188 protein-coding genes, 3 tRNA genes, 2 pseudogenes and 2 riboswitches (1 of these 195 running past the window's edge) are annotated in these 220,065 nt (G+C 66.3%); of the genes and pseudogenes, 100 read left to right on the top strand and 93 right to left on the bottom strand.

Annotation, left to right across the window (positions count from 1 at the left end; genetic code table 11):
• Nucleotides 1-10,963 (bottom strand): autotransporter-associated beta strand repeat-containing protein (locus A3M1_RS26605; protein ID WP_018391441.1); only part of this gene is annotated, 10,963 nt, incomplete at its 3' end.
• A 395-nt stretch (nt 10,964-11,358) separates the two neighbouring features.
• Nucleotides 11,359-12,570 carry an NADP-dependent isocitrate dehydrogenase gene (locus A3M1_RS0123490; protein ID WP_018391440.1) on the bottom strand — a complete coding sequence of 404 codons (1,212 nt, stop codon included), beginning with the start codon at nt 12,568-12,570 and terminating at the stop codon, nt 11,359-11,361.
• 278 nt (nt 12,571-12,848) lie between these two features.
• On the opposite strand from A3M1_RS0123490, the gene A3M1_RS0123485 reads away from it, so the two are divergent.
• The 4 genes from A3M1_RS0123485 to rpsD all read left to right on the top strand — a co-directional run bounded on the left by A3M1_RS0123485 (nt 12,849) and on the right by rpsD (nt 16,925).
• Nucleotides 12,849-13,685, top strand: coding sequence for an RNA methyltransferase (locus A3M1_RS0123485; protein WP_018391439.1), 837 nt, complete (start codon nt 12,849-12,851; stop codon nt 13,683-13,685).
• 144 nt (nt 13,686-13,829) lie between these two features.
• Nucleotides 13,830-14,672, top strand: coding sequence for a glutamate racemase (gene murI, locus A3M1_RS0123480; RefSeq protein WP_018391438.1), 843 nt, complete (start codon nt 13,830-13,832; stop codon nt 14,670-14,672).
• Between the two features lie 70 nt (nt 14,673-14,742).
• Nucleotides 14,743-16,008: a lytic murein transglycosylase gene (locus A3M1_RS0123475; RefSeq protein ID WP_018391437.1), complete on the top strand. Its 1,266-nt coding sequence runs from the start codon at nt 14,743-14,745 to the stop codon at nt 16,006-16,008.
• Between the two features lie 299 nt (nt 16,009-16,307).
• Nucleotides 16,308-16,925 (top strand): 30S ribosomal protein S4, encoded by a 618-nt coding sequence (gene rpsD / locus A3M1_RS0123470; protein ID WP_018391436.1) that lies wholly within the window; start codon nt 16,308-16,310, stop codon nt 16,923-16,925.
• 76 nt (nt 16,926-17,001) lie between these two features.
• Here rpsD and A3M1_RS0123465 read toward each other — a convergent pair whose 3' ends face one another.
• From A3M1_RS0123465 to purC, 7 genes are all read right to left on the bottom strand, one after another.
• Entirely contained in the window at nt 17,002-17,313 is a 312-nt protein-coding gene (locus A3M1_RS0123465; RefSeq protein ID WP_245261843.1) for a hypothetical protein, read from the bottom strand.
• Between the two features lie 111 nt (nt 17,314-17,424).
• Complete coding sequence (grxD, locus tag A3M1_RS0123460; RefSeq protein ID WP_018391434.1) at nt 17,425-17,763, bottom strand: Grx4 family monothiol glutaredoxin; 339 nt, start codon at nt 17,761-17,763, stop codon at nt 17,425-17,427.
• Nucleotides 17,764-17,832: 69 nt separating this feature from the next.
• The gene (locus tag A3M1_RS0123455; protein ID WP_018391433.1) at nt 17,833-18,066 is read right to left on the bottom strand and encodes a BolA family protein; all 234 of its coding nucleotides are present in this window, start codon (nt 18,064-18,066) and stop codon (nt 17,833-17,835) included.
• Nucleotides 18,067-18,079: 13 nt separating this feature from the next.
• On the bottom strand, nt 18,080-20,293 hold the full coding sequence (purL, locus tag A3M1_RS0123450) for a phosphoribosylformylglycinamidine synthase subunit PurL (RefSeq protein WP_018391432.1): 2,214 nt from the start codon (nt 20,291-20,293) through the stop codon (nt 18,080-18,082).
• A 45-nt stretch (nt 20,294-20,338) separates the two neighbouring features.
• Nucleotides 20,339-21,037, bottom strand: coding sequence for a phosphoribosylformylglycinamidine synthase subunit PurQ (purQ, locus tag A3M1_RS0123445; RefSeq protein WP_018391431.1), 699 nt, complete (start codon nt 21,035-21,037; stop codon nt 20,339-20,341).
• A gap of 4 nt (nt 21,038-21,041) precedes the next feature.
• Nucleotides 21,042-21,284 (bottom strand): phosphoribosylformylglycinamidine synthase subunit PurS, encoded by a 243-nt coding sequence (gene purS / locus A3M1_RS0123440; RefSeq protein WP_018391430.1) that lies wholly within the window; start codon nt 21,282-21,284, stop codon nt 21,042-21,044.
• Nucleotides 21,285-21,436: 152 nt separating this feature from the next.
• A complete protein-coding gene (gene purC, locus A3M1_RS0123435) occupies nt 21,437-22,246 on the bottom strand; it encodes a phosphoribosylaminoimidazolesuccinocarboxamide synthase (protein WP_026221476.1) in 810 nt (269 codons plus the stop codon).
• A gap of 312 nt (nt 22,247-22,558) precedes the next feature.
• Between purC and A3M1_RS0123430 the strand changes: the two genes are divergently transcribed.
• Nucleotides 22,559-22,882: a DUF1476 domain-containing protein gene (locus A3M1_RS0123430; protein ID WP_018391428.1), complete on the top strand. Its 324-nt coding sequence runs from the start codon at nt 22,559-22,561 to the stop codon at nt 22,880-22,882.
• 369 nt (nt 22,883-23,251) lie between these two features.
• Nucleotides 23,252-23,932, top strand: a complete 681-nt coding sequence (locus A3M1_RS0123425; protein ID WP_018391427.1) for an SH3 domain-containing protein — start codon at nt 23,252-23,254, stop codon at nt 23,930-23,932.
• A gap of 66 nt (nt 23,933-23,998) precedes the next feature.
• Here A3M1_RS0123425 and purB read toward each other — a convergent pair whose 3' ends face one another.
• From purB to A3M1_RS0123410, 3 genes are all read right to left on the bottom strand, one after another.
• Nucleotides 23,999-25,306, bottom strand: a complete 1,308-nt coding sequence (gene purB / locus A3M1_RS0123420) for an adenylosuccinate lyase (protein WP_018391426.1) — start codon at nt 25,304-25,306, stop codon at nt 23,999-24,001.
• 89 nt (nt 25,307-25,395) lie between these two features.
• Complete coding sequence (gene rpe / locus A3M1_RS0123415) at nt 25,396-26,082, bottom strand: ribulose-phosphate 3-epimerase (protein WP_018391425.1); 687 nt, start codon at nt 26,080-26,082, stop codon at nt 25,396-25,398.
• A 79-nt stretch (nt 26,083-26,161) separates the two neighbouring features.
• Nucleotides 26,162-28,327 carry an inverse autotransporter beta domain-containing protein gene (locus A3M1_RS0123410; protein WP_018391424.1) on the bottom strand — a complete coding sequence of 722 codons (2,166 nt, stop codon included), beginning with the start codon at nt 28,325-28,327 and terminating at the stop codon, nt 26,162-26,164.
• Between the two features lie 316 nt (nt 28,328-28,643).
• Here A3M1_RS0123410 and A3M1_RS0123405 point away from each other — a divergent pair, with 316 nt between their 5' ends.
• The gene (locus tag A3M1_RS0123405) at nt 28,644-29,024 is read left to right on the top strand and encodes a hypothetical protein (protein ID WP_371258772.1); all 381 of its coding nucleotides are present in this window, start codon (nt 28,644-28,646) and stop codon (nt 29,022-29,024) included.
• Between the two features lie 227 nt (nt 29,025-29,251).
• Here A3M1_RS0123405 and A3M1_RS0123400 read toward each other — a convergent pair whose 3' ends face one another.
• The 4 genes from A3M1_RS0123400 to A3M1_RS0123385 all read right to left on the bottom strand — a co-directional run bounded on the left by A3M1_RS0123400 (nt 29,252) and on the right by A3M1_RS0123385 (nt 33,435).
• On the bottom strand, nt 29,252-30,106 hold the full coding sequence (locus A3M1_RS0123400; protein WP_018391422.1) for a glycine betaine ABC transporter substrate-binding protein: 855 nt from the start codon (nt 30,104-30,106) through the stop codon (nt 29,252-29,254).
• A 69-nt stretch (nt 30,107-30,175) separates the two neighbouring features.
• Nucleotides 30,176-31,030 (bottom strand): proline/glycine betaine ABC transporter permease, encoded by an 855-nt coding sequence (locus A3M1_RS0123395; RefSeq protein WP_018391421.1) that lies wholly within the window; start codon nt 31,028-31,030, stop codon nt 30,176-30,178.
• Nucleotides 31,031-31,042: 12 nt separating this feature from the next.
• Nucleotides 31,043-32,242: a glycine betaine/L-proline ABC transporter ATP-binding protein gene (locus A3M1_RS0123390; protein WP_018391420.1), complete on the bottom strand. Its 1,200-nt coding sequence runs from the start codon at nt 32,240-32,242 to the stop codon at nt 31,043-31,045.
• Between the two features lie 194 nt (nt 32,243-32,436).
• Nucleotides 32,437-33,435, bottom strand: coding sequence for a P1 family peptidase (locus A3M1_RS0123385; protein WP_018391419.1), 999 nt, complete (start codon nt 33,433-33,435; stop codon nt 32,437-32,439).
• A 167-nt stretch (nt 33,436-33,602) separates the two neighbouring features.
• Between A3M1_RS0123385 and A3M1_RS0123380 the strand changes: the two genes are divergently transcribed.
• Nucleotides 33,603-34,334, top strand: coding sequence for a cytochrome c biogenesis CcdA family protein (locus A3M1_RS0123380; RefSeq protein WP_018391418.1), 732 nt, complete (start codon nt 33,603-33,605; stop codon nt 34,332-34,334).
• Between the two features lie 120 nt (nt 34,335-34,454).
• On the opposite strand, the gene A3M1_RS0123375 is transcribed toward A3M1_RS0123380, so the two are convergent.
• From A3M1_RS0123375 to A3M1_RS0123350, 6 genes are all read right to left on the bottom strand, one after another.
• Nucleotides 34,455-35,555 carry a branched-chain amino acid ABC transporter substrate-binding protein gene (locus tag A3M1_RS0123375; RefSeq protein WP_018391417.1) on the bottom strand — a complete coding sequence of 367 codons (1,101 nt, stop codon included), beginning with the start codon at nt 35,553-35,555 and terminating at the stop codon, nt 34,455-34,457.
• Nucleotides 35,556-35,683: 128 nt separating this feature from the next.
• Nucleotides 35,684-36,055: a DUF6867 family protein gene (locus tag A3M1_RS25285; RefSeq protein WP_051087053.1), complete on the bottom strand. Its 372-nt coding sequence runs from the start codon at nt 36,053-36,055 to the stop codon at nt 35,684-35,686.
• Between the two features lie 104 nt (nt 36,056-36,159).
• A complete protein-coding gene (locus A3M1_RS0123365) occupies nt 36,160-36,936 on the bottom strand; it encodes an ABC transporter ATP-binding protein (RefSeq protein WP_018391415.1) in 777 nt (258 codons plus the stop codon).
• On the bottom strand, nt 36,933-37,895 hold the full coding sequence (locus tag A3M1_RS0123360; protein ID WP_018391414.1) for an ABC transporter ATP-binding protein: 963 nt from the start codon (nt 37,893-37,895) through the stop codon (nt 36,933-36,935). Before A3M1_RS0123360 ends, A3M1_RS0123365 begins: the two co-directional genes overlap by 4 nt.
• Nucleotides 37,895-39,328 carry a high-affinity branched-chain amino acid ABC transporter permease LivM gene (livM, locus tag A3M1_RS0123355; protein WP_018391413.1) on the bottom strand — a complete coding sequence of 478 codons (1,434 nt, stop codon included), beginning with the start codon at nt 39,326-39,328 and terminating at the stop codon, nt 37,895-37,897. The genes A3M1_RS0123360 and livM overlap by 1 nt, the downstream gene beginning before the upstream one ends.
• An 11-nt stretch (nt 39,329-39,339) precedes the next feature.
• A complete protein-coding gene (locus tag A3M1_RS0123350; protein WP_018391412.1) occupies nt 39,340-40,257 on the bottom strand; it encodes a branched-chain amino acid ABC transporter permease in 918 nt (305 codons plus the stop codon).
• A gap of 392 nt (nt 40,258-40,649) precedes the next feature.
• Between A3M1_RS0123350 and A3M1_RS0123345 the strand changes: the two genes are divergently transcribed.
• Nucleotides 40,650-41,177, top strand: coding sequence for a flavin reductase (locus A3M1_RS0123345; RefSeq protein WP_018391411.1), 528 nt, complete (start codon nt 40,650-40,652; stop codon nt 41,175-41,177).
• A gap of 8 nt (nt 41,178-41,185) precedes the next feature.
• Here the strand turns inward: A3M1_RS0123345 and A3M1_RS0123340 are convergent, their stop codons facing one another.
• Nucleotides 41,186-42,373 carry an NAD(P)/FAD-dependent oxidoreductase gene (locus A3M1_RS0123340; protein WP_018391410.1) on the bottom strand — a complete coding sequence of 396 codons (1,188 nt, stop codon included), beginning with the start codon at nt 42,371-42,373 and terminating at the stop codon, nt 41,186-41,188.
• The gene (locus tag A3M1_RS0123335; RefSeq protein WP_018391409.1) at nt 42,370-43,458 is read right to left on the bottom strand and encodes a lysine-2,3-aminomutase-like protein; all 1,089 of its coding nucleotides are present in this window, start codon (nt 43,456-43,458) and stop codon (nt 42,370-42,372) included. The genes A3M1_RS0123340 and A3M1_RS0123335 overlap by 4 nt, the downstream gene beginning before the upstream one ends.
• Nucleotides 43,459-43,553: 95 nt before the next feature.
• On the opposite strand from A3M1_RS0123335, the gene A3M1_RS0123330 reads away from it, so the two are divergent.
• The 3 genes and pseudogenes from A3M1_RS0123330 (at nt 43,554) to A3M1_RS27005 (ending at nt 45,214) form a co-directional block, all read left to right on the top strand.
• Nucleotides 43,554-43,877 carry an XdhC family protein gene (locus A3M1_RS0123330; protein ID WP_018391408.1) on the top strand — a complete coding sequence of 108 codons (324 nt, stop codon included), beginning with the start codon at nt 43,554-43,556 and terminating at the stop codon, nt 43,875-43,877.
• Nucleotides 43,877-44,548: pseudogene (locus tag A3M1_RS27010) on the top strand (XdhC family protein); the annotation flags it as partial. The gene A3M1_RS0123330 and the pseudogene A3M1_RS27010, both read left to right, overlap by 1 nt.
• A gap of 27 nt (nt 44,549-44,575) precedes the next feature.
• Complete coding sequence (locus tag A3M1_RS27005) at nt 44,576-45,214, top strand: NTP transferase domain-containing protein (protein ID WP_245261914.1); 639 nt, start codon at nt 44,576-44,578, stop codon at nt 45,212-45,214.
• 18 nt (nt 45,215-45,232) lie between these two features.
• Here A3M1_RS27005 and bcsS read toward each other — a convergent pair whose 3' ends face one another.
• Together bcsS and A3M1_RS0123315 are read right to left on the bottom strand one after the other, a co-directional pair.
• Nucleotides 45,233-45,874, bottom strand: coding sequence for a cellulose biosynthesis protein BcsS (gene bcsS / locus A3M1_RS0123320; RefSeq protein WP_018391406.1), 642 nt, complete (start codon nt 45,872-45,874; stop codon nt 45,233-45,235).
• A 238-nt stretch (nt 45,875-46,112) separates the two neighbouring features.
• The gene (locus A3M1_RS0123315; protein WP_018391405.1) at nt 46,113-46,571 is read right to left on the bottom strand and encodes a DUF488 family protein; all 459 of its coding nucleotides are present in this window, start codon (nt 46,569-46,571) and stop codon (nt 46,113-46,115) included.
• 220 nt (nt 46,572-46,791) lie between these two features.
• Between A3M1_RS0123315 and A3M1_RS0123310 the strand changes: the two genes are divergently transcribed.
• Nucleotides 46,792-48,267: an ATP-binding protein gene (locus A3M1_RS0123310; protein ID WP_018391404.1), complete on the top strand. Its 1,476-nt coding sequence runs from the start codon at nt 46,792-46,794 to the stop codon at nt 48,265-48,267.
• Nucleotides 48,268-48,336: 69 nt separating this feature from the next.
• On the opposite strand, the gene A3M1_RS0123305 is transcribed toward A3M1_RS0123310, so the two are convergent.
• From A3M1_RS0123305 to A3M1_RS0123295, 3 genes are all read right to left on the bottom strand, one after another.
• Entirely contained in the window at nt 48,337-49,665 is a 1,329-nt protein-coding gene (locus A3M1_RS0123305; RefSeq protein WP_018391403.1) for a TRAP transporter large permease subunit, read from the bottom strand.
• On the bottom strand, nt 49,665-50,294 hold the full coding sequence (locus tag A3M1_RS0123300) for a TRAP transporter small permease subunit (protein ID WP_018391402.1): 630 nt from the start codon (nt 50,292-50,294) through the stop codon (nt 49,665-49,667). The genes A3M1_RS0123305 and A3M1_RS0123300 overlap by 1 nt, the downstream gene beginning before the upstream one ends.
• A gap of 240 nt (nt 50,295-50,534) precedes the next feature.
• Nucleotides 50,535-51,677, bottom strand: coding sequence for a TRAP transporter substrate-binding protein (locus A3M1_RS0123295; protein ID WP_018391401.1), 1,143 nt, complete (start codon nt 51,675-51,677; stop codon nt 50,535-50,537).
• Between the two features lie 363 nt (nt 51,678-52,040).
• Between A3M1_RS0123295 and A3M1_RS0123290 the strand changes: the two genes are divergently transcribed.
• From A3M1_RS0123290 to A3M1_RS0123250, 10 genes are all read left to right on the top strand, one after another.
• The gene (locus A3M1_RS0123290) at nt 52,041-54,257 is read left to right on the top strand and encodes an esterase-like activity of phytase family protein (RefSeq protein ID WP_018391400.1); all 2,217 of its coding nucleotides are present in this window, start codon (nt 52,041-52,043) and stop codon (nt 54,255-54,257) included.
• A 552-nt stretch (nt 54,258-54,809) separates the two neighbouring features.
• On the top strand, nt 54,810-55,820 hold the full coding sequence (locus A3M1_RS0123285) for an AraC family transcriptional regulator (RefSeq protein WP_018391399.1): 1,011 nt from the start codon (nt 54,810-54,812) through the stop codon (nt 55,818-55,820).
• A 733-nt stretch (nt 55,821-56,553) separates the two neighbouring features.
• A complete protein-coding gene (locus A3M1_RS26600; protein WP_245261842.1) occupies nt 56,554-64,683 on the top strand; it encodes an autotransporter-associated beta strand repeat-containing protein in 8,130 nt (2,709 codons plus the stop codon).
• Nucleotides 64,568-67,231 (top strand): beta strand repeat-containing protein, encoded by a 2,664-nt coding sequence (locus A3M1_RS27000; RefSeq protein WP_371258791.1) that lies wholly within the window; start codon nt 64,568-64,570, stop codon nt 67,229-67,231. Before A3M1_RS26600 ends, A3M1_RS27000 begins: the two co-directional genes overlap by 116 nt.
• Nucleotides 67,167-68,411, top strand: a complete 1,245-nt coding sequence (locus A3M1_RS26995; RefSeq protein ID WP_018391397.1) for an autotransporter domain-containing protein — start codon at nt 67,167-67,169, stop codon at nt 68,409-68,411. The genes A3M1_RS27000 and A3M1_RS26995 overlap by 65 nt, the downstream gene beginning before the upstream one ends.
• Before the next feature lie 825 nt (nt 68,412-69,236).
• Nucleotides 69,237-70,250, top strand: a complete 1,014-nt coding sequence (locus tag A3M1_RS0123270) for a tripartite tricarboxylate transporter substrate binding protein (protein WP_018391396.1) — start codon at nt 69,237-69,239, stop codon at nt 70,248-70,250.
• A 142-nt stretch (nt 70,251-70,392) separates the two neighbouring features.
• Entirely contained in the window at nt 70,393-70,896 is a 504-nt protein-coding gene (locus A3M1_RS0123265) for a tripartite tricarboxylate transporter TctB family protein (protein WP_018391395.1), read from the top strand.
• Nucleotides 70,897-70,909: 13 nt separating this feature from the next.
• Entirely contained in the window at nt 70,910-72,430 is a 1,521-nt protein-coding gene (locus A3M1_RS0123260; protein WP_018391394.1) for a tripartite tricarboxylate transporter permease, read from the top strand.
• An 11-nt stretch (nt 72,431-72,441) separates the two neighbouring features.
• The gene (locus A3M1_RS0123255) at nt 72,442-73,728 is read left to right on the top strand and encodes a hypothetical protein (protein WP_018963941.1); all 1,287 of its coding nucleotides are present in this window, start codon (nt 72,442-72,444) and stop codon (nt 73,726-73,728) included.
• A 3-nt stretch (nt 73,729-73,731) separates the two neighbouring features.
• Nucleotides 73,732-74,010 carry a hypothetical protein gene (locus A3M1_RS0123250; RefSeq protein ID WP_018391392.1) on the top strand — a complete coding sequence of 93 codons (279 nt, stop codon included), beginning with the start codon at nt 73,732-73,734 and terminating at the stop codon, nt 74,008-74,010.
• Nucleotides 74,011-74,048: 38 nt separating this feature from the next.
• Here the strand turns inward: A3M1_RS0123250 and A3M1_RS0123245 are convergent, their stop codons facing one another.
• Nucleotides 74,049-75,863, bottom strand: a complete 1,815-nt coding sequence (locus A3M1_RS0123245; RefSeq protein ID WP_018391391.1) for a GSCFA domain-containing protein — start codon at nt 75,861-75,863, stop codon at nt 74,049-74,051.
• A 95-nt stretch (nt 75,864-75,958) separates the two neighbouring features.
• On the bottom strand, nt 75,959-76,408 hold the full coding sequence (locus A3M1_RS26595; RefSeq protein WP_156029563.1) for a hypothetical protein: 450 nt from the start codon (nt 76,406-76,408) through the stop codon (nt 75,959-75,961).
• 217 nt (nt 76,409-76,625) lie between these two features.
• On the opposite strand from A3M1_RS26595, the gene A3M1_RS0123235 reads away from it, so the two are divergent.
• Together A3M1_RS0123235 and A3M1_RS0123230 are read left to right on the top strand one after the other, a co-directional pair.
• A complete protein-coding gene (locus A3M1_RS0123235; RefSeq protein ID WP_026221473.1) occupies nt 76,626-77,186 on the top strand; it encodes an invasion associated locus B family protein in 561 nt (186 codons plus the stop codon).
• Nucleotides 77,187-77,280: 94 nt separating this feature from the next.
• Nucleotides 77,281-78,081 (top strand): SapC family protein, encoded by an 801-nt coding sequence (locus tag A3M1_RS0123230; protein ID WP_018391388.1) that lies wholly within the window; start codon nt 77,281-77,283, stop codon nt 78,079-78,081.
• A gap of 31 nt (nt 78,082-78,112) precedes the next feature.
• Here the strand turns inward: A3M1_RS0123230 and A3M1_RS0123225 are convergent, their stop codons facing one another.
• Complete coding sequence (locus A3M1_RS0123225; RefSeq protein WP_018391387.1) at nt 78,113-78,733, bottom strand: helix-turn-helix domain-containing protein; 621 nt, start codon at nt 78,731-78,733, stop codon at nt 78,113-78,115.
• Nucleotides 78,734-78,867: 134 nt separating this feature from the next.
• Between A3M1_RS0123225 and A3M1_RS0123220 the strand changes: the two genes are divergently transcribed.
• Nucleotides 78,868-79,857 carry a threonine/serine dehydratase gene (locus A3M1_RS0123220; protein ID WP_018391386.1) on the top strand — a complete coding sequence of 330 codons (990 nt, stop codon included), beginning with the start codon at nt 78,868-78,870 and terminating at the stop codon, nt 79,855-79,857.
• A gap of 3 nt (nt 79,858-79,860) precedes the next feature.
• Here A3M1_RS0123220 and A3M1_RS0123215 read toward each other — a convergent pair whose 3' ends face one another.
• From A3M1_RS0123215 to A3M1_RS0123200, 4 genes are all read right to left on the bottom strand, one after another.
• A complete protein-coding gene (locus tag A3M1_RS0123215; protein ID WP_018391385.1) occupies nt 79,861-80,916 on the bottom strand; it encodes a glycosyltransferase family 1 protein in 1,056 nt (351 codons plus the stop codon).
• Nucleotides 80,916-81,773, bottom strand: a complete 858-nt coding sequence (locus tag A3M1_RS0123210) for a UDP-2,3-diacylglucosamine diphosphatase (RefSeq protein WP_018391384.1) — start codon at nt 81,771-81,773, stop codon at nt 80,916-80,918. Before A3M1_RS0123210 ends, A3M1_RS0123215 begins: the two co-directional genes overlap by 1 nt.
• A gap of 81 nt (nt 81,774-81,854) precedes the next feature.
• On the bottom strand, nt 81,855-82,457 hold the full coding sequence (locus A3M1_RS0123205) for a LysE family translocator (RefSeq protein ID WP_018391383.1): 603 nt from the start codon (nt 82,455-82,457) through the stop codon (nt 81,855-81,857).
• Between the two features lie 168 nt (nt 82,458-82,625).
• On the bottom strand, nt 82,626-83,441 hold the full coding sequence (locus tag A3M1_RS0123200; protein WP_018391382.1) for a universal stress protein: 816 nt from the start codon (nt 83,439-83,441) through the stop codon (nt 82,626-82,628).
• Between the two features lie 223 nt (nt 83,442-83,664).
• Between A3M1_RS0123200 and A3M1_RS0123195 the strand changes: the two genes are divergently transcribed.
• From A3M1_RS0123195 to A3M1_RS0123185, 3 genes are all read left to right on the top strand, one after another.
• The gene (locus tag A3M1_RS0123195; RefSeq protein ID WP_018391381.1) at nt 83,665-84,108 is read left to right on the top strand and encodes a cytochrome c; all 444 of its coding nucleotides are present in this window, start codon (nt 83,665-83,667) and stop codon (nt 84,106-84,108) included.
• The gene (locus tag A3M1_RS0123190; RefSeq protein WP_018391380.1) at nt 84,105-84,815 is read left to right on the top strand and encodes a cytochrome b/b6 domain-containing protein; all 711 of its coding nucleotides are present in this window, start codon (nt 84,105-84,107) and stop codon (nt 84,813-84,815) included. The genes A3M1_RS0123195 and A3M1_RS0123190 overlap by 4 nt, the downstream gene beginning before the upstream one ends.
• Before the next feature lie 67 nt (nt 84,816-84,882).
• Entirely contained in the window at nt 84,883-85,809 is a 927-nt protein-coding gene (locus tag A3M1_RS0123185) for a DMT family transporter (protein WP_018963943.1), read from the top strand.
• Nucleotides 85,810-85,813: 4 nt separating this feature from the next.
• On the opposite strand, the gene A3M1_RS0123180 is transcribed toward A3M1_RS0123185, so the two are convergent.
• A complete protein-coding gene (locus A3M1_RS0123180) occupies nt 85,814-86,050 on the bottom strand; it encodes an Lrp/AsnC ligand binding domain-containing protein (RefSeq protein ID WP_018391378.1) in 237 nt (78 codons plus the stop codon).
• Nucleotides 86,051-86,164: 114 nt separating this feature from the next.
• Nucleotides 86,165-86,295, top strand: a riboswitch (TPP riboswitch).
• A 58-nt stretch (nt 86,296-86,353) separates the two neighbouring features.
• On the opposite strand from A3M1_RS0123180, the gene thiD reads away from it, so the two are divergent.
• Together thiD and A3M1_RS0123170 are read left to right on the top strand one after the other, a co-directional pair.
• Entirely contained in the window at nt 86,354-87,160 is an 807-nt protein-coding gene (gene thiD, locus A3M1_RS0123175) for a bifunctional hydroxymethylpyrimidine kinase/phosphomethylpyrimidine kinase (protein WP_018391377.1), read from the top strand.
• A gap of 72 nt (nt 87,161-87,232) precedes the next feature.
• A complete protein-coding gene (locus tag A3M1_RS0123170) occupies nt 87,233-88,411 on the top strand; it encodes an MFS transporter (protein ID WP_018391376.1) in 1,179 nt (392 codons plus the stop codon).
• On the opposite strand, the gene dgcA is transcribed toward A3M1_RS0123170, so the two are convergent.
• On the bottom strand, nt 88,381-89,358 hold the full coding sequence (dgcA, locus tag A3M1_RS0123165) for an N-acetyl-D-Glu racemase DgcA (protein ID WP_018391375.1): 978 nt from the start codon (nt 89,356-89,358) through the stop codon (nt 88,381-88,383). The genes A3M1_RS0123170 and dgcA overlap by 31 nt on opposite strands.
• A gap of 234 nt (nt 89,359-89,592) precedes the next feature.
• Here dgcA and A3M1_RS0123160 point away from each other — a divergent pair, with 234 nt between their 5' ends.
• Genes A3M1_RS0123160 through A3M1_RS0123145 form a run of 4 tightly spaced genes read left to right on the top strand, consistent with a single transcriptional unit; the run spans nt 89,593 to nt 93,359 of the window.
• Nucleotides 89,593-90,741 carry an MlaE family lipid ABC transporter permease subunit gene (locus A3M1_RS0123160; protein WP_018391374.1) on the top strand — a complete coding sequence of 383 codons (1,149 nt, stop codon included), beginning with the start codon at nt 89,593-89,595 and terminating at the stop codon, nt 90,739-90,741.
• Between the two features lie 7 nt (nt 90,742-90,748).
• Nucleotides 90,749-91,582, top strand: a complete 834-nt coding sequence (locus tag A3M1_RS0123155; RefSeq protein ID WP_018391373.1) for an ABC transporter ATP-binding protein — start codon at nt 90,749-90,751, stop codon at nt 91,580-91,582.
• 7 nt (nt 91,583-91,589) lie between these two features.
• On the top strand, nt 91,590-92,636 hold the full coding sequence (locus tag A3M1_RS0123150; protein ID WP_018391372.1) for an MlaD family protein: 1,047 nt from the start codon (nt 91,590-91,592) through the stop codon (nt 92,634-92,636).
• A gap of 57 nt (nt 92,637-92,693) precedes the next feature.
• On the top strand, nt 92,694-93,359 hold the full coding sequence (locus A3M1_RS0123145; RefSeq protein WP_018391371.1) for an ABC-type transport auxiliary lipoprotein family protein: 666 nt from the start codon (nt 92,694-92,696) through the stop codon (nt 93,357-93,359).
• A 129-nt stretch (nt 93,360-93,488) separates the two neighbouring features.
• Here A3M1_RS0123145 and A3M1_RS0123140 read toward each other — a convergent pair whose 3' ends face one another.
• From A3M1_RS0123140 to groES, 3 genes are all read right to left on the bottom strand, one after another.
• On the bottom strand, nt 93,489-94,286 hold the full coding sequence (locus A3M1_RS0123140; RefSeq protein WP_018391370.1) for an outer membrane protein: 798 nt from the start codon (nt 94,284-94,286) through the stop codon (nt 93,489-93,491).
• A gap of 879 nt (nt 94,287-95,165) precedes the next feature.
• Complete coding sequence (gene groL / locus A3M1_RS0123135) at nt 95,166-96,812, bottom strand: chaperonin GroEL (RefSeq protein WP_018391369.1); 1,647 nt, start codon at nt 96,810-96,812, stop codon at nt 95,166-95,168.
• A 46-nt stretch (nt 96,813-96,858) separates the two neighbouring features.
• Entirely contained in the window at nt 96,859-97,173 is a 315-nt protein-coding gene (groES, locus tag A3M1_RS0123130) for a co-chaperone GroES (RefSeq protein WP_018391368.1), read from the bottom strand.
• 301 nt (nt 97,174-97,474) lie between these two features.
• Here groES and A3M1_RS0123125 point away from each other — a divergent pair, with 301 nt between their 5' ends.
• The 3 genes from A3M1_RS0123125 to A3M1_RS0123115 all read left to right on the top strand — a co-directional run bounded on the left by A3M1_RS0123125 (nt 97,475) and on the right by A3M1_RS0123115 (nt 99,628).
• A complete protein-coding gene (locus A3M1_RS0123125; RefSeq protein WP_018391367.1) occupies nt 97,475-97,819 on the top strand; it encodes an usg protein in 345 nt (114 codons plus the stop codon).
• Between the two features lie 122 nt (nt 97,820-97,941).
• Nucleotides 97,942-98,544 carry an exopolysaccharide biosynthesis protein gene (locus tag A3M1_RS0123120; protein WP_245261839.1) on the top strand — a complete coding sequence of 201 codons (603 nt, stop codon included), beginning with the start codon at nt 97,942-97,944 and terminating at the stop codon, nt 98,542-98,544.
• A gap of 100 nt (nt 98,545-98,644) precedes the next feature.
• Nucleotides 98,645-99,628: an omptin family outer membrane protease gene (locus A3M1_RS0123115; RefSeq protein WP_018391365.1), complete on the top strand. Its 984-nt coding sequence runs from the start codon at nt 98,645-98,647 to the stop codon at nt 99,626-99,628.
• 8 nt (nt 99,629-99,636) lie between these two features.
• Here the strand turns inward: A3M1_RS0123115 and A3M1_RS0123110 are convergent, their stop codons facing one another.
• The 6 genes from A3M1_RS0123110 to A3M1_RS0123085 form a co-directional block, all read right to left on the bottom strand.
• Nucleotides 99,637-100,383: an SDR family oxidoreductase gene (locus tag A3M1_RS0123110; protein ID WP_018391364.1), complete on the bottom strand. Its 747-nt coding sequence runs from the start codon at nt 100,381-100,383 to the stop codon at nt 99,637-99,639.
• A 338-nt stretch (nt 100,384-100,721) separates the two neighbouring features.
• The gene (locus A3M1_RS0123105) at nt 100,722-101,462 is read right to left on the bottom strand and encodes a peptidase (RefSeq protein ID WP_018391363.1); all 741 of its coding nucleotides are present in this window, start codon (nt 101,460-101,462) and stop codon (nt 100,722-100,724) included.
• 155 nt (nt 101,463-101,617) lie between these two features.
• Nucleotides 101,618-102,457, bottom strand: a complete 840-nt coding sequence (locus A3M1_RS0123100) for a transglutaminase family protein (protein ID WP_018391362.1) — start codon at nt 102,455-102,457, stop codon at nt 101,618-101,620.
• A 13-nt stretch (nt 102,458-102,470) separates the two neighbouring features.
• Nucleotides 102,471-103,415, bottom strand: coding sequence for an alpha-E domain-containing protein (locus A3M1_RS0123095; RefSeq protein WP_018391361.1), 945 nt, complete (start codon nt 103,413-103,415; stop codon nt 102,471-102,473).
• 12 nt (nt 103,416-103,427) lie between these two features.
• Nucleotides 103,428-104,051, bottom strand: a complete 624-nt coding sequence (locus A3M1_RS0123090; protein WP_018391360.1) for a LysE family translocator — start codon at nt 104,049-104,051, stop codon at nt 103,428-103,430.
• A gap of 158 nt (nt 104,052-104,209) precedes the next feature.
• Nucleotides 104,210-105,631 (bottom strand): circularly permuted type 2 ATP-grasp protein, encoded by a 1,422-nt coding sequence (locus tag A3M1_RS0123085; protein WP_018391359.1) that lies wholly within the window; start codon nt 105,629-105,631, stop codon nt 104,210-104,212.
• A 202-nt stretch (nt 105,632-105,833) separates the two neighbouring features.
• On the opposite strand from A3M1_RS0123085, the gene A3M1_RS0123080 reads away from it, so the two are divergent.
• The 8 genes from A3M1_RS0123080 (at nt 105,834) to A3M1_RS26115 (ending at nt 112,694) form a co-directional block, all read left to right on the top strand.
• Nucleotides 105,834-106,580, top strand: coding sequence for a molybdopterin-binding protein (locus A3M1_RS0123080; RefSeq protein WP_018391358.1), 747 nt, complete (start codon nt 105,834-105,836; stop codon nt 106,578-106,580).
• Between the two features lie 124 nt (nt 106,581-106,704).
• Entirely contained in the window at nt 106,705-107,211 is a 507-nt protein-coding gene (gpt, locus tag A3M1_RS0123075) for a xanthine phosphoribosyltransferase (RefSeq protein ID WP_018391357.1), read from the top strand.
• A gap of 9 nt (nt 107,212-107,220) precedes the next feature.
• On the top strand, nt 107,221-107,673 hold the full coding sequence (locus A3M1_RS0123070) for a hypothetical protein (RefSeq protein WP_018391356.1): 453 nt from the start codon (nt 107,221-107,223) through the stop codon (nt 107,671-107,673).
• Nucleotides 107,674-107,763: 90 nt separating this feature from the next.
• Nucleotides 107,764-108,174 (top strand): DoxX family protein, encoded by a 411-nt coding sequence (locus tag A3M1_RS0123065; RefSeq protein ID WP_018391355.1) that lies wholly within the window; start codon nt 107,764-107,766, stop codon nt 108,172-108,174.
• 59 nt (nt 108,175-108,233) lie between these two features.
• A complete protein-coding gene (locus A3M1_RS0123060; RefSeq protein ID WP_018391354.1) occupies nt 108,234-109,928 on the top strand; it encodes a formate--tetrahydrofolate ligase in 1,695 nt (564 codons plus the stop codon).
• Between the two features lie 218 nt (nt 109,929-110,146).
• Nucleotides 110,147-111,352: a hypothetical protein gene (locus tag A3M1_RS0123055; RefSeq protein WP_018391353.1), complete on the top strand. Its 1,206-nt coding sequence runs from the start codon at nt 110,147-110,149 to the stop codon at nt 111,350-111,352.
• A gap of 58 nt (nt 111,353-111,410) precedes the next feature.
• A tRNA-Leu gene (locus A3M1_RS0123050) sits at nt 111,411-111,495 on the top strand.
• A 252-nt stretch (nt 111,496-111,747) separates the two neighbouring features.
• A protein-coding gene (locus tag A3M1_RS26115; protein ID WP_085930261.1) for an IS630 family transposase occupies nt 111,748-112,694 on the top strand; the annotation gives its coding sequence in 2 pieces (ribosomal slippage) (nt 111,748-112,087 and nt 112,087-112,694; 948 coding nt in all).
• Nucleotides 112,695-112,942: 248 nt separating this feature from the next.
• Here A3M1_RS26115 and istB read toward each other — a convergent pair.
• The 4 genes from istB to A3M1_RS0123020 all read right to left on the bottom strand — a co-directional run bounded on the left by istB (nt 112,943) and on the right by A3M1_RS0123020 (nt 117,923).
• Nucleotides 112,943-113,737, bottom strand: a complete 795-nt coding sequence (istB, locus tag A3M1_RS0123035) for an IS21-like element helper ATPase IstB (protein WP_018391351.1) — start codon at nt 113,735-113,737, stop codon at nt 112,943-112,945.
• Nucleotides 113,727-115,256 (bottom strand): IS21 family transposase, encoded by a 1,530-nt coding sequence (istA, locus tag A3M1_RS0123030; RefSeq protein WP_026221262.1) that lies wholly within the window; start codon nt 115,254-115,256, stop codon nt 113,727-113,729. Before istA ends, istB begins: the two co-directional genes overlap by 11 nt.
• A 184-nt stretch (nt 115,257-115,440) precedes the next feature.
• Nucleotides 115,441-117,006 (bottom strand): type IV secretory system conjugative DNA transfer family protein, encoded by a 1,566-nt coding sequence (locus tag A3M1_RS0123025; RefSeq protein ID WP_245261837.1) that lies wholly within the window; start codon nt 117,004-117,006, stop codon nt 115,441-115,443.
• A 137-nt stretch (nt 117,007-117,143) separates the two neighbouring features.
• Nucleotides 117,144-117,923 carry a hypothetical protein gene (locus A3M1_RS0123020; protein ID WP_018391349.1) on the bottom strand — a complete coding sequence of 260 codons (780 nt, stop codon included), beginning with the start codon at nt 117,921-117,923 and terminating at the stop codon, nt 117,144-117,146.
• A 276-nt stretch (nt 117,924-118,199) separates the two neighbouring features.
• Between A3M1_RS0123020 and A3M1_RS0123015 the strand changes: the two genes are divergently transcribed.
• From A3M1_RS0123015 to A3M1_RS0123000, 4 genes are all read left to right on the top strand, one after another.
• Nucleotides 118,200-118,619 carry a hypothetical protein gene (locus A3M1_RS0123015; RefSeq protein ID WP_018391348.1) on the top strand — a complete coding sequence of 140 codons (420 nt, stop codon included), beginning with the start codon at nt 118,200-118,202 and terminating at the stop codon, nt 118,617-118,619.
• A 22-nt stretch (nt 118,620-118,641) separates the two neighbouring features.
• Nucleotides 118,642-118,827, top strand: a complete 186-nt coding sequence (locus A3M1_RS25270) for a type II toxin-antitoxin system RelE/ParE family toxin (protein WP_051087037.1) — start codon at nt 118,642-118,644, stop codon at nt 118,825-118,827.
• Between the two features lie 521 nt (nt 118,828-119,348).
• Entirely contained in the window at nt 119,349-119,552 is a 204-nt protein-coding gene (locus tag A3M1_RS0123005; protein ID WP_018391347.1) for a hypothetical protein, read from the top strand.
• Complete coding sequence (locus A3M1_RS0123000) at nt 119,549-119,872, top strand: DUF3768 domain-containing protein (protein ID WP_018391346.1); 324 nt, start codon at nt 119,549-119,551, stop codon at nt 119,870-119,872. Before A3M1_RS0123005 ends, A3M1_RS0123000 begins: the two co-directional genes overlap by 4 nt.
• Nucleotides 119,873-120,872: 1,000 nt before the next feature.
• On the opposite strand, the gene A3M1_RS0122995 is transcribed toward A3M1_RS0123000, so the two are convergent.
• The 4 genes from A3M1_RS0122995 to A3M1_RS0122985 form a co-directional block, all read right to left on the bottom strand.
• Nucleotides 120,873-121,343 carry a hypothetical protein gene (locus A3M1_RS0122995; RefSeq protein ID WP_018391345.1) on the bottom strand — a complete coding sequence of 157 codons (471 nt, stop codon included), beginning with the start codon at nt 121,341-121,343 and terminating at the stop codon, nt 120,873-120,875.
• Entirely contained in the window at nt 121,340-122,206 is an 867-nt protein-coding gene (locus A3M1_RS0122990) for a hypothetical protein (protein ID WP_245261835.1), read from the bottom strand. The genes A3M1_RS0122995 and A3M1_RS0122990 overlap by 4 nt, the downstream gene beginning before the upstream one ends.
• Nucleotides 122,203-122,952 carry a hypothetical protein gene (locus tag A3M1_RS26590; protein ID WP_156029565.1) on the bottom strand — a complete coding sequence of 250 codons (750 nt, stop codon included), beginning with the start codon at nt 122,950-122,952 and terminating at the stop codon, nt 122,203-122,205. Before A3M1_RS26590 ends, A3M1_RS0122990 begins: the two co-directional genes overlap by 4 nt.
• A 691-nt stretch (nt 122,953-123,643) precedes the next feature.
• Nucleotides 123,644-125,137: a DUF2235 domain-containing protein gene (locus A3M1_RS0122985; protein ID WP_245261833.1), complete on the bottom strand. Its 1,494-nt coding sequence runs from the start codon at nt 125,135-125,137 to the stop codon at nt 123,644-123,646.
• 283 nt (nt 125,138-125,420) lie between these two features.
• Between A3M1_RS0122985 and A3M1_RS26110 the strand changes: the two genes are divergently transcribed.
• The 6 genes from A3M1_RS26110 (at nt 125,421) to A3M1_RS0122965 (ending at nt 129,481) form a co-directional block, all read left to right on the top strand.
• Complete coding sequence (locus A3M1_RS26110) at nt 125,421-126,395, top strand: toll/interleukin-1 receptor domain-containing protein (RefSeq protein WP_245261832.1); 975 nt, start codon at nt 125,421-125,423, stop codon at nt 126,393-126,395.
• A gap of 1 nt (nt 126,396) precedes the next feature.
• Nucleotides 126,397-126,858 (top strand): hypothetical protein, encoded by a 462-nt coding sequence (locus A3M1_RS0122975; RefSeq protein WP_018391340.1) that lies wholly within the window; start codon nt 126,397-126,399, stop codon nt 126,856-126,858.
• Nucleotides 126,859-127,285: 427 nt separating this feature from the next.
• Nucleotides 127,286-127,858, top strand: coding sequence for a hypothetical protein (locus A3M1_RS26580; protein WP_156029567.1), 573 nt, complete (start codon nt 127,286-127,288; stop codon nt 127,856-127,858).
• Nucleotides 127,855-128,355, top strand: a complete 501-nt coding sequence (locus A3M1_RS26575; protein WP_156029569.1) for a hypothetical protein — start codon at nt 127,855-127,857, stop codon at nt 128,353-128,355. Before A3M1_RS26580 ends, A3M1_RS26575 begins: the two co-directional genes overlap by 4 nt.
• A gap of 275 nt (nt 128,356-128,630) precedes the next feature.
• On the top strand, nt 128,631-128,834 hold the full coding sequence (locus A3M1_RS0122970; protein WP_018391339.1) for a hypothetical protein: 204 nt from the start codon (nt 128,631-128,633) through the stop codon (nt 128,832-128,834).
• Nucleotides 128,831-129,481: a DNA methyltransferase gene (locus A3M1_RS0122965; protein WP_081620318.1), complete on the top strand. Its 651-nt coding sequence runs from the start codon at nt 128,831-128,833 to the stop codon at nt 129,479-129,481. Before A3M1_RS0122970 ends, A3M1_RS0122965 begins: the two co-directional genes overlap by 4 nt.
• 68 nt (nt 129,482-129,549) lie before the next feature.
• On the opposite strand, the gene A3M1_RS0122960 is transcribed toward A3M1_RS0122965, so the two are convergent.
• On the bottom strand, nt 129,550-129,864 hold the full coding sequence (locus A3M1_RS0122960) for a type II toxin-antitoxin system RelE/ParE family toxin (protein ID WP_018391337.1): 315 nt from the start codon (nt 129,862-129,864) through the stop codon (nt 129,550-129,552).
• On the bottom strand, nt 129,861-130,124 hold the full coding sequence (locus A3M1_RS0122955; protein ID WP_018391336.1) for a type II toxin-antitoxin system ParD family antitoxin: 264 nt from the start codon (nt 130,122-130,124) through the stop codon (nt 129,861-129,863). Before A3M1_RS0122955 ends, A3M1_RS0122960 begins: the two co-directional genes overlap by 4 nt.
• Before the next feature lie 276 nt (nt 130,125-130,400).
• Here A3M1_RS0122955 and A3M1_RS0122950 point away from each other — a divergent pair, with 276 nt between their 5' ends.
• The 3 genes from A3M1_RS0122950 (at nt 130,401) to mobQ (ending at nt 133,199) form a co-directional block, all read left to right on the top strand.
• A complete protein-coding gene (locus tag A3M1_RS0122950) occupies nt 130,401-131,039 on the top strand; it encodes an SH3 domain-containing protein (RefSeq protein ID WP_245261830.1) in 639 nt (212 codons plus the stop codon).
• 308 nt (nt 131,040-131,347) lie between these two features.
• Nucleotides 131,348-131,608, top strand: a complete 261-nt coding sequence (locus tag A3M1_RS0122945) for a hypothetical protein (RefSeq protein WP_018963947.1) — start codon at nt 131,348-131,350, stop codon at nt 131,606-131,608.
• A 370-nt stretch (nt 131,609-131,978) separates the two neighbouring features.
• A complete protein-coding gene (gene mobQ / locus A3M1_RS26105; RefSeq protein WP_157626327.1) occupies nt 131,979-133,199 on the top strand; it encodes a MobQ family relaxase in 1,221 nt (406 codons plus the stop codon).
• Nucleotides 133,200-133,671: 472 nt separating this feature from the next.
• On the opposite strand, the gene A3M1_RS0122935 is transcribed toward mobQ, so the two are convergent.
• On the bottom strand, nt 133,672-134,151 hold the full coding sequence (locus A3M1_RS0122935; RefSeq protein ID WP_018391331.1) for a hypothetical protein: 480 nt from the start codon (nt 134,149-134,151) through the stop codon (nt 133,672-133,674).
• Nucleotides 134,152-134,383: 232 nt separating this feature from the next.
• Between A3M1_RS0122935 and goxA the strand changes: the two genes are divergently transcribed.
• Together goxA and goxB are read left to right on the top strand one after the other, a co-directional pair.
• Nucleotides 134,384-136,384: a CTQ-dependent glycine oxidase GoxA gene (gene goxA / locus A3M1_RS0122930; RefSeq protein ID WP_018391330.1), complete on the top strand. Its 2,001-nt coding sequence runs from the start codon at nt 134,384-134,386 to the stop codon at nt 136,382-136,384.
• Nucleotides 136,385-136,390: 6 nt separating this feature from the next.
• Entirely contained in the window at nt 136,391-137,479 is a 1,089-nt protein-coding gene (goxB, locus tag A3M1_RS0122925; RefSeq protein WP_018391329.1) for a glycine oxidase maturase GoxB, read from the top strand.
• Between the two features lie 6 nt (nt 137,480-137,485).
• On the opposite strand, the gene A3M1_RS0122920 is transcribed toward goxB, so the two are convergent.
• The 3 genes from A3M1_RS0122920 to A3M1_RS0122910 are packed head-to-tail and all read right to left on the bottom strand — an operon-like array spanning nt 137,486 to nt 141,421.
• Nucleotides 137,486-138,124, bottom strand: a complete 639-nt coding sequence (locus tag A3M1_RS0122920) for a hypothetical protein (protein WP_018391328.1) — start codon at nt 138,122-138,124, stop codon at nt 137,486-137,488.
• Between the two features lie 13 nt (nt 138,125-138,137).
• Nucleotides 138,138-138,653 carry a (2Fe-2S)-binding protein gene (locus A3M1_RS0122915; protein ID WP_018391327.1) on the bottom strand — a complete coding sequence of 172 codons (516 nt, stop codon included), beginning with the start codon at nt 138,651-138,653 and terminating at the stop codon, nt 138,138-138,140.
• On the bottom strand, nt 138,650-141,421 hold the full coding sequence (locus A3M1_RS0122910; RefSeq protein ID WP_018391326.1) for a xanthine dehydrogenase family protein molybdopterin-binding subunit: 2,772 nt from the start codon (nt 141,419-141,421) through the stop codon (nt 138,650-138,652). The genes A3M1_RS0122915 and A3M1_RS0122910 overlap by 4 nt, the downstream gene beginning before the upstream one ends.
• Nucleotides 141,422-141,658: 237 nt before the next feature.
• Here A3M1_RS0122910 and A3M1_RS0122905 point away from each other — a divergent pair, with 237 nt between their 5' ends.
• Complete coding sequence (locus tag A3M1_RS0122905) at nt 141,659-144,784, top strand: multicopper oxidase family protein (protein ID WP_018391325.1); 3,126 nt, start codon at nt 141,659-141,661, stop codon at nt 144,782-144,784.
• Nucleotides 144,785-144,787: 3 nt separating this feature from the next.
• Here the strand turns inward: A3M1_RS0122905 and A3M1_RS0122900 are convergent, their stop codons facing one another.
• The 5 genes from A3M1_RS0122900 to A3M1_RS0122880 all read right to left on the bottom strand — a co-directional run bounded on the left by A3M1_RS0122900 (nt 144,788) and on the right by A3M1_RS0122880 (nt 149,616).
• Nucleotides 144,788-145,549 carry an SDR family NAD(P)-dependent oxidoreductase gene (locus A3M1_RS0122900; RefSeq protein ID WP_018391324.1) on the bottom strand — a complete coding sequence of 254 codons (762 nt, stop codon included), beginning with the start codon at nt 145,547-145,549 and terminating at the stop codon, nt 144,788-144,790.
• A gap of 7 nt (nt 145,550-145,556) precedes the next feature.
• A complete protein-coding gene (locus tag A3M1_RS0122895; RefSeq protein ID WP_026221467.1) occupies nt 145,557-146,372 on the bottom strand; it encodes an ABC transporter permease in 816 nt (271 codons plus the stop codon).
• A complete protein-coding gene (locus A3M1_RS0122890) occupies nt 146,372-147,232 on the bottom strand; it encodes an ABC transporter permease (RefSeq protein ID WP_018391322.1) in 861 nt (286 codons plus the stop codon). The genes A3M1_RS0122895 and A3M1_RS0122890 overlap by 1 nt, the downstream gene beginning before the upstream one ends.
• 100 nt (nt 147,233-147,332) lie before the next feature.
• Nucleotides 147,333-148,496 (bottom strand): PotD/PotF family extracellular solute-binding protein, encoded by a 1,164-nt coding sequence (locus A3M1_RS0122885; protein ID WP_018391321.1) that lies wholly within the window; start codon nt 148,494-148,496, stop codon nt 147,333-147,335.
• Nucleotides 148,477-149,616 carry an ABC transporter ATP-binding protein gene (locus A3M1_RS0122880; RefSeq protein ID WP_018391320.1) on the bottom strand — a complete coding sequence of 380 codons (1,140 nt, stop codon included), beginning with the start codon at nt 149,614-149,616 and terminating at the stop codon, nt 148,477-148,479. Before A3M1_RS0122880 ends, A3M1_RS0122885 begins: the two co-directional genes overlap by 20 nt.
• Before the next feature lie 135 nt (nt 149,617-149,751).
• Between A3M1_RS0122880 and A3M1_RS0122875 the strand changes: the two genes are divergently transcribed.
• A complete protein-coding gene (locus A3M1_RS0122875) occupies nt 149,752-150,648 on the top strand; it encodes a helix-turn-helix transcriptional regulator (protein WP_018391319.1) in 897 nt (298 codons plus the stop codon).
• Between the two features lie 4 nt (nt 150,649-150,652).
• Here A3M1_RS0122875 and A3M1_RS0122870 read toward each other — a convergent pair whose 3' ends face one another.
• Both A3M1_RS0122870 and A3M1_RS0122865 read right to left on the bottom strand, forming a co-directional pair.
• Nucleotides 150,653-151,513, bottom strand: a complete 861-nt coding sequence (locus A3M1_RS0122870) for a hypothetical protein (RefSeq protein ID WP_018391318.1) — start codon at nt 151,511-151,513, stop codon at nt 150,653-150,655.
• A gap of 40 nt (nt 151,514-151,553) precedes the next feature.
• Nucleotides 151,554-152,669 (bottom strand): linear amide C-N hydrolase, encoded by a 1,116-nt coding sequence (locus tag A3M1_RS0122865; protein ID WP_018391317.1) that lies wholly within the window; start codon nt 152,667-152,669, stop codon nt 151,554-151,556.
• Between the two features lie 384 nt (nt 152,670-153,053).
• On the opposite strand from A3M1_RS0122865, the gene A3M1_RS0122860 reads away from it, so the two are divergent.
• The 5 genes from A3M1_RS0122860 (at nt 153,054) to A3M1_RS0122840 (ending at nt 159,412) form a co-directional block, all read left to right on the top strand.
• Entirely contained in the window at nt 153,054-153,320 is a 267-nt protein-coding gene (locus A3M1_RS0122860) for a YtcA family lipoprotein (protein WP_018391316.1), read from the top strand.
• Nucleotides 153,321-153,323: 3 nt separating this feature from the next.
• Nucleotides 153,324-154,373, top strand: coding sequence for a multidrug transporter subunit MdtN (gene mdtN, locus A3M1_RS0122855; RefSeq protein ID WP_018391315.1), 1,050 nt, complete (start codon nt 153,324-153,326; stop codon nt 154,371-154,373).
• A complete protein-coding gene (locus A3M1_RS0122850) occupies nt 154,357-156,225 on the top strand; it encodes an FUSC family protein (protein ID WP_018391314.1) in 1,869 nt (622 codons plus the stop codon). The genes mdtN and A3M1_RS0122850 overlap by 17 nt, the downstream gene beginning before the upstream one ends.
• A gap of 3 nt (nt 156,226-156,228) precedes the next feature.
• Nucleotides 156,229-157,782: a TolC family protein gene (locus A3M1_RS0122845; RefSeq protein ID WP_245261827.1), complete on the top strand. Its 1,554-nt coding sequence runs from the start codon at nt 156,229-156,231 to the stop codon at nt 157,780-157,782.
• Nucleotides 157,783-158,083: 301 nt separating this feature from the next.
• Nucleotides 158,084-159,412, top strand: a complete 1,329-nt coding sequence (locus A3M1_RS0122840; RefSeq protein ID WP_245261912.1) for a glutamate decarboxylase — start codon at nt 158,084-158,086, stop codon at nt 159,410-159,412.
• Between the two features lie 47 nt (nt 159,413-159,459).
• Here A3M1_RS0122840 and putA read toward each other — a convergent pair whose 3' ends face one another.
• Nucleotides 159,460-163,299: a trifunctional transcriptional regulator/proline dehydrogenase/L-glutamate gamma-semialdehyde dehydrogenase gene (putA, locus tag A3M1_RS0122835; RefSeq protein WP_018391311.1), complete on the bottom strand. Its 3,840-nt coding sequence runs from the start codon at nt 163,297-163,299 to the stop codon at nt 159,460-159,462.
• A 258-nt stretch (nt 163,300-163,557) separates the two neighbouring features.
• Between putA and A3M1_RS0122830 the strand changes: the two genes are divergently transcribed.
• Nucleotides 163,558-164,586: an LLM class flavin-dependent oxidoreductase gene (locus A3M1_RS0122830; RefSeq protein WP_018391310.1), complete on the top strand. Its 1,029-nt coding sequence runs from the start codon at nt 163,558-163,560 to the stop codon at nt 164,584-164,586.
• 124 nt (nt 164,587-164,710) lie between these two features.
• Here A3M1_RS0122830 and A3M1_RS0122825 read toward each other — a convergent pair whose 3' ends face one another.
• From A3M1_RS0122825 to A3M1_RS0122815, 3 genes are all read right to left on the bottom strand, one after another.
• Nucleotides 164,711-165,664, bottom strand: coding sequence for a DMT family transporter (locus A3M1_RS0122825; protein ID WP_026221464.1), 954 nt, complete (start codon nt 165,662-165,664; stop codon nt 164,711-164,713).
• A 113-nt stretch (nt 165,665-165,777) separates the two neighbouring features.
• Complete coding sequence (locus A3M1_RS0122820; protein WP_018391308.1) at nt 165,778-166,956, bottom strand: FAD-dependent monooxygenase; 1,179 nt, start codon at nt 166,954-166,956, stop codon at nt 165,778-165,780.
• Between the two features lie 8 nt (nt 166,957-166,964).
• Complete coding sequence (locus tag A3M1_RS0122815; protein WP_018391307.1) at nt 166,965-167,213, bottom strand: zinc-finger domain-containing protein; 249 nt, start codon at nt 167,211-167,213, stop codon at nt 166,965-166,967.
• A gap of 176 nt (nt 167,214-167,389) precedes the next feature.
• Between A3M1_RS0122815 and A3M1_RS0122810 the strand changes: the two genes are divergently transcribed.
• The 8 genes and pseudogenes from A3M1_RS0122810 to A3M1_RS26565 form a co-directional block, all read left to right on the top strand.
• Complete coding sequence (locus A3M1_RS0122810; RefSeq protein ID WP_018391306.1) at nt 167,390-168,379, top strand: hypothetical protein; 990 nt, start codon at nt 167,390-167,392, stop codon at nt 168,377-168,379.
• Between the two features lie 16 nt (nt 168,380-168,395).
• Nucleotides 168,396-168,767, top strand: a complete 372-nt coding sequence (locus A3M1_RS0122805; RefSeq protein ID WP_018391305.1) for a DUF4087 domain-containing protein — start codon at nt 168,396-168,398, stop codon at nt 168,765-168,767.
• 69 nt (nt 168,768-168,836) lie between these two features.
• Nucleotides 168,837-169,589: an alpha/beta fold hydrolase gene (locus A3M1_RS0122800; protein WP_018391304.1), complete on the top strand. Its 753-nt coding sequence runs from the start codon at nt 168,837-168,839 to the stop codon at nt 169,587-169,589.
• Between the two features lie 279 nt (nt 169,590-169,868).
• Entirely contained in the window at nt 169,869-170,729 is an 861-nt protein-coding gene (cysE, locus tag A3M1_RS0122795) for a serine O-acetyltransferase (protein ID WP_018391303.1), read from the top strand.
• Between the two features lie 99 nt (nt 170,730-170,828).
• Complete coding sequence (locus tag A3M1_RS0122790) at nt 170,829-171,041, top strand: DUF3126 family protein (RefSeq protein WP_018391302.1); 213 nt, start codon at nt 170,829-170,831, stop codon at nt 171,039-171,041.
• Nucleotides 171,042-171,046: 5 nt separating this feature from the next.
• Nucleotides 171,047-171,577 carry a gamma carbonic anhydrase family protein gene (locus tag A3M1_RS0122785; RefSeq protein ID WP_018391301.1) on the top strand — a complete coding sequence of 177 codons (531 nt, stop codon included), beginning with the start codon at nt 171,047-171,049 and terminating at the stop codon, nt 171,575-171,577.
• 86 nt (nt 171,578-171,663) lie between these two features.
• A complete protein-coding gene (locus tag A3M1_RS26570) occupies nt 171,664-171,924 on the top strand; it encodes a GNAT family N-acetyltransferase (RefSeq protein ID WP_018391300.1) in 261 nt (86 codons plus the stop codon).
• A 21-nt stretch (nt 171,925-171,945) separates the two neighbouring features.
• Nucleotides 171,946-172,230: pseudogene (locus A3M1_RS26565) on the top strand (GNAT family N-acetyltransferase); the annotation flags it as partial.
• Here A3M1_RS26565 and A3M1_RS0122770 read toward each other — a convergent pair.
• Complete coding sequence (locus A3M1_RS0122770; RefSeq protein ID WP_018391298.1) at nt 172,227-172,883, bottom strand: transglutaminase-like cysteine peptidase; 657 nt, start codon at nt 172,881-172,883, stop codon at nt 172,227-172,229. The pseudogene A3M1_RS26565 and the gene A3M1_RS0122770 overlap by 4 nt on opposite strands.
• 252 nt (nt 172,884-173,135) lie before the next feature.
• Here A3M1_RS0122770 and A3M1_RS0122765 point away from each other — a divergent pair, with 252 nt between their 5' ends.
• Both A3M1_RS0122765 and A3M1_RS0122760 read left to right on the top strand, forming a co-directional pair.
• Nucleotides 173,136-173,909 carry a rhomboid family intramembrane serine protease gene (locus A3M1_RS0122765; protein ID WP_245261826.1) on the top strand — a complete coding sequence of 258 codons (774 nt, stop codon included), beginning with the start codon at nt 173,136-173,138 and terminating at the stop codon, nt 173,907-173,909.
• 157 nt (nt 173,910-174,066) lie between these two features.
• Nucleotides 174,067-174,498: a CBS domain-containing protein gene (locus A3M1_RS0122760; RefSeq protein WP_018391296.1), complete on the top strand. Its 432-nt coding sequence runs from the start codon at nt 174,067-174,069 to the stop codon at nt 174,496-174,498.
• A 172-nt stretch (nt 174,499-174,670) separates the two neighbouring features.
• On the opposite strand, the gene hisI is transcribed toward A3M1_RS0122760, so the two are convergent.
• Complete coding sequence (gene hisI / locus A3M1_RS0122755) at nt 174,671-175,171, bottom strand: phosphoribosyl-AMP cyclohydrolase (protein WP_018391295.1); 501 nt, start codon at nt 175,169-175,171, stop codon at nt 174,671-174,673.
• 22 nt (nt 175,172-175,193) lie between these two features.
• Entirely contained in the window at nt 175,194-175,832 is a 639-nt protein-coding gene (gene folE / locus A3M1_RS0122750; protein WP_018391294.1) for a GTP cyclohydrolase I FolE, read from the bottom strand.
• 255 nt (nt 175,833-176,087) lie between these two features.
• On the opposite strand from folE, the gene A3M1_RS0122745 reads away from it, so the two are divergent.
• Nucleotides 176,088-176,540 carry an iron-sulfur cluster assembly scaffold protein gene (locus A3M1_RS0122745; RefSeq protein WP_018391293.1) on the top strand — a complete coding sequence of 151 codons (453 nt, stop codon included), beginning with the start codon at nt 176,088-176,090 and terminating at the stop codon, nt 176,538-176,540.
• Between the two features lie 4 nt (nt 176,541-176,544).
• On the opposite strand, the gene A3M1_RS0122740 is transcribed toward A3M1_RS0122745, so the two are convergent.
• Nucleotides 176,545-177,015 carry a hypothetical protein gene (locus A3M1_RS0122740; RefSeq protein ID WP_018391292.1) on the bottom strand — a complete coding sequence of 157 codons (471 nt, stop codon included), beginning with the start codon at nt 177,013-177,015 and terminating at the stop codon, nt 176,545-176,547.
• A gap of 89 nt (nt 177,016-177,104) precedes the next feature.
• Here A3M1_RS0122740 and yidD point away from each other — a divergent pair, with 89 nt between their 5' ends.
• Nucleotides 177,105-177,446 carry a membrane protein insertion efficiency factor YidD gene (gene yidD / locus A3M1_RS0122735; protein WP_081620320.1) on the top strand — a complete coding sequence of 114 codons (342 nt, stop codon included), beginning with the start codon at nt 177,105-177,107 and terminating at the stop codon, nt 177,444-177,446.
• Between the two features lie 52 nt (nt 177,447-177,498).
• Nucleotides 177,499-179,460, top strand: coding sequence for a threonine--tRNA ligase (gene thrS / locus A3M1_RS0122730; protein WP_018391290.1), 1,962 nt, complete (start codon nt 177,499-177,501; stop codon nt 179,458-179,460).
• A 305-nt stretch (nt 179,461-179,765) separates the two neighbouring features.
• On the opposite strand, the gene A3M1_RS0122725 is transcribed toward thrS, so the two are convergent.
• Complete coding sequence (locus A3M1_RS0122725; protein WP_245261825.1) at nt 179,766-179,960, bottom strand: hypothetical protein; 195 nt, start codon at nt 179,958-179,960, stop codon at nt 179,766-179,768.
• 337 nt (nt 179,961-180,297) lie between these two features.
• Here A3M1_RS0122725 and A3M1_RS0122720 point away from each other — a divergent pair, with 337 nt between their 5' ends.
• The 4 genes from A3M1_RS0122720 (at nt 180,298) to A3M1_RS0122705 (ending at nt 185,901) form a co-directional block, all read left to right on the top strand.
• Nucleotides 180,298-181,476, top strand: coding sequence for a PP2C family protein-serine/threonine phosphatase (locus A3M1_RS0122720; protein WP_018391288.1), 1,179 nt, complete (start codon nt 180,298-180,300; stop codon nt 181,474-181,476).
• A 19-nt stretch (nt 181,477-181,495) separates the two neighbouring features.
• A complete protein-coding gene (locus A3M1_RS0122715) occupies nt 181,496-183,787 on the top strand; it encodes a response regulator (protein WP_018391287.1) in 2,292 nt (763 codons plus the stop codon).
• 9 nt (nt 183,788-183,796) lie between these two features.
• Entirely contained in the window at nt 183,797-184,168 is a 372-nt protein-coding gene (locus tag A3M1_RS0122710; protein WP_018391286.1) for a response regulator, read from the top strand.
• A 137-nt stretch (nt 184,169-184,305) separates the two neighbouring features.
• Nucleotides 184,306-185,901 carry a hypothetical protein gene (locus A3M1_RS0122705; RefSeq protein ID WP_018391285.1) on the top strand — a complete coding sequence of 532 codons (1,596 nt, stop codon included), beginning with the start codon at nt 184,306-184,308 and terminating at the stop codon, nt 185,899-185,901.
• A gap of 19 nt (nt 185,902-185,920) precedes the next feature.
• On the opposite strand, the gene A3M1_RS0122700 is transcribed toward A3M1_RS0122705, so the two are convergent.
• The 3 genes from A3M1_RS0122700 to A3M1_RS0122690 all read right to left on the bottom strand — a co-directional run bounded on the left by A3M1_RS0122700 (nt 185,921) and on the right by A3M1_RS0122690 (nt 188,607).
• Nucleotides 185,921-186,343 (bottom strand): ATP-binding protein, encoded by a 423-nt coding sequence (locus A3M1_RS0122700; RefSeq protein ID WP_018391284.1) that lies wholly within the window; start codon nt 186,341-186,343, stop codon nt 185,921-185,923.
• 29 nt (nt 186,344-186,372) lie between these two features.
• A complete protein-coding gene (locus A3M1_RS0122695; protein WP_018391283.1) occupies nt 186,373-186,705 on the bottom strand; it encodes an STAS domain-containing protein in 333 nt (110 codons plus the stop codon).
• Between the two features lie 195 nt (nt 186,706-186,900).
• Nucleotides 186,901-188,607, bottom strand: coding sequence for a uracil-xanthine permease family protein (locus A3M1_RS0122690; RefSeq protein WP_018391282.1), 1,707 nt, complete (start codon nt 188,605-188,607; stop codon nt 186,901-186,903).
• A 261-nt stretch (nt 188,608-188,868) separates the two neighbouring features.
• Here A3M1_RS0122690 and A3M1_RS25250 point away from each other — a divergent pair, with 261 nt between their 5' ends.
• The 5 genes from A3M1_RS25250 (at nt 188,869) to A3M1_RS0122665 (ending at nt 193,787) form a co-directional block, all read left to right on the top strand.
• The gene (locus tag A3M1_RS25250) at nt 188,869-189,555 is read left to right on the top strand and encodes a helix-turn-helix transcriptional regulator (RefSeq protein ID WP_018391281.1); all 687 of its coding nucleotides are present in this window, start codon (nt 188,869-188,871) and stop codon (nt 189,553-189,555) included.
• Between the two features lie 374 nt (nt 189,556-189,929).
• A riboswitch (cobalamin riboswitch) is annotated at nt 189,930-190,142 on the top strand.
• A gap of 106 nt (nt 190,143-190,248) precedes the next feature.
• Entirely contained in the window at nt 190,249-191,292 is a 1,044-nt protein-coding gene (locus A3M1_RS0122680; protein WP_018391280.1) for an ABC transporter substrate-binding protein, read from the top strand.
• Nucleotides 191,289-192,326 (top strand): iron ABC transporter permease, encoded by a 1,038-nt coding sequence (locus tag A3M1_RS0122675; RefSeq protein WP_018391279.1) that lies wholly within the window; start codon nt 191,289-191,291, stop codon nt 192,324-192,326. Before A3M1_RS0122680 ends, A3M1_RS0122675 begins: the two co-directional genes overlap by 4 nt.
• The gene (locus tag A3M1_RS0122670; protein ID WP_018391278.1) at nt 192,323-193,105 is read left to right on the top strand and encodes an ABC transporter ATP-binding protein; all 783 of its coding nucleotides are present in this window, start codon (nt 192,323-192,325) and stop codon (nt 193,103-193,105) included. The genes A3M1_RS0122675 and A3M1_RS0122670 overlap by 4 nt, the downstream gene beginning before the upstream one ends.
• A gap of 25 nt (nt 193,106-193,130) precedes the next feature.
• On the top strand, nt 193,131-193,787 hold the full coding sequence (locus tag A3M1_RS0122665) for a class I SAM-dependent methyltransferase (protein WP_018391277.1): 657 nt from the start codon (nt 193,131-193,133) through the stop codon (nt 193,785-193,787).
• Nucleotides 193,788-193,964: 177 nt separating this feature from the next.
• Here A3M1_RS0122665 and A3M1_RS0122660 read toward each other — a convergent pair whose 3' ends face one another.
• The 4 genes from A3M1_RS0122660 to A3M1_RS26095 form a co-directional block, all read right to left on the bottom strand.
• The gene (locus A3M1_RS0122660; protein WP_018391276.1) at nt 193,965-194,285 is read right to left on the bottom strand and encodes a hypothetical protein; all 321 of its coding nucleotides are present in this window, start codon (nt 194,283-194,285) and stop codon (nt 193,965-193,967) included.
• Nucleotides 194,286-194,398: 113 nt separating this feature from the next.
• Nucleotides 194,399-196,030: an amidohydrolase gene (locus tag A3M1_RS0122655; RefSeq protein ID WP_245261824.1), complete on the bottom strand. Its 1,632-nt coding sequence runs from the start codon at nt 196,028-196,030 to the stop codon at nt 194,399-194,401.
• A gap of 735 nt (nt 196,031-196,765) precedes the next feature.
• Nucleotides 196,766-196,879 carry a hypothetical protein gene (locus tag A3M1_RS27245; protein WP_371258790.1) on the bottom strand — a complete coding sequence of 38 codons (114 nt, stop codon included), beginning with the start codon at nt 196,877-196,879 and terminating at the stop codon, nt 196,766-196,768.
• A gap of 677 nt (nt 196,880-197,556) precedes the next feature.
• Complete coding sequence (locus A3M1_RS26095; protein WP_081620321.1) at nt 197,557-197,763, bottom strand: helix-turn-helix domain-containing protein; 207 nt, start codon at nt 197,761-197,763, stop codon at nt 197,557-197,559.
• Nucleotides 197,764-197,928: 165 nt separating this feature from the next.
• On the opposite strand from A3M1_RS26095, the gene A3M1_RS0122650 reads away from it, so the two are divergent.
• Both A3M1_RS0122650 and A3M1_RS27240 read left to right on the top strand, forming a co-directional pair.
• On the top strand, nt 197,929-198,591 hold the full coding sequence (locus A3M1_RS0122650) for a hypothetical protein (protein WP_018391274.1): 663 nt from the start codon (nt 197,929-197,931) through the stop codon (nt 198,589-198,591).
• A gap of 34 nt (nt 198,592-198,625) precedes the next feature.
• Nucleotides 198,626-198,991 (top strand): hypothetical protein, encoded by a 366-nt coding sequence (locus tag A3M1_RS27240; RefSeq protein WP_156029573.1) that lies wholly within the window; start codon nt 198,626-198,628, stop codon nt 198,989-198,991.
• 166 nt (nt 198,992-199,157) lie between these two features.
• Here A3M1_RS27240 and A3M1_RS26985 read toward each other — a convergent pair whose 3' ends face one another.
• Together A3M1_RS26985 and A3M1_RS0122640 are read right to left on the bottom strand one after the other, a co-directional pair.
• On the bottom strand, nt 199,158-200,048 hold the full coding sequence (locus A3M1_RS26985; RefSeq protein WP_245261823.1) for a hypothetical protein: 891 nt from the start codon (nt 200,046-200,048) through the stop codon (nt 199,158-199,160).
• 477 nt (nt 200,049-200,525) lie between these two features.
• Nucleotides 200,526-201,449 (bottom strand): restriction endonuclease, encoded by a 924-nt coding sequence (locus A3M1_RS0122640; RefSeq protein WP_245261821.1) that lies wholly within the window; start codon nt 201,447-201,449, stop codon nt 200,526-200,528.
• A 427-nt stretch (nt 201,450-201,876) separates the two neighbouring features.
• On the opposite strand from A3M1_RS0122640, the gene A3M1_RS0122630 reads away from it, so the two are divergent.
• The 4 genes from A3M1_RS0122630 to A3M1_RS0122615 are packed head-to-tail and all read left to right on the top strand — an operon-like array spanning nt 201,877 to nt 209,424.
• A complete protein-coding gene (locus A3M1_RS0122630; RefSeq protein ID WP_026221460.1) occupies nt 201,877-203,907 on the top strand; it encodes a class I SAM-dependent DNA methyltransferase in 2,031 nt (676 codons plus the stop codon).
• Nucleotides 203,904-205,832 (top strand): restriction endonuclease subunit S, encoded by a 1,929-nt coding sequence (locus tag A3M1_RS0122625; RefSeq protein WP_018963950.1) that lies wholly within the window; start codon nt 203,904-203,906, stop codon nt 205,830-205,832. The genes A3M1_RS0122630 and A3M1_RS0122625 overlap by 4 nt, the downstream gene beginning before the upstream one ends.
• The gene (locus tag A3M1_RS0122620) at nt 205,829-206,419 is read left to right on the top strand and encodes a hypothetical protein (protein ID WP_018391267.1); all 591 of its coding nucleotides are present in this window, start codon (nt 205,829-205,831) and stop codon (nt 206,417-206,419) included. The genes A3M1_RS0122625 and A3M1_RS0122620 overlap by 4 nt, the downstream gene beginning before the upstream one ends.
• Nucleotides 206,416-209,424 carry a type I restriction endonuclease subunit R gene (locus A3M1_RS0122615; RefSeq protein ID WP_018391266.1) on the top strand — a complete coding sequence of 1,003 codons (3,009 nt, stop codon included), beginning with the start codon at nt 206,416-206,418 and terminating at the stop codon, nt 209,422-209,424. Before A3M1_RS0122620 ends, A3M1_RS0122615 begins: the two co-directional genes overlap by 4 nt.
• Before the next feature lie 81 nt (nt 209,425-209,505).
• On the opposite strand, the gene A3M1_RS0122610 is transcribed toward A3M1_RS0122615, so the two are convergent.
• A complete protein-coding gene (locus tag A3M1_RS0122610) occupies nt 209,506-209,772 on the bottom strand; it encodes a conjugal transfer protein TraD (protein ID WP_018391265.1) in 267 nt (88 codons plus the stop codon).
• Nucleotide 209,773: 1 nt separating this feature from the next.
• Entirely contained in the window at nt 209,774-210,100 is a 327-nt protein-coding gene (locus A3M1_RS25245; RefSeq protein WP_198291190.1) for a conjugal transfer protein TraD, read from the bottom strand.
• A gap of 172 nt (nt 210,101-210,272) precedes the next feature.
• Here A3M1_RS25245 and traA point away from each other — a divergent pair, with 172 nt between their 5' ends.
• Nucleotides 210,273-213,230: a Ti-type conjugative transfer relaxase TraA gene (traA, locus tag A3M1_RS0122605; RefSeq protein WP_018391264.1), complete on the top strand. Its 2,958-nt coding sequence runs from the start codon at nt 210,273-210,275 to the stop codon at nt 213,228-213,230.
• 128 nt (nt 213,231-213,358) lie between these two features.
• On the top strand, nt 213,359-213,577 hold the full coding sequence (locus A3M1_RS0122600; protein WP_018391263.1) for an AlpA family transcriptional regulator: 219 nt from the start codon (nt 213,359-213,361) through the stop codon (nt 213,575-213,577).
• A 110-nt stretch (nt 213,578-213,687) separates the two neighbouring features.
• Here A3M1_RS0122600 and A3M1_RS0122595 read toward each other — a convergent pair whose 3' ends face one another.
• The 5 genes from A3M1_RS0122595 to A3M1_RS0122575 form a co-directional block, all read right to left on the bottom strand.
• On the bottom strand, nt 213,688-215,247 hold the full coding sequence (locus A3M1_RS0122595; RefSeq protein ID WP_026221459.1) for a Fic family protein: 1,560 nt from the start codon (nt 215,245-215,247) through the stop codon (nt 213,688-213,690).
• 278 nt (nt 215,248-215,525) lie between these two features.
• The gene (locus A3M1_RS0122590; RefSeq protein ID WP_018391261.1) at nt 215,526-216,800 is read right to left on the bottom strand and encodes an integrase arm-type DNA-binding domain-containing protein; all 1,275 of its coding nucleotides are present in this window, start codon (nt 216,798-216,800) and stop codon (nt 215,526-215,528) included.
• A 201-nt stretch (nt 216,801-217,001) separates the two neighbouring features.
• Nucleotides 217,002-217,077, bottom strand: a tRNA-Asn gene (locus tag A3M1_RS0122585).
• Nucleotides 217,078-217,165: 88 nt separating this feature from the next.
• A complete protein-coding gene (locus A3M1_RS0122580; RefSeq protein ID WP_018391260.1) occupies nt 217,166-218,965 on the bottom strand; it encodes an ABC transporter ATP-binding protein in 1,800 nt (599 codons plus the stop codon).
• A gap of 199 nt (nt 218,966-219,164) precedes the next feature.
• Nucleotides 219,165-219,238: transfer RNA gene (locus A3M1_RS0122575), tRNA-Cys, on the bottom strand.
• A gap of 462 nt (nt 219,239-219,700) precedes the next feature.
• On the opposite strand from A3M1_RS0122575, the gene A3M1_RS0122570 reads away from it, so the two are divergent.
• Nucleotides 219,701-220,065: the 5' portion of a protein-L-isoaspartate O-methyltransferase gene (locus tag A3M1_RS0122570; protein ID WP_018391259.1), read on the top strand. The gene runs 298 nt beyond the window's last position; only the first 365 of its 663 coding nucleotides appear in the window; its start codon is at nt 219,701-219,703; the stop codon falls past the right edge of the window.

Genomic DNA, 220,065 nt, shown 5'->3' with positions numbered 1-220,065 from the left:
CGAGGGTTCCGGTGCCGCTGAGGGTGACGGCGCGGGCGGAGCTGAAGGTCGCGGTCGTCGCGAGTATGCCGCCGGAGAGCCCGAGCCCACCCGAGGCATCGCCCAGCGCCTCGTTCGCGGCCACTTGCAGCGTGCCGGCGGAGACGGTGGTGCCGCCCTCGTAGAGGTTGGTGCCGGACAGGACGAGCGTGCCGGCGCCTGACTTGGAGAGGGCGCCGGTGCTGGAGAGCACGCCGCTCAGCGTGAGCGTGGTGCTCTCCGCCGTGCTGACCGTGCCGGTACCGGTGAGCGTCACGGCGCGGGCGGAGGTGAAGGTGGCGGTCGTCGCCAGCGTGCCGCCGGCCAGCGTGAGCCCGCCCGCCGCATCGCCCATCGCGCCGTCGGCGCCGATCGAGAGCGTGCCGGCGGTGACAAAGGTGCCGCCGGTATAGGAATTGCCCGCAAAGCCGAGCGTCAGCGTGCCGGTGCCCGCCTGGGTGAGCGAGCCGGACCCTTCCATGAAACCCGAGAGGGTGGTGCTGTCAGAGCGGTTGAAGACCACGGCGCCGTTATTACTCACGTCGCCCAGCAGCACGCCGGATGTGCCGCCATTGCCGATCTGCAGCGTGCCCGCCGAGATGGTGACGCCGTAATCATTCTCGGTATTGGTGCCGGCGAGGATGAGGGTGCCGGTGCCGGTCTTGTAGATGGTCCCCTGGCCGGTCATGGCGCCGGTCAGCGTCAGCGTGGTGCCGCTGGCGGTCTGGAAGGTGCCGCTGGAGGTGAAGGCGAGCGCCCGGGCCGAGGTGAAGGTGTCGGTGGTGGCTAGCGTGCCGCCATCAAGGGTGAGGCTCCCGAGCGTCCCGCCCGGTGTGCCGCCGAGCGGGCCGCCCAGATTGGCGTCGGCGGAGACCTGCAGGATGCCGGCTCTGAGCGTCGTGCCGCCGGAATAGGTGTTGGTGGCCGTCAGGGCCAGGATGCCGTCGCCGGAGAGGGTCAGCGACCCCGCGCCGGAGATGATGCCGTTGAGGGTCAGCGTCGCGATGCCGTCGGGCGCGAAGGCGCCGTTGCCGGTGAGGGCGATGGCGCGGTCCGAGGAGAAGCTGTCGGAAGCGGCCAGGGTGCCGCCGCCGGAAAGGGTCAGCCCGCCCGCTGCGTCGCCGAGCTTGGCGTCCGAGGCGACCTTCAGCGTGCCGGCGGAAATGAGCGTGCCGCCCGCATAGAGGTTGTCGGCGGTGAGCGTCAGCGTGCCCGATCCGGCCTGGGTGACCGAGCCGGAGCCGGAGATGGTGCCGTCGAAGGTGACGTCATCGGAGCGGTTGAAGACGAGAGCGCCGTCATTGGCCACATCGCCGGTGATGGCGCCGGTGCTGCCGCCATTGCCGATCTGCAGCGTGCCGGCCGAGATGGTAGTGCCGCCGCCATGGCTGCTTGCGCCGGTCAGCGTCAGCGTGCCGGTGCCGGCCTGGGTGAGGGTGCCCTGGCCAGACACTTCGCCGGTGAAGGTGAGATCGTCCGACCGGTTGAAGACCAGCGCCGCGTCCACGCTCACATTGCCGGCGAGGCTGCCGGATGTGCCGCCATCACCCACCTGCAGCGTGCCGCCGGAGATGCTGGTGCCGCCGTCATGGGTGTCATCGCCCGTCAGGATCAGCGTGCCGTCGCCGGTCTTGGCATAGGAACCGCTGCCGGAAATGTCCCCGGTCAGGGTCAGGGTGCGGGCGGGGTCGACATTGATGGCGCTGCTGCCGGTCATCGAGACCGTGCGGGCGGAGGTGATGTCCGCGATGACGGCGAGCGCGCCGCCGGCAAGGGTCAGGCCGCCGGTGCTGCCGCCCAGATTGGCATCGTCCGAAATCTGCAGGAGGCCGCCGGAGAGGGTCGTGCCGCCGGAATAGGTGTTGGTCCCGGTGAGGATCAGCGTGCCGAGGCCGCTCTTGGTCAGCGCCCCCCCGCCGGAGAGAGTGTCGCCGAGAGTGAGGGACACCCCATCGTCCGTGGAAATGGTGCTGCTGGTGCTGCTGGTCAGTGTAACCGCGCGGCTCGAAGAGAACGAACCGATTACGGACAGCGTGCCGCCGGACAGGGTCAGGCCGGCAGAGCTGTTCCCGAGATTCTGGTTCGCGCCGATCTCGAGCGTTCCGGCCGCCACCGTGGTGCCGCCGCTGTAGGTTTTGGTGCCCTCCAGAACCAGCGTACCTTCGCCGGTCTTGATCAGCCCGCCGCTGCCCGTAATGTTACCCATCACGGACAACGTCGTCCCGGCAGCCTGGGAGAAGGTGCCGGTGCCCGTGAGCGATACGGATCTGACGAGGTTGAAAGTGCCCGTCGTGGCGAGGGTGCCGCCATTGAGCGTCAGCGAACCTGTGCCACCGAGATTGCTGTCCGCCGACACCTCAAGCGTCCCCGCCGAGACCGTGGTCCCACCCGTGTAGGTGCTCGTCCCAGACAGGATCAGCGTTCCCGTCCCCGCCTGCGTCAGCGAGCCGCTCCCGGAGATCACCCCGGTGAGGGTTAGCGTCGTGCCGGTGGACGGGGCGAAGGTGGCGGCGCCGTTCAAGGACACAGTGCGGGTGGATGAAAACGTTCCCGTGGTCGCCAGCGTGCCGGTCGTGAACGAGATCTGGGTGCCGGCACCGAGGTTGGCGTCGGCCGACACCTGAAGCGTGCCGGCGCTTATGCTGGTGGTTCCCGTATAGGTGTTGGTCCCGGTGAGGACGAGCGTGCCTCCGCCGGCCATTCTGAGAAGGGTACCGGAGAGCACCCCGGACAGTGTGAGCGTGGTACCGTTGTCGGGCTTGATGAAGCCGTTGGCGAGGGTCACGGCCCGGCCGGAACTGAAGCTTGTGGTGGTGACGAGGCTGCTGCTGGACCCGCTAATGGTGAGGCTTCCCGAGGTGTCGCCGAGATTGGCGTCGGCGGACACCTGCAGGGTTCCAGCCGAGACGGTCGTGCCACCCGAATAGGTGTTGGTTCCCGCAAGGATGAGCGTTCCCGCGCCGGACTGGGTCAGCGATCCGAGGCCGGAAATCACGCCGCCGAGCGTCAGACTCATGCTGGTTGCCGGCGCGAACGCCCCGGCACCGTCGAGGGCCACCGCCCGGTTCGACGTGACCGTGGCCGACGCCGCGAGCTTGCCGCCGCCCGACAAGGTCAGGCCACCCGCATCATTGCCGAGATTGCCGTCCGAGGAGACCTGGACCGTGCCGGCCGATATGGCCGTCCCGCCCGAATAAGTGTTGTCGCCCGAAAGAATGACGGTGCCGGCGCCGGTCTGCGCCAAGGCCCCCGTCCCCGCGATCACCCCGGCCACGGTCAGCGTCGTGCTCGCGGCTGCGGCAAGGGATCCCGTGCCGGTGACGGTGATGTCGCGGCTCGTCGAAAATACCGCTGTGGTCGCAAGTGTGCCGCCCGCCAGGGTCAAGGCGCCGCTTGCGTCGCCAAGACGGCTGTCGGCATTGATCCTCACCGTGCCGGCACTGATGGTCGTGCCGCCGGTATAGTCATTGGCCCCGCCGAGAACCAAGGTCCCGGCGCCCGCTATGGTCAGCGCGCCGCTCCCGCTGATCTTTCCGTTCCAGGTCAGGGTCGCGCCATCTGCCGGCGCGATTGTGCCGCCGCTCCCGGACAGGGTGGTGACGCGCGAATTGGTGAAGGTTCCCGTGACCGCCAGGGTTCCCCCCGAAAACGTGACGGTCCCATTTGTCGCTCCAAGGCCGCTGTTGGCTGCAATCTGGACCGTGCCGGACGCGATGGTGGTGCCGCCGCTATAAGTATTGATGCCGGAGAGGAGGAGCGTGCCGGCCCCGTTCGCCGTCAGTCCGAAGCCGGTCCCGGAGACGATGCCGCTCAGCGTCAGCGTCGTGCCGGTGGCGACGGACACAGAGGAACTGCTGGTAAGGGTCACATTCGGGCTGAAAGTGAAGGTGCCGGTGGTGGACAGGGTGCCACCACCCAGGGTCAGTGTCCCGCTGCCGAGGGCCGTATCGCTGGCGACCTGCAAGGTGCCGGCGGAGATGGTCGTGATGCCTGAATAGGTGTTTGTGCCGCTCAGGATGAGCGTGCCCGTGCCGTTCTTCGTGACTTTCCCCGTCCCGGAGATCGTGCCGGCATAGGTGAGGTCCGAGCCGAAGGCGACTGTGGCGTTGTTGACGATGTCGGAGGAGAAGCTCGCCGTGTCGATCTGGAGAGTGCCGGCGGAGACCGTTGTCGCTCCGGTATAGGACGTGGTGCCGGAAAGGGTGAGGGTAGCGGTCCCGGTCTTCGTCAGCCCGCCGCTGCCGTCCACCGTTCCCGTCAAGGTGAGGTTGTTGGTGGAGTCGGCGAAGATCGTGCCGCCCCCCGTGCCGAGATGGAAGGTGCGGTCGCTGGTGAAGGCCGCACCTACTGAGAGGATGCCGCCGCCGGAGAGCGTGACCTGATTGGTGACGCCCCCCATATCCGCGTCTTCTGCCACCGAAACCGTGCCGGCGGAGACGAACAGGCCTCCGGTGAACGTGTTCGACCCCGACAGGGTGAGGGTGCCAGCGCCCGCTTGCGTCACCGAGCCGGTGCCCGAGATGACGCCGGCATAGGTGATATTGTTCGACCGGTTGAACACCAGGGCGCTGTTATTGACGATATCGCCCGCGACGACGCCGGTGGTGCTGCCGGCGCCGATCTGCAGGGTCCCGGCGGAAACGGTCGTTACGCCGCCATAGGCGTTGGTGCCCGAGAGGACGAGGGTGCCGGCGCCGTTCGCCGTGAGCCCGCCCGTGCTGGAGATGATGCCGCTGAGCGTCAGCGTCGTGCCAGTGGCGACGGAAATGCTGGAGCTGCTGGACAGGCTCACATTGCGGCTGGACGTGAACGTGTCGGTGGTGGAGAGGGTGCCACCCGCGAGGGTCAGTGCCCCGGTGCCGAGTCCGGCATTGGCCGCGATCTCGACGGTGCCAGAGGAAATGGTCGTGCCGCCGGAATAGGTATTGGTCCCCGACAGGATGAGCGTGCCGCTGCCCGCCTGCGTCAGGGTGCCGGTCCCCGAAATGTCGCCGCTATAGGTAACGTCGTCCGAGCGGTTGAAGATCAGGGCCGCATTGTCGGTGATGTTTCCCGTGATGCTGCCCGCCGCGCCCCCATTGCCGATCTGCAGCGTCCCGGCGGAAATGGTGGTGCCGCCCTCATAGGTGTTGGTGCCGGTGAGGGTCACCACGCCGGAGCCAAGCTTGGTCAGAGCGCCGGTGCCGGAAATCACGCCCGCATAGGTGCCGTCCGTCGTCTGCGAAATGGCGACGGTGCCGTTGTTGAGGATGTTCGCCGAGAAGTTCGCGGTCGAGACTTGCAAAGTGCCGGCGGAGACCGTGGTGGCGCCGGTATAGGAATTGGTGCCCGCGAGCACCAGCGTGCCGCCGCCGATCTTGGTGAGCGTGCCGGTCCCGTCCAGGGTGCCTGATAAGGTGAGGGTGACCGCGCCCGTGTTAAAGAAGGTACCGCCATTCGCGCCGAGATGGATCGTGCGGGCGCTGGTGAAGGAGATGGTGGAAGCGAGGACGCCGCCGGAAAGCGTCAGCGCGCCGGCCGCATCGCCGAGATTGGCATCGGCGACGATCGACAGCGTGCCCGCAGTGACCGAGATGCCTCCGGTAAAGGTGTTCGTGCCTGAGAGGGTCAGCGTGCCCAAGCCGGTCTTGGCGAGGCCGCCACCGCCGGAGAGGACGCCGGAGAAGGTGGCGCCGAAGCCGTTGGTGTCGAGGCTGGTGGTCACGCCATCGACCAGCGTTGCGTTGACAGCCGTGGTGATGGCGTTGTCGATGATCCGGATCGAGCCGCCGCCAAGATTGAAGGCGTAGGTGCCGGTGGGGCTGCTGGCGCCGAATCGCGTCCGCAGGTCGCCGCCCAGCTCGAACACGCCGCCATTGAGATCGTAGCGGCCATCGCCATAAGCGGAGAGGTAGAAGGTCGTTCCAGAGCGCACGCGGAAGGTGCCGCCGGTCTGGGTGATGGTGCCCGTGCTCTGGCCATTGGAGGCGCCGGGCTCGCGATTGCCGAGGATCAGCGTGCCGCCGCCGGACACGCCGGTGCTCAGTTCGACCGTGCCGGTGCCGCTGATGTTCAGCGTGCCGCTGCCCGCCGGGTTGGAGCCCGAGTTGCGGCCGATATTGTTGAGCCCACCCTGGATGCTGAGCGTGCCGGCGCTGATGTTGTAGGTGCCGGTGCCGCCCTGATTGCCGATATTGATCGAGGCGCAATTGGCGCTCTCGCCGCAGGTGGCTGAGATGTTGAGCGTGCCGCCGGTCTGGTTGACCGTACCGGTGCCGCCCCAGTCACCGATTTGCAGCCCGACGCCGACATTCAGCGTGCCGCCGGAGATCGCCAACGTGCCGGTGTTCGGCGTGCCGGAGGTGGTGGACGTTCCAACGGAGAAATAATCGACGCTCGCCGTGCCGCTGGTGACGGCGACGGTGCCGCCGAACACATAGGCTTCGCCACCGGCGATGGTTGCCCCGTCGATCGTCAGCGTGCCGGTGCCGGCCTTGGAGAAGGTGCCGGCGGCCTCGCCGCCATAGGCGGTGCCAAAGTTGGCAAGCGTGCCGGAGAAGCTGGTGTTGGTGTTGTCGAGGCCGGCGATGAGCGCGTTCGTTCCGGTCGTGACATTGCCCGCGCCGGCGAGCGAGCCGATGAGGAGCTGCGCGGCGTCCAGGCTGAAGGTCGCCCCGCTCGCCACGGTCAGCGCCGTGCTGGTGGACAGCGCGCCGGTCGAGCCGGCGGTGAGGGTGCCGGCTGCCACTTCCGTCGCGCCCAAATAGGTATTGGACCCGGTGAGCACGAGCGTGCCGGCGCCGGATTTCGTCACGGCTCCCGTGCCGGAGATATTGCCGCTGAGCGTCGTCGACCCGGAGGCCACGTTGAGCGTGGCGGTGACGCCGGTGTTCACGGCAAGCGCATTCGACACGCTGGTGGCGCTGCTGTTGAAGGCCAGCGTAGCGTCTGCCGTGACGGTCGCCGTGCCGGTGCCGAGCGCGCTGTTGGAGCCAATCTCCAGCGTGCCAGCCGAAACCGAGGTGCCGCCGGTATAGGTGTTGGTGCCGGTCAGAATGAGCGTGCCGGCGCCGGTCTTCGCCAGCGCGCCGCTGGAGACCACCCCGGAAAGGGTGAGCGTCGTACCGGTGGCGGTGTTGATCGTGCCGGTGCCGGTGAGGGTGACGTTGCGGCTGGAGCTGAAAGTGCCCGTCGTTGCCAGCGTGCCGCCGGAGAGCGTGAGCGCGCCGGTGCCACCGAGATTGGCGTCCGCCGACACCTGCAACGTGCCGGTGGAGACGGTGGTGCCGCCGGTGTACGCATTGCTGCCCGTGAGGACGAGCGTGCCGCTGCCCGACTTGGTGAGCGAGCCCGTGCCGGAGATGACGCCGGACAGGGTGAGCGCGGTGGCGTCAGCCGTGACGATGGTTGCGTTGCTGGTCAACGCGACGGTACGGGCGGAGCTGAAGCTGCCCGTCGTGCTCAGCGTGCCCCCGGCAAAGGTCAGCCCGCCGGCCGCGCCACCCAGATTGGCATCGGCAGAGATTTGCAACGTCCCGGCGGAGAGGGTGGTGCCGCCCCCGTAGGTGTTGGTGCCGGCGAGCACCAGCGTGCCGGCGCCTAATTTGGTGAGCGATCCGTCGCCGGAGATGATGCTGGACAGGGTGAGCGTGGTGGAGGCGTCGGTGCTGATGGTGCCGGCGCCGGTGAGCGACACGGAGCGGCCGGTCTCGAAGCTCGCCGTGGTCTTGAGCGTGCCGCCATTGAAGGTCAGCCCTCCCGACTCTTCGCCGAAATTGAGGTTGTCGCTGACCGAGAGCGTGCCGGCGTTCAGCTCGGTGCCGCCCCGATAGGTGTTCTCGCTGGCGAGAACCAGCGTGCCGGCACCCGACTTCACGAGCGCGCCGTCGCCTTCGAGGGGGCCGTTGAGGGTGAGCGTCGTCCCGGTCGCCACGGCGAAGACACCATCGGCGGTAAAGTCGGCGCGGCGGCCCGAGGTGAAGGTCTGCGTGGTGGCGAGCGTGCCGCCGGTGAAGATCAGCGCCTGCCCCGCATCGCCGAGATTGGCGTCGGCGCCGATCGACAGCGTGCCGGCGGCAAGGGTGGTGTCGCCGCTATAGGTGTTGGTGCCGGACAGGGTGAGGGTGCCGGCGCCTGATTTGGTCAGCGCGCCGCTGCCGGAAAGGACGCCGGACCAGGTGGCGTTGAGCCCGTTGGTGTCGATGGTGCTGGTCGTGTCGGCGACCAGCGTCGCTTTCACTGATGTGACGAGGTTCGACCCGATGACCTGGATTGTGCCGCCGCCGAGGTTGAACACATAGGTGCCGCTGCCGCCGGTGTAGTTCCCGAGCAGCCCACCGGTGCCGCCCACCTGCAGCGTGCCGCCCAGCAGGTCGTAGCGGCCGGCGCCGTAGGCCGAGAGATAGAGGTGCGAATCCGCCGAGATCGTCAGCGTGCCGCCGGTCTGGTAGATGGCGCCGGTGCCGTTGTTGGTGGCGCCGACCTCGCGGTTGCCGAGCACCAGGCTCGCCGGTCCGTCGACACTCGTCTGCACGACGACGGTGCCGGTGCCGCTGATGTTGAGCGTACCGGTGCTGGCGGCGCGGGTGCCGGTGCTGCGGCCGAGATTATTGAGGCCGCCGATGAGATTGAGCGTGCCGGCCGAGATGGTGTAGGTGCCGGTGCCGCCCTGATTGCCGATATTCAGGCTGGCGCAGTGGGAGAGGTCGCCGCAGGTCGCCGCGACGTTCACGATGCCGCCGGTCTGCGTCACCGTGCCGGTGCCGCCCCAATCGCCGACCTGCAGGGCGGTGCCGATATTGAGCGTGCCGCCGGAGACGAGGAGCGAGCCGGTGTTCGGCGTGCCCGAACTGGTGCCGGTGCCGACCGCGAGATAATCCACCGCGGAGGTGCCGCTGGTGACGGAGACCGCGCCGCCCTGGATATAGCTCTCGCCGCCGGTGATGGTGGCGTTGGACAAGGTCAGCGTGCCGCTGCCCGCCTTGGTGAAGGTGCCGTAGGAGGAGTTCCAGCCGAAGCCGCCATTGGTGATGGTGCCGCTGAAGGTGCTGTCGGTGGCGATGTTGACGGTCAGGTTGTTGGTGTTGGTGGTCACCGTGCCGCTGCCGGACAGCCCGGCGATGATCTGGCTGGCGGTGAGGTTCAGCGTCGCGCCGTCGGAGAGGCTGACCGCCGCGCTGCTCGACAGAGCGCCGGCCGCCCCGGCGGTGAGGGTGCCGGCGGCGACCGTCAGGGTGCCGGCGGAGGTGTTGGTCCCGGTGAGGGTGAGCGTGCCCGCGCCGGATTTCGTCACGGCTCCCATGCCGGAAATGGCGCCGCTGAGCGTCGTCGAGCCGGAGGCCACGTTGAGCGTGGCGGTGGCGCCGGTGTTCACCACAAGCGCATTGGACACACCGGTGGCGCTGACGCCGAATGCCAGCGTGGCGGCTGCCGTGACGGTCGCCGTGCCAGTGCCGAGCGCGCTGTTGGAGCCGATCTCCAGCGTGCCGGCCGAAACCGTGGTGCCGCCCGTATAGGTGTTGGTGCCCGACAGGGTGAGGGTGCCGGCGCCGGTCTTCGCCAGCCCGCCGTCGCCCGACAGCACGCCGGAGAGGGTGGCGCTGTTGCCATTGGTGTTGACGGTCGCCGTCGCGCCCGTCTTCAGCGTCATCGCGTTCGACGTGGTCAGCGTGGAACTGACAAGCAGCGTGCCATTGCCGAAATTGAACGCGCCGGTTCCCCTTATGCCGTTGGTACCGCCGACGGAGAAGGTGCCGCCATCAAGGTTGAAGGTGCCGGTGCCCGAGCCGAAGGAGAGATAGCTGCTGCCCGAAAGGGTGAGCGTGCCGCCGGTCAGGTTGACCGTGCCGGTCGACCCCGAGACGCTGGCGAGAATGAACGTGGTCGCCACATCCGCGGACCCGCCCGAAATATTGAAGGTGCCCGTGCCCCCCGATGCGGCGCCGAAGACAAGCTGCGGCGAGCCGCCGACATTTTGCACCGAGAGCGTGCCGGCGGAGAGGTTGTAGGTGCCGGTGCCGCCGGTGCCATAATTGCTGACGTCGCTGCCGAAGCGAATGGGATTGGCGAGGCCGAGGGTGACGACGGAACCGGCGCCGTCCTGGGTGATGACGCCGACACCCTTGGAATCGCCGACATAGAGCTGGCCGCCGGTGAAACTGCCAGTGGTCATCGAGAACTGGGCGTTGTCGGAGATCGTGAGCGTGCCGCTGGCAGCGGTTCCGCTTCCCCCCGCGCCCGATGTGCGCGAGCCGATATAGGCGGTCATGCCGCCGGAGGAGGCATCGAATACCGCGTCGCCCGACAAGGCGTAGGTGCCCGTCCCGCCCTGCGTGCCGAGATCGAGGCTGCCGGCGCTGTTGAAGCTAACTTCGCCGCCGGATTGGTTGAACCCACCCGTCACGCCAGTGCCGCGGCCGATGGCGAGGCCGCCATAGTTCAGGCTGCCGGCATTGGCGACATAGAGCAGCTCGCCATCCGTCATGTTGACGGTGCCGGAGCCGCCGGTCGTGTTGGTGGAGCCGCCGCCGACCCAGATGCGGCCGACCGACGTTCCGGGTGCGGTGCTGGTGTCGGCCAGATTCACCTGAAGCGTGCCGCCTGAGATGTTCAGCGTGCCGCTGCCGCCATTGCCGATCTCGATGCGGCCGGCCGAGCTGCCGCTTGTCGTGTTGACGGTGAGGGTCGACGTGCTGCTCAGCGTCAGGGCCGCGTCGCCGTCAGCATTGCCGATGATGAATGGCGAGGTGTTGAAGGTTAGCTGGAGCGAGCTTCCGGCGCCGGGAAGAGTCCAGTCCGCGCCCGAAATGAAGCTCGATCCACCTTGCGCAGTGATGGTGTCCGGCTGGCCAGTTTCGATGGCCGCCTCGACTGCCGTGGCAAACGCAGCTTGATCTGTGACGGTAACGGTGTCGGCACGGGCCACGTCCGGGGTGGCGACCTGCGCAAGCACAGACAGAGCGGCCACACCCGCACACAGCCGCGCTGCGCGTGCTTTCAATAAGCCAGCCACACCCGTCCCCCGCACCGTTTGCTCTGCGAGTGCCGCAGAGCAGACTCGCCCCTAGTCTGCGCTAAGTCAGTACCGTTCTACGCTGTCGGGTCTGCGACACGCAACGACGCGAGGCAATTCTGGGTAGCGATTTTTGTAGGCTTCCATCCGATCGCGCGTGTCGCGGCCCTGCGCTGGCAGCCGGCACGGTCTTTGACGGTAATCGGATCATCCTGCGGCGGGGGCGGCTGTCAACAGGTTGTGGGGTAGTGGAGTTTCAGTAGTGCGTGCCCCGCTGTGAGCGCCTTCCATCGGGCGCGGCCGACGGGCGGGAAGTTCCCCGGGACGTGTCACGCCCCGGGGAGGGTACCTCAGGCGAGCGCCTTGCTCAGATTCTCGGAGATCTTGTCGAGGAAGCCGGTCGTGGAGAGCCACTTCTGGTCGGCGCCGACGAGCAAAGCGAGGTCCTTGGTCATGTAGCCGCTCTCGACCGTGTCGATGCACACCTTCTCCAGCGTGGCGCAGAAGGCGGCGAGTTCGGCATTGTCGTCGAGCTTGGCGCGATGGGCGAGGCCACGGGTCCAGGCGAAGATCGAGGCGATGGAGTTGGTCGAGGTCTCCTTGCCCTTCTGGTGCTCGCGGTAATGGCGCGTCACCGTGCCATGCGCCGCTTCGGCTTCCACCGTCTTGCCGTCCGGGGTCATCAGCACCGAGGTCATCAGGCCGAGCGAACCGAAGCCCTGCGCCACGATGTCGGACTGCACGTCGCCATCATAGTTCTTGCAGGCCCAGACATAGCCGCCGGACCATTTGAGGGCCGAGGCGACCATGTCGTCGATCAGCCGGTGCTCGTACCAGATCTTGTGCTTCTCGAACTCGGCCTTGAACTCGGCCTCGTAGATCTCCTGGAAGATCTGCCGGAACCGGCCATCATACTGCTTGAGGATGGTGTCCTTGGTGGAGAGGTACACCGGGTATTTCCGCATCAGGCCGTAATTGAGCGAGGCGCGGGCGAATTCGGCGATGGATTCGTCGATATTGTACATCGACAGCGCCACGCCGGCGCCGGGGTACTTGTAGACCTCGTGCTCGATCACCTGGCCGTCGTCGCCGACGAACTTGATGGTCAGCGTGCCCTTGCCGGGAACGAGGAAGTCGGTGGCGCGGTACTGGTCGCCGAAAGCGTGGCGGCCGACGATGATCGGCTGGGTCCAGCCCGGCACGAGGCGGGGCACGTTCTTGCAGATGATCGGCTCGCGGAAGATCACCCCGCCGAGGATGTTGCGGATCGTGCCGTTGGGCGAGCGCCACATCTTCTTGAGGTTGTATTCGGTCATCCGGCCGGCATCGGGGGTGATGGTGGCGCACTTCACGCCCACGCCCACGCGCTTGATCGCCTCGGCGGCGTCGATGGTGACCTGATCGGCCGTCGCGTCGCGGTTCTCAACGCCGAGATCGTAATACTCGAGCGGCACGTCGAGATAGGGATGGATCAACTTGTCCTTGATGTACTGCCAGATGATCCGGGTCATCTCGTCGCCGTCGAGCTCGACGACCGGATTCGCCACCTTGATCTTCGCCATGAAATATCACCTCGCACGGAAATCATTGTCGGAGGGGTCGCGGCGCGTGTCCGCGCGGGCAGACGCCGGATGCGCGGGTGATACCGCGCGGGGCGCAGCAGGGGAAGCAGGTAACGGGCCAAATAGCGGAGAAAGCGGCGCCAAATGCGCCTTCTCCCCCAAGCCGTTCTGGCATTCCGTATGCCTTGCGCGTCCCGTGCCGGGCGGCCGCGCCGCTTCGCAACCGTCATCCGGACCGCTATAGGAGCACACGCCCCGCCACCCAGGAGAAAACCGCCATGTCCGGCACCGACAGCACGAAGCCCTGGCTGGAAGGCGGGCCGGTGGTGATTCTGGTCGAGCCGCAGCTCGGCGAGAATATCGGCTCGGCGGTGCGGGCGATGGGCAATTTCGGCCTGTCGCGGCTGCGCCTGGTCAATCCGCGCGAGGGCTGGCCCAACCCGAAGGCCGTGACCTTCGCCTCCGGCGCCGACCGCATCCTCGACAATGCGCAGGTGTTTCCCGATCTGCGGGCGGCGCTGGCCGACCTTAATTTCGTCGTTGCCGCCACGGCGCGCGAGCGCGGCATGCAGAAATCCGTGCTCGGTGCCGACGAAGTCGCGCGCGAGGTGGTGGGCCGCATGGCCGGGGGCGAGCAGGTGGGGCTGGTGTTCGGGCGCGAGCGCACCGGGCTCTATACGGAGGAGGTGTCGCTCGCCGACGTAATCCTCACCTTGCCGGTGAATCCCGCCTTCGCCTCGCTCAATCTCGGCATGGCGGTGGCGGTGGTGGCCTATGAATGGTTCAAGCTCTCCTCGGGCGGCGCGTTGCCGTTCCAGCCGCCGGACCGCTACAAGGTCGCCGACAAGGCCGACCTGCTGGCCTTCTTCGACCATCTCGAGCGTGAACTCGACGCGGCGCTGTTCTTCCGCTCGCCGACCAAGCGGCCCGTCACCATCCGCAACATCCGCAACATCTTCCACCGCGTCGGGCTGACGCGGCAGGATGTGGCCACGCTGCACGGCATCGTGGGCGCACTGGTGGAGGGCCGGGGGCTGCGCGAGGCGCGCACGGCGGCGCGGCTGGAGGGACGGCGCGAGGAGGGCGGCGCGGGCGAGGGCGGGGCGGAAAGCTGATTTGCCTGCAACGAAGCGTTCACCAAGATGCGCCATATTGATGCCCGGGATGGAGGACATCAGATGCGTATCGAGGCTTCTCCCGTAACCGTTGCCGGCCTACGCGGCGTCTCGCCACCTGCTTCGTCCACCGGGGCTGTCGCCGTGTCGTCTCTGCCGCCTGCCACCGCTCTTCATGCGCCGACCATTCTCGTGTTCGATTCCGGGCTCGGCGGGCTCTCCGTGTTCCGCGAGCTCGCCCGCGCGCGGCCGGATGCGCGCTTCGTCTATGCCGCCGACGACGCCGCCTTTCCCTATGGCGCGCTCACCGAGGCGGCGCTGGTCGCGCGGGTGATGGCGGTGATGGAGCATCTGATCGCCCGCCACGCGCCCGATGCGGTGGTGATCGCCTGCCACACCGCCTCGACCCTCGTGCTGCCGCCGCTGCGGGCGCGCTTTGATATCCCCTTCGTCGGCACCGTGCCGGCGATCAAGCCGGCCTGCGAAAGCTCGCTGACGCGGCAGGTGAGCGTGCTGGCGACACCGGGGACGGTGCGGCGCGACTACACGCAGAAGCTGATCCATGATTTCGCCGGCGATTGCCGGGTGACGCTGGTTGGCTCCACCCGCCTGGCGCCGCTGGCCGAGGCGGCGATGCGCGGCGAGGAGGTGAGCGACGCGGAGATCGCCGCCGAGATCGCCCCCGCCTTCGTGCGTGAGGGGCGCGCGCGCACCGACACGGTGGTGCTGGCCTGCACCCATTATCCACTGCTGCGCGACCGGCTGGAGAAGGTGGCGCCCTGGCCGGTGCGCTGGATCGACCCCGCCCCGGCGATCGCCCGGCGCCTGTCCTCGCTGATCGGCCCGGTCGCTTTCGCCGCCAGCCCGGCGCCGCTGCGGCTGTTTTCCACCAGAAAGCCCCTCGACGCGGGAATGGTGGAGCGCATCGTCGGGCGGCGCGCGCGGGCCGGCGAAATCCTCGCCATGGACGCGCCGGCGCCCGCGTGATCCACTGGCACCGGCGCCTTGCCCGTGCCGCGATCCCTGCCCAACATGCCGCAACGGCAGGAGCCTTGACGTGACGCGCGACCTCTTCAACGCCCTTCATCCGGCGATCCCTTCAAGCCGCCGGGCCTTTCTTATCGGTGCGGCGGCGAGCCTGGGCAGCCTCGCGCTCGGTGGCGACGCCAGCGCGCAGGTGGCGAAGGAGCGATTCGAGGCGTGGGTGGTGACGTTTCAGCCCCGTGCCCGCGCCAAGGGCATTTCCGATTCGGTCTATGAGCAGGTGATGGGCGGGCTGCGGCCCGACACCTCGGTCTATGCCAAGGACAGCGCCCAGCCGGAATTTCGCGAACAGCTCTGGCAATATCTCAACCGCCGCATTTCCGATTGGCGGCTGATCACCGGCCGGGCGGCGGCGAAGGAGAACGCCGCGCTGATGAAGCGGCTGCAAAAGGATTTCGGCGTCGAGCCGGATGTGCTGCTCGGCCTGTGGGGCATGGAAAGCGCCTTTGGCGAGCTCGTCACCGACCCCGACCACATGAAGCCGGTCTTCCCCGCGCTTGCCGCGCTGGCCTGGGGTGAGCCGCGCCGGCGCTCCTATTGGGAAACCGAGCTGATCAACGGCCTCGCCATCGTGCAGCGCGGCTGGGCGAGCCCGGACGAGATGCTCGGCTCCTGGGCCGGGGCGATGGGGCACACGCAATGGATGCCGGAAGTCTGGCTCAATCTCGGCGTCGACTATGACGGCAATGGCGCACCCTCGCCCTACAGCGTGCCGGACGCGCTGGCCGGCTCCTCGCTCTACCTCATCAAGCGCGGCAAGTACCAGCGCGGCCTGCCGTGGGGCTTCGAGGTTCGGATGGAGGGCGTGCCGGAAAAATACGCCGACGCCAAAGCCTGGCGCACGGTGGCGGAGTGGGCCAAGCTCGGCGTGACGCCGGCCGGCGGCGGGCGCTTCGACCTGCCGAAGGCGCGCGCCCGCCTATGGGCGCCGGTGGGGCCGGAAGGGCCGTGCTTCCTGTTGACGCAGAACTTCTATGCCGTGCGCAGCTACAACCCGTCGATGAACTATGCCCTCGCCGTCTGCCATCTCGGCGACCGGGTACTTGGCGGCGAGCCCTTCCTCACGCCCTTCCCCGGCGGGGAGCGGGCGCTGACCCTGGCCGAGATCCAGGACGTGCAGCGCCGGTTGACCCGCGCGGGATTCGACACTGGCGGCGTCGATGGCCGGGTGGGCAACATGACCATGCGCGCGGTGGCCAATTTCCAGCGCAAGATGGGCGTCGAGCCCGACGGCTATGCCAGCCTCGAAGTGCTGGCGGCGCTGCGCGGCGGACGGTAAGCCCTTTGATCGCGTCATCCCGGCCGCGGCGAAGCGACGAGCCGGGATCTTTCCCATCGCGACGAGCGATCCCGGCTCGGCCGACCGCCGTCCGGATGACGGAAGGACGACAGGACCTTGACCTCCAGCCCTTTTGTGCCTATGCACCCGGCCAAGCGCGGGGCTGGAAACGGCCCCGCGTGGTGTTTCACGCACCCGTGGGTCCGTCCGGCGCGTTCGGACGATCCTGTCGGCTCCCGAAATGGGGGTAGAGGAGGGGGCGCGATCCAACCCGCAACGATATGCGAGAGGACCTGCGCATGAGCAAGCGCGTTTCGGCCAAGCACAAGCTTGACCGCCGTATGGGCGAAAACATCTGGGGCCGCCCGAAGAGCCCCATCAACAAGCGTGAATACGGCCCCGGCCAGCACGGCCAGCGCCGCAAGGGCAAGGTTTCCGACTTCGGCGTGCAGCTGCGCGCCAAGCAGAAGCTGAAGGGCTATTACGGCTCGATCGGCGAGAAGCAGTTCTATGCGGTCTATGTCGAGGCCTCGCGCCTCAAGGGCGACACCGGCGCCAACCTGATCGGCCTGCTCGAGCGTCGTCTCGACGCGGTGATCTACCGCGCCAAGTTCGTCCCGACCGTGTTCGCCGCCCGCCAGTTCGTGAGCCACGGCCACATCAAGGTGAACGGTCGTCGCGTCAACATCCCGTCCTACCAGGTGAAGGTCGGCGATGTGATTGAGGTCAAGGAAGCCTCCCGCCAGCTCGTGCTGGTGCTGGAAGCCGTTGCCTCGGGCGAGCGCGACACCCCGGACTATCTCGAAGTCGACCACTCCAAGATGACGGCCAAGTTCGTCCGCATCCCGGAGCTCAACGAGGTGCCCTATCCGGTCGTGATGGAGCCCAACCTCGTCGTCGAATTCTATTCGCGCTGATCCCTCACCGGATCGCGAGAGACGAAAAGCCGCCCGGTTGGGCGGCTTTTTTGTTGGGCGGGCGGCGGGGAGTTGCTCAGCGCGGCGCGCGGCGCAGCAGCAGGGCGAGGTGCAGAAGATGGACGGCGACAAAGGTCAGCGCCACGACCATGAGCGCCGATGAGGCATCGGTGCTGCCACGCAGCAGTACCGCCAGCCCGGCGAGACTCACGGCCGCCAGCAGGGGCGTGAGGGCCAGCGCCAAAGGGCGCGGCGCCGACCAGTTGACCGTGCCGGACAGCGACCATTGCATCGGCAGCCGCGCGCGATCGCGCAATCGGCCATTGGCGAACAGTGACATGCCGACGAGAACGGCGAGGCAGGTCAGGACGATCAATATGTTACTCAAGGCGTCGAACTTCCCAAGGTGTTCCGATGCAGGGTAGCGGGCCGCCCTGCGTCACGGCAACAAAAAGCCGCCCCGGAGGGCGGCTTTGCAGAAGCGTCCTGCAGGCGTGGTTCAGGCGGTCGCCTTGCCCATCACCGGGACGCCCTTTTCTTCGAGCAGCGTCTGCAGCTCGCCGGACTGGTACATCTCGCGGACGATGTCGCAGCCGCCGACGAACTCGCCCTTGACGAAGACCTGCGGAATGGTCGGCCAGTTGGTGTATTCCTTGATGCCGGTGCGCATCTCGTCGGAATCGAGCACGTTGATGCCCTTATAGTCGACGCCGAGCAGGGCGAAGACCTGCGCCACCTGGCCGGAGAAACCGCACATCGGGAATTGCGGCGTGCCCTTCATGAACACGACGACGTCGTTGCTCTTCACCTGGCTGTCGATGAAATCCTGAATGCTCATGGCATGCCTTTCGCCCTTGCGGGCCTCGCGAGAGGGTGTCGTGGCGGCGCTGGCCGGAGCCGGCCGCCTTCAGTCGGGTACATTGGTCTGAAGCGCGAGGGCGTGCAACACGCCGCCCATCTGGCCCTTCAGCGTCGCATAAACCATCTGATGCTGCTGCACGCGGCTCTTGCCGCGAAAGCTCTCGGCGATCACGGTCGCGGCATAGTGATTGCCGTCGCCGGCGAGATCGCGGATCTCGACCGAAGCGTCCGGCAGGCCTTCCTTGATCAGCCGCTCGATTTCGGCTGCTTCCATCGCCATCAGACAGGCTCCCTCACATCAAGCCCGCGCCCATATAGATGGGCAGCCAGGCCTCGTGCCGCTCGCGCAGCGCGTCCACTACAATTGGGCGCTCGCCCGCGATATGCAATCGGTCGCCGCCTGTTGTGCCGAGCTTGGCGACGGGGATGCCGGCCAGCTCCGCCCGGCGCAGCACCAGCGCCTTGGCGCTGTTCTCCACCGTGACGATGTAGCGGGCCTGGTCCTCGCCGAACCAGAAGGCGAAGGGGTTCATGTCCGGCGGCGGGGCGGCGAGGTTGGCGCCGATGCCCGAGGCCAGCGCCATTTCCGTCAGCGCCACGAGCAGGCCGCCATCGGAAACGTCGTGCACGGCGGTGACGAGGCCGTCATTGATCAGCCCACGCACGAGATCGCCGGTCTTGCGCTCCAGCGGCAGGTCGACGGGCGGCGGGGCGCCGTCCTCGCGGTCGAGGATTTCCGAGAGGAAGGCGGATTGGCCGAGCCAGCCGGTGGTGGCGCCGAGGACGAGGATGGTCTCGCCATTGGCCTTGAAGTCGAGCGTCGCCATCTTCTCGATGTCGTCGAGAACGCCGACGCCGCCAATGGTCGGGGTCGGCAGGATGCCGCGCCCATTGGTCTCGTTGTAGAGGCTGACATTGCCGGAGACGACCGGGAAGTCCAGTTCCAGCGCCGCCGCCCCGATGCCGCGCAGGCAGCCGACCAGCTGGCCCATGATCTCGGGCTTCTCGGGATTGCCGAAATTGAGATTGTCGGTCAGTGCCAGCGGCCGGGCGCCGACGGCGGTGAGGTTGCGCCAGGCTTCCGCCACCGCCTGCTTGCCGCCCTCGAACGGGTCGGCCTCGCAATAGCGCGGGGTGACGTCGCAAGTCATGGCGAGGCCCTTGGGGCCGTCTTCCACCCGCACCACCGCCGCGTCGCCGCCGGGGCGCTGCACGGTGTTGTTGAGGATCAGATGGTCATACTGCTCCCAAATCCAGCGCTTGGAGGCGAAATCGGGAGAGCCGATCAGCCGCTCCAACGCACCAGGGATAGTGGCGGTGATGTCGAGCGAGGCGGGGTCGACGCGCTGCTGCTTGGGCGTTTCCACCCAGGGGCGGTCATAGAGCGGGGCCTCGTCGCCCAGTTCCTTAATCGGCAGGTCGGCCTTGATCTCACCCTTGTGGCGGACGACGAAGCGCAGCGTGTCGGTGGTGTAGCCGACGATCGCGAAGTCGAGGCCCCATTTGAGGAAGATGGCTTCCGCCTGCTCTTCCTTGCCGGGCGCGATCACCATGAGCATGCGCTCCTGGCTCTCGGAGAGCATCATCTCATAGGCACTCATGCCGGTTTCGCGGCAGGGCAGCTTGTCGAGGTCGAGCTCGATGCCGAGATCGCCCTTGGCGCCCATTTCCACCGCCGAGCAGGTGAGGCCGGCCGCGCCCATGTCCTGAATGGCGACGACGCAGCCCGCCTCCATGATCTCAAGGCAGGCTTCCAGCAGCAGCTTCTCGGCGAAGGGGTCGCCGACCTGCACGGTGGGGCGCTTTTCCTCGGCGCCCTCACCGAACTCGGCGGAGGCCATGGTGGCGCCGTGGATGCCGTCGCGGCCGGTCTTCGAGCCGAGATAGACCACGGGCAGGCCGACGCCGGTGGCCTTGGCGTAGAAGATCTTGTCGGCGTCGGCGAGGCCGACCGCCATGGCGTTTACAAGGTTGTTGCCGTCATAGCGGGTGTGGAAGCCGACCAGCCCGCCCACGGTGGGCACGCCGAACGAATTGCCGTAACCACCAATGCCGGCCACCACGCCTCCCACGAGGTGGCGGGTGCGCGGATGCTTGGGGTCGCCGAAGCGCAGTGCGTTCAAGGCCGCGATCGGGCGCGCGCCCATGGTGAACACGTCGCGCAGAATGCCGCCGACACCCGTACCGGCGCCCTGATAGGGTTCGATATAGGAGGGGTGGTTGTGGCTCTCCATCTTGAACACGGCGGCCTTGCCGTCGCCGATGTCGATGACGCCGGCATTCTCGCCCGGACCCTGGATCACCCAGGGCGCCTTGGTCGGCAGGCCACGCAGATGCAGGCGCGAGGATTTGTACGAGCAGTGCTCGTTCCACATCGCCGAGAAGATGCCGAGCTCGGTGAAGGTCGGCTCGCGGCCGATCAGCGTCAGGATGCGCTCGTACTCGTCGGGCTTGAGGCCATGCTCGGCGACGAGTTCGGGAGTGATTTTCGGTTCGGAGGGGATCATGCGAAGGCCGTCATTCCGTTACGCGGTCGGGCAGGGCGGGCGGGGTCACGCCTTCTCCAGCGCGCCGACGATGCTTTCGAACAAAGCGCGCCCGTCGGTCGGGCCGACCAGCGGGTCCACATGGTTTTCGGGGTGCGGCATCAGGCCGAGCACGTTCAGCTTCTCGGAGACGATGCCGGCGATGGAATTGGCGGCGCCGTTCAGCACCTGCGCGTCGTCGCGGTGGCCGTCCGGCATCACATAGCGGAACAGCACGCGCCCGTCCTCCTCCAGCCGCTTCAGCGTCGCCGCGTCGGCAGTGTAGTTGCCCTCGCCATGGGCGACGGGGTAGCGCACGATGGCGCCCCGGGCGTAGCGGCGAGTGAAGGGAGTGTCGTTGCGCTCGACCTTCAGCAGCGCCTCGCGGCAGATGAAGCGCAGGCGGGCGTTGCGCACGAGCACGCCGGGCAGCAGCCCACTCTCGCACAGGATCTGGAAGCCGTTGCAGATGCCGAGCACCAGCCCGCCACGGGCGGCATGGGCGCGCACCGCCTCCATGATCGGGGCGCGGGCGGCGATGGCGCCGCAGCGCAGATAGTCGCCATAGGAAAAACCGCCCGGCAGGACGACGAGGTCGGTGCCCTGGGGGAGCGCGGTGTCGGCGTGCCAGACCATGGCCGGCTTGACGCCCGAGACCATGTGGAGCGCGCGTGCGACATCGCCCTCGCGGTTGGAGCCGGGAAAGACGAGGACGGCGGATTTCATGGTGTCAGTCCACGAGCTCGATGCGGTAGGTTTCGATCACCGTATTGGCGAGCAGCTTCTCGCAGGCGTCCTTGAGCGTCGCCTCGGCCTTGGCCGGATCGCTGGTGTCCAGCTCAATGTCGAAGACCTTGCCCTGGCGGACGCTGGAGACGCCGGGGACGCCGAGCGAGCGCAGGGCGCCCTCAATGGCCTTGCCCTGCGGATCGAGCACGGCGGATTTCAGGGTGACGAGGACGCGCGCCTTCATGGATCACTCTCGGGCAGTTTCGTGCGACAGAAGCAGCGGGAAAAACAGAAACGGGGGCTTTGAGGCCCCCGCCTACCATTTGGCCGCGAACGGCTCAATGCTGGAATGCGGAATGGCTGACCCGAGGGCAGCGCATCGCGCATCCGGCATCATCACTCTTCGGGTTCGGACTTCACCAGAACCGGACCGCCCGTCTGGACGCGCTCGTTCTCGGACATGATGCCGAGACGACGGGCGACTTCCGAATAGGCTTCGACCAGCCCGCCCATGTCGCGGCGGAAGCGGTCCTTGTCGAGCTTGTCGTTCGACTTGATGTCCCACAGCCGGCACGAATCCGGGCTGATCTCGTCGGCGACGACGATCCGCATCATGTCGTTTTCCCACAGGCGGCCGCATTCCATCTTGAAGTCCACAAGACGGATGCCAACGCCGAGGAAAAGGCCCGAGAGGAAATCGTTGACGCGGATCGCCAGGGCGATGATGTCGTCGATTTCCTGCGTCGTGGCCCAGCCGAACGCCGTGATGTGCTCTTCCGACACCAGCGGGTCGTTGAGCGCGTCGTTCTTGTAATAGAACTCGATGATCGAGCGCGGGAGCTGGGTGCCTTCTTCGATGCCGAGGCGGGTCGACAGCGAGCCGGCGGCGACATTGCGCACGACGACTTCCAGCGGGATGATCTCGACCTCGCGGATGAGCTGCTCGCGCATGTTCAGCCGCTTGATGAAATGCGTGGGGACACCGATCTCGTTCAGTCTCAGGAAGACATATTCCGAGATGCGGTTGTTCAGCACGCCCTTGCCGTCGATGACATCGTGCTTCTTGTTGTTGAAGGCGGTGGCGTCATCCTTGAAGTGCTGGATCAGGGTGCCGGGCTCAGGACCTTCATACAGGACCTTCGCCTTACCTTCATAAATGCGGCGGCGGCGGCTCATGGGTGGGTACCGTCGGTTGAGGAAGTCCATTAGGATGCCGGGGCTCCGGTTCCGGGTTCACGGCTGGGGGCGCCGCACGTCTGCGCACGCTCGGCGCTCTGACGATTCGTCTCGCATTGGTGCTGACACCCTCGCGCGGACACTAGCCCATCGGGGGGGCGGATACAAACGCCACCACGCGGCATGGCGTCCTTGCGTGGCGGGGTGCGACACCATCCACCGCAAAAGCCCGGGATGAGCGTCACATTGCCGTAGGGCGAGGCGCGCGGCGCCGGCGGCGTTGATTTGGGGCCGGGGTCGGGATAATCAAGCCCACGCTTTCATCGAGACAGGGGCGACCACATGAGCACGTTCGACGAGCGCGGAGATGCGTTCGAGTCCAAGTACGCCCACGACCAGACCCTGCGCTTCAAGGCGATGGCGCGGCGCAACAAGGCGCTCGGCCTGTGGGCGGCCGAGAAGCTCGGCCTGACGGGCGAGGAGGCGAGCGCCTATGCCGGCTCCGTCGTCGCGGCCGATCTGGAAGAGGCCGGCGACGAGGACGTCTACCGCAAGATCAAGGGTGACTTCGACGCCAAGGGCATCGACGTTTCCGAGCACCGCCTGCGCCGCACCATGGACGAGCTGCTGGCCGAGGCGATCGAGACCCTGCAGAAGAACGGCTGAGGCCGCGCTTCAGTCCCGCCGGCCGGCGATCCCCGGCCGGCGACGCATGCACGCACACTATGGGCCGTGCGCGCCCCGCCGATGACGGACGGCCACGCCGTTTCGCCCGGCAGATCCCTGTCCTCTTTCTCTCTTCGGCCTTTTCACGCGGCGCTCGTCGGGCGCCGGCTGCGTGTGCCGCGCGGCCCGCGAAGGTGCGCGGCGATCGCATCTGCGGGTCCGGCCCGACCCGCCCGCATTCCTCAGCGACCACGGCCGGTGGCGATAGGTAATGCAACCAATTCCGCCCGATTCGATTGCTATCGAGGATGGATATCGATCGGGTCCGCCGGGAAACGTGGCCTCAGGCGCTCCCTCAGGGAGGTTCACATGCAAAAAATCTTCAAAACGCTGGCACTTGCCGCCAGCCTTCTCGTCGGCGGAGTGGCGTTCACCGCCGCGTCGGCCGCCGTGGTCACGCGCGATCTCAATGTGCGCGCCGGCCCCGGCACAAATTTCCGTGTGATCGGCACGCTGCCGGGCGGCACGCGGGTGAATGTCGGTGGTTGCCAGGGCAATTGGTGCCAGGCGGCCGGCGGTTGGGTGAGCGCGAGCTATCTCGCCGGCGGCAACCAGACCGTGATGGTCAACCCCACTTACGTTGCGGACGATGTTGCGCTCGGCGTCGGCGCCTTTGCGCTTGGCGCCGTGGCCGGCTCGGCCTGGGGGCCGGGCTGGGGCGGCGGCTATTACGGCCCCGGCCCGGGCTGGGGGTATGGACCGCGCTGGCGCCCGGGCCCGGTCTGGTGGGGCGGTCGTCCGGGTTGGGGTCCGCGCCCCGGCTGGGGCCCGCGTCCGGGTTGGGGGCCGCGCCCCGGTTGGGGGCCGCGTCCGGGCTGGGGTCCGCGCCCCGGTCGTCCGGGCTGGGCGGGTCCGCGTCCGGGTCGCCCGGGTTGGGGCGGGCGTCCCGGCATGGGCCCGCGTCCGGTTTTCGTTCGCGGCGGCGGCTTCGGCGGCGGCCCGCGCGGATTCGGCGGGCGCGGCTTTGGTGGGCGCGGCGGCTGGCGCTGACAGCGCACGCCTATCCCACTTGCAAGAGGCCGGGGGCAACCCCGGCCTCTTTGCGTTGCGGCGCGTTCAGCTGCGGCCGAAGACCCGCTGGAAGATCGTGTCGACGTGCTTGAGGTGGTAGCCGAGGTCAAATTTCTCGGCGATTTCCTCTTCCGACAGATAGTTGCGCACCTCCTCGTCGGCGGTGAGCAGCGCCTGGAATTCGCCCTCGCCCCGCCAGACCGGCATGGCGTTCCGCTGCACGAGGCGATAGGCGTCCTCGCGGCTCGCGCCCTTCTGGGTCAGCGCCAGCAGCACGCGCTGGGAATGCACGAGGCCGCCGAGGCGGTCGAGGTTCTTCTGCATGGTCTCGGGATAGACCAGCAGCTTCTCGACGACGCCGGCCAGCCGGTTCAGCGCGAAGTCGAGCGTGACCGTCGCGTCCGGTCCGATCATCCGCTCGACCGAGGAGTGCGAGATGTCGCGCTCGTGCCAGAGCGCCACATTCTCCAGCGCCGGCGTGACCATGCCGCGCACGAGACGGGCGAGGCCGGTGATGTTCTCGGTGAGCACCGGGTTGCGCTTGTGCGGCATGGCCGACGAGCCCTTCTGGCCGGCGGAGAAGAACTCCTCGGCCTCCAGAACCTCGGTGCGCTGGAGATGGCGGATCTCGACCGCCACCCGCTCCATCGAGGAGGCGACGACGCCGAGCGCGGCAAAATAGGCGGCGTGGCGGTCGCGCGGGATCACCTGGGTCGAGACCGGCTCGACCTTCAGCCCCATCTTGGCGGCGACGTATTCCTCCACCCGCGGGTCAATCTGGGCGAAAGTGCCGACCGCGCCTGAGATGGCGCAGGTGGCCACTTCCTCGCGCGCGGCGACGAGGCGGGCGCGGTTGCGCTGGAACTCGGCATGGGCTTGGGCAAGCTTCAGCCCGAAGGTGGTCGGCTCGGCATGGATCCCGTGCGAGCGCCCGATGGTGGGGGTGAGCTTGTGCTCGAAGGCGCGGGCCTCCAGCGCCGCCAGCAGCCGGTCGACATCGGCAATCAGGATATCGGCCGCGCGCACCAGCTGCACGGCGAGGCAGGTGTCCAGCACGTCGGACGAGGTCATGCCCTGATGGACGAACCGCGCCTCGGGGCCGACGATCTCGGACAGGTGAGTGAGGAAGGCGATGACGTCATGCTTGGTGACGGCCTCGATCTCGTCGATGCGGGCGACGTCGAAGGTGGCGTCCTTCGCCATCTCCCAGATCTTCGCCGCGGCCTCCTTCGGCACCACGCCGAGCTCGGCGAGCGCATCGGTGGCGTGCGCCTCGATCTCGAACCAGATGCGGAAGCGGGTCTGCGGCTCCCAAATGGCAGCCATTTCGGGGCGGGAATAGCGCGGGATCACGGGCGGGCTCTTTCGGCAAGCGATGAGGATTGCCCGCGCTCTAGCAGAAAGGCGCCATGACGACAAACGCGCCGGGCGCCGGCGGTCGGCTAGACCAGCTCGCCCCGTGCCCGCAGCGCGGCGCTGCGGATGGCGTCGATATTGCCGGCATAGGCGTCCGCGCCGCCCTTGAACACGGCGGAGCCGGCGACCAGCGCGTTGGCGCCGGCCTTGATGCAGGCGGCGGCGGTGTCCTTGGTGACGCCGCCGTCGATCTCGATATGGATCGGCCGATCGCCCACCATGGCGGCGAGCTGGGCCACCTTCTCCATGACCGAGGGGATGAAGGCCTGGCCGCCGAAGCCGGGGTTTACCGTCATCACGATGATGACGTCGATCAGGTCGAGCACATGCTCCACCGCGCTCGCCGGGGTGGCGGGGTTGAGCGCGACGCCGGCCTTCTTGCCCAGCGCGCGGATCGCCTGCAGCGAGCGGTGCAGATGCGGCCCCGCTTCGGCATGGACGGTGATGTGGTCGGCGCCCGCCTTGGCGAAGGCTTCCAGATACGGGTCGGCCGGCGCGATCATCAGATGCACGTCGAAGGGTTTTGCTGAGAACGGCCGCACCGCCTTCACCACGTCGGGGCCGAAGGAGATGTTGGGCACGAAATGCCCATCCATCACGTCGATATGGATCCAGTCCGCGCCGGCGGCATCGACCGCGCGCACTTCCTCGCCGAAGCGCGCGAAGTCGCAGGCGAGGATGGAGGGGGAGAGGATCAGCGGGCGTGTGGTCATGGCGCGGGGCTCCGGCTGTTTGCCGGGGCGTAGCATCAAGGCGCCGGGGCGGCAATGCCGTCCCGGCGTTCTCCAGGGCTCAGAGGCCGCAGGAGGCGGAGAGCGTACCGGCCGGCACGGTCGCGCCGCCAATGGCGAAGACCTGTCCGCCGGTCTGCGTCAGCTCGGTGCCGGACCACTGGCCGGCATCGGCCGAGCAGGGGGCGGGGACATTGGTGGTGGCAATGTTGCCGGAAATGTCCTGGATCGGGCCCGAGACATAGACGGCGGAGCTGCCGCTGGCGATCACCTCCACATCGGTGAAGCTCACCCCCGTCACCGGACCGCCGGCGAAGCCATAGGCGTCGCCATAGAAATAGACGCCATAGCTGCCGGGATTGGAGATGGTGACATTGGTGAAGCTGATGTCGCTCGACGGGTTGATGAAGATGCCGGCGCGGTAGGTGTCTTCGATGAAGGCATTGGACACCGCGATGTCGGTGGTCACGCCCGGCAGGTTGAACGACGAGGCGAACATCAGCCCGTTGATACCGCCCTTCAGCGTCAGGTCGTCGAGCACGGCATGCGCGGTCTTCTGCAGAACGATCAGGTCCATTGAGCGGTCCATGGCGGAATTGTCGATGCTGATGGAGCGCAGCGTCGCCCCGTCCACGCCGACCAGCAGGATGCCCTCGCGGCGGCTGTTGACGATGGAGAGGTTCTCAACGGTAAGGTTGCCGCTCTGGCCGGTGATGGTGTTCTCCCAGTCGATCTCCTCATACTGGCTTCCGACGAACAGGCCGTAGGTGACGTTCTCCATCGCCACGTCGCGGATCGTCAGGTCCTCCACCGCCAGCGCGGCGATGCCGGCATTGCGCACCTCATTGGGATTGAAGATCGACCATTCGCATTCCGTGTTGTTCTCGCAGAAGGCGAGGTCATGGATGCGGGTGGAGGCGATGGTGGCGCTGGAGACGCTTGCCAGCGAGATGCCGTGCTCGGCGGTGCCTGAAATGTCGAGATCGCGCATGACGATGTCGGAGACGCCTTCCGCCACCACGCCGGAGCGGCCGCCACGGATCGCGAGCGAGGCCACCGCGCTGCGGTCACCGTCGAGAGAGAGCACGTCGTCGAGCGGGTCGGTGCCGTTCAGCGTCGCCGCGGGCAGGGCGTTGCGGAACACCGCCGTGCCGCCGCTCACCGCGCCGCGCACGGCAAGCGCGCCGCCGCCGCCGAGCAGATACTGGCCGGTGCCGAGCGAGACGGTGGAATCGACATCGACCGTGCCGGAGGCGAGCACCAGCGCGCCATCGCCCGCCGTCACCAACCGGGCATTGATGGTGCCGGCATCGTCGCCCGCGCCAATGGCGACCACCCGGCCGGCGACCGCGCCGGTCTCGGTGTAGACCGCCGCTTCCGCCGCGCCGGTGGCGCCGACATGGGTGCGGATCGCGTCCGAGCGCTCGACCCGGCGGTAGAGCGGATCATAGGGCGCCTGCGCTGACGTGTCGCCGAGCGGCACGCGCAGCCGGGCGAGGAAGATGCCCTGCGTGTCGTATTGCTCGTCATAGGTCAGCCCGGCAATGAGCGTCAGCCGCGAGCCATTGCCGAAGGCGGGAAGGCCCGCGCGGGACAGTTCCACTCGGGCGGAGACGCCCGGCACGTCCTCGACGCCATCGCCCGTGTACCAGTAGCCGCCGGCGAAGAGCTTGATCTGGGTAAGATCATCGGGGGTGAGGAAGGGCAGCCGGTAGCCGATCTCGCCGTCGAAACCCTGCATCGCGGTTTCCTCGCCGGCGCGGAACACCAGCCGCCCGGCCTCGATCAGCGCGGCATTGGCGCTGGCGAGCGCGGCCTCGATGTCGCCGACCGGGAGATAGCCATTGGCGCGCAGCTCCCAATCCTGGCTCAGCGCCTCGACGCCGAGCCCGAGCTGGGTGAAGCCGTTGTCGTACTGGCTGTTGAGATAGTCGAAATAGCCGTTGAAACCGTAGACCCAGCCATTCTCATGCCGGAAGCGGTAGCCAAGGCCGACCGAGCCCTGCTCGACCTCCTGCTCGCTGCCGAAGCTGGCGCGGGCATCGAGGAACAGCAGCCGGTCCGTGTCGCCCAGCATGGGCAGGAACAGGTCAAAGCTGCCAAAGGCCTCGTTTCCAACGCTGCCGAGCGTGGCTTCCACCGAGGCGGGGGAAATGCCCCGCGGGTCGGCCATCGCCGGCAGACTCACCGTGGCCGCGACGATCACGGGAAGTACGGCGCGTCTCATGTGCACTCTCCTGGGGGATTATGTCGGAGGATTTCCGAGCCCCGAACAGGCCGTCCGATAGCACCGATCTGCCACACAAAGAACGACGAACGACTCTAAGTTATTGATAACAAATGTATCTTAGAATTCTTCGTACTCTAATGAAGAAGTGCCCGGGCCGCACCCCCGACGGGCGCTGGCGGGCGGCGCGCGCCGCATGGGTCGTTGCGGAACTCCCTTATTGCCGAGCGTGGGGAAAAGGCGTCCCATTACCGCAGCGAATCCGCTGCGCGCGAGGCGGCGCCGGAGGCGTGGTCCTGAGGAGGGAAATGTCATGATGAAAAAGAGCATGCTCGCCGCGCTGGCGGTGCTGTCCACCGCCGGCCTGTTCGGCATGGTGCAGGAAGCCAGCGCCTGGCGTGCCGCCGGCTGCGGCGGGCGCGGCTGTGGCGTCGCGTGGGGCGGTGGCTGGCGCGGCCCCGGCCATTATTACGGTCCCGGCCGCTATTACGGCCCGGTGCCGCGCGGTGGCGGCGTGGTCGTGGTCAATCCGCGCCCCTATTGGCCGCCCGGCGGCGCGGTCGCGGCTGGTGCCGCGCTCGGCTTCCTCACCGGCGTTGCCGCCGCCAATCTCGCCGGCCCGCCGCCGCAGCCGAATTATTGCTGGTTCTATACCAACCCGCAGCGCACCCAGGGCTTCTGGGAGCCGTGCCCCTGATCTCTGCGCCGATCGCGCGTCGATGAAAAAGGGCGGCCGGAACGCGCCGGCCGCCCAAGGGGAGGGTACCCCAGCCGGGATGACCGGCCGGGATCGTTCGCGAGGGCGGGCAAGGCCCGCTCACCCGAATCGACGTCCTCGCGTCGATGGCCGTTCGATGCCGGCGCCCGGCCTCGCATCGGCCGGGCGCGTCGTCGCGATCCGATAATCGGGACGACCGATCGAGATCACTTCATCCAGGCGTCGACCTTGGCCTTGTTGGCGGCGACCCAGGCCTTGGCGGTGGCGGCCGGATCGGCGCCGGGCTTGTTGTTTTCGACCATCACCTTCTGCTCGTCGTCGAGCGTGAGGCTGAAATTATCGAGGATCTTGTAAGCCTCGGGCGCCTCGGTCTTCAGCTTGGTGGAGACGATGGTGTTGACCGTCTCCTCACCGCCGAACACGTTCTTGGGGTCGGCGAGGTATTTCAGGTCCCACTCCGCGAACATCCAGTGCGGCGTCCAGGTGGTGATGACGATCGGCTCCTTCTTGGCGTAGGCGTCCTTGAGCGCGGCGACCATGGTGGCGTCCGAGCCCTCGACCAGCTTCACCTTCAGGCCGTAGTCCTTGATCGCCTTCTCCGACGCCTTCATCAGGCCGGCGCCGGGATCGATGCCGATGACCTTGCCGCCGAACTTGGCCGGGTCCTTGTTGATGTCCTCGATCGAGGTGATGTCGACATAGGTCGGCACGGCCCAGCCGATCTTGGCGCCGGACAGGTTGGGGCCGAGATTGACCACCTTGTCCTTCAGCTTGGCGTTGTAGGCCTCATGCGTCGCAGGCAGCCAGCCGGCCACCATCGCATCGGCCTCGCCGGTCGCCACCGCCTGCCACATGGCGGCGCCGGAGAGCGGCACAAGCTTGACCTTGTAGCCCGCGTCTTCGAGCGCGATCTTGACGATGTTGGTGGCGACCACCGTGTCGGACCATTCGACATAGGCGATGGTCAGGTCCTTCTTCTCCGCCTGCGCCGCGCCGGCGGCGAGGCCGAGCGTCGTGGCGGCGACGGCCGCCGTCTTCAGGAATGTTCCCAGGAATGACATGTCGCTTGCTCCAATCTCGGTTGGGATGGTCGGAAGCGGAGGCATCGCCTCGCTTCCAGGGGCGAGGGTTCAGCCCTGCTGGCGGTCGCGCCGCATGTGATGGGCAATGTGCTGGGTGATGCGGTCGAGGATGACGGCCAGCACGACGATAGCGATGCCGGCCTGGAAGCCCTGGCCCGCCTCCAGCCGCTGGATTGCCCGCCACACCTCGCCGCCGAGCCCGCCGGCACCGATCATCGCCGCGATGACCACCATGGACAGCGCCAGCATGATGGTCTGGTTGACGCCGGCCATGATGGTGGGAATGGCGAGTGGCAGCTGGATCTTGAACAGCTTCTGCCAGCGGCTGGAGCCGAAGGCGTCCGCCGCCTCCACCAGTTCCGGCGGCGTCTGCAAAATGCCGAGCGCGGTCAGGCGGATGGTCGGCGGCATGGCGAAGACGATGGTGGCGAAACAGGCCGAGACCGCGCCAAGCCCGAAGAACGGGATGGCGGGGATCAGATAGACGAAGCTCGGCATGGTCTGCATCATGTCGAGCCCCGGGCCGACAATGCGCCAGAAGCGCCTGCTCAGCGCCGCGGCGATGCCGATCGGAATGCCGATGGCGAGGGCGAACGCCGTCGACACCAGCACCAGCACCAGCGATTGCAGCGTTGCCCGCCAGAGTTCGAGGTTCCACAGGAAGGCGAAGCCGAGCACCGTGCCGAGCGCGATGCGCCATGTGGTCAGCCGCCACACCAGCAGCCCGCAGGCGAGGATGACCAGCCAGGGCGGCAGGCCGACGAGAAAGTCGGTCGTGGTCTCGATGGCGGTGCCGATTACCGCGCTCATGGCGCGTGTGACACCGGAAAAATGCTCCGTCGCCCAGTCGAGCGCGATGTCGCACCATTCGGCGAGAGGAATGCGTGGGATCTCGAACTCCATCATTCCCTCCCGTCAGTGCGCGGTTTCGACCCGCCGCCGCGCCAGGGCGGCGATGAGGTCGGCATTGGCGATGACGCCGAGAAGCGCGCCATCCGGGCCGGTCACGGCGATCTCGCCGCGGCCGGAGGCGAGCCGGGCGACCGCCTCGTTGAGCGTGGCGCCGCGCGGCACGCTAGCGTCGCGGTCGCTCAGTAGCAGGCGCAGCTCGGTGGCACCGGCGCGCCGCAGCGTGTCGGCATCCACCGTGCCCTGGAAGCGGCCCAGTTCGCAGACCACCGTCATCACGGGCTCCCCGGACTGGGTGAGGATCTCCAGCGCCTCGGCGGCGCTGCTCTGCCAGGGACGGACCGCCATTGGCGGGCGCATCGCATCGCCGGCGGTGACCACACCGAGCACGTCGATATGCTCGACGAAGCGCCGCACATACTCGTCCGCCGGGTTGGCGAGGAAATCGGCGGCGGTGCCCTGCTGGACCACGCGCCCGTCTTTCATCAGCACGATCCGCCCGCCGAGCGCGATCGCCTCGTCGAGGTCGTGGCTGACAAAGACGATGGTCTTTTTCAGCCGCTTCTGCAGCGCGACGAGTTCCTGCTGCATGTCGCGGCGGATCAGCGGGTCGAGGGCGCTGAAGGCTTCGTCCATCAGCAGCACGTCGGGGTCGAGGGCGAGGGCGCGGGCAAGGCCGGCGCGCTGCTGCATGCCGCCGGAGAGCTGCGAGGGGAAATGCTGGTCCCAGCCCTTCAGCCCCACCGTCTCGATCGCGGCCATCGCCTTGTCGCGACGGGCGGCTTGTGGCACGCCCTGCACCTCAAGCCCATATTCGACATTGCGCAGGATGGTGCGGTGGGGAAACAGCGCGAATTGCTGGAACACCATGCCGAAGCGGGTGCGGCGCAGTTCCATCAGATCGCGTTCGCCCAGCGCGGTGACATCGGTATCGTCGATATGGACCGAGCCGGCGGTGGGCTCGATCAGCCGGTTGATGCAGCGCAGGCAGGTGGACTTGCCCGAGCCCGACAGGCCCATCACGACGAGGATCTCGCCCTCGGCGACGTCGAAGCTCACATCCTGCAGGCCGATCACCGCGCCGGTGGCCTTCTGCACCTCGTCGCGGTTCTTGCCGGCCTGCAGCAGCGGCAGGGCGGCGTGCTGCTCATCACCGAAAATCTTCGTCAGGCCGCGAACCCGGATGCGTGGCTTTTTCTCGCTCATGCGCTCCCCTCATTATTGAGGTGAGTGTCAAACGCATAGCTGCCATGCAGATTGGACAGATGCGACAAGCCGGGCTGCAAACACGACAGTAAAGGTGCAGGCGCGGCGAGCGAAGATGACGGCGACGAAGCAGGGAAGGCGATAGTCAGCGATCTTTTCCTCTGTCTAACCCGGAGGCGGGCCTCAGTTGGGGATCAGGGGCCATGCCCCCAGCGATCGCGCCAAGCGGGAAGCGTTCCCGGCTGCGGAAGGGCGATCGCCTCGTAAACCGCCCGGGCACACGCGCGGGCAAGGGTTCGAACCACTGTGTCGCCGATCAGCGCGAGATCGAAAATCGGATCGGCGAGGGGTTTCTTGCTCGTGGCCGCGGCGAAAATCGTGTCGCCATCGAGCGGTGAATGGACCGGCCAGATGGCGTGTGCATACCCGTCATGGGCCATGACCGCAAGCCGCTTGCACTGCGCCTTGGTCAGAATGGCGTCCGTCGCGACGATGGCGATGGTGGTATTGGCCCCCGGAGGCAGCCCCTTCAGCGCCGGCCGGACGGGTAGCGGCGGCAGCGGATGCGGCAGGCCGAGGCCGCCGAACTCGCCCGCCTGCTCGAACGGTGCCGCCCAGAAATGCGCTCCGCCGGGGAAATTGGTGGCGCCGCAGGCATTCACCGCCACCAGCGCCCCGACCCGGTGGCCGGTGGGGGCGATCATCGAGGCGGAGCCGAGCCCGCCCTTCAGGTCCACCGTCGTCGCCCCGGTGCCGGCGCCCACCGTGCCGAGCGGGAAATCGAGCCCGGCCGCATTTGCCGCAGCATAGCCGAGATCGCGATAAGGCGAGAAGCGGCCCCAGTTCTTGTCGCCGCCATTGATGAGGTCGAACAGCACCGCGCTGGGCACGATCGGCACCCGTGCATCGCCGACGGGAAAGCCGATGCCGCGCTCGGCCAGCGCCGCCGCCACCCCGCCGGCGGCGTCGAGCCCGAAGGCGGAGCCGCCGGACAGAGTGAGGGCATGGATCGCGCCCACCGTCTCATCAGGGGCGAGAAGGTCGGTTTCGCGCGTGCCCGGCCCACCGCCGCGCACATCGACAGAGGCGACGGTGGGTTCGTCGAACAGCATGACGGTCACGCCGGAGGCCAGCGTGAGGTCGGTGGCGTGGCCCACGCTGAGGCCGGCGACATCGGTGATCAGGTTGCGCATCGAAACGTCGTCCTTGGAGACAGCTTGGGAAACAGCTTGGGAAACAGCTTGGGAAACAGCCTGCCTGGAGGGCATCACATCACGGGGAGGGTTAACCGGCCGCATTGCATAAGCCGACAAGGGCGTGCAAGGGGAAGCCCTCGGACAAGGCTAGGGTTGCTCATTTCATGGCTGACGTCACTCTTCCGGCCGCCTTCCTGGCCGGCATCGCCAGCTTCGCCTCCCCCTGCGTGCTGCCGCTGGTGCCGCCCTATCTGTGCTATCTCGCCGGCACCAGCCTCGACCAGATCACCCACAAGGCGCCGACCGATGCCGCCGCCCGGCGCACGCTGGGCGCGGCGGCGCTGTTTGTCGCCGGATTCTCCACGGTGTTCGTGGCGCTGGGGGCGGGGGCCTCGGTGGCGGGGGCGTATCTGCGTCTTTACTCGCAGGAACTCGCCATGGTGGCAGGTGTCGCCATCCTGCTGATGGGCCTGCATTTTCTCGGCATTCTGCGCTTTAGCTGGCTGACCCGGACCAAGCGGGTGCATGTCGACGCGCCGACCACCTTCCTCGGCGCCTATGTGATGGGCCTCGCCTTCGCCTTCGGCTGGACGCCCTGCATCGGGCCGGTGCTGGCGGCGATCCTCGCCGTGGCGGCGAGCGAGCAGACGCTGACCCATGGCGCGGGACTACTGGCGGTGTATTCGGCCGGGCTCGGCGTGCCCTTCCTCGCGGTGGCGGCGATGGCGCGCCCGGCGCTGGGGGTGCTCGGCCATGCCAAGCGCTATTTGCCGATCATCGAGAAGGTGATGGGCGCGCTGCTGGTGCTGACCGGCATCGGCTTTCTCTCCGGCTGGATGGCGCAGGCGAGCTTCTGGCTGCTGGAGACCTTCCCGGCGCTCTCCGCCTTCGGCTGATGTGGCACCCGACTTTCCGAGCCTTGGACAATGAAAAACCCGCCGGATCGCTCCGGCGGGTTTCTTCATATCAGGCGCGGTGGAAACCGGCGCCGCGCCACGGGGGCGCGGCGGTGCGGCTCACATCTGCGAGTAGCCGCCGTCCTTCCAGACGTACAGCACGTAGTCGAGGGTGGTGCGGTCGCCCTTCTTGTCGAAGATCAGGTCGCCAAGAACGGTCTTGAAGGTCTTGCCCGAGTGAATGTACTCGGCCAGCTTGGCGTTATCGAGCGACTTGGTCGCCTCGGCCGCCTGCTGGAACACCTGGCCGGCGGCGTAGGTGTAGAGCACGTAGCCTTCCGGATCGATGCCCTTCTTCTTGAACTCGGCGACGACCGCGGCGGCGGCCGGGCTGTTGCGCGGGTCGGGACCGAAGGTCATCAGGGTGCCGGCGGCGCCCGGACCGGCGATGGTCCAGAACTCCTTGTCGGTGATGCCGTCGCCCGAGAACAGGACGGTGGTCATGCCCTGGTCGCGCATCTGGCGCACGAGCAGGCCGGCTTCGGTGTGCAGGCCGCCGTAATAGAGCACGTCGACATTGGCGGCCTTCAGCTTCGACACGAGCGCGGAATAGTCCTTCTCGCCCGGGTTGATACCTTCATAGACCACTTCCTTGATGCCGGCGGCATTCATGGACTTCTGGGTCTCGTCGGCAAGGCCCTTTCCGTAGGGGGTCTTGTCGTGAACGATGCCGACCTTCTTGCCCTTCAGGTTCTTGGCGATGTAGTCGCCGGCGACGGCGCCCTGCTGGTCGTCACGGCCGCAGACGCGGAACACGGTGGTCAGGCCGCGCTCGGTGAAGGTCGGGTTGGTCGAGGCCGGGGTGAGCTGGAGGATGCCGGCTTCGGCATACTGCTCGGAGGCCGGGATCGACACGCCGGAGTTGAAGTGGCCGAGGACGACCTTGACGCCGTCAGAGATGAACTTGTTGGCCACCGACACGCCCTGCTCGGGCTTGGAGGCGTCGTCGCCGATGATCAGCTCGACCTTCTCGCCGAGGATGCCGCCCTTGGCGTTGACGTCGGCGGCCCACTGTTCGGCACCGTTCTTCAGCTGGGCGCCGAAGGTGGCGTTCGCGCCGGTCATGGGACCGCCCACGCCGACCTTGATCTGAGCGGACGCCGGAGCGGCCAGCGCCGCCATGGCGCCGAGCGCCAGGCCGGCAATCAGAAGCTTCTTCATGAACGTCTCTCCTGGTTCTGGAAGGGTGGAAAGCACGGCCTTTACGGCTCGGCGGCGATCGCCCCGGGCCGATATCATGCCCTTTTCGGTGCTCTTGTCGACGAGCAAGCGAAACATGGTGAAGGCGCCTATCGGGGCTCTCCGGATTGGTTTCCGGTATTGCCTTCAAGCCAGCCGAAGAGCCCGGACTGGCGATAGATCCAGCCATAACGGGTGGCCATCTGCCGGGCCCGCTCGGCACGGAAGCCGAGGGTGGCGATGGCGACCAGGAAGGCCGTATCGGTGAGGAAATAGTGCAGCGAGAGCAGCGTGCCCTCGAACAGCGCGAAATGGAAGAAGCGCACCACGCAGCCCAGCAGCAGCGCGTAGAGCACCGCCTGCCGGTAGGGCCGCCAGGTGGTGGCGATGGAGCGGCCGGTCAACCACGCCGCGCCGCCGCCCAGAAACAGGGTGACGAGCACGAAGTCAGCGCGCGACACCTCGACCACCAGCTCGGGCATGAACACGGCCGAGAGCAGGACGAGGGCCACCACCAGCAGCGGCAGGGCGACGGCGAGGCTTGCCGAACTGCCCTTGGAGACGAGGGTGCCGGAAACGGGAGCCATCAGTGCGCCCCTCCTTCGAGATAGGCGGCGCGCACTTCCGGGCGCTCCAGCAATTCGCGGCCCTCGCCGGAGAGGGTGATGGCGCCGTTGACGAGAACATAGCCGCGATGGGCGAGCTTTAGCGCGTGGAAGGCGTTCTGCTCGACCAGGAACACGGTGAGCCCTTCGGTGCGGTTGAGCTCGCGGATGGCGTCGAAGATCTGGCGCACCACCAGCGGGGCGAGGCCGAGCGAGGGCTCGTCCAGCATCAGCAGGCGCGGCCGGCTCATCAGCGCCCGGCCGATCGCCAGCATCTGCTGCTCGCCGCCCGAAAGCGTGCCGCCGCGCTGGTTGATCCGCTCCTTCAGGCGCGGGAACAGCACGAAGACCTTTTCGAGATCGGCGTCGAAATGGGCGAAGCCATCCACCGCCGCGCCCATCTGCAGGTTCTCGAACACGCTCATGCGCGGGAAGATGCGCCGCCCCTCCGGCGACTGGGCGATCTTGAGATGGGCGATCTCGTGGGTCGGCACTTGGGTGATGTCGCGCCCCTCGAACAGGATCGAGCCCTCGCGCGGGCGCGGCTGGCCGAAAATGGTCATCATCAGCGTCGACTTGCCGGCACCGTTGGAGCCGATCAGGGTGACGATCTCGCCCTTGTAGACGTCCACATCGACGCCGCGCAGGGCCATGATGTTGCCGTAGAAGGTCTTGACCCCGCGCACCTGCAGCATCGGCGCGTCGGTGCGGGCCGGCGTGGAGAGGGCGGGCGTGGTGGCGGTGAGGGTGTCGCTCATGCGCCCGCTCCCGTCGGGTTGGTGTCCAGCTGGAGTTCGGCCTCGACCTCCTCCACCGCGTCCTCGTCGACGCCGAGGTAGGCGGCGATGACGCGCGGGTCGTTCTTCACCGCCTGCGGCGTGCCGTCGGAGATCTTGGTGCCGTAGTCGAGCACGACCACATGGTCGGAGATTTCCATCACCACGCTCATGTCGTGCTCGATCAGCAGGATCGAGGTGCCGTGCTCGGCGCGGATGGCGCGCAGCAGGGTGTTGAGTTCGAGGCTTTCGCGCGGGTTGAGGCCGGCGGCGGGCTCGTCGAGGCAGAGCAGGATCGGCTCCGAGCACATGGCGCGGGCGATTTCCAGCCGGCGCTGGGCGCCATAGGGCAGGTCGCCGGCCGGGTCGTCGGCGCGGTCGGTGAGGCCGACCTTGTCGAGCCAGTATTCCGCCTTCGCGGTCGCAGCTTTCTGCGCCTTCGTCCAGCCCGGCAGCCCGAACAGCCCCTTGAGCGAATAGCCCGAGGCGGCCATCAGCGCATTGTGCTGGGCGACCATGAGGTTTTCCAGCACGGTCATGCCGGTGAACAGCCGGATGTTCTGGAAGGTGCGGGCCACCTTCGCCTCGCCGGAAACCCGGTAGTCGGGCATCCGCTCCAGCAGGAACACGCCGGCGTTGCGCCCGACCAGCGAGCGCTCGCCGATGCGCGTCACCTCGGCGATCTCGCCGGGCGTCGGCGCGCGGCCATGCGCCAGGATGAGGCGGCCCTCGCTCGGCTTGTAGAAGCCGGTGATGCAGTTGAACACCGTGGTCTTGCCGGCGCCATTGGGGCCGATCAGGGCGGTGATGTCGCCGCGCCCGACCTTGAAGCTGAGGTCGTTCACCGCGATCAGGCCGCCGAAGCGCATGAACAGGTGTTCGACGATGAGGATGGGGTCGGCGTCCCAGCGCGGGAGGCCGTTTGCAGGAGAGGTTGCCATCAGCCGTGGCCCTCCTTCACGAGATCGCCGGATACCGCCTTGCGCTCCTTGAGGAAGATCGTCGGGTCGCGGGTGGAGACGAGGCCGCGCGGCTTCCACACCATGATGGCGACCATGGCGAAGCCGAAGATCAGCATGCGGTAGAGGCTGGGGTCGAAATCATTGCCGAAGACCTGCTTCAGGAAGCCCAGATTGCGCAGCATCTCCATGCCGCCCATCATGACAGCCGCCGCCACCGCGACGCCGATCTGCGAGCCCATGCCGCCGAGCACGACGATGGCCAGAATCATCGCCGAGACGTCGAAGGTGAAGCTCTCCGGGCTGACGAAGCCGGCGCGTACGGCGAAGAAGCAGCCGGCGAAGCCGCCGAACATGGCGCCGGTGGCGAAGGCGGAGAGCTTCGTGGTGGTGGTGTTGATGCCGAGCGAGCGGCAGGCGATCTCGTCCTCGCGCAGCGCTTCCCAGGCGCGGCCGACGGGAAGCCGGCGCAGGCGCACGGTGACGAAGGCGGTCAAGAGCGCCAGCGCCAGGATGACGAAGTAGAGGAAGATGATGCGGTGCATCGGGCTGAAGGGCAGCCCGAACAGCGCGGCGAAACCATCCGGCCCGGCATTGAAGGGAATGCCGAAGAAGGTGGCGCGCGGGATGGAGGCGATGCCCGCCCCGCCATTGGTGAAGTCCACCCAGTTGATCAGCACCAGGCGGATGATCTCGCCGAAGGCCAGGGTGACGATGGCGAGGTAGTCGCCGCGCAGGCGCAGCACCGGGAAGCCGAGGATCATGCCCCAGACGCCGGCGAAGATGCCGGCCATCGGCAAACAGATCCAAAACGCCCAATTGGCCCAGAAGGTGGCGCCGAACAGGCCGGCGAAGAAGTCGTTGATCGGCGCCGAGGTCGCGAGCAGGGCATAGGTGTAGGCGCCCACCGCGTAGAAGGCGACATAGCCGAGATCGAGCAGGCCGGCGAGGCCGACGACGATGTTCAGCCCCCAGCCCAGCATCACATAGGTGAGGATGAGAATGCCGAGATCGATGAGATAGCGGCTCTCGTTCAGCCCGCCGAGCGAGAAGATGGCGATGGCCGGGAAGAGTACGGCGAAGGCCAGCAGCGCCGGCTTGACGCCGGGGCCCATCACCGTGCCGGCCCGGTCGAACAGGGTCGGGCCGGTGTGGGTGGAGGGCTTGCGGTTCGGCGACCACAAAGTGAGGTTCAGCAGCAGCCGGCCGAAGAAGATGATGCCGACCATGATGGCCAGCAGCGAGGGCCGGTAGGCCAGCCCCAGCGCGCCGTCGATGATGACGGTCTCGAACCCGATGAGCGGGCCGAACAGGCCCAGCGCGATCAGGCCGACGATCAGCGCGTCCTTGAAGGCGGGGCCCAGCACGGGGTTGGCGGCCGCGGGCGGGGCGGTTTCGGCGGTCTGGACAGCCATGATGCGCGACCTCAGACCTTCTCGACCTCAGGCCGGCCCAGAAGGCCCTGCGGCATGAAGATCAGCGTGATGGCGAGGATGGAGAACGCCGCCACATCCTTGTATTCGATGGAGAAATAGGCCGACCAGAAGGTCTCGATCAGGCCGATCAGCAGCCCGCCGAGCACGGCGCCGGGGAGCGAGCCGATGCCGCCGAGCACGGCCGCGGTGAAGGCCTTCACGCCGGGCACGAAGCCGTCGGCGAAGTTCGCCACCCCGTAATACATCAGGTACAGCGTGCCGGCGACGGCGGCGAGAGCGGCGCCGATGACGAAGGTCAGCGAGATGGTGTGGTCGACATTGATGCCGAGCAGCGCCGCCATCTTGCGGTCCTGTTCGCAGGCGCGCTGGGCGCGGCCGAGCGAGGTCTTCTGCACCAGGTACCAGAAGCCGCCGAGCAGCGCGGCGGTGATCACCATGATGATCACCTGCTTCCAGGCCAGCGTGACCTGGTAGGAGCCGTTGTCCATCAGCACGATGACGTCGGTGATCATGGGCGGGATCGGCTTGTTGCGCGGGCCCTGCGTCACCTGGACGAAGTTGGCGAGGAAGATCGACATGCCGATGGCGGAGATCATCGGCGCCAGCCGGAACGAGCCACGCAGCGGCCGGTAGGCCACCCGCTCGATCGCCCAGTTCAGCAGCGAGGTGAACACCATCGCCACGACAAGCACGATGGCCAGCGCCAGGAAGATGGAGGTGATCCCCATCACCGTCGTGACCAGCAGGAAGCAGATCAGCGCGATAAAGGCCGAGACCATGAAGACGTCGCCATGGGCGAAGTTGACCATGCCGATGATGCCGAACACCATGGTATAGCCGATAGCGATCAGCCCGTAGATCGAGCCGAGCGTCAGCCCATTGATGAGCTGCTGAACAAAGATTTCCATGATTGTGCCGGCTCCCCTCAGCCGCATTTGCGCAAGGCGCTACCGTCGGGCTTTTGCACAGTTTGTAACCGTGCCCGTACGGTGTGCGCCTCTGACTCTTAGCCTGCGCCACGTTCCGATACAATTCGATCGAAAGACGAAATGCAATCGATCGAAAAGCATGATACGAGGGTATTTAAATACCTATTTCATGAATTCCTTTGCAACTCAAGCGGTTAATGTGGTGGCGCTGCGTCTGCACTGTGGCGTGAGCGGTCATTTTTGTCTTCACAGCGTCATCTACGTTCACGCGCGCCGCGCGGTTTCCAAATGCGCGCCGCAAAGGTTATGCACAGCGAAGCCGCGTGGAGTGGATCCTTCGCTCCGCGCGAGGCCGCAGGAGGCACGCCAGCGTGGACCAGCCCAAGGCACATGATGCGGCACAGCATGAGGCAGGCCACGCGGTCGAGGCCGGGCTCTATCGCGAGGCGATGAGCCGGCTGGTGGCCGCGGTGCATGTGATCACCACCAGCGGGCCGGACGGGCGCGCGGGCTTCACCGCCACCGCCGTCGCCTCGGTGTCGGACAGCCCGCCGACGCTGCTGGTTTGCCTCAACCGCCGCATCCGCTCCGCCCCCGCCTTCCGCCAGTCCGGCCGGTTCGCGGTCAACATGCTGGGCGCCGAGCAGCAAAGCGTGGCCGAGAGCTTCGGCGGGCGGGGAGGACTGGAGGGGGAGAAGCGATTCGGCGTCGGTCACTGGCATGAGGGCGCGCTGGGCCTGCCCTGCCTGAACGGGGCGATCGCGGTTTTCCAGTGCCGCATGGTGGAGATCCGCACCATCGCCACCCATGACGTGCTGGTCGGCCGGGTCGAGGCGGTGACGCTCGGCCCCGACAAGGCCAAGCTCGCCTATCTCGGGCGGGGCTTCCTGTCGGTCTGAGCCTCGGCTCAGGCAAACTGCCCGGCGACCCAGCCGGACGACCAGGCCCACTGGAAATTATAGCCGCCGAGCCAGCCGGTGACATCCACCACTTCGCCGACGAAATAGAGCCCCGGCACCTCGCGCGCCGCCAGCGTGCGCGAATCGAGGCCGGCCGTGTCGACGCCGCCCAGCGTCACCTCGGCGGTGCGGTAGCCTTCCGAGCCGGTCGGCTTCAGCCGCCAGCCATTCACCGCCTCGTCGATCCGCCGCAGCGCCTTGTCCGAGAGGTCGGCGAGATTGACCGCGCCGGCCTCGCGATCAGTGATGAGCTGGGCGAGGCGCTTGGGCAGCAGGTTCGCCAGCGCGGTGACGGGCGACTGCCGGCCATTTGCGGCCCGCGCCTCGCGCAGCTGGGCGAACACGTCCGCGCCGGGCGCAAGCGCGAGCGCGATCTCGTCGCCTTCGCGCCAATAGGAGGAGATTTGCAGGATCGCCGGCCCCGACAGGCCGCGATGGGTGAACAGCAGCCCTTCCTCGAACCGGGTTTTGCCATGGCTCACCCGTCCCTCCACCGCCACCCCGGCGAGCGGGGCGAGCCGCTCCAGCTGCGCCGGGTCGAGCGTAAGCGGCACCAGACCGGGGCGGGTGGGTTGCAGCGCCAGCCCGAAGCGCTCGGCCACCTCATAGCCGAAGCCGGTAGCCCCCATTTTCGGGATCGACTTGCCGCCCGAGGCGATCACCAGCGACGCGCAGGCCAAGGTGCCGTTGGCGGTCGCCACGGTGAAGCCATCGGCGCTGCGCTCGATGCCGGTAATGGCGGTGGACAGGCGCAGCTCGCCGCCGGCCTCGCGCAGCTCATCGGTCAGCATTTCCACCACCTGCCGGGCCGAGCCGTCGCAGAACAGCTGGCCGAGCGTCTTCTCGTGCCAGGCGATGCCGCGCCGGTCCATGCGGGCGATGAAATCCTGCGCGGTGTAGCGTTTCAGCGCCGAGATGGCGAAACCCGGATTGGCCGAGAGATAATGGCGCGGGGCGGCGTCGCGATTGGTGAAGTTGCAGCGGCCGCCGCCGGAAATGCGGATCTTCTCGCCCGGCGCGCGGGCATGGTCGAGCACCACGACGCGGCGCCCGCGTCTGCCGGCCTCGATGGCGCACATCAGCCCGGCCGCGCCGGCGCCGATCACCACCACATCGACGGAGGCGGGCCGGCTCACACGCCTTCTCCATAAGCATGTACGCCGCCGCAATAATCGGTGACGTGCCAGCCCTCGGGCGCCGGCTCCAGATAAGACGGCCCCACCGGCACCTTGCCGTGGCCGCCGGGGATGTCGAGCACGTAGGTCGGCAGCGCGAGGCCGGAGACGCGCCCGCGCAGTGCGGCCATCAGTTCCTGCCCGCGCTGGATGGTCAGGCGGAAATGCGCGGTGCCGGGGGCGAGGTCGGGATGGTGGAGGTAATAGGGCTTCACCCGGCATTCCACCAGCGCGCGGAACAGCGCCGCGAGCGTTCCGGCGTCGTCATTGACCCCGGCGAGCAGCACGCTCTGCCCGACCAGCGCGATGCCGGCTTCGGCCAGCCGGGCCAGCGCCGCGCGCGCCTCGGCGCCGAGTTCGCGGGCGTGGTTGGCGTGGACGGCGACATAGGTGGTCACGCCGGGCGCGCGCAGCGCCGCCACCAGCGCGCCGGTGACGCGCTCGGGCGCGGCGATGGGCACGCGGGTGTGAAAGCGCACCACCTTCACATGCGGGATGGCGGCAAGCCGGGCCATCAACCCGGCGAGGCGACGCGGCGAGGCGACGAACGGGTCGCCGCCGGTCAGCACGACTTCCCAGATCTCGGGTCGGGCGGAGATATAGGCGAGGGCGGTCTCCAGCGCCTCGTCGGAGAGGTTGCTCTCGGCCCCCGGCCCGACCATCTCGCGGCGGAAGCAGAAGCGGCAATAGACGGCGCAGACGCCGACCAGCTTCAGCAGCACCCGGTCGGGATAGCGGTGGACGATGCCGGGCACCGGGCTGTGCGCCGCGTCGCCGATCGGGTCCTCGCGCTCTTCCGGCCGCGTCTCCAGCTCGCGCGCATCCGGGACGAACTGGCGGGCGATCGGGTCGGCGGCGTCAGCGGGGTCGATCAGGCCGGCCAGCACCGGCGTCACCGCTACGGCATAGCGGGCGGCGACCGCCTCCAGCGCCGGATCGGCTGCGACCAGCCCGGCCTCCGCCAGTTCACTGACGCGGCGCAGCGTCCGCGCGGGCAGCGGAGTGGCGGCGGACGGGGCGAGGGGGGAGCGGGCAGGGGCGTTCATGCGCGGTCTTGTGATCGTTTCCGCGCCCGCCGGCAAGGCGCCGCCGCGTTGCCGCGCTATAGTGGGGCAAATCGTCGAACGTGAAGGAGGAGCCGATGCTCACGCGCGAGGAAGATGTGCTGCAGGCGGCGGCAAGCTGGCGGCAGGAGGGAAGGGGCGTGGCGCTGGCAACGGTGGTGGAGACCTGGGGCTCGGCGCCCCGCCCGGTCGGCAGCCACCTCGCCATCGACGAGGACGGCAATTTCCTCGGCTCGGTGTCCGGCGGCTGCGTCGAAGGCGCGGTAGTGGCGGAAGCCGCCGAGGTGATCGCCGATGGCAGCCCCCGGCTGCTGGAATTCGGCGTCGCCAATGAAACCGCCTGGCAGGTCGGCCTGTCCTGCGGCGGGCGCATCGCGGTCTATGTCGAGAAGGTTTCCTGATGGATCTGTCGCTGCTCAATGCGCTGAACACCGAGCGCGCCGCGCGCCGCCCCATTGTCCTCGTCACCGATCTCGACGGCGGCGGGCAGCGGCTGGTGCGTGCCGGCGAGGTGGCGGGCGATCCGCTGGCGGAGCCTCTCGCCGAGGCGCTGCGCAGCGGGCGCAGCGGACGGGTGGAGGTGGAGGGGGCGCGGCTGTTCCTCACCGTGCATCTGCCGTCGCCGCGCCTTGTCATCACCGGGGCGGTGCATATCTCGCAGGCGCTGGCGCCGATGGCCAAGGCCGTCGGCTTCGAGGTCATCATCGTCGATCCGCGCACCGCCTTCGCTACCGAGGAGCGCTTTCCCGCCGTCGAGGTGCGCGCGCAGTGGCCACAGGAGGCGCTGGCCGACCTTGGGCTTGACCCCTTCACGGCGGTGGCGGTGCTGGCGCATGACCCGAAGATCGACGACCCGGCGCTTGAGGCGGCGCTCAGCGCCGGCTGCTTCTATGTCGGCGCGCTCGGCTCGCGCAAATCCCATGCCGGCCGGGTCGCGCGGCTGGCGGAACGCGGCGTGCCGCGCGCGGCGCTGGAGCGCATCCGCGCGCCCATCGGCCTCGATATCGGTGCCGCCAATCCGGCGGAGATCGCCGTGTCCATTCTCGCCCAGATCGTCGGCGAACTGCGCCGCCGCCCGGCCCGCCCGCCGGCCGCGCTGGTGCTGGCGGCCGGGCAGGGCACGCGCCTGCCGCAGGCGCACAAGCTGACGCTGCCGCTCGGCGGGGTGCCGCTGGTGCGCCGGGTGGTGGAGACGGCCCTCGCCGCGCGGGCGCGCCCCGTTATCGTGGTGACGGGGCATGAGGCGGACGCGGTGCGGGCGGCGCTGGCCGGGCTCGATGTCACCTTCGCGCACAATCAGGATTTCGCGCAGGGGCTTTCCACCTCGCTCAAGGCCGGCGTCGCCGCGCTGCCGAAGGAGGTGGAGCGGGTGGTGGTGATGCTGGGCGACATGCCCATGGTCGAGCCGTCCCTGGTCGACTGCCTCGCCGATGCGCTCGATCCCGCGCGCGGAAGGCTGGCGGCGGTGCCGGTGGCCGAGGGGCGGCAGGGCAACCCGGTGGCGCTGGCGCGGGCTCTCTTCCCCGCGCTGAAGACACTGGCCGGCGATGTCGGCGCCCGGCAGATCCTCGCCCAGAACGCCGATTTCGTGGTCGAGGTGCCGGTGGAGGGCGAGAGCGCCTTTCTCGACATCGACACGCACGAGGATCTGGAGGCGCTGGAGATTCACGAGATCGCGGCCGCGTCGACGATCGACGCCGACGCCGCGCTGGAGGCGATGAAGGCGGAAGACGCCTGAGCCGGCGCGGCGCGAGGATCAGAACGGCATGAACAGCGAGAGCGTGCCATAGGGGCTTGCGTCACTATCGCTGCTCCAGCGCCAGCCGGCGGCGGCGCGCAATTCCTGCCCCGCCAGTGGGCAGGTGAGGAACAGCCCGAGGCGGGCGCTCTGGTCCAGCCAGTCCGTGGTGGCGCCGGTCTCCACCCCGACCGCAAGCCAGCTGACGGCCTGCCAGCCGGCGCTGGCGCGGCCGTTCACCGTGCCGTCCGCCGTCGAGGCGCTTAGGGCGGCGGTCAGCGTCCAGCGTTCGTCAAACCGGTAGAACCATTCGGCGACGATTTTGGCGCCGAACTGCGTGCCCTGGTCGGGATTGCCGGGGTCGGGGGCGTCGAGCCGGTTGTCAACCACATTCACCCCGCCATAGAGGGCGATGGCATGGGCGCCGCGCAGGAACTGCCAGCCCAGCAGCACCTCGCCATCGGTCTTGTTGCCGGTGTTCCAGCCGCCCGGCACCGCCTGCGTGCGGTACTCGTAGCGCCCGCCGCCGGTCTGGGTTCGCACCCGCAGGCCTTCCTGGTCCATAGGTGCGAAGGGCGCCCACGCCATGCCGCCCCAGCCATAGCCATTGTCGCGGGCGATATCGACGCCGGTATAGAAATAGAGCCGCCGGCGCAGCAAGGCCTCCGCGCTCTCCTCGGCTGCCGCGCTGGACGCTGGGCACGCGGCAGACAACGCCGCGAGGAGAGGCGCGAGAGTTCGCGCCGGCGAAGAGAACATCGCCGCGCTCACGGTTGCATATGGTCAGGAAGTACCCCTCATCCGAGCACCCTCTCCCGGCCCCCTCAATCAACCGGAGGAAGAGCGTGGATTGGGATGCACGCGCTGGCATGCCGCATTTTGTCGCAGGGCGGCGTATCTAGACCGGCGATGCCATCAGATGTTCGACCGCGACGCCCACCCGCTCGCAAACGAGATCAGCCACCATCTGCCGATGGCAATGCTCGGGATGGCGCTCGAAGCACAGCACGCAGACCCGCCGTCCCGCCTTCACCAGCGCGGTCAGTTCGTCGAGCTGTTCCTGCGCGGTGGGGGTGGCGAGATGGGCGTCATAGATGCGCCGCAGCTGGTCGTAATGGCCGCTGCGTGCCGCCTGCCGGCCCTCCGCCGGCGTGCCGAGGCCGCGCAGATGCAGATAGCCGATGCCGCGCTCGCTCACGCCGGCGGCGAGGTGGCTCTTGGAAAAGCCGGCGCGGCGCGAGGCGGCGACGGCACGCACATCGACCAGAAGATCGACGCCCGCTCCGCTCAACGTGTCGAGCACGGCGGCGGAGGAGACCTGTTCATAGCCGATGGTGAAGAAAGGCGGGCGCGACATCTGGCAAGGATGACCCTACACACGGGACTTGTCGAGCCGGGCCGAATCTGTGGAGTTCGTGGCGGCTGTCGGCGCAGGCCCCTGCCGCGTGCTAAAGGCAGGCCGGGCGGGGGCGGCCAGGCTGCCCTCCCGGTCGGATCGTCCGGTCTGGGGCGGGACAATCGAACCATTCGGCCCGCTGCCGCAGCGGAGGGGCCGGTTCAGGGATGCGTCATCGCAGATGAAGATCGGTATCGAGCTCGGAAGCAGCAACGCCGGACAGCCGGTTCGGCTCGACCTGGAAGAGCTCCTGTCCACCCGCCTGCTGGTGCAGGGCAATTCCGGCTCCGGAAAGTCGCATCTGCTGCGGCGCCTGCTCGAACAGAGCGCCGGCCATGTGCAGCAGGCGATCATCGACCCCGAGGGGGATTTCGTCGGCCTCGCCGAACGCTTCGGCCATGTGGTGATCGACGCCGAGCGCACCGCCGGCGAAATCCAGCGCATCGCCGCCCGCATCCGCAAGCACCGGGCCTCGGTTGTGTTCAACCTCGAAGGGCTGGACGCCGACGCGCAGATGCGCTCCGCCGCCGCCTTCCTCAACGGCCTGTTCGACGCGGACCGCGAATACTGGTTTCCGATGCTGGTCGTGGTCGACGAGGCGCAGCTCTTCGCCCCCTCGGGCGGCGGCGAGATTTCCGATGAGGCGCGGCGCATCTCGCTCTCGGCGATGACCAATCTGATGTGCCGTGGCCGCAAGCGCGGGCTGGCCGGCGTCATCGCCACCCAGCGCCTCGCCAAGCTGGCCAAGAATGTCGCGGCGGAAGCCTCCAATTTCCTGATGGGCCGCACCTTTCTCGACATCGACATGGCCCGCGCCGCCGATCTGCTCGGCATGGACAAGCGGCAGGCGGAGAGTTTTCGCGACCTCAACACCGGCTCCTTCGTCGCGCTCGGCCCGGCGCTGTCGCGCCGCCCGCTGCCGGTGAAGATCGGCCATGTCGAGACCGCCAGCCGCAACGGGCGGCCCTCGCTGCTGCCGCCGCCGGAGATGCCGATGGCGGAACTGCAGGACCTCATCTTCGACGATCTCGGCACCGAGCCGCTGCCCGCGCCGCCGCCGCGCGGCGAGCCGCGCGCCACCGACGCCATTCTGGAGACGCTGGAGGAGGCGCCGGCGCCCGAGCCGGTGCCGGTGGACCCCGAAGTGGCGGCGGCGTTCGATGCCGAGCGCGAGGCGCTGGTCGAGGAGATCGTGCGCCAGTTCGTCACCGACCCCGAGGCGCCGTTCCGCTCCGCTGCCGCGCTCTACCCGGATTTCCTCGTGCATTGCCGGGTGCGGCGGGTTGGCTCGAAAGTGCCTGATCTCGCCGCCTTCACCCGTCGGCTGGCCATTGCCCGCGCCGGGCTCGATTCCCGCCCCGGCGACGAGGGGTGGGCGCGGGCGGTGGAGCAGGCGACCGGGCTGCCGGAGGAGATGCAGGGCGTGTTCCTGCTGCTGGCGCGCGCCGGCATGGAGGGCGCGCCATCCCCCGCCGACGAGGCGCTGGCGAAGGCCTATGGCAGCCGCTCGCCCTCGCGCGGGCGCTGGCTGCTCACCTATATGGAAGAGCGTGGGCACCTGGTCTGCGAGGCGGACTTCCGCGGCCGGCGGGTGGTGCGCTTCCCCGCGCTCGGCTGGAAGACCGCGCCCGGCGACCCCAAGGCGCTCTCGGCCTGAGGCGTCCTCGCCGCCGCATATGAAAACGGGCCCCATCGGGGCCCGTTTCCGCTTTGCGTGGCGCGGAACTCAGCCGCCATAGAGATAGTTCGGCAGCCAGAGCGCGAAGCCGGGGAAGGTGTAAAGCAGGATCATCGCGAAGATGACGATGAAGATGAACGGCATGACGCCGGAGAAGATTTCCTCGATCGTCACATGCTTGGGTGCCACGCCTTTCAAATAGAAGGGCGCCATGGCGACCGGCGGGGAGAGGAACGAGGTCTGCAGGTTCAACGCCACCAGCACGCCGAAGAAGATCGGGTCGATGCCGAAATGGTCGAGCAACGGCAGGAAGATGGGCAGGAAGATCACGATGATCTCCGTCCATTCCAGCGGCCAGCCCAGCACGAAGATGATGACCTGGGTGAGGATCAGGAAGCCGATCGGGCCGATGTCCAGCCCCATGATGAACTCTTCCACCACCCGCTGGCCGCCCAGCAGCGCGAACACGGCGGAGAACACCGCCGAGCCGACGAACAGCCAGCACACCATCGCCGAGGCGCGGGCGGTGAGGAACACCGAGTCCTTCAGCTTCTCGATGCTGAAGGTGCGGTAGGCCAGCGCCAGCAGGATGGCGCCCGCCGCGCCGATGGCCGCGGCTTCCGACGGCGTCGCCAGGCCGAGGATGATGCAGCCGAGCACCGAGACGATGAGCAGCACCAGCGGGAAGAACGAGGTGGCCAGTGCCCAGATGACGGTGAGCACGGGGACGTTTCGTTCCGACGCCGGCAGCTTCGGCGCCAGCGAGGGGTTGATCATCGCACGGATGATCACATAGGCCATGTACATGCCGGCCAGCGCGATGCCGGGGAAGAACGCCGCGGCATAGAGCTTCACCACCGAGACGCCGGCGGTGGCGCCATAGAGGATGAGCATGACGCTGGGCGGGATGAGGATGCCGAGACAGCCGCCGGCACAGACGACGCCGGCGGAGATCTTGGTATCGTAGCCCGCCCGCAGCATGGCCGGGAAGGCCAGCAGCCCCATCAGCGTCACCACGGCGCCGACAATGCCGGTGGCGGTGGCGAACAGCGCGCAGGTGATGAGGGTGGCCACCGCCAGCGAACCGGGAATCCAGCCGGCCGCCAGCTGGATGGAGCGGAACAGCCGGTCAAGAATATTGGCGCGTTCGATCACATAGCCCATGAACAGGAACAGCGGGATCGAGATCAGCACGTCGTTCGCCATCACCGAATAGGTGCGCTGGACGAAGAGCTGGAAAATGCCGTCGCCGATCGAGAGGTAGCCGAAGGCCACGCCCAGCGCCATCAGGGTGAAGGCGATGGGAAAGCCGAGCATCAGCAGGATCAGGAAGACGACCAGCATCAGAATGCCGAGCGCGGGATCGGAAAGAAACATCACAGGGACCCCCGCGTGGTGGATTCGCGCTCGATGGCGTTGAGCCGGGCCTCTTCCTCGGCGGCCTTGGCGGCGGCTTCGTCGAGAATGACCTTCTCCAGTTCCTCAACGTCATGCAGGCGTTGCGGCCAGTCTCCCTCGCGCAGGCAGATCCAGCAGCGCACCACCTCCACCATGCCCTGCAGCAGCATCATCACGCCGGTGATGGGGATCAGCGCCTTGAAGGGCCAGATCACCGGTCCGTCCGGGCTGAAGGAGGAGTGCTCGTTCAGCAGGTAGGAGAGGTGGAAATAGCCCCAGCCGGAATAGATCAGCGCCAGGATGCCGGGGAAATAGAACAGGAAGTACAGGACCAGGTCCGTCTTGGCCTGGGTACGGGGCTGCCACTTCCGGTACAGGAAGTCGGCCCGCACATGGCCATTGCGCGAGAGCGTGTAGGCGCCCGCCATCATGAAAAGCGCGCCATAGAGCATCAGGCTGACGTCATAGGCCCAGGTGGTGGGGTCGCGCAGCACATAGCGGCAGAACACCTCGTAACAGATGGCCGCCATGAGAATGACGATGCACCAGGCGAAAATCTTGCCGATGAGGCCGTTCAGCCGGTCAACGCCGAGAAGGATGGATTGCATGGGGAGGGGCCTCTTCGGGCAAGGCGAGTGTGGGCAAGGTAAGTTCGGGCACGGCGAGGTTTGGGAGAGCAAGCTCGGGCAACGCTCGTTCGGGTACGACGAGGGATGGCGCGCCGTCCGTCACGCCCGCACAGCGGCATCGCCGCACGACGCCGTCACGGTCCGCTGCGGGAGTGCCAAGGCTCTACCGAAACCAAAAGCCCCTCTCCGTCGCCGGAGAGGGGCGCACGCGCTGGCAGGTCAGGCCGGCTTGAAGAAGTGGTCGTAGGCGAACTTCGAATCCGGCTCATATTCGAGGCGGAAGCCGACGATGCGCTTGGCCCATTCCTTCTGGCTGTCCACCACCTTCTTGAACACCGGGTCGGCCGACAGGTTGGCGATCACCACGTCCCAGGCGTTGAGCTGGGCTTCCAGCACCGCCTTCGGCGTCGGCAGCACCTTCACGCCGCGCGCCTTGATGGCGGCGAGGTCCTTGGAATAGCGGTCCTGCGCCTTCCACATCATGGTGGAGGAGGTGGCGTCGGACGCGCCCTTGAGGATTTCCTGCACGTCGGACGGCAGGCTGTCGAACTTGGTCTTGTTGAACAGGATCTCGAAGCATTCGAGCGCCTGGTGGTAGCTGCCGAGCATGTAGACCTTGGCTACGTCGGGGAAGCCGAGGATGAGGTCGGAAGACGGGTTGTTGAACTCGGCGCCGTCGAGCAGGCCGCGATCGATCGCCGGCACGATTTCGCCGCCCGGTACGATCGTCACCGCTGCGCCGAATTCCTTGAACAGGTCCGCGCCGAGGCCGACGGTGCGGTACTTCATGCCCTTCATGTCGTCGGCGCTGGTGATTTCCTTCTTGAACCAGCCGAGCGGCTGGCTGGGCATCGGCCCGGTCAGCATGCCGACAACGTTCAGCTTCAGCGTGTTCTGCACCAGGTCGTCATAGAGCTGCTGGCCACCGCCATAGCGTACCCAGCCGAGCAGTTCGTCCGCGTCCCAGCCGAAGGCGGGGGCGGTGCCGAACAGCGAGAACGCCTTGCTCTTGCCGTACCAGTAGGCGGCGACGCCGTGGCCGCCGTCGAGAATGCCTGACGAGACCGCGTCGAGCATCTGGAAGGCGGGTACGACCGAGCCGGCCGGCAGGATTTCCAGCTCGACGCGCCCGCCGGTCATGGCGTTGACGCGCTTCACATAGTCGCCGGCGAATTCGTGGAAGATGTCCTTGTTCGGCCAGGTCGACTGGAATTTCAGCTTGATGGGGGCCTGCGCGTGCACGGCGGGGGCCGCAACGGTTGCGCCGGCGGCCGCCGCTGCGGCAGCGGTGGCGATAAAGCGACGGCGGCTGGTACGGACATCCTGACGCGCGTCCGTGCTCTTCCCTGACGTGTCGGTCATGGGCGGTTCCTCCTATGGCGTTTCCTTGCGGGTCGAGCCCGCCGGGCGGCGCTTCAGCGCCTTGTCCCGATGCAGCAAGGAGACGATGCCGCAAGGTCGAGTGCAAGCCCTAATTTCAGGCTTTTAGGACGAATTCCCCCATCCGAAAGTCGAAGATCGAACGGTGGAGGCCCGGCTCGGCGCGGCGCGTGGCTCTCTAAGGCCGCAGCGGGCCTTCGCGGCCCCCCGCGCGACCCGCCCCGAGCCATGGCCACGGTGGAATTTCCGTCCCGGTCCGCGCGTCGTCATCCGTCTGTCATCGGCGGGGACTTGAACCGCAGCAGCGCGGGCTGCCGGCCCGCTTCCCGAGAGGAGATTCCCGCCATGCGCCCGCTGTTTCTCGCCAGTGCTTCCGTAGCGGTGCTCGCGCTTGTCGCCCTGTCGTCGCCGAGCCTCGCGGCCGACGCGGTGTTCAACCGCATCGGCACCTTCAATGTCGTCGACAACCTGCCTGCCGGGGCCGATCCGGCCAAGTCGACCGCCGCCGAGATCATCACCTACACCGAGGATGGCAACACGCTGATCTACAGCGACAGCCCCGGCCAGCGCATCGGCTTCATCGACATCACCGATCCCGCAGCGCCGAAATCCGCCGGCGTCGTCGCGCTGGACGGCGAGCCGACCACCACTGTCGTGATCGGCGCCAAGGCCTATGTCGGCGTCAATACGTCGGAATCGAAGGCCAAGCCCTCGGGCCATCTCGCCGTGGTCGACCTTGCCACCCGCAAGGTCGAGGACAAGATCGACCTTGGCGGCCAGCCCGATTCGATCACCAAGAGCCCGGATGGCCGCTATCTCGCCATCGCCATCGAGAATGAGCGCGACGAGGATCTGAACGAGGGCGCGCTGCCGCAGCTCCCGGCCGGCAACCTCACCACTTTCGAGGTGAAGGACGGCCGCGTGGTCGACGCCTCGAAGAAGGTGATCGACCTCACCGGCCTCGCCAGCGTAGGCCCGGAGGACCCGGAGCCGGAATATGTCGACATCAATTCCCGCAACGAGGTCGTGGTCACGCTGCAGGAGAACAACCACATCGTGGTGGTGGACCTGCCCACCGGCAAGATTCTCTCGCATTTTTCCGCCGGCACGGTCGATCTCGACAAGATCGACACCAAGAAGGACGCCGTGATCGACCTCTCCGGCTCGGCCAAGGGTGTCGCCCGCGAGCCCGACACCGTGCAGTGGATCGACGATGACCGCTTCGTCATCGCCAATGAGGGGGACTGGAAGGGCGGTTCGCGCGGCTTCTCCATCTTCGACAAGACTGGCAAGCTGCTGTTCGAGAGCGGCGCGGCGCCCGAGCATATGGCGGTGCGCCTCGGCCACTACCCGGATAAGCGTAACAAGAAGGGCATCGAGATGGAGGGCGCTGAAGTCGCGACCTTCGGCGATGACCGCCTGATCTTCGTCGCCTCCGAGCGCGGCTCGCTGGTCTTCGTCTATCGCGACAAGGGCGCCGGCGCGGCGCCGGAATTCCTACAGGTGCTGCCCGGCGGCGTCGGCCCGGAGGGGCTGGTCGCCCTGCCCAAGCGCGAGCTGTTCGTCACCGCCGCCGAGACCGACGGCCGCGAGGATGGCGGCATCGGCTCGGTCGTCACGCTCTACCAGCGCCAGCCCGGCGCCGCGCCTGCCTATCCCACGATCGTCTCCGCCGACGGCCCCGACGGGCTGCCGATCTGGTGGTCGGCGCTATCGGGCTTTGCGGCCGACGCCAAGGAAGCGGGCAAGCTCTACGCCGTGACCGACAGCGCCTATGCGCAGGCGCGGATCCTCACCGTCGACGCGAACGCCAAGCCGGCGAAGATCACCGCCGCCACCGTGCTGACCAAGGACGGCGCCCCGGCCAAGGGCCTCGACCTTGAGGGCATCGCGGTGCGTCCCGAGGGCGGCTTCTGGGTCGTCTCCGAGGGCAATCCCGAGAAGAAGGAGAAGGCGACGCAGAATCTTCTCCTGCGCGTCGGCACTGACGGCGCGATCGCGGAAGAGATCGCGCTCCCCGAGGCGGTGGCCGCGCAGGCCGGGCGCTTCGGCTTCGAGGGCGTCGCCGTCCGCGGTTCTGGCGCCGACGAGACGGTGTGGATCGCCGTGCAGCGCGAGTGGAAGGACGACCCGAAGGGTTTTGCCAAGCTCATCGCCTACACGCCGGCCGACAAGAGCTGGGCCACGGTGCGCTACCCGCTCGATACGCCCGCCAAGGGCTGGGTCGGGCTGTCCGAGCTGACGCCCTATAAGGATGGGCTGATCGTTCTTGAGCGCGACAACCTCATCGGCGCGGACGCCGCGATCAAGAAGCTCACCTATGTCTCGCTCAAGGATGTGAAGCCGGCGCCGCTCGGCAGCGAGGCCGCTCCGCCGGTGCTGGTGAAGAGCGAGGTGAAGGACCTGCTGCCGCTGCTCAAGGCCACCCATGGCTATGTGCTCGACAAGGTCGAGAGCTTCGCCATCGACGCCGCCGGCAACGCCTTCATCGTCACCGACAATGACGGTGTCGACGGCTCGTCCGGCGAGACGCAGTTCATGGCGCTCGGCAAGATCGACTGAACGGCAACCTGCCGGGTGAGGCATCAGCCTTTCCCGCTGGCTTGGCCGTGACCGCAGGCGCCGTGACAGCCGCGCCCCCGGTCGTGACCGGTACCATCCGCATCCCCGGGCGAGCCCCGGGGATCCCACACTTGCCGCGTTCGCCGGGCCGAAGCCCGGAGGGCGCTTCAGCCGCCCATAAGCAGGGCGTGGAGCCCGGCCGCGCCCTGACCTCGGCGCCGGATAGCCGGTCCGCTGACCGGATAGAGTAGCGGCGGCCTGCTTGCGCCGGTCTTGTCGTTGGCGATAGACTCTTGGCACTATCGCACCACGCCTCAAGCGGTGCGCTGTCGTTTTCTTTGCCGAGCACGCCGGCGTGACGAGATGGGTTCCGTGTCTGGCGTGATCTGCCGGTTCACGGTACCTCCGCTGCTGGTGCGCGATTGCGCGTCTGATGTGTCCCCTGGCCGTGCGGGCGCTTTGGCCGGCCGTGCCCTGTGACTGTGTTTTAGAGGGCGTCCGCGTCGGCGCCACTCGCCACCCTGCTTCCTAGGACATGCCGGAGGCCCGCACATGCCGAAGAACGCCGCGATGCTTCGCCCGCTGGCGTTCGGCAACCGGACCAAAATGCAGTCGACATCGCTGCTGTCGATGCAGGAGCAGGTTCATCGCATGCTCGGCTGGAGCGCCGAATATGATGCGATCGGCGATGCGGCTAACTTCGCCACCCAGCAATCCTCCATCGCCATCAATGGATTGAAGCTCAGCAGCCTGTCCCATTCGCCGATCCGCACTCGCGTCGAATCGAATGAACTGTCCTTCTTTATGCCGGTGGAAGGAGGAGCCATCCGCTCGACGGTGAACGGCAAATTGGTCGAGTGTCATGTGCGGACCAACGCGCTGCTGGCGCCCGAAGGCGAGCGGATCGGCGAGGGCGGCTATCGCTCCATCCTGGTTGCCGGCCTGGACCGGGGCCGGCTGCTGCAAACGGCGGGCGCCATGCTGGGGCGCGATGAGGCGAGAGTGGATCTGAGCGGGCCCAGCGTCATGCCGCTGGTCGCGGCAGGCGTGAATTTTGACCTGATGCTGCGGGGCGCCTGTACTTTGTTGGAGGCCTGCACTCTGTCGGGAGAGGCGGCGGCGCGATTTGGTGTCGACGAGATCGTCTATCGCGCGATCTGCGGCATGCTGTTGCGCGACCGGCTTTTCGGCGAGGGCGAGGACAGGTCGTCACGGGCGTTCGCGGACAGGCGGCTCGAGCGCGCCTGCGACTATGTCATCGCCAATCTAGGCCGGCGCATCACCCTGACCGACCTCGAAGCTATCAGCGGCCTGTCCGCCCGCAATCTTCAATACGCCTTCCAGAAGCGGTTCGGCTGCTCGCCAGTGACGTGGATCCGCAATGAACGCCTGAATGCGGCGCGCGAGCTACTGCTGGCTGGAGGCGACACGGATAACGTCACCACGGCCGCGCTCGCCTTCTGCTTTTCCAATCTGGGCAGCTTTTCCCGACTCTACCGGGAACGATTCGGCGAGTATCCCGCCGCGACTCTCGCCGCCGCGCGGGGCAGGGACGGCCGCTGACAAGAGGAATATAGGGCAATCCGCGCCGGATGATCGAGGTGCCATGTCACCTCTGCGCGTCGCTGCGGCGGTCGCCCTGCCGCCCATCCCGTATGCTCCTGGTTGCAGATTTACCACACGGCAGATTTTGCCTGCGGCCTTTTCGTAATCCGGATGCCCGCTGCGCAATCCGGGTATCGCGGTATCCGATTGTTCGCGCACGGTCGAGCCGGGATCACGCCGATAGGGCGGATGGGCTGGGGATGCTGCGGATGCTGGGAGTGACGGCTGGGAGGGCTGGTGCGCGCGGGTCGACGCGGCCGGCGTTTCGACGGCCTGCGCTTGGCCCTAACGCGCCGGCGGTCTCGCCCTCCGGTTGTGGCCGTCCTGCACCATTTCCGAAAATGGCCGGGCGTAAACCCGCGATCGAGTGAAGGACGTCTGAACGGGACGGGCCATGCGGGCCGGCCCGTTTTCGACGTGTCGTAGGGAAGAGGCTGGCGGTTGCGGTGGGCGCCGATACGCGCGGACCACCACGCGATCGCCGAAATGAGGCGGGTTCAGAATGCTTGGCAATGAGATGTCGCCGCGCGCGAGTGTCATGCAGGTCGGTCAGGTCGTGAAGGCAGATTCGCGGATGCAGCCCCGACAGGCCCTTTCGGCCGCCGACTCCCGCAGCGGCTCCCCCCGCTTGCGCCGGCATCTTCTTCTGACCTCGGCACTGGTGTCCTCGGCCCTCATTTCCGGCCCTGTCTTGACGTCTCCCGCGCGGGCGCAGAGCGCGACCGGCGGGGATGGGCAGGCGGGCGTTATCTCGGGCACCATCGGTGTCGGCGGTGGCGGTGGCGGTGGCGGCGCGGGTGCGGCGCTCATCGCCTATCCCGGCCCGGGCAATCTTTGGTATGGCGGCGCCGGCGGCGCCGGCGGGGATGTGCAGCCCGGCGGCGTCGCCGGCTCAACGGGTGGATCGGGCCAGGCTAACGGCATCACCTCCAACAGCGGCGGCACTGGCGGGTCGGTCGGAAGCGACACGTCGACGGGCGGCGCGGGCGGTGAAGGCGCGGGCGGCGCCTTTGGGGGGGGCGGACAGCCGGCTCAGACTGCGGCATGGGCGGCCGGCGGCAGCGGCGGCGGTGGCGGCGCGGGTGTGATCATCACTGCCGTGGAAGAGTATGATCTGGACGACGCCATGGTGGGCGGTACTGGCGGCGTCGGCGGCTCGATCAATGCGACGGGCGCGTTCACCGGCTACACGGTGATCACCGGCAATGGCGGCACCGGTGGCTCGGGCCTCGTCATCGCGGCCGCCGCTACCGTCACCAACGCCAGTTCTTTCGACGTTTTGGGCGGTGCCGGCGGCGACGCTGGCGGGGACGGGCTCGCCCTGGGCGCGATTTCCATCCTTCAGGGCAAGGGCGGTGACGGCGGCGCTGCCATCGTTCTCAGCGCGGACGGAATTGACTTCAGCAATGCTGGCATCGCGAAGGGTGGCACCGGCGGCTCGGTTTCATCGTCCGACGTGAACCAGATGAGCGGCTCTGCCGGCGCGGGCGGTGCTGGCGTGCTGATCAGCGGAAATGACTCCATCGTCAGCAATTCCGGCACATTCCAAGGGGGCGATGGCGGGAACTGGTACAGCACCGGGCAGGGCAAAAGCGGCATCGGGCTTGTTGTGTCGGGAGACAGCAACACCATCACCAACCAGAAGTTCGCGGGCATCTACGGTGCTGACATTATTTCAGGAAAAATAGGTGTCGATTACGGCGGCAACGCCGTTCTGCTCAGCGGCACCGGAAACACAATAACAAACTATGGTTTTGTAGAAGCCGGGCTTGATGATCCTCAAGGCAGAGGTGGCGCGGGTGTATTTGTCACCGGGTCCTCAAACAAGATCATAAATGACGGCAATATCATTTCGACCAATGGTGTCGGCGTCTATTTTGACACGACATCGGTGGGCTCGGCGCTGGAGCTCTGGTCCAATTGGGGCCTCGTCGGCGGAGCCGTGAATGCTGGAACCAACACCACGCTCGCGCTGGGCGGGACGGTCAATCAGAGCTTCGACCTGACGCTGATCAATTCGACCTTTGTTGATTTCAACGCCTACGAGAAGGTCGGCACCTCGACATGGGAATTCACCGGCACGACCGGTTCGTCGGGGCCGGCCAGCAACTGGACGGTGAAGGAGGGTATCCTTGCCCTGGGGACCGGCACCTGGCTGAAGGGTGACGTCACCGTCGCATCCGGCGGCACGCTGAACGCGACGACCGCGAGCAATGGAACCGCCAAGATCGAAGGCCTGCTGCTTGTTCAGAGCGGGGGCATTGTCAATGCGCAGCAGGGCGCCGCGGGTTCGGGTGGTGCCACGCCGATCAATACAGACACCTTCACTCTCAATACGGGGGCGATAGTCAATATCGGCCTCATCAGTGTCGGGGCGGATGCGGCGATCACCTCGGGTGGCGCCCTCACCATCCAGTCCGGAGTGACGATCAACCTGACCGGCACCACGCTGGTGGAGGGGACATATAATCTGATCGAATACTCCGGTGCGGGCGGCACTTTTGTTCTGCCGACGGTGGGAACCGTGTCGGGGGGCCTGGAAGGGGTCATATCCACGACAACCCGTTCCCTCGGAAACATGCTGATCCTTACCCTGTCCGAGGGCGGCCTCTACTGGAACGGCACCACGACCTCCGGCAGCGGTCCGCTCGTGGGCGGGGGCGGCACATGGACCGCGAGTTCGGGCGTGCTCAACTGGAGCAATGCGGATGGCACGACCCATGTCGCCTCCAATGCCACCAAAACCGCCATCTTCTCCGCCACCGCCGGCATCGTCACCATCGACGATTCCTCGGGCGCGGTCGGGGCCAAGGGCCTCACATTCCTGACCTCCGGCTATGAGATCACCGGCGCGGCGCTCACCCTCGCGAATGTCTCGGCGGCGCCGACGGTGGATGTGGATGGCGCCGGCTCCCTTGCCACCATCGCCTCCGCGCTCGCGGGCAGCGACGGCCTGGAGAAGATCGGCGACGGCACTCTGATCCTGACGGGCGCGAACACCTATACGGGCGGCACCACTGTGTCAGGCGGCACGCTGTCGATCGGCGACGGCGGGAGCACCGGTTCATTGGTGGGCAACATCACCAATAGCGGCATACTGATTTTCAACCGGTCGGACGATCTGACCTATTCCGGGGTGATTTCTGGGAGCGGCAAGCTGGAGAAGCGGGGCGCGGGCACGCTGACGCTGACGGGGACGAACGGGCTGACCGGGCAAACGACGGTGAGCGCCGGTACGCTTGTTTTGACGGGCAGCCTGGGTGGCGCCGTGGCGGTCGCCAATGGTGCGACGCTGACCGGAACGGGCACGGTCGGTGGCAATCTGGGCCTCTTGTCCGGCGGCACCTTCGCGGGCACGAGCGGCGCAACCCTCACGGCGAGTGGCTCGCTTCAAACGTGGCACGCGAAGTTCAATATCGCGCTCGGTACACCCACGACGACCGCGGTCCTGTCGGTGGGGAGCAGCGTATATCTCGACGGCACCTTGAACCTGACGGCGGACGCGGGTTTCGCGAGCGGCACCTACCGGTTGATCGACTATGCCGGGAACCTGACGGGGGCCGGCCTGGTGCTCGGCACGGCGCCGGAGTATTCGCTCTACGTGGTCGACACGTCGACCACCGGCCAGGTGAACCTGCAGGTCGCCGCCGCCCAGTGGTGGAATGGCTCGACCGTTACCGCGGGTTCAAGCGTGCAGGGCGGCGACGGCACCTGGACCGCGACCGGCTCCGACATGAACTGGACCAACGCGACCGGCAGCACGGCCAGCGTGTGGACCCAGGATAGCATCCCCATCTTCGCCGGGACGGCGGGGACCGTCACGCTCAGCGGCTCCACCGCTCCCGAAGTGGCCGGGATGCACTTCCTCACCTCCGGCTACACGATCACGGGCGGTGCGATTTCCCTCGTTGCCTTCAACGAGCAGACGCCTGTCATCACGGTGGGCGACGCCACGCCCGAGACCGCCGGCTTTACCGCTACCATTGCCTCCGACCTGAGTGGCTCGGCGGGACTGGTGAAGGACGGCGCGGGCACGCTGATCCTGAGCGGGGCGAAATCCCTCACCGGCATCGTCGACGTTTCCGCCGGAACGATGGTTCTGTCTGGTGGTTCGGTGCTGGCGAGCACGACGGAGGTCAACCTGTACACCGGGGCGACGCTGGAGCTGGTGGACGGCTCGCAGGCGCTGGCCAGTCTAACCGGTGACGGCGGGACGTTGAAGCTCAACGCCAACACTCTGACGATCGGGTCCGACACGACCGGCGGAGCGTTTGCCGGCAGCATCACCGGCACGGGCGGGCTGACCAAGGTCGGTAGCCTCACCGCTTGGCTCGTCGGCACCAACACGTTCACCGGTCCCGTCCATGTTGTTGCGGGCAAGCTGTTCCTCCAGAACGGGTCGGCGCTCGCCGACAGCGTCGCGGTGACGATTGATGCCGGTACCGAATTGGTCCTCCGGAGCTCTGAAACCATCGGTTCCCTCGCCGGCGCGGGTAATGTGATTGGCGCCGGAGGGGGCTATGTGCTCACCACCGGCGGAAACAATGCGAGCACCACCTTCTCCGGTGCGCTGATGGATGGCGTGGCGCCTTCCGTCTTGAGTCTCGTCAAGACGGGCACTGGCACGCTGACGCTGACGGGCGCGAACACCTACACCGGCACGACGACGGTCTCGGCCGGCACGCTGGCGCTTTCCGGCGGCAGCCTGGCCGGGGGCGTCTCGGTGAGTTCGGGCGCGACACTGCAGGGCGGGGCGAGCCAGGGCACCGTCTCCGGCATTGTGGAGATCACGGCGGGCGGCAGGCTGGCGGGCGTCTCGGGCACCACCTCGCTGTCCATCGGCGGCAATCTGTCCTTCGCGGGACCGACCTCGATCTTCGCGGTAACGCTGGGCTCGCCCGGGTCGACGACGGCGGCGATCGGCGTGACCGGCGACCTCGCGCTGAACGGCGAGCTGAACCTCACCGCCGGCACCGGCTTCGCCAGCGGTACTTACCGGCTCATCGACTATGCCGGGACCCTGTCGGGGACGGGCCTGGAGATCGGCACGGCACCGGCGCATTCGCTCTATGCTGTCAGCACCTCCACCGCCAACCAGGTCAATCTGGTCGTGGCGGCGGGCCAGTGGTGGAACGGCTCTACCGTCGTTCCGGGCACGAGCGTGCAGGGCGGCGACGGCACCTGGAGCGTGACGAACGCCACCACCAACTGGACCAACGCGACCGGCACCACGGCCGATGCCTGGTCGCAGGCGGGGCTCGCCATCTTCGCCGGCACCAAGGGCACGGTGACGGTGAGCGGGGCCACGGCGCCGCAGGTCGCGGCGATGGAGTTCCTGGTCGATGGCTATGTGATCACAGGCGGGTCGATCGAACTGGTCGGCTTCGGCAGCAGCACGGAGGCCACTGTCCTGGTGGGCGAGGGGCCCGACGCCTTCGAGATGAGCGCCACCATCGCCTCCGCACTCACCGGCACGGTGGGGTTGGAGAAGACCGGCCTCGGCACACTGGTGCTGTCCGGCAGCAACAGCTATGCGGGGGTCACTACGGTCAGTGCCGGCACGCTGAAGCTCACCGGCACCAACACCTTGAGCGCCGGTGTCTATATGACCGGAGGCACGCTGACGATCGAGGGCAGCGGCACGCTGGCGAATACGTCCGGCTACATCGCCAATGGCTCGGGAACGACCGGCACAGTGGTTGTGACCGGGGCCGACGCCTCGTGGATCGGGACGGGCGAACTTGGCGTCGGCCAGGGCGGCCAGGCGAGCTTCACGGTTTCCGCCGGCGCTGAGGCGAGCTTCGCCAACAGCTATGTTGGTGTCCTCGCCGGATCGAACGGCACGGCCACGGTGACGGGCAAGGACTCGATCTGGACCAGTACCAGCGCCATCAATGTCGGCTATAGCGGCACAGGCACCGTGAATGTCGAGGCTGGCGGCACCCTCACGGGGGCGACCGGCATTGTCAGCGCCGGCGCGGGCGCAATCGGAACCGTGACGGTGACGGGGGCGGGTTCCACTTGGACGGCCACCACCGAACTCGGCATCGGCCAGTCCGGCACCGGCACGCTGAACGTGGCGGCCGGCGGCAGGGTGAATACAGGTATCGGCTATATCGGTGTGAATGCCGGAGCCATCGGCACCGCCACGGTGACGGGCGAAGGCTCGACCTGGGACAATACGGCCGAACTCCATGTCGGCTATAGCGGTACGGGTACGCTGACGGTCGAGGACACCGGCCACGTGTCGACCGTCAACGCCTATGTCAGCACCAATAGCGGGTCGAGCGGAACGCTTGCCCTCAAGAGCGGCGCCACCGCCTCCAGCAGCTTTACCTATATCGGCGTCAGCACCGGCGCCAATGGCAGCGTCACGGTGACGGGCGCGGATTCGCTGTGGACCAGCAGCAACGACTTCGTCGTCGGCGGCTCCGGATCCGGCCAGATGACGGTGTCGGCGGGTGGCGGGGTGAGCAGCGGCAATGGCTATATCGGCCTCAATGCCCTCTCCACCGGAACGGCGACAGTCACGGGCGCGGATTCCAGCTGGAGCACGGGCAGCCTCGACCTGTTCATCGGGTTGAACGGCACCGGCACCCTGAATGTCGCCGATGGCGGCGCCGTCTCGGCCGCCCATGTCACGCTTGGCTACGGCGCCACGGGGGGCGGTACGCTCAACCTGGACGGCACGGATGGCGCGCGTGGCATCCTCACCACGGGGCAGATCAGCAAGGGCGCGGGCCAAGGCTCCGTGAACTTCAATGGCGGCGTGGTGAAGGCTTCGGCCAGCCAGGCCGCCTTCCTCACCGGTTTCGCGGACACTACCGTCACCATCAATGCCGGCGGCGTCACCTTTGACAGCAACGGGTTCGACATTGGCGTGGGGAGCGTGCTCGGTGGTGCGGGCGGGCTCACCAAAGCGGGCCTTGGCACGCTGACGCTTACGGCGGCCAACAGCTATACGGGGGGGACGACGGTTTCGGCGGGGACGCTTGAGATCGGCAATGGCGGCGTGACGGGTTCGGTTCTGGGCGCGATCGCCAATAACGCGACGGTGGCGTTCAATCGCTCCGATGATGTGGTTGCGGCCGGGGCGATCACCGGCACGGGCGCGCTGGTGCAGAAGGGCGGGGGCAAGCTGACGCTTGTGGGCGCCAACAGCGCGGGCGCGGGCACGACGGTGGAGGCGGGCACGCTGGAGATCCTCAGCGGCGTGTCGCTGGCGAGCAATGTCACGGTGACGTCCGGGGGAACGCTGCAGGGCGAGACGTCGGGCACGTCCGGGGCGGCGATCGCCGGCGCGGTGAGCGTGGAGAATGGCGGCACGCTGGCGGCGGCGCCGGTGACGACGGCGGGGGCCTATGGGCTTTCGATGACGGCGCTGACGCTGGCTTCGAGCGCCAATATCGATGTGACGCTGGGCTCCAACACCGGCAATGCGGTGTTCTCGGCCGGGACGCTGGCGCTGGACGGCGTGCTGAACGTGACCGATGGCGGGTCGATGGCGCTCGGTGTCTACCGGATCATCGACTACACGACGCTGGCCTCGGATGACGGGCTGGTGCTGGGCACGACGCCGCTGCACTACGCCTATGAGATCCAGCAGGCGCAGGGCCAGGTGAACCTGGAAGTGTTCGAGGGCGGCATTCTGTACTGGAACGGCAGCCAGACCACGCCGGACGGCACCATCCATGGCGGCGACGGCACCTGGACCGCCAGCTCGACCGACACCAACTGGACCACCTTCAAGGCGAACCAGGCGCGGGCCTGGGATGCGAGCTTCGCGGTGTTCTCGGGCACGGCGGGCGAGGTGACGATCGACGATACGGCGGGCGCGGTGGCGGTGACCGGCGTGCAGTTCATGGTGGATGGCTATGAGGTGAGCGGCGACGCGCTGACGCTGGCGGCGGCCTCCGGGCAGACGCAGATCCGCGTCGGCGACGGCACGGGGGCCGGGGCGGCCTATGTCGCCACCATCGGCTCGGTGATCACCGGCAGCACCGGTCTGGAGAAGACCGACCTCGGCACGCTGATCCTGGCTGGCACCAACACCTATACCGGCGGCACGACCATCACCCAGGGCATTCTGCAGATCGGCAATGGCGGCACCACCGGCGCGATCGAGGGCGATGTGGTGAACAATGCGGCGCTGGTGTTCAACCGCTCCGATGATCTCACCTATTCCGGCGCCCTCTCGGGCACCGGCAGCGTGACCAAGCAAGGCGCGGGCACGCTGCTGCTGGGCGGCACCAATAATTTCAGCGGCGGCCTGACGGTTAAGGCCGGCGCGGTGCAGGTCACGGCGGCGAGCGCGCTGGGCACGGGCGGGCTGGCGCTGGAAGGGGCGGGCGCGCTGCGGGCGAGCGAGAGCTTCCTCTATGGCGGCGCGGTCACGCTGAGCCCGGTCGAGGGGCTGGGCGGCGGCACGTTCACTGTGGACGACAGCAAGACGCTGACGCTGACCGGCGGCATTGGCGGGACGGGGGCGCTGACCAAGTCGGGCACCGGCGATGGGCGAGGCGGCGAGCTCTCGCTGGACGGCCCACCGCGCTGGCGCGCAGCGCATCGGGATGTGAGGGGGCACCTCGCTGTCGAACACGGCGCGGCTGACGGTGGCCAGCGGGGCGGCGCTGACCCTGACCGACGCGAACGAGACGGTGGGCTCGCTGGCCGGCGGGGGCGATGTCGCCCTCGGCGCCTATTGCCTGATCACCGGCGGCGACGGCACCAGCTCGACCTTCTCGGGCGCGGTCTCGGGCACGGGCTGCCTCAGCAAGACCGGCGCGGGCACGCTGACGCTGACCGGCACGAGCACCCATAGCGGCGGCACCACCATTTCAGGCGGCACGGTCCAGGTCTCCGCGGCGGGGGCGCTGGGCAGCGGGCCGCTGGCGCTTGAGGGCGGCGGCACGCTGCAGGCGAGCGACAGCTTCACCTTTGCCAGCGCGGTCTCGCTCACGCCGGCGGCCGGCGTCGGCGGCGGCACGTTCGAGGTGGACGACAGCAAGACGCTGACCCTGACCGGGGCGATCACCGGCCTCGGCGACCTGGCCAAGACCGGCACCGGCACGCTCATCATCAGCGGCAGCAACAGCGCCAGCGGCGCGACAAAGGTCGACGAGGGCATCCTCATCGCCGAGGGCGGGCAGGCGCTTGGCGACGCCAGCGCGGTGAGCGTGGCCATGGGGGCGCAGCTGATCCTGCGCCCGAGCGGCGCCACCGAGACGGTCGGCTCGATCGCCGGTTCCGGCGCGCTGGTCCTCGAGGGGGCGAACCTCGCCACCGGCGGCGACAACAGCAGCACCAGCTTTGCCGGGGTGATCAGCGGCACGGGCGGGCTGACCAAGTCGGGCACCGGCACGCTGACGCTGGCCGGGGACAACACCTATACGGGCGACACCACGGTGTCGGGCGGCGGCCTCGCGGTGACCGGCAGCCTGGATGGCGACGTCTATGTGCAGAACCTCGCCACGCTGTCGGGCACCGGCAGCATCGCCAAGACGGTGCATGTGCTCGATGGCGGCACGCTGGCGGGTGGGCCGGGAGCGGGCCTGACCATGGGCGGGCTCGACCTGGCCGCGGCGGCCACTGTGAGCGTGAGCCTGGGCGCGCCCTCGGAGGACACGGTGTTCACGGTCAATGGCGACGTGACGCTGGACGGCACGCTGAAGGTGACGCAGACGGCCGGCTTCGGCGTCGGCGTCTACCGCATCATCAACTATACCGGCGCGCTGACCGACAATGGCATGGAGGTGAGCCCGCTCACCGGCGGGCTGCTGGGCGGGGTCCAGACCTCGATCGCCAACCAGGTGAACCTGCTGGTGGAAGGCGTCGACACGCCGATCCTGTTCTGGAACGGCGCCAACACGACGGCGACGCAGACCGTGCTCGGCGGCACCGGGACGTGGACGGCGGGGTCGCAGACCAACTGGATCAATGCCAGCGGCACCATTCCGCAGGGCTGGAACGGCGCGTTTGCGGTGTTCCAGGGCTCGCCCGGTACGGTAACGGTGGACAATACCGATGGCCAGGTGTCGGCGACCGGCCTGCAATTCGTCGAGACCGGCTATGTGGTGAGCGGCGGCGATCTCCTGCTCGCCGGCGAGGCGCCGGTGGTCCGGGTCGGCGACGGCACCGAGGCCGGGGCGTCGAGCGTGGCCACCATCGCCTCGGTTCTCACCGGCACGAACGGGCTGGAGAAGGCCGATTACGGCACGCTGGTCCTGACCGGCACCAACACCTACACCGGCGGCACCACCATCTCAGGCGGCACGCTGCAGATCGGCGATGGCGGCAGCACGGGGTCGATCCTCGGCGATGTGGTCAATAACGCCGTGCTGGCGTTCGACCGCGACGACGACGCGACGATGGCGGGGGCGATCTCCGGCAGCGGCGCGCTGGTGCAGGCGGGCGAGGGCACGCTGTATCTGACGGGGGTCAACACCTCCACCGGCGGCATCACCATCGAGGCCGGCACGCTGCGGGTGGACGCGGCCAGCGCGCTGGGCAGCGGCGGCCTCATCGTGGGTACCTATGGCACGCTGCGCGCCAGCAGCAGCTTCAGCTATGGCGGGGCGGTGGTGCTGGGCGTGCCCAACCCGCTGGCCCGGCCGAGCTCGAGCGCGGGCACGATCGAGGTGGATTCCGCGCAGGGGCTGACGCTGTCGGGGGTGATCTCGGGCACGGCGGGGCTGACCAAGACCGGCGACGGCCTGCTGATCCTGACCGGGACCAACACCTATGCCGGGGTGACGACCATCTCGGCCGGCACGCTGCAGATCGGCGATGGCGGCACCACCGGCTCCATTGCCGGCGACGTGGTCAACAATGCCAGCCTGGTGTTCAACCGCTCCGACACCTACGCCTTCACCGGGGCGATCACCGGCAGCGGCGAAGTGACCTTCACCGGCGGCGGCACGGTGCTGTTCTCCGCGCCCTATACCGGGGCGGTGACGGTGGATGAGAGCACGGTGCAACTCGCCTCCGGGTCGAGCACCGCCTCGACCTTCACCGTCAATGAGGGCGGCGTGCTCGGCGGCACGGCGAGCATTGGCGGGCTGATCGTCAATGAGGGCGGCATTGTCGGGCCGGGCTATTCGCCCGGCACGCTGACCGTGAACGGACCCGTCACGTTCAATGCCGGCGCGGTCTACCAGGTGGACGTGACCGTGGCGGATGGGCACGACCTGATCACCGCCACCGGGCGCGGTGACGCTGTCCTCGGACGCGAGCGTCGAGGTGCTGGCGACTTCGGGGCGCTACCCCTCGACGAGCACGATCACCATTCTGTCCACCACAAGCACGGTGACTGGCACCTTCGGCTCGGTCACGTCGGACTTCGCCTTCCTGGCGCCGGAACTGACCTATGACGCGCAGAACGTCTATCTGACGCTGGTCTATAACGGGTTCAACTTCGTCGACTATGCCCACACGCCGAACCAGGCGAACGTGGCGGTATCGGCGCAGGCGCTGGGCACGGGCAACGCCGTCTATGAGGCGATCTTCGCGCTGCCGGAATCGGCGGTTGCGCCGGCGCTGGACCAGCTTTCGGGCGAGGCCTATGCCTCGGCGCAGACGGTGATCCAGCAGCAGTCGATCTATCTGCGCGACGCGGTCGGCAGCCGGCTGCGCCAATCGCTCACCGCCCCGTCCGCCGGCGCGCTGTCCTATGCCGCCAAGGCGGCGGGGCCGGCCACGGCCCAGCTGGCGCAGGGCTTCACCCCGACGCTGTGGGCGGAAGGCTTCGGCGGCTGGGGCGATATCTCGGGCAATGGCAATGCCGCCTCGGTCAACACCACGGTGGGCGGCGTGTTCGGCGGCATCGATGTCGCGGTGCTCGACCAATTGCGGGTCGGCCTCGTCGGCGGCTACAGCCGGACCTCGTTCGACATTGATGGCCGCTCCTCGCAGGGCACGATGAATAATTACGACATCGGCCTCTATGCCGGTGCGCAGTTCGACGCGCTCGCTTTGCGCGGCGGCGCCTCCTACACCTGGCACGACATCTCGGTGTCGCGCTCGGTGGTGTTCCCGGGCTATTACGGCGCCCAGGATGCCGACTACATGCTGGGCACCACCCAGCTGTTCGGCGAGGTCGGCTACGACCTGTCGGTGGGGGCCTATGCCTTCGAGCCCTTTGCCGGGCTCGCCTATGTCCACATCTCCGGCGACAGCTTCACCGAGAGCGGCACGCTCGCCTCGGCGCTGTCGGTTGATGGGGCCTCGCAGGGCACGTTCTACTCCACGCTGGGCGTTCGTGCCGCCACCAGCTTCACCGTGGCAGGCCGTGCTCTCACCACCAGCGCGACTTTGGGCTGGCAGCACGCCTTTGGCGACACGACCTCAACCGCCGACATGCTGTTCGCCACTGGCGGTGCCACCTCCTTCACCATCCAGGGCGTGCCGATCGCCGCGGATGTGGCGCTGGTCGGGCTCGGGCTGGGCTACCAATTGTCCGACAGCGCCGAGCTGCAGCTCAACTATGCCGGCCAGCTCGCCGACCAGACCAACCAGAACACCTTCAGCGCGCAGTTCTCCTTGAAGTTCTAAGCCAACCGCGCGGCTCTGCCCGACACTCCAATTGGAGTGTCCCTTCCGAAAGAACGCGCCACGACCCGTCATCTCGCGATGACGGGTCGTCCTCCCCCCGCAGGCTTACAACCACGCGGAGCCGTGCCGTCATTCGGTCAGGAAGGCGCGCGCCGGCCTGACCGAAGGCCGCCCATGCGGGACCCGGCTTTGTCCGGCGCACGACACGCATCGACGCTGACCATCATCCCCGCCGGCCTATCCCGCATGCACGCGGCGATTATTCGGCGACGGCCATGGACGGGGCCTGCGCTGCCTGTGTCCGGACGCCACTATGCCCCACGCACCCACTATCTCCGTTGGGAGAGCGGCCAATCATTGACCGCTCAAAATGGGCGAGGTCAGAGCGTGTCCTCGCAACCTGCAAGGCTGCGATCAGGGGAACTGAGTACCCCCGGGAATTCCGTTTGCGGATAAGACAGCGACAGCGCGACCCGCTTGGGTTGAGCCGATCTGATCGCCAAAGCGTCTCTAATTCCATGGGTGATCCCGTTATCCGATCGGCGCGGATCGGGTCGATCGGCAACGACTCCAGACCTCGGCAACCAATATATAATTGGTTGCCGAGGTCTGGATTAGGAAACCCGTCGGCGGCTGGAGGATCCTCATGTTGCCACCTTCATAACTTTCAAAAATGCAGATAGCAGAGCTCGAGAGAGGCCGAAATCTTGACTCACCTTCCAACCAATATATAACCAAATGAAAATAGGGTCAGAATGATCCGGCGACCGGGCTCATGGTCTGGCGCGAAGAATGGTGCGTCAACGCGCCTTTGGGAGGAAGTCGATGTTCAACATGCTCAATCGTCGCCAAATCCTGCTTGCGGGCGCCGGCGCCTTCGCCATCCCGATGCTGCGCGGTTTCATGCGCGCGGAGGCGGCCGATGGTTTCCCCAACAAGACGATGCAGGTGCTGATTCCGACCGGCGAGGGCGGCGGTGTCGATCAGGCGGCGCGCGCCTTCAATCGCATCTGGAGCAAATATCTCGGTGCCAATTTCGAGTATTCCTACTTCCCAGGCGCCTCGGGTCAGGTGGGGTACGAGGTGTTCGTCTCCAAAAGGGAGCCGGACGCCTACAATATCCTCTTCGGAAATATCGGGCCGGAGATGATCATGTACGCCACCCAGAAGGTAAAATACAAATATCCTGAGGATTTTACCTATATCGGTAGCATGGATGTCGACGATTCGGTGATCTGGGTAGCGGGCGACAGCAAGTTCAAGACCATCGGCGACATGGTCGAGGAAGGCAAGAAGCGGGAAATCACCCTTTCCACCAGCCGCCTGCCGCATCCCTCGACTATCGGCGCTTTGGCGCTGGCCGAGGCCACCGGCATGAAGGTGCGGATGATCCCCTATGGTGGTGGCGGGCCGGCCCGTTCGGCGGCGATCACCGGCGAGGTTGATGGCTGCGCCACCTTCCTCTCCTCCTCGCTCGGGCTCGGCGAACAGGCGCGCTTCCTCACCGTGTTCAACGACACCAACCGCGCCCCCGAACTGACCGGCAACGCCCCGCCCGTAAACCAGGCACTCGGCACCAAGATCCCGCCAATGTCGGGACAGCGCGCCATCGCTATCCACACCAAGGCGGTGGAGGCCTATCCGGACCGCGTGAAGAAGCTCTCCGACACCTTCCAGCAGGTCTTCGCCGACCCCGACTACAAGGTGGTGGCCGAGAAGGCTGGCACGCCCTGGGAGTTCATCCAGTATGGCGATGCCGCCTCCTGCCGGAAATCAGCGGCGGAGTTCGTCGAACTGGCCGAGCGTTTCCGTCCGCTGCTCACCGCTTCCAAGGGTTGAGAGCGCGTCTTTTCCTCGGCACGCCCCCGCGCGTTGTACCGGCCTTAGGCCGACGCGGTTCCGCGCGCCGCAGCCGCCGCAACCGGCGGCGTCCTGCCCGGCGGGACCGGGCCTTCACCGCTTGACCGCGTAGGACACCGCCATGAACGATGAGCGCAAGGCCAAGGTCGCGACAGGACCCGACTGGATCATTCCGGCTTTGGGCGCCGCCTTCGCCGCCTATTACCTCTACTCGATCAACGACCTCGCCTGGGAAGCCAAGGTCTCCGGCGTGTTCTGCGCCGTTATGCTGTTCCTGCTGATCCTCATCTTCGCCCTGCGCACCGTCGTCGGGCTGGTCCGCGGCACGCACTATGTGGAATGGCGCAGCCTTTGGGAAAGCCATCATCTCGCCCTCGTTCGTGGCGCGCTCTTCGGCCTGACCGTGACTTCGGTGGCGATCATTCCCTTCGCCGGCTTCACGCTTTCCACCTTCCTGTTCCTGTTCTTCGCCTTCCTCTGGCTGCAGCGCATGAGCCGGAAGAACGCGGCGCTCACGGCCGGCGCGCTGGCGCTCGGCGGCTACATACTTTTCATCCTGATCCTGCGCACCGCGTTCCCGACCGGCCCGTTCGAGCGCCTCGTCACGGCACTGACCGGCCTGTGAGGGGAACCCCGCCATGAACATCAGCTTCAGCCTGCTCGCCGACCAGTTCCTGCTCAATTTCAGCTATCTCTGGCTGATCATCATTGCCACGACCATCGGCATCATCATCGGGGCGATGCCGGGCTTCGGCTCGGCCAATACCATCATCATGCTGCTGCCCTTCACCTTGGCGGTGGATGTCGACGTGGCGATGATCTTCATGGTCTCGCTCTTCGTCGCCTCGCATATGGGCGGCGGCATCACCTCGATCCTGCTCAACATTCCCGGCAATGGCGGCTCGGCGGCCACGTGCCTCGACGGCTATCCCATGGCCCGCAAGGGGCTTGGCCAGCAGGCGCTGGTGCTTTCCTTCGTCGCCTCCACCGTGGGCGGCATGGTTACGGCGCTGATGTCGATTTTCCTGCTGCCCTATATCGCCCGGCTCGCCTATTACATGCACAGCGTCGAGATGGTCGTGATCCTGCTGTTCGGCATCACGCTGATCGCCTCGGTCGCCTCCGACAACATGCTGAAAGGCCTGATCGCGGGCTTTCTCGGCCTCCTGATCGGGGCCATCGGCGCCGACCACATCTATTCCACGCCGCGCGGAACCTTCGGCTTCATCGAACTCTATGACGGCGTGCCGCTGATCGCGGTGCTCATCGGCGTGTTCGCCATTTCCGAGGCGCTGATCATGATGGAGCAGAGCTCCGTCCTCAGCGAGGCCGGCATGCAGATGATGAAGCGGTCGGGCTGGAAGGAGACCTGGGAGGGCGTGGTCATGTCGTTCCAGCGCACCTGGCACATGATCTGGACCGGCATCATCGGCCTCATCATCGGCATCGTGCCCGGCGCCGGCGCCTCCATCGCCGCTTTCGTCGCCTATCAGCAGTCGCGGCTGTTTTCAAAGACGCCGGAGAAATACGGCACCGGCATCCCGGAAGGCGTGATCGCGCCGGAATCGGCCAATAATGGCTGCGCCTCCGGCGACCTGATCCCGCTGCTGGTCATCGGCGTGCCGGGCGGCACCACGGCGGCGGTGATGCTGATCGTGATGACCTATCACGGCGTGCAACTGGGGCCGCGCCTGTTCATCCAGAATCCGGGCCTCGGCTATGGCGTGTTCATCACCATGCTGGTCGCCTATGCGGTGATGCTGTTCACCACTTTGCCGCTGACCCGCTGGGTGTCCAAGCTGGTGATGATCCCGACCCCGGTACTGGCGCCGATCATCATTGCCTTCACCCTGGTGGGCGCCTTCGCCCCGCGCGCCTACATGTTCGACCTGTGGCTGACGCTGCTGTTCGGCGCCATCGGCTATCTCTGCCGCCGGTCCGGATACAATGTGGTGGCGCTGCTGATCGGCGTGATCCTCGGCCCGATGCTGGAGGCGAATGTGATGCGGGCACTGCGCATCAGCGGCAACGATCCCTGGGTGTTCTTCTCCTCGCCCGTGGGCAACATCCTCTGGGCCGCGCTGGCCTTCTCGCTCGCCATCCCCTCCATCGTGCAGTGGCGGCGCCGCCGCGCCGCCGCACGCGCCGCCATTGTGTGAAGAGGCCGCTCATGACGATGCAAGCGACGCCGGGGCCAATCGTTAGCGCCAATTTGCGCCCGCTGGCCCGGCTCGATCTGCCGGGTGGCGGCGAGGTCACGATCAAGGACGGCCACGCCTTCATCGGTCATATGTCGCCGCCCGACGGCACCACCATCCTCGACATTCGCGACCCTGCGCGGCCGCGCATCGTCGCGCAGCTCGCCCCGCCCGATCCGTTTTCCCACACCCACAAGGTGAAGGTGGCGGGCGATCTGATGATCACCAATGTCGAGCGGCACCGCCGGCATTTCTACCGCAAGGGCGAGCGGCTGGCCTCAGCCGGGGTGGAGCTCATGGCGCGCCTGGGTCGGGAGCCCTCGGAAGCCGAACTCGCCGCTGCGCTTGGCGTCGCGCCCGGCGATGTCGCCGAGCTGCGCGCGGGTCTCGCGCGCGGCTACGGGGCCGGCGGCTTCCGGGTATGGGACATCGCCGACCCCGCCCATCCGCGCGAGCTCGCCTATGTGAAGACCGGCGGCATCGGCGTGCACCGTTTCGACATGGACGAGCGCTTTGCCTACATCTCCACTGAGATGGAAGGTTACGTCGGCAACATCCTCGTCATCTACGACCTTGCCGAGCCGACCCGGCCGCGCGAGGTCTCGCGCTGGCATCTGCCCGGCCAGCATGTCGCGGCGGGCGAAACGCCTGTCTGGAGCGGCCAGCGTCACCGGCTGCACCATGCACTGCGGGTGGGAGACATTCTGTGGGCCGGCTGCTGGTATGCCGGCGCCTGGACCATCGATGTCTCGGACATTGCCCGCCCGCGCACGCTGGGCAGCTATAATTACCACCCGCCCTTCCCGGAGCCGACCCACACGCTGTTCCGCCTCGCCGCGCCGATCGCCGGCCGCGCGCTCGCGCTGATGATCGACGAGGAGCACGACCACACGCCCGGCCAGCCGCACGCCTTCCTCTGGGTGATGGACGCCAGCGATCCGGCGGCGCTGACGCCGATCTCCACGTTTCATGTCGCCGAGAGCGCCTCGCCCTATGCAAAGGCGGGCGGGCGCTTTGGCGCGCACCAGTTCCAGGAGCGTCAGGTCGGCAGCCTGGTCTTCGCCAGCTGGTTCGCCGGCGGGCTGCGGGTGATAGACCTCGCTTCGCCCGAGGAGCCCCGGGAAATCGGCCATTTCGTGCCTGCGCCCGCGCCCGGCCACGTGGCGCCGCAGAGCAACGATGTCGACATCGACCCGCGCGGCATCGTTGCCCTGCTCGATCGTGACCGTGGCCTTGATCTGCTGGCCTTCGAGGGCTGAGCCATGTGCACTGATTGCTTCGACGATCCCGCCGAGGAGCCCGCCGACGAACCCGCCATCGCCCCGGAGGAACTGGTCTGGCTCGCCCGCCGGATCGAGGAGCAGATGAGCGGCGAGCCGGTATCGCCGCGCGGTTGGGAGGTTTACTTCGGGCAGCTGAGCGGGGCGCTGGACTGGCGGACGCTGGAGCGCATTGGCCGAGCCATGGATGGTGCGCGTCTGGTCGCCAGCCTCGCCGTCGCGCGCGACGGCGAGGCTGGGCCTGGGGCATCGAGGTTCTGAACGAAGACGACCGACACCTGGCAAAGACCGGCCGGTGCCTATTTCCAGAGGCTCCTCAGCGCGCCGAAGATCGAGCCGCTGACTGCCTCACCTTGGATAACGTCCCCAACTTTGATGGCAGCCGCGCCGCCCGCCGGCGTTTCGACCACCACCACATCCCTGCGGCCCCGGAAAAAAGCTTCCGCCGCCTGCCGCGCGCCGGGGAAGAAGACCGTCCCATGGTCGTCCAGAACCAAGATCCCTCCGGGCGACAGGCGCGGCCAGAAGAATTCCAGACAATCGCGGGTCGGTTCGAACAGATCCACGTCGACATGGACGTAGGCGAACTTCCGGTCATCGACCTCATGAAAGCGCGTCGGTACCCAGCCCTTGTAGTATCGAATGAAGGGAAATGGCTTCAGATTGGCCCGCACCTGGTCTTCCGAACAGGCAAAGAGATTGCCCTCCTTCGGGGAGGCGGGGGCGAAGACCGTCGCGTCTTCGGTGGCGGACGGCGACAACCCTTCGAATGAGTCGAAGATGTGGAAGTCCCGCCTCACGCCGCCTTTCACCGCGATGCTCGCGGCCAGATAGGCCGACAGGCCCCTGAAACAGCCGACCTCGGCCATATCGCCGGGAACGTCCCGAATCTGTGGCAGCAGCTTGGCGATCAGGAAATGCCGCTGCCTGCGCATGAAGCGCTCTTTCATCTGCGTCGCGGCCAGCGCCTTGTCGTAAAGCACGTGGAAGTCGGCGTCGATGTCGTAGCGGACCTCGGGCCGATCGCGATTGGCGATCGGCCATCTCGGCGTGTCACCGAAGTGCTGGTAGGCGCTTTTCTCCCTCGCAGATACGGCGACGGTGTCTCGGGCGCTTTCCCGCTCATCCCCCGCCAGATAGGCATCGGAGAAGCCAGCGACGATCTGCTCCACAACCTTGGGGCGGACGTGCCGGCCGTCTTCGCGGAAGCCGTCCAGCCCCGCCAGGGTCACAAGCTCGAAGGACGGCACATAGTACAATCCATCGAACTCGCGAACCACCTGACCCGCTGCGGCGCGCAGGATCGCCTTGCCCTCGCAGTTCGCGGTGATGATGTCGGACGGGCCGAAGGTGCGCTCAAGGGGCACCGGCGACACGGACAGGAAAATGGGAGCGTCGGGCTTGCGCGACCGGATCAGCCGGACGATCGAGCGGAGATTGTCCAGGTTCTCGCTGAAATCGCTCTGATGATACTCTGTCTCGTCCAAGCCGGCACCGCCACCATAATTCGGCTTCTGGCCGACGATCTTGCCGTTGCGCTTGTTGCGGAAGACCTCCGCCATCCCGAAAGTGAACACGAAGGCTGTGGCCTCATCGAATGAGGCGCGCATCTCCGCGTTGACGAGATCCACCGCCGCATGCAGGTCCTCGACTGTCTTGCCGAAGACGAGCCGCTTGTAGGGATCTTGGAAAAGCGGCCTTTCCGTCCAGCCGACCACCTTCGCCGACACCTTCGGAGCGACCCAGTAATCGTCGCGGTCCTGGTTCCACGCGCCGGTGATCTGCTCCAATTGCTGAAGGATGGTGAAGGTGTTGTAGAAGTTCATGTGCTCCCGTTCCGGAAGCGTATCGATGACCATGCGGTCGCGATCAAAATTGATGCGGCTGTATCGGGGTGCACAGGTGAAGCCTTCCGCCCCAAGAGCCTTCCGGATTTCCTCCGAGAAGCAGCTTCCCATCGTGAAGATCACATCGTCACGGCCCAGTATTTTCTTAATGGGGAGCGTGATTTCACGACCTGAAAGGGCGGTCGCATACTTGCTGGTCGCAACATCGCTGGCGCGCAGCGAGAAATCCCGGGGCGTGGCGCCGGAAGCGCTCGACGGATCATTCATGCTTGGTCTTGCTCTCCCAACAGGTCACCCGGCACCGGAATCAATCGGCAACAGATCCGCTTTTGCTACCCACTGCCCTGCAAGGCGCTGCGACCTCAGCCTTTCATTTCACTGTAGCGGCTGACGGGGTCACAGACAATCTGATGGAACCCGCTTCCCCTGATGGGCGTTGATTCACTTGGGCGAAAGCGCGCCTTGCCGATGAAGGCGCTGCGACGGGCCCGCAGCCTGTAGCGACCCGTCGTGACGCCGTCCCTGTTCCTTGGGTTGCAGAAATACAACAAACGAGATTTTGACGGCTGTCGTTTCGTAATTTGGATGTTGCCTGCGCAATCTGGATAGCGTGGCTGCCCGATCCCCGCACATGCTGAGATGAAGAGTGCGCCAAAGAGGCGCGACAGGGCCGGGTGCGATGAATGCAGGGTGAAAACGTCGGGATTGTTGGCGCGCGCGAGCCGCTGCGGCGGGCGGTCACCGATTTCTGCGCGAACACGCGGCGCGCCCATCGAACCACTGCCTCTCGGCGGCGTGGTGAAACAGAACATGCTTAAGCGCCGTAACTGACGCCAAGATGAACAGGGCAGCATCTCGCAAGCATGTCGACGCCACCTCCTTCATGCCATCGTCGCGCCCCTTGCGGCGGAGGCTCCTGCTGAGTTCGGCCCTGGTTCCGGCGCTCGCTATCGCCCTTTCGGTCGCCCCGGTCTCGACCCCGACCCTGCACCCGATTTCGCCTACCCGCCCCACACCTGACCGAGTTGTATGATGACGCATCGTTTCCTCAAGCTGGCGGCGCTCCTGGCGGGCCTCGGCCTGTCCTGCCTCAGCCTCGCCGGCTCCGCTTTGGCGCAGCAGCCGGCCGCGCCGGCGCCGGCGGCGGGTGCCGCGGCGCGGCCCGGCCTCACCACCGCCACCTATCAGGACTGGGTGGTGCGCTGCGTGGCGGGCGACACTGGGCGGATCTGCGAAGTCGTGCAGAACATCCAGGCGCAGGGTCAGGGGCTGATCGCCAGCGTCGCGGTCGGCCGGGCCGATGCCAAGGCGCCGCTGCGGCTGGTGGTGCAGCTGCCCGCCGGGGTCTGGCTGCCGGCCGGGGTGAAGGTGCAGCTCGGTGAGAAGGCCAAGCCGGTCCAGCTCGCCTTCACCCGCTGCCCGCAGGGCTGCTTCGCCGAAGCCGAGCTGGACGCGGCCACGGTACAGGCGCTGAAGGCCGCCACCGAGGGCGGCAGCTTCTCCTTCGAGGACGGCGCCCGCCGCCCGGTGACGCTGCCGCTCTCCTTCAAGGGCTTCACCGCAGCCCTCGACGCCAGCCTCAAGCCGTAGGCCGCGCGCCGATCCGCCTGTCTCTTCACGCGGAGCGGACCGCGCGCCTCCAAGGCCCGCCGTCCGCCCCGCTCCGCGAAAGGTACCTGCCGTGATGAACCCGACCGAAACCGCTTCAGCCACCTCTCCCGTCCCTGCCGCTTCCCTGCCGCTGTTCTACCGCGCGCCGGGCCTGCTGCGCTTCCAGGACCATGCCCGGCTCGGCCTCCGGCGCGGACCGGCGTTCGGCTTCGCCGCCGGCGCGACGGCGATCCCGGTCGTGGCGGGCGAGTTCGCGTTGGCCGGGCGCGACTATCCCCTCGTCTTCGCCAGCGATGAAGCCGCCATGCCGCTGGCGGTGACGGGCCTCGCCGCCGGGCAGAACCTGTTCGTGGAGGCCGACGGCCAGTGGCGGGCGGGCTGCTATATCCCCGGCTATGCCAGGCGCTATCCCTTCATCGGCATGACGGTGGCCGAGGGCGGCGCGACGCTGCTCGGTGCAGACCTCGCAAGTGATCGCCTCGCCAGTGACCGCCTCGCCGCCGGGGACGAGGAGGCCGAGCTGCTGTTCGACGCCAAAGGCGGCCCCACGCCGGCCGGGCAGGCGGCCATCGCGCTGTGCGAGGCCTATGCCGCCGACCATGAACGCACGCGCGCCTTCGCCCAGGCGCTGAAGGCCAACGGCCTGCTGGCGGCGCGCACGGCGCAGGTCAATTATGAAGATGCCGGCCGCGCCGTGGTGCAGGGCTTCCAGCTGGTCGACGATGCCGCCTTCCGGGCGCTGCCCGGCCCGGTGCTGGCCGAGTTCCACGCCAAGGGCTGGCTCGACCTCATCGTCCTCCACCTCGCCTCGCAGCAGCGCTGGCGCGCCCTCGCCGCCGAAGCCGCGAAGACCCGCACTCAGGCCGCCAACTGAAGGGCCGGACCGGCGCCTTTCCCGCTGGCGTTCAGTCGAGCACGGCGGCCTTGAGCAGGCAGACCATGGTGGCGTGGGCCGGCTCTCCGGTGAGGTTGCGGATGACGTGGCGGCGGTCGCAGCGGTAGCGCAGCGTCTCGCCGGCGCGGGCGGTCTCGATCACGTCGCCGCACTCCACCTGAAGCTCGCCGGCCAGCACGGACAGGCATTCCACCGAGCCGCGCTGGTGGCCGTCGGAGATCAGCTCGCCGCCCGGCCCGGCGACGAAGTCGAACCATTGCAGCCATTCCACCGTCTTGATCCAGCCGGTGATGGTGAGGCGGCACTTGCCGTCCTCGGACAGCAGGATCGGCGTGTCGGCACGGGTGAGGTGCTCGACGAAAGGCTCGTCGTCGGTGGCGGCCATGAAGCGGTCGATCGACATGTCGAGCGCCTGCGACAGCCGCCAGACGGTGGCAAGCGTCGGGTTGGTTTCGTTGCGCTCGATCTGGCTGATGATCGACTTGGCGACGCCGGACTGCTCGGAAAGCTCGGACAGCGAGAGGTTATAGGCCTTGCGCAGGCGCTGGATGGTGCGGCCGAGCTGGCCGGTGATCGCCTGCGCCCCGGCATCCATGTCGCCGCGATCGAGGCTGCGCGTCCGGCCCGACATGCCGTCTCCTGTTTGGCTTTATGCGGCCTGTATTTAGGTCGCCCGGGCACCCCGGCGCAAGCCTGGCGAAAAAGGCTGCGGAAAGGGTGCGGAAAGCGCATGCGCGCCCCGCGCGGCCGGATTAAGCTGGCCCCATGATGCAGAGCAACGCCCTTCCTACCTATGACGATATCGCCTCGGCCGCCGAGCGCCTCGCCGGCGTCGCGGTCCGCACGCCGCTTCTCTCCAGCGCACGCCTCGACGCGATCACCGGCGGGCGCGTGTTCCTGAAGCCGGAAGTGCTCCAGCGCACCGGCTCGTTCAAGTTTCGCGGCGCCTATAACCGTATCTCGCGCATTCCCGCCGATGAGCGTGCCGGGGGCGTGGTCGCCTGCTCCTCCGGCAATCACGCGCAGGGCGTGGCGGCGGCGGCGGCGCTGATGGGCATGGCGTCGGTGATCGTGATGCCGAAGGATGCGCCTGCGATGAAGAAGGCACGCACCATCGCCTTCGGCGGCGAGGTGGTGGAGTACGACCGCGAGACCGATGACCGCGACGCCATTGCCGGCGAGATCGCGCGGGCGCGCGGCGCCATCTTCGTGCCGCCCTATGATGATTTCCACATCATCGCCGGACAGGGCACGGTGGGGCTGGAGATCGCCGAGGATCTTCTCGCGCGCGGCCTGACCCCGGATGTGGTGATGGCCAACGCCTCGGGCGGCGGCCTCGTTTCCGGCATCGCGCTGGCGGTGCGGCACCATTTCCCGGACGCCCGAATCCTCACCGCCGAGCCGGCCGGCTTCGACGACCACGCCCGCTCCTTCCGCTCCGGCGGACGCGAGCGCAACAACCAGGCGACCGGCTCGATCTGCGACGCGCTGCTGGCGGCGACGCCGGGGCGGCTGACGTTCGAGATTTCCTCCCGCCTCGTCGGCGAGGGTGTGTCGGCCACCGACGAGGAAGTGGCGCGGGCGGTGGCGTTTGCCTTCGAGGAACTGAAGCTGGTCGTCGAGCCCGGCGGGGCGGTAACGCTCGCCGCTGTGCTGGCGGGCAAGCTCGACCTTACCGACAAACTCGCCGTGCTCGTGCTCTCGGGCGGCAATGTGGATGCTTCCACCTTCGCCCGCTGCCTCGCTGTGGCGTGAGGCTCAGCCCGCCGCCACGCCGGGGACGGCGTGTGCGCGGGCGTGGGCGGCCTCGATATTGCGCAGGAACTGCTCGGTGCAGGCGCGCCAGGAAAAGCGCAGCGCATAGGCGCGGGTCGCTGCGCGGTCGATGTCGAGCGCGGCCAGCGCCGCCTGCCGCAGATCCTCGCCCAGCACGCCGACGGAGAGGTCCGCCTCGCCGATCACGTCCATCGGCCCGGTGACGGGGAAGGCGGCGACCGGCAGGCCGCTCGCCAGCGCTTCCAGCAGCACGATGCCGAAGGTGTCGGTCAGGCTGGGGAACACGAACACATCCGCCGCCGCGTAGATGCGGGCCAGTGCCTCGCCTTCTTTCAAACCGAGGAAATGCACGTCGGGGTGGCGGGCCTGAAGCTCGGCGCGGGCCGGGCCTTCGCCGACCACCACCTTCGAGCCGGGCAGGTCGAGATCGAGGAAGGCGGAGATGTTCTTTTCCACCGCGACCCGGCCGACCGAGAGGAAGATCGGGCGGGGCAGGGCGGCGACGCGCGCGTCCATCTCGGATTGCGGGCGCGGGTGGAACAGCTCGGCATCGACGCCGCGCGACCAGCGCAGGATGTTGCGGAAACCGCGCCCGCGCAGTTCCGCCTCCAGCGTCGGGGTGGAGACCATGATGCCGGCGCCGGCATTGTGGAAGCGCCGCAGCCAGGCATAGGACAGCACTTCCGGCACCGGCGCGCGGGCCGAGAGATATTCGGGAAAGCGCGTGTGGTAGCTGGTGGTGAAGCTCTGCCCGCGCGAAAGGCAGGCGCGGCGCGCCATGATGCCGATCGGGCCTTCGGTGGCGATGTGGACGTAATCGGCGCCGATCTCGTCCATCCGGCGGCGCACCCGCCCGGGCGTCGCCAGCGCCAGCCGGATCTCCGGATAGGTCGGCATCGGCACGGTGCGGAAATCGGCGGGGGTGAGGAAGTCGATCCGCGCACCCAGCGTGGCGGCCTCGCGGGCGGTGTTCTGCAGCGAACGGACGACGCCGTTCACCTGCGGCAGCCAGGCATCGGTGGCGACGAGAATGTGCATCAGGCGGCAACCTTCGGCCGTTCGAGCAGCAGCGGCGCCTTCACGCGCGCCCTTGTCTGGCGCGCCCAGTCGATCAGCTCGAAGCGGCCATCGGCATGTTCGACGATCGCCGTGCAGCTTTCGACCCAGTCGCCGCAATTAATGTACTCGACGCCGAAGCTGTCGTGAATGACCGCGTGGTGGATATGGCCGCAGACCACCCCGTCCACCTTGTGGCGGCGGGCCTCGGTGGCGACCGCTTCCTCGAAGCGGCCAATGAAATTGACCGCGTTCTTCACCTTCAGCTTGGCCCACTGGCTCAGAGACCAATAGGGAAAGCCGAATTTGCGCCTGATCCAGTTGAGATAGGTGTTGAGGCCGAGCGCGGCGGTGTAGGCGCCATCGCCGAGGAAGGCGAGCCAGCGGGCGTGACGCACCACGACGTCGAACACGTCGCCATGGATGACGAGGTAGCGCTTGCCGTCGGCGCCTTCGTGGATCGCCGTCTCGACCACTTCGATGCCGCCGAAATGATTGCCGTAATAGTCGCGGAGGAATTCATCGTGGTTCCCCGGCAGATAGACCATGCGGGTGCCCTTGCGGCTCTTGCGCAGCAGCTTCTGCACCACGTCATTATGCGCCTGCGGCCAGTACCAGCCCGAGCGCAGCCGCCAGCCATCGACGATGTCGCCGACGAGGTAGATGGTGTCGGCGTCGTGGTAGCGCAGGAAATCCAGCAGCAGATCGGCCTGGCAGCCCTTGGTGCCGAGATGGACATCGGACAGGAACAGGCTGCGATAGCGGCGTGCCTCGGGTGCGTCGTTCACCTCGAAAGCCCCCTCGATCAGGCCCTCAAACGGGCTGGGCAATGTGTCCATGGGGAAGCATAAGCCCGAGTCGCATCACCCTTTTATGACGATGCTGCGCTGCACCGTTCACATGGCAGCGACGGAGCCCCCTCAGAGGAACAGCATCACCACGCTCGACGCCACCAGCGCCGCCATCACGTAGTTGACGATGCGCTGCTGGCGCGGGGTCGACAGCAGCCGGGCGAGCAGCGCACCGAACCCCGCCCACAGGCACAGGCTGGGAAAGGCGACGCCGCCCGAAACCAGCGCGATCATCGCCACCTCGGCGAACAGATGCTCGCCGCCCACCGTGGTAAAGGCAGGGATGATCGAAAGAGCGATGGTCCACGCCTTCGGGTTCACCCATTGGAACAGTGCCGATTGCAGCAGGGTCATCGGCCGCTCTACGGCGCTGCCGTCCCCCGGGCCGCCGGCATTGGCGATCTTCCAGGCGAGATAGAGCAGATAGAGCGCGCCGACGATCTTCAGCGTCTGGTGCATGTAGGGGATGGCGAGGAACAGCGTGCCCAGCCCCATGCCGATGGCGACCAGCATCACCGCGAAGCCGACCGTGACGCCCCAGATCTGCGGCAGGGTGCGACGGAAGCCGAAGGCGGCGCCGGAGCCGGCCGAGATCATGTTGTTCGGCCCCGGCGTCAGCGCCCCGGCGAGCGCGAACAGGAACATGGGCAGAAGCTGGGACGACAGCGGCACCGGATTTTCCTCGGCGGGGCGACAGGCCGGATCGGCGCGCCAGAGCTAGGCTGTGGGGCGGTTTCCCGCAACCTGTCAACGCCGGTCGAGATGGCGAAACAAAACCGCCGGCCCCTGTCCGGAGCCGGCGGCGATCTTAGCCAAGTGGCGGGCGCGCGGCCCGTCCGCTCAATGAGCGACGAAAAGCGGCACGGGCGGGTCGATCAGCAGCGAGGCGGTGACGCCGCCGAGGATCATCTCGGCCAGACGCGAGCGGCTGTAGATGCCCATGACCAGCAGGTCGGCGCCGAATTTCTGCGCCTCCTGGGGAATGACGACACCGGCCTGGCCCTCAAGGACATGGCGGTGCTTGGCATTGACGCCATGGGTGGAGAGATAGGCGGTGAGCTTGGCGCCCGAGGCGGCGACATCCGTCTTGCTTTCCTCGACGGTGAGCACTTCCACCTCGTCGGCCAGCGCCAGCACGGGGAGGGCGAAGCGCACGGCATGGCCGGCCTCGCGCGAGGGCTTCCACGCCACCAGCACCCGGCCGATGCGGTTCGGCACCGGCTTGGCCGTCGGCACCACGATCACCGGGCCGTTGCAGGCGAGGGCGAGATGCTCGGGCAGGGTGGCGGCGAGTTCGTCGTCGACTGTGCCATAGCGGGTTTCGCTGACCACGGTAACGTCGGAAAAGGTGACTTCATCGCGCAGCGCGGCTGTGACCTCGCCCTCGATGGTCTGCCACACCCCGACCACGCCCGCTTCCGCGACTGCAGCCTCGAACTGCGCCTTGAGGACGGCTTCCTTCTCCTTCGCCTCGCGCACCAGCTCGTTCACATAGATCGACAGCGCCCGCCCGACGCGGGGCACGCCGGCGGGATAAAGCGTGTAGACCGCCTTGAGGTGGGCCCCGGTCTGGCGCGCGAGGCCGGCGGCGAAGGCCAGGCGATCGCTGAAGCCCGAATCGGGAGCGGCGTGCAGCAGGACGGTACGGATGGACATGGCGTTTCTCTCTCCTGGCGGCTGTCCCTTTGACGTAAGGACATTGGAGCCTGATGGAAATGCGGAAAACCACGATCCGCAAGAGGCATTAGGTATTCACCATACTTGGCTTTCCGCCCCATCACGAGCGCGCGACCGCGCCGCTTGGGTCATTGCTATCGCATATGCGGTCACTACTCTCGCACCGCGCGCCGGGCCCGGCGCGTAGATGAGGGAGCATCTCATGGTTCGTCGCCTGACGGCTGCGCTTGCAGCCGGCATCATCACCGCTATCGCCGCGACAGCGGTCACGGCCCAAGCCGATGTCATCAAGGAGCGCCAGGCCCTGCTCAAGCAGTTCGGCGATGCCACCAAGCCGATCGGCGGCATGCTGCGGGGAAGCGTGCCCTTCGATCTCGCGCAGGTGCAGGCGGCGTTGGATCTCTATGTAAAGGACGCCAAGGTGCTGCCAACCCTGTTCCCGGCGGGCTCGGGCACCGGCGACACCGAGGCGCTGCCGGCAATCTGGACCAATAAGGCGGATTTCGACGCCCGCTTCGCCAAGCTCGGCTCGGATGCCGCTGCCGCGCGCGCGGCGATCACCGACGAGGCCAGCTTCAAAGCCAATTTCCCCGGCGTGGTTCGCAATTGCGGCGGTTGCCACGACACTTACCGGCAGAAGAATTGACCGGCGCGTCCCTTTCCTCATCCACGCCGGTGACGATGCTGGCGTGGGACCTGCCGACGCGGCTGGCGAAATGGAGCCTTGCCGCGCTGGTCGGGCTCGCCTTCGCCAGCCGCTACTGGGGCGACGCGGCGCTGGTCTGGCACCAGTGGAACGGCCTGGCCATTCTGGTGGTGGTGGTTTTTCGCCTGCTCTGGGGGCTGGTCGGCGGCTCGACGGCGCGCTTTGCCGGCTTTGTCAGCGGCCCGGTGGCCGGGCTGCGCTATGCCATGAGCCTGCTCAAGGGCCGGCCGCCGCATTTCCTCGGCCACAACCCGCTGGGCGGCTGGATGGTGCTGGCGCTGCTGGCGATCGTGGCGGCGCAGGGGCTCACCGGCCTGTTCACCAGCGACGACATCATCGTCTATGGCCCGATGACGCCTGTCGTGAGCGACGCGACGATCCGCAGCGCTTCCGGCTGGCATCAGCGGCTCTACCCGTTCCTGCTGGCGCTGATCGGCCTGCATGTGCTGGCCAATCTCGCCTATTCGCTGTTCGGCCGCGACAACCTGATCCGCGCCATGATCACCGGCAGCAAGCCGGCGGCCAGCTATGCCGACCGGGCGCCGGCGACGCCGGGCGGGGTGGGGATGGCGCTCGCCTGCCTCGCCCTCGCGGGGCTCATCGTGTTCGGCGGTATCGCGCTGGCGGGAGGGCACCCCTTCCCGTGAAATAACACCTTCGGCCGGCTGGAGAGCCTCTTGCCGGGGCGGGTGAACCGTGCTCCATGGCGGCCCCATGAACGCGCTCAAGGGCATCGCGCTGCAGGTCGGCGCGACGTTTCTCTTCACCATCATGTCCGCCCTCGTCCGTATCGTCTCGGATCACGTTCCGACCGGCGAGATCGTCTTCTCGCGCTCGTTCTTCGCGCTGTTTCCGCTGCTGGCGCTGCTTGCCTGGCGCGGCGAGATCGGCGCGGCGGTGCGCACGGCGAATCCACTCGGCCATGTCGCACGCGGCACCATCGGCGTCTGCGCCATGGGGCTGAGCTTCGCGGCGCTGGCGCGCATTCCGCTGGCGGACGCCACCGCCATCGGCTTCGCCGCGCCGCTGCTCACCGTGATGCTGGCGGCGCTGCTGCTGCGCGAGCGGGTGCAGCTCTATCGCTGGGCGGCGGTGGTGGTGGGGCTCGGCGGGGTGGTGGTGATGCTGTGGCCGCATATGCACGGCTCGTTTGACACGCCCGGCCATATGTTCGGCGCGCTGTACGCGCTGATGGCTGCCGCCTTCACCGCCGGGGCGATGGTGCAGGTGCGCCGTCTCACCCAGACCGAGACGACGGCGTCGATCGTGTTCTATTTCCAGGCGTTGGCGGCGCTTGCCGGCCTTGCCACCGCCGGCTGGGGCTGGGTGCTGCCGAGCGGGCGCGAGGGGGTGCTGCTGCTGACGATCGGCTTCATCGGCGGGGTCGGCCAGATCCTGCTGACCGAGAGCTATCGCTACGCGCCGGCCTCGGTGGTGGCGCCCTTCGCCTATTCCGCCATGCTGTGGTCGCTGCTGCTCGGCTTCATCCTGTTCGCCGAGATTCCGCCGCTGCTGGTGCTGGTGGGCGGCGCCATCGTCATCGCCGCCGGGCTGTTCGTCATCTGGCGCGAGCGCCAGCTCGGCATCGACCGGACGCGCGAGGAGGCGGCGACCACGCCGCCCGCCGCGCCGGCGCCCTGACGCCTCAGAACGCCTTGAAGGTGATGAGGGTGCGGGTGTCCTGGATGCCCGGGAACAGCTGCACCTTCTCATTGACGAAATGGCCGATATCCGTGCCCTCAGGCACGTAGAACTTCACCAGCAGGTCGAACTCGCCAGCGGTGGAATAAATCTCGGAGGCGATCTCTGCGTCGGCGATGGCGTTCGCCACTTCATAGGCGCGGCCGAGCTGGCATTTGATCTGCATGAAGAAGGGAACCATCGCGGTCTTCCGGCTTGGGTCGGGAGGCCGATAGGAACCAGAAGCGCGGGGAGGGCGCAACCCCCAGTGCGGGGGGCGCTTGCGCGGGCGCGCGTCCTCGCCTATCTCGCGAGGACGATCACGTTGGGGTGCCCAAGGCGCGGTGGCGCGGCGGGCTGAGAGGTGAAGGCGGGCCGCGAGGCACGCTGCCAACCCACGAACCTGATCCGGGTCATGCCGGCGGAGGGAACGGATCGCGCGCGCTCGGGGCGGCTTTCCCCGTCGCGACGCCTCCGCCTCCCGCGCGGCGAGGGGAGGCGTAGCATGGCAGGCTCCACACCGATCGCGGTGACGATGGCAGGCTCGGACAGCGGCGGCGGCGCCGGCATCCAGGCCGATCTCAAGACCTTTTCCGCGCTCGGCGTCTATGGCGCCAGCGTCATCACCGCGCTCACCGCCCAGAACACGCGCGGCGTCACCGGCATTCACGACGTGCCAGCCGCCTTCATCGCCGCGCAGATCGACGCCGTGCTGTCCGATCTCGCGGTCAATGCGGTGAAGATCGGCATGCTCTCGCGCCCCGAGGCGATCCTTGCGGTGGCATCGGGCCTCAAGCGCCACGGCATGGCGACGGTCGTGCTCGATCCTGTCATGATCGCGGCCTCGGGCGACCGGCTGCTGGTGCCGGAGGCGATCGAGACGCTGCGCCGCGAATTGCTGCCTCAGGCGCTGCTGATTACGCCCAACCTGCCGGAAGCCGCCGCCCTGCTCGACTCGGCGCCGGCGCAGGACCTCGCCAGCGTAAGGGCGCAGGCGCAACTCCTGCTGGCGATGGGGCCGCGCGCGGTGTTGATCAAGGGCGGGCATGGCGAGGGGCCGGACAGCATCGACGTTCTGCTGGACGAAGACGGCTTCCTGGAACTTTCCGCGACGCGCATCGTCACCCGCAACACCCATGGCACCGGCTGCACGCTCTCCTCCGCCATCACCGCCGGGCTGGCCAAGGGACTGCCGCTGCGCGCGGCGGTGGCGGCGGCGAAGGACTATCTGACCCAGGCGCTGGCGCGCTCGGAAGAACTCGTCATCGGCCAGGGCCATGGGCCGGTGCACCACTTCCACGCGTGGTGGTGAGCACGGGTTGATGGCTCTCGCGCCTCGCGGCGCGGCCTGCTAAGCGAGGCGGCCTTTCCTGCGAGCCGCCTCGTGCCCCTCATCGCCCCCCGCCACGCCATCGCCGCCGTCTATGCCGGGCTGTTCTTCGGCATCGGCGTGTTCATGCCGTTCTTCCCGGTCTGGCTGGAAGGGCGCGGCTTCGATGCGTCGATGATCGCGCTGGCGCTGGCCGTGCCGCAGGTGGTGCGGCTCGTCACCATGCCGCTGGGCGGCCTGCTGGCCGATCGCACCGGCCGCCCGCGTGCCGCGCTCATCGTCTATGCCGCCGCCACCGCCCTGTGCTTTGCCGGCATCGCCTTCGCCCCGAGCGCCACCTTCATCCTGATCGGGCTGGGCCTTGCCGCCGTGTTCTGGCAGCCGAGCCTGCCGGTGCTCGACGCCTATGCGGTGGCGCGCCGGCGCGAGGGGCTGATCGACTATGGCCGGGTGCGGCTGTGGGGATCGGCGGCGTTCATCGGCGGAAACCTGCTGGCCGGCGGTCTGCTCGGCGGGGCGTTCGTCGTCGCGGTTCCACCCGATACGGTGATCTGGCTCATCGCCGGGGCGAGCGTCGCGGCGGCGCTGGCGGCGGCGACCCTGCGCGAGGTGCGCCCAGCGCCGCACGAGACGGCGCGTCCCCGCGGTTTCGTCCTCGCCGGTCTCGCGCCGGTGCTGTTCGTCGGCATGGCGGCGGCGGCGCTGGTGCAGGGCTCGCATGCCGTGCTCTACGCCTTCGCTTCGCTGATGTGGCAGGGCAAGGGCCTGTCCAGCACGCTCATCGGCCTGCTCTGGTCGCTCGGCGTGCTGGCGGAGGTGGTGCTGTTCCATTACGGCACACGGGTGACGAGGCGGCTGGGGCCGGAAAAGCTGCTGCTGATCGGCGGCCTCGCCGGGGTGCTGCGCTTCGGGGTGATGGCGCTCGACCCGCCGCTGCTGCTGCTTCTACTGCTGCAGCCGCTGCACGCCTTCACCTTCGGCTGCACCTATCTCGGCACTGTGGAACTCGTCGCCCGGCATGCGCCGCCGGGGCGCGGGGCGAGCGTGCAGGCGCTCGCGGCCTGGGCGACGGCGATCGCCATGGCGGGCGCGACACTGGCCGCCGGGCCGCTGTGGCAGGCCTACGGTCCGGCGGCGTTCCTCGCCTCAAGCGGGCTGGCGGGGCTGGGCACGCTGGGCGCGCTCCTCGCCGGGCGGCTGCGTCAGCCCCACAGCGCGGGCTCCGGCGGGTAGACGCGGCTGCCCTCATAGCGCAGCGCCGGGTCGCGGTCGGTGGCGAGCAGAAGCGGGCCGTCGAGATCGACGAAGCGCGCCAGCGGCGCCAGAAGCAGCGCCGGCGCCATGGCCAGCGAGGTGCCGACCATGCAGCCGACCATGATGTCGAGCCCGGCTGCCTGGGCCGCGCGGGCGAGCAGGATCGCCTCGGTCAGCCCGCCGGTCTTGTCGAGCTTGATGTTGAGCGCATCATAGCGTCCGGCCAGCGCGTCGAGGCTGTCGAGCCCGTGCGCGCTCTCATCGGCGCAGACCGGCACCGGGCGGGCGATCTGCGCCAGCGCTGCGTCGTCGGCGGCAGGCAGGGGCTGCTCGACCAGTTCGACCCCGACTTCGGCGCAGGCGGCCAGATGCGCCTCCAGATTCTCCGCCGTCCAGCCCTCATTGGCGTCGACGATCAGCCGCGCCTGCGGCACCGCCGCGCGGATCGCGGTGAGGCGGGCGAGGTCGCCCTCGGTGCCGAGCTTGAGTTTGAGCAGGTCGTGCCCGGACTCGCGGGCCGCCTGCGCCATGGCTTCCGGCGTGTCGAGGCTGAGCGTGTAGGCGGTGACGACCGGCTGCGGCGCCGGCAGGCCGGCCATCTCATAAACGCGCATTTCGGCCCGTTTGGCGTCGATGTCCCACATCGCGCAGTCGAGCGCGTTGCGCGCCGCCCCGGGCGGCAGGACCGTCATCAAATCCTCGCGCCGCAGGCCCTCGGCAATCAGCTTTTGCAGCGCGGCGAGCTGGTCGACCACCCCTTCGACGCTCTCGCCATAGCGTCCATAGGGCACGCACTCGCCGCGTCCGACATGGGCGCCGTCGCGCAGCTCGACGGTGACGACGGCGGCCTCGGTCTTTGATCCGCGGGCGATGGTGAACCGGCCACGGATCGGGAAGCGTTCGGCAGTGATGAGGAGATCGGTCATGGCCCTATCGCCGGGAGCAGGAGGAATCGCGCTCCCAGCATAAGGCCGGCCGCGCCCGGCGGGGCGTCGCATTGAAAGCACACTCGCGGCGATTACGCCGTTCCCGGGGTGTCATCGCCGTGATTCGCCGGGCGGCTCTCTCGACGGCCGCAGGTGCTACCGCTAAGTAGAGCATTGCGAATTCGTCTCGGTGTCGCGGCCGCTGGTCGTGTCATGCCCGCAGGAGAGGTCATTTTGGGAGCTGCTGAAGCGCCGCTTCTGGCCACCGTCCGCAATGGCCGCGAACTCGTGTTCGTGGGCAATGGCCGCTGGGTGGCCGGGCAGGGGCGCGCGCTCGAAGGCAGCGTCGATGCCGCGCTGGCGGAAGTCGGCAGCGGAACCAGCGAGACGGCGCGGATCGACCTTTCCGGTGTGCGCAGCTTCGACACGCTCGGCGCCGTGGTGCTCGACCGGCTGCTGCAATCCCTCGACAAGGCCAATATCCGCTTCCAGATCGTCGGGCTGGAGCGCCGCTTCCGCCCGCTGTTGGACGATATCGTCAAGGGCAGCCACCAGAATCCGCCGCGCCTGCGCCATGTGAACCCGATGCTGGGCGCTCTCCAGCTGGTCGGCAAGACCACGGTGTCGATGGCCGATGACGCTCTGGGGCTGCTTTCCTTCATCGGGGCGGTGGTGGCGGCGTTCCTGCGCGTGCTGGTGCGCCCGCACACTTTCCGCTTTACCTCGATGATCTATCATCTGGAGCGGGCCGGCCTGCGGGCGGTGCCGATCGTGGCGCTGATCACCTTCCTGATCGGCTGCATCATCGCCCAGCAGGGCATCTTCCATTTCCGCAAGTTCGGCGCCACCACCTATGTCGTCGACATGGTGGGCATTCTCACCCTGCGCGAACTCGGCGTGCTGATCGTCTCGATCATGGTGGCCGGCCGCTCGGGCAGCGCCTTCACGGCGGAACTCGGCTCCATGCGGATGCGCGAAGAAGTCGACGCGCTGCGGGTGATGGGGTTCGATCCCAATGAAGTGCTGGTGCTGCCGCGCCTGGTGGCGCTGGTCATCGCCGTGCCGCTGCTCACCTTCATCGGCAATATGAGCGCGCTGTTCGGCGGCGGGCTGGTGGCCTGGCTCTATGGCGGCATTTCACCGGCGATCTTCATCGCCCGGCTGCAGGAGGCCATCGGCCTCAACACTTTCGAGGTCGGCATGATAAAGGCGCCGTTCATGGCGGCGATCATCGGCCTCATCGCCTGCATGGAGGGCATGCGGGTCGGCGGCAGCGCGGAATCCCTCGGCGCCCACACCACCGCCTCGGTGGTGAAGGCGATCTTCCTGGTGATCGTGGTGGACGGGCTGTTCGCCATGTTCTTCGCCGCGATTGACATGTGAGGCGCGCGTGCACGCCGAAACCGACACCCAGCAGACGAGCGGCGCGGCCGTCCCCGACGTCGCTCCCGGCGAGACGATCATCCATGTGCGCGACCTGGTGGTGGCGTTTGGCGAGCGCACCATCCTCAAGGGCCTCTCGCTCGACGTGAAGCGCGGCGAGATCCTCGGCTTCGTCGGCGCCTCGGGCGGCGGCAAATCGGTGCTGACCCGCACCATACTTGGGCTGGTGCCCAAGCGCGCCGGCACGGTGGCGGTGTTCGGCCAGGACCTCGACGATCTTACCTATGCCGGCCGGCGGGCGCTTGAGCAGCGCTGGGGCGTGCTGTTCCAGCAGGGCGCGCTGTTCTCCTCGCTGAGCGTGCGGCAGAACATCCAGTTCCCGATGCGCGAATATCTCGACCTGTCGCAGGGGCTGATGGACGAACTCACCATCGCTAAGCTGGAGATGGTCGGCCTCGCCCCTGATGTCTCCGAAAAGGCGCCGTCCGAGCTTTCCGGCGGCATGATCAAGCGTGTGGCGCTGGCCCGCGCCCTGGCGCTGGACCCTGAAATCCTGTTCCTCGACGAGCCGACCTCGGGCCTCGACCCGATCGGTGCCGGCGAATTCGACGAATTGATTGCAACCCTCCAGCAGACTTTGGGGTTGACGGTATTCATGGTAACTCACGATCTGGACAGCCTGCACACGGTGTGCGATCGCATCGCGGCACTCGCCGATGGCAAGGTCATCGCCGTCGGTCCGATCGAGACCATGCTGGCGTCGCAACATCCCTGGGTTTCGGCTTATTTTCACGGCAAGCGGGCGCGCGCCGCCGGCTTCGGTTCTGAAGGGGCGCGCTGAGGACACCATGGAGACACGCGCCAATTACACGATCATCGGGCTGTTCACCCTCGCCGTCGTCGCGGCGGGCTTCGCCTTTGTCTGGTGGTTCACCGGCTCGGCCAATCGCGGGCCGCGCACCTCCTATGATGTCGTGTTCAGCGGCGTGGTGAGTGGGTTGCAGACCGGCTCCTCCGTCACCTTCAACGGTATTCCGGTGGGCGAGGTGACGGCGTTGCGGCTCGATGCGCAGGACCCGCGCAAGGTCATCGCCCGCATCGCCGTGCAGCCCGATACGCCGGTCAAGTCCGACACCCGCGCCACGCTGGATTCGCAGCTGCTCACCGGCCTTGCCTCGGTCGGGCTGGTCGGCGGCTCAACCCAGGCCGCGCCGCTGCCGGCGCCGGCGGAAGGCCAGCTGCCGCGCATCGACGCCGACACGTCGGCGGTGCAGGACCTGATGCGCTCGGCCCGCGACGTGCTGGGGCGGGTCAACGACATCGCCATTCGCATCGACGACCTGATCACGGCCAATGACGCCAAGATCTCTTCGGTGATCGACAATGTCGACAAGTTCACCACCGCACTGGGCGAGAATTCCGGCAATATCGACGCCTTCCTGCGGGAAATGGGCGGCGCGGCGCGGCGCATCTCCTCGCTGGCGGACAATCTCGACAAGCTGGTGGTTTCCGTCGATCCGGAAAAGCTAGGCAACACGGTCAACGACATCAGCGCGTTCACCGCGCAGCTCGGTACCATGGCCCAGAAGGTCAACGTCATCCTCGACAATGTGAATGGCATGACGACGAGCGAGGAAGGCAAGGGGATGTTCAGCGAGATTTCCGGCGCCGCCGCCGAAGTGCGCAAGCTCGCCGCTAATCTCGACACCCGCACGGCGGAACTGACGGTCAACCTCAACAAGTTTGCCGGGCCGGGTCTGCGGCAATACGAGGCGCTGGCGGTGGACGGCCGGCGCACGCTCAGTGAAATCGAGCGCGTTTTCAGGAATTTTGAGCGCAACCCGCGCCAGTTCATCTTTGGCGGGTCGAACGTACCCAGCTACAATGGGCGCTAGGCGATGGGGCGCCATATGATGGGAAGTCGTGCAACCGACGGGGGCAGGGGCGTTCGCGTGAGTTTTGACGAGACAAGCGACCGCTCGACCGGGCGCAGCTTTTCGGGGCGCGGCTTCCGCGCCCGCAAGGTCGCCGGCGCTCTCGGCATGGCGGCGCTGGCCGCGCTCCTCGGCGGCTGCAGCACGCTCCTGTCGGGTGGCGACACGGCGGTGCCGACCTTCGATCTCAGCGCGCCGGCCGATTTCAGCGCCCCGCGCCGGGGAACCGGCCTGCTCGTGGTAGGCCCGCCCAGCGCGCTGGCGGTGCTGGACACCGAGCGGATCGTGGTCGAGCCGCAGCCCGGCCAGATCACCTATCTGGACAAGGCGCAGTGGAGCGACCGGCTGCCGGCGCTGTTCCAGGCGCGGCTGATCGAATCCTTCGAGAACGGCAACCGTGCCCGCTCGGTCGGCCGGGCCGGCGAGGGGCTTAGCGCCGACTACACGCTGCTCTCGGACCTGCGGGCCTTCGGCCTGCGCACTTATGACGGCGGGCCGGTGGCGGTGGTCGAGGTGTCGGTCAAGATCGTCAGCGCCAGTTCGGGCCGCATCGTCGCCGCGCAGGTGTTCACCGCTCGCGCCCCGGCCGCCTCCACCAGCGGGCCGGACGCCACGGCGGCGCTCGACCAGGCCTCGGACGAGGTGTTCGTGCAGCTGGTGCGCTGGGCGTCCAGCCGCTTCTGACGCGCAGGAGAAGGCGCCGCAGCTTGGGCGCGCGTCTTCTGCGCTCTCCCAATTGCCTTGCAGACGCAAAAAAGCCCGGCTCGCGCCGGGCTTTTTCGTCTTGTCGCCAGGGAATACCCTTCGCGTCGATCAGAACTTGTAGCTGATCGCGGCGCGGACGATGTTGCTGGTCAGGTCGGCCTTGGCGCTGACGAAGCTGCCCGACGTGCCGGCGAGGTAGCTGGTCACATTGGACTCGCCGAGGTCGACATAGAGGTATTCGCCGCGCAGGATCCAGTTGTCGGTGATCGCATATTCGAGACCGCCGCCGATGGTCCAGCCGGTGTTGACGTTGTCATGCGAGCCGTAGGCCGCGGTGGTGAAGTCCGGCGCGCCGCCGCCGGTGAGGCCCATGACGGTGGTCGAGCTGCTGACCTTACCATAGGCGAAGCCGCCGGTGCCGTAGACGAGCAGGCGGTCGAAGGCGTAGCCGAGGCGGGCGCGCACGGTGCCGAACCATTCCAGCTCAGCGCTGGACTGATAGTAGGGACCGGCCGGCGTGGCGTAGAAGGCGATGCTCTCCTCGGCGCCGGTCCACTGGAAGTCAGCCTCGACGCCGACGACCACATTGTTCTCGAACTGATAGTTGTAGCCGATCTGGCCGCCGGCGACCCAGCCGTCCATATTGCCGAAGTTCACGTCGTTGCCGGCAAACAGGCCGCCGGGCGTGTATACGCCGCCGGTGCTGTCGAAGAACAGCACGTCGGTGGCCTTGGATTCACCCCAGGCATAGCCGGCATTGCCGCCGAGATAGAGGCCGGTCCAGGAGAACGCCGGCACGAAAACCGCGACCGGCTCGGCCTTGACGGGATAGGGCATGTCGGCGGCAAAGCTGGCGGTGCCGGTGGCAAGCAGGGCGGCCGCGCCAAGAAGCAGCGAGCGGTTCATGAGGTTTCTCCAGGTAAACGCACTGCCGGGATAATGACATTCCCGCGAAACAGTTCGGTTGTGGCCTGCTACCCCCGCGTTTGTTCCTGACGGTGCGTCCGAAATGCAACAATCGGCTTCCCTGAATACCGTTTGCTCGTACATCTGTTGGCAGGATACCGTTGGGAGGTAGCGGAGAACTCAAAGTCGGAGGGTGAAGCCTGCGCGGCGCGGGGTCTTTCTCTGGGGCAGGTGTGAAGCAACACGCCAAGGGTGCGGGCCGCGACCCGGCGCAGCGCGGGCGTAACCGGCGGTGAGTCGGCGGTGCGGGCATGCCTGTGGCGGCCAAGACCGGGCTTGGCCGGTCGTCTCCCCACCTTTCCGACGGCACAAGGCCAAGGCGTGAATCCCCCGGGCCAAGCCCGGGGATGACGGCTCTTTGGGGGGCGACCACCCCTCGCGAGGGGCGCGCCCTCGTCAGGCGCTGGCGCGACCAGGGCCGGGCTCGCCGTCGCCCCAGCGTTGTGTCAGGGCGGGGCTTGGGCCGGCCCTTCAAGTGCCACGTCAGGGCCGGGCTTGGCCCGGCCCTCCACGCTTTTCCGACGGCGCGAGGTCAAGGCGTGGATCCCCAGGCCGGGTCCGGGAATGACGGTAGTTTGGGGGGGGGCGTCGGCGCAGCAAAAAAGGGCGCGGCCTGCGCCGCGCCCTTCTCACTCAGATTAACCCGCAGAGGCGAATGGACTTCCTCAGAAGTCCATGCCGCCACCGAAGTCGGCTGTTGCCGACTTCGGCATCAAGAAACCGCAGGGGCGAATGGACTTCCTCAGAAGTCCATGCCGCCACCGAAGTCGGCTGTTGCCGACTTCGGCATCAAGAAACCGCAGGGGCGAATGGACTTCCTCAGAAGTCCATGCCGCCCATGCCGCCCATGCCGCCGCCCGGCATGGCGGGGGCCGCGCCGCCCTTCTTCGGAATGTCGGCGATCATCGCTTCGGTGGTGATCAGCAGCGAGGCCACGGAGGCCGCGTTCTGGATCGCCGAGCGCAGCACCTTGGCCGGGTCAATGACGCCGGCCTTGTACATGTCGACATATTCGCCGGTCTGGGCATTGAAGCCGTAGGCGTAGGTATCCTTCTCGAGGATACGGCCGACGATCAGCGAGCCGTCTTCGCCGGCATTGTTGGCGATCTGGCGCGCCGGGTACTGCACCGCCTTGCGGACGATGTCGACGCCGGTCTTCTGGTCGGGATTGGCGGTGACGACGGCGTCCAGCGCCTTCATGGCACGCAGCAGGGCGACGCCGCCGCCCGGCAGCACGCCTTCTTCCACGGCCGCGCGGGTCGCGTGCAGCGCGTCGTCAACGCGGTCCTTCTTTTCCTTCACTTCGACTTCGGTCGCGCCGCCGACGCGGATCACCGCGACGCCGCCGGCGAGCTTGGCCAGACGCTCCTGCAGCTTCTCGCGGTCGTAGTCCGAGGTGGTCTCCTCGATCTGCGCCTTGATCTGCGACACGCGGTCCTCGATGTCCTTCTTCGAGCCGGCGCCGTCGACGATCGTGGTGTTCTCCTTCTCGAGCACGACCTTCTTGGCGCGGCCGAGCATGGCGAGCGTCACGGTGTCGAGCTTGATGCCGAGATCGTCGGAGATGGCGGTGCCGCCGGTCAGGATGGCGATATCCTGCAGCATGGCCTTGCGGCGATCACCGAAGCCGGGCGCCTTGACGGCCGCGACCTTGAGGCCGCCACGCAGCTTGTTGACGACGAGGGTGGCGAGCGCCTCGCCCTCGATGTCCTCGGCGATGATCAGCAGCGGCTTGGAGGTCTGCACCACGGCTTCCAGCACCGGCAGCAGTTCCTGCAGGCCCGAGAGCTTCTTCTCGTGGATGAGGATGTAGGGGTCCTCGAACTCAACGCGCATCTTTTCGGCGTTGGTGATGAAGTAGGGCGAGAGGTAGCCGCGGTCGAACTGCATGCCCTCCACCACGTCGAGCTCGGTCTCGGCGGTCTTGGCTTCCTCGACGGTGATGACACCCTCGTTGCCGACCTTCTGCATCGCCTCGGCGAGGTACTTGCCGATTTCGGCGTCGCCATTGGCGGAGATGGTGCCGACCTGGGCGATCTCGGCGTTGGACGTCACCTTGCGGGCGTTCTTCTTGAGATCAGCGACGATGGCCTCGACCGCGAGGTCGATGCCGCGCTTGAGGTCCATCGGGTTCATGCCGGCGGCGACCGACTTGGCGCCTTCCTTCACGATGGCCTGGGCCAGCACGGTGGCGGTGGTGGTGCCGTCGCCGGCGAGGTCGTTGGACTTCGAGGCCACTTCGCGCACCATCTGCGCGCCCATGTTCTCGAACTTGTCCTCGAGCTCGATTTCCTTGGCGACGGTGACGCCGTCCTTGGTGATGCGGGGAGCGCCGAAGCTCTTCTCGATCACGACGTTGCGGCCCTTGGGACCGAGCGTGACCTTGACGGCATTGGCGAGAATGTCGACGCCGCGCAGCATCTTCTCGCGCGCGTCGCCAGCGAACTTAACTTCCTTGGCAGACATGATCTCTTACTCCGGTGATGCGTTGCGAGCAGCGTGAGCGGCTGGCTCAGGCGGCCTTCTTGGACGCAGAAGCGCCTTCCAGGACGCCCAGGATGTCGGACTCCTTCATGATGAGGTAGTCGACGCCGTCGAGCTTGACCTCGGTGCCCGACCACTTGCCGAACAGCACCCGGTCGCCGGCCGCCACATCGAGCGGCACCAGCTTGCCGGCTTCGTCGCGGGCGCCGGGGCCAACAGCGACGACTTCGCCCTGCGAGGGCTTTTCCTTGGCAGTGTCGGGAATGATGATGCCGCCCGCGGTCTTCTCTTCCGCATCAATACGCTTGACCACGACCCGGTCATGCAGGGGACGGAACTTCATCGGCTCTCTCCAATCGTGAACGATCGTTTGATCCCGCACCGCGCCCGCCCAACCGGATGGTCTGGGGGTATCTCGCGGTGCCGTGCGACATCTAGGCGCCGGGGATAGGGGGCGCAAGGTGCGGGCGGCAAAAAACTGGCAGTCGCGATGAGAGAGTGCCAACGCAAATACCCCCTTCCTGTCAGCACTCCGTCGCGTATGCTGCTAGTGCATTGATATTGAACAGGTATTATCATTTTTAACCTTGCCGCGCGCCGGCAGCGGCTGCACACTCTCTTATCGTCACGAAAGGAGGTTCCACATGACCGATCATGGGGTGTCGTCGCGTGGTGGGCGGTCGCTGCAGGCCACGGGGGAGGGCGCGGGTACCGGCGGGCGCGTGTCGCCGGATTTCCGCCGGCAGCTGGAGGGCTATGGCCTCACCACGGCCCAGATCCTCTACCGGATGCCCGATCATCCGGGAATCCTGCAGACCTTTCTCTGGCAGCATTACGATCTCTGCCCGCATTTCCCGGAGCTGAACCACTTCCTCGCCTTCTGGAAGCGCGAGCTGGAAGGCCCGCTGCATTCGGTGCTGGTGGCGCATTCGCGGCTGATCGGCCCGGCCGAACTGCGCCGGGTGGACGGGGAGTTCCGGCTGAACTGAGACTTGCCGCCTTGCCTGTGTTTTGCGCCTGCTGCCCTCTTCTTGCCGCGCGCGACGTGCTATGAGCGCGGGAACGGGGGCCGGTCCGGCGCCCGAGGAAAGTCAGGCAGCTGGTCACGCCGGTGGATCATCGTTCTCCGCGCACGTCGGAATTGCTCTCGGCGATCGTCACCGCCCATTCGGCGGAACGCATCGGCGTGGGCGAAATCGTGCATGCGCTGCGCAACCGCGCCTTCGGCCTGTCCATCCTGCTGCTCGGCCTGCCGAACTGCCTGCCGATGCCGCCCGGCCTGCCGGTCATCTGTGGCATCCTGCTCTGTCTTGTCGGCGGGCAGATGGTGGTGGGGCGCGACGAATTGTGGCTGCCGCGCTGGCTGGCCAACCGCACCATCTCGCGCGCGCTGTTGGAGAAGATCGTTAACGGCTCGCTCAAGCTGATCCGCCGCTTCGAGGGCTATTCCCGCCCGCGCCTGCCCTATTTTTCCTCGCCCTCCGCCCGCTTCGTGCTGGGCGGGCTGGTGGTGGTGCTCGGCCTGCTGCTGCTACTGCCGATCCCGATCTTCGGCAATCTGCCGCCCGGCATCGCGGTGGTGATTCTCGGCCTCGGTCTGGTCGAGCGCGACGGCGTGTTCATTCTCGCCGGCGTGGTGGCGACGCTGGTCAGCTTCGGCGTCATGGGCCTGCTCAGCTGGCTGCTGTTCCAGGGTGCGCTGGCGGTGTTCTGAAACCGCCGGAAGAGTGAGGCTTCGCAAGTCCTTAGCGGATGCTGGACAGACTGCGTTGCCTCCACCTATTCCTTAACGGAATGAGGTGGGGAGAGTCGCCATGGCGCGAAGCGGGCGGTCCGGGCTGATCGGTATAGGCCTTTATATTGCCGGCATGGGGGCCGTTCTGGCCGCCGACAATGCCTCGCCCGTCCTGCCCGAGCAGCTGCTGCTGGCGACGCCCGGCGAGGAGGTCATCCTCAAGGCCGGCTTCGGCTACACGTGGATCACTGCCAACGAATATGTCTATGAGGACGGCAATCGGATCAGCCGGCTGATCTGGGAGAGCCAGGCGCCCGTCGTAACCGCGGCGCTGAAGGTCGAGCTGGTCGAGAACGTGGTGTTCTCGGCCAATGGCAAGCTGGGCTTCTCCGGCAGTAGCCATATGCGCGACTTCGATTGGGTCGGCTCCTATGTCCGCAGCTATGCGGCGCAAGACTGGACCCACTATTCCACCCACCCCTCCACTTCGCTCGACCATTATGTCGACATCGACGCGGCGCTGGGGCGGCGGTTCACCCTGGGCGAGGGGAGGTTGCTCACCCTGCAGGCCGGGTTCAAATACACCGACATTAAATGGACCGCGAATGACGGCCCTTATCTCTACAGCCGCAACGGCTTCCGCGATACCGCCAAGCTCGACTACACCTCCCTGCCGGCCATTGACTACCAGCAGCGCTATGCGGGTCTCTTCGTCGGGGCCGAGACCGAGCTACGCCACGAGGCGTGGACGCTGACCGCTCTGGTGAAGGGCGGCGTGACCTTCTCCGCCAACGACACCGATCACCATTACTTCCGCCAGCTGCGCTTCGAGGACGATATCGGCACCTTGCCCTTCCTCACCGTTGGGGCGCGGGCGGATTATGCGCTGAGTGCCAGCGCCGGGTTTTATCTCGGGGTGGAGCTCGACACCTATTTCCGCGGCACCGGCGATGCGACCATGTATGACAATGCGATCGGCGAACTGTTGGATGTGTTCAAGGACGGTTCCGGCATGGATTTCCAGGCGACCACTGTCTCGGCCGGGTTCCGGCTGGCGTTCTGAGCCCCTCGTCACCCCCGCCCGACAAAGGGCGCGCTGCTGGCCATGATGGTCATGGTGAGGATGTTGGCGTCGAGCGGCAGGCTGGCCATGTGGGCCACCGCGCGGCCGGCATGGCCGGCATTGAAGGTCGGCTCGACCATGATCTGGCCATTGGGCTGCAGCACGCCGGTCTTCATCTTCGCCGTCATGTCGGTTTCGGCATTGCCGATGTCGATCTGGCCGCAGGCAATGTTGTGGGCCCGCCCTTCCAGCGCCACCTGCTTGGTGAGACCGGTGACGGCGTGCTTGGTCGCGGTATAGGGGCCGGTCAGCGGGCGCGGCGCATGTGCCGAGATCGAGCCGTTATTGATGATGCGCCCGCCCTTCGGGTCCTGCGCCTTCATCAGCCGCATGGCGTGCTGGATGCACAGGAACACGCCGGTGAGGTTCACATTCACCACATGCTGCCAGTCAGCCAGCGGGATATCCTCGATCGGCGTGGCGGGCGACCAGCCGCCGGCATTGTTGAACAGCACGTCGAGCCGGCCGAAACGCTGCTGCACCGCCGCGAACAGTGCCGCCACCGAGGCGGGGTCCGACACGTCGGCGGTGATGGCGTGGCTCTTTCCGCCCATCGCGGCGGCGACCGCCTCCAGCGGCTCGGCCCGGCGCCCGGTGAGCACCACGGTAAAGCCGGCCTCATGGAGGGCGAGCGCGGCGGCCTTGCCGATGCCGGTGCCGGCGCCGGTGACGAGGGCGATGCGGGGGGCGTTCATGCGGAATCTCCCAATGAGCGCGCCGTCGGCCGACGCTCAGGCCTGTGTGCGGATGCCCGGCCGGGGACGGGGGCATCATCCTGTCAAGGTTTCGGGCGCGACAAGGAACCCAACAGCAATTTCGGCGTTATCAAGGCGAACCCCACGTCTTGCAAACCGGAGGGCAAATCATGCCTATTCTGCTCTGGCTTATCGGTATCCCGATTCCGATTATTCTTTTGATCTGGCTTCTCACCTGACGGGTGAAGACGCTTGTCACCTGCCGTTAAACGCAGGTTTTACAAAATGGGTCGTCCGTAATCGTATGCGGGCGGCCCATTTTGCTGTCAAACGCGCCTTCAGCGCCCATAGGGCGGGCGCGGGATCGAGGTGTGGGCGGCCCGCAGCGCCGCCGACCAGCGCTCGCGCAGATCGTGGAAATAGGGCTCGCCCGGCTCGATGCGGTAATTCAGCTCGGCCTGCCCGCCATCGCGGCGCGCCACCAGAATGTCGATCGGCATGCCGACGCCGAGATTCGAGCGCATGGTCGAATCCATCGAGATCAGGCCGGATTTCAACCCGTCATAGAGATCGGTGTCGAAGGTGATGGAGCGGTCCAGCACCGGCTTGCCATATTTGTGCTCGCCGATCTGCAGAAACGGCGTGTCGCTTGTGCATTCGATGAAATTGCCGGCGGCGTAGATCATGAACAGCCGCATGCGCCCGCCATTCACCTGCCCGCCAAACAGGAACGAGACGTCGAAGCGCAGATCCGCTTCCTTCAGCGCCGCGCCGTAGAGGTCATAGACATGGCGCACCGCCCGCCCGACCAGCTGGGTGGCGCGGAACATGCTGCTGCAGGTCGAGAGCGTCTCCTTGGCCCCGGTCTCCGGGTTCTCCAGCCCCTCCTGCAGCGTGCTGATCACCGCCTGCGAGATCGACAGATTGCCGGCGGTGGACAGCGCCAGCACATGGCGGCCCGGCTCCTCGAACACATGGAGCTTGCGGAAGGTCGAGACGTTGTCGAGGCCGGCATTGGTCCTCGTATCGGCGATCATGACGAGGCCGTCACGCACCAGAATGCCGCAACAATAGGTCATGAAAGGCACTTCCCCCATCCGCGCCGGCGCCAGACGGCGCCGCCCCGCGCCCTTATACCGGGCCGCTTTCCTGAGGGGCAACCTCAGCGATGCACGTTAGGCCCCAAACGCTCGGCCTTGGAGCTTCAGGCTTGGGGAGCTTCATCCCTGGAGCCTCAGCCCTGAACCTGGCGGCTCGACTGGTCGACCTTGAGGGCGACGGTGAGGTTTTCATCGCCGCCGCCATAGCGATTGCCCCGCACCGGGGCCGCGCCGAGATAGTCGAGCCCGACGGCGAGCCGCACATAGGCCTCAGTCGGGCACTGGCCCTGCGCGGCATCGAAGCCGATCCAGCCCAGCCCCTCGACATAGGCTTCCGACCAGGCATGCCCGGCCTGATGGCCGGCGCGCTGCGCGACTTCGGCGCCGTCGCCGACGAGATAGCCGCTCACATAGCGCGCCGGAACGCCGATATGGCGGGCGCAGGTGGTGAATATATGCGCGAAGTCCTGGCACACGCCGCGCTTCGCTTTGAAGGCGGCGGCGGCGGTGGTGGAGACATGGGTCGGGTCGTCGTCGAACTCCATCGCCGCAGTGATCGCGTCCATCAGCGCGTGCAGGCGGGCGATTCGGTCGCCGCTGGCGGCCTGCGCCGAGGCGTGCGCGAAGGCGATCAGCTCGGCATCGGCGGTGGTAAGGTCCGAGTTTCGCAGGAAGAAGGTCGGCGGAAAGCGCTCATTGATGCCGCGAATGACGCCGGCGGTGTCCTGCGTCTCGACCTCGCCCTCCACCAGCACGCGCAGCTCCCGGATCGGGCCGTCGAGCGCGAAAGTGTGGGTCAGATTGCCGAAGGCGTCCTGGTGGGCGCGCAGCTGGCAGCCTTCCGAGACGTCGATGCGCCAGGAGACGACATACTGGCCATCATGGTTGCGCGGCGTCAGGCGCAGGGTCTGGATCGCGCCATTGGCCGGCGGATCATAGGTGTAGATGGTCGCGTGATTGACATGGATACGCATGACGCAGGCCGGTTCAGAGCAGGTACTGCTCGTTGACGATGGAGCCGAGGCGGTTGTTCTCGGTCACGAAAGTATCGATGTATTCGTGCAGTCCGGTCTGGAAAATGTCCTCCATGCGGCTGTTGCCGAGCCGGGTCAGGGTCGAGCGCGCCAGCCTCTGCGAGCCGCCCTGGCGGCCGTAATAGGCGGCGATATCGTCGAGATAGCGCGTTATGTTCTGGTAGCAACTGGTCAGCGAGCGCGGCATCTGCGCGTTGAGGATCAGCAAATCCGCCACCAGCCACGGCTTCACGCTCTCGCGGTAGACCCAGTGGAACGAGGTCAGCGCCGACACCGAGCGCAGGATCGAGGCCCATTGGAAGTAGTCGAGCGGCCCGCCAATGTGCTCTGAATCCGGCAGCAGCACATGGTATTTCACGTCGAGAATGCGGGCGGTGTTGTCGGCGCGCTCGACATACATGCCCACGCGCGAGAACCAGAAGGCGTCGTTGCGCAGCATGGTGCGGTAGGCGGCGCCGTCGAAGCGCAGCGAGGTTTCCTTGACGAAGGCCATGAAGCGCGCCAACTCCTCGCGCGTCATGTTTTTGGTGGAATAGCGCTTCAGCTCCAGCCAGGAGGAGTTGATCGTCTCCCACATCTCCATGGTCAGCGCGGTGCGGACCGAGCGGGCATTGGTGCGGGCGATCTCGAAGCAGTTGCGGATCGAGGACGGGTTTTCCGGCGAGAAGGCCAGAAAGGTGATGACGTTCTGCTCGCTGATGTCGTCGCCATACACCGCCTTGAACTGCTCGGCGCAGCCGGCGGTGAGCAGGGCGGAGCGCCACTCATTGGTGGAGCCGCCATAGGCCGCCGGCAACTGGGCGAGACGCTGCGTCACATCGAGGATGCGGGCGAGGCAGTCCGCCCGCTCCATGTAGCGGGACAGCCAGTAGAGATTGTCGGCAGTACGAGAGAGCATGGGACCCGCGTTCTATTTGGCGTTGCGCCAGGCGAGCGTGGCGACGCCCGCCGCGATCAGCAGCGAACCGCCGACCCGGTTGATGATAGCGACCATGCGCGTGTTCTGCACCGCCCCGCGCAGGCGACCGGCGAGCAGCGCGTAGCCGAAGGCATTGGCGGCGGCGAGGACGAGGAAGGTCGCCTCGAAAATCGCCAGCTGGGTGAGGAAGTCCCGCCCCGGATCGAGAAATTGGGGCAGGAACGCCACGAAAAAAGTGATGCTCTTCGGGTTCAGCGCCGTGACCACCCAGGCATGCGCGATCATCGCCCAGGCCGAGCCCGCCGGGCGGGCCTCGCCGAAGCTGGCCGTACCGCCGGCCCGCCAGAGCTTGATGCCGAGCCAGATCAGATAGGCGGCGCCAACCCATTTCAGCGCGGTGAACAGCGTCGCCGAGGTGGCGAGCAGGGCGCCGAGGCCGAGCATGGACAGCGTCATGGCGGTGAAGTCGCCCAGCGCCACGCCGAGCGCGACCGGGAACGCCACCTTGCGCCCCTGTCCGAGCGCATAGGAGACGACGAGCAGAATGGTCGGGCCGGGGATCACCAGCAGGACCGCCGAGGCGGCGATGAAGGCCAGCCATGTTTCAATCGACATCTGCGCTCCCCCTCATTGCATTCCAGAGAGCACCGTCATCCTGAGGTGCGAGCGAAGCGAGCCTCGAAGGATGCTCATCTGGGGCGATATCCCTCAAAGCCCGGCTGCGCCGGGCACCTCAGGATGACGTGGTGTTTTCCGTCCCTAGAACGCCGAACTCAGTTCTCCTCCAGCACCCAGGTGTCCTTGGTCCCGCCGCCCTGGCTGGAATTGACCACCAGCGAGCCGGCCTCCAGCGCCACGCGGGTCAGCCCGCCTGGCACGATGCGCACCTTGTCGGCGCCGGTCAGCACGAAGGGGCGCAGATCGACATGGCGCGGGGCGATGCCTTCCTCGACGAAGGTCGGGCAGGTCGACAGCGCCAGCGTCGGCTGGGCGATGAAATTGTTTGGGTCCTGCTTCAGCTTGGCGCGGAACAGCTCGATCTGCGCCTTGTCGGCGCGCGGGCCGATCAGCATGCCGTAGCCGCCCGAGCCATGCACTTCCTTCACCACCAGCTCGTTGAGATGGTCGAGCACATATTTCAGGTGGTCCGGCTCGCGGCAGCGCCAGGTCGGCACGTTCTTCAGCAGCGGCTCCTCGCCGAGATAGAAGCGGATGATGTCAGGCATATAGCTGTAGACCGCCTTGTCGTCGGCGACGCCGGTGCCGACCGCATTGGTCAGCGTGACGTTGCCGGCATTATAGGCGCTCATCAGCCCCGGCACGCCCAGCGCGCTGTCGGGACGGAAGGTGAGCGGATCGATGAAATCATCATCGAGCCGGCGGTAGATGACATCGACCCGGCGCGGCCCCTCGGTGGTGCGCATGTAGACGATGTCGTTGCGCACGAACAGGTCGCGGCCTTCCACCAGTTCTACGCCCAGCTTGTCGGCGAGGAAGGAGTGCTCGTAATAGGCCGAATTATAGATGCCCGGCGTCAGCACAACGACCGCCGGGTCGCTGTTGGAGGTGCCCGGCGCCAGCGATTTCAGCGTCGCCAGCAATTCGTCGGTGTAGTTTTCCACCGGCGCGACGCGGTTGTCGGCGAACAGCTCCGGGAAGAGCCGCATCATGATCTCGCGGTTCTCCAGCATGTAGGAGACGCCGGAAGGGGTGCGCGCATTGTCCTCCAGCACATAGAACGTGTCGGCGTCGACACGCACCACGTCGATGCCGGCGATGTGCACATATAGGTCGTGCGGCACCTTCTGGCCGTTCATTTCAGGCCGGAAGGCGGGGTTCTGGTAGACGAGGTCCTCCGGCACCACGCCGGCCTTGAGGATCTCGCGCCGGGAATAAATGTCCTTGAGGTACAGGTTCAGCGCCTTGGTGCGCTGTTCCAGCCCCAGCGACAGCCGGCGCCATTCGGTGCCGGTGAGGATGCGCGGGATGATGTCGAAGGGGATCAGGCGCTCCTGGGCATCGCTCTCGCCATAGACGGCGAAGGTGATGCCGATGCGCCGGAATATGAACTCGGCCTCCCGCCGGCGATAGTCCAGCACGTCGGGCGGCACATTGCTCAACCAGCGGGAGAGCGCGGCGTAAGCGGGCCGGATCGAACCGTCCGCATTGGTCATTTCGTCGAAGGCGACGCTCATTGCTGCAAATCTACTCCCCAACTCAGCCAAGTTAGCTACAAAGCTCGTGCCAGCGGAAGGGGAGGAACCCTTCCCGAGGCGATAATTGCGGGATTGCGCACCGATTGCCCGTTTTCAGGGCATCGTGCCCTCGCCTGCGGCGACAAGTGCGGTGAATTGCGGCGGATGGCGGCGTCGTCATCCCGGTGTGGGGGAGAATCGAATGGCGGATGCGGCAGTTTTGGTGACGGCGGCGGTGCTGGTCATCGGTGACGAGATTCTTTCCGGCCGCACCAAGGACCGGAACATCGGCTATATCGCCGAATATCTCACCGCCATCGGCGTCGATGTGCGCGAGGTGCGGGTGGTGCCTGACATCGAGGACGAGATCGTCGGCGCGGTGAACGCGCTGCGCGCCCGCTATACCTATGTCTTCACGACAGGCGGCATCGGCCCCACCCATGACGACATCACGGCGGATTGCGTGGCGAAGGCGTTCGGGGTCGGCATCGACATCGACCCCCGCGCCCGCGCCATGCTGCTGGAGTACATCAAGCCGGAAGACCTCAACGAGGCGCGCCTGCGCATGGCCCGCATCCCGCACGGCGCCGATCTGGTGGAAAACCCGGTCTCCAAGGCGCCCGGCTTCTGGATCGGCAATGTCATCGTCATGGCCGGCGTGCCCACCATCATGCAGGCCATGCTCGACCAGGTGGCGCCGAAGCTGCGCACCGGCATTCGCATGCTGTCGCAGACAGTGCGGGCGGATGCGCGCGAGGGCGATGTCGGCGGGCCGCTCGGCGCCATCGCCCGGGCCCATCCCGAGGTGAGCATCGGCAGCTATCCCTTCATGGCTGAGGATGGGCGGCCGAACACCAATCTCGTGGTGCGCGGCCGCGATCCGGAAAAGCTGGCGGCGGCGGTGGCGGAGGTCGAGGCCATGGTCGCGGCGCTGGCGGCGCGGCCGTGAACCTGCCGGTCCGTTTTTCCCGTGCGAAGCCGGGAATTTCCGCCCGGCGGCACTGGAGAAGGCGCGGCGCTGCCGCTAATGATCGCGGCTGACGTTTCCGCCAGCCTTGCCGGGATTTCGCCTGATGTCCGATGACCGCCAGAACAAGGCCTTTCCGGTCTCCTGGGATCAGTTCCACCGCGACGCGCGCGCCCTGGCGTGGCGCCTGGCCGGCGCCGGCCCGTTCGAGGGCATCGTCTGCATCACGCGCGGCGGGCTGGTGCCGGCGGCGATCGTGGCGCGCGAGCTCGGCCTGCGGATGATCGAGACGGTGTGCATCGCCAGCTATCACGACTACACCAAGCAGGGCGAGATGCAGGTGCTCAAGCCCATCGCCGAGGCGGTGACGGCCGTGGCGGGCGAGGGCGGCAAGGGTCTTCTGGTGATCGACGATCTGGTCGATACCGGCAAGACGGCGCGGCTGGTGCGCGATATGCTGCCCTCGGCGCATTTCGCCACCGTCTACGCCAAGCCGCTCGGCCGGCCGCTGATCGACACCTTCATCACCGAGGTGAGCCAGGATACGTGGATCTATTTCCCGTGGGACATGGGGCTGAGCTTCCAGCCGCCAATCCGCGACGGGGTAGCGTGAGGACAGGACATGCCCGGCAGCAGCACTGAAAACCCGGAAGACGAAAACGACGAAGGCTATGATGCCGCCTTCGACCAGCACCGTGCGGCGCTCTACGACATGCTCATGGAATATGCCGACGATCACGATCTGAGCGACGGCTTCATGGCGGTTCTGGCCTCGGATATCGGCCTTTCCCTGCGCATGGTCGCCTATGCGGCCGAAACCGAGAAGCCCTCGGTCGGCGGGCTGCGTCTCGATCTCGACCGCTACGCCCGCGAGCTGGGCGACAGCGTGCGCGACGCCAAGAAATACGCCGCAGAGTTCATCGCCGAAGCCAAGGCCGCCCAGGAAGCGGACGATGCGGAGGACGACGAGGACGAGGACGAGGACGAGGACGAGGACGAGGACGACACCGGGCCGGACGAGGACGGTTCGGATCGGAACGATCCGGACGGCGACCCGAAAAGCCGGCCGTCCTGAGGCGAGGGGGCCGGCGGGCGCCTCGCCTTTCGGCTTCCCCTGCGCTATGCCCGAGCTGCGGCAAATCGCGCCGCTTAGGGAACCTTACCGATGACCCCCGCGATCATTTCCGGCATTCTTCTCTCGCCGATCACGGCCTTCGTCGCGCGTCTCCTGCTTGTGTTCATGTTCCTCGGCAGCGCCATCGCCAAGATCACCGACTTCGCCGGCGCTGAGGCCGAGATGGCCTATTTCGGCCTCACTCCCCCGTGGCTTTTCGCGGTGGCGACCATCCTTACCCAGCTTGTCGGCGGGCTGTTGATCCTGCTGAACCGGGCGACCTGGTTGGGTGCCGGGGCGTTGGGCCTCTTCACGCTGCTGACCATCCCCATCGCGCACCATTTCTGGACCATGGAGGGCCCGATGGCGCAGATCGAATTCTATTTCGTGGTCGAGCACCTCGCAGTGCTCGGCGGCATGTTGCTGGTCGCCATACTGGCCGAGCGCACGCGCGCGGCCTGACGGCGGCACGGGCCGGGCGCATGCGCGGCCTAACGGTGAAAAGTGTAACGGGAGCCTTCATGAAGACCGCGCTGCGCACGATCGATCCCACCAGCGACGCGGCTATTGCCGCTTCCGTGACGCCGCGTCCCATCGAGGAGATCGGCGACCGGCTCGGCGTGCCGGCCGCCGCGCTGTACCGCTATGGCCCGGACAAGGCGAAGATCGCGCTCGGCTTCGCCCGCGCCGCCGAGGCGAAGGCGGATGGCAAGCTGATCCTCGTTACCGCCATCAACCCGACCCCGGCGGGCGAGGGCAAGACCACCACCACGATCGGCCTCGGCGACGCGCTGGCCCGTGCCGGCAAGCGCGTCGCCATTGCCCTGCGCGAGCCGAGCCTCGGCCCGGTGTTCGGCTCCAAGGGCGGTGCGACCGGCGGCGGCCATGCGCAGATCGTGCCGATGCAGGACATCAACCTGCATTTCACCGGCGATTTCCACGCCATCAGCGCCGCGCATAATCTGCTCGCCGCGGCCATCGACAACCACATCTACTGGGGCAATGCCCTCGATATCGACACCCGCCGTATCAACTGGCGGCGCGTCGTCGACCTCAATGACCGCGCCCTTCGCAGCGTCGTGGTCGGCCTCGGCGGGCCGGGCAACGGCTTCTCGCGCGAGGACGGGTTCGACATCACGGTGGCCAGTGAGGTGATGGCGATCTTCTGCCTCGCCCGCTCGCTGGAAGACCTTGAGGAACGGCTCGGCCGCATGGTGGTGGCGCAGAACCGCGCCCGCCAGCCGATCACCGCCGGCCAGCTGAAAGTGACGGGCGCGATGACCGCGCTGCTGCGCGACGCCTTCCAGCCGAACCTCGTGCAGACGCTGGAAGCGACTCCGGCGGTGGTGCATGGCGGCCCCTTCGCCAACATCGCCCATGGCTGCAATTCGGTGATGGCGACGCGCACCGCGCTCGGCCTCGCCGATTATGTCGTCACCGAAGCCGGCTTCGGCGCCGATCTCGGGGCGGAGAAATTCCTGGACATCAAGTGCCGGCAGGCCGGGCTCACGCCCTCCGTCGTCGTCATCGTCGCTACCGTGCGGGCGCTGAAGATGCATGGCGGCGTGGCGCAGAAGGACCTCGGGCCGGAGAATGTCGCCGCCGTCTCCGCCGGCACCTCCAACCTCGTGCGCCATATCGAGAACATGAAGGCGTTCGGCCTCCCGGCCGTGGTGGCGATCAACCGCTTCACCAGCGACTCGCCGGCCGAGATTGAGGCGATCAAGGCCGCCTGCGCGGCGGTGGGCGCGAGCGTGCATTTGTGCTCGCATTGGGCCGAAGGCTCGGCCGGGGCGATGGGCCTCGCCGAGGAAGTGGTGACGCTGGCCGCCGGCCCCTCCGCCTTCCGCCCGCTCTATGAGAGCGCGCTGCCGCTGGTGCAGAAGATCGAGGCCATCGCCACCCGCATCTACCGCGCCGGCTCGGTGGCGATCGAACCGGGGGCGCTGAAGAAGCTCGCCGAGTTCGAAGCGCAGGGCTATGGCGATTTGCCGATCTGCATGGCCAAGACGCAGTACAGCTTTTCCGCCGACCCCACCCGGCGCGGCGCGCCGGAGGGCTTCACCCTGCCGGTGCGCGATGTGCGCCTCTCCGCCGGCGCCGGCTTCATCGTGGCGCTGTGCGGCGATGTGATGACGATGCCGGGCCTGCCCTCGCGCCCGGCGGCGGAAGACATCTTCGTCGATGAGACCGGCTTCATCGGCGGGGTGTTCTGAGAGCAACTCCGAACGCGGCGGATCGCCACCGCTGAAAGCCTCGCGGGCGTGGCGAAACTGGTAGACGCAACGGACTTAAAATCTCACCTATCTCAATTTGTCATACAAATTATCGTTTAAAATCAAAGACATTGACGGATATTTCTCTTCGTCGTAGCCTGACACAGTCGTGACACAGTCACAGCAGCAGGAGACGAAATAGGGAAAGGGTCTGACACATGGGTGAGAGCCATGAAATCCTGGGCGGTAAAGTCCGGGTCTACAGGCGTGAGAACAGCGGGTATTGGCAGTGCTCCTCCATGCTCGACGGCAAGCGCTGGCGCTTCAGCACCAAGAGTGACAGCCTTGCCCATGCGAAGGAGCTTGCGGAGGACTGGTACTTCCGGCTCCGGTCCGGCCAGAACCCCCGGCAGTTCGAGCGCGATGGCGATCCGGCGGTCCGGCCAGGAGCGAAGACCTTCAAGGAAGCGGCCGACCGGTTCCTGAAGGAGTTCCCGATCATCACGGCTGGCCAACGGAACCTGGACTACGTTAGGAGCAAGGAGGTGGACATCCGTGTCCATCTGAACCCGTTCTTCGGCAAGAAGGCCGTCACGGAGATAACTGCGGGCCTAGTATCCGACTATCGGATGCAACGTATGCAGGACATCGGAAAGAGGGGGAAGCTGATCTCCCGCAGCACCCTGCACAAGGAGATCGTGACCCTCCGCCAGGTGCTGAAGACAGCGCACCGCCAGGGCTGGCTGCCGAACCTTCCCGATATGACGGCGCCTTACAAATCCAGTGGCAAGATCTCTCACCGAGCCTGGTTCTCCCCCGCTGAATATAAAATGCTCTATGAGGCGACCCGGAAGCGGGCTGAGGAACCGCTGAAGAAGCGGTACAAGTGGACGTGCGAGCAGTTGCACGACTACGTCCTGTTCATGGCCAACACCGGTTTGCGGCCTGACGAGGCCAACCGGTTGGAATACCGCGATGTGACCGTGGCGAAGGACAAGGGCACAGGCCAGACCATCCTCGAGATTGAGGTGCGCGGGAAGCGCGGGGTAGGATGGTGCAAGAGCACGCCGCAGGCGGTTCACCCGTTCAAGCGGCTTCTGGCGCGTAACAACCCGAAACCCACCGACTTGCTCTTTCCGGTCAGTCCATCCGGGTTGCTCACTAAGGTCCTGGATGAGCTGGGGCTGAAAACCGACCGCGATGGCAATGCCCGCACCGCTTACAGCCTGCGGCATACCTACATCTGCTTCCGGCTCAGCGAAGGAGCGGACGTGTGGATGATCGCGAAGAACTGCCGCACCAGCGTAGATATGATTGAGAAATTCTATGCTGTGCACATCAAGAATGCGCTTGATGCTTCGGCGATTAATGTGAGGAAGAATAGGATCTCAGCAAAGGCTTCGACAGATAAGATGACAAATTAGGGGTGCGTAGCATTTCCTATTGTCAGAATTGGGTCTGCGAACTATAGGATTTCCTTGTGCGGGCGTGGCGAAATGGCAGACGCAGCGGACTTAAAATCCGCTTCTCTAGGAGAGTACCGGTTCGAGTCCGGTCGCCCGCACCAATTCTTCTTAGGCCCTGAGAGGCTCCGGGGATGATCAGCGGGGCTCCGAGTCGGTCCCCTTCATGCCCTATGCCTAATCTGCCGGTGGGGTCTGCGCCAGTTCCAGGTGGCCGATGAGGCAGGGGCATTCACCTTAACGGCCTTGACCTGAGACCTGCTAGAGCATCTTCGATGAACGCAGAGTCGGTTTGAGGATTCCCGGGTCGTTCGCTGTCTGATTCATTGCTGCTGGTGATTTGCCAGGAGGTGATGATGACGAGGAGCCTGAGTGGCGACCTTCGCGGTCGGTTGATTGCGGCGATCGAAGACGGGGCTTCAACGCGGGAGGCAGCGCGTCGCTTCTCGATCGGGATCTCGACGGCCGGGGCTTGGTATCGCCGCTATCGCGAGACCGGCGAGATGGAAGCGCGCAAGCAGGGCCAGCCGTCGCGCTCGAAGCTCGATGCACATGAGGCCTTCATTCTCGGCCTCATCGAGGAGGTGCCGGACATCACGCTGGCCGAGATCGGGGAGCGCCTTGCAGCCGAGCGCGGCGTGCGGGCCGCCCCCTCGACGGTGTGGCTGTTCCTCGACCGGCGCGACATCACGTTCAAAAAAAGACGGCGCACGCCGCCGAGCAGCAGCGCCCCGATGTCCTGCGCCGCCGCATAGCCTGGTTTGACGGCCAACTTGACCTCGACCCCGCGAGGCTGATCTTCATCGATGAGACCGCGGCATCCACGAAGATGGCCCGCTTGCGCGGCAGGGCGCCATGCGGCGAGCGATGCCGGGCGGCCGTTCCACACGGCCATTGGAAGACGACCACCTTTACCGCCGGCCTGCGACTGGACGGCATGACGGCGCCGATGCTGCTCGACGGACCGATGAACGGTCCGGCCTTCCTGGCCTATGCAGAGCAAGTGCTCGCGCCCGAGCTTCGCCCCGGCGACATCGTGGTCATGGACAATCTGCCCGCTCACAGGATCAGCGGCGTGCGCGAGGCCATCGAGAAGGTCGGCGCGCGGCTCCTGTTCCTGCCGCCCTACTCGCCAGACTTCAACCCCATCGAGATGGCCTTCTCGAAGCTCAAGGCCCTGCTCAGAAAGGCCGCAGCCCGAACCATCGACGAACTATGGTCCGTCGTCGCCGATTGCCTCTCCGCTTTCACGCCAGAGGAATGTCGGCACTATTTCGACGCTGCCGGATATGACCCGGATTAAGTCGAATCTGCTCTAGGACGGCGGCGTCTGGTAAAGCAAGGCCACGCGCCGGCTGCCGCAGGCGGGGCACCGTACCCGTTCGGTCAGGAGCGCCAGTGGCATGTCGCGGCCTCGTGTCACCACCAGGCTGCACATATCCAGCTCGCGCGCCCAGGTGCAGCGCGGCATGTGCTTGCCCTGTTGATTTCCGCGGAGATTTGACCCTGGATTTCCACTGAGAAGTGACCCGGCCGGATGGTGGTCTGTGGTCAGGTGGCGGTCAAGTTCCTGGATTTCTCCTTGGTTGTTTTGGCGGGTTTTGCCGAGCTATTCCGGAAACGGAAACTGTCGTTCCCGGTCTCCAGGATGTGGCAGTGATGGGTAAGGCGGTCGAGCAGGGCCGTGGTCATCTTGGCGTCGCCGAAGACGGTCGGCCATTCGCCGAAGGCCAGATTGGTGGTGATGACGACGCTGGTGCGCTCATAAAGCTTGCTCAGCAGGTGGAAGAGCAAGGCGCCGCCTGATGCGCTGAAGGGCAGATAGCCGAGCTCATCGAGGATGACGAGATCGGAGTGCGCGAGCCTGGTGGCGATCTGTCCGGCTTTTCCCTGGGCCTTTTCCTGTTCGAGGGCATTGACGAGTTCGACGGTGGAGAAGAAGCGGATCCGCTTGTGATGGTGCTCGACGGCCTGAACGCCCAGCGCCGTTGCGATGTGCGTCTTGCCGGTGCCGGGACCGCCGACGAGGACGACGTTATGGGCCTCGTCGAGGAACTCACAGCGGTGGAGCTGGCGAACGAGTGCTTCATTGACCTCGCTGCTGGCGAAGTCGAAGCCATTGAGGTCGCGGTAGGCCGGGAAGCGTGCGGTCTTGAGCTGATAGGCCGTTGATCGGACCTCCCGCTCGGCGGTCTCGGCCTTCAGCAACTGCGATAGGATCGGCATGGCGGTCTCGAAGGCCGGAGAGCCTTGTTCCGTCAGTTCGCTAACGGCTTGGGCCATGCCGTGCATCTTGAGGCTGCGCAACATGATGACGATAGCCCCGCTGGCCGGATTATGACGCATGGCGCACCTCCCTGGCCCGCCGCAGGGCGTCATAGCGTTCGACGTTGGCCTGCGGTTCGGTGGTCAGCGTGAGGGCCTGAGGGGCGTCGATCGTTGGTGTGGTCAGCGGCGTACCATCGATCAGTCGGTGCAGAAGGTTGAGGATGTGGGTCTTGGTCGGCACGCCGGCCTTGCATGCCAACTCGACGGCCGTGAGCACGACCTGTTCGTCATGCTGCAAGACCAGGGACAGGATCTCGACCATCTCGCGGTCGCCACCCGGTGTTTTGAGCAGATGTTGCTGGAGGGAACGGAAGGCAGTTGGCATCTCGGCGAAGGGAGCCCCGTTCCGCAGGGCTCCGGGTTTGCGCTGGACGACCGCCAGATAGTGCCGCCAGTCGTAGATCGTCTGGCTCTGGCGATCATGAGATCGGACAAAGGCTCGGCGATGCTCGCAGATCGCGTGCCCCTCGGCGACGATGACGATCCGGTCGGGATAGACGCGCAAGCTGACGGGTCGATTGGCGAAGGACGCCGGCACGCTGTATCGATTGCGCTCCAGATGAACCAAGCAGGTTGGCGTCACCCGTTTGGTGTGCTCGACGAAGCCGTCGAAGGGGCGGGGCATCGCCATAAGGTGCCGGACCTCTTCGGCCCACACATCGGCGATCGTACCGGGTTGCGAGCCATGCTCGATCTGTGACCACAACTCCCGGCATCGCTTCTCCAGCCAGTCATTCAAGGCTGCCAGGGACGGGACGTTGGGCAGGGGCTGCCAGAGCCGATGGCGGGCATCCTGTACGTTCTTCTCGATCTGCCCCTTCTCCCAGCCCGAGGCCGGATTGCAAAACTCGGCCTCGAACAGGAGGTGGCTCACCATGGCCGAGAAGCGGATGTTGACCTGGCGCTGCTTGCCACGGCCGACCTTGTCGACGGCCGTTTTCATGTTGTCGTAAATGCCCCGCCGCGGCACGCCGCCGAAAACCCGGAAGGCGTGGTTATGGGCATCGAACAGCATCTCATGGGTCTGGAGTGGGTAGGCGCGCAGCATGAAGGCGCGGCTGTAGGACAGCTTCACATGAGCGACCTGCAGCTTGGTGCGCTCGCCGGCGATGATCGCCCAGTCCTCAGACCAGTCGAACTGGAAGGCCTCTCCGGGCACAAAAGCCAGCGGCACGAAGGTGCCGCGGCCGCTGGTCTGCTGCTCGCGCAGCCGGGCTGCCTTCCAGTCCCGGGCGAAGGCCGCCACCCGATTGTACGATCCCTCATAGCCCAGCGTCACAAGATCGGCGTGCAGCTGCTTCACCGTGCGCTTGTGCTTACGCGACTCGCCAGCCTCGACCTGCAGCATCGCCGCAAGCTTGTCGGCATAGGGATCGAGTTTGCTCGGCCGGTCAGGAGCCTGAAACTGCGGCTCGACGCTGTCCGCCCGCAGATACTTGCGCACGGTGTTCCTCGAGAGGCCGGTGCTGCGGGATATCTCTCGGATCGAGCGACGATCCCGATGATGCCAGCGTCTGATGACGCTCAATAACTCCATGTCGATCACTCCGCTGTCCCCCGCGTAGCCCGCGTGAGACGTGGTGAAAACATGGGTCACTTCTCGATGGAAAAATCCCCGGCAGACGGGTCAGATCTCAATGGAATTCAACACTGCGGCGGCTCGTCGCCGCATCCAATGAGTATGACCCGGCCGGAGTGGGGTTCGCGGGCCAGTTCTACCGTCACGGCGTCGCTCCCCAGCGTCCATAGAGGTCGGCGAACAGCTCGCAGCGATAATAGGGCAGCAGCGTCGCCAGGGCCGCACGGCGGTTGCGCATCATCACCAGCTGAAGCTGAGGCGGCATTGCACGGATGTCGGCCGCCGAGGCGACCGGATCGGTCTTGAACCGCACATTCTCGGTGGTCGTGGTGCCGAAGCTGGAACTGGTGTTGTCGCCATAGGTGCGGTCCCAACTGCCAAAACTCGTGCTCGACGAGGTGCCGTCACTGTTCTGCTCGGAGTAGGAGCGGGTCTCGTAGCTATGCTCATACTCGCCGGTGTTGCCGAGCTGGCGGGCCAAGAGTTCGGCCAGATCCGGGTCGCTCACCCCGAAATAGCAGGCCGCCCCGGCGTTGGAGATGAAGGTCGACCAGTTGTCGCCGTAGAGGTCCTTGAGCTGGCCGATGCTCTGGGCGAAGGTCCACAGCTGCACGCCGTAACCGGCGAGGTAGGCGACGCCGTTCTCGATCGGCGGCATGGAGCCGAGCGCGGGAAACTCGTCCAGCAGAAACAGGACCGGGCACGGCGGATGCGGGCGCCAGCCGGGCTCGTCGGTCCAGGCACCGGGGCGGGTGAGCTCGATGGCGGCAAGGCCCACAATCATGCGCAGCAGCGGGCTGTAGTCGCGCAGGTACTCCGGCGGAATGATCAGGTAGATGGTGGTCGGTGCGGGCAGTTGGTCCAGCGGGCGGCACATGCTCGCCTTCAGCTCGGAGAACTGGAAACTGCTCTGCATGGTCGCCCGCTGCAACCGCTCGGAGAGCCAGATGTTCATGGTCGCGCGGCAGGTGGAGAGGATGCCTGCGCGGACCTTCGCGTCGTGGTCGAGAAAGGTGTTGAGCATTGAGATCAGCACCGTGTTGTGACGGCGCGTGGCCGCCTCGCCCATGGTGTTCAGGCTCTCGTCGAACGCGGACTCGCGTTCATCCCGGCGGCTCTCTGCGGCGGGGATGAAGCGCGAAGGGAACAGTAGTTGCACCACCCGCAGCATGCAGCGCATGGGATCGCCCGGCGCATAGGTGGTGGCGACGTAGTACAGCAGCGTCGTGGCGAGGTTGCGCGCCTCAAGATCCCAGAACTCCTGGCGCGGCCGGGCCGGCACCAGCATCTCCGAGAGCAGGCGCACATCGTCAAAGGTGTAGGAGGTCGGGCTGCCGTCGGCCTCCACGCGGATGAAGTCGAACGGGTTATAGGTGTCGGAATATTCGTCGAAGGGGGCAAACTTGATGACGCGCGCCCCGGGGAACATGGCCGCGCGGTGTTCCGCGGTGATGGCGTAGTTCTCCCCCTTGATGTCGATGACCAGGCAACTGCCGCCATAGGTCAGCAGGTTGGGGATGATCTGGCCCGCCCCCTTCCCGGTGCGGGTCGGCGCGATGGTCAGCAGGTGGCCATCCTCATTGAACTGCAGGATGCCGGCCTCACGCGAGGCGCCGTTGCCGCCGTCTTCCGTGATCACCCCCAGAAAGGGCCGGTGCATGCCGGGATAGTCACGGACCAGCGGCTCGCCGCGTTGACCGCCGCGCATGGCGCGCCCTTCGGAGGGCGTCAGGAAGCAGCTGAGGCGTTCGCGGCCCCATGGCAGACTGACGTGCCAGCGTGAGCGCCAATAATCACGCCAGAGGTCTGAGAACGCGTCTGCGGTGGGTGCCAGCAGCGCGCCCTTCATGGCGAGGTCCTCTCGACTGCGGCTTCGGGGGTGCCAGCTGCGGTCTCAGAAACGGCATCCTCGCGGGGCGCTTCCCGCAATCCCCAGAGCACCGCGAAGCGGTTCTCGTGGGCGATGGCCGCCTGTTGGGTGATTTCGTCCTCGAGCTTGGTGCGCAGGGCCTCTTGAGCCTGATTGGCCGCGAGGACATCGTGCCGCAGCCGCGCCACCGAGAACCACAACCAGTCCTGCGGCGGGCCGGTCAAGGCTGCGAACAGGTAGCCGAGCGCATCCGCGGGGTAGGGTTGGAGCACATCGAGGGGAAAATCGAAGTCCTTGAAGCCATAGCGCATGCAGCGGAACACGCCGGTTTGCTTGATGTCCGGCCGGGGCGGTCGGGAGATGACGATTGGGCGCTGTTCGGGGTCAAGGCCAAGATAGGCGTCGATCAACGGCGAGCGCAGGCTTGGGTTGCGTTCAAGTTGTGCCGACGCACTGGCCCAATGCCCATCCCAATCGAGGATGATCGGGTAGCGCGGACGCAGGCGGGCATGGACCTGTTCCAGTAGCTTCGTCGAGGAACCGCGATAGCGGAGCGGAAAGTCGTTAAACAGACGGATGGGCCAGGGCTCATCGGCTCCCGGCGACGGATCGAACAGGATCAGCCGCCAGTTCATGTCCTCGAAACGGGTATAGGCCGGGTTTGCGGGCGGAAACTCATCGGCTCCGCGAAGGTCGGGCGCGATCTCCCCGTCCACGGGTTCGATGTTGCCGAAGAGCGGCAGAAGCGCCAGCAACGGTTCAGGTGGCGGCACTGGGAGTGGCGGTGGCTCGATCGGAGACTGTGCTCTTTTGCTCCGCGTGCTCGTCCACCAGACCAGCGCCGCGAACAGGATGATAAGGACTGCACCTAATCCCCAAGTCAGCATCCGCCACCTCGCCTGACGTTTGCTCAAGTCTTCCGAGGTATTGGGGTCTGGTCAAGCTAGAACCACCGATCTAGCATTGAAACTGCGCCGGGGTGCGGGTTATTGCGCGCTGTACGGCGTGAAATCCTTGATGGAGGGCCGTTCATGGGCATTGACGACGTCAATCATGAACTCCGCAAGCGTCTCAACAGCGCGCGTGCGGATCTGGCCGAGGCGCGGGCGAGCTATTCCATTGCCGTGTTCCAGGCCTACCAGAAGCCCGAAGCTGCCGAGCAAGGCATGCAGGATTACTTCAATCGCCATGGCAAGGATGCGCTTGTTCGCGCTTTGGCTGAAAACCCCGAGCAGTTTGGCGTCCGACAGGGCCATGCCCTGACAAAGGACGGCTGGAAGGCGGGGGCGCCCGAACGTGAAGTGAAGGCCAAGGAATCTCTGCGCAGCTTGGCCGACAAGGTCGAGGTGGTTGCCCAGTGCCACGAGCGCGTGAAAGCACTCCACGAAAGCATTGAGCCGGAAATCCCGGAGATCAACCGGCAGCGCAGCCGAGGTGGGCCGGAGCGCTGACCGGCGTCGACCTTCATCCGCGATGCCGCAGCCTCGGCTCCATGCCAAGAGCCCTTCCCTGGTTCCGGATCATGAAGACGACGGTATCCGGCGCCGTCCCCACCGCGACTACCTCATCTTCTACCGCATCGAACCGGCCGCCGTGGAGATACTTCATATACTGCATGGCGCCCAGGACTTCGAAGATGTGCTGTTCCCCGACGATTAACCGGCGCGGCCAGCTGCTGGAATTGTCCCTGCTCATCGTCGGGTTCCCCTCCGCCTAGGTTGTAGCCCGTCCGATGACTGACATCCTATCCGGCGCGCATGAGCCTGAAAGGCGGCGGGGCAGAACGTGTGTCTTGCGGCGCGTTCTCCCGCTTCAAGAGGGGCGTGGACCCGTTCCGGCGCTTGCCGGCGCATGCGACCGCGCCGAAGCTGATCGTGTAATCGCGCTCCCGTTTCCACGGCGCCGTTCCAGATCGACGTGCCGATACCCTCCCCATTGACCTTGTGCTCCGCCGGAGCGGGTTCCTTCAGGTTCTCCTGAGGGGCCGGGCCGTCCTGCGGCTCGGTTGGTCAGGTGTGCGACGGGGCGGTGCCCCGATCAAGCGCCTGCCCGCTCCTTCGCATGCGCTCCCGTGTTGTCGCTTGACCTTGGCGCGCCCTGTCGGGCTGCCGCCGCCATCGCTTCCGTGTCACCCGACCGGCCGCGATGGAGCGGCCGGCGAACCCAAAAGGAGAATGCACATGAAGAAACCCGCCTCAAACCGTCCGAGCCACGCGGTCTATGTCGTGGAAGGCGAGGGCGAAAACGCCTTCTGGACCAAAATCGGCGCCGCCTGGATGCACGATGACGGCGAGGGCTACAACATCCAGCTCACCGCCATGCCGCTGAACGGCCGGCTGGTGGTGCGCAAGCCCAAGCCCCCGACCGAGGAGGCGGCGCGATGAGCGCCGCCCGCATCCGCGAACTGAACGATGCGTTCCGGGCGTCATTCGTGGGCGGCCGGATCATGCTGACCGCTGGGGTGGATGCCCTCGCGGTTCCGGAAAAGGCGCAACTGCTCGAGGGTGTCCGTGGGTTCACCGCGTTCGACAAGGATAACGATCCGCACCACGAGCACGACTTCGGCGCGCTGGAGGTAGCGGGTGTGCGCTACTTCTGGAAGATCGACTACTACGACCTGGCGCTCACCTACGGCTCGCCTGATCCGGCGGATGTTGCCGTGACCACCCGCGTGCTGACCATCATGCGCGCCGACGAGTACTGAGCAAAGCCGCCTCTCTGGAGGCGGCTTCGTGCTGTCGGTAGAGAGAGATAGGTCAGTCGCGGCAGCACGTTCGAGCAACCTGCGGCTGGCGAAGACATTCACGCAGCGGGAGAACGATTCGTTCCTGGAGGATACATCCGTTGAACATTAAGAATAATTGTTATATGTCTACATAAATTATGGTTTGCATTTTAAATTTATTAATTTGAACGAGGATCACATATATCGAACGCGGTTATAAAATCAATTTCACACTGACCGCCGGCTTCTATGACCGAGGCCCGTACTAGTGTATTTGGCAGTTCTTGTATCATATAGACACGATTGACTGACCCTCGAAATATTGACGCTCAAAGTTGTTTCATTTTAGTATCAGGCGGAAGCGCGCCGCGAATATTCACAAACTGGCGCTTTGCAGCCATTTTTGATGTATTGATATCGCTATCGTGTTTTTTTTTAGGAATTCGCCGCAAGGAATGTTCCTATTGTCAGACGTGACGTTCGACCGCAACACGCGGCTCACAGCTACCAAATACGCGCGTGTATCGCTTCTCGCCTGATCAAGAAGGCGATCAGGCTGGAAAGCCCTAATGTTTTCGACAATCCCGCGCGCATTTGTCTTGATTTTCGCAATGCTATCCCCACCCTCCATCCAGGATGGGCGATCGTCCGTCACAGGTAGCCCGCGTAGCTCTTCTCCCGAAGCAAGGGCCGCCGCGTCGGGAGTCGCCTGGGGCACACGCTGGTACCGGACGACAAGCGCCACGTCCGACGGTGTCATAGAAATAAACATAGCCCTTATCAGGCCCCATCGGACCAGGCAGGATGACGCTCCGCATAATCGTATAGGCAACTAGGTCGGCGGTCGCCGCAGCAAGTGAGCCTGCCTCCTGAAGGTCTCCTCGGTTTGCTAGGTCTCGGAGAAGGGGTGTCTCTTTAGACCCGATGGCGGACAAGCCAGCCAGCGCGCCGGCAGCGGAACGAGGGTTGTCTGCTGACTTCAGTCGGACGGGCGCGACGGGGGCTCTCCACTACCCTCCGACCGCCGTATCGGCTCGCCCGCTGCGACCCGCTCGACCTTGCCGAAGAGATCCGAAGCAATGAGACCAAAGCCTGCGCCGAAGACGATTTCGAAGATCAGGATCCTTTGCTTGTCGGCCTCCTGTGCACCCTCGAGGCTAACCACCAGCCAAAGCAGGCCGAGCAGGGCGACGAGGGTAAAGGTGGTAACGATGACGGCATAGTTGAGGTTCACGACCGTCTCGTCGGCAGCCTGGGTCGACTTGTCGACGGCGTTCTTGATGATCGCCATGATATAGGCCGACGTGATTGGCATGAGGATGAGAGTCATGCTCATGCGCTGCTCCTCGGTAAGGTAGTCGCCCTTCAGAAAGATGATGACGAAGAAGCACATCGCGTGGACCAGGATCACCGCTGTGCCGATGACGATCCGAAAAGTTTCTTTTTTCATTTCCGGCACTTCATCGGCGCGTCAACGATATCGTTGAGCATCCGGATGGCGATGTACCCATCGATTTCGTCGGGGTCGACGCCGGATTTGAAGGCACCCAATGGCTGGAAGCGGTCGCCGGGCGGCTGCCGGTCCGCTGGGTATTTCGCAAACTTGGAGCTGATGACGGCCGCATCGACCCGGAATTGAGGGCCAACATCGTTTAAGTCGAAATCCGTGTACTTCTCGAAGTCCGTCATCCAGATCTCGAGGCGGACGGAGAACCAGAAGGACTTGTCCAGCACGTTCTCCATATCTTTTGGCGAGAGACCCCTCGAGTCTGACAGATGTCCACCGACCCACGCGTTCCAGCAGAGCTCCGGATAGCCCCATTCCGTCTTGCAGTTTCTCCTCACCACGACCTCGCTGAAGCGGGTCTCGAGTTTAGTCTTCAGTTTGCACTCGATTTCCTGCATCACACCTTGCAGGTTCGCAGGCGTGATCTGTCCGCCGTAGACATATTGTCTAGCCACTCTCCGCTTGGAGAAACCGCTCCCGCCGGCGGTTCCGAACCCGTGCTCGGCCGATGCGTATCCCGCTGACGTCAATGTTCGAATGGTCCATCGTTCCAGGCCATTGGGAACCGAGAACGATTTGTAGCCTTCGCCCTGCCAGCACACGTGATCATTGTCCGAGGTTCTCCTGATGCGGCCCTTGGCGCTCTTGATCACACGCAGCAATTCCGACACCTTGTCTTCGGCAATGCGAACGCAGATCGATCCGGTAGCGGGATCTTCCGCGCCTTTTTCGGAAGCCGCTGCCGCGTTGATGCCGCATAGCAGGACGGCGCACGCCCAGAGAGTGGAAAGCACTGCCCGTTTCATCGACTTGTCCCACGCCCGGCGAAGTATTTAAGCTTATGGTGCACAGAGGAACAATAGCCGCGCGCCGCCGAGCTAAGATCTTCCGGCAGCAGAAACTGCCTGGAGTAGACACTATGGGCTGGTGAACCGCCCACGCCCACGAACTGACGCGGAAAGCGGACTGGTAGACTTACATGGCCGCCCAGCCAAAGTCTCGGCGCTTTTTCATTAACATAAGGGCTATCGCCGCAGCGGTGATCGTGCTCGCGATTCATGCTGCTTAATTGTTCGGGCTCGTCATGATTTTCTGATGCTGGGCATTGCCTACAGCGATTAAAGATCGAGGTGCGACAATTCGAAATGCATGCCGTCACAGATGCGTTGCGGCTTGAAATAGCCCCCCCAGGCAAAGCCCTCGCTTTCTCTTCGACGTGCTTGCCTGCCCCGCCCGCCGCGGCCAAATCCATCGCCACTGTCGAGGAAATGTCACGTGGGATGTATAAAGGAAGTGTGTTCCCGATTGGCGGGTCAAACATCACACTCTTGCCCGGCTTCTCGTATTCGCCTTCGAACAGAGAATAGACAAGAGGGCGCTTGTAGAACTCGTTGACCAGCACGTCCGCGTTGCCTGCCGGTTCGCCCAGCATCAATCTAATGGCACGATCCAGATCGGCAGCGCGCGTTTTGAACCACGCCTCGACCATCTCCATCAAGGCTGTCAACATCAGACTGACCACAAGAACGACCAGCACGAGGGCGATGGACACGTCGAGAGCCTGTGAGCCGAACATGGATCCGCCCAAGCTTTTCAGATTAAAAATGCTAACATTGGTCTGCGGGAAAGTAACTGGGTATCGGTGAGAATCCGACTGCCCGCGCAAATTTTTATCGGCTCTCACGCTGTTCGCCGATTTCTACCCTTTGTCCACGAGGCCTAGTTATGTGCTGTCGACATTTCGCTGGCTTTTTCAGCGAATTTTTCAGTCGCTCCCTCTGACAAGATGCTCGTTCCGACTGCTGGCGATGCATGTTTTTAGACGTTTCACTTTTTCTGATCAGCTCTTGGCCGGTAGTAGACGGAAGATGCGGGAGGTCCTGCCGCGGTCAAGCAGCTGCCCGCTCCGTTCGCGTTCCGCTCCCGTGGTGCTGATGACCTCGGTGCCCGCAGGGCTCAGGTCTCCACCGCTTTTGATCTCCCGACCGGCCACGAAGTGTGTGACCGGATAACCAAAGGGAGAACCTCTCATGAAGGAAACAGCATCCACAGGTCCCAGCCACGATGTCTATGTCGTCGAGGGCAAAAGTCTTCAACATCGCGCCTATCGCCTCAGGCAGTCGAACATTATGATCTCCGGCTAGCTTCCAGGGGGGGCTTGATCGAGTCAACCCAGCCGTAACAAGCGGATATGCCGTTGTGCGCGGCTACGAATACTCAACCGAGGGCGGTAGCGGCAATCCTCAGGTCTCGGTTTTTGAGGGCGCGGCCGCAAAAGTATCGCGGCATTCCTGATGTTCCTGCAGATTTATTGGGCGATAGGGCTTCTCTTCGTCATAGATCAGCACACCTCCCGCGCGCAGTCGGGAAAGAACCGAAGCGTGCAGAGGTGCATCACTCTTGATGGTCCGCACTTTCTCTCGCCATTTGAACGACTTGCCCCATATGCGGATGCCAACACGGCATTCGTCATGCTGATGCCCCGTGTAGCGGCCAGACGGTCGGAGATAATGGGGGTCGATGAGCAGGCCTGCCTTCTGGGCCTCCTCTGCCATCCAATGGAGGGCGATATCCGAAAGGCGGGACTCGTTTTCCGGGTAGCTGCCGCCGATATCGGAGTGATTACCTGCGAACCAGATCTGCTTGAACCAGGCGTCGCCGTTGACCTCTCCACCGAGGAACTCTCCCTCGTTGACCCAGGGCACCCGCGCGAAATCTTCCCGCGCCTCGTCGATCGCCAGCGCGTGGCGCGCATAGCGCACCCTTGGATTCAGGCTACGATCGAAGAACGTCATCTTGAAACTGGTCAGATGCAGCGTCTTGTACCAGGGAAAGCCCGGCAATTCGGTCACGAATTTGGTCCGCAGACCATAATAGGCCCCCATTCCGAACAGCAGAATCCCGGCCAAGCCTCCGACCAGCCATTGCCAGAAGGTGGCCGTCCACATCGGCGCCATCCACCAGGCGAGGAGGCCTGCCAAAAGAATGGCAACGCCCGCCAGCACTGCCGCTGCTATTTTCGCAGCCGGGGGGCTGATGCCCACGGCTGCCACCGTGTCCCATACGCCAATGAAGTAGGGTACGGCATTGGATTGGCCGTCTTCATCGGATCCGTACTTCTCGCGAAATTGCTGACCGAGGGCCTTGCGCTGCTCTCCCAGACGGTGCCGTCGCCCGCTGGCGGCGTCCTGGCCATGGTCATCGACCCCACTGCCGTGGCTATAGACGCGGGAGACCGCCTCCTTTGCAATCTGCCGCGTGGTGGCGCTGTCACGCCGCAGGGGCTTGCCATCAGGCATCTTGCTGGGAATGCCGCATAGGCCGAGGACGCCACCGAGGCAGCGCACCGTATAAGCGCCGCGGCTGAAGCCGAACAGGAATATCCGGTCTCCGGGGCGCCAGAGTTGAATGAGCGCCGCGTAGCAGTCAGTGATGTTGTGGCTGATGCCGAGGCCGGTCGCGCTGCTCAGAACGTTGTAGATGCGTCGGAGTGGGCCGAACTTGATGTTCTCGCCCGCTAGCGGCGAGCCGAGGCCGGGATCATAAAAGGCTATCTGATGGTCGGGGTCGATGCTCGTATCTGGCCCGCAGCGTGTTGCACGATACAGCTTGTAGACGTTGCTCCGGAACTCATCGACGAGGATGCCGCCAGCTTGGCCGGTGCCGTCCGAAAACACTACGATGTTGCGACCGACCGGCAATTCAATTGCCGAGATTCCTTCGTTTTGAGATGACATATCCCCCATCCATTATCAAATGAAGTCAGGCTCTCTGCAATACTGTCAGGCCAAAGGGAGGAGGCTTCTCGCGCCCGACCTCGCCCCGGCAACTAGTCGATTGTATACGTAGTTGATTTCATCCAGTGGTGCCTTAAGGTTCTTGTTTTGTACACAAGATTCGGCGTTCCCGTTGATGCAGAAGCGAAGCAGAGGGTAGAAGGTAGGGTGCTCACCTGTTGCTGGACTAGCCAAGGCGCAGTGGCCGATCGATCCAGCTACCACGTACCGTTATAATATGGGGATGGCCGTGCCCAGTGTATTTTTCTCATATTCGCATGCCGATGAAGCACTCCGGGATCAATTGGAGAAACAACTTTCCATATTAAAGCGGCAAGGAGTCATAACGACATGGCACGATCGTAAAATTGACGCTGGTGGGCGCCTGCACGGTGAGATCGATAGGCACATCAACCTGGACGCGGTGATACTTCTGCTTGTGAGTGCGGATTTTATCAGTTCGGAATATTGCTACGATATCGAAATGTCTCGCGCGCTTGAGCGAGAAGCGGCGGGAGAGGCGATTGTCATTCCCATTATTCTCCGAGCCTGCGACTGGCAGAATGCTCCTTTCGGCCATTTGCGGGCTACCCCCCGCGACGGAAAGCCTGTGACCCAGTGGCCTGATCGCGATCAGGCGTTCCTTCAGGTGGTGCAGGATATCCGCCAAGCGGTCAGTCGGATCTCGTCACCTTCGCCTGCGCCGGCGGCCAGGTCTCCCGTGCTAAAACCGCCGTCGGCAGTGAGGGATACGCCGGTGGCGGCAGTCCGTTCGAGCAACTTGCGGCTGGCGAAGACGTTCACGCAGCGGGAAAAGGATGCGTTTCTAGAGGATACCTTTGGCTATATCGCCCGGTTCTTCGAGAACTCTCTGGCGGAGCTCACAAGCCGCAATCCCGGCTTCGAGGGCGCTTACCGCCGTATCGATGCCAACCGATTCTTCGCCACAATCTACAAGCACGGCAAGGACGTCGCCAAGGCGACCGTGTTCGTGGGCGGCTCGTTCGGATCGAACGGAATTGGTTATGCGTCCGGCCATATGAATAGCGACAGCTCGTTCAATGAGCACCTCCGGGTCGATGCCGATGAGCATGCGCTCTTTCTCAAAAGCATGGGCATGAGCATCTACAGTGGCCAAAGGGAAAGCAAGCTTACCCAGGAAGGGGCGGCCGAGCTTTACTGGGGCATTCTCATCAAGCCGCTCCAAGGCAACGGGTGACATGATGCTGGCGCTTGATGAGTTCACGATTGGCTCGCTCACGGATGCCAAGCCATTGAGTTTGGTGCTGCCGAGGAGTGTTTACGACAACACTGTGCTTGTTGGGGGTACCGTGGACCAGCCAGCCTATGTGTGCCTCGCTGGGGAGGGAGCCTATTCGCTTATCGGCCGAAATGAAGCGCATGCATGCTGCGGCCTTATCGTGACGGCGGTGAAGATAGAAGTTGACCCCAAGAAGGTCGTCTCACACCGAGACAGGACAGCGGGTGGCCTCATCCGCGAGGGCACCACTCTTGCTATAGTTTCTACAGGCATTCGAGGATTCAGCTTGCGTACGGTGCCGCTGATCGAGGGGTTGGCCGACGTGCCCCTGTCGGAGGCCGCCGTATTTCTGGGATGGCAGATCGTTCTTGGGGAAGGCCTGGCGAAGCGAGTTCTTTGGTCACCCCCTGCTGTTGCCTGATCAAATGGATTCCGCCGAGACAGGATGCGATAGCGAGAGCGCCGCTTCGCGCAACCAGGGCCCGCCGCACACGTAGGTCGGTCGCCTGTCTCTGCGTGAGGGCTAGGACCAGTGGCTGGCCTGGGGCGTCGCTCAGGGCATGGATCTTAGTCGTGCGACCGCCGCGGGATTGAGCTGCCGCCTGACATTGCTCACCCTTTTTCGGCGCCGGTCGCTGAGCGGCGTTCCATGGGTGCTGTCCGCCGCCAACTGGCGCGGCGTACGGTGATCTCCGGTCAGGGCGGCGTAGGTCCTCTGCCAGATCTGCTTGCGGGGCACACCGTTGAAACGGTTGTGCCTTCAACTTCCCGCTGATGTCAGACATGAAACATGCTGGACATACCCCTTTGGCAGCGCAACTATCTGTTGCATCCATGGGGGAAGATTGATGTTTCCACTTGCTATCGTCCGAATCGTTTCTTTGGTGCTTACGGGCTCGCTGCCCTTCTTAACCGCTACGAACACGGCGATGGCCGACTCGCGAGATTGCGACGCTGTAACAAGCCGCGCGACCCTTGATTATGATCCTTATCTGTTGGTCTCGATCGCCAAGAACATGAACGATCGCGTGTGCACGTTCTATGTAAGTCTGCCTCCGAATATGAACGGAACCCCGCTCCAAAGAGCAGCATTCGATCTCGGAATGCTGATCACCGCCGACCGGTCGGATGCAGACCGCTTGCGTGACAACGTTAATTTATTTGTTCGGAATTACATATCCGCACTAGCTATAAACTCCAGAAATGATCGAGAGGTAGCTGCCATCAAAAGTATATCTAGTGATGATAGGATGGTAATGGGAAATTGCATTGTAGAGCAATTGTTTAAGGGAGGGGTCTATGCAAAATACAATGATTTTATTGAATGCGGTTTCGTTCCTGGTGCGCGATCATTTGCGATCACCATCAATAAGCAACAAATAGCGATAACAACTTTGATACCTTACCGGATGTCTGCATGAGTGTGTGGGATTGGGTCCAGAAATCAGCTCAATGCATCGGACAACGCCTTGGAGCCTTTTTCACCTGGCTTATCCGTGGCTTGCTGAAGGACGTTCGCTCCGCGGTGGTTGGCGCAGCAGTAGCGTCGCTGATCAGTTTCGCTATTGCCTACTCGGACGCGCCACAACGCGAGACATGGATCTACACCAATGATGGGGGAATTGCAGAGCCGTTCAAGGTGCTTCTCGGCGAATTGCGCCGCGTGCCGGATTCGGCCGAAGCCAAGTACGACGTAAAGTTTGAGCCACTCAGCCTTCAATCGACCTACGTTTGCGAGTTCTCACACCTGACTGGAAAAACTGCAAAGGACATGCTTTTCCAGTATTTATCACGCTACTCAGGATGCTTCGTCGTAAGTGAGATATCGGGTACATCCATTGTCATCCGGCCCAACAAGAAATCGGGTATAATGATCGATTTAGGTGATACCTGGAATTGCAAATGCCAAGTAGAATAGTAGCCTCACGTAGCACTCTTCCCTCGACAACTTAAGCCAAAATGGGCTGGAGCGGGTTGCGTCATGATCGTCTCCCTTGGTCCGTTCCGCCCGTGGCCGGCAGCGGACGGGAGATGCGGTAGGTCCTGCCGCGGTCAAGCAGCGGCCCGCTCCTTCGCGTTCCGCTCCCGTGTTGCTGATGACCTCGGACGCCCGTGGGTCTCAGGTCTCCACCGCTTTTGATCTCCCGACCGGCCACGAAGGGCGTGACCGGATAACCAAAGGGAGGACCTCTCATGAAGAAAACAGCATCCACCGGTCCCAGCCACGACGTCTATGTCGTCGAGGGCGAAGGAGAAACCGCCTTCTGGACGCGCATCGGTGCCGCCTGGCCGCATTCCAACGGCGAAGGCTTCAACATCCAGCTGACCTGCGTGCCTATCGATGGCCGCCTCGTCATCCGCAAGCGCAAGCCCAAAGAGACCGGGGTGGGCCGATGAGCCCACTGCCGACCGTGTCGCACAGTTCCGTGCGGCACGGGGACTGCGTCCGCCTGATGCGCCGCATGCCCGCCGAGAGCGTCGATTTCATCCTCACTGACCCTCCCTATATCTGCCGTTACCGCTCGCGCTCCGGGCAGACCGTGCGCAATGACGACAATGGCCGATGGGTAAAGCCTGCCTTTGCCGAGATGTACCGCCTGCTGAAGCCCGGCAGCCTATGCCTGAGCTTCTACGGCTGGAACAAGGTCGACGTGTTCATGGATGCCTGGCGAGCCGCCGGGTTCCAACCCGTGGGCCATCTTGTGTTCTGCAAGGGGTACGCCTCATCGCGGCGCTTCCTGGGCGCGCAGCATGAGCAGGCCTACCTGCTTGCCAAGGGGCATCCTTCCGTGCCGGCCGTGCCGCCCAGTGACGTGCGGGACTGGGTCTACACCGGCAACCGACATCACCCGACCGAGAAGCCGGTTGATGTCCTGCGGCCGCTGGTGGAGGCGTTCTGCCCCTCCGGAGGTGTAGTGCTCGATCCGTTCTGCGGTTCCGGCTCGACCTTGCTCGCCGCCCGCGCCAGCGGTCGGCGGTTCTTCGGCATCGAGCTTGACCACCGTCACCACCGCACGGCGCTCGCGCGCCTGCAAGCGCCGTGAGGGGCGCTTTCTGGTGTTTTCAGATGCTTAGGCTTGAGGTCCGCCTTTCGCGAGAGGCGTAGGCGCGTTCATAGGCTAGTGGGAAGTTCGCTGCTGAACAGCAGCGCTTCGACGTCCATGGCACCGTTCAGGATGTGCAGGACCTGCACTTCGTCGTTCTGGACGCGAAAGAAGATCAGATAGTTGCCATGGACGCAGCGGCGAATGCCCAGGCTCTCAAAGCGGGGCACCAGCGGATAGGCGTGCGGTGTCTTGGCAATCTGTAGGGCCCGGTCCCGCAGTTCGCGCACGAAGGAGAGTGCCCGAACGGGGTTATCCTGGGCGATATAGTCCGCAATCCGCTCGAGGCCGCCTTCGGCCTCGGGCAAAAAGACCAGTCTCATTTCTGGCGGGCTTTCGCCTGGGCCTCATACTTGGCTTCCAGCCGGGCAAATACCTCTTCGGCCGGGATCGTCCGTCCGGCTTCTGCATCCGCAAGGCCGCGGGCAATCGCTGCGTCCAGCGCAGCGAGACGGCTCTCGCGCTCCTGGATCAGGCGCACGCCCTCGCGCAGCACCTCACTTTTAGAGTGATACCGTCCGTCAGCGACAAGGCGGTTCACATAGTTCTCGAGCTGTTTGCCGAGATCGACTCCCATAGCCATTTCCACATCCTCCTGCTGTTATTATAGCTCCGGTCAATAACTATTATCAAGACCGTTCTGACACCTGCTGCGCAGGTGGGGGCGGGCTGGGAGTTGTAAGGCTGCCTGCTGTCCCGCTCGACTCTGCGTTGCAAAAGCGCAACCATGCGCTTCGCGCAGGGGGCTGTCATGATCCAGGATCCTTCCCGCTTACGCGGCTGTCGCCGCGGGGGCTTTTTGTCGGTGCAGCCGTCGCGCCGCGCCGGTCTGCCTCCGTCTTGCTGACCGGAGCGGTCCATGGCCGGGAGCAAAGCCGGAGCGCTTGGCTGGGTTATCCTAGGTATCCTCGGCCTGGCGTACTTTTCGTCGCGTGGCACGACTCCTGCGCCGCCCGCCGCCAAGCCGGCTGCGCCGCTTGCCGCCGCTCAGCCCACACCTGTGGTGTTCTCCCCGCCGCCGGCGCTGCCGCGCGGCGCGGCACCGCTTGCCGCGGTGCCGTCGCTTCCGGCGGTTCCTGATCCCACACCGGCCTCGACCGCGGTGATGTACACCACCGCGCGCGTCAACCTCCGCTCCGCTCCGGCTGTCGACGCTCCGGTGCTTCTGCGCCTCGAGGCTGGCGCCTCGGTCGCGGTCTCCGGGTCCGAGGGTCGCTGGTGGAAAGCCGCCTTCGGCGGCAAGCAGGGCTGGGTGCATGCCGACTATCTCACCGCGGCGCCGCCGCCTGCGGCCGCACCGCCGCGGGAGCCTGCACCCAAGCCCGCGGCCCCTTCCGCCTCCCTGGTCGCGCCGCGCACCATGGGGCGCAAGCCAATCCGCGAAGCTTATACGGGCATCTGTGACTGCCCCTACGACTATAAGCGCAATGGTGCCCGCTGCGGTGCTACCAGTGCCTACAGCCGTCCCGGGGGCAGAGACCCGGAGTGCTACGAGTAGGGCAAGGGCTTTCCCTCCTGCACCTGAGCGGTCGGATGTCCGATCAAAGCCCGCGCGAAGACCCGGGCCCTCGAGGAAACGGCAAGTTCTTGCACGACGGGGCTGTGTCGCGGTCTCATGGGATCAGACGCCGTCCTCGTGTGACCGGCGCGTGGGAGATGCGCGACCCGTGTCCGCCGTCAAGAGAGCTTCCGCTCCTTCGCTGCGCTCCCGAGAAGCCTCTTGACGGCGGCACGCCCCCTTGGGGCTCACGGGGCCGCGCGGGAAGGTCAGCGCCGGTCACCCAAGGAGCCGGCGCCGATCAACCCATGAAAGTGCCCACGATGAGCAACCGACCGACAAAGCCCTACCGCATCCTCCTCAGCGAGGTCCGCGTCTACGCAATCGAGATCCACTCGGAGAACGACTACGACCTCGAGGACTGGGCCAGAGAGGGCTGGGAGAAGTCCGATCCCGCCGTCATCGACCCCGACCTGACGCTCGTCCATCGCCGCCTGGTCGATGTGACGGTCCACGAGAAGAGCCTGCTTCCCTGGCGCAAGCCGGTCGAGCTCCTCCTGACGGTCTGATGTCAGACAGCTGTCTCAGGGCCCTGCGGGGCCCTTTGGTATGCCGCGCGGTGCGCGGCTGTGAGAGGTTCGCATAATCATTTTGAGGGCAGCTCGGCAGGGGCGACGCGCCCTGGGGTCGCCGCTGCGGCGGCTCTCTCCCGGGAGAGATATTCTCCGACATCACATGTCGGATAGGGGCGTCTGTCGGCGCCTGGCGCGTGTGGTTGCCCTGTTGCCGGAGTGCAAGTCTGAGAGTTAGTTTTGGGGTTCGGTGGTAATGGCGCACTTATACATTGCTTCGCAACATAGGTGCACGGCCGCCACCGGGAGGTGGCTATCCGCCGTATGGTGTCGCCATGAGGCGACGTCTTTTCATATGGAGGCGCCCATGGCGTCCTACCATTTCGCAGTGCAGGTCGTGAAACGGTCCCAGGGACGTTCGGTGGTGGCCATGGCCGCCTACCGCGCTGGTGAACGTCTACACGATTCGCGGCGCAACCAGGTGGAGGATTACAGTAAGCGCCGAGGCGTGGCGCACCGCGAGATTATGGCGCCCGAGGGTAGTGCCCACTGGCTAACGGATCGTGAATCGCTCTGGAACGCCGTCGAACACGGCGAGAAGAGAGTCGATGCGCAGCTCGCCCGCGAGATCAATATGGCACTACCGCACGAGTTGACCCACCAGCAGCGGCTCGAACTGGTTCGCGGGTTTATCGCAGAGCACTTCGTGTCCCGTGGGATGGTGGCGGACTTCGCCATCCACGAGCCAGTCGTCGAGAAGGGCGACAACCACCTGAACCATCATGCGCACATCCTTCTCAGCTTGCGTCAGGCGACAGCAGGCGGTCTCCGGTCGGTGAAAACGCGTGAATGGAACTCGGACAGTTTGCTCAGGCTTTGGCGCGCCGCCTGGGCCGACCATCAAAACCGGGCTCTTCACCGCTATGGCTTTGACGCGGTCGTTGACCACCGCACGCTGGCTGTCCAGCGTGCGGCTGCGATAGAGCGTGGCGATCGTGACGAGGCGCTGCTGCTCGATCGGCTTCCCGAGGTTCACATCGGACCGCTGGCACGCCAGGCCGGCTTGCATGGACAGATACTGGTAAGCCGTGAACGCGAGGTGGGTCCGCGGCGCTATCGGCAGCCGGGCGAAGCTGCCGTACGGAGAGTCCGCAAGTATCCTCTCTACGATCGAGGAAGCCGCCTGAGTTGGACGAAAGGCATCGTGCGCCAGAATGGTCAGCGCGCCCGTTCGACACTGGAGCAACTGCAGTTTCGCAGGGCCCGTCTGGAGCGGAAGCTGGCTTATTGGGATCTGAGGGCCAAATACGGCCTGGATGGCAAAACGATGAAGCACCCCCACCTTGTCGACGGGGTCATCGCAGGACGTCGCGGACGACCGCTCACGGCTCATGAGAGGGTGCTGCAGCTCCATGCGGCGAAGCGGGCCGATCTTCTGCGGCGTCTCCTGACCGAGCTTGGCAACGTCCTACGCGCTGCACGCCAGCAGAGCGAAGGCTCGCTGATACGGACCCGTACCTTCAGCGATTGGGTGCGAGAGATTGGCGATGCGATCATGCGCGATCGAGGTCGCGAACTCGACCGCTGACCGATCTGCGCTCGCCGGCTGCGGCGCCGGCAAGGACATGGCCGCCGCCCAGCGGTAGCTGTATCGTGCTGGGGAGCCCCTAGTGGGGACGGGACAGTTTGCACCTGAACAGCTGCCTCCTGCATCTTATCCCCTGGAAGCCGATTCGATCCTCGTCCGTGGAAAACTTGCTGATTTATGTGGCAAGGACCGGTCCTTAGGTCGGGTATAGGTACGTTTCGCCCGACACATTATTTGACACATAACGCATTAAATTTCGGAAATTACCATTTTAATTCAATGAGTTATGAATAGTTAACGAGGACTTAAAATCCGTTTCTCTCTGAGAGTGCCGGTTCGAGCCCGGCCGCCCGCACCATCGTCTTGCTCCCGCACGCACGGCCGGGACGCACTCGTCGTCCCGGTCCCGATGGCTGCTCCCCCCGATGGCCGTCCGGCGCGGGATGGCCACTCTTGGCGCGGCTGCCGAGCCTTAGTCGACCAGTTCGATCTTGTGCTCGTAATGGCCGGCATCCCGGCGCGTCGTGGTCATCTGCCCGCGCTTGCCGATGAACCGGCCGGTGCCGCCGACGATGGCGCGCACCTGCGGTGCGTCGACCACCATCTCGCCGGCGCCCACGGCGTAGACCGAGCGGCCCGCGATAACCAGCGTATCGGTGCCGCCGAAATCCAGCACGATGTCGGCGAGGCGGTCGAAGAACTTATCCTTGTCACCATCGGGCACATCCACCGTGGTGATGAGGCCGCTCATCGTCCCCTTCTTGCCGTCCGGCGTGGTGAAGCCGGCCTCGAAGGCCAGCATGTCGCCATGCGAGGCTCCCGCCTTGCCGAGGTCGATATGCACCAGTTCCGGCTTGTCCTGGATGACGCTGAAGGTCTCGCCGGCCTGTGCGGCGGTGGCGGTAAGCAGCAGGGCGGTGAGAAGGCCCGCCAGGGGAGAGAGAATGTTCATGCGGCGCGTCCTTAGGGGCGCAGGTGCCCGTCCGGGAGCACGATAGCTCCACCCATCGGGCTACCAACCGCGTGGCGTGGCCGCAAAGGCGATTTTTGGCCGCATCTTCGCATCGGGCGCCCGGTTCGGGCGCGGGGCGTCTTTATTGTTGAACCGCTGCAGAACTCTAGGGCAGGTTAGCGGCAAATGTAGCGGGGCGCCGGGGCGGGCCTCGCCGAGTGGGGGAGTGCCTATGCGCCGTCGCGACTTTCTGGCCGGGGCCGGTGCCATCGGGCTCGGCGTTCCGCTCATCGCCCGCGCTGCATTCGCGCAGGCCCCCGCCGCCCCGGCGCCCGCCGACCAGAAGGTGGCGCGGCTGGCGATCTATCCCCCGCTCGGCATCTGCCGTGTCGGCAGCAGCGCGGAATTCTTCTATGCGCCCGAGGTTCCCGGCCTGCCGGCACTGGCCGATGGCCGCTACAAGGACGGGCGCGACAAGCTGAAGAAGCAGGCGCAGCGCTTTCGCGTCTACGCCTTCAACGCCGCAGGCGAGGTGCTGCGGGAAGTGACGGCGCAAGAGGCGACCATCGAATGGTCGGTGCATGTGGCCAACACCAAGGGCGCCTGGTACGGCTTCAACAACCCGCTCGACAATGGCGAGCTGGCACCGGGCCTGCCGGGTGGGCAGCGCAACCAGGCGATCACCGATTGGGGGCAGCGGGCGAAGATGCTGGTCATCGACCCCGGCCCGCATGCCATTGCCGGCCGCGGCCTGAACCTCGCCGGCGACGACCCCGCTTACGCGATGGTGGGCGCGTTCTGGGGCCGCGAACGGGTGCGGCTCGCCTCGCTCGGCACCGATACGCAGGGTCGGCTGGTGGTGTTCCCCGGCGATGGGGTGGCGAAATCGGCCATTCCCAACAACCCGATCACCAATTTCTCCGACAATGACGGCTGGTGCGACGATTGGTGCGACGGCCCGGTGGAGGCGCGCGTCACCTTCGCCGATGGCCACAGTCTGGAAGCGGAAAACGCCTGGGTCGCCAGCTGCGGGCCGGATTTCGCGCCGGAAATTCCGCCCTTCGTCTCGCTCTATGACGTGATGCGTGATGTTGCGTTCGATGCCGGCTGGCTGCCGGAGACGGCGGCACCCTATTCCTTCCGGCGCGACATCTACCCGTTCTTCCGCGCGCTGGCGCTGATGCAATGGGTCGCCGCCGCCGGGGCCATGGCCCGGCAATATGTCGAGGTCGGCGATTTCAGCGACCCCGCCTACATCAGCCGCCTCGCCGACCCCTCGCCGGAACAGGCCGCGCTGCGCGCCTCGGTATTCGCCGCCTTCCGCGACCCGAACAAGGACCTGACCGTCGAGCCGAAACAGCAGTTCAAGCTGCCCTTCATGCTCGGCGACGGGGTGAACTATGCCGGCTCGCCGCTGCGCTGGTTCCGCATTCCCGTGCGCCAATACGCCCTGCTCAAGGCTTGGGCGGAGGGCGATTTCATTGCCGATCTCGACCCCGATGCGCCCGAGCCGGTGATCGGCTTCGAGCAGATTCCGCTGGCGCAGCAGCCCGAGGCGCTGACCCGCGCCGCGCTCGCCCCCTGCTCAGGCGGTGCCTTCCATCCCGGCGTGGAGCTGACCTGGGTGCTGCGGCACAAGGAGCTGTTCCGCGGGCCCTTCCGCATCGCCCGGTCGGACACGCGCGACCCCCGCCTGATCCAGAATCTCGGCCTGCTGCTGACGCCGGAAAAAGCCTTTGCCGGCTACGGCGACACTCCCGCCGCCGTGGCGCCGCAAATGCCGGGCGACCTCACCCGCTGGATGGGCCTGCCCTGGCAGTGCGACGCCTTCAGCTGCCAGCAGGTGCTGTTCTCGCATGATTTCGTCAACGCCACCTGGTGGCCGGCGCTGCTGCCGATCGATGTGCTGCCGGAGATCAATTATCACGGCGTCATCAACAAGGACCTGCCGCTCGAGGAACGGATCAAGATGTTCGGTGCCCGGGTGGCGTGGGCGCGCGGCGCCGCCGGCATCGGCTACCACGCCAATGCCAGCTACACCGACGGGCTCAACCGCATGATCTATCTGTGGGAGCGCATGGGCGTGGTGGTCAGCCGGCCCGGACCGACCGATGAGGGGCGGCCGCAGGGCATTCCCGAAACGCTCTTCGTCGAGGTCGACCGTGGCTCGATGGACCTCACGCTGAACGGCGCGCCGTTCCCGGGCCTGCTCGCCCCCACCGATAATCGCTGACCCGCCATGGCGCGGGCAGGGCTGGTCATCGCCGGCACCGGCCTCGCCGGCATGGCGGCGGCGATCACGGCGGCGCAGGCGGGCGTGGAGGTACGGCTGCTGGGGCCGCCGCCGGCGCCGGGCGAGCGTGTCGGCGACACGCTGTCGCCGGCGGGCGAGGCGGGGCTCGCCGCGCTCGGCATGGAGGATCTTCTCGGCGAGGGCCCGCACCGCCCTCATCTCGTCACCCATGCCGCCTGGGGCCTGCCGGTACTGGCCCAGCGCCACGCCGCCGCCCAGCCGGAGGGGGGTGGCCATATTCTCCAGCGCGCGGCCTTCGAGGCGACGCTGTTCCGGCGCGTTCGGGCGCTGGGCGTCGCCGTCCATCCCGCGCGGGCGGTGGCGATGGCGCGCGAGGGGGCGGGCTGGCGGGTGACGCTCGACACGGGCGGGCAGCTGGAGGCGGACGGCGTCATCGACGCCACTGGCCGCGCCGCCGCGCTGGCCCGTGCCCATTCCCGGCCTTTCCGCGCCGACCGGTTGGTGGCCGCCTGGCAGTTCATCGCCCGTAGCGACCCCGAGGTCGAGCCCTCCCGCGCCAGCCTGATCGAGGCGGTGGAGGGCGGCTGGTGGTATGGCTGCCTGCTGCCGGACGAGCGGCTGAGCGTCGCCTTCTTCTCCGATCCAGACCTGTTGCCGCGTGGCCTGTCGCGGAATCTGGAGCGCTGGCGGGCGCTGGCCAGCGAGACGCGCTTCCTCCGCCGCTGGCTGGAGAGCGCCAGCTTCGACCTTGTTGCGCCGCCCCGGCTCGCCTCCGCCGCGACGACGTGGCTGGCGCCGGCCGCCGGGCCGGGATGGGCCGCCGCCGGGGATGCCGCCTGCGCCTTCGATCCGCTCTCCTCGCACGGCATGGCGACGGCGCTGTGGACCGGGCGCCGCGCCGCGCTGGCGCTGATCGCCGCTGGCAATGGGCAGCCGCAGGCGCTCGCCGCCTATGCCGACGAGATGGCGCGGGCGGTGACGGATTTCCTCCTCCAGCGCGCGCGGGTCTATGGCGCCGAGCGGCGCTGGCGGGCGGCGCCGTTCTGGACGCGGCGGCGCGGCGCGGCGGGTTGAAGGGCGTCAGTCCGCCGGGCAGGCGGCGCCGGTGTCGACCCAGGCCTGGGCAAGCGCCTTGGCCTCCTTCTGCGTGCCCGGCGCCGGGGTGCGCCCGGGGCCCGGCGCCCAGCCCCAGCCGACCAGGCTGTCATCGCCGATATGATGGACGAGGTCGGCCAGCGAGCGGCCGCCATTGGTCGCCGGGTTCTTGATCTGGGCACAGAGCTGGGCGACCGTGCGGCCCTCGAACGCCATTTCGCGCGGGGCGAGGAACCACGGGTCATGCCCCGGCATCCGCGCGGGGTCGTAGTTCGTCGCTTGGTGGCAGCTGGAACAGCGCAGCGCCGCCAGCCCCTTGCCATCCGCGCCGCGATAGACCGGCGGCTGGTGCAGACGCTGGCTGTCGCCCTGCAGCGGCCGGTCGCCGACAGGGTGGCAATTGACGCAGCGCGGGCTGGTCAGCACCCGGCCGAGCTCAGTGAACAGCGCTGCCGAGCGCGTGGCCTCGTCCGCAATGCCGGCGAAGCTCGCCGGTGGCGCCAGCCCCTCGGAGGCGGCGCCGGACACCGGGACGGGGGCCATCAGCGCCATCACCAGCCCGGCGGCGAGGCCGGCCGCGCCTGTCGAGACGATGAGGCTGGGCAGGCGCAGGAGGAACATCATCGCCGGTCGCCCGTCACAGCAGATAGCGGGAGGGCTCGGCGAGCACGACGTCGCGAACCGCCTCATGGTAGCGCACATAGCCCGAGCACCGGCACAGATGCCCGTCCAGCGCCTCCAGGATCGCCTGTTCCAGACCCGCGCGGGCGATCGGCGCCGCCTCCAGCCGCTCCAGCAACACCTGCGCTTCGTTGAGGAAGCCGGCGGTGCAATAGCCGCACTGGAAGGCGTAATGGGCGACGAACGCCCTTTGCAGCGCGGTGAGCTGGCCGGCCTTGGCGTGGCCTTCCACCGTGCGGATGCTCTTGCCGTTGAAGCTGACCGCCGGCGCGACGCAGGTCGGCTGCGTCGTGCTGGTGCCGGCGGGGTCGTCGACAATGACCACGCAGCTCAGGCACTGGGCGGCACCACAGCCGAATTTGGTGCCGGTCATGCCCAGCACCTCGCGCAGGAAATCGTTCATCGACAGATCGTCGCGAACCTCGATCGGCCCGTGCGGCGTGCCGTTGATGGTGAGCGAAAGCGCGGTCATGCGATCACCTTGCGCAGCATGGCCGGCGTCACCGGCAGCGACTGGAAGCGGTGGCCGGTGGCGTCATAAATGGCGTTGAGCAGCGCCGGCACGACCGGGATCATCACCACCTCCGCCATGCCCTTGGGCGGCTCCTTCGGCGAGACCGGCGGCAGCACCTCGATCTGAAGATGGCGCAGCGGCAAATCGGAGGCGCGGGCGACCACATAATCGCCGAGATTCCACTGGCCGTTGCCGGGGCCGTCCTCGAAGGGCGGCAGGGTCTCCAGCAGCGCGTAGCCGACCCCCATGGCGAAGCCGCCCTGCGCCTGGCCTTCCACCAGCTCCGGCACCAGAATCTCACCGCACTCGAACACGCTATAGGCCTGCGCGATGCGGATCTCACCGCCGGGCACGCTGATTTCCACCCGCACCGCCGTGCCGCAGGAGGAGGTGAAGGCGGTGCCGATGCGGTTATAGTCCGTGGGCGGGAAGAACACGAAGCTGCGGTCGATCACCTCGAACGGCCCATCGCCCTGGCGCACCGCCAGCGCGTCGATATCGGCCGCCCAGTCCAGCCCGCCAAGGGGGAACGCCGCCTGCGCCCACGCCCAGCGCGAGAAGGCGTGCGCCATCGCCCCGGTAATGCCCTTCATCGCATGCGAGCGGGCGGCGATGGCGGTCTGCGCCAGCGGCGGTAGGCCGGACATGATGAGGAACCCGTCCTGCCAGAACGCTTCTTCCCACAGGAATTCGCGGGGATCGCCGGCCTTGATGCCCCAGAGGTCGAGCGCGGCGGGCCAGAGGCCGAAGCGGAAGATGATCCGCGCCGCTTGCGCCGGCGCCTGGGTGCTGACATGGGCGCCGATCGAGGCGCTGGTGGCCGAGCTGATCGCCGGCACCCAGCGTGGGTTCTTCGCCGCCGCGTCCTGCTCGGCCTGCGTCATCGCATAGGGATCGCCCGAGGTGACGAGGCCAAGTGCGTCATACATGTCGATGCGGGCGACCGTCACCGCGTCGGCACTCTGGCCGAGAATGGCCGCCACGCGCCGCGCGGTGGCCGTGCCGATGCCATTGCCCATCTCCACCGCATCGGCCTGCAGGGTCACGCGGCCATCCGGGCCGATCTCGACCCGCCCGAGCGAGCAGTCCGCCCCAGTGCCATAATCCTTGGTGCAGCAGGCGACCCCGGTGCCGACACGCACGCCGGCTGGGGCAGCCGCCTTCTTCGCCGCGCGGTCGCGCCAGATCGGGTGGGCTTCCAGCTTGTCGAGGATCTCAGGCGTGCGAACCGACACCGTCCACGGGTTGCCGGTCATGGTGCGTCCGCCGGCGGTCAGCAAATTGCGCCGGCGCAGGTCGATCGGGTCGATCTTCAGCGTCGTCGCCGCCTCGTCGATCAGCGTCTCGATCGCGGTCATGGTCTGCAGCGTGCCATAGCCGCGCATCGAGCCGGCGGGCACGCCGCGCGTGTGCTCGGCCACCGTGGTCACGTCGACTTTGGGGATGTCGTAAATGCCGGCGGCGGCAGTGGCGCCGACCACGGCGACGCTGGGGGAGTAGTTGGCGAGGCCGCCGCCATCGAGCACATGGTCGGCGGCAAAGGCGGCGATGCGGCCGGTGGCGCGGTCCACGCCGATCTGCGAGCGCATCTGGAAGGCGTGGCGCTTCACCCCGCCCTGGAACTGCTGGAACCGATCCTGCGCCAGCCGGATCGGCTTGCCCGGCAGGAACAGCGCGGCAAGGCCGGCATAGAGCGGGAAGGGCGTGTGGTCACGCCCGCCAAAGCCGCCGCCGAGCGAGGCGAAGTCGAGGTCCAGCCGCGTCGGCCGCAGCGTGGCGGGGGCCTGCGCCAGCATATAGTCCAGCGCCTCCGCCGCCTCGAAGGGCGATTGCACGCCGAGCACGAGGTGCAGCGCGCCGGCGGCTTCCTCATACCAGCCAAGGCCGGCTTCCGGCTCCAGGAACATCGGGTCGACTGACTGGGTGTTGAAGGCGCGATCGAGCACCAGCAGGTCGGGATTGTCCGCCGCCAGCAGCGCGCGGATCTCCTCGCCATAGGTCGCGCCCTTGGCGTAGTCGCCGCCCTGCGCGGTGGGCAGCGGCTTCCAGATCGGCCGGCCGCCGCCTTCGGTGAAGCCCGGGCTGATCCAGCCTTCCTGCAGCGGCGAATAGATGTCGGGCGCCTCCGGCGTCGGGCCGGCGATGCGGGTGAAGCGCAGCGCGGCATAGTTCGGCCCGGTGCGCGGGCCGGTCTCGGCGCCGAAGCGCACCAGCGCTTTGTCCTCGCGAAACGCGATCCGCGCCCGGTCATAAGCGTCGAAGCCCTCGAAAAGCAGCAGCGCCACCGGCTGGCCGAGATAAAGCGGTGTCTGGCCGATGGGGCAGAACAGGTCGCCGGCATAGAAGGGCGGGGTGCGCAGGGCGCTCGCCGCGATATCGGCGGCGCCCACCACCTTGGTCGGCTGCGCCTGCGCCGGGAGCGCGTCGAGGTTCAGCCCCTCATAGACATGGCTGGCATCGCGCGCCCGCACCAGCAGCGCATGGGCTGTCGTGGCCGGCCAGCCCTCCATGTCGGCGGCGCGGAAATCCGAGGCGTAGAGCTTGGCGCCCGTGACCTTGGCGATACCGTCGATGCGGGCGCGGCCGATCAGCCCCGCATTGGCGCGGCCGGGCAGGGTCTGTGTCGCCTCGAAGGGCAGAGCGGCGGCCGGCGAAAGCCGGCTGAGGCCGAGGGTGATGCCGCTCGCGGCCACCCAGCTGAAGAGCTCACGGCGTGTCGGCTGCATGAATTGTCGCTGGCCCCCGCCGCGTGCACTGGGAACAACCTTAGAACATTTCCGAACGAACAGCCAGAAAACTCGCCGGCAAATGACCCTTGGAAAGGCAGGCGAGCCGCTACTAAGCCTCCCGCCCCATCTCCATACCTCTCTGTAAAGGCTCGAAAAAATAGTGTCGCTCGCTCCCCGGCGCGAAAGGGGCGCGTGCTACTGTGCCGGCGCGGAAGAGCAGGGTGGGGTGGTCACGTGAAGCGTATCGTTGGATGGGTCGCGTCGGCGGCCCTTTTTGCCTTCATCCTGCCGCCGCTCAGTGCTGGCCCGGCTCTCGCCCAGCCCTACCAGTCGCCTGAATTCCGCGAGCCGGTGGTGCTCTCCAGCGTCGATGGCGTGCTGGAAGTCACGCTCACCGCCCATCAGGGCGAAGCCTCGCTCGACACCTCGCCCGTGCCGGTCAAGAACACGCTGCTCTATGGCTACGCGCTGGTGCGCGGCAAGGCCTCCAACGGCGTGAACGCCAACCGCGACAATTATCCGGCGCCGACGCTGCAGGTGTTCCCCGGCGAGAAGCTCATCATCCACTACGAGAACGGCCTGGCTGGCCTCGACATCCGCGACTTCTACGATCCGCGCTACACCGGCGTCGGCGGGGAGGTGCCGGTCTATCCCCTGCAGCTCACCGTCTCGCCGGTGAACCTGCACACGCATGGCCTGCATGTCAGCCCGAAGTCGAATTCCGACAATGTGCTGCTGCACATGCCGCCGGGCACGGTGAACACCTATGTCTATGACGTGCCGCGAAACATGCCGCACGGCATTTACTGGTATCACCCGCATCTGCACACGCTCACCTCGGCCCATGTCTATCTCGGCCTCGCCGGTATGCTGGCGATCGGGCGGACGGACGGCAATTTGCCTGTCGTGACGCAGAAGTCGATTCCCGTGCGCAACATGGCGCTGCAGTATAATTTCGTGTTCGACCGCACCGGGCCGGAGCCGAGCTTCAACAATGCCAGCTGGCCGCAGTTCATCAGCACGCTGAAATCGCCCGCTGAGGGCGAACTGGCCGCCGGCACCTATCGGCCCATTCTTGCACCGGTGAACTTTGCCGGCTCGGCAAAGGGCACGCGCTTTGCCACTGTCTGGTATTCCGGCCCGCTGTCGATCCACAATATGCGCGGGCGCACCCAGTTCATCCCGAACAATCTGCAGAGCTTCACCGCAGCCTCGGGCCCCGAGGGCAACGTGCCGGCCGACCCGGCGCTGCCCGACCATCTGCGCGACATCCAGTTCACGGTGAACGGCCAGTTCCAGCCGGTGCTGCGCGGCAAGCCGGGCCAGACCGAGATCTGGGTTCTCGCGAATATCAGCGACATGGCCTATATGAGCGTGCGCCTCACCGAGACCGCGACCGGGCATCACCCGAAGATCGCCATTGTCGGCCAGGACGGCAATCCGAGCCCCTCCGTGCGTTATCCGGTCGAGGAAAACGGTACCCGCCTCGTCATCCCGCCGGCCTCGCGCTTCGCCATTGCGGTGACGCTGCCGCTGGAGGGCGAGCTGGTGCTCGACATGCCCGCGCGTGGTGGCGGCGCCCGCACCGAGAACGCGCCCGGCATTCTCTACACCAGCAACGGTACGGAGAACCCGCCTGCCGTGCTCGGCACGCTCAGCGTGGCGCCGGCGGCGGTCAGCTATTATGACGGCTTCTTCCTGTTCCCGACGCAGAAGCTGATGAGCGCGGTGGTGGAAGGCGAAAAGGGCGAGGCCACGCCCTTTGTCGAGGGCCAGCCGCTCGGCGCCTTCACCTCCTTCGACGACCTGTCCAAGGTGACGCCTGACGTCACCCGCAACATCCTCATCAATGGCGGCTTCCTCAACGACCTCGCCAGCAAGGCCGACCCGAAAGCCTTCATCTACGCCTTCGACAGCGGCGCCTTCCCGAATGTGCCGCTGATGCAGCCCCGGCTGGATTCGGTCGAGGAATGGGTGTTCCGCAACGAGAACAATGACGAGCACCCCATCCATGTGCACGTCAACGATTTCCAGATCATCTCGGTCTCCGATCCCACCATCGGCCTGAAGGTGGGCGTGGTGCAGCAGGGTGTCGACAACGCCAATGTGCCGGCGCCCAATCTCGGCCCGGAGGAATCGGTGATCGAACCGGGCGCGCTCACCATCCGCACCCGCTTCGAGGATTATGCCGGCCTGTTCGTCATGCACTGCCACCGGCTGAACCATGAGGACAACGGCCTGATGGCGCTGGTCAACGTCATCCCGGCCATCTCTTCCTATGCCGTCGCCGTGCCCGGCGCGCCGGGCCGTGCCGCCACCGTGCGGGTGATGGATGGCGACAAGCTGCTGGCCACCGTGACGCCGTTCCCCGGCTATGAGGGCACGCCGAGCGTTGCCATCGGCGATGTCGATGATGATGGCATCTATGATCTCGTGGTCGGCGCCGGCCCGGGCCATGCGCCTGAGGTGGCGGTGTTCGCCGGCGCGGTCCGGCAGGGCGGCGGCCGCTTCGCCACCGAATTGGCGCGCTTTCCAGCCTTCGACGCCGCCGCCACCAGCGGGGTGAGCGTCGCGGCGGCGCAGATCGACGGGCTGACCACTGGCGACAACATCATCGTCGGCTCGGGCCCCGGCGTCTCCAGCGAGATCCGGGTGTTCGGCTCGCAACTGCCGGCGGTGGGCACGGCGCCGGCGCTGTTCTCGACCTTCAATCCGTTCTATGGCGAGCGCAACGGCGTCACCCTCGCCACCGGCTTCGTCGATTTCACCACCGGCCGGCAGAGCCTCATCGCCGCCCCCGGTGCCGGCTCGCCCGCATTGGTGAAGGTGTTCGTCTTCCCGCTGCTGAAGGCGATGGAGGGCGAGATCGGCAGCCACGCCCACCGTGCCAAGGGTCCGCCGCGCCCGGTGCTGTCCACGTCCTTCTCCCCGTTCGGGCCGGATTATCGCGGCGGCGTGTCGCTCGCCACCGGCTGGCTGGCCGGCGTGCTCGGCGGCGCCGAGCGCATCGTCATCGGCCAGCAGGACGGGGCTGAGGTGGCGGTGTTCTCCGCCGGCTCGGCGCTCGATGGCGGGCCGGCCATGTATCTGCACAGCGCGAGCGCCCACCCGAAGGCCGACTTCACCGAAATGGCGCGCTTCACCCCCTTCGGGGCGGACGCGCGCGGGGTGAGCGTCGCCACATCAAGCACCACCTCGGGTGCCGATCTGCTGGTCGCCACCGGGCCCGCCGGCGGCGTGGCGAGCGTGCGCCGCTTCGCGATGGAGCGGGCCGGGGAGGGGGCGAAGACGCTGGCCGCCACGCCGCTTGGTGAGGCGAAGGTTTCGAGCGCCGGCGCCGTGGTTCTCGGCGGCGACTGAGGCTCAGGCGATGCTCTCGCCGCCATCGACCACCAGCGCCTGGCCGGTCATGAAGGAGGAGCGGTCGGAGACGAGGAACAGGATCGCTTCCGCGATCTCTTCCGCGCTCGCCCAGCGCCCCATCGGGATCTTCTCGCGCACATAGGCCTCGATCGCGTGCCGCCCGCCCATCTGGGCGATGAAGGGCTCGTTGAACGGGGTGTCGACCCAGCCCGGGCACAGCGCGTTCACCCGCACATTGTGCCGGGCATAGTCGATCGCCATCTGCCGCGTCATCGCGATGACGGCGTGCTTGGAGGTGGTGTAGGCGATCATCTCGCGGTCGTAGAACACGCCGGAATTGGAGGCGGTGATCAGGATCACGCCGCCGCCCTGCGCGATCATCGCCGGCATGGCGCGGCGCGCGGCGAGATAGGACGCCCGCACATTGATCCGCCAGGAGCGGTCCATTCCGTCAGGCGCCACCTCGGTGAGCGGTCCGCCGACCTGGATGCCGGCATGGCTGTGCAGGATATCGAGGCGGCCGTGACGGGCCAGCGTGCCGCCGACCAGCGCTTCGATATCGGCATCGACATCGACATCCGTCCGCACCGCCTCGCCCCGGCCGCCAGCGGCCTGGATCGCCGCCACGGTGGCCTCGCCCGCCTCCCCGTCGCGGTCGGCGACGATGACGAGGGCGCCCTCGCGCGCCATGGCGAGCGCCCCGGCGCGGCCGATCCCCGAGCCGGCGCCGGTGACGATGGCGACCTTGTCCTTGAGACTCATGATGCACCTATGCGGAGGCCGGGCGGCGCCGGCGGAGCAGCAGCTGCGCCGTGATGACGAGAAGGATGGAGGCCACCAGCACCAGCGCGCCGATGGCGTTGATTTCAGGCGTGACGCCGCGCCGTATCGAGGCGAAGACATACATGGGCAGCGTGGTCTGCGAGCCCGCGACGAAGAAGGCGACGATGAAATCGTCGAAGGAGAAGGTGAAGGCCAGCAGGAAGCCGGCAAGGATGGCCGGCAGGATCTGCGGCAGCACGATCGAGCGGAAGGTGGTGAAGGGGCTGGCATAGAGGTCGCTGGAGGCTTCCACCATGTCGCGTCCCAGCGCCCCGAGCCGGGCGCGCACGATCATGGTCACCAGCGCGGTCGAGAACAGCCCATGCGCGGCGATGATCGAGCCATAGCCCAGCGACAGGCGCGGCGGCGCATCCCCCGGCCACAGCGCCGCGAGCGCCGGGTTGACGATGCCGAACAGCTGCACCAGCGCCACCAGCGTCGCGATGCCGATCACCACGCCCGGCACCACGATGGCGGCGCCGAACAGCGCGTCGAACACGGCGCGGGTGCGCGGGCCGGCGCGGCCGAGCCCGAGCGCGGCCGCCGTGCCGCACAGCGAGGCCAGCGCGGCGCTGGTCGTCGCCACGATCAGGCTGTTGGTCAGCGCCTCCATCAGGAAGGTGTTGGAAAGCGCCCGGCCGTACCACTGCACGGAAAAGCCGGTGAAGTCGCTCGCATGCCGCCCGGCATTGAACGAGAACAGCACCACCAGCCCGATCGGCAGGTAGAGGAAGCCGTAAACGGCGGTGACGAAGGCGCGCATCATAGGAGGTCGACCTGTCGGGCGCCGGAAAGCCGGGCGGTGATGCGGTTGGCGGCGAGCAGCAGCACGACGGCGATGCCCACCAGCGCCACCGCGATGGCCGAGCCGAACGGCCAGTTGCGCGATTGCAGGAAAAGGTCGACCAGCGCATTGCCGATGAAGAACACCTTGCCGCCGCCGAGCAGGGTCGGGATCAGGTATTCGCCGAGCAGCAGGATCAGCACCAGCGAGAAGCCGGTCATCATGCCGGGCAGCGACAGCCGCAGGGTGACGCTGAAAAAGGTGGAGAACGGTGTCGCGCCGAGGTCGGCCGAGGCTTCCAGCAGCCGGCGGTCCAGTCGCTCAAGGCTGATATAGATCGGCAGGATCATCAGCGGCAGATAGCCATAGACGATGCCGAGCAGCACTGCGCCGGGGGTGTTGATCAGGCGCAGATCCGGCAGGCCGACCAGCTCCAGAAAGGCGGGAATGCCGCGCCCGCCGAGAATGTACATCCAGGCATAGGTGCGGATCAGCAGGCTGGTCCAGAACGGGATGATGATCAGCGCCACCAGCAGCAGCCGGCGCTGCGGCAGCACTTTCAGCGCGAGATAATAGGCGACGGGATAGGCGATGAGCAGGCAGGCCAGCGCCCCGGCCGGTGCCAGCACCAGCGTGTTCCAGAACGCCGCCGCGCGTGCCGGCAGATTGGCATATTGGGCGAGGGTCAGCGCCGGCTGGTAGCCGCCGGCCGGCGCCCGCTCGCCCAGGCTGAACACCACGATGGCGATGAAGGGCAGCACCAGGAATAGGAACAGCCACACCGCCGCCGGGGCGAGCAGCAGGGCCGTGACCAGTCGCTTGCGGGCAGCGCTCGACATTCGAGGTCCATCTCAAAGGGGGGCTCGGGAGCGCGTGGACGCGCCCCCGAGAGAGGGGGTGACGGGAGCGCGCGGGGCGCTCCCGAAAGCGACGATTGGATCAGGCCGACTTGAAGCGGGCCATCAGCTCGGCACGGGCCGGGTCGGTCAGCGTCGCCGCCGCGCCGAATTCCAGCGGGGCGAGCAGATCGGCGGCGGGGTAGAGGATCGGGTTGTCGAGCAGATCCTTCGGCAGCAGGGCGTTGACCCGCGCATCGGTGGAAGGCGCGCCATTGGCGATGTGCTCCTTCACCGCCACCTTGGGGTCCATCAGGTAGTTCAGCAGCGCATAGGCCGCCGCCTTGTTCGGCGCGTCCTTCGGGATGGCGTAGAAATCGGTCCAGATCTCGCCGCCCTCCTTGCCGAGCACATAGTCGATCGCGGGAATGTCGCGGTGCAGCTGGGCGCCGTCATTGGTCCAGCACATGGTCAGCCAGGCGTCGCCGCTGCGCATGGCGGGCTGGTAGTCGCTGGAGATGGCAAAGAGGTGCGGCTTCACCTTGAGCAGCAGCTCCTCGGCCTTGGCCAGCTCGTCCGGCTTCAGCGAGTTGAAGGAATAGCCGTAGTATTTCAGCGCGTTGCCGATGGTGGTCAGCTGATAGTCATGCACCATGGAGCGGCCGCTGCCGGTGGTCATGGAGGTGTCGAAGAAGTCCTTCCAGCTGGTCATGGGCTTGGTCAGCTTAGCCGTGTTCACCGCGAAGCCGGTGGTGCCCCAGTTCTTCGGCACGGCGCACAGCACGCCGTTCACTTCGCCCTCGGCGGTGAAGCGCTTGTTCTGCGCGGCGGCGTCGTAATTGGGCAGCTTCGAGACGTCGAGCGCATCGATGAGGTCGAGCTGGCGATAGGTCGAGATCGTGTAGTTGGTTGGCACGAACAGCGACCAGCCCGAGGCGCCGGCCTGCAGCTTGGCCAGCATTTCCTCATTGGAGCCGAACACGTTCACTTCGACCGCGACGCCGGTATTGGTGGTGAAATCGACGAAGGTCTGCGGGTCGTGATAGTTCGGCCAGGTGGCGATGGACAGGCGGTCGCCGAGCTCGCCCGCCGCATAGGCCGGCGTCGGCCGCAGGCCGAGTTCGCTCGCCAGCACCGCCGTGGCGACGCCGAGGCCGGTCACGCCGAGAAAGTGGCGGCGGCTGATCGAGCCGCGGCGGAAGCGCAGCAGCTGGTCGATGAATTCCCGCGCCGAAAGGGGCAGGCCGTCACGATACGATTTGGACATGGCTGGATTCCCTCTGTCTGGTCTTGTTGTCCGACGCCGGAAACGCCAGCGGCGCGCCGGGGTTGAAGCTGATGGCGACGGGGTCGCCCGGTCTCAACAGATCGCTCTGCGCCGCGCTGTGGTCGGCGGTGGCGAGCAGGGTGCCGAGCAGCGGCACCTCGATGGCGTATTCGGCGGTGGAGCCGAGAAAGATGCGGTTGCGGATGATGCCGGAGAGGCCGGTTCCGCCTGTGGGCGCGCCGAGGCGCAGCGCCTCCGGCCGCAGGCTCACCGCCACGCTGGCGCCGTTGGCGACAGCGCCGCTCACCCGGGCGCTGACCTCCATGCCGTTGGCGAGGCGCAGGCGTGCGGCCCCGGTGGTGCTTTCCAGCACGGTGCCGTCGAGAAAATTGGTCTTGCCGACAAAGGCGGCGACGAAGCGGTCGGCCGGGCGGTCATAGATCTCATCAGGCGCGCCGAGCTGGACGATGCGCCCGCCATTCATCACGCACACCACGTCGCTCATCGAGAGCGCTTCTTCCTGGTCATGGGTGACGAGCACGAAGGTGATGCCGAGTTCGCGCTGCAAATTCTGCAGCTCGATCTGCATGTCGGTGCGCAGCTTCTTGTCGAGCGCGGCAAGCGGCTCGTCGAGCAGCAGCACCGAGGGGCGGTTCACCAGCGCGCGGGCGAGGGCCACGCGCTGCTGCTGGCCGCCGGAGAGTTCATGCACCTTGCGGGCGCCGAAGCCGGCGAGCTGCACCATGGCCAGCGCGTCCGCCGTGCGTCGGGCGATCTCGGACGAGGTCAGGCGCGGGCGGATCTGGCGCAGGCCATAGGCGACATTGGCGCTGACATCGAAATGCGGGAACAGCGCATAGTGCTGAAACACCATGTTGACCGGGCGCCGATAGGGCGGAACATCCGCCATGTCGGTGCCGCCGATCAGCACCTGTCCGCTGCTCGGCTGCTCGAAGCCGCCGATCATGCGCAGACAGGTGGTCTTGCCGCAGCCGGAGGGGCCGAGCAGGGCGATGAAGGCGCCTTTCGGCACGGCGAAATCGGTGGGGTGGACGGCGGTGACGTCGCCATAGCGCTTGCTGACGCCGCGAAACTCGATGTCGAGGGTCTGCTGGGCCACCGGGCGCTCTCCGCAGCTTTCCGGCCGCCATCAGGGCCGGGTCATTGTCACATAAAAAGCTAATACCGGCGCGTTTGAGGGTATATACCTTTGCAGTGGTAGAAAGAGCCTATATATTCGTCACGAGGGGTATAGATGCTGGGCATTGGTAAAGCTGAAATCGGACGGGGCGGGCAGGAAGACGCCACGCAAGGCGGGGGCGAGCGCCCCTCGGCGGCGCGGCTGCTGGCGCAGGCGATTGCGGCGGCGCATGAGCGCAGCGCCGATGTGCTGACCGGGCCGGGCGACGACCCGTTCGGCCACGCCCTCATCGCCTGGCTGCGCGCCCATGTGCCGTTCGACCATTGCGTGACCTTCGGCTATCGCGGCACGGCGCGCCCGCCCTTGCTGTTCGAGACCTTCAACCCGGCGGAAAGCCACGTCTATGTGACGCTGTACCAGGTCGGCCCCTATCTGCTCGATCCGTTCTACCACGCCGCGATCGAGCGCGTTGAGGGCTTCCGCCGCATGCGCGAGCTGGCGCCGGACCGCTTTTATGCCAGCGAATATTACCGCTCCTATTACAGCCAGACCGTGCTGGCCGAGGAGGCCGGCTTCTTCGTGCCGCTGGCCAATGGCGCAAGCGTGGTGGTGTCGCTGATGCGCAAGGCCGCCTCCGGCGCGTTCGGCGCGGCGCAGGTCCGCCAGTTGCGCGAGCTGGCGCCGATCGTGCTGGCGCTGTGCCGCCTGCGCTGGGGCGGCGAGGTCATTGGCGAGGAAGCGCGCGGCCGCCCGGGGCGCGAGGGTGAGGGGAAGGCCGCGCGGGGGGTGGATCGCGGCACCATCTGGCGCGACCTGGCGCTGACCTCCCGCGAGGGCGAGGTGGTCGACCTCATCCTGCAGGGCCATTCCGCCGATTCCATCGCCCGGCTGCTGTCGATCTCCGCCGGCACGGCGAAGGTTCACCGCCGCAACATCTACCGCAAGCTCAACATCAATTCGCAGGCCGGCCTGTTCGCCCATTTCGTCGCGATCATGCAGCGCAAGCCGTAGGGTCTTACCCCTTCGCCGCCGCCGCGCTCTCGCGCATCATCAGCGCGGCGCCGAGGAAGAAGCCGAGCGCGCCGAGGCCGAGCAGGATGTTGGCGAGGTCCGCAATCCACCACGCTTCGCCCCCGCTTGGCACATACGCCAGCGTCGAGGCGGCCATGAAGGCGACGCAGCCGAGCAGGTTGATGAACACGATCTGCCAGTCGAGCTGACGTGGCCGCCAGCTCCAGTAGCGGTGCGCGGTCTCGACAAAGGCGAGATAGCCCGAGACCAGGAACAGCACCGAGCCGATCATCCCCGGTAGCCACACGGCGAGGTCCTGCATCTGCCAGCCTTCGCCGACCACCAGCGGGTCGAAGGTGTTGAAATTGAACGCTACCGTGCCGACGAACTGGCAGAAGGTGCTCAGCCAGCCCGCGCTGTGCGGGTGCCAGCCGATCAGCGAGATGTGCCGCGGAGCGGTGGAATCCTTGGGGTCGAGTGTGAACGCGCTCTGATTGGCGGCCTGGAAGTGCTGGAGATAGCCCGCCAGGGTGAACGGGATCGACCCCAGGAAGAACACGATGTTGATCGGCGTCGCGGCCAGCCCCGCGCCCGCCGGCAAGAGGCTCAACAGACTGCCGGCAAGGAACAGCAGCGAGCCGAGCGCGAACAGCGCGCCGGTCCACCAGTTGTAACTCTGCGTCTGCCAGAACGGGACCGGCGCGTTCTCCAGCGCCCGCGCCGCGCGTTCCAGTCCCTTGCGGTGCTGGCGCGCCTGCCAGACGATGCGCCGCCCGGCGAGCAGGTAGCTGCGCCGCGTGATGAACGGCCATGGGCCGGCCACATGGATGCGCAGGCCGGAGGGGTGGAGATGCACGCCCTTCATCGTGCCTCTCCGCCGGGGCCTGCGGCGCGCGGGAAAGGTCTCACGCCGCGCTCGCCGCCTTCAGTGCCGCGGTGGCCTCGCCCGTCTCAGGGGGGAGACGGTCAAGCGGTAGCACCTTCGGCGCGGTCTCGCCGGCCAGCGCGGCGAGGTCGAAGCGGCTGAAATTGAGGCTGCGGTAGTCACGCAGAAAGAACAGCTTGCGGTCGAGGTCGGAGAGGCTGGTCCAGCAGGTATATTCGGTGGCGCAGGCTTCGCCCGCCGGCTGGTCGAGCCCCGCCACCTCCATATGGCCGCCGCCCCCGCCGGGAGGGTCGATGCTCACCCCGCGCGGCCGGTCGAAATTGTTGAGAATATGCGCCAGCGTCTGCACGGCGCGGTCCGGCGTTGCTGCCTTCTCGGTGAACTCCGCGTAATAGGCGGCGCGAATGAAGCGCCCGACCGAGGTGTTGGAGGCAGGCAGGCCGGCGGTGGCGATGCCGGAATCCGGCTGTACCGCCTGATAGCCGCCAAAGCGCGCCGAGGAGCGGTCGACATTGGAGAGGAAGGTGTAGTTGTTGAGATTGGTGAGGTGCCAGCCAAAATCCGGCCCGTTGGTCATCACCCCCACCGGGTTGTCATAAACCTTCATCGTGCCGTGATCGAACTCGATCACCAGCGCCGCCCCGGTGGCGTCGTGCACCACATAGTGGAACGGCGATTCCACCCCGCCCAGTATGGCGAGCGGAACCAGCAGCACCGGCTGGGCCTCCAGCGCCGCCTTCACCTCAGCCACCGTGGCGAACTGCCCGAGGCACCAGCTGCCGAGATCGGAGGCGGAGAGCACGGCCTGCGTCATCTCGACCGAGCGCTGCGTGCCACCGGCGGCGGGGTAGGAGAGCAGGCTGAAGGTCAGGCCCTGGTCGTTCAGCCCTTCCAGCACCTTGAGATCGTCGAGGCCGACGGGGGCCTGCGGCGTCGGAACCTGGCACGGCATGGTCACGGCAATCATGGCGTGGCGGGCGGCATACTCGGTTGCCTTGTGCCCCTCCACCTGCGAGCGGGTGGGGAAACCGACGGGGAAGAAGGCGATCTGGTAGGGCAGATCGATCGTGAGTTCGAGCGTGCGGCCGAAATAGGCCTTGCCGCCTGCGTCGCGATAGCCGAGCGATGTGCACATCCCGTCCGTCCTTCCCGTTCGGGCGAGGGCCTGCGCCTCGCCACCGCGCCTCTCCAGTCGCGCCGCGCCGCTCAGCGGTTGGTCGCCGGTGTTTGGTGGCATGATTCAGCGAGGCGGAAAAGGCCGGGCGTCCTCGGCGCGCCGCACCGATTCGTGCCGGCCAGCCGCGCCACAATGAAGCCCCGTAAGGCGCCGGCGGGCGCCTGCGGTCCCGCGCGAGTGCCCCGGCTGCGCCGAATTTGCTCTCGCCGGAAGGCCTTGCTACCCCTTTACCCAGCGTTTCCGACTCGGAAACCCTTTCGGAGAGCGACGTTGACCAATTGGTGTCCCGTCTCAGTGCGATCGGGCCGGTGGCGGCCGCCAAGCGTGCCGCTGCGAGGCGCCGTGCCGCTGCGTGTGGCCGCGGCGAGCCTCGCCGCGCTGCCGCTCGCCGGCTGCATTCCGGCGGGTGCGCCGGCGATTTCACTGTTCGGGGCCTATTTCCCTTCCTGGCTGCTCTGCGCGCTCATCGGCATTCTCGGCGCGGTGCTGGTCCGGCTGGTCTTCATCCGGGTCGGCATTGACGATGCGCTGCCAGTGCGGCTGCCGGTCTATGTCTGCATCGCTGCCGCCATTGGCTTCGCCGTCTCCCTTCTCGGCTTCGGGCGCTAGCGGATGGCGGAAAACGCGCCTCACCCCTCCCGCCGCCCGCTCGGCCTGCTGGTGAGCCTGCTCGCCCTCGGCGCGGCGGTGTGGCTCGGCTGGCACTATCTCAGCGATGCCGCGCGCAACCCGCTCTCGCAGGATGCCGAGCTGTCGGCTGACGTGACCGCCATCTCCGCCTCTGTGCCGGGCCGGATCGTCAGCATCGGCGTGCGGGAGAACCAGGCGGTGGCCAAGGGCGAGCTGCTATTCGCGCTCGATCCCGCAACCTACAAATTGCAGGTGGCGCAGGCGCGGGCCGATCTCGCGCTCGCCGAGGCGGCGCTGGCGGACAAGCAGCGCACCGTCACCGCCGAGCGCGCCAATGCCGTGATCGCCCAGGACCAGGTGACGCGGTCGCGGCAGAATCTTGCCCTTGCAACGCAGACGCTCGCCCGGCTGGAGGCGCTGCGCCCCAAGGGCTATGTCAGCGCCCAGCAGGTGGACGACGCTGCCACCGCCAAGCGTGACGCCGAGGTGAGCCTCAAGCAGGCGATCCAGCAGGAGGCGGCCGCCCTGGTGCTGGTCAGCGACACGGCGGCGGCGGTGGCGCTGGTGGAGGCGCGGCGCGCGGCGCTGGCGATCGCCGAGCGGGCGCTGGCCGACACGCAGATCATGGCGCCGTTCGACGGCCGCGTGGTGGGGCTGGAAACGGCCGTGGGCGAATATGTGCTGCCCGGCCAGTCGATCTTCGTGCTGATCGACACCGGCGCCTGGTTCGCCTCCGCCGCCTTCGTCGAAACCGAGCTTGCCGGCATCCGCGTCGGCAATTGCGCCACAGTCTACACGCTGGCCAATCGGGAGGTGAAGATACGCGGCCGGGTGGAGGGCATCGGCTGGGGCGTGCAGTCGACCGAGCAGATCACTTTGCCGCGCAAGATGCCGATCGTGCCGAAGAGCCTCGACTGGGTGCGGGTGGCGCAGCGCTTTCCCGTCCGCATCCGGCTCATCGACCCCCCCGCCGATCTGATGCGGATCGGCGCCTCCGCCACCGCGACCGTGCACCATGACACGGATTGCTGAAACGCCCGGCGGCGGTCTCCTGCGCGAGGTCTGGGCCGACCTTCAGCCCGCGCCCGGCCGCTTCGCCATGACCTGGCGGGTGGCACTGCTGTGCGCGCTGGTTTGCGGTACGGCGATGCTCTACAAAGTACCGGAATCAGCGATCAGCTGCTATCTCATCATCTTCCTGATGCGCCCGAACGGGGCGGAAAATGTCGGGCAGGCGCTTGGTCTGATTGTACTCGTCACCCTGATCGTCCTTCTCATTGCACCGATCATCCAGTGGACGGCGGAGCTGCCACTGCTGCGTATCGCGGTGATCGCGGCGACCTCTTTCGCCTTTCTCTATCTGAGCTCCGCCTCCCAGCTGGGCGAAATCGGCGCCATCATCGCCCTCGTCATCGCCTTCGTACTGACCCTGGTCGACCAGGTGCCAGCCGGCGAAATCGTCACGCGCGGCCTGCTTTATGCCTGGCAGATGGCGTCGATGCCGATGGTGCTGATGGCGATTTTCTCAATGGTGTTAGGGACTTCGCCGCATAGACTTCTGCGTGGGACCCTTGCACGGCAGCTCGACGCCGCGGCTCTCGCGCTGGCGGGCAGAGGGCGCCACGGCCTGCACGCGGCATTGGAGCAGGGGCTGGAGGCGAGCGGCAAGCAGGTGCAGTTGGCCCGCGTGTTCCACACCGCGCCGACCCGCGAGATCACCTGGCTTTCCGGAGCCGTTGCAACGACGTACCGCCTGATGCTGGCGGTGGCGGCACTGCCCGCTGGCCTCACCGACACAGCGTTGGCGCAGCGCTGCCGGGCGATGGCCGCAACGCTGCGCGGTGGCGGCCGGCCGGCGCCGGAAAGCGGCGATGCCAGCACCGGCGAAGGCGCGCTCACTGCCGCCCGAGAGGCTTTGGCGGATCTCGAAAAAGACAATGGCGGCAGTGCGTTGCGCGCGGAGAAGCCGCCCTTTCTCGCTGCCGATGCCTTCACCAATCCCGACCATCAGCGCTACGCGCTGAAGACCACGGCGGCGGCGATTTCCTGCTATCTCATCTATTCGCTGATCGACTGGCAGGGCATCCACACGGCGATGGTGACCTGCTACGTCGCCGCTCTCGGCACAACAGGCGAGACCGTACACAAGCTCGCGCTCCGCATCACCGGCTGCCTGATCGGTGCGATGCTGGGATTGGGCTCGATCCTGTACATTATCCCGCATCTTCAATCGGTTGGCGGGCTGATGGCGCTGGTGTTTTCAGGCGTGCTGGTTGCCGCCTGGGTGTCTTCAGGCAATGAGCGCATCTCCTATGGCGGTGTGCAGATCGGCCTCGCTTTCCTGCTCACCATCCTCGACGGCTTCGGCCCGAGCACCGACATGGACTCCGCCCGCGACCGCGTGGTGGGCATCCTGCTCGGCAATCTCGTCGTCTATCTCGTCTTCACCCAGATCTGGCCAAAGAGCGCCGCCGCCGATGTGCGCGAGAGGCTGGCGAAGGCATTGGCGGCGCTGGCGCGTCTGGCCACACAGGATCGCGCGGCGCGGGTTCAGGCAGTCAATGAGGCGGCCGTGGTGGAGGCCGAGCTCGCAAAGGCGCGCGAGGCCTTGGCACTGCTGGCTTTCGAGCCGCGCCGCCAGCGCCCGCCGGAGGGGCACGTCCGCCGCCTGCGCCGGCTGGCGGAGGAGGCCGGCGCGCTGCTGCCGCAGCTGATGTTCGCCGAGAATGTGACCGCCGAGACCTCGCGGCGCTTGGCCGAGGCGGCGGAACAGGTCGACCGGCACGGGGCCGAACGGGGCGAGCCGATGCCGATTTCTGGCGACGCGGCCCCCGACGCGCTTGCCCGCCGGGCCGAGCGCATCGCGTCGCTGGCGGGGGGGTAGGGCATGCACGTGTTTCGCCTGTCTGCCCGTTCCCGAACTCTTCCGCTCGGCCTGCTGCTGGCGGGCCTGCTGCTTTCCGGCTGCGCGACCAGTGCCTTGAAGACGGCGCCGCAGGATCCATCGCAGCCCTGGGCGCCGGATGCAGCGGCCTCTTCAACATCGGCGGAGGGTGAGCCGATGGCGGCGGTGGCCTCCTCGGCGAAGCACTTCAGCGTGCCGGCCGACCCGGAAGTGGCGCAGATGCAGGCGACGCCGGGCATCGACCCCCTCCGTGCCTATGGGCTGCCAGAACTCATCGACATCGCCCAGACGCAGAATCCGCTGACCCGCATCGCCTGGCAGCAGGCCCGGCAGGCGGCGCTGGCCACCGGCATGGTGGAAGCAACCTATCTGCCGTTCATCTCCGCCAATGTGATTGGCGGCTGGCAGGATGTCTCCGCTTCGCTGCCCGTGACGGTCGGCAGCACCAGCCAGGTATCGAACAGGATCGAGGGTGTGTCGCCGCAGGTGGCGTTGCAATGGCTGCTGTTCGATTTCGGCCAGCGCGACGCGCTGCACAAGACCGCGCGCCACAACGCCACGGCCGCCAACATCCTGTTCAACGGCGCGCACCAGAAGATCATCTACGACGTGACGCGCAGCTATTTCCTCTACAGCGCCGCGCGCGGCCGGGTGCGGATCGCCGAGCAGAATGCTGCCAATGCGCGCAAGATCGACGCGGCGGCGCAGGCGCGCAATAATGAGGGGCGGGGCACCACGGTTGAGGTGGCGCAGGCGCGGCAACTCGTGGCGCAGGCGCAGTTCGGCCTGGTGCAGGCGCAGGGCGCCGAGCGCGACGCCTATCAGATGCTTCTGGGCGCCATGGGCGTATCCCCGATGACGAAGATCACTGTCCGCGAGGCGGGCCGGCGCGCGCTGCCCGAGAGTGTCGGCGCGCCGACGGAGGAGATGATCAAGGCCGCGCTTGCCCGTCGACCGGATGTGCTCGCCACCTTCTCCGCCTTGAAGGCAAGCCGCTCGGCTATTGGCGCGGCGCAGGCCGAGTTCATGCCGAAAGTCTTCCTCGGCGCGGTGGCGGCCGGCGGGGACGCCAGCTTCAGCGCCACCGGCCTGCCGACCATCGGCCAGCAGGCGTCCGCCACCGGCGTGCTGCTGGGCGTGACCATGCCGCTCTATGATGGCGGGCTGCGCGCGGCGCAGCTGAAGAATGCCGAGTCGCTGGCCGCCGCGAGCGAAGCCACCTTCGAGAAGACCCGCGACGCCGCCGCCCGGGAGATTGTCATCAGCGCCGATACCCTGCGCTCGGCGCTCGCCTCCTACCGTGCCGCCACCGCCCTCGCCAGTGCCGCCGCCGTCACCTATGACGCGGCGCTCGACGCCTACACCAGCGGGGTTGGCGACATCACTGCCGCCACTGCCGCCGATAGTGGCCTGCTCACCGCACGGCAGGCGCAATCCGATGCCCACGCCGCCGCGCTGGTGGCCGCCGCCAACCTCGCCTTCGTGCTTGGCGCGATGACCTCCGCCGACGTCCCCGCCGGACTGACGGGGCGGTGAAGGGGTGTGTGTCGGTATTGGACGGCACGGCTTGCTTGATCTGAAGGGGCCGATGTCGCTACCTTTGACGAATGGGAGGCCGCCGCGACCATTCCCTTGCCCCGTCCATGTGGCGCCACATTAACGGGCCGGCAGATGCGCGAGAGCCATCGCGTGCCGGCGCTAACGCCTCCCGATCCCCTTGCCTCGCTCTCGTGAAAGGACGCCCGTCTTGACGTCAGAACCGTCCAGCCCCGAACTCCGCCCTGACCTGCGCAGCGACCTCCTCGACGATCTCTACGGCTCGCCAGACGTGATGGGGATGCTGCCCAAATCCACGTTTCCGCAAGCGGAGAGGGAGCCGCGCCACGTGTTCGCGGCGGTGCGCGACGAACTGATGCTGGACGGCAATTCGCGCCAGAACCTCGCGACCTTCTGCCAGACCTGGGTCGACGACGAAATCCGCGACCTGATGGACCTGTCGATCGACAAGAACATGATCGACAAGGACGAATATCCGCAGACGGCCGAGATCGAGGCGCGTTGCGTGCGCATGCTCGCCGACCTGTGGAACGCGCCGGATGCGACAAGCACGCTCGGCTGCTCCACCGTCGGCTCTTCCGAAGCGGCGATGCTGGGTGGGCTCGCGCTCAAGTGGCAATGGCGCAAGCGTCGCGCCAAGGAAGGCAAGCCGGCCGACAAGCCGAACCTCATCTGCGGTCCGGTGCAAATCTGCTGGCACAAATTCGCCCGCTATTTCGACGTCGAGCTGCGCGAGATTCCGCTCGAGGGTGACCGGCTCATCATGACGCCGGAGGAGGTGCTGGCGCGCGCCGACGAGAACACGATCGGCGTGGTGCCGACGCTCGGCGTGACCTTCACCTGCCAATATGAGCCGGTGAAGGCGGTGAACGACGCGCTGGACCGGCTGCAGGCCGAGACCGGGCTCGACATTCCCATTCACGTCGACGGCGCCTCGGGCGGCTTCCTCGCTCCATTCTGCGCGCCTGACGTTGAATGGGATTTCCGCCTGCCGCGGGTGAAGTCGATCAATGCCTCCGGCCACAAATTCGGCCTCGCGCCGCTGGGTGTGGGCTGGGTGATCTGGCGCGAGGCGGGCGACCTGCCGCCCGAGCTCGTCTTCGACGTGAACTATCTCGGCGGCGACATGCCGACCTTCGCCCTCAACTTTTCCCGCCCGGGCGGGCAGATCATTGCGCAGTACTATAATTTCGTAAGGCTCGGGCGGGAGGGCTACGCCAAGATCCAGAACGCCTGCTACGACACGGCCGAATATCTCGCCCGCGAGATCGCTGCGCTCGGGCCGTTCGAGATGCTCTATGACGGCAACCGGCAGGAGGGCATTCCTGCCCTGTGCTGGAAGCTCAAGGACGACAAGGGATTCGGCGGTTACACGCTCTACGATCTAGCTGACCGCCTGCGCTCGCGCGGCTGGCAGGTGCCGGCCTATTCCATGCCGGCCAACCGCCAGGACATGGTGATCCAGCGCATTCTGGTGCGTCATGGGGTGAGCCGAGACCTCGCCAGCCTGCTGCTTGACGATTTCCGCCGCGCGCTCGATTTCTTCGCCAAGCACCCCGTCACCCACCCGCTGACCGACGACGAGGCGGCCGGGTTCAACCATAACTGAAGCCGGAGAGGGGCCGGGCGCTGCGGTACGCCCGGCCCTTTCTTGCCTCAGCCGAGTGTCATCAGGCTGGCATTGCCGCCGGCGGCGGCGGTGTTGGTGCTGGTGGAACGCTCGATCATCAAAAGATCGAGCGGGTAGGCCTCGCCGCGCGCAATGTCGTCCGGCGCCAGGCCGTGCACCAGCACGATCGGCCCCTCGCGCGCGGCTATGGTCTCGTTGAGCTGGCGCAGCGCATCGCCGTCGCCTTCGAACAGCACGGCGTCGAAATAGGTCTCCGTCAGGCTGTCGGTCAGGCTGATCCAATCCTCCAGCCCGTTCGGAAGCGCCGGTAGCAGCGAGCCCTCCAGCAGCACCTTATTGCCCGTGGCGAGCGCCGAGGCGATCTGCATGGCGAGGCCCTTCTCGGTTGCGGCGAGGCACAGGACGGTGCCGCGCGGGGAGAGCGCATACAGGTTGCGTTCGCCCACCGGGCCGGGCAAATCCGCCCGGTGACCGAAGGGCGAGGCGTCGAGGATCGCGCCGCACAGCGTCCGCGTGCCGGTGTCCGATTGGAAATCGACCCAGAGCCGGGCCGGGGCGGGCGCCTCGCGCGCCGGCAGCAGGGCGGCGGGCCGGCGGGCCAGCAGGCGGCCGAGATAAAGCGGCCCTCCGGCCTTCGGTCCCGTGCCGGAGAGGCCGTGGCCGCCAAAGGGCTGCACCCCGACCACCGCGCCGATGAGGTTGCGGTTCACATAGACATTGCCGGCCTCGATGCGGGAAGTGACGCGGGCAATGGTCTCGTCGATGCGGGTGTGCAGGCCGAAAGTCAGGCCGTAGCCGGTAGCGTTGATGGCGGCGATCAGTTCGTCGAGTTCGTCGCGGCGGTAGCGCACCACATGCAGCACCGGTCCGAAAACTTCGCGGGTGAGCGCGGCAATGCCATCGATTTCGATCAGCGTCGGTGGCACGAAGGTGCCGTGGCGGGTGTCTTCGCCAAGCACGACCTGCTCGACGACGCACCCTGCCTGCCGCAGGCGTTCGACATGGGCGTCGATGCCGGCCTTCGCCTCGGCCGAGATGACCGGGCCGATATCGGTGGACAGATGTACTGGATTGCCGACCTGGAGTTCCTTCAGCGCACCGCGCAGCATGTCCAGTATGCGGTCGGCCACATCCTCCTGCAGGCAAAGGATACGCAGCGCCGAACAGCGCTGGCCGGCGGAATCGTAGGCGGAAGCGAGCACATCGGCCACCACCTGCTCGGCCAGGGCGGAGGAATCGACGATGAGCGCGTTCTGCCCGCCGGTTTCGGCGATCAGCGGAATGACGCTGCCATCGGGATTCAGTCGGGTGGCCAGCTGGCGCTGGATGAGGCGAGCCACTTCGGTGGAACCGGTGAACATGACGCCGCGCGTCCGGGTGTCACCCACCAGAGAAGCTCCCACCTCGCCGGCGCCCGGAATGAGTTGCACCGCACCGGGCGATACCCCGGCCTCGCGCAGGATCTCCACCGCCGTGAAGGCAATCAACGGTGTCTCTTCGGCCGGTTTGGCCAGCACGACGTTTCCGGCTGCGAGTGCGGCGCCGACCTGCCCTGTGAAGATGGCGAGCGGGAAGTTCCACGGGCTGATGCAGACCACTGGACCCAGCGGGCGATGGGTGTCGCCGGAAAAGCCGTCGCGGACCTGCGCGCCATAATAGCGCAGGAAGTCCACCGCCTCGCGCACCTCGCCGATGGCATTGGGATAGGACTTGCCGGCCTCACGCACGATGATGCCGATCAGCGTCGGCATGCGCGCCTCCATAAGCTCCGCGGCGCGGAACAGGCAGGCGGCGCGCTCGGCGGGCGGCGTGGATTGCCAGATCGGCGCGGCCGCATGAGCGAACTCCATGGCGCGCGCGACGATCTCCGGCGTCGCTTCCAGCACCGTACCAACCAAGTCCCGGTGATCGGCCGGGTTGAGAACCCGTTGGGTTGAGCCTTCCACCGCGAGGGGCTCTGCCAGCAACGGGCAGGCGGCAAGCGCGGCGGTGCTACCGGCAAGCAGCGCGGCAGCCAGCGAGGCGAGGCGCTGCTCGTTGGAAAGATCCAGTCCGGCCGAATTGCGCCGCTCCGGGCCGAAAAGCTCGGCAGGGGCGGCGATGCCGCGATGTGGCGCGCCCAGCGGCTCGATGCGCTGGGCGGCGTCGACGGGGCTCTCGGTCAGTTCGTCCAGCGGCACGTTCGGGTCGGCGATGCGGTTGACGAAGGAGGTGTTGGCGCCGTTCTCCAGCAGGCGCCTGACGAGATAGGCCAGCAGCGTCTCATGGGTGCCGACGGGCGCGTAGATGCGGCACGGCCGGCCGAGCTTCTCGCGGCCGACCACTTCCTCATAGAGCGGCTCGCCCATGCCGTGCAGGCACTGAAATTCATATTGTCCGGCATAGTAGTTAGCGCCGGCCATTTCCATGACGGCGGAAAGTGTCTGGGCGTTGTGGGTGGCGAATTGCGGGAACACGGCGTCCGGGGCCGCCAGCAGCTTGCGGGCGCAGGCGAGATAGGCGACGTCGGTGTGGACCTTGCGCGTATAGACCGGAAAGCCCTCCAGCCCATCCACCTGCGCGCGCTTGATCTCGCTGTCCCAATAGGCGCCCTTCACCAGCCGCACCATCAGCCGGTGACTGGTGCGGCGGGCGAGGTCGATCAGGAAATCGACCACATAGGGGCAGCGTTTCTGATAGGCCTGAATGACGAAACCAATGCCATTCCAGCCATTTAGTGCCTCATCGAAACAAAGAGATTCAAGCAGGTCGAGCGAGATTTCCAGCCGGTCGGCCTCCTCGGCGTCGATGTTGAGGCCGATATCATAATGCCGAGCCAGCTTCGCCAGCGCGGTCACGCGCGGTAGCAACTCATTGATAATACGGGAATATTGCGCGCGGGAGTAACGCGGGTGCAGCGCCGACAGCTTGATTGAAATGCCCGGGCCTTCATAGATGCCGCGCCCCGCCGAGGCCTTGCCGATGGCGTGGATCGCCTGCTCGTAATCGGCGAAATAGCGCTGCGCGTCGGCTTCCGTCGTGGCGGCTTCGCCAAGCATATCAAAGGAATAGCGGAACCCTTTCGCCTCCATGCGGCGGGAATTGGCCAGCGCCTCGGAGATGGTCTGGCCGGTGACGAACTGCTCGCCCATCATCCGCATGGCGACATCGACGCCGCGTCGGATCAGCGGCTCGCCGCCGCGACCAATGAGTCTTGTGAGAGCGCCAGTGAGTCCAGTCTCGCTTGATGTGGAGGTCAGTTTGCCGGTGAGCACCAGCCCCCAGGTGGCGGCGTTGACGAACAGCGAGGGGCTGTGGCCGACATGGGCCTGCCAGTCGCCATGGCCGATCTTGTCGCGGATCAGCGCGTCGCGGGTGGCGCGGTCGGGAATGCGCAGCAACGCCTCGGCGAGGCACATCAGCGCAACGCCTTCCTGGCTGGAGAGCGAATATTCGTGGATGAGGCCTTCAACCGGCCCCTTCTGGCCCTTTTCGCGCAGCGCCTGCACCAGCGCGTGGGCGCGGGCCCGGGCGGCCTCCGCCTTTGCCGGCGGCAAGGTGGCGGGGCCCATGAGGACCGGCACGGCGTCGGTCTCCGGCACCCGATAGGCCGAGGTGATGCGGGCGCGCAGCACGCTCTGGGGCTGGATGCCTCGGGCGAAGGACAGAAATGGGCTGTCGCCATGCGGGCCGCCCTCGGCGGGGGCGGGCGTCGCCGCCGCGTCCGGTGGCGACAGGGCGGCAAGCCCGCGCTCCGTGCGTTCGATGGCGGCGGTGAGCGCGCTCTTGACCAGGGCGTGCGCGGTGCAACCCTCGCGCTCGGCGGCGGCCTTCAGTCGGGAACGCAACCCGTCATCGATCTTCACGCCAATGGTGGTCTGCGACATGGTGCGATCTCCCGCTGCCTCGCCTGGAGTTACCATCGAGAGTAACCCGTACGGTAATAAGTGTAACCTCTGGCACCAAAAGGTGCAACTAGACTTGGAGAGAACGCTGGCGCACGCAGGCTGTTGCACGGGATGCTCTCGGCGGCTCGTGCCGGGCAACCCGCCCGCCTCCGCCACGGCGGGCGGCGCTGTGCTGGCGTCGTGGTGACATGAAGGATACTCCTTGGCAGCAAGGCGGGGGATACCCACCTGAGCCCCATGACCCGTCTTGCAAACACCCCCCTTTCCGTTCTCGACCTCTCCTTCGTTGCCTCCGGCAGCAGCGGGCCTGAGGCATTGCGCGGCACGCTCGACCTCGCCCGCCATGTGGATGGGCTGGGCTTTTCCCGCTTCTGGGTGGCCGAGCATCACAATCTGGCCTCCGTCGCCTCTGGCGCGCCGGATATCATGGCGGGGCAGATCCTCGCCGTGACGGAGCGCATCCGCGTCGGCTCCGGCGGCGTCATGCTGCCGAACCACGCGCCGCTGATGGTCGCCGAGCGCTTCAAGGTGCTGGAGGCGCTCTATCCCGACCGGGTCGATCTCGGCCTGGGGCGGGCGCCCGGCACCGACCAGCTCACCTCGCACGCGCTGCGCCGCCGGCAGGACGTTGATCCCGGCGACGATTTCCTCGATCGGCTGAAGGAACTGATGCTGTGGGACAGCGGCCAATGGCCGGCGGACCATCCCTACCGCACGATCCAGGTGATGCCGGTCGACGTGAAGCTGCCGCCGATCTGGCTGCTCGGCTCGTCGGGCTACAGCGCCCGGCTCTCCGCGCAGTTGGGGATGGGTTATGCCTATGCCCATCACTTCGCCCAGCATGACGTACTGGATGCGATGCTGAGCTACCGCGCCGGCTTCCAGCCTTCCGAAAAACTGGCGGCCCCGCACGCCATTCTCGCGCTGGCGGTGGTGTGCGCGCCGACCGACGAGGAGGCGGAATATCTCGCCGGCAGCGTCGATCTCGCCCATCTCAGGCGTGCGCGCGGCCATTACGGGCCGATCCCGACCGCGGACGAGGCGGCCGCCTATCCCTATACCGAGGCGGACCGTGCCTTCATCCGCCGCAACCGCGACAAGGTGCTGGTCGGCGGGCCGGAAAAGGTGGCGCAGGGGCTGGAGCGCTTTCTCGACACAACGCTGGCGGACGAACTGATGATCGCCACTGCCATTCCCGACATGGCGGCGAAGAAGCGTTCCTATACGCTGGTGAAGGCGCTGCAGGCGGTGTCGGCGGCGGCCTGAGGCCGCATCTTTGAAACAATGTCCTCCCGGACGGCCGCAGGTCGATCCGGGATGGCGTGCCGATACCTGATGCCGATCCCGGCTCTCCGCCGCGCTTTGGCCGGGATGACGTCCAGGACGTGGGTTATACCGCCGCCTTTGCCGGGCGCGTGACCAGCCAGATGCCGAGCGCGATCGGCACGATGCCGAGAATGTCGAGCGGCGGCACAGCTTCACCCAACAGCAGCCAGCCGAAAAACAGGCCGAGCGGCGGCATGAGGAAGTGCAGGCTGGAGGCTGCCGTCGCCGAGGCGCGGGTGAGCAGGTAGAACCAAAGTCCATAGCCGCCTATGGAAACGCCGATCACCAGAAAGGCGAGGCCGCCGAAAAGATTGGCGGTGAGGCGGATGTCGCCCATGCTCTCGGTGGCGAGAGCCACGGGAATGAGGGCAAGCCCGCCGGCCAGGCACTGCACGGCATTGCCGCTCCATATGCCGCCGCGCGGGGCGAAATACTTGAACGCCAGGGTCCCGGCGGCCAGCGCGGAGACGCCGCCGCCGATCAGCAGCGTGCCGGCTAGCGTCTCATGCGCGCCCGCAAGGCGCGAGCGCAGCACGATGACGACGCCGATCAGGCCAAGCGCGATGCCGGCCCATTTCGCCAGGCTCATTCTCTCGCCGAGCAACGGGCCTGCACCCAGCGCCACCAGCAGCGGCAGGCAGCTGGTGAGCACCGCCGTATAGGCGGAGGAGGTGAAGGTGAGCGCGGTCCAGTTCAGCCCGAGATAGACCGCATTGTTGAGGATGCCGATGCCAATCAGCGCGAGAATGTCACGTCGGCGCATCGGCGGCAGGTCCAGCCGGCGTGCGTCGCTGTCCCATAGCGGGGCGAGTGCCAGCATGACAGAGCCGGCCAGAAGCAGGCGCACTGAGAGCAGGATCAGCGGCGGGCAGTCGGCCAGCGCCATCTTCGACGCGGCGAAGGCGGACGACCACAGCACGCAGAACAGCGCCACCAGAAGCGGCAGGGGCAAAAAAGTGTGGGGTGCGACGGCTACCGCCGCCGAAGCTGCCGGGCTCGCCTTTGATGCGGGTGGCATCGCCGATCTCCATTGTCGATGGCGCGCACCCTAGGAGGCGCTGCCACGATCGGAAAACGAGATGTTTTTATAGCCTCCATGAGGAAAGTCGATGCCACTCTGCGGGCACCGCCTCACGCCCGCCAGTCATAGATCCAGCGGTAGCGCTCCAGCACCGCGCTTTCCGACTGCGCGCGCATGACGAGATCGCGGGCGAGGCGGGCCGGGCCCTTGAGATGGTAGATGCGGTCCATGCCGCGCGCGGCGCGCTGCACGCGAGCGGTACGGGGCAGGCGGGCCGCCTCATAGCGGCGTAGCGCGGCGGGGATGTCGGGCGCGTCCGCCAGCTCGGCGGCGAGCACCATCGCGTCCTCGATCGCCTGCGCCGCGCCCTGGGCGAGGAAGGGCGGCATGGCGTGGGCGGCGTCGCCCAGCAGCGTCACCGCGCCTTCGCCCCAGCGCGTGAGCGGGTCGAGATCAAACAGCGCCCAGCGCAGCCAGCGCTCCGGCGCGTCGAGCAGCAGGCGGGCATCGGCGCACCAGCCGCGATAATGCGCCAGAAGCTCGTCGCGGCCGCCGGCCTCGCTCCAGCCATGCACCTCGCGCGCATCCGGGGTGACGGCGACGAGATTGATCGCCCGGCCGGCTTTCACGGGGTAGGTGACGAGATGAGCGCCGGGGCCGAGCCAGAGCCGCGTCACCTTGTCGGTAAGCCGAGTGGGCAGGGCCTCGACCGGCACGGTGGCGCGCCAGGCAGCGCGATGGCGGAAGGAGGGCTTCGCCTGCGGCTGCAGCGCGCCGCGCACCACCGAGCGCAGCCCGTCGGCACCGATGAGCGCATCGGCCGTCAGCGTCGCCTCGCCATCCGCGTTGCGCAGCTTCAGGGCGACGCCGGCAGCGTCCTGGGCGAAGCTCTCCAGCGTGTGGCCGAGCCTGAGGGTAATCGCCGGCACCTCGCGCACCGCGTCAAGCAACGCGGCTTGCAGGTCGGCGCGATGGATGACGAGGAAGGGGCCCCCGAAGCGCGCTTCGGCCTGCGCGCCCATCGGCCCGCCGCTGAGCCTTGTGCCGCGTTGGCCGTCGATAACGGCGAAGTCGGTGGGGAATACCGCCTGTTCGGCCACACGCTCATAAACGCCGAGGGCCTTCAGGCAGCGCGTGGCATTGGCGGCGAGCTGGACGCCGGCGCCGGCCTCTTCCAGCACCGTCGCCCGCTCATGGAGCGTGACGGCACAACCGATCCTGGCCAGCGCAAGGGCGGCGGTGAGGCCGCCAATGCCGGCGCCGGCGATGGCGATGGAGCGGGCGGGCAAGGCCGCGCTCAGGCGGCGGCCGGAATCTCGAACAGCGCGCCCGGCGGGGTCGATTCGGTGCCGTGCAGATGGGAATCGAAGGTGTAGAGGGTCGAGCAATAGGGGCAGATGATTTCGTCATCCGAACCCATGTCGAGGAAGACATGCGGGTGGTCATAGGGCGGCAGCGCGCCCACGCACATGAATTCGCGTGCCCCGATGGCGATCTTCGCCACGCCGGCCGAATTGTGGAAGTGGGGAACGACGTGGCCCGCCATGATGTTCGCCTGTCCGCGCTCGTGTTGAAATCGGCGCGACCATAGCCGCTGGCGCGCCGCGGTCCAAGGGGCCGAATGCGGGGCCGGATGCCGCGCCTGTGCATCGTGGCCCATCGCTTCGCCATAATGAACGGGCAAAAAGCGGCAATCGCGCTGCGTGATCCCATATCAACGCCATGTACCGCTTCTTCGCCGCCTTCGGATTCCTGCTCGCCTTTGCCGGTGCCGCCCATTGGGTGGTGCCGGCGTCGCGGCACGCCTTCGCGCTGGTGAGCGCGCAGGACGACGCCTCGCGGTTGGCCGAGCTCCAGCTCGCCGGGGTGCTGACCCCCGAGCGCACCGCCGTGGAGATCGACGCCGCGCTGGCGGAAGATGACGGCGAACTGGCGGCGAGCTTCATTGAGCTGGCGGACGCGCGGGGCGTCGCTGTCACCGCCGAGCGCCGGGCTCGCGTCGCGCTGGCCAATGCGCCCGGTGCGAGCCTCGCGCGCGGGGCAGGCAGCTTCGGCCATGGTTTCCTGACCGGGCAGGGCGAAGACCTCGCTGGCCTAGCCGGGGCCACGATGGGCGATCTCACCGTGTGGGGCGATGTGCGCGACCTCGGCCGCGAGGCGGCTAACTGGGCGCGTGGCGAGCCGGTGGACCAGTTCATGGTCAACCTCGCCGGCATCGGCATCGTGGCGACCGGCGCCACCTATGCGGCTTTCGGCGCGCCTCTGACCTTCCGGGCCGGCATTTCCGTGCTGAAGGGCGCGCGCCGCGCCGGCGTGGTCGGCGGGCGTTTCGCCGGCAACATCACGGCGGCGCTGCGCGGCGGCGCAAAGGCGCAGCTCGCCGCGCTGGTCGGCGATCTCGGCACGGCGGGCTCCAAGGCGGGCACGCGCGCCACCTTTGCCGGGCTGCGCCATGTCGACGATGCGGCCGGCGCGGCACGGCTGAGCGTGCTGGCGCAGGCCAAGGGCGGCAAGACGCTGGCGATCTTCAAGACGCTGGGACGGGGCGCGCTGTTCCTCACCGAGGCACTGGCCAAGCTCGCCTTCTGGGTCATGGCGGGCGTGCTGAACCTGTTCGGGCTGATTGCCTCGTTCAATTCCATGATGGTGGCGATGCTTCGCCCGATGTGGAAAAAGAAAAAGCCCCGTCGGCGGCTGTTCCTGCCGGCGTGAGGCCTTTGAGGAGGCGATGATGCGCCGTGCCCTGCTGACATTGTTTTCATTCGCCGTGCTGGCGCTCGTTTCCCTGCCGGCCGGCGCGGCGGAAAACCGCTGCGGCTGGTATGTGAACCCGACACCGGGCAACTGGTATCTCTCCGACCGCGACGGCGACTGGTGGATGCGCTCGCAGGGCGGCATGGAGGCCGAGGGCTTCGACAACGCCCCCGATTTTGACGCCAAGCAATATGTGAAGCTGCAGCCGAACGGCTATGGCTATGGTTGCGCCTGCCTGAGCGTCGACACCGACAAGGCGGAAATGAACATCACTCGCATCTATTCCGGCACCATCCTGCCGTTGTCGCGTTGCCGCAACGACAAGACGTTGAAGAAGCCGGGCTGAACCGCCGGGCGCGGGTTGGCAGCGAGGCCTCGCCTGATTAGCGTGCCGCTTCCCGCAACGGAGCGCCTTATGCCCACCTTCAGCCATGACGGAATCGAGCTTGCCTATCTCGACGAGGGGGACGGGGAGCCGATCGTGCTCGTGCACGGCTTTGGCTCGACCAAGGAGATCAACTGGGTCGGGCCGGGCTGGGTCTCGACGCTGACCGGTGCCGGCCGCCGGGTGATCGCGCTCGACAATCGCGGCCACGGCGCCTCGGCCAAGCTTTACCAGCCCGAACTCTACGATCCCTGGCTGATGGCCCGCGACGTGATTGGGCTGATCGACCATCTCGGCCTCAGCCGCGTCGATCTCATGGGTTATTCGATGGGCGGGCGGATCAGCGCCTGTGCGGCGCTCACCGCGCCGGATCGGGTGCGCTCGCTCGTGCTGGGCGGCATCGGCATTCACCTCATCGCCGGCGCCGGCCTGCCGATCACCATCGCCGACGCCCTGCGCGCCCCCAGCCTTGATGATGTGACCGACCCGATGGGGCGGATGTTCCGCGCCTTTGCCGACCAGACCAAAAGCGACCGCGAGGCGCTGGCCGCCTGCATCGTCGGTTCACGCCGCACGCTGAGCCGCGAGGAGGTGGCGCGGATCAGCGTGCCGACGCTGATCGCGGTGGGCACCCGCGACGAGGTGGCCGGCGCACCCGGGCCGCTCGCCGCGCTGATCCCGGATGCGCGGGCGATCGACATTCCCGACCGCGACCATATGCGCGCCGTAGGCGACAAACTGTTCAAGGAGGCGGTGCTGGCCTTCCTTGCGGAGCCGCGCTGAGGGGAGGGGGTGGCTGCGAGATGCCGGCGCCCCTTCTTGCCATTTTGATTCAAGAAGGGCGGAAAGCCGAGTCAACGGAATCGCTTGGCGGGCGTTGTTGGCAAAGAGAATCGGGGTCGGCTCAGGTTCCGATTCACCCGCGATCGCCCGAAGGCGGGGAGGCCCGATCATGCATTCGTGCAATGGCGGCGGCGTAGGCCGGCGTGGGCGCCTGTGTTAGGCTGGGGCCAACTCGGGACATCTGGTCGGCGCCCAAGGGCGGACGGCGAGGGCAGAAAAATGGCTGTGAATTCTCTTCAGCGCGCCGAGGTGCCGCGCGCGCTCGACAAGGTCGATCCGGTCTGGGCGCGCATTCGCGCCGAGGCGGAGACGATTACCCAGCGCGAGCCGGCGCTCGCCAGCTTCGTTTATTCCACGGTGCTCTACCACACCACGCTGGAGCGGGCGGTAGCGCACCGCATCGCCCAGAGGCTCGACCATGGCGATGTGCCGGCGGACATCATCCGCCAGGCCTTCGAGGAGGCGGTGGCGGACGATCCCGGGCTCGGGGTCGCCATTCGCGCCGACATCGTCGCGGTTCTCGATCGCGACCCGGCGACCGACCGGGCGATCCAGCCGCTGCTCTATTTCAAGGGCTTCCACGCCATCCAGACCCACCGTCTGGCGCATTGGCTGTGGAAGAACGGCCGCACCGATTTCGCGCTCTATTTGCAGAGCCGCTCCTCAGCGGTGAACCAGGTCGACATCAACCCGGCGGCACCGTTCGGGCGCGGCATCTTCTTCGACCATGCCACCGGCATCGTCGTGGGCGAGACGGCTGTCATCGAGGACAATGTCTCGGTGCTGCAGGGCGTCACGCTGGGCGGTACCGGCAAGGAGCATGGCGACCGCCACCCGAAGATCCGCCACGGCGTGCTGCTCGGCGCCGGCGCCAAGGTGCTCGGCAATATCGAGGTCGGCCATTGCGCCCGCGTCGCCGCCGGCTCGGTGGTGCTGAAGCCCGTGCCCGCCCGCACCACCGTGGCCGGGGTGCCGGCCAAGGTGGTGGGCGAGGCCGGCTGTGCCGAGCCCTCGCGCAGCATGGACCAGATGTTCGACCAGTTCTCGGACATGCCCTCCTTCCTCGGCGAGGCGATTTGAGCCCGATTGTGTGAACAGCCGATTGTGCCGGCGCCGGTTGCGCCGGCCGGCGCGTCGTGGCAAGCCTGCCGCCCGATCAACCCCCTTGGGAGCACGGACTTGGAAAAGAAGGACCTGGAGCGCGTCCAGACCTATATGCGACGCCTGTTCACCAACACCCAGCTGCGCGTCGTCGCGCGGCCGAAGAAGAAGGATTCGGCCGAGGTCTATCTCGGCGACGAGTTCATCGGTGTCCTGTTCGAGGACAAGGAAGACGGCGAGCTTTCCTATAATTTCCAGATGGCCATCCTCGACACCGATCTTGAGGACTGAGGGCGATGCCCGTCTACGCACTCGACGGGGTGGCGCCGGACCTGCCGGCGCTCGGCCGATTCTGGATCGCCCCCACCGCCGAGGTGATCGGCAATGTGCTGGTCGGCGACGAGGCGAGCGTGTGGTTCGGCTCGGTGATCCGCGGCGACAATGAGCGGATCACGCTCGGTGCCCGGGTGAACATCCAGGAATTGTGCGTGCTGCACACCGATCCCGGCTTCCCCATGACCATCGGCGACGACTGCACCATTGGCCACAAGGCGATGCTGCATGGCTGCACCATCGGCGCCAACAGCCTGATCGGCATGGGCGCCACCCTGCTGAACGGCGCCAAGATCGGCCGCAACTGCCTGGTCGGCGCTGGGGCGCTGATCACCGAGGGCAAGGAATATCCCGACAACTGCCTCATCGTCGGCGCGCCGGGCAAGGTGATCCGCACTCTCGACGAGGCGATGGAAAAGCGCATCCACGGCACGGCCGCGCACTATGTGCGCAACTGGCGGCGCTTCGCCGAGGGGCTGCGCCGGATCGACTGAGGGGCGGGGCGCCCCCTGCTTCGGCCATAGTCTCAGGCCAATCTTCGCGCAGGGGGCGTCCCTGACTTGGATTCGCGGGGACCCGGATGGACACGATCACGACAGAGCGGCTGATCCTGCGGAATTCCCGCCCCGAGGATGCGCCCGACCTGCTGGCCTATCTGCGGGAGCCGGGCGCCAGCTGCTATCTCTCGCTCAGGCTGGACGATCTCGCGGCGGCGGAGGCCGAGGCGACGACGCGCGCGAACAGCGACGAGCATATCGCCGTCTGCCTCGCCACGACCGGCCGGGTGATCGGCGATGTGTTCGCCATGCCGGAGCCTCCCGACACCTATTCCGTCGGCTAGAACTTCAACGGCGATTACAGCGGTGCGGGCTTTGCTACCGAGGCGGCGCAGGCGCTGTTCGACCATTTGTTCACGGTGAAGCAGGCCCGTCGCCTCTATGCCTATGTCGAGGAAGACAACGCCGCCTCGCGGCGCCTGTGCGAAAGGCTGGGGATGCGCCCGGAGGGGCTGTTCAAGGAGTTCATCTCCTTCCGCCAGGATGACAAGGGCACGCCGGTTTTCGAGAACACCCTGCAATACGCCCTCCTGCGAAAGGAATGGGAGGCGCGGATGCCGCGTCGTTCCGGGGCCGAAGGCGAACCCTAGTTCCGCCCGACCGACAGTGGCGCCAGCACGTCGCCGAGCGAAACCCAGCTGTCGGTGTCGTGCTGCGCCTGGCGTTTGACGAAGCGGTAGCCGGTCTCGTGCCAGAGCAGAATGGCGGCTTCCTGGTTGTCGAGCACGAGGTCGCCCCGGTCGGTGACGACGGTAAGCACGGCGTGGCCGTCGCCCTTGTGGTCGCGCACCACGGTGACGAGCAGCGTGTCCCCCGGCCAGCCGAGGCCGACCAGCGTGCGGCGCTTGAGCAGCACATAATCCTCGCAATCGCCGAAGCCGTCGTCGGGATAGGTCCAGCGTTCGATCTCGCCATAATGTTCGAGGTCGGTCATCGGCTGGATGCGCCCGTTGATCGCGTCATTGATCTCGCGCAGCTGGGCGAAATTGGCCTCGGTCAGCACCACCTTGCCGCCGCTCCCCTTGCGGGGGCCGCAATCGGCGGAGTGTTCGGCGCAGAACTGGAAATAACCCATCGGCACGGCAGTCTGCGCGCCGGCCGCCATGTTGGCGGCGAAGCTGGAGAGCATCGCCACCGTCTTTTCCGCCTCGGCGGGCGTGGCGTGCGTTAGCACCGCCGCAACGGTTGCCGCAAGAACCGCCTGACCCGCCGCGAGAAGGGCCCGTTCGAGCCTCTTTTTCATCGCGTACCTCATCCCTGTCACTGGATGAGAGCTTAGCGCAGAGGGTTTTATACCCGTCTAAGCGATGCCGGAGATTCGCAACAACGCTGGAGAGGGAATATTAATAGGTTTTCTAGTGGCGTTAACCACAGCAATAGGCAAACTGTTCATCACGCCGCTTAAGCCCATAGCAAGGCCTCGGTCGCGAGCGGAGGTGTCGCGCTCACGGCAAGATGCCTTGCCGCCGGGCCTGTGCCGGCCTATGTGATCGGCGTGCTCGAACCGCCCCGCCTTGCCGCCCACAGACGCGAACCCATTCTCAACGTGCCGCCGGTGATCACCGTGCTGGCGGCGGTGATGCTGCTCATCCAGCTCATCCGCGACTGGGTGGACCTGGAGACCGGGGTCGAGATCTTGGCGCTGTTCGCCTTCATTCCCGCGCGTTTCGATCCCTCCGTGCTGGCCGAGGGCGTGTTGCCCGGCGGCATGGCGGCGGATGTGTGGACCTTCGTCACCTATGCGTTCCTGCATGGCGGCTGGGCTCATGTCGGCCTGAACCTGTTGTGGATGCTCGCCTTCGGCACGCCGGTGGCGCGCCGCTTCGGGGTGCTGCGCTTCCTGCTGTTCTTCGCTTTCACGGCGGCGGCGGGGGCGGGGCTGCATCTCGTGACCCATGAGGGCGAACTGGTGCCGATGATCGGCGCCTCGGCCGCGGTGTCGGGCTGTATGGCAGGCGCGCTGCGCTTCATGTTCGCGCAGGAAAGCCGGGGCGTCTGGCGGCCGGGCCTGATGGAGAGCGCGGTGCACGTGCCCGCGCCGCCGCTGATGGAGGTGCTGCGCGACCGGCGGGTGATCGGCTTCGTCGCGGTGTGGTTCGTCATCAACCTCGCCTTCGGCCTTGGCGAGCCGGCCGGAATCGTCGATGGCAGCATCGCCTGGCAGGCGCATATGGGCGGCTTCCTGGCCGGCCTGCTGGCCTTTCCGCTGTTCGACCCGATCCGGCGCCGGCCGGGCGGCGATAGCTTTTCCCGCGCCACCCGCCACTGAAGCGCCCGAACTGATTGGCGCGGCGCCCCTTGCCTGCCGCAGGGTTAAAGCGGATCATTCCCATTATGGCTCGCCCGCGAAGCGGGAAGAAGCCGAATGACCGGGTGGTGGACCGCGCCGCGTTCCGTCCGCCCGGACAGCCGGGAAGGAGGCTTGCATGACGGTTCGGACCATTCTTGAAGAAAAGGGCTTCGACGTTCAGACGATCGCCCCAGAGGCGACGCTGCGCGAGGCGACGGAGCTTCTCGCCGCCAAGCGTATTGGCGCCATCGTGGTGACGGACCCCGAGCGCCGCGTGGTCGGCATCCTGTCGGAGCGCGACGTGGTGCGTGTGGTCGGGCTCGACGGGCCGGGCCGGCTCGACGACACGGTCGCCTCGGTGATGACGTCGCGGGTCGTCACCTGCGAGGGCAACGAGACCGTCCACCAGATCATGGAGCACATGACCGCCGGGCGCTTCCGCCATCTGCCTGTCGTGCAGGGCGGCAAGCTGGTCGGCATCATCTCCATTGGCGACGTGGTGAAGCAGCGTCTCGCCGAAATGGAGCGCGAGAGCCACGCCATGCGGGAATACATCCTCTCGGCGTGATTGCGGCGGTGCCGGGGCGTCATCCCGGACGGCCGTAGGCTGCTCCGGGATCGCGGGCAGGATGGCCAACGATCCCGGCACCACGGCTTCGCCTCCGGCCGGGATGACAGCCGACAGCGCCATCTCGGCCGGCTATCCGCCCGGGAGGGAGGGCGGCCTGCGTGTGTCGGCGCTAGAAGCGCGGCGTGTCGGTCTTCTTCGGTGTGCCATAGACCATGGCGGGGTCGAACAGCCGGCCGGCATCGTTGACGGCGAGCCGCAGCTCCGGCGACGGGGCAGCGCCCAGAGGCACCGAGCGGAAGAAGCAGGAGCGGTGCCCGGTGTGGCAGGCCGCGCCCGGCACATCGGGGCCGAGAGGCGGCATCCGCACGCGCAGCACCACGGCGTCCTGGTCGCAGTCGACCCTCAGCTCGACCAGCGTCTGCAGGTGGCCGCTCTCCTCGCCCTTTTTCCACAGCCGGCCGCGCGAGCGGCTGTAGTAATGGGCGATGCCGGTCTCGATGGTCAGCGCCAGCGCCTGCGCATTCATATGCGCGACCATGAGCACGGTGCCGTCGTCCGCGTCGACGGTCACGGCGGTGACGAGGCCATCGGCGTCAAATTTCGGGGAGAGGCGCTCGCCCTCCTCGATCTCGGCCTTGCTGCCCCGAGGGGCGAAGGAAATGTCGGTCACGGGAGCCTGCGCAGACGCGCGCTCACGGACGCATGCCGCGCAGCAGGCTCATGAAGCGAACCTGCTCCTGCGGGTCGTCGCGGAACACGCCGGTGAACTGGGTGGTGACGGTGGACGCGCCCTGCTTGCGCACGCCGCGCATGGCCATGCACATATGCTCGGCCTCGATCAGTATGGCGACGCCGCGCGGCTTCAGGATCTCGTCCATCGCGGTGATGATCTGCGAGGTCAGGTGTTCCTGCGTCTGCAGCCGGCGGGCGAAGATGTCGACGATACGGGCGATCTTCGACAGGCCCACGACGCGCTCGACCGGGAAATAGGCGATGTGCGCCTTGCCGACGAAAGGCACCATGTGGTGCTCGCAATGGGAATGGAACTCGATGTCGCGGACCATCACCATGTCGTCGAAATTGCCGATCTCGCCGAAGGTGCGGTCGAGAATCGATTCCGGCGCGGCGCGGTAGCCGCTGTAGAGCTCCTCATAGGCGCGCACCACACGCTTAGGTGTGTCGAGCAGGCCCTCGCGCTCGGGGTCATCGCCGGCCCAGGCGATAAGCGTGCGAACGGCGGCTTCCGCCTCCTCGCGGGTCGGACGGCGCGCGGCAGACGCCTCCATCTCGCTCTGGGCGCTGCGCATCAGCGATTTAAGCACGGCATCCATGACGAACTCCGTTCGACGCATTCACTGCCGGGCGCCGATGCGTCCCCGGTCAATCTCGTCCTACGTGCCAATACCCGCCACGGATCAGCATCATACCAACCATAACCGCCCGACGCGCCTGCTGGAAGGCAGATCGCGCGCGTTGCTTTCGCCCGGCGGCCACCACACCTATATAAGCCAGTGCGGGCAGGCCGCAATCGGGCGGAAGCCGCCCGTGCGGGGATCAACGCCGCCTTTGGGACGGATCGAACCAGCATGCTGAACGACGTCTATAATCGCCGCATATTGGAACTTGCCGCCGACATACCACGGCTTGGCCGTCTGGCCGCGCCCGACGCCTCGGCAACGGCGCATTCCCGGCTTTGCGGTTCCACCGTCACCATCGATCTCGCGGTGCGCGACGGCGTGGTGACGGATTTCGCCCATGAGGTGCGCGCCTGCGCTCTCGGTCAGGCCTCATCCTCAGTGATGGGTGCGCTCGTCGTCGGCTCGACCGCCGAGGAATTGCGCGCGGTGCGCGAGGCGATGCGCCTGATGCTGAAGGAGAACGGCCCGCCGCCGCAGGGGCGTTGGGCGGAACTCGCGGTGCTGGAGCCGGTGCGCGACTACAAGGCGCGCCACGCCTCGACGCTGCTGACCTTCGACGCCGTCGTGGATGCGTTGGGACAGATCGAGGCGCGGAACGCCGCCAGCGAAGCGGCGGAGTAGCGCCTTAGCGTTCGGTGAAGAAAGTGAACAGCACCTCGTCCTTCTCGCCGGTCAGGCAGAGAAAGCGGTTCGCGGTGTCGGAGCGGTCGCGTTGAATATAGGCCTCACCCATGATGATGCCCTTGACGGCGGTATCGCCGAGCTTGCTCTCGGCCTGCGCGATGGTGAGGCCGTCGACGTCGATATAGATGTCCTCGATCGAGGGCGACGCCTTCTTCAGCTTGGTCAGCGCGTCGGTCTTGCAGGCGGCGACGCGCTGCATGTCGGGGTCAACTTCCGGGGAGGTGGCGGCGGAAGGCTCGGGCTGGGTGCCGCCGGCCGGGCCGGGGGGGACATGCCCGGCCGCAGGCGGTTCCTGAGCGGGCGTCTGCTGCGCGGGTGCCGGCTGTGCGGGCGGCTGCTGGGCGAGCGCGGGGCTCGCCGCGAAGAGAGTGCCGGCCAGCGCCGCCCTCGTCCAGAACCTGATTGCCATCATCGCGCGCTCCCCTGGGGGCCGACATCCGTGCCGGCCCTCCACAGGGGCAACGCCGCCGAGTCCGGACGGTTCCGGGTTAGGGGCGGGGAATGAGCGGCCCGCGTCCAGAAATCAGCGCCGCCGCGCTAGTGGCCCGACTACCTCGGCTGATGCTGCGGGCGCCGATCCTCGTCTACCGCTACAGCTTCTCCGCCTTCATGGGGCGGCAGTGCCGCTATCTCCCGACTTGTTCGGAATTCGCCGAGGAGGCGATCGAAACGCACGGCGCCTGGGCGGGCGGCTGGATGGCGGCGGGGCGCATCTGCCGCTGCCATCCTTGGGGCGGGTCGGGCTTCGAGCCCGTGCCGGCCGAATTGCCGCCAAAAGCCGCGTGGTATATGCCGTGGCGCTACGCGCGAACCCCGAAGGCGGAGGGCGCGCGCGACACGTGACCACAGTGAAGCCTACCTGCGTGGTTCGCAGGAGTGGGCAGGAGAAAATGACATGTCCGACATCAATCTCACCTTCCCCGATGGCGCCGTCCGAGCCTATGCCTCCGGCACCACCGGCACCGCGGTCGCCGCCTCCATCGCCAAGTCGCTCGTCAAGAAGTCGCTGGCGATGAAGCTCGACGGCGTGCTGAGCGACCTTTCCGATCCCATTACATCAGACGCGAAGTTTGAGCTCGTCACCCGCGAGAGCCCGGAAGCGCTTGAGCTCATCCGCCACGACGCCGCCCATGTGCTGGCGGAAGCCGTGCAGACGCTGTGGCCCGGCACCCAGGTGACGATCGGTCCCGTTATCGAGAACGGCTTCTATTACGACTTCTTCCGTAACGAGCCCTTCACCCCGGACGACTTCGCCGCCATCGAGAAGAAGATGCGCGAGATCATCGCCCGCGACGCGCCCTTCACCAAGGAGGTGTGGGACCGCGAGGAGACCAAGCGCGTCTTCAAGGAGAAGGGCGAGGCGTTCAAGGTCGAGCTGGTGGACGCCATTCCCGCCGACCAGGCGCTGAAGATCTACCGCCAGGGCGAGTGGTTCGACCTGTGCCGAGGCCCGCATATGCCGAGCGTCGGCAAGGTGGGCGACGCCTTCAAGCTGATGAAGGTGGCCGGCGCCTATTGGCGCGGTGACAGCAACAACCAGATGCTGACCCGCATCTACGGTACCGCGTGGCGCACCCGCGAGGAACTCGACGCCTATATCCTCCAGCTGGAGGAAGCCGAGAAGCGCGACCACCGCCGCCTCGGTCGGGAGATGGACCTGTTCCACTTCCAGGAGGAAGGGCCGGGCGTCGTGTTCTGGCATCCCAAGGGCTGGAACCTGTTCCAGAACCTCGTCTCCTACATGCGCCGGCGGCTGGCGGCGGACTATGCGGAAGTGAACGCCCCGCAGGTGCTCGACAAGTCGCTGTGGGAAACCTCCGGCCACTGGGGCTGGTACAAGGACAACATGTTCAAGGTGCAGCCGGCCGGCGACACCGAGGACAATGACCGCGTCTACGCCCTCAAGCCGATGAACTGCCCCGGCCATGTGCAGATCTTCAAGCACGGGCTGAAGTCCTATCGCGACCTGCCCATGCGCCTCGCCGAATTCGGCGCGGTCCATCGCTATGAGCCATCGGGCGCGCTGCACGGGCTGATGCGCGTGCGCGGCTTCACCCAGGACGACGCCCACATCTTCTGCACCGAGGAGCAGATGGCGGCGGAGTGCCTGAAAATCAACGAACTGATCCTCTCCACCTATGCCGATTTCGGCTTCGAGGAGATCGTGGTCAAGCTCTCCACCCGCCCGGAGAAGCGCGTCGGTTCTGATGCGGTGTGGGATCACGCCGAGGACGTGATGGGCCGCGTGCTCACCCAGATCGAGGCGGAATCGGGCGGCAAGATCAAGACCGGCATTCTGCCGGGCGAGGGCGCTTTCTACGGCCCGAAATTCGAGTACACGCTGCGCGATGCGATCGGCCGTGAATGGCAGTGCGGCACCACGCAGGTCGATTTCAACCTGCCGGAACGCTTCGGCGCCTTCTATGTCGACGCGGACGGCTCGAAGAAGACGCCGGTCATGATCCACCGCGCCATCTGCGGCTCGATGGAGCGCTTCACCGGCATATTGATCGAACACCATGCCGGCCATTTCCCGCTCTGGCTGGCGCCGGTGCAGGCGGTGGTGGCGACCATCACCTCCGAGGGCGACGACTATGCCCGGGAGATCGTTGCGCTGGCGAAGAAGCGTGGCCTGCGTGTCGAACTCGATGTTCGCAACGAGAAGATCAACTACAAGGTGCGCGAGCACTCGCTTGCCAAGGTGCCGGCGCTGGTCGTCGTCGGGCGCAAGGAAGCGGCGGAGCGCACCGTCTCGATCCGCCGCCTCGGCTCGCCCAACCAGACCGCGATGACGCTGGATGAGGCGCTGGAGAGCCTGGTGGCGGAGGCGAGCCCGCCCGACACGCTGCGGGACTGAGGGCTTTCCTTTGGGAGCTGTCATGGCCGGGCTGGTCCCGGCCATCCATTTGCGTGGTGAGAAGTCATGGACCCCCCCCGGGTCAAGCCCGGGGATGACGGCGTGTTGGTGGGCATCGGCGTGAGATCTCGCTTGCGCAGGACCCGTCATCCTGAGGTGCCCGGCGGAGCCCGGCCTCAAAGGACGCAGATGATTGCCACGTCACACCGCCTGCGTGCTTCAGGCCGGCCTCTAGCCGGCGTCTCAGCAGGACGGAGAAGGCATAGGGTAGGGCCTATCCGACCTGACAATAACCCGCCGTCCCGTCACTTCTCCGGCGTTTCTGCCGGGCGCACCGGGGGCGGGATCGGCGGCGGCGGGTAGGGCTCGGTCTCGCGCCGCAGGCTGGGATTGCTGGTGGCGCCGGGCACGTTGAGCCGGCGCTGCTGGGGCGTCCAGTAGGAGGGGCCCTGCATCAGATTCTGGCTGTTGGGTCGAACCGAATTGGGGCGCTGGGGCATATAGGGGCTCGGCTTTGTGGTGACCTGGGCCAGGGCAGGGACGGCTGAAACAACCGCTGCCGCCGCGAGAAGCGCCGCTCGAAACATCTTCATCGTGGATCGTCGCGCCTCCTGCTCACCCTATGTAGGGCGGCGTGGGGCGATCCGCCATGCCCCGTCTGGCTCATCGCGCCACCCTCGCCCTACCCGAATAGGGGCGAGGCGCGGGAACGGCGGAACAGGCAGATTTTGTCGGTGTTTGGCGCCGCCGGCGGCGTTGCTAAGGGCGGGCATTGTGTGGATAGTCCGGCCTTGCTCGCATTCGGGCGAGGTTCGAGAAGACGGTGGAAGCGCGCTCATGACAGACCAGAATGCGTCGATTCTGGTGGTCGACGATGTCGCGGAGAACCGGGACCTGTTGATGCGGCGGCTGAAGCGGCTTGGCTTCAGCCATATCGACCAGGCCGCCAATGGCATCGAGGCGCTCGCCGCTATCGACCACAAGCCTTACGATCTCGTGCTGCTCGACATCATGATGCCGGAGCTGGACGGTTTCGGCGTTCTCGACCAGTTGCGCGCCGACGGCCGGATCAATGATCTGCCTGTTATCGTCGTCTCAGCGCTCAGCGAGATCGAGCCTGTCGTGCGCTGCATCGAGCTGGGTGCGGACGATTTCATTTTCAAACCGTTCAACCCGACACTTCTGCGCGCCCGTGTGCTCGCCACGCTGGAGAAGAAGGGGCTACGCGACCGCACCCGCGACGAGCTGAAGCGCAAGCAGGCCGAACTCACGGAAGCCCGCACATTGCAGCTGGCGCTGGTGCCGCCGCCCTTCGCCGGTGCGTTTGGCGGTCGGGGTCTCACCATCGACGTGCTGCTGGAACCGGCGAAGGAAGTGGGCGGCGATCTCGTCGATTTTTTCCCCGTCGGCGACACCAAGATGGTGGCGGTGATCGGCGATGTCTCCGACAAAGGGGCGGGTGCGGCGCTGATGATGGCGCGCACCCATTCCATGTTCCGCTCGCTCGGCACCCGCCCGGACGCGGCCGAACTGTTCGCCGATCCGGCGCGGGCGGCGGGGCTGGTGAACGACGCGCTGGCGCGTGGCAACGCTTCCTGCATGTTCGTGACGCTGCTGCTGGCGGTGCTCGACCTGCCCACCGGCACGCTCGCCTATGTGCGCGCCGGCCATGTGCCGCCTTATCTGCGGGCGGTCGATGGCACGGTATCGCGGCTCACCGCCGCTGGCGGCCCGGCGCTTGGCGTAGTGGAAGATTTCGTCTTCCGCGCCGCGTCCGTTTCCCTCGCGCCCGGCGAACGCCTGCTGGTGGTGACGGACGGGCTGACCGAGGCGCACGACCATTCCGGCGCGCTCTATGGCGAGGTGCGGGTCGGCGAGTTTCTGGCCGCGCTCGGCGAGGAGACGGCGCCGCTGCCGCGGCTCGCGGCCGTGGTGCGGGCCTTCGAGGCCGGGCTGCCGGCCTTTGACGACATGGCCGCGCTGCTGCTGACGCTGGATCCGCCCGGCGTGGCGTGACGATCAGGGGACGTTGGGGATGACGGAAGACGAGTGGGTGAGCGAGGCGACGCTGCTGCGCGCGACGCTGGAGAACATGTCGCAGGGCGTCGCCATGTACGACGCCCGGCACCGTCTCGTCACCTGGAACCAGCTGTTCCGCGACTATCTCGACATGCCGGAGGAGTTTCTCGGCACCGAGCATACCTTCTCCGACTATATCCGCTATCTCGGCGCCCGCGGTGAATTCGGCGAGGTCGACATCGAGACCGCGCTCGCCCAGCGCCTCGCCCAGCTTGAAAAGCCGCACCGCTTCGAGCGCACCCGGCCGGACGGCACCATCCTCGAAGTGCGGCGCGACCCGGTGCCGGGCGGCGGCTTCATCGCCATCTACACCGACATCACCGAGCGCAAGCTCGCCGAGATGAAGCTGCGCGAGGACGAGGAGCAGCTGCGCGCCATCGATGTCGCTGCGCCCATCGGGCTCGTCATCGTGGGCGTGGCGGACAAGGTTGTGCGCCATTCCAATGGCTGCTTCGGCCGGCTGATCGGCCGCGACGCGGGCACGCTGGTGGGCTGCGCGCTGCGCGACCTCTTCGCCGATTCCGCGCGCGGGCAGGAACTGGCGGATATTCTCGCCACGCCGTCGAGCGAACGGCAGGAATTCAACCTGCCGCATTCCGACGGCTCCACCATCTGCACCATGGTGTCGCACGAGCATCTGGATTTCCGCGGCACTCCGGCGGTCATCGCCACCTTCGTCGACATCAGCGACCGGGTGCGCATGGAGCAGCAACTGCGCGAGGCCAAGGAGGCGGCGGAATCGGCCAGCCGGGTCAAGTCGGCCTTCCTCGCCAATATGAGCCACGAGCTGCGCACGCCGCTGAACGCCATCATCGGCTATAGCGAGATCCTCTCCGAGGACGCCGCCGATGCCGGCGACACCGCGCTGGTGGCCGACCTCGACAAGATCCAGGCGGCGGGCAAGCATCTTCTGGGGCTGATCAACGACATTCTCGACCTCTCCAAGATCGAGGCGGGTCGCATGGATGTCTATCTGGAACAGGTGTTCCTGACCCGGATGGTCGAGGAGGTGAAGACCATTGTCGGGCCGATGATGCAGAAGAACGGCAACTGCTTCGTCGTCGACTGCCCGGTGGAGATCGGCACGCTGCGCACCGACGTCACCAAGCTGAAGCAGAGCCTGATCAACCTGCTGAGCAATGCCGCCAAATTCACCAAGGACGGCACGGTGACGCTGCGCATCGCCCGCGAGACGCTGGCCGACGGAGCGGGCGCGGTGCGCTTCGACGTCAGCGACAGCGGCATTGGCATGAGCGAGGAGCAGATGGGGCGGCTGTTCCAGGCCTTCACCCAGGCGGATTCCTCCACCACCCGCAATTTCGGCGGCACTGGCCTCGGCCTGACCATCACCAAGCATTTCGCCGCCATGCTCGGCGGCACCATTTCCGTGGCGAGCGAGCCCGGCAAGGGCTCCACCTTCACGATCGAGCTGCCGGTGGAGGCGCGGGTGGCCGGCGCCCAGATGGACGAGGACGAGATCGTTGATCCCGGCGCGCCTGCCGCTCCGGGGGCGATCACCGTTCTGGTGGTGGATGACGACCCGGCGGTGCACGACGTGCTCACCGCCACGCTCGGCAAGGAGGGCTATGTGCTGCGCCATGCCCGCGACGGCGTCGAGGCGCTGAACATCATGCGCAAGGAACCGCCTGATATTGTCACGCTGGACGTGATGATGCCGAAGATCGACGGCTGGTCGGTGCTCGGCATCATGAAATCCGAGCCGGCGCTGGCGCATATCCCGGTGATCATGCTCACCATCGTCGATGACCGCAATCTCGGCTATTCGCTCGGCGCCTCGGAATACATGACCAAGCCGATCGACCGGCAGCGGCTGATCGCGCTAATCCACAAATTCGCCCCGGGCAATGAGGATGGCGTGGTGCTTGTCGTCGACGATAACGAGCAGGTGCGCGCCATTATGCGCTCGACCATCGAGGGCGTCGGGCTTCCCGTGGCCGAGGTGGCGAACGGGGAGGAGGCCCTGGCATGGCTCGGCGCCCATCCGCTGCCCGCCCTCGTCCTGCTCGACCTGATGATGCCTGTTATGGACGGCTTCGCCTTCCTCACCCGCGTGCGGGCCGAGCCAGCCTATGCCGAGCTGCCCATCGTCGTGCTCACCGCGAAGGAACTGACCGAAGACGAGCGCGAGTTTCTCGCCTGCAACACGCTGCTGATCCTGAACAAGGGCGCGCAGCCGATCGGCTCGCTCGGCGCGGCGCTCGGCACGATCGCCAGCCACGGCCATTGAGAGGGCGAGATGACGAAGATTCTCCTCGTCGAGGACAATGAGATGAACCGCGACATGCTCTCGCGGCGCCTCGCCCGCAATGGCTTCGAGGTGATTATCGCGGTCAACGGCCAGGAGGGGGTGGACCTTGCCCTTTCCGAAAAGCCCGCCCTGATCCTGATGGATATGAGCCTGCCGGTGCTGGATGGCTGGGAGGCGACGCGGCAGGTGAAGGCCAACCCGGAAACGGCGGCGATTCCAGTTATCGCACTCACCGCCCATGCCATGGCCTCCGACCGTGAGCAGGCGATGGCGGCGGGATGCGATGATTTCGATACCAAGCCGGTGGAGCTGCCGCGCCTGCTGGAGAAGATCAAGACGCGGCTCGGTTTGCCGGGATGAGGTGGATCCCGCACCGTCGCCATTCCGTCATGCGACGCTTTCATAACGGCCCGCGCCTTGCACCCGTTCCGCATCAAGGCGTCGCGGGAACCGATCGTCGCGCGCATTCGACAGTCAATCGGACGACAAGGTAGGCCATGGCGACAATCGCGCTCATGTTCAGTGGGCTGGGCTTGTTCTTCATCGGGGTACGCGGCCTCTCCGCCAATCTCGTGCCGCTTGTCGGGCGACGGGCCCGCGCCGCTTTCGCGCGTGCGCTGCGTGGCAATGTCAGCGCCGCGCTCAGCGGCACGCTGGCGGGGATGATCACCCAGAGCTCCACCGCCGTGTCGTGGATCGTTGTCTCCTTCGTGCGCGGCGGTGTGCTGACCGATGGGCCGGCGCTGCTGGCGCCAAGCTGGGCCAATGTCGGCACCTCGCTGCTGCCGCTGATCGTCGCCGTCGATACCTCGACCGCTGCCGGCCTCGTCATCGGCGTCGTCGGCTTCATGACCTATTTCCGCCTGGCGCGCGGCGACCGCATGCGCAACGTGCTGGAAGCGGCGCTCGGCGCCGGGCTTCTTCTGTTCGGCATGCATCTGGTCTCCGTCGCTGTCGGCCCGATGCGCGAGGCGTTGCTGGGCCATCCCTGGTGGGAGCAGGCGGTGGAGAATCCCTGGCTGCTGGCGCTGATCGGCGCCGGCTTCTCGGTGGCGGCGCAATCCTCCTCGGTGGCTGCGGCGCTGGCGGTGGCGGCGGTGGGGGGCGGCCTGCTGGATTTCGGCACGGCGCTGCCGCTGATCGCCGGGGCCAATGCGGCCGGGATGATCAACAATGCCGTGCTGATACCCGGCGAGACCCGGCCGGGCCGGGTCGTGTTCGCGCTGCAGGTGGTGCAGAAGGGCGCCGGCTCGCTGCTGCTGGTGGCGCTCGCCCTCGTCCTCGCTTGGCGCCCCGATCTGGTCAACGCGCTGGTCGACCCGGGGCAGGGCGATGTCGGTGCGGCGCTGGCGCTTATCTTCCTGGCGGCGCAGATCGGCGGCGCGCTGATGTCTGCCCTGCTGGAGGGACCGACCCGCCGCATCGTGGCCCGGCTGTTGCCGATGAACGCGGTGGAGACGCTGTCCCAGCCCGCCTTCCTGCTGCGCGAGGCGCTGGGCGACACCGAGGCGGCGCTCGACCTGTCCATGCGCGAGGTGGCGCGCCTGAGTGGCCGGCTGCCGCAGATGATCGAGCATGTGCGCGAGGAGGGCGATCCCGCCACGCCCTCGGCCGCCGTGCTGCGCGCCGCCGGGGCGACCTTGACCGAAACCACACGCGCCTATCTCGCGTCGCTGCTCGACGCGCCGCTGGCCCGTGACCAGGTGGCGGTGGCACTGCTGCTCGACGACGCGGCCAACAATGCCGGCGCGCTGCACGAGGCGCTTGCCGACTATGCCCAGGAGGCCGCCCATGTGCGCGCCGTGCCGACGGCGCAACGTCTGAACGAGGCGCTGCACCTGCTGCTGAGCGCGGTGGCCGATCATGCCGACAGCCTGGGGGCAGAGGAGCCGGAACTGGTGCTGGCCCTGCTCGGTCATCGCGACCGGCTGATGGAGGATCTGCGCCAGCGCCTCTCGGCGCAGAGCGACCTGACCGCCGAGGAGCAGAACGCGCTTTTCCGGCTCACAGTGCTGTTCGAGCGCATCGTCTGGCTGGCGCGGCGGCTGGTGAATGGCCTGACGCAAGTGCAGCGCGCCCAGCACGCCGCCTGAAGAAGCCCGGCCGGAACGCTCAGCCGGCCAGCGCGAAGGTGAGGCGCTTCACGTTGCGATCCTTCTCGCGGGCATAGGCGAAGCTGTCGCACAAGGTGCGGACGAGATGCACGCCGAGCCCGCCGACGCGGCGTTCATCAAGCGCGCCATCGAGATCGGGCGCGGGAGCGGCAAAGGGGTCGAACGGGTCGCCATCGTCGCTGAAGACGAGGTGCAGCTGGTCGCCCACCCGCCGCACCTCGATGGCGATCTCGCCGGCTCGACCGTCGGGGTAGCCGTAATCGACGGCATTGTTGAAGAACTCATCCACCGCCAGCTGCAGCCGGTAGGCCGGGGTGGGGGGGATGCCGGCGGCCTCCATGAAGGCCTCGATGCGCGAACTAAGCGCGTCGAGCTCGGCCAGATCATTGGGCAGGCGCAGATCGAGCTCGGTGTCGGTCATCGCCCGCTCCGCCGGGTTTGCCGGGACTGTCAGGTCATGGTGGCGAGGGCAGCCTCGCGACTGGGATGGATGGGGATCAGCGAGGAGAAGCCGCTGACGTCGAACACCTCGTGCACCTGCGGGATGAGGCCGCACACCGCCAGCGTGCCGCCGGCACTGCGGACCAGCTTGGTCGCCTTCAGCACGACGCGCAGGCCGGCCGAGCTGATATAGGTGAGTTCGGCGAAATCCAGCAGGATGGTGCCCTCGCTGGGGGCACCGGCGAGGAATTCCTCCAGCTTCGGCGAGGAGGAGCTGTCGAGCCGTCCCTTGACGGCGGTGACGACGATGGTGCCCGCGACGATGCGGTCGATATGTATCAAGGCCTGGCTCCCGAACTCGGCTTTGCGGCGGAAATCGTGGCGGAGGAATTCTGTGGCGGGGCGTCGTGATCGCCGCGCCGAGCGCACGCCAGCCCATCCGCGCGAGGACGAGCAAGGATTATCGGCAAAGCCAAAGCCGCGCAAGCACAGGGCCCGGCGGGCGCCGCCGCCCGGCTGAAGCGCTCCCCGGCGGGGTCAGTGCTCGAAGCGCAGGGTCAGCTTCTGGTGGGTGCCGTCCATGCCCACATTCAGCTTGTCGGCGCGCTTGCTCAGCATGTAGCCGACGAAACGCGCCACCGCCTGTGCATCGCCCAGAAGGTCCTCTGGCGAGGGTCGATGGGTCGGGATGGCGATCGCCTCGCCGTCATAGATCAGGGCGACGTCGAAGTTCTCCTCGTCGAAATGCGCCCGCATCTCCAGCGTGCCGGGCGCGACGCCGGTGTCCAGCAGCATCTCCACGCCCTCCGCCACCACGGGGATAGCGGCCGCGATCACGTCGCGGCGCGCGCCCCAGAGGTCGCCCTGATGTTCGAGGAACTCAGTGACGACGGTGAACGGGTTTTCCTCCGCCGTGACGGCGCGCGAGGCCTCCTGGCGAATGCCAATTCGGAAGATCAGGTTGAGCACGATGGCCACGGCGGTGGCGATGGAGAGCGGCGATTCGAGGATCGGCTGCGCCCAGTCCGGGGTAAGGCGGACGAGGTCCGGCAGGATCGCCACGGCGATGCCGGTGAGGATGGCGAGGCCGACGGTGAAGATGCGCCGGTCGCTGAGCCGGCGGGACAGGATCAGCTCCATGCCCGCGACGGTGAGGAAGGCGGCGGCATAGATCAGGATCGCGCCGATAACGGGAGCGGGGATGATGGTTAGCACGCCGATGAGGCGCGGCGAGAAGGCGGCCAGTATGATCAGGATGCCGGAGACGGCGCCCACTCGCCACGCCGTGGTGCCGGTGGCGAAGGCGACTCCGACCGCCGCCGAGGACGAGGCGCTGGCGAAGCCGCCTGTCACGGCGGTGCCCATGTCGGCCAGCGTGTTGGCCTGGATCGCCCGTCCCGCCTGGTCGAGATCGGCGCGGCGCCAGTCGGCGTCGTCCATGCGCTGCATCGACACCACGGTTCCCACCATGTCGACGGCGGAGAGCACGCCGGTGATGATGGCAGCCGGGATGAGCGCCCAGGAGAAGAAGCTGATGCCGGGCCAGCCGAGGCGCGGCAGGTCGACATAGGGCAGGGTGGCGAAGCTCGGGCTCGGCTCCGGCGCAACGCCGACATAGGCCGCGAGAACCCAGCCGACGGCGGCGCCGATCGCCACTGCGAACAGGCGCAGCATGCCGCGCGAGAAGATCGCCAGCGCGATGATGATGACGAGCGTGACCGTGCTGACAAGGGCGTAGCGCATGTCGAGGTCGGGCGTGATCGCCCCCGAAATGCCGAAGGCCCGCCGCAGCGCCGGGTCGGCCAGCGCCACGCCCAGCATGGTGACGGCGACGCCGCAGACCTCCGGCGGGAACACGGACCGCAGCGCGCCCATGAAGCGTGACAGCGTCAGTTGCGACACCGCCGCAATGAGGCTCATGCCGGCATAGAGCGCGGGCCCGCCCGCCGCGAGCGACTGCACCGCCAGCGGCATGTGCGCCATGTTGGGAATCTGCACCAGCAGCATGCCCGCCCCGCGCTTGGGCAGGCATTCCAGCAGGGTGGCGATCCCCATGAAGATGATGCAGCTGGTGATGAACACCTGCGTGTCGTCAAAGGAAAGTCCGGCCTCCACCGCCGCCACCAGCGGATAGACGATGAACAGCAGCGCGAGCGTCGCATGCTGCACGCCGAGAATGAGCAGGGTGCTGAGCGGCGGCTTCTCGTCGGCCGAATAGAGAATGTTCGTCGGCTTGCGCGGCATGGGCGGGCCCTTGAGGGAGATGACGGAAGCCGGCGTCGCTGCGCCCGTCCGGAACTGGAACGAGACTTCCCGCCCTAGTGGCGATGGGCGGAGAATCTATGAGGGCGACTATGGGATTTCGCCCGAAGTCGGGCAAGCTCGCCCGCGCGGCTAGTTTCGGTCCCCGATCGTCGATGGCCAGAGCCGCGCGGTGAACGTCGCCGTCCGCCGGCCGCCACGTACCATTGACGACATCATTCCAATGATCTATGGAATGACGTTATGAGGTTCGATATTCATCGGCGGCTGACGCCCGGGCGCCTTGAGGAGGCCGCCGCGATGTTCGCGGCGCTCGCCGATCCGGCGCGGCTACGGCTTCTCGTGCTGCTCACCCATGGTGAGGCCTCGGTCTCGACCCTCGCCGCCCGGCAGGGCGAGAAGGTCTCGACGGTTTCCGCCCGGCTGCAGCTTCTGCACGCCGTGCGGCTGGTCCGCCGGACGCGTCAGGGCAAGTCGATCCTGTACGCGCTCGCCGACGACCATGTGATCGCGCTGGTCTCCAGCGCCATCGACCATGTCTGCGAAGATCACCCAACCCATGAGGCGTTTGAGATGTCTGACGGCTGCAAGATCCACCCCGACCATCCCCACCAGCACGGCGCGGGCTGCGGGCACACCGCGATCCGCCACGGCGATCATGTCGACTATTTGCACGATGGCCATCTGCATCACATGCACGGCGACCATGTGGACGAGCATGTCATCGAGGTGAGCGCGACCAATCCGGACGGCTGCACCGCTGGCGAGCCCTGCACGGGTCACGAGGCCGGCCATGTCCATGGCCCCGGCTGCGGTCATGAGGCGGTGCCGCATGGCGACCACATCGACTATCTCGTCGATGGCCGCCTGCATCATCCCCATGGCGACCATTGCGACGATCACGGCCCGGTCGAGATCGTGCGCGGCTGAACCCCGCCTAGGCGGGCGACCCGGTGGCCGGCCATCGCCGGGCCATGCACCGTGATCGCCGGCATGAAGGCGCCGGCAGGCGCCGCACACGCCGCTGCCGCACACGCCGTTGAAAGAGGTGTTGCCGCCCTGCATGCGCGGCAACATTCATGTCCGACCACTCGCTTGAGCGACCCTTGTGATCGCAATTGATATATTATATCAGTTTGCTGATGCGGTTGGGTCGGGAAGGTCACGAGCTTCATTCGGATGCCGGCCCGGGGGCGCGAACCGAGCCGGTGCGCGCGAGCGTGACGGCTGCGTTCCGGCGGCTGTTCGCGCCTTGCCCCGCGTCCGGCTCCCTTGACGACGGGGCGCGAGCGGTTACGGTCGCGGCCGATCAAGGTTCTCCGGGTCCCACGCCCGGAGCTAAGAGGGAATTCGGTGAGGCGCTCCGCGCCAAAGCCGAGGCTGCCCCCGCAACTGTAAGCGGCGAGCCCTCTGCCCATCGTCCACTGACGCGAGGCTCAGGCCATGCGTTGGGAAGGCCGGGCAGAGCCAGCGTTGACCCGCGAGCCAGGAGACCTGCCCGGATCGCGACCAATCTTTCGGGCGGGGTGCTCCGGAGGTTGCCGGCCGTGCAAGGGCTCAATGGGCCCTGCCGGCGCCGGTTCCCTTTGCGCTTCCCGTCTTCCTTTTCAGGAAGCGGTGACAATGACCAAGACGACCTTTCCCCTCATCGGCCGGCGGGCCTTCGCCCTGGCGCTCGGCCTTCTCGCCAGCGCCGCGCTGGCGACGGACGCCTCAGCCGGCACGACCTACCCGCTGATGCTGGAGAACTGCGGCCACAAGGTGGTGATTGACCACGCGCCAACGCGCGTCGTCAGCGTCGGCCAGGCGCAGACCGAGATTCTCTACGCCCTCGGCCTCGGCGACCGGGTGGTCGCCAGCGCGCTCTGGTTTGGTCCGGTCGCCAAGCCCTATGAGGCGGTCAATGCCGGCGTGAAGCGGCTCGCCGACAATGATCCCAGCTTCGAGGCGGTGGTCGGGCAGGAGCCTGACCTGGTGGTCGCCATGTATGAGTGGCACATCGGCCCGAACGGCATCATCGGCAAGCGCGACCGTTTCGACGCGGTCAAGGTGCCGGTCTATGTCTCGCCCACCGATTGCGTCGGCAAGGACAATACCGGCGCCGGCGACGGTGTCCGCACGCAGATGTACTCCACCGAGCTGCTTTACCGGAACATCCGGGAATATGGCGCCATCTTCGACGTGTCGGAGCGGGCCGAGGCGCTGGTCGCCAGCCTTAAGGCGCGGGAGGAAGCCGCCGCCCGCACGCTCGCGAGGCTGAAGGGCAGGGACGTGTCGATGGCGCTGTGGTTCTCCAGCAAGGACATCAAGGGCGATGCCTTCCTCGCCGGCAAGAACGGCGTGCCGGCCTATGTCATGGCGCAGCTCGGCGCCCGCAACATCATCACCACGGAAGAGGAATGGCCGCTGGTGGGCTGGGAAACCATCGCCGCCAACGACCCTGACGTGCTGGTGCTGGTGAAGATGGACCGCCGCCGCTTCCCCGCCGACGACATCGAGGCCAAGCTCAATTTCCTCAAGACCGACCCGGTGGCCAGCCAGCTTTCCGCCGTGAAGAACGGCCGCATCGTCATCGTGGATGTCGGCGCCACACGGCCGGGCATGGACACGGTGGACGGCATCGAGGCCATCGCCAAGGCGGTGCAGGGCTTCGGTCTGGTCAATTGAGCCATCTCGTCATCGGGCCGAACTGGCCGGCGCGGATCGCCCTCGCCGGCCTCTCCCTCGTCGCGCTGGTCTTCGCCATCGCGCTGGCGGTGACGGTGGGCGAAATGCCGATCCCGCTCGCGGTGGCCTTCCGCGCGCTCGGCAATGGGTTGTTCGATCTCGGCTACCCCGTCAGCGCCATCCAGCAGGGCGTGATCTTCGAATACCGGCTGAGCCGGGCCTTGATGGCGGCGCTGTGCGGGGGCGCGCTCGCCCTTTCTGGCGCCATCCTGCAGGCGCTGCTGCGCAACCCGCTGGCCGAGCCCTATATTCTCGGCGTCTCGGCCGGTGCTTCCACCGGCGCGGTGTGCGTGATGATCCTCGGTTTTGGCGGCGCGACGCTTGGCCTGTCCGGCGGGGCGTTTCTCGGCTCGGTGGCGGCGCTCGTCATGGTCGGGCTGCTCGCCGCCGGGGCGGGCGGGGGCAGCGACCGGGTGATCCTCGCCGGCGTCGCCGGCTCGCAGCTGTTCAACGCCGCGACAGCGACCATCGTCACCACAATGGCGAGCGCCGAGCAGGCGCGCGGGGTGATGTTCTGGCTGCTCGGCAATTTCGGCGGCGTGCGCTGGTCGGACCTCTGGGTGGCGGCCCCGGTGGCGCTGCTCGGCTTTCTCGTCTGCATGGTGCACGCCAAGGCGCTCGACGCCTTCGCCTTCGGCGCCGATGCGGCCGCCTCATTGGGCATCAACGTCACGCGGGTGCGGCTGGTGCTGCTGGCTACCACCGCGCTGCTCACCGCCACCATGGTGGCGATCGTCGGCACGGTCGGCTTTGTCGGGCTGGTCATTCCCCATGCGGCCCGCTTCTTGGTCGGCCCCGGCCATGCCCGGCTGCTGCCGGCCTGCCTCATCATCGGCGCGGTGTTCATGATCCTGGCCGATGTGCTCTCGCGCATTCTCGTGCCGCAGCAGATCCTGCCGATCGGCATCGTCACCGCCCTGGTCGGCGCGCCGGCCTTCGCGTTCATCCTCTACCGCGCGAGGCGGCCCGCATGACGCTTGCCACCCATGACGTGCGCTGGGGCGCCGGCGGAAAGCTCATCGTCGATGGCGTCACCCTCAGCGTCGAGCCGAACCGCGTGCTCGGCCTGATCGGCCCCAATGGCTCGGGCAAGTCCAGCCTGCTGCGCCTGCTCTGCCGCCTGCGCAAGGTGGCGAGCGGGGTGGTGACGCTGGACGGGGAGGACATCGCCGCTGTCGGCCGCCGCGACCTCGCCCGGCGCCTCGCCTTTGTCGAGCAGCAGGCGACCACCGAGATCCAGCTCACCGTCTGCGACGTGGTGCGGCTCGGGCGCACGCCGCACCGCGCTGCCTTCGCCTCCTGGAGCACGGAGGACGAGCGGGCGGTCGATGCGGCCCTGGAACGGGTAGGCCTCACCGAGCGGCACGACCAGCCCTGGCACACGCTGTCGGGCGGCGAGCGCCAGCGCGTCCACATCGCCCGTGCGCTGGCGCAGGCGCCGCGCGAGCTGATTCTCGACGAGCCGACCAACCATCTCGACATCCAGCACCAGCTCTCCATCCTCGGTCTGGTTCGCCGTCTCGGCGTGACCTGCATCGTGGCGCTGCACGACCTGAACCTCGCCTCGCTGTTCTGCGATCGCATCGGCGTGCTGTCCGCCGGCCGGCTGGTGGCGGCCGGCCTGCCGGAGGAGGTGCTCACCCCGGCCCTCATCCGCGAGGTGTTCGGAGTGGAGGTGACGATCCGCTTCGGCGCTAATGGCCACCGCCATATCGACTACCTCGTCGATCACGAGCCGGGAGAGCGCCCGTGACGATGCCCGCCGAAAGGAGCGTTCCATGAACCACGCTGACCCCCAGGCCGCCGTCACCGCCTATTGGAGCACCCGTGCGCCGCTGTTCGACGGTGTCGCCTCGCATGTCGCGCAGGGTGATCTGTGGCGCGCGGTGCTGGAGGCCGCCTTTGAGTCCGATGGCCCGCGCGATGTGGTCGATCTCGGCAGCGGGACCGGCGCCTGCGCCCTCATCGCCGCCGGGCTCGGCCACCGGGTGCGGGGCTATGACGCCTCGCCCGGCATGGTCGCGGCGGCCCGTGCCGCCGCGAACGCGGCGGGGATCGAGGCGTCGTTCGAGATCGCGCTGATCGCCGACATTCCGGCTGAGGACGCCGGCGCCGATATCGTCACGCTGCGCAATGTTCTCTGGACGCTCGAACAGCCGATGCAAGCGCTGCAGACCGCCCACCGGCTGCTGCGTCCCGGCGGGCGGCTCGTCGTGTCGGATGGCCTGTGGTCGGTTGCCCCGCAATATCGCTCGACCTACGCCCCTGAGCTGTCGGCCCGCCTGCCGCTGCATGACGGGATTACGGAGCCGCAGATGCGGCTGATGCTCGCGGAGGCGGGATTCACGCCCCTTCGTGCCTGGCAGCAGCTCTTCCCCGTCTCGCCCTATCCCGGCGATGTCCCGTTCTTCGTGCTGAGCGCCCGCAAAGATTGAGCCTGACCGGGCTAGAGAGCGAAGGCTGGACGTGAAAGTTCCCAGCTTTTCCTAAATCTCGGGGGAGATCTGGAGGTCGCTGAGCCGCCTCCGGAAGAGGAGCCCTCTGTTGAAGGAGATTACCGCCTTTGGCGCCTTCGGACCGGCGCGCCTTGGGGATGTACCGGAGCGTATGACTCACCAATAGCTGCACATGCGCATCCAGTGACGGTGCTCGCGCGGGATGCGGTTGGCCTCACAGTCCTTCCGTGCCTCTCCGTCCAGCGCCATGAAGCAGGACTTGCCTTCGCGCAGATGCTGGCACCAGCCACGATCCTCACCGTCCAGGGACATGAAGCACGACTTTCCCTCGACATAGGCCTGACAGAAGCCCCGTTCCACGCCGTCAAAGGTCATGAAGCAGTTCTTCCTCTTACAGATCTCCGGCAGCGACTGGGCCAGGAGGGGAGCGGTCGCGAGGCTCAGGAAGAGCGTCGCCAAAGCGAGAAGACGTTTCATGCGAGGGCCTTTCGATGACCTCTGCGGCAAAGCCGGGTGATTTTTGATGGAAGAGCGAGAGGCGGGCACGTTGTGCCCGCCTGAGCTGTTTCAGCAGGAAGAGGGCTCAGGCCTCACGCCTTGTGCCGGATGGTGCCGTTCATCATGCCGAGCTCGACCTTGGTCTTGTGGATCTCGTGCGGATCGATCGCGAGGATGTTCTGGCTGAGCACGATGAGGTCGGCGCGCTTGCCGACTTCGATCGAGCCCACATCCTTCTCCATCCGCAGCTGGTAGGCCGCGCCCATCGTGTTGGCGTGGATCGCCTCCTCCACCGTCAGCCGCTCGTCCACCGGGTTCAGCACCGGCGCGTCCTTCAGCCCGATGAGTTGGCGGGTGATGCCGACCTGGATCGACTTCAGCGGTTCGTAGGTCGAGAAATAGCCCGCCGCCGGCCAGTCGGTGCCGAAGGAGACGCGACCGCCCTGGTTGAGAATCGTCTTGGTCCGGTAAATCTTGTTTCCGCGGACCTCGCCATAACGCGCCACCATGTTCTCCAGCGAATCGGGATCGGCCGACGACCAATAGGCTGAGAACTGGGCCGTCACATTGAGTTTGGCGAAGCGCGGGCTGTCGCTGTCCTCGACATAGACCAGATGCGCGATGGCATTCCGGCGGTCGCGGGGCGGATTGGCCGCGATGGCCTTTTCGATGCCATCAAGCGCGACGCGGGCCGTACGCTCGCCGCAGGCATGGACATGCACGTCGAAGCCGGCCGCGTCCACCGTGGCGATGAGCTGGTGCCACTGCTCTTCCGTGAAGGGCGAGCCGCCGGTTGAATCGGGCATGTCGGCATAGGGTTCGATCAGCCAGGCGGTATAGCCACCCTGCGACCCGTCGCCGACGATCTTGACGATATCGACATGGACGAGCTCAGTCGCGATCTGCTTGTTGAGCGCGCTCACCTCCGCGACGACGTTGTCGATCGGCAGCGACTTCACCGAATAGGAGGCGGACACGCGGAACGGAAGCTTGCCGCGCTTCTCGGCATCGACATAGAGCTCGATGATCGCGCCCTGGTCGCTGCCGACCGGGGGAACGCCCGCGTCGAAGACCGTGGTGATGCCGGCGGCAGCCGCCTTGGGCAGCCAGCCCTCCAGCAGCCGGCCCATAGCCTCGGCGGTGATCGGCTCCACCGCGTTGACGAGGCTCAGCACCGCGTTCGTCTCCAGCACATAGCCGGTCGGGTCGCCCTTCTGGTCGCGGGCGTAATAGCTGAAACGCGGAATGGGATCAGGCGTGTCGCGGCTGACGCCGGCCATCTCAAGCGCCTTGGAATTCGCCCACAGGCTGTGCCCGTCAATGGCGAAGAAAAAGGCCGGCCGGTCGGGAATGATGGTGTCGAGTTCGGCGCGGCTCGGCCCCTCCGGCGGGAACATGTCGACACGCCAGCCGAAACCGCGGATCGGGCCGGTCGGGTTCTCCTTGGCGTAGCGCTCGATCGCCGCCAGAACCTCGGCCAGATTGGCGAGCTGGAGATCGAGGCCGGACGTCATGAAGGCGCCGAGGAAAGGATGGGTGTGGCCCTCGACGAAGCCGGGCATCAGCAGCCGGCCCTTGAGGTCGACGAACTGTGTCTTCGGGCCCGCCATCGCCTTGGCGCCGGCCTCGTCGCCGACATGGACGATGGTGTTGCCGCGAACCGCCACCGCCTCCGCCCACGGCGCGGGGCCGCCAACCGTGTAGACCGGGCCGTTGTGGAACACGAAATCCGCAGGCCCGTCGGTTGCCGCCTTAGGCTCCTCAGCGCGCGCATCGGTGGCCAAAAAGACCGGGGCCAGAGCCGTCGCCGCCGTGATTGCCGCGCCTCCGCGCAACACAGCACGCCGGCTCATTGCCCGGCTACGTCCGAACGCCTCGAAATGCGGTGCCCATTCACACGCAATGCACATTTTCACCCCTCCCTGAGGTGCATGCACCGCACGCACCATCTCCACACCCGCCGCAGGGCAATAACCACCGACCCGCGCCGGCCATGCCCGTCGTCACAGCTACCCCGCCACGAAAGACCTCTGAGTGACAGTCAGACGCCCCCGATCAAACGAAATTTCTACAATATAATGAAAATTAAGAAAATTATTCTCAGATATAATCGGCCTGTTTGCTTAACTCTTGCCCATCGATCTAGCATAAATAATAATATAGGCGGCAAGTCTCTGCAAGGGCGTTCGATAGACATTCATTTCTACGTATTTTTTTCGTCTCAATATTGAGGCGCCCTTTTTCGTCATTCGATGAGCGGAGGTTCAGATTGTCCGGCATGGGCGAGCGACGCCGGCAACCATTCGATGACCGGCGCCAAAGGCCAGATCTGCCTTTGCCATAAGCTCGCCAAGCCGCTTCGGGCGGGTGATGGCGGCGCGGTGCTTGGTCGTGAGTGCGATAAGTGCGCTTCGCAGATCAGCCGTCACATCCCTTTCGGCGCGGCTGGTTGCGATCGCCTAACGGAGAACCTGACTGCTGAGGCTGCGGGAGCGGCGTGCGGTCGCGCAGTGACCCCTAACCTCCACCGCCCGCAGGACGGCAAGGATCTCTGGCGGTGTGATCTCGTTGATGGGGCGGTTGCGAAGAGGGGCTGCGATTTCGCGCCTGCAGCCAGTGCGCCTTCGGGAGGGTGGCCTCGGCGCGCCCTTCCTTTCTTCTGTTTGCCCGCGAACCTCTAGGCCTGCTGCCAGACCCGGGCGCCGTTGGGCTTCACGAAAAGATGGAGGCCAGCATTATCGGAGCGTTGGTACTCGCCTTCAGGCCTTTGGCCGCCCGGCACGCTGCATCGGACAAGGCCATGTTCGTTCTCCCTGGCGACTGCCGGGGTCACGCGAACATGGGCTGCAGGCCAACAATAAGGCCAACACATTCGCGGGACGCGGTGGCTCTTGTTGCCCCTGGCCGGGACAGCGAGCGGAGGCTGGAGATGAAATTATCCAGCTATGCCAAAATTATGGGGAGATTTTCTACGTCGAGCCGCCCCGGAAACGGGGGGGGGTGGCTCCCTGAGCAAGCAAAAAATACCTTCAGCAGAGCATTCAAATGTATGTGATAAGTATTATTTCAGAATAGGCTGGGCCAACAAATAGGCCAACAATTTCAATGCACTATATGAGTTGGGCTGGGCGTCAGTGAGACGCTATGCGATCTTGGGCGGAAGGCAAGGATTAATTCGGGCTATCTGCGGGTTGCTCGACTTAGGTCATAATGGTCGCTCCGTCGGTCGACGGTGTCGGCACCGGCGCCGTTAGCTCGACCCGGACGGGTTACGGAAGCGCACACCGGCACCGCCGCCGTTCTCGGGAATGAACTCAATGCCTGCCCCCTCTAGGGCCGTAACAATGGCAGCCAAGTTATTCGCGATCGGGACCCGCAAAGAGCGCTCGAAATCCACGATTGTCTGGCGAGAGACGCCTGCATTTCGAGCGAGCAGTTCTTGACTCCAACCCAGCATGGCTCTTGCGCCGCGGCATTGCTCAGGAGAAAGAACCGCCTTCAAGATCGTACTTTCTGATTGACATTTATCATTTTGAGTATGAGCGTACTTAAGCGGCTGAGCGACATGCTACGAACATGACGCCCAGCCTAACCACAACCCAAGCTGTGTGGAGCTCGGATCATGGCTGATTCTGAGATTAGCACGAGTCTGTCCCGGCCATCCCGGAGGGACGTTCTCTCGGCCGCCCTGATGACTGTCGGTGGGACCTCTTTCAACAGCTCACCTGTGGCTCCGCCCGACGACGACGCAACGGATGCGGCTGTCCTTGCATGGAAGGCGTGGCGCGCAGCGCATCGGCGCACACTCGCCCTGTGTCGGAAACAACAAGCTCTGGAGTCCGAACTCGCGCGGACGATCGGCTTTCCGCAGGCGGTTCTGGCTACAGCCGAACTGCCGTCACCGATGCGCATCAACTCCTTGCGGCAGTTCGATGAGCTTGCGGCCGATCTGCCGTCGCTTTGCACCGGGCGCGCCGAAGTCGCTGCAGTGCTGCGCGCGCACCAGCAGCGTTGGGACGACGCGGATCGCGCCATCGGTTATACCGCCACCCGACAGAAAGAGGCGGCGGCTTCCGCCGATGAGGAGCGCCTGATTGCAATGCTCTTTGCAGCGGACGCCAGTTCTCTGCTTGGCCTCTCAGCGAAGCTCGACGTTCTGATCGCAGTCGGAGCCGATGGCGCCGAAGGGGGGCACTTTCCCTGGCCGGAGCTGCGGCGCGTCCGCAGGGATGTTGCGCGCTTGATGCAGCTGCAGCGTCACGATGAAGTCGGCCTCACTGCCTGAAGCAGTGCTCCCGATGCCAACGCAGGAAGTGCGGATGCGGACGCTCGAACGCTCGTTGCGGGGCAATGGCGCGTCCGCTCCGATTGATGAAGGAGCGCACGCCATCGGTGTCGTTGGCGTGCCGGGAGATTCGGCCGCCGATGGCGCAGCGCTCGTCGTAAGCGCGAAGCAGAATGCGGCGGAAGACGTGACGCGGTCCCTCACGATGGGTGGCGATAGGAAGCCGACGCGCTCGCGGATCTCCTCGAATGCAGAGAGTGCTGTTCTTCGCGGAATCTATTCAATGCAGATCCGCGTCCGTGCACGGCAGCAGCGGCGTGCGGTCATCCTGCACGAATGGGTGCAACGTCATTTAGCGAACCAGTGTTGCCGACATCGCGGCTCGACCGAAGTTGGCTGATGCACAATCATCCGAGCCATGACTGGTGATAAGCAACGCGTCGTCGCCGCAGGCTAACCCTATGCTCCCTCGTTCATTGCCGTTAGGTTGCAGCTGAGGTCAGACACAGGGGGGCCTACCTCAAAAGCCAATGAATATTGGCTACCAAAATCTTCTTCAGACGCGCTCACCAGACGTCGAGAAGCAAATTCCAGCGCCGATCAGCGTCGAATGAGTTCGGATCAAAATGATCACTACTGGGTGACCAAGCCCCAAAGAAATCTTCGACTAGACCATCGGTGGCCATTGTAACCAGTGAGCAAGGAGAGCGGTAGTTTCGCACGAAGTAGCCGACGCGGTGATAGTCCTCATCGTCTATCAACGTGGCGGTGCTCATTTCATACTGCATTGCATGCCACATGTCGTCGAGGTCGAGCATACCAAAGGTCGCGCCTGGCCAGAATTTTGTGACACGCGTCTCCAAGCATGTGAGATTGATTTGTGACAGTTCTACCAAAAACCTGCCCATGCGGATGGCTTCATCAACCGATACAAGTTGATCACCGAATATCGACAGGCCGGTTGAAGGAAATCTATAAGAGAAAATCTCCCTTTGATCCTTCGCAGATGCTAGTTTTTGACTGAATCTTGCTTGATGTTCCGAGCCAAGGCGGCGTAGCTTGTCGGCCGTCGTGTTCAGAATGTTAGAGTGGGTCATTTCGATCGATTTCTTGCCGCGCCAATCAACGCAAGGTAATGTTAGTAAGAATGAGCGACATGTGTTCATTATCGTGTAATAGCTAAGGTATGGAATGGCGACCTGAAGGTTTCTGGCCTCCGCATACTCTCCTGAATTGCCAAGAATCGTGGCCCCGAGAACGAATTTCAACGCGAGGTAGCTGCGAATGAACCATTCTGTGTTGTGGGCGTTATCAAAATTTCTCGCTATGGGGTCAAATAACTGTCGCGTTCGTTCTATGTATGATTTCAGTTCATCATCGGTGCAGAGATGCGTCAGTTCTTGATAGTCGTAAGAAACGTCGGACCCGGTTAGAGACACTATTTCGTCGGAAAGCATTCTGTCCCCACTATAAATCCGTTGGCGCAGGTCTGATAAAGCCACCCGGTGAATTTTCCGCAACCTACCCCAATCCGCCAAAGTCGGCTTTCAAGCTTCTGCCTCTTTCGAGTGAACGTTTAAAATGGAGGCGCTTGCTGTCATCGCTGATCCTCAAGATCTGTCGGGCTGTAGTATAATCGACAGCGCCGACTGGTGAGTGCGGCAACCGGCGGCAATGTCGCGCCATGGTGGGCGATCAGCGGTGTTTCGCTCCGGTGCGGATTTCCGCCATGGCACGGCGGTTAATCGAGCGCGTGCGTCGCGTGAGCAAGCCAGAATATCCTGATCGTGTGGCTATCGCCCATCTCCAACCATAGACTTGATGAAGGTAATCTCCCAATGCTCGAGCTTTTTACCCCGCTTACGAACAGGCTTGGTTAACCCCTCCCCAATGACTATGTTTCATTCTCCCGGCCCCACACGGAATTATTGTTATTATTCAAAGAAGTCCTCATCGATTTTCTTGACGTGTAGGATTTCCTCGATCCGGCATCCGACATTGTGACGGATCATGAGCCGGGTCAGGTGCTCGCCATCGATCAGCACAATGCGTTTGCTCAGGTAATCGGCCGTCTCACGGGCACTTCCGGTGAAGGTGGAGGTAGTGACGAACAGGCCCTTGGCAGCCTTATGCCGGTCGAGACTGCCGAAGAAATCACGGATCGCGCCCGGCCCGACGCTATTGCCGGCAGCATAACGCTTGGCCTGGATATAGACGCGATCAAGGCCCAGCGCGTCCTGATCGATCACGCCATCCACGCCATCATCACCGCTCCGGCCGAGCGCGCGGCCGGCCTCGGCGGCTGAACCGCCATAGCCCATGGCGAGGAGCAGGTTGACAATGAGCCGTTCAAAGAATTCTGGCGGCGCCATGCGTACACGGTCCAGCAGTTCCTCCGCCAGTGCCGTGTCGATCCGCCGATGGGCGGCGCGCATCATTTCATCCGGGGTCTGTTCGACGGTGCCTGGTGGGGTTGCCGCAAATGCCGGATCGACGGTTTCGGCGGCGCGCGCGGTGAACTGCCGGAACTCCTCGAAGCGGTTGAGAAATCGGTTGTCTATCCGTAAGGGATTACTGGCAAGCACTTCAGCGCCCCGGGGCGTGAGGCGGAAATGGCCGCGGCGGGTACTCTCTACCAAGCCGGCCTTGCCGAGATAGGTCTTGGCCCAATGTACGCGGTTGGCGAAGACGGTTTGTCGACCCGATGCCAGCAGCATCGCCCGCGCGCTTTCACTAAGCCGTAAGTCCTCAGCCAAACGCTGCACGACGGTTCCGATGCGCTGCTCACCACTCGCGGCCGCGCACAGGACCGGAAGCATTAGGCTCTGATAGTCGGGAACACTGTCGGTGCTGTCCAACGCCGTCATCCAAACACCTTGGCGAAGAGGGCAGAGGCGCGATGCGCATCCAATCACAAAACATGCGCGGGTCGACGAGGCTCGCCTCGCGCGTGATCATCACGGCGGCAATGTCGCCAGCCGGCGGCTGCCGCCTGTTCTTAGTTTTCGACGGGCTGGACTGATAAGGATGAGCACTGCGTTCTCTCCTAGCCGTACGATGTTGCCGTTCCTACGCCACCTTTGCCAGAAAGCACCACTGAGCGACTCGAACAAGTAGCGCTCTTGCACGCGAACGACGGCGTCGACCCCATTGCAACCCTTGACATTTCCGGTCTATCAAACATCAGCGTGTTATCATATAATGCGTTAACGTCGGCTCGGGCCGAGGCGATCGTCGTCCCGATGCTCACTTCCGCGCGAATCGACCATAGGGTAGGTGGTTTGTGTGGATCAGAGCGTAGCATCGAAGGCAAAAGGTCTATCGAACTTTGTTTGGCAGATTGCCGAAACCCTTCGTGGTGACTTCAAGCAATCGGAATACGGCAAGGTTATCTTGCCATTTGTTGTTCTGCGCCGTCTAGATTGCATCCTTGCACCCACCAAAGACGCTGTTCTGAAGGCCCATGCCGGGTTGCCGCCCGGCATCGATGAACACACCCGCGACATGATGCTGTATGGCGCGATCGGCGGCGGCATCCGCGTTTACAACACCAGCACGCTGACATTCGCCAAAATCAGGGCGCAGAACCCGAGCGACGTTCACAAGAACCTCATCGCCTACATCACGGCCTTCTCAGACTCTGTTCGGGATGTCTTTCTCGATAAATTCCTCTTCACGGACCAACTGAAGCGGCTCGCCGACGCCAGCATACTATGGAAGGTTTTCGAGCAGATCGCCGCGCTCGACCTTCGGCCGGAAGCCGTCTCGACGCTGGCGATGGGCTATCTGTTTGAAGACCTGATCCGCCGCTTCTCGGAAATCTCCAACGAAACCGCCGGCGAGCACTTTACGCCGCGCGAGGTGATCCGGCTGATCGTGGACCTCATCATCGTCAACGACGACGAGAAGCTCCGGGGTCAGGGGATCATCCGGCAGATTTATGATCCGGCCTGCGGCACGGGCGGGATGCTCGCGCTCGCCGAGGAAGCGCTGAAAGAGTTCAACCCGGATATCCGCGTCGAGCTTTTCGGTCAGGAACTGAACGGCGAGTCCTTCGGCATTTGCAAATCCGACATGCTGGTGACGGGTCACGACCCCGAAAACATCGCCTTCGGCAACACGCTGACGCAGGACGCCCATAAGAACCGGCGTTTCCACTATATGCTGTCCAACCCGCCCTATGGCGTGGATTGGAAAAAGTATCAGGAGCCGATCCGCGAGGAAGCGGCGACCCAGGGCAAGGACGGCCGCTTCGGCGCGGGCCTGCCGCGCATCTCGGACGGTCAGCTTCTCTTTCTCCAGCACATGATTTCCAAGATGCGGACCGATGAGGTCGGTTCGCGGATCGGCATAGTCATGAACGGCTCGCCGCTCTTCACCGGCGGGGCCGGGTCGGGCGAGAGCGAAATCCGCCGTTGGATGCTGGAGAATGACTGGATCGAGGCCATCGTCGCGCTGCCGACTGACCTTTTCTATAACACCGGCATCCAAACCTATGTCTGGCTGCTGACCAACAGCAAGGATCGGAAGCGACGCTGCAAGGTCCAACTCATCGACGCATCCGGCGAACGGTTCTGGGCGCCCATGCGCAAGAACCTTGGCTCGAAGCGCAGGGAAATCCGCGACGACGGGCGTGAGACCATCACGCATATCTTCCACGAGATGGCGAACGGCGGCGGGCCGTGGAGGGAAGTGTCGAAGGGTTTCGACACCAGCGATTTCGGTTATCGCGAGATCAGGGTGGAGCGCCCGCTCCGGTTGAATTTCCAATCCAGCCCCGAACGCATCGCGCGGTTAAAGCTCGCCAAGCCGTTCCTGAAACTGGACCCCACTGAGCAGGATGACGTGTTGAACGTCGTCGCCGATCGGCTGCCGACCACCTTGTTCAAGGACCGCCCCGCCTTCGAGGCCAGCTTGACCAAGGCGCTCAAGGGCGCTGGCGTGAAGATCGGCGCGCCGGTCAGGAAAGCCATCCTTTCTTCGCTGGCGGAGCGGGACGAGTCCGCCGCTATCTGCCTCGATGGCGACGGCAGGCCGGAGCCGGACCCGGAACTACGCGACCATGAGCTTGTGCCTCTCAAGGAGGATTGGAAAGTCTATTTCGCCCGCGAGGTGACGCCCTTCGTGCCGGACGCCTGGGTGGACGAGAACTATCGGGATGACACCGACAAGGGCGTCGGCCGCGTCGGCTACGAGATCAATTTCAACCGCTATTTCTATCGTTATGTCGCCCCGCGCCCGCTGGCCGAGATCGACGCCGAGCTGAAGACGCTGGAAACGGATATCGCCAACCTCTTGAAGGAAGTGGCGGGATGAGCGCTGCACTGGAAGAGGCGCGTCTTGCGCGTTGCAACGCAGCTTGGCCTATCAAGCGCTTACGCCGTATTGCCCGATTGGTTGGGGGCGGAACGCCGTCGAAGGGTGAGGAGTCTTTCTGGTCTACCGGCACCATTCCGTGGGTGTCGCCAAAGGACATGAAAGCCCGCGTTATTACCGAAACTGAAGACTACATCACCGAGGACGCGGTTGACGGCAGTGCAACGTCGTTCATCGACGAAGGCTCGCCCCTGATGGTCGTTCGGTCTGGCATCCTGCGTCACACGCTGCCCGTTGCACTGGCGGGCCGCAGGCTGACACTGAACCAAGATATGAAGGCGTTTCGGCTTTCGCGGGAGATCGATGGCTCGTTCTTGGTCTGGTGGTTCGAGGGCCAAAGCAAAGACCTTTTGCTTGAGTGGCGACAGTTCGGGGCGACGGTCGAAAGCATTGACACGCGCTCCATGATGAATGGTCGGATTGCTCTTCCGCCCCTCGCCACTCAGAAGGCCGTCGCCGCCTTCCTCGACCGCGAGACCGCCCGCATCGACAAGCTGATCGCGAAGAAGGAGCGGCAGGTTGACTTGCTGCATAAGCGGGCCAAGCAGGCTGCCGCCGAGCTTGTGACGGGCGCCACAGTGGAGGGCATGGCGACCGTGGAAACGGGGCTCGACCATATTCCACGCATCCCCGCCCATTGGTCACTTCTGCGAGCGGGGCATCTTTTCCACGAGGTGGCGGAGCCCAATACCGATGACCTTCCGGTGCTCTCGGTCTCAATCCATACGGGCATATCAGACAGGCAACTCGGCGACGAGGAACGCGACCGCAAGGTAAACCTCATCGAGGACCGTTCGAGCTACAAGTGCGTCAGGCCCGGATATCTGGCCTACAACATGATGCGGGCATGGCAGGGTGCGGTCGGCGTCTCGACTGTCGATGGCGCCGTGAGCCCCGCATATGTGGTCGCAAAGCCGACACGCGACCTCCATAGCCTGTATTATCAGTTTCTACTTCGCACTCCACCCTTCATCGAGCAGATGCGACGGGGATCGAAGGGGATCACCGATTTCCGCTTGAGGCTTTATTGGGAGCAATTCCGCCTCATCATGTTGCCCGTGCCTCCGCTGGAGGAACAGCGTCGCATTGCGGCGCAAGCTGAGCGGGAGCTTGCCCATGCCGACGAGGTGGCGGCCAGGATCGTTCGCTCCGTTGCGCTCTTACGGGAACACCGCGCCGCCCTCATCACCGCCGCCGTCGCGGGCCAGATCGACATCCGCGAAAATCTGCCGGCCGTCATCTCCACATCAAATCGGGACAGATTCCGCCTCGTCGTCGGAGCGGAGATCATCCACCAACATCGGAGCAATCCGAAATTCGGGCGGGTGAAGCTGCAAAAGGAACTCTATCTCGCCGAAGCCCATCTCGGCATCGGCGAGCTTCAGGGGAATTACTTCCGTCAGGCGGCGGGGCCGCTCGATCGCGCCTTGATCGAGGAAACAGAGCGCGCGGTGGAGGCCGCAGGCTTCTACAGGGCGAGTCAGGCGAACGGGGTGGGAACGAGCGTCACCTATACGCCGCTGTCAAATGCCGGACGGCATAGCGCGGAACTCAAAAGCCTGTTGGGTCCGCGCGCCGACGCGCTGGCTGGCCTCATCGTCCTCTTGCGCGATTTCGGCACCGAGGCGGTCGAGGCCGTCGCCACCCTCTATGCCGTATGGAATGACGCGCTGATGGACGGTCGGCAACCGGATGACTCCACGATCGTCAACGGCGTCCTGACCGAATGGCACGAGGAGAAGGGGAGGAAATTCAAGGATAGCGACCTTCGCTACTGGCTGGACTGGATGAAGCGCAACGGTCTCGCGCCGCGCGGCCAAGGTCCCCGCACAGCCCACACCATGACGCGGGATTTGTTCGCATGACGCGCGCCGATGTCTTCACCGAAGAGGCCATGACCCGGCCGCTTTTCGAGGAGCTTACCGGCGAACACGCGCGCGAGGACGAGTGGTCCGGGCCGCACGGCTTCGCGCTTGGCGGGATGATGCAGGCCAATGCCGCATCCCTCGCAGAGGAATATTTCGTTGCCGCCAACGCGTTGGTGGACGCCATCAATGATAAACGCATCGCCGACTACCGCATCGGCAACGCGGCGCTATTTCTCTATCGCCATTCCTGCGAACTCATACTCAAGGCCGCGATGCCTGACGCCAAGCGGATTCACGACCTGATCGTCCTCACCGACAGATTCGTGATGATGGTGAAGGAGCGCTACGGGCAGGATGTTCCCACCTGGATCGCGAGGCGCATGAAGGAACTGGCGGCGATCGACCCAGGCTCGACCGCGTTCCGATACGGCGCTTACGGCACGCCCATCGACGCGGCCGACCAGCCAATCGAGCTCGAAGCCTATGTCAGCCTGCCACACCTGCAAGCGGCCATGCTGGCGCTGAACACGGCCCTGGTTTCGGCGGTGGACGAAATCAGGATGGCGCGAGGGGAGCAGCCATGAACTACGAACAGCCATCGACCTCACACCCATATGCCAAGGGCTTTTCCGAAGACACCGTTCACCGGGAGGAGGTGTTGGAGGTGCATCTGTGCAAGGCGCTTGTGGAAGGCCAAGGTTATCGTCCCCGCCGTCCCGAGGACTATGATCGCGCCTCTGCGCTCGACGAAGCCCTGGTGATCGAGTTCGTCAAGGTGACGCAGCCGGACGAATGGGCGACGCTGGAAGGCCATTACGGTTTTTCCGCTGAAGCCGAATTCTTCAAGCAGCTTGAGCAGGCCTTGAAGCAGCGTGGCACGCTGGATGTGCTGCGGAACGGACTGAAGCTGGTTCCGAACCTGAAATTCTTCCTCGCCGCCTTCAAGCCGGCGTCCGGCGTCAACCCGGCCTTGGTGACGCTGTTCGAGAGCAATATCCTCAGTGTCATCAATCAGCTTCGCTATAGCGCGAAGAACGAGAACGCCATCGACGTAGGGCTGTTCGTCAACGGCCTTCCCGTGGCGACGCTGGAACTGAAGAACACCCTGACGGGTCAGAACTTCCGCCATGCCGAACGCCAATATCGCCACGACCGGGCGCCCGCCAATGAGCCGCTGCTGACATTCAAGCGGGGGGCCTTGGTCCATTTCGCGGTGGATCAGGACAATGTGTCCATGACCACCCGCCTTCAGAACGGCAAGACCCGGTTCCTTCCCTTCAATCGCGGCCATGACGGTGGCGCGGGCAACCCGGATATCGGCGAGGAGTTCCGCGTTGCCTATCTCTGGGCCGACCAGCCCGAAGGGCGGGCGATTTTCTCCCGCGATATCCTTCTCGACATCATCGGGCGGTTTCTCCACCTCGACGGCACGAACGGCAAGGAAGCGCTGATCTTTCCGCGTTTCCATCAGATCGACGCGGTTCTGAAGATGCTGGCCCATGCTCGCGCCAACGGCAGTGGCAACAACTATCTGATCCAGCATTCGGCGGGATCGGGAAAATCCAACACGATTGCCTGGACGGCGCATCGCCTGGTGACGTTGCATGACCCGTCCGACCAGCCGATTTTCGACACCGCGATCGTGGTGACGGATCGCGTCGTCCTCGACCGCCAGCTTCAGAACACCATTGCCCAGTTCGAGCAGACGCCCGGTGTCGTCCGCAAGATCGACGGAACCTCGCGGCAGTTGAAGGCGGCCATCGAGGGGCAGGCAAAGATCATAATCACCACCATTCAGAAGTTTTCGACCGACCATCTCCGCGTCATCAGCGGACAGGGAACACGGAGGTTCGCTGTGCTAATCGACGAGGCGCACGGCTCCCAGTCCGGCAAGAGCGCCCAGGCGTTGAGCGACGCCCTCAGCCGTGACGAAGATGCCGGGACGCCCGACGAGATCGAAGACCTGATCGCGGAATACCAGCGCCAGCGAGGCCCGCAGGCGAACATCAGCTACTTCGCCTTCACGGCGACGCCCCGCAATGTCACGCTTGAGCGTTTCGGCACGGTGGGCGCCGATGGCCTCCCGCGTCCGTTTCATCTCTATTCCATGCGGCAGGCGATCGAGGAGGGTTTCATCCTCGACGTGCTTCAGAACTACATGACCTACAAGGCGTATTACGCCCTGGAAAAGACGATCGACGATGATCCGGAACTGGACACGCGGCGCGCGCAACGGAAGGTCGCGCGGTTCGCGGCCCTGCATCCGACCGCCCTGAGCCAGAAGGTCGAGGTGATGGTCGAGCATTTCCAGCGCCATGTCAGACCGGAGCTGGACGGCCAGGCGAAGGCCATGATCGTAACCTCAAGCCGGGAAAGCGCCCTCCGCTATTATTTCGCGCTCAAGACCTACATCGAGGACAAGGGATATCGCGACCTAAAGGCGCTCGTCGCCTTTTCCGGCGAATTGCACGTCGATGGCAATACCTACACTGAGGCCGAGTTGAACGGCTTCGGCGAAAGCGAGTTGCCCAAGCGCTTTGATACCCCGGAATATCAAATCCTCATCGTCGCGGAGAAATATCAAACCGGCTTTGATCAGCCGAAATTGTCCGGGATGTATATCGACAAGAAGCTGTCGGGGTTGCAGGCCGTTCAGACCCTATCCCGGCTGAACAGGACTTACCAGGGCAAAGAACAAACCTTCATCCTAGATTTCCAGAACACGATGGATGATATCAAGGAGGCGTTTCGCCCCTTCTATGAGGCGTCCATTCTCGAAGCCGTTTCCGACAAGAACCAGATCTATCAGTTGGAAACACGCATCCGCACATTCGGATATCTCGACAGCAATGAGATCGAGCGATTCGCCGCGATCTTCTTCAAGGGAACGCTGTCCTCTCAGGATCGCGTGACGCTTGAATCATTGGTCCGCAACGCTGTGGCACGGTTTGCAGCTGAGGATGACGAAGGACGACAGGAAGAGTTCCGGCAGCTGTTGAGAAGCTACAAGCGATTCTACAGTTTCGTCGCACAAATTGTCCGGCTGGGAGATACCGGCTTGGAAAAGCTCTATGCCTACACCGATTGGCTAGATCGCATGTTACCCAATCGGGAACAACCGCCGGAAGTCGAGATCACTGATGAAATGCTGCGGCTGCGCGCCTTCCGCGTTCAACAGAAGGAAGCGGGCTCGGCGTCGCTTTCAGCCGGCGATACCGTGCCGCTCACCGCGATCAGTGAATTTGGGGCCAAACCCTATAATGAGGACGAAGCCAAGGCGCTTTCGGAGATCGTCCGCTCCTTCAATGACCGGCACGGGACGCAGTTCACCGAAGAGGATTTCATTCGCCTTGAACAGGTGAAGCGCAAGGCGCTCGACGAAGAAATGGCGGCGGTGTTGCGGAACAATCCGCCGGATGTCTCCCGTCCGACTTTCGTGCGCCGGCTCCTTGAAGAGACGATCAAGCAGTACCAGCGTGACAGCAGCCTTCAAAGCATCATCATGACCAACGCGGACGATCGCGATCGCATCTTCAACCACCTTTTCAGCCGGGCATTGCGCGAGGTCCGCGAAACGCCGACTTTTTGATCCAGGGCGCATTGCGCGGCGTTGCCGCACGATGGCGTGCAGCGCTGCGATATTTGAGGTCTACGCGCCACCCGCCATCGGTCATGCCCAATCGTGTCGATCCTGGGAGGCGGGGAGTCTCGTGCTGACGCGCTCCCTCGCGAGCGCCTCTTTCCCCTTCTCGGCCCACGGAGCTAACGCCTTCTCGCGCTCCCCGCTCCTGAGCTTGTCGGCCATCCAGAGCAGCGCGCCATAGATGACGGCACGGTCGTCGCCGGTCAGCTCGACGACGCCTGACTTCACCACGAGGCCACCGAGCTCGATGAGGTGCCGGGTGCGCTTGCGGCGCTCGACCTGCCAGTCGCGCATGTCATGCCGCGCCCGTGCTGCCTGATGGCGGTTGCGTGCCACCCGGTTGCGCCGGAGCGCTGACCGCGTCGCTGCCAGATGCCGGTGCAGATCGGCGTGCCCGTCCCTGAAAGAATGCGGCGCCTCGTCGCGCCCACGCCTCCCTCCGTCCGGGGTCTTTGGTTTCGGCGAGCACAAGCAGCGCGCCGGCCAATTCCTCCGCCGTTAGCGCGTCGGCGCCCGTGGCGATCACCAGATCGCCGAGTTGCTGCAACTTGCGGGTTCTGAGCTCTCGTGCCTTGTCCTCAAGTGCCTTCAGCTCCGCATCATAGTCCCGTGGTTTGCGCATCGTCATCTCCATCAGCAATCAATGTAAGGATGATAGTTGAGCAAGGTCGCGGTGGCTGTAATGTTGCTGGGACAGACTGGGATGGCCTCGTCGCTCCCGAGATTTTTTCGAGGGAGGGCGCGCTTATACGTCGTTCCGACGTGCGCTTCGCCGTGCTGATGTTCGGATCGCGATGGCGATCTATCATCTTCACGTCAAGGTCATCGGCCGCAAGGCTGGCTCCAGCGCGGTGGCGTCCGCGGCCTATCGTTCATCCTCAAGGCTGCGCGACGCGCGGATTGATCGTGTCCAGGACTTCTCGGCCAAGCGCGGCGTCGTGCATTCCGAGGTTCTGCTGCCGGACGGGGCTCCTGAGATGTGGAGTAACCGCGAGCAGCTGTGGAACGATGTCGAAGCCTTCGAACTGCGTAAGGACGCGCAACTCGCCCGCGAGGTCGAGTTTGCCCTGCCGCGCGAGATGAGCCAGGCGCAGGGCATCGCGCTCGCTCGCGACTTCGTCCAGGCGGAATTCGTCGATCTCGGAATGGTCGCTGATCTCAATGTGCATTGGGATATGGGCGAGGACGGCATGGCCAAGCCCCATGCCCATGTCATGCTCACCATGCGCTCGGTCGACGAGGACGGCTTCGGCCCGAAGGTCCGGGAGTGGAACGCGACCGAGATGGTGGAGCGCTGGCGCGAGCGCTGGGCCGCGCTCGCCAATGAGCGGCTCGCCGAACTCGATATCGACGCGCGCATCGATCATCGCAGTTTTGAGGCGCAGGGCATCGCGCTGGAGCCGCAGAGCCAGATCGGCGCGCCCGCACAGCGGATCGAAGGAGAGGGGATCGAGGCCGCCGATCGTGCTGAGCTTCACCGGGAGATCGCGCGCGGCAATGGCGCGCGCATCATCGCCGATCCGGCACTGGCATTGGATGCCATCACGCATCAGCAATCGACCTTCACCCGACGCGACATGGCGCGCTTCGCGCATCGCCATAGCGATGGCATCGAGCAGTTCAACGAGGTGATGGGCGCGATGGGCCGTGCGCCCGATCTCGTCGAGCTCGGCAAGGACGGGCGCGGCGAGGATCGCTTCACCACGCGGCAGATGATTGAGGCCGAGCAGCGTCTGCACCGCGCCGCCGAGCTGATGGCGGAACACGAGCGGCATGGGGTGAATGCCCCCGACAGGAAAGCGGCCCTTCTGCGTGCCGAGCAGCGCGGCCTTGTTCTCTCCCTCGAGCAGTCCGATGCGCTGGCGCACATCACTGGTACGCGCGATCTTGGCATCGTCGTCGGCTATGCCGGGACGGGGAAGAGCGCCATGCTGGGCGTCGCGCGCGAGGCTTGGGAGGCCGTCGGCCTGGAGGTTCGCGGCGTCGCGCTGTCCGGCATCGCGGCGGACAATCTGGAGAGCGGATCGGGCATCACGTCCCGAACGATCGCCAGCCTCGAACATGGCTGGGGGCAAGGCCGGGATAGGCTCACCTCACGCGATGTTCTGGTGATCGATGAGGCCGGCATGGTCGGCACGCGGCAGTTGGAGCGCGTGCTCTCCCATGCCGCTGACGTGGGCGCCAAGGTGGTGCTGGTTGGCGATCCGCAACAGCTGCAATCGATCGAGGCGGGCGCCGCCTTCCGCTCGCTCGTTGAGCGCCATGGCGGCGCGGAGATCAGCGAGGTGCGCCGCCAGCGCGCGGACTGGCAACGTGATGCCACGCGCGATCTGGCGACCCGCCGGATCGGCCATGCGATCCAGGCCTATGAGAGGAATGGAATGGTCCATTCCTCCCAAACGCGGGAGCAGGCGCGCGGCGAGCTGATTGATCGCTGGGACCGTGACCGCCAGGCGGCACCGGACTGTAGCCGTATCATCCTCACCCACACTAATGACGAGGTGCGTGCCCTCAACCAGGCCGCCCGCGAACGCATGCGGGAGGCGGGGGATCTCGGCGAAGAAGTGCGCGTCACCGTGGAGCGCGGCGCGCGTTCCTTCGCCCGCGGCGACCGGGTCATGTTCCTGCAGAATGAGCGTGGGCTCGGGGTGAAGAACGGCACGCTCGGCACCATCGAGGAGGTTAGCGCTCAGTCCATGTCGGTGCGCACCGATGATGGGCGATCCGTCTCCTTCGACTTGAAGGACTACGACCGCATCGATCACGGCTATGCCGCCACCATCCACAAGGCGCAGGGCATGACGGTAGACCGCACCCATGTGCTCGCCACGCCGGGCCTGGATGCCCATTCCAGCTATGTCGCCCTCTCGCGTCACCGCGATGGCATGGAGCTGCACTATGGCCGCGACGACTTCGCGGATGGGGACCGGCTGGTGCGCACCCTGTCGCGTGACCGCGCCAAGGACATGGCCTCGGACTATGACCAGTCTGATCCGGCGCAGGCCTATGCCGAGCGCCGCGGCATCACCTTCCGCCAGCGTGTCGTGGAGATGGTGCGCAAGGTCCCGGAGAAGCTGCGCGACCTTGTCGATGGGCTAAGGCCGGCCGTGGACGCGGCACGAGAGGCGCCGGCCCTGAACGAAGAACTCGGGAACAAAGCCAAGCCGCTTACCCAGGAGCCTCCCGACGATCCGGAAGCAGTGCTGCGGCGGGCGCGAACCCGCGCGCTCGTCCGGCATGCCCGCGCGTGGGACGCAATCCTCACCACGGCCGATGCCACCGGCCAGGGCACGCCCGAGCAGCTGCGTGAGCTCACCGATGCCCGCAAGGCCTTCGAGGAGTTACGCCCTCATGGCTGGCGGGACGCGGAAGCGGCCTATGAGAAGAACCCGGAACTGGTGCATGAGGCGGCCGACGGCAAGCTCAATCGCACCATCCGCGCCCTCCAGCTTGAAACCGAAATCTGCACCGACCCGGAGCGCCGCGCCGATTGCTTCGTCGAGCGCTGGCAGAAGCTCGACCGGAACCGCGAACGCCAGTACGCGCAAGGCGACTACGCCGGCTACAAGGCAACCCGCATCCAGATGGGGGACATGGCGCGGAGCCTGGAGCGCGACCCGCAGCTCGAATCCTTGCTCGCCGCTCGCAAGAAGGAGCTCGGCATCAGCCTCAACACAGGCCGCAGTCTTGGTCGTGAACTGGCCCACAGCCACGGCATCGACTTCGACCGCAGCCGGGGACTGGGTTTGTAAACCCGTCCGATGTGCCGCCGCCGGCTCGCCACGCTGTAGCTGCGGCGTTCATCCTCTTGCCGGCCGGCGATCCATGCCTTGTCTGGAGCGGGCGCACTCAGGCGCATCCAGCAGGAGGCAGTACCGCCATGCAGACACCAGAACGTATCATCCGCCTGAAGACTGTCCTCGCCCGCACCGGGCTGTCCCGCTCCACCATCTATCGCAAGATCGCCGAGGGTACATTCCCCGCCCAACTCAAGATCAGCACCAACGGCGCCGGCTGGCGGGAATCCGACATCAACCGGTGGGTTGCCGATCCGCCGCGGTGGCGGGCGCAGGACGAGACGGCAGTCGGTGAGTTTTGATAGTGAGCCGACCATTCGGCGAAACAGCGCCGATGTTGTCGCTTGCCAAGCTGCGCCGATGGAGGTGGAGCGTCTTATTGGTTGAACGCAGGTCGCTGTGCGCGGCGGCTCTACTCCGCCTTGTGGTCAGAGGCAAATGATGCCGCGTATGCGCCCTCGACCCACTCGATCTCCTCGGCCTTGAGCTCGCGGAATTCCTGCTCCCGGGCACGCTTTGAGAGAACTCCCCCGTTTTGGCGCAGGAAGCGGAAGAGCAGATCGACGGTGCGATCCGGCATGTCCACGATTTGTCCGATCGCGACGCGGAACGCGTCATACGCCCGCAGGAAGCGCGTCTCGGCCGGCATGTCGAACTCGATCGTGCGCTCCACGCATGCGTAGAGGAATTCTGCGTGAGGCGTCGCGTCGAAATAGCGGTAGAAATCCGCCGTATCATTCAGCACCCGGACGTTACCGGTCGGCGTCGGCTCCCATTGGATGAAGGGGAGGAGGCGCGCAGACCAGCTTTCCAGCGTCCGCCGATAATCATCGATGCGATCGAGGATCGCCGCGGAGATAGGAAAAACAACCCCCGGCGGATTGAACCCGTGTTCAGCAAGGACGTGATGGATCAGGTAGCGGTGCAGGCGCCCGTTCCCATCCTCGAAGGGATGGATGTAGACGAAGCCGAAGGCCAGTGCGGCAGCTGCGATCACCGGATCAAGTTGGCGCTCCGCTGCCGTGCGGTCGAAGGCCACCAATCCGCCGATGAGATCATGCAGGTCCTCATGCCGGGCACTGATATGATCGGGTAGTGGCATACGGGTGTCGCGGTCATGCTCGCCGACGAATCCGCCCTCCGTGCGTAGTCCAAGCTGGACGAAGCGCGCATCGCCGATGACGATGCGCTGAAGCCTCAAGAGCTCGTCAAGGTCGATGGAGCGTCGGCCTGCCTCGCCGATAGCACGGCCCCAGCGCTGGATACGATCCTGCGGCGGATGCTCTCCCTCGATTGCGAAGCTGGAGCGGGAATCCTTCAGCAGCAGAAAAGCCGCGGTGCGGGCAAGCAGGTCACGCGGCACGTCGGCAATAGCAGCGCGCGCCCGTTCGGCAAGATTCGCGTCGTGGAAGGCTTTCAGGGCTTCCGTCGCGAAGACCATGGGGCAAAAGGTCGGCGTGCCAGGCAAGTTATTCCTGACACGATGGCGGGTCGATGTGGTTCCGAACGCCGCCCATTGCAGGTCGGGATCGACGACAAGGGCATAGGCTCCCTTTTCGGCGGCCGGAAGATCGAGCCTCTCGCCAAGCAGCCATTCATACAGAAACCAGACGCGCCTCGCGTAGGAGCCGGTCGGCGTTGCGCGCACCAGCGCTTCGATTGGCGCCGGACCGGTGGCGCGAAAAAGTCTCTTGAGGACGAGAAGATCGAGCCCCTCATATTTCAGGGCGAAGGTGAGGTGGCCTTCGAGATTGGCGGCTGGCTCATGGCGCGGCGTGTATATGCGCCAGCCATCCCGTTCATAGAGGCGGTGATGAGCTCCGATAGCGCAGAGTGTCCGCGGCAGCGGCACGGCGAGGCTCAGCGCGCCGATGAGCGCGGCGTAGCCGGCGGGGGTCGCTTCTTCAGGGAGTGACTGGTCCTGAAAAACCGTGACTGGCCCTGAAAAATCGTATGTCGTGCCGTCGTTCATGAAAAAGCATTCTGGTGCGTCGCGGATGGCGTGGCCCGAAACATTATGCTGAAAAATCGTAAACATCCATGAAAAATAATAACTAAGACGCACATCCTCTGAAATTAGCATCTAGATGTGCGGCTGGCAGTTCTCGGCGCCACTCAAGAACAGTCGCTTCGAGCGGCGCCGCGGATCGACAGCTTTCACGTCGTCCGACAGCGGCCCGGTAGAGGCGCCGCAGGATAGTCGCACCCAAGCCTCCCCCCACCAATGAGGGGAAGCGCCGTCGACGGCCGTCACTGGCGAACTGATTGAAACTTTGCGGGCCCGCGCTGGGGATGGGCTTGAGTGCGGGTTTCCGCGATGGCCGCCTCTCGAAGCCGATCCAACTCGTCTGCCCACCACTGCATCATCAACACGCGTTCGTCCCAATGCTCGCCACGGGTATATGCCCGGCGCACATTATTGCCCTCAACATGGGCGAGCTGTCGCTCAATCGCGTCGGGATGCCAGCGCCGGCTCTCATTGGCGAGCGTGGCAAATGCTGCCCGAAAGCCGTGGGCGGTCATTTCCTCCGCCCCTATATCCAGGCGGCGTAGCGCGAAGTTTAGAGTGTTCTCGCTCATCGGCTTCCTAACCGAGACGGTCGCCGGAAACACGAAGGAACTGATCCCGCTTCGGGTGGCGTCGCGCAACTCCTGCAAGGTGGCCACGGCCTGTAAGGGCAGGGGCGTGCGGTGTGGTCTGCGCATCTTGGTTCGGCTGGCTGGAACGGTCCAGACCCCCGTTTCAAGGTCAACCTCGTCCCACGTGGCGGCGCGGAGTTCGCCGGGACGGAGCGCAAGCAGGGCGAGCAGCTTCAGGCCCGCGACCGTCGTCTCCTGACCCTTCGTCCAGCCATAGATGGCAGCCATAAGCTCTCCAAGCCGCTTCGGGCGTGTGATGGCGGCGCGGTGCTTGGTCGTGGGTGCGATAAGTGCGCCTCGCAGATCGGCCGTCACATCCCGTTCGGCGCGGCTGGTTGCGATCGCATAACGGAATACCTGACCGATGATGCTGCGGGAGCGGCGTGCAGTCTCGTAGTGACCCTTGACCTCCACCGCCCGCAGGACGGCAAGGATCTCTGGCGGTGTAATCTCGGCGATGGGGCGGTTTCGAAGAGGGGCTGCGATTTCCTCCAGCAGCCAGTGCGCTTTCAGGAGGGTGGCCTCGGCCCGCCCTTCCTTGGTCATCTTGTCGATGAACTCCGTCGCAACGAACCCAAAGGTGCTCGTTGCGGCCGCGACAGACGCCGCGGCGGCGGCCTTGTTGGCTCGCTTGTCGGCTCCGGGGTCTACCCCTGAGGCCAACAACCTCTTGGCTTCGTCGCGAAGCCGCCGCGCATCGGCCAGCGAAATGAGCGGATAGGGCCCATGGGTGAGTTTCTTCTGTTTGCCCGCGAATCTGTAGGCCTGCTGCCAGACCCGGGCGCCGTTGGGCTTCACGAAAAGATAGAGGCCGCCACCGTCGGAAAGTTTGTATTCGCCTTCCCGGCCTTTGGCCGTCCGGCACGCTGCATCTGACAAGGCCATGTTCGCCCTCCCTGCTGATCGCTGGGATCACGAAAACACGGCCTGCAGGCCAACAACAAGGCCAACAAATTCGCGGGATGGGGTGGCTCTGGCTGCTCCCGGCAGGGACAGCGAGCGGAGGCTGGAGAAGAAATTATCCAGCAAATTCAAGGGATAACAAGGCAATCTGGGAAAAGCTGAGCCGCCCCGGAAACGGGGGAGTGGCTCCCTGAGCAGGACTCGAACCTGCGACCATTCGATTAACAGTCGAACGCTCTACCAACTGAGCTATCAGGGACCGGGGACGCCGTGGCGTCTCGGAGGCCGGCGATATAGCAATGCGGGATGGGTTTGTGAACCCCTCATCCCGCACCATGTGGATATCCTCAGGCGCTGAGGCGTTCCTGCTGCCCGGCGAACTGCAGCTGGTGGAAGGTGAAGTAGCGCCCACGCTTGGCCACAAGCTCTTCGTGGCGGCCACTTTCGACCACGCGGCCCTTCTCGATCACGCAGATCTTGTCGGCGTTGATGACGGTCTGCAGGCGGTGGGCGATGACCAGCGTGGTGCGGTTGGCCTGCAGCGACTGCAGCGCCTTCTGCACCTCGGCCTCCGATTCGCTGTCGAGAGCGGCGGTGGCCTCGTCGAGCAGGAGAATCGGCGCATCCTTCAGGAAGGCACGGGCAATGGCGATGCGCTGGCGCTGGCCGCCGGAGAGCTGGGTGCCACGCTCGCCGACGCGGCTGCCATAGCCGCCTTCAAAGCCCATGATGAAGTCATGCGCGTGGGCCGACTTGGCGGCGGCGATGATCTGCTCGTCGGTCGCTCCCGGACGGCCGGCGGCGATGTTCTCGCGCACCGTGCCGGTGAACAGGAACACGTCCTGGCTGACGAAGCCGATGGCCTGGCGCAGAGAGCGGCGCGTGACCGCGTCGATCCGCTGGCCGTCAATGGTGACGTCTCCCGATTCGACGTCGTAGAAGCGCTCCAGCAGGTTCATCACCGTGCTCTTGCCGCCGCCCGAGGGGCCGACCAGCGCCGTGGTCTGGCCGGGCTCGGCGATGAAGCTGAGGCCGCGCAGCACCGGCTCGCTCTCGCGATAGCTGAACACCACGTCCTCGAAAGCGATGCAGCCGCCGGTGACGACAAGTTCCGGCGTCTCCGGCGCGTCCGCCTCGGTGGCCGGCCGGTCGAGAAGCCCGAACAGCATGCGCGCGCCCAGCAGGTGGGTGGTCAGGTCGATGTTGAGGCGGGCGAGACGCTTGGCCGGCTCGTAGCAGAGCAGCAGGGCGGTGATGACGGAGAAGAACTCGCCCGGCGTGCGGCCGCCATGCAGAACGCTCCAGCCGGCATACATGACCACCAGGCCGATGGCGACGCCGCCCAGCGCTTCCATCAGCGGGCCGGACTGCGACTGCGCCCGAATCATGCGGTTCGAGGCCTTCTCCATCCGGTCGATGCGCTCGAAGATCTTGGTCCGCTGGCTGTCCTCCAGGGTGAACGACTTGATCGTGCGAATGCCCTGAAACGCATCGATCGACTCGGTCATGATCAGCATCGCGCTGTTAAACTCGCGGGTGAAGATCTTCTGCACCTTGCGGATCAGCGAGCGCACGCCGCCCACCGCGATCGGCATCACGACGAAGCCGATCAGCGCCATGAACGGGTCCTGGACGATCATCACCGCGGTGAGGCCGATGACCGACAGCAGGTCGCGCCCGAGGCTGGTGATGATGAGGTTCAGCACATTGCGCGCCGCCTGCGCGCCCGTGTTGAACTTCATCATGATCTCGGCGGTGTGAACGCCCGAGAAATAGGTAACGTCCTGCAGCAGCAGCCGGTCGAGAACGCGCTTCTGGTTGTCGGCGACGATGCGGTTGCCGACCTTGGCCAGCGTGACCGCCTGGCCATAGGCGGCGAAGCCCTTGGTGATTGAAAGCGCGACCACCGACCCCGACAGGATCCAGATCGCCGCGGTGTTCTGCTCGACGAAGATGCGGTTGATGACCGTGCCCATCAGATAGGCGAGGCCCGAGGTCGTCGCCGCCATGCAGGCCATGAAGACGAAGGAGAGCGCATAACCCTTCCAGTGGCGACGCCCGTCCTGGAGGAACAGCCGCCCGACCGTGTCGCGGGTCTCGGGGCTGATCATGTTGCGGAGCGCGTTGGCCATCTTGGGAGGCAACATCAGCGAAAATCCTTTTCACGGGCCCGGCCGGATCGGGCGTCGCCCCTTCGCTCCGCGTCGCAGACGCCGGAGGGCGGGATCATCAACGACGATCACGGGGTGTTGTCAAACCCGTGACGGCTTGTGCGCCAGCATCTAAAAAGGCGGAGACGACACCCGCCGCCGACGCTTTTTCAAGGCCGGCGGCGGGTGCGTGAACTGGAGGCCACGCCCGGAATCGAACCGGGGTGCACGGATTTGCAGTCCGCTGCGTAACCACTCCGCCACGTGGCCCGACCGAGGCTGCCGCGAGGCGCCTCATGGGCCGGGCCGGCTCATAACAGAGGTGGAGGCGATGAGCAACGCGCCCGGCATGATAAGGTGGGGACGGCAGGGTGTCGGATGAGGACGGGGCGGGCGCATCGCGCGCATTGGGGCGCGTCATCTGCAGCGCGGCGCTCACCTGCCGCAGCCCCGGCCCGGCTGCGCTGCGCGGCTGACCGTGCGGCATTCTACCGCGACGCGGCCCGGCAGCGGCCGGTTCTCGGCAGGAGGGGCCGGAACGCTGGCCGGGCGATCGGCCGGCGGCACAGGCGACACGCCAGGCTGGAAATCTTCAAGAACGCCCGTCGAGAACGCTTGCAATGGAGCCGCCGCTGCCGCAATTCTGGCGCCGTTCGCTCGCGCCGCCCGTGCGTGCGCTCTCCGCGCGGCCCGCGCGCGGCCTTTGCCGTCTGCTTTCGAGGTTGTCGCCGAATGATCGATTTCGCCGAACTGCGCCGTGCCATGGTGGACGCCCAGGTGCGTGCCAACGACGTCACCGACCTGCGCATTGTGGCCGCCATGCTGGAGACGCCGCGCGAGCGCTTCGTGCCCGCCAGCCTGCGCAACTTCGCCTATATCGACGACGATGTGCTGGTGAAGGAGGGGGCGCCGGCGCGCTACCTGATGGAGCCGATGGTGCTCGCCAAGCTGCTGCAGGCGGCCGAGATCGGCCCGGATGCGCTGGTGCTCGATGTCGGCGCGGCGAGCGGCTACTCCACCGCCGTGCTGGCCAAGCTCGCAGGGCAGGTGGTGGCGCTTGAGGACGATGCCGCGCTGGCGGCGCAGGGCTCGGCCCT

Source organism: Ancylobacter sp. FA202 (genome assembly GCF_000380205.1).
Taxonomy (GTDB): Bacteria; Pseudomonadota; Alphaproteobacteria; order Rhizobiales; family Xanthobacteraceae; genus Ancylobacter.
Note: the sequence above shows the minus strand (reverse complement) of the source record. Positions and strands in the feature narration are given on the sequence as shown.

Bases quoted from the DNA above. Each gene is read 5' to 3' on its own strand.
- A3M1_RS0123360 (WP_018391414.1), bottom strand. From the start codon at position 37,895: ATGGCAACCTCTCCTGCAAACGGCCTCCCGCGCTGGGACGCCGACCCC.
- A3M1_RS0122975 (WP_018391340.1), top strand. From the start codon at position 126,397: ATGATGCTGGCGCTTGATGAGTTCACGATTGGCTCGCTCACGGATGCC.
- folE (WP_018391294.1), bottom strand. From the start codon at position 175,832: ATGGATGCCGTGCTTAAATCGCTGATGCGCAGCGCCCAGAGCGAGATG.
- A3M1_RS0123425 (WP_018391427.1), top strand. From the start codon at position 23,252: ATGCAAAAAATCTTCAAAACGCTGGCACTTGCCGCCAGCCTTCTCGTC.
- A3M1_RS25285 (WP_051087053.1), bottom strand. From the start codon at position 36,055: ATGCCCGAGCTGGTGGTCGAGGTGTCGCGCGCTGACTTCGTGCTCGTC.
- A3M1_RS0123260 (WP_018391394.1), top strand. From the start codon at position 70,910: ATGAACATCAGCTTCAGCCTGCTCGCCGACCAGTTCCTGCTCAATTTC.
- A3M1_RS0123290 (WP_018391400.1), top strand. From the start codon at position 52,041: ATGCGCCCGCTGTTTCTCGCCAGTGCTTCCGTAGCGGTGCTCGCGCTT.
- purQ (WP_018391431.1), bottom strand. From the start codon at position 21,037: ATGAAATCCGCCGTCCTCGTCTTTCCCGGCTCCAACCGCGAGGGCGAT.
- A3M1_RS0122920 (WP_018391328.1), bottom strand. From the start codon at position 138,124: ATGATGTTCCTCCTGCGCCTGCCCAGCCTCATCGTCTCGACAGGCGCG.
- A3M1_RS0123195 (WP_018391381.1), top strand. From the start codon at position 83,665: ATGGTTCGTCGCCTGACGGCTGCGCTTGCAGCCGGCATCATCACCGCT.
- A3M1_RS0122680 (WP_018391280.1), top strand. From the start codon at position 190,249: ATGACCAAGACGACCTTTCCCCTCATCGGCCGGCGGGCCTTCGCCCTG.
- A3M1_RS0123310 (WP_018391404.1), top strand. From the start codon at position 46,792: ATGAAGATCGGTATCGAGCTCGGAAGCAGCAACGCCGGACAGCCGGTT.
- A3M1_RS0122665 (WP_018391277.1), top strand. From the start codon at position 193,131: ATGAACCACGCTGACCCCCAGGCCGCCGTCACCGCCTATTGGAGCACC.
- A3M1_RS0123295 (WP_018391401.1), bottom strand. From the start codon at position 51,677: ATGACCGACACGTCAGGGAAGAGCACGGACGCGCGTCAGGATGTCCGT.
- A3M1_RS25270 (WP_051087037.1), top strand. From the start codon at position 118,642: ATGCCGCAGCCTCGGCTCCATGCCAAGAGCCCTTCCCTGGTTCCGGAT.
- A3M1_RS0122715 (WP_018391287.1), top strand. From the start codon at position 181,496: ATGACGGAAGACGAGTGGGTGAGCGAGGCGACGCTGCTGCGCGCGACG.
- A3M1_RS0122950 (WP_245261830.1), top strand. From the start codon at position 130,401: ATGGCCGGGAGCAAAGCCGGAGCGCTTGGCTGGGTTATCCTAGGTATC.
- A3M1_RS0123025 (WP_245261837.1), bottom strand. From the start codon at position 117,006: ATGCGCGGCGGTCAACGCGGCGAGCCGCTGGTCCGTGACTATCCCGGC.
- A3M1_RS0122995 (WP_018391345.1), bottom strand. From the start codon at position 121,343: ATGAAAAAAGAAACTTTTCGGATCGTCATCGGCACAGCGGTGATCCTG.
- A3M1_RS0122965 (WP_081620318.1), top strand. From the start codon at position 128,831: ATGAGCCCACTGCCGACCGTGTCGCACAGTTCCGTGCGGCACGGGGAC.
- A3M1_RS0123350 (WP_018391412.1), bottom strand. From the start codon at position 40,257: ATGGAAATCTTTGTTCAGCAGCTCATCAATGGGCTGACGCTCGGCTCG.
- A3M1_RS0122725 (WP_245261825.1), bottom strand. From the start codon at position 179,960: ATGCCCCAGCGCCCCAATTCGGTTCGACCCAACAGCCAGAATCTGATG.
- A3M1_RS0122650 (WP_018391274.1), top strand. From the start codon at position 197,929: ATGGCTGATTCTGAGATTAGCACGAGTCTGTCCCGGCCATCCCGGAGG.
- mdtN (WP_018391315.1), top strand. From the start codon at position 153,324: ATGGCGGAAAACGCGCCTCACCCCTCCCGCCGCCCGCTCGGCCTGCTG.
- A3M1_RS0122760 (WP_018391296.1), top strand. From the start codon at position 174,067: ATGACGGTTCGGACCATTCTTGAAGAAAAGGGCTTCGACGTTCAGACG.
- A3M1_RS0123005 (WP_018391347.1), top strand. From the start codon at position 119,349: ATGAAGAAACCCGCCTCAAACCGTCCGAGCCACGCGGTCTATGTCGTG.
- A3M1_RS0123230 (WP_018391388.1), top strand. From the start codon at position 77,281: ATGAACCCGACCGAAACCGCTTCAGCCACCTCTCCCGTCCCTGCCGCT.
- dgcA (WP_018391375.1), bottom strand. From the start codon at position 89,358: ATGACCGATCTCCTCATCACTGCCGAACGCTTCCCGATCCGTGGCCGG.
- A3M1_RS0123375 (WP_018391417.1), bottom strand. From the start codon at position 35,555: ATGAAGAAGCTTCTGATTGCCGGCCTGGCGCTCGGCGCCATGGCGGCG.
- A3M1_RS26595 (WP_156029563.1), bottom strand. From the start codon at position 76,408: ATGTTCTGTTTCACCACGCCGCCGAGAGGCAGTGGTTCGATGGGCGCG.
- A3M1_RS0122590 (WP_018391261.1), bottom strand. From the start codon at position 216,800: ATGGCCTTGTCAGATGCAGCGTGCCGGACGGCCAAAGGCCGGGAAGGC.
- A3M1_RS0123100 (WP_018391362.1), bottom strand. From the start codon at position 102,457: ATGCGTATCCATGTCAATCACGCGACCATCTACACCTATGATCCGCCG.
- A3M1_RS0123000 (WP_018391346.1), top strand. From the start codon at position 119,549: ATGAGCGCCGCCCGCATCCGCGAACTGAACGATGCGTTCCGGGCGTCA.
- A3M1_RS0123090 (WP_018391360.1), bottom strand. From the start codon at position 104,051: ATGTCGATTGAAACATGGCTGGCCTTCATCGCCGCCTCGGCGGTCCTG.
- A3M1_RS0122895 (WP_026221467.1), bottom strand. From the start codon at position 146,372: ATGCGCGCCTTCGTCACCGCCGTTTACGGCTTCCTCTACCTGCCGATC.
- A3M1_RS0123300 (WP_018391402.1), bottom strand. From the start codon at position 50,294: ATGCAATCCATCCTTCTCGGCGTTGACCGGCTGAACGGCCTCATCGGC.
- grxD (WP_018391434.1), bottom strand. From the start codon at position 17,763: ATGAGCATTCAGGATTTCATCGACAGCCAGGTGAAGAGCAACGACGTC.
- A3M1_RS0122945 (WP_018963947.1), top strand. From the start codon at position 131,348: ATGAAAGTGCCCACGATGAGCAACCGACCGACAAAGCCCTACCGCATC.
- A3M1_RS0123455 (WP_018391433.1), bottom strand. From the start codon at position 18,066: ATGGCGATGGAAGCAGCCGAAATCGAGCGGCTGATCAAGGAAGGCCTG.
- A3M1_RS0123115 (WP_018391365.1), top strand. From the start codon at position 98,645: ATGGCGCGAAGCGGGCGGTCCGGGCTGATCGGTATAGGCCTTTATATT.
- A3M1_RS0123335 (WP_018391409.1), bottom strand. From the start codon at position 43,458: ATGAACGCCCCTGCCCGCTCCCCCCTCGCCCCGTCCGCCGCCACTCCG.
- goxB (WP_018391329.1), top strand. From the start codon at position 136,391: ATGGCGCGGGCAGGGCTGGTCATCGCCGGCACCGGCCTCGCCGGCATG.
- A3M1_RS0122810 (WP_018391306.1), top strand. From the start codon at position 167,390: ATGTACCGCTTCTTCGCCGCCTTCGGATTCCTGCTCGCCTTTGCCGGT.
- purS (WP_018391430.1), bottom strand. From the start codon at position 21,284: ATGAAGGCGCGCGTCCTCGTCACCCTGAAATCCGCCGTGCTCGATCCG.
- A3M1_RS0123235 (WP_026221473.1), top strand. From the start codon at position 76,626: ATGATGACGCATCGTTTCCTCAAGCTGGCGGCGCTCCTGGCGGGCCTC.
- A3M1_RS0122600 (WP_018391263.1), top strand. From the start codon at position 213,359: ATGCAGACACCAGAACGTATCATCCGCCTGAAGACTGTCCTCGCCCGC.
- A3M1_RS0123365 (WP_018391415.1), bottom strand. From the start codon at position 36,936: ATGAGCGACACCCTCACCGCCACCACGCCCGCCCTCTCCACGCCGGCC.
- A3M1_RS0122705 (WP_018391285.1), top strand. From the start codon at position 184,306: ATGGCGACAATCGCGCTCATGTTCAGTGGGCTGGGCTTGTTCTTCATC.
- A3M1_RS0123285 (WP_018391399.1), top strand. From the start codon at position 54,810: ATGCCGAAGAACGCCGCGATGCTTCGCCCGCTGGCGTTCGGCAACCGG.
- A3M1_RS25245 (WP_198291190.1), bottom strand. From the start codon at position 210,100: ATGCGCAAACCACGGGACTATGATGCGGAGCTGAAGGCACTTGAGGAC.
- A3M1_RS26110 (WP_245261832.1), top strand. From the start codon at position 125,421: ATGGCCGTGCCCAGTGTATTTTTCTCATATTCGCATGCCGATGAAGCA.
- traA (WP_018391264.1), top strand. From the start codon at position 210,273: ATGGCGATCTATCATCTTCACGTCAAGGTCATCGGCCGCAAGGCTGGC.
- A3M1_RS26580 (WP_156029567.1), top strand. From the start codon at position 127,286: ATGTTTCCACTTGCTATCGTCCGAATCGTTTCTTTGGTGCTTACGGGC.
- A3M1_RS0122800 (WP_018391304.1), top strand. From the start codon at position 168,837: ATGCCCACCTTCAGCCATGACGGAATCGAGCTTGCCTATCTCGACGAG.
- A3M1_RS0123210 (WP_018391384.1), bottom strand. From the start codon at position 81,773: ATGGACACATTGCCCAGCCCGTTTGAGGGCCTGATCGAGGGGGCTTTC.
- A3M1_RS0123060 (WP_018391354.1), top strand. From the start codon at position 108,234: ATGAAGACCGCGCTGCGCACGATCGATCCCACCAGCGACGCGGCTATT.
- A3M1_RS0122990 (WP_245261835.1), bottom strand. From the start codon at position 122,206: ATGAAACGGGCAGTGCTTTCCACTCTCTGGGCGTGCGCCGTCCTGCTA.
- A3M1_RS0122620 (WP_018391267.1), top strand. From the start codon at position 205,829: ATGACGCGCGCCGATGTCTTCACCGAAGAGGCCATGACCCGGCCGCTT.
- A3M1_RS0123485 (WP_018391439.1), top strand. From the start codon at position 12,849: ATGTCCGGCACCGACAGCACGAAGCCCTGGCTGGAAGGCGGGCCGGTG.
- A3M1_RS0123150 (WP_018391372.1), top strand. From the start codon at position 91,590: ATGGAGACACGCGCCAATTACACGATCATCGGGCTGTTCACCCTCGCC.
- A3M1_RS0122580 (WP_018391260.1), bottom strand. From the start codon at position 218,965: ATGTTGCCTCCCAAGATGGCCAACGCGCTCCGCAACATGATCAGCCCC.
- livM (WP_018391413.1), bottom strand. From the start codon at position 39,328: ATGGCTGTCCAGACCGCCGAAACCGCCCCGCCCGCGGCCGCCAACCCC.
- A3M1_RS0122890 (WP_018391322.1), bottom strand. From the start codon at position 147,232: ATGTCGAGCGCTGCCCGCAAGCGACTGGTCACGGCCCTGCTGCTCGCC.
- A3M1_RS0122720 (WP_018391288.1), top strand. From the start codon at position 180,298: ATGACAGACCAGAATGCGTCGATTCTGGTGGTCGACGATGTCGCGGAG.
- A3M1_RS0123245 (WP_018391391.1), bottom strand. From the start codon at position 75,863: ATGAATGATCCGTCGAGCGCTTCCGGCGCCACGCCCCGGGATTTCTCG.
- A3M1_RS0122625 (WP_018963950.1), top strand. From the start codon at position 203,904: ATGAGCGCTGCACTGGAAGAGGCGCGTCTTGCGCGTTGCAACGCAGCT.
- A3M1_RS0123185 (WP_018963943.1), top strand. From the start codon at position 84,883: ATGAACGCGCTCAAGGGCATCGCGCTGCAGGTCGGCGCGACGTTTCTC.
- A3M1_RS0123070 (WP_018391356.1), top strand. From the start codon at position 107,221: ATGCCCGGCAGCAGCACTGAAAACCCGGAAGACGAAAACGACGAAGGC.
- istA (WP_026221262.1), bottom strand. From the start codon at position 115,256: ATGGAGTTATTGAGCGTCATCAGACGCTGGCATCATCGGGATCGTCGC.
- thiD (WP_018391377.1), top strand. From the start codon at position 86,354: ATGGCAGGCTCCACACCGATCGCGGTGACGATGGCAGGCTCGGACAGC.
- yidD (WP_081620320.1), top strand. From the start codon at position 177,105: ATGAGCGGCCCGCGTCCAGAAATCAGCGCCGCCGCGCTAGTGGCCCGA.
- A3M1_RS0122805 (WP_018391305.1), top strand. From the start codon at position 168,396: ATGATGCGCCGTGCCCTGCTGACATTGTTTTCATTCGCCGTGCTGGCG.
- A3M1_RS0122595 (WP_026221459.1), bottom strand. From the start codon at position 215,247: ATGAACGACGGCACGACATACGATTTTTCAGGGCCAGTCACGGTTTTT.
- A3M1_RS0122825 (WP_026221464.1), bottom strand. From the start codon at position 165,664: ATGCCACCCGCATCAAAGGCGAGCCCGGCAGCTTCGGCGGCGGTAGCC.
- A3M1_RS0122745 (WP_018391293.1), top strand. From the start codon at position 176,088: ATGCTGAACGACGTCTATAATCGCCGCATATTGGAACTTGCCGCCGAC.
- A3M1_RS0122740 (WP_018391292.1), bottom strand. From the start codon at position 177,015: ATGATGGCAATCAGGTTCTGGACGAGGGCGGCGCTGGCCGGCACTCTC.
- A3M1_RS0122885 (WP_018391321.1), bottom strand. From the start codon at position 148,496: ATGTCCAAATCGTATCGTGACGGCCTGCCCCTTTCGGCGCGGGAATTC.
- istB (WP_018391351.1), bottom strand. From the start codon at position 113,737: ATGCGTCATAATCCGGCCAGCGGGGCTATCGTCATCATGTTGCGCAGC.
- putA (WP_018391311.1), bottom strand. From the start codon at position 163,299: ATGTCGCAGACCACCATTGGCGTGAAGATCGATGACGGGTTGCGTTCC.
- A3M1_RS0123125 (WP_018391367.1), top strand. From the start codon at position 97,475: ATGACCGATCATGGGGTGTCGTCGCGTGGTGGGCGGTCGCTGCAGGCC.
- A3M1_RS0122850 (WP_018391314.1), top strand. From the start codon at position 154,357: ATGACACGGATTGCTGAAACGCCCGGCGGCGGTCTCCTGCGCGAGGTC.
- A3M1_RS0122660 (WP_018391276.1), bottom strand. From the start codon at position 194,285: ATGAAACGTCTTCTCGCTTTGGCGACGCTCTTCCTGAGCCTCGCGACC.
- A3M1_RS0123065 (WP_018391355.1), top strand. From the start codon at position 107,764: ATGACCCCCGCGATCATTTCCGGCATTCTTCTCTCGCCGATCACGGCC.
- A3M1_RS0122700 (WP_018391284.1), bottom strand. From the start codon at position 186,343: ATGACCGACACCGAGCTCGATCTGCGCCTGCCCAATGATCTGGCCGAG.
- A3M1_RS0123390 (WP_018391420.1), bottom strand. From the start codon at position 32,242: ATGAGCGAGAAAAAGCCACGCATCCGGGTTCGCGGCCTGACGAAGATT.
- A3M1_RS0122840 (WP_245261912.1), top strand. From the start codon at position 158,084: ATGCTGCCCAAATCCACGTTTCCGCAAGCGGAGAGGGAGCCGCGCCAC.
- A3M1_RS0122770 (WP_018391298.1), bottom strand. From the start codon at position 172,883: ATGAAAAAGAGGCTCGAACGGGCCCTTCTCGCGGCGGGTCAGGCGGTT.
- rpsD (WP_018391436.1), top strand. From the start codon at position 16,308: ATGAGCAAGCGCGTTTCGGCCAAGCACAAGCTTGACCGCCGTATGGGC.
- thrS (WP_018391290.1), top strand. From the start codon at position 177,499: ATGTCCGACATCAATCTCACCTTCCCCGATGGCGCCGTCCGAGCCTAT.
- A3M1_RS26570 (WP_018391300.1), top strand. From the start codon at position 171,664: ATGGACACGATCACGACAGAGCGGCTGATCCTGCGGAATTCCCGCCCC.
- A3M1_RS0123095 (WP_018391361.1), bottom strand. From the start codon at position 103,415: ATGCTCTCTCGTACTGCCGACAATCTCTACTGGCTGTCCCGCTACATG.
- A3M1_RS0122785 (WP_018391301.1), top strand. From the start codon at position 171,047: ATGCCCGTCTACGCACTCGACGGGGTGGCGCCGGACCTGCCGGCGCTC.
- A3M1_RS0123330 (WP_018391408.1), top strand. From the start codon at position 43,554: ATGCTCACGCGCGAGGAAGATGTGCTGCAGGCGGCGGCAAGCTGGCGG.
- A3M1_RS25250 (WP_018391281.1), top strand. From the start codon at position 188,869: ATGAGGTTCGATATTCATCGGCGGCTGACGCCCGGGCGCCTTGAGGAG.
- A3M1_RS0123380 (WP_018391418.1), top strand. From the start codon at position 33,603: ATGGCTGACGTCACTCTTCCGGCCGCCTTCCTGGCCGGCATCGCCAGC.
- A3M1_RS0123430 (WP_018391428.1), top strand. From the start codon at position 22,559: ATGAGCACGTTCGACGAGCGCGGAGATGCGTTCGAGTCCAAGTACGCC.
- A3M1_RS0123220 (WP_018391386.1), top strand. From the start codon at position 78,868: ATGATGCAGAGCAACGCCCTTCCTACCTATGACGATATCGCCTCGGCC.
- A3M1_RS0122815 (WP_018391307.1), bottom strand. From the start codon at position 167,213: ATGGCGGGCCACGTCGTTCCCCACTTCCACAATTCGGCCGGCGTGGCG.
- A3M1_RS26095 (WP_081620321.1), bottom strand. From the start codon at position 197,763: ATGCTGGGTTGGAGTCAAGAACTGCTCGCTCGAAATGCAGGCGTCTCT.
- A3M1_RS0123270 (WP_018391396.1), top strand. From the start codon at position 69,237: ATGTTCAACATGCTCAATCGTCGCCAAATCCTGCTTGCGGGCGCCGGC.
- A3M1_RS0122865 (WP_018391317.1), bottom strand. From the start codon at position 152,669: ATGTGCACATCGCTCGGCTATCGCGACGCAGGCGGCAAGGCCTATTTC.
- A3M1_RS0123250 (WP_018391392.1), top strand. From the start codon at position 73,732: ATGTGCACTGATTGCTTCGACGATCCCGCCGAGGAGCCCGCCGACGAA.
- A3M1_RS0122960 (WP_018391337.1), bottom strand. From the start codon at position 129,864: ATGAGACTGGTCTTTTTGCCCGAGGCCGAAGGCGGCCTCGAGCGGATT.
- A3M1_RS0123255 (WP_018963941.1), top strand. From the start codon at position 72,442: ATGACGATGCAAGCGACGCCGGGGCCAATCGTTAGCGCCAATTTGCGC.
- A3M1_RS0122985 (WP_245261833.1), bottom strand. From the start codon at position 125,137: ATGTCATCTCAAAACGAAGGAATCTCGGCAATTGAATTGCCGGTCGGT.
- A3M1_RS0123400 (WP_018391422.1), bottom strand. From the start codon at position 30,106: ATGTCATTCCTGGGAACATTCCTGAAGACGGCGGCCGTCGCCGCCACG.
- A3M1_RS0122670 (WP_018391278.1), top strand. From the start codon at position 192,323: ATGACGCTTGCCACCCATGACGTGCGCTGGGGCGCCGGCGGAAAGCTC.
- A3M1_RS0122915 (WP_018391327.1), bottom strand. From the start codon at position 138,653: ATGACCGCGCTTTCGCTCACCATCAACGGCACGCCGCACGGGCCGATC.
- A3M1_RS0122615 (WP_018391266.1), top strand. From the start codon at position 206,416: ATGAACTACGAACAGCCATCGACCTCACACCCATATGCCAAGGGCTTT.
- A3M1_RS0123105 (WP_018391363.1), bottom strand. From the start codon at position 101,462: ATGACCTATTGTTGCGGCATTCTGGTGCGTGACGGCCTCGTCATGATC.
- A3M1_RS0122875 (WP_018391319.1), top strand. From the start codon at position 149,752: ATGCTGGGCATTGGTAAAGCTGAAATCGGACGGGGCGGGCAGGAAGAC.
- A3M1_RS0123395 (WP_018391421.1), bottom strand. From the start codon at position 31,030: ATGGAGTTCGAGATCCCACGCATTCCTCTCGCCGAATGGTGCGACATC.
- A3M1_RS0123490 (WP_018391440.1), bottom strand. From the start codon at position 12,570: ATGGCGAAGATCAAGGTGGCGAATCCGGTCGTCGAGCTCGACGGCGAC.
- A3M1_RS0122955 (WP_018391336.1), bottom strand. From the start codon at position 130,124: ATGGCTATGGGAGTCGATCTCGGCAAACAGCTCGAGAACTATGTGAAC.
- goxA (WP_018391330.1), top strand. From the start codon at position 134,384: ATGCGCCGTCGCGACTTTCTGGCCGGGGCCGGTGCCATCGGGCTCGGC.
- A3M1_RS26575 (WP_156029569.1), top strand. From the start codon at position 127,855: ATGAGTGTGTGGGATTGGGTCCAGAAATCAGCTCAATGCATCGGACAA.
- A3M1_RS0123055 (WP_018391353.1), top strand. From the start codon at position 110,147: ATGGGTGAGAGCCATGAAATCCTGGGCGGTAAAGTCCGGGTCTACAGG.
- A3M1_RS0123200 (WP_018391382.1), bottom strand. From the start codon at position 83,441: ATGTCCATCCGTACCGTCCTGCTGCACGCCGCTCCCGATTCGGGCTTC.
- A3M1_RS0123215 (WP_018391385.1), bottom strand. From the start codon at position 80,916: ATGCACATTCTCGTCGCCACCGATGCCTGGCTGCCGCAGGTGAACGGC.
- A3M1_RS0123410 (WP_018391424.1), bottom strand. From the start codon at position 28,327: ATGAGACGCGCCGTACTTCCCGTGATCGTCGCGGCCACGGTGAGTCTG.
- A3M1_RS0122910 (WP_018391326.1), bottom strand. From the start codon at position 141,421: ATGCAGCCGACACGCCGTGAGCTCTTCAGCTGGGTGGCCGCGAGCGGC.
- cysE (WP_018391303.1), top strand. From the start codon at position 169,869: ATGGCTGTGAATTCTCTTCAGCGCGCCGAGGTGCCGCGCGCGCTCGAC.
- A3M1_RS0123015 (WP_018391348.1), top strand. From the start codon at position 118,200: ATGGGCATTGACGACGTCAATCATGAACTCCGCAAGCGTCTCAACAGC.
- A3M1_RS0122710 (WP_018391286.1), top strand. From the start codon at position 183,797: ATGACGAAGATTCTCCTCGTCGAGGACAATGAGATGAACCGCGACATG.
- mobQ (WP_157626327.1), top strand. From the start codon at position 131,979: ATGGCGTCCTACCATTTCGCAGTGCAGGTCGTGAAACGGTCCCAGGGA.
- purL (WP_018391432.1), bottom strand. From the start codon at position 20,293: ATGATCCCCTCCGAACCGAAAATCACTCCCGAACTCGTCGCCGAGCAT.
- A3M1_RS0122870 (WP_018391318.1), bottom strand. From the start codon at position 151,513: ATGAAGGGCGTGCATCTCCACCCCTCCGGCCTGCGCATCCATGTGGCC.
- A3M1_RS0123405 (WP_371258772.1), top strand. From the start codon at position 28,644: ATGAAAAAGAGCATGCTCGCCGCGCTGGCGGTGCTGTCCACCGCCGGC.
- A3M1_RS0123140 (WP_018391370.1), bottom strand. From the start codon at position 94,286: ATGAACCGCTCGCTGCTTCTTGGCGCGGCCGCCCTGCTTGCCACCGGC.
- groL (WP_018391369.1), bottom strand. From the start codon at position 96,812: ATGTCTGCCAAGGAAGTTAAGTTCGCTGGCGACGCGCGCGAGAAGATG.
- A3M1_RS0122830 (WP_018391310.1), top strand. From the start codon at position 163,558: ATGACCCGTCTTGCAAACACCCCCCTTTCCGTTCTCGACCTCTCCTTC.
- A3M1_RS0122900 (WP_018391324.1), bottom strand. From the start codon at position 145,549: ATGAGTCTCAAGGACAAGGTCGCCATCGTCACCGGCGCCGGCTCGGGG.
- A3M1_RS26985 (WP_245261823.1), bottom strand. From the start codon at position 200,048: ATGCTTTCCGACGAAATAGTGTCTCTAACCGGGTCCGACGTTTCTTAC.
- A3M1_RS0122845 (WP_245261827.1), top strand. From the start codon at position 156,229: ATGCACGTGTTTCGCCTGTCTGCCCGTTCCCGAACTCTTCCGCTCGGC.
- A3M1_RS0123265 (WP_018391395.1), top strand. From the start codon at position 70,393: ATGAACGATGAGCGCAAGGCCAAGGTCGCGACAGGACCCGACTGGATC.
- A3M1_RS0123110 (WP_018391364.1), bottom strand. From the start codon at position 100,383: ATGAACGCCCCCCGCATCGCCCTCGTCACCGGCGCCGGCACCGGCATC.
- A3M1_RS0123225 (WP_018391387.1), bottom strand. From the start codon at position 78,733: ATGTCGGGCCGGACGCGCAGCCTCGATCGCGGCGACATGGATGCCGGG.
- A3M1_RS0123085 (WP_018391359.1), bottom strand. From the start codon at position 105,631: ATGAGCGTCGCCTTCGACGAAATGACCAATGCGGACGGTTCGATCCGG.
- purC (WP_026221476.1), bottom strand. From the start codon at position 22,246: ATGGACTTCCTCAACCGACGGTACCCACCCATGAGCCGCCGCCGCCGC.
- A3M1_RS0123385 (WP_018391419.1), bottom strand. From the start codon at position 33,435: ATGCGCAACCTGATCACCGATGTCGCCGGCCTCAGCGTGGGCCACGCC.
- A3M1_RS0123180 (WP_018391378.1), bottom strand. From the start codon at position 86,050: ATGGTTCCCTTCTTCATGCAGATCAAATGCCAGCTCGGCCGCGCCTAT.
- A3M1_RS0122690 (WP_018391282.1), bottom strand. From the start codon at position 188,607: ATGCCGCGCAAGCCGACGAACATTCTCTATTCGGCCGACGAGAAGCCG.
- groES (WP_018391368.1), bottom strand. From the start codon at position 97,173: ATGAAGTTCCGTCCCCTGCATGACCGGGTCGTGGTCAAGCGTATTGAT.
- A3M1_RS0122970 (WP_018391339.1), top strand. From the start codon at position 128,631: ATGAAGAAAACAGCATCCACCGGTCCCAGCCACGACGTCTATGTCGTC.
- A3M1_RS0122935 (WP_018391331.1), bottom strand. From the start codon at position 134,151: ATGAACATTCTCTCTCCCCTGGCGGGCCTTCTCACCGCCCTGCTGCTT.
- A3M1_RS0123080 (WP_018391358.1), top strand. From the start codon at position 105,834: ATGGCGGATGCGGCAGTTTTGGTGACGGCGGCGGTGCTGGTCATCGGT.
- A3M1_RS0122610 (WP_018391265.1), bottom strand. From the start codon at position 209,772: ATGCGCGACTGGCAGGTCGAGCGCCGCAAGCGCACCCGGCACCTCATC.
- rpe (WP_018391425.1), bottom strand. From the start codon at position 26,082: ATGACCACACGCCCGCTGATCCTCTCCCCCTCCATCCTCGCCTGCGAC.
- gpt (WP_018391357.1), top strand. From the start codon at position 106,705: ATGTCCGATGACCGCCAGAACAAGGCCTTTCCGGTCTCCTGGGATCAG.
- A3M1_RS27240 (WP_156029573.1), top strand. From the start codon at position 198,626: ATGCGGACGCTCGAACGCTCGTTGCGGGGCAATGGCGCGTCCGCTCCG.
- A3M1_RS0123315 (WP_018391405.1), bottom strand. From the start codon at position 46,571: ATGTCGCGCCCGCCTTTCTTCACCATCGGCTATGAACAGGTCTCCTCC.
- A3M1_RS0123305 (WP_018391403.1), bottom strand. From the start codon at position 49,665: ATGTTTCTTTCCGATCCCGCGCTCGGCATTCTGATGCTGGTCGTCTTC.